Raw genomic sequence first — 206,361 nt, 5'->3', positions numbered from 1 at the left:
CATCACTACAATCACCACCGGCCCCACTCAGCAATCGGCGGCCTACCACCCATCACCAGGTTGACCAACGTCCCTGGACAGCACACCTAGGCCGCCGGCGTGATCAGCTCCACGTTGCTCGCGGCGAGCGCGTTTCTCAGGCCGGGTGGCGGCGTGCTGTCGGTGATCAGGTAGTCGGCGCTGCTCAGGTCCGAGACCTGGGCGAACAGCCGGCGGCCGAACTTGGAGGAGTCGGCGAGGATCGCCACGCGAGCCGCGCGCGAGATCATTTCCTTCATCATCGCGGCTTCGGCGAGGTTGCTCGTCGTGTAGCCGGCTTCCTCGGAGACCGCGCCGACGCCGATCAGCGCCAGGTCGCAGCTGATGTCCAGTTCGGCGCCGCCGTGCACCCGGAAACTGACGGGCCCGATCGTGGCCAGGGTGGACGAGCGTACGGCGCCGCCGAAGATGTAGATGTCCCGGATCGCGCTGGGCGCCAGCACCCCCGGCACCAGCAGATTGTTCGTCGCCACCGTGAGGTCGCGGTGCCGGCTCAGTTCGCGGGCGAGCGCGAGGGTGGTCGTCCCGCCGTTGATCATGATCGTCGAACCGTCCTGGACCAGCGCCGCGGCGAGCGCGGCGATCTTCTCCTTCTCCTGCTCCTGGAGGGAGAGCCGCTGATCGACGGCGCGGTCGGTGCGGGAGATCGTGGCGAGACTGACGGCGCCGCCGTACGTGCGCACCAGAACGCCCTCGGCACTGAGGTGATCGAGATCGCGCCGCACGGTGTCGATGGAGACGCCGAACCGGTCGGCCAGCTCGCCCACCGTGACCTGCCCGGCCTCGGCGACGTACGCGGCCAGCTGAGCCTTGCGCCCGGCAGGCAGGTGGCGCTGCCGCTCCTCCTTGTCGACGCTCACGTCTCCCCCTCGTGTCTAAGTGCGGAAGTATGCCACAAACACGCATGGTCCAGCGGAGAACCGCACGCGCCGCGGTGACCGGTCTTACTCGTGTAAACGGTGACGAACAGTGCGACTCGGATAGCTCTGTTCTCCCACATGCCGCAAGAGTCTGCCGTTGTTCGCCGTTTTCTGCGGTTCTTGGCTTGTTCCCCTGAGTAACGCGCTGCTAACGTGGCGCAACCACGGCAGAGAACAGGAATCATCTATAGAAGGAGCCCGTCATGGCGGTTGGTGGACCTCGGCTGAAGCGACTAGTGGGGGCCGCGACAGCGGCCGCGATGGTCACGCTCGTGGCGGCTTGCGGTTCGGGCGACTCGGGCGACACCAGCTCGGGCGGTCCGGTCACGCTGGAGTTTGCCCAGTGGTGGGGCGCGGAGCTCCCGGCGGGAGACTTCGACAAGATCATCTCTGACTTCACGGCGCAGAACCCGACCATCAAGGTCAAGCTGCTGAGCGCGCCGTACGCCTCGACCAAGCAGCAGCTCGTCACCGGCGCGGCGTCGAAGACCCTGCCCGACGTGGTGGGCCTGGACGGCGCCTGGGTCAGCGACTTCGCCAAGCAGGGCGCGATCACCGACCTCTCCAAGCTGATGACCGACGCCAACTACGACACCAGCCAGCTCGCAAGCCAGGTGCAGGCCAAGGGCAAGACGTACATGATCCCCGTGGTCAACTTCGTCTACCCGCTCTTCGTCAACAAAGACCTGCTCGCCAAGGCTGGCGTCACGAGCGCGCCCACCACGCGTACCGAATTCCTGGACGCGGCCAAGAAGATCAGCGCAAGCGGCGGCGACGTCAAGGGCTGGGCGCTCCCGCTCGACACCGCCGTGCCCAACGGCATCCAGAACGACGTCATGTCCTGGCTCTGGGCGTCCGGCGGCAGCATGCTCGCCGACGGCAAGCCCAACCTGACCAGCCCCCAGGTCAAGAGCACTGTCGAGTACGTGAAGAGCCTGAACGACGCCGGCGTCATCGCGCCCGGCTCGCTCACCATGAAGGAGCAGGACAAGGTCGAGAAGTTCACCAACGGCCAGGTCGGCATGATGATCGACTCGCTCGCGCACATCAACCTGATCAAGAAGAGCAAGCCCGACCTGACGTTCGAGGTGGCGGCCATCCCGGCCGAGGACGGTTACACCGGCAAGCGCGGCATGCCGTACGCGTCCTGGGGCATCGGCGTCTCGAACTCCACCAAGCACAAGGCCGAGGCCTTCAAGCTCGTGCAGTACCTGATGAGCCAGGAGACGAACGCGAAGCTGAGCACGATCGCGAACGGGTTCCCCGGCAACAAGAACGCGAAGCCGGACTTCAGCAAGAGCGACCCGCTGTTCAAGACCGCCTTCGACATCTACCAGAAGGGCTATCCGGCCAACGAGTTCGTCGGCCTGCCCAAGTCCGAGGATCTGATGCGCAGCTTCGACGAACAGCTGCAGCTGGTGCTGACCGGCAAGGCGAGTGTGGACGACGCCCTCGCCAAGTCGCAGGAATCCTGGTCCTCGGTGATCGAGTAGCGATGACATCCCTGCTCGCCTCGAAGGCCGCGACGCCCGCCGAACCGGCCGCGCAGCCGCGCAGGACCCTGGCCCGGCACCTGGTCCCGTACGGCTATCTCTCCCCCACTGTGCTGCTGATCGTGGTCCTGATGGTCGTCCCGATCGTCATGGTGGTCAGCTACTCGTTCCGGGACAACGTGATCGTCCAGGAGAACTCGGTCTTCGCCGGGTTCGCCAACTACACCAAGGTGCTCACCGACGCGGACTTCCTGGCCGCGCTGAAGAACACCGCGATCTTCATCTCGGTCAGCACCGCGGCCCACCTGGTCCTCGGCCTCGCCTTCGCAATGATGCTCAACACCTCGCTGCTGAGCGGGGTCACCAAGGCCGTCTTCCGGATCGTCTACATCCTGCCCTGGCTGTTCACGATCGCGGTGATCGCCGTCATCTGGCGCTTGCTGCTCGACCCGTCCGGCGTCGTCAACTACGTGCTGCACACCCTGGGCGTCATCCAGAACGGCGTGAACTGGCTCGGCGACCCCGGCACGGCGCTCTGGGCGGTGACCTTCGCCAACATCTGGTCCGGCTACCCGTTCTTCATGATCAGTCTGCTGGCCGGGCTGCAGGGCATCTCCGCCGATCTGTACGAGGCGGCCGCCGTGGACGGGGCGAACCCGGTCCAGCGGTTCCTGCACGTGACACTGCCCCAGCTGCGGCCGGTGATCATCAGCATGGCGGTGCTCGACCTGATCTGGACCTCCCAGCAGTTCGCGCTGATCTGGATGATGACCGGCGGCGGGCCGCTGAACACCACCGAGATGCTCAGCACCTTCACCTACAAGCAGGCCTTCAGCGAGTACGAGTTCGCGACCGCGTCCGCCGCCGCCGTGATCGTCCTGCTCATCACGATGGTTCTGGCCTTCTTCTACGTACGCCAGCAAAGGGAACGGTGAGACGAGCATGGCAGGAGTCAAGACGCGACACCATCTCGCGAAGGCGGGCGTCATCACCGGGCTGACCATCGGCGCGCTCTTCGCCGGCCTGCCGGTCCTGTGGATGCTCTCCACCTCGTTCAAGAGCAACGGCGACGTCTTCCTGAACCCACCCGAGCTCATCACCGAGAACTTCTCGTTCGACGCCTACCGCGAGATTCTCGGCAACGGCGCCCAGCTGCGGTTCTTCCTCAACAGCTACATCGTCGCCCTCACGGTGACCGTCCTGACGCTCCTGGTCGCGATCCTGGCCGGGTACGCATTCAGCCGCTTCACGTTCCCGCTCCAGCGGACTATCAACGCCGTGATCGTCAGCGTCCAGGCGGTGCCGCCGATCACGCTCGTCATTCCGTACTTCGGGCTCGTCGTCGCGCTCGGCCTGTACAACACCTATCCCGGCCTCATCCTCACGCACATGGTGTTCACCCTCCCGTACGCGATCATCATGACCACCGCCTACCTGAACACCCTGCCGCGGGAGATGGACGAGTCCGTCAAGGTCGACGGCGGCACCAGCTGGACCGCGTTGTGGCGGATCCTCGTGCCGATCTCGGTGCCCGGCCTGATCGCGGTCGGGGTCTACACCTTCATGATCTCGTGGAACGAATACCTCTTCGCGCTCACGCTGACCCGCACGGACGACATGCGCACGGTGCCCATCGGCATCCAGCTGCTCATGGGTCAGCACTCCTACGAGTGGAACCAGATGATGGCGATGAGCATCCTCGGATCCATCCCCGTCCTGGTCCTCTTCCTGCTCTTCCAGCGACGGTTCATCGGCGGGCTGACCGCCGGCGCCGTCAAGGCCTGACAACGCCAGTCGATGAAGTCGATTAAGGAGAAACACAGACAATGCTGACGACCGGCAAGGCGATCCTCGACGTCGCCAATGAGCACAGCTTCGCCGTGCCCGCCTTCAACATCAGCGACTGGGCGATGTTCAACGGCATCGTGGAGGTCAGCGAGGAGACGAACGCTCCCCTGATCGTCGCGATCCACCCGGACGAGGTACGGCACATCGGCCCCGACATGATCACCGGGATCATCGAGCGGTCGCACCGGTCGGCCGTCCCGATCGCGATCCACTGGGACCACGGCGCCACCTACGAGCAGATGCTGCAGGCGATCAGGTACGGCTTCACCTCCCTGATGATCGACGGCTCGCTGAAGCCGTTCGAGGAGAATGTCGCGATCTCCCGGAAGGTCACCGAATCCGCGCACACCCTCGGCCTGTCGGTGGAGGCCGAACTCGGCACGATCGGCGCCAACGACAGCTACGCCGAGGCGGGCGCCGCCACGATCATCTACACCGACCCGGACGACGCGGTCACGTTCGTCGAACAGACCGGCGTGGACAGCCTCGCCGTGGCGATCGGCACGTACCACGGCTTCTACCCGGCCAACCTCAAGCCGGAGCTGAAGCTCGACCTGCTCAAGGAGATCAAGAGCCGGGTGCAGATCCCGCTGGTGCTGCACGGCGGGTCGAACAACCCGGACGACGAGATCGCCGAGGCGTCGCGGACCGGCATCAACAAGATCAACATCTCCACCGACATCAAGGTCGCCTACCACAACAAGATGCGCGAGGTGCTGGGCAACGACCCGAAGGTGCGCGAGCCCAACGCCATCCAGCCCGCCTGCATCGAGGCCATGAAGGTGGTCGCGGCCCAGAAGATCGAGCTGTTCGGCGCCGCCGGCAAGGCGCCGCTCTACTGACATGGCGGACGCGTCGCGTGTCGTCCTGGGCCTCGGCGGCTGCATCGACTACGAACTGAAGCTCACCGCCGCCGTCCTGGAACACCTAGCCGCCGTACACGGCATCCGTGCCGCCGAACTGACCTCGCCGGCCCTGGTGACCAGCGAGCGGGACCTCGTGGTGTCGATCCTCGGGTACGTGGCCCGTGGCGGTGGCGGCGAGCACTTCGTCGCCGCCGCCCCGGCACTGGAGACCTTCGCCCGCAGGTTCCCGCACCGGACGACCCTGGGCGGCACCTCGGTCCGGGCCGGCGTCATGATGAGCCGGCTGGGCGTGCCGTCGACGCTGCACCTGGTCAGCGTCAACGACACCGTACGCCGCCTGCTGCCGCCGGACGGCGAGTACATCACCAGCGGCGCCGAGGACTCCTTCCACCCGCACCTGATCGTCCAGTACGACCGCGGCCTGCGGATCCGGACCGGCGACCTCGACATCACCGCGCCGTTCCCGAACCGGCTGATCTACGTCAACGACCCCGCCAACGGCGCCATGGTCCTCACCGAAGACCTCGGTGACCGGCTGAGCAAAGCGGACGTGTTCCTGATCTCGGGTTTCAACGCCATGCGCTCCCCGGAGCAGATCGATCAGCGGATGGCGGAACTGCGATCGCACATGCGGCAGCTGCCGCCCGGGGCGGTGACCTACTTCGAGGATGCGGCGTACCACGAACCCGCTTTCAGCCGCCGGGTCCGCGACGCGCTCATCGACAAGATCGACGTGTACGGGCTGAACGAGGACGAGCTGCAGGCGTACCTCGGGCACCCGGTCGACCTGCTCTCGGCGCGCGAGGTCGCGGACGCGCTCACGGCGGTGCGGGCGCTCATCCCGGCGCCGACGCTGGTGCTGCACACGAAGTACTGGGCGGCGGCGCTCGGCGACCGCGCCGGGCAGTACGCCGACGCCCTGGACACCGGCACCCTGATGGCCGCCACCCGCTACTGCTACGGCGACGACTTCACCGATGAGAACGTCCAGCACCTGCGCCGGCAACCGCGACGATCCGAATCCGTCAGCCTCGCGGCGGCGCTGCGCCGGTCGATGGGCGACGGGACCCGCTGCGTCCCCGGCTTCGCCCTCGACGTCGAGGATCCCACCACCGTGGGACTCGGCGACACCTTCGTCGGCGGCTTTCTCGCCGAGCTGGCGCGGGAGGAACAACCATGACCGTACTAGCCCTTCCCGCCAACCAGCCCGAGACGTTCTACCGCGGTGCCGGCCGGATCGCCGAGTTCCGCACCGTGGTCGCGCTGCCCGACCGTCCCGAGGACTGGGTGGGCTCCGTGACCAGCCGGTTCGGGCACGCCCTGGCAGGGCTGTCCACCCTGCCCGACGGCCGCGAGCTGCCCGAGGCGATCGCCGCCGACCCGCACTGGTGGCTCGGCCCCGAGCGCACCGACACCGGCGTGCTGGTGAAGCTGCTCGACGCCGGTCAGCGGCTGCCGTTGCACGTACACCCGGACCGCCGCTTCGCGACCGCGCATCTGGCCTCGCCGTACGGGAAGACCGAGGCCTGGGTGATCGTCTCCGCACGTCCCGGCGCGCACGTCCATCTCGGCTTCGCCCGCGACGTGGCCGCCGGCGAGCTGGCCGAGTGGGTCGCCGGGCAGAAGACCGAGCAGATGCTGGCTGCCACCAACAAGATTCCCGTCGCGGCCGGTGACGGGATCCTCTGCCCGGCCGGCCTGCCGCACGCGATCGGCGACGGCATCCTGCTGGTCGAGGTTCAGGAGCCGACCGACTTCTCCGTGCTGCTCGAGTACGAGGGCTTCGGCCTGCCCGACGGCCACCTGGGGCTCGGCTACGACCTGGCCCTGCAGTGCGTCGACCGAACCGCGTGGACGCCGGAGCGCCTCGACGGGCTCCGGGGCTCGGGCCGGCTCCTGCCCGCCGCGGCGGACGATTTCTTCTCCGCCCGTCGCCTGCACGGCGACGACCGCCTGGACCGGGGCTTCGGCGTCCTGGTCGTGGTGGCCGGCGAGGGCCGGTTGACCGGCGAAAAGGACGATCTGCCCGTCCGGCGGGGCGACACGCTGCTTGTTCCGTACGCCGCCGGCCCACTCCACCTGCACGGCCGCGTCGAGGCGATCCGGCTGGCGGGCCGCTGACCGCGCCTGTTGGACGGGCGGCCACCTCGGCGCCACTTCCGGGTCACGTTCGGCTGATGGGTTGTCCCTTGACATCAGCGACGCAAACTTGGAGTGCGCTTTCATGAGTGTTCTGCGTTCCCGCAGGCGGCAGGTGGCTGTGGTGCTGGCCGCCCTCTCGGTGGTCGCGGTGCCCGCCGTGGCCGTGGCCGGCGATTCCCACCCGGACAAGACCCGGGCCGCCAGACACGCCGTCCAGGGCGGCAAGGCGCGCAACGTCATCCTGCTCATCGGCGACGGCATGGGCGACAGCGAGATCACCATCGCGCGCAACTATCAGGTCGGCGCGGCCGGTCGGCTCGCGATGGACACCCTCCCGCTGACCGACGCCTACACCACGTACGCCGTCCAGAAGGCGAACCCCAGCCTGCCCGACTACGTGACCGACTCGGCCGCTTCCGGCTCCGGCTGGTCGACCGGGCACAAGACGTACAACGGCGCGATCTCGGTGCTGCCGGACGGCAAGCCGGTGCCGACGATTCTGGAGCTCGCCAAGAAGGCGGGTTTCCGGACCGGCGACGTGACCACCGCGGAGCTGCAGGACGCCACCCCGGCGGTCCTCGGTTCGCACGTCGTCAGCCGCGACTGCAAGGGCCCGGACGCCATGGCCACCTGCGCCGTCAACGACAAGCGCAACGGCGGCGCGGGCTCCATCGCCGAACAGCTCGTGCAGACCCGGCCGGACGTCCTGCTCGGCGGCGGTAAGCAGTACTTCGACCAGACCGTGAAGGCCGGCAAGTACCAGGGCCTGACCGTGCTCCAGCAGGCGCAGGCCAACGACTTCCAGATCGTCACGGACGCGGCCGGGCTCGACGCCGCCTCCGGCAGCAAGCCGATCCTGGGCACGTTCGCGAAGAACAACATGGACCTCGAGTGGACCGGGCCGACCCCGACGCTGACCGGTACGGCGCCCGCAAAGTGCGCGGTCAACGCCGGCCGTACGGCCACCCAGCCCCACCTCGCCGACATGGCGGGCAAGGCGTTGCAGGTGCTCGACAAGCAGACCCGCCACTCCCGCCGCGGCTTCTTCCTGCAGATCGAGGGCGCCTCCATCGACAAGCAGGACCACGCCGCCAACCCGTGCGGTCAGATCGGCGAGACGGTCGCCTTCGACGCGGCGGTCCGCAAGGCGCTCGACTACCAGAAGTCGCACCCCGACACCCTGGTCGTCGTGACCGCCGACCACGGCCACACCAGCCAGATCGTGGAGGCCGCGACGCTGGGTTACACCGCGACGCTGACCACCTACGACGGCGCGAACATGACGATCAGCTACGCCACCGCGCCGATCACCGGCTCCCAGCAGCACACCGGCACGGAGGTACGGATCGCTGCCGGCGGCCCGCAGGCGGCCAACGTGCTCGGCGTGACCAACCAGACCGACCTCTTCTTCACGATGAAGCGAGCACTGGGCGTGTAGCGAACGCATGCCCACGTAGCGCCGGCCCTGCGATTTCGCAGGGCCGGCGTCGTGTTCGGGAGGCTCGCCGGGTCAGCGACGGAACAGCTGACCGCGGACCGCGCCGCCGGGGAACTCGGCGCTGTGCAGGTTGGCGTAGAACGCGCCCGGCTTGTGCTTGATGTGACGGACGATCGCCGGGTCCACACCGGTCGCCGTGCCCGAGACGGCGACGATCGTGCTGGGCATCGCGGTCGTGAACAGGGGGACGACCACGTCGCCGTTGGTGCCGGCCCTGCCCTTGTGGATGTGGCCCAGCGTGGGCCGGATGCCAAGCCAGGCGAAGGAGTAGCCGACGCTGGTGGTGCCCTGCGGCCGGACGAACGAGACCGCGCGGCCCGTCGGGTCGCCGACCGCGGGACCGCCGGCCGTCGGCACCTCCTGGTCACCGGAGAGGAACGCCTTCAGGGTGCCGCCGCGCAGCAGGCCGAGCACGTCGGCCGAGCCGCGGAGCCCGTGCAGCTGCCCCCGGACCGCACCGCCGGGGAACTCGGCGGTGTGCAGGTTGAGGTAGAAACCGGCCGGCCGGCTGCGGATCGCGTCGGCGATCGCCGGGTCGCTGACCGTGGTCACGCCGGCGGCGGCGTTGACCGTCTTCGGCATCGCGGTGGTGAACAGCGGGACCTTCACATCGCCGTTGACCCCGCTCCCGCCCTCGTGGATGTGACCGAGCGTCGGCGCGCCGATGTCCTTCCACGCGAACGCGAAGGTGACGCGGTCGCCCTGGACCCGTACCAGGCCGGTGGCCCGACCGTCCTTGTCCCCGACGGCGGGCTTACCGGCCACCGGCACCTCGTTGCGACCGTTCAGGGTCGCCACGAAGAACCGCGCATGCTGGCGCGAGCGGCGTACGCCCGCGGCCCGGTCGTGGGTGGACGTCGACGCCGTGGCCGGCGCCGTGTGGTCCATGCCGGCCATCGCGGAGTGGTCCGTCCCGGCCGTCGCGGGCCGGCCGGATGCGGGGGATGCGGCCGGAGCGGCGAAGGCCGGAGCGGCCGCCGGGGCCAGCACGAGTCCGGCGATACCCAGCGCGAGCGCAGTCACGGTGACGGGCAGTTTCATGAGCTCTCCAAGAAATCGACGGCAGTTCCGGGCAGCACACGAGTGGCGGTCCCGAACGGTTCAGCGGAATTACCGGGACCATGACCTGAATCACAATCGACGTCTTCCCGTGAACCGTTTCCCCCGCCGTAACCGTTCGGGCCACGTCACCATCGCGAAAGGGAAAACGTCATGCGACGCACTGCGGGAACCACCATCTCTCTGATTCTGTGTGGAGCGGCCCTCATCGCCGGAACCACCGCGTGCAGCGGCAGTTCGGCGAAGGAGGCACCGAAGTGGACCGCAGCCCCCACCAGCGCGCAAGCCGTTCAGCCGACCGGCATTCAGGTGGCCGATTCCGCCGTGGGACCCATTTTGGCCGACCAGAACGGTCGCACCCTCTACGCTTTCACCAATGACAAGAACGGTGCGAGCAGCTGCACCGGAACCTGCGTCGCGACGTGGCCCGCACTGACCAGCGAAAAGGCGGTCGCCGCTGCGACCGGGGTCGACGCCGGACTGCTCACCACGGTCGCCCGGACCGAAGGCGCCACCCAGGCCGTCTACGGGGGCTGGCCGCTGTACTACTACGCGGGTGACCTCGGCACGGGCGACATCGACGGGCAGGGCGTGGACGGCGCATGGTTCGCGGTCGGCACCGACGGCAAACTGGTCAAGGCCGACCCGGCGAGCTGACGGGCCCGCCTGGCCGCGTGCCGGTCAGGGCCGGCCGTCGTCGCCGCCGAAGCCGGGCCCGTCGGCCGAGAGCAGGTGCTCGGCGCCGTTCTCGAGCATCTTGGCCATGTCGGCGGAGCGGGGAAGCATCGTGTTCTCGTAGGTCCGGAGGGCCTCGTCGACGGTCGCGGAGTTCGCGAGTGCGAGGGCGAGCTCGCAGGCGTCGAGCATGGCGAGGTTGACGCCGACGCCGAGCGGGGGCATGACATGGGCGGCGTCGCCCAGCAGAGTCACGGCCGGGTCGTGCTCCCACGTGTGCGGAACCGGGAGGGCGAAGATCGGGCGGTCGACGTACGGGCCGTCATTGTCGGTGATCATCTGTCGCATCCGGGGTGACCAGGCGGCGAACTCGCCGGACAGGTGGGCGCGGAGGCCCGGGGTGTCCTCGATGCTCAGGCCGGCCGAGGCGATCCAGTCGACGGGAACCCGCTGGATGACGTAGACCCGGATGTGGTCGCCGCTGTTGCGCTGGGCGAAGAGTCCGCGTTTCCCATCGGCCGCGTGGGCGCCGCCCTGACCGACCAGCTCTGAGAGGTCGGCGTGCCGGTTCGCCACGTCGTCGAACCTGGCTTCCAGAAAGCTGACGCCGGTGTACTGCGGTACGGCCGCCGAGACGGCCGGGCGGACCCGGGAGAACGCGCCGTCGGCCCCGATGACCAGGTCGGCCTCCACGGCCGTACCGTCGGTGAAGTGCAAGGTGCGCCGCCCGCCGGCCGGCCCGCTCACTCTCGCCAGGGCGTGACCCCACCGTACGGTCCCGGGCTGGAGGGACTCGAGCAGCAGGGTGCGCAGCTGCCCGCGGTCGATCTCGGGTTTGAAGAGATCGCCCGCGTCCGGGACGTGGTGGGTGCGTATCGCGCCGGTGACGTCCATCTCGCGCATCTCCTGACCCTCGGCGCGGGCCAGCTCGAAGAACTCGTCGAGCAGGCCGGCTTCGCGCAAGGCGAGCTGGCCGTCGTCGGCGTGCAGGTCGAGCGTGCCTCCCTGGTTGCGCGCATCCGGGCCGGAATCGCGGTCGTGGACGGTGACTGCGATGCCGTGCCGCTGGAGGATGCGGGCGCAGGTGAGGCCGCCCGGCCCGGCGCCGATGATGCCGATCCTGGCGGTCGTGGGTGCTGGTGAGGTCATGGTCGAGCCCTTCGGGTCGTCGGTCGTCCCAGAAAAACAGACTGACACCAAAAGTGCAACGGGTCAACTTAGTGGTCGATGCCACTTGCGGCTATGATCGAGTCATGACCGACCTCCCCGTCGGCCGCCGTGAACGCAAGAAGGCGGCCACCCGGCAAGCGATCGCCGACGCCGCGCTCCGGCTCTTCCTGGAACACGGCTATGACCGGGTGAGCATCCGGGACATCGCAGATGCGGCCGACGTGTCGACCACGACGTTGTTCAAGCACTTCGCCGGCAAGGAAGCGCTGGTCTTCGACGAGGACCAGGCCCGAGAGGCGGAACTGGTCGCCGCCGTACGCGAGCGAGACGCCGGCCGGAGCATCCTCGACGCTCTCCGGCATCACGTCCTCGACACCTGGCTCCCGGTGGCGGAGCATGCGCAGGCGGGCGAGTTCAACAACCTGGTGAACTCCACGCCGGCCCTCCGCGCGTACGGCGAACGCATGTGGACCCGGCACACCGCCAGCCTCGGCGCGGCCATCGCGGAGGACGTCGGCGTGGACCACGACGACGTCGCCTGCGTGGCCCTTGCGCGATTCGTGCTGGAGATCCCGGCGCTGACCCGCGACCGTCGCAACCGCACGGCTGCCGTCGAAACAATCTTCGACATCCTCGAGCAGGGCTGGGAACCACCGGGCAAACCGGCACCCCGACCCTGAGTCGCACTTTTGGGCGTACGTTTCCTGTTCTCCGAATTCAGGAATCCCACCACTTTATTGTCGCGTCCATGCGATTTGCTTCGATTGCGCGCCACGCCCTTCCGCGTCGGCGCCACCTTGGACTGCTGCTCGCCGGCGTACTCGTCGCGACGGGGACGCCCACAGCCGCCGTCGCGGCCACTCCGCTGGTGTCCGTCAAGCCGGCCAGCTCGGTCGGTTTCGACGGCCTGGTGTACGCCACCGCATACGCCGGTTCCACGGTGTACGTGGCCGGCAGTTTCCGTAACGCCATCGTGGACGGGCGGTCGGTGGTCCGCAAACGGCTGGCCGCCCTGAACGCCCGTACCGGTGAGCTGTTGCCCTGGGCACCGACGACCAACGGCACCGTCTGGGGGCTGACCGCATTCGGGCAGTCGCTGTACATCACCGGCAAGTTCACCACGGTCGGCGACCAGGCGCGGGCCGGCCTGGCCGCGATCAATCTGAGGACCGGCGCCGTCGGCACCCTGAAGCACACGATCAAGGGTGAGGGGCACACGCTCGCCGTGGGTGGCGGACGGTTGTTCCTGGGCGGGACGATCAGCGCCGTCGACGGGCGCGCGCAACCCAACCTGGCGGCCTTCGACCTGACCACCGGCGCCCTGGACACCTCGTTCGGCAGCGGCGCCGACGGGGAGGTCAAGGCACTCACGGTGGCAGGTTCCCGGCTGTACGTCGGCGGCAAGTTCAAGCACCTCAACGGCGCGGCCGGCACCGTCCGGCTCGCCGCCCTCCGGCTCGCCGACGGACAGGTCGACACGGCGTTCCGGCCCGTCACGCCGTACTTCGTCGGGGCGATCACCGTCGCACCGGACAAGGTGTACGCGGCACTGGCCGGACCCGGCGGCCGGGTGGCCGCGTACCGGCCGGACGGGGGGCTGGTCTGGAGCACGGTCACGGACGGCGACGTGCAGGCGATCACTCAGCTGGGCGGAGCGGTGTACGCCGGCGGGCACTTCACCGTCGCCTGCCCCGTACCGTCGAAGACCGCGACCTCATGGTGCCCGGCCAATCTGCGAAGCCAGCCGAAGCTGGAGGCCTTGAATGCCGAGAACGGCTCGCTGCTGGACTGGAACCCGAAGAGCAACGGGAAATGGGGAGTGCTGAGCATGGACGTTCACCCCACCCTCGGCCGGATCGCCGTCGGCGGCGAGTTCACGGCCTTCGGCAGCCTCAGCCGTCCGCACTTCGCCCAGTTCGGCACGGCTTGCCCGTACGGATGCGGCGGCCGATCCCGGTAGTACCCGACCGACGATCGTGGGGCGGTGCCGGACTTCCGGCACCGCCCCTTCGGCGTTTCCCCGCTATCGATGGTGATCGAAGTTGACTAGCATCGATGGATCTACGTGCGACAGTGGGGGAAGCATTGAAGAAGACACCGCTCGTGCTTGCATCCGTGCTGGTCACCAGCCTCACGACGGCGGTGGCGGCACCCGCCGCCGCCGCTCCGGCCGCCGTACCCGGTGACCTGCGGCCGGTTCAGACCCGCCAGTCGTTGCTCGGCACCCATGCCTGGTACCAGCAGACCTACCGGGGAATCCCGGTCGTCGGCGGCTACTACGCCATCCACCGAATCACCGACGGCACGGTGACCACCGCCGACGGCCGCAAGACCGTCACCGGACTGGCCGGCACCACCGCCGGCTTCACCGAACGACGAGCCAGGTCCGCGGTGGCCGGCCGGCTCGGCAGGCAGCCCGCCCGTTCCGAACTCGTCATCGTCCCGGGACAGACCGCCAAGCTGGCCTGGCAGACCCTGACCCCGACCGCGCGCGGCACCGTCCGGTCGCTGGTCGACGCGGGCAGCGGCGCCGTGCTGCAGGAGGAGAACACGGTCCGGGAGGCCAACGGCACCGGCCAGGTCTTCGACCCGAACCCGGTCGTCGCCCTGCAGGACGAGTCGCTCACCGACCAGGACGACGCCGACTACCCCGCGCTGAAGGCGGCCTACCGGCGGGTCACGCTGCGCCACCTCGACCCGGGCAAGGACACGCTGCAGGGCTCGTACGCGAACAACATCAGCACCCCCGCCGTCACCTCCGCCGGACGCACCTATGTCTATCCGCGTTCGGAACCCGGCTTCGAGCAGGTGATGACGTACCACAGCATGACCAAGGCCGAGGACTACATCCACCGGCTCGGGTTCGTCGACGTCAACAACGAACCGCAGGACTACGCCACGACCGGCCTCACCGAGGACAACTCGTACTACGACCCGTCGATGGACGCGATCACCCTCGGCACCGGCGGCGTCGACGACGCCGAGGACGCCGAGGTGATCTGGCACGAGTACGGCCACGCGATCCAGGACGACCAGGTGCCGGGCTTCGGCAGCACGGAAGAGGCCGGCGCGATCGGCGAGGGCTTCGGCGACTACTGGGCCGTGACGATGTCCCAGTCGACCAGCCCCGACACCGCCGTCACGCCGCTGGCCTGCGTCATGGACTGGGACGCGACCGCGTACACCGATGACGAACCGCACTGCCTGCGCCGTACCGACACCGCGAAGCTCTACCCCGGCGACCTGGAGGGCGAGGTGCACGCCGACGGCGAGATCTGGTCCCACGCCGTCTGGGACGTCAACAAGGCACTCGGCCGCACCAAGGCCAACCGGGTCATCCTCGAGGCCCAGTTCCGCTTCACCCCGGACGTCACCATGCCGCAGGCAGCCGAGGCGACCGTCGCCACCGCCCGCGTCCTCTACGGAGTCCGCGCCGCGAAGCAGACCCGCAAGGCCTTCCAGGCCCGCGGGATCATCTCCTAGGGCGTGACCGGAGACGCCCGGGGGCGTGCGATCTCGGATGTGCCGTAGATGCTGCGGAGCCAGATCGTCGCCAGGGCATCCACCCGCCGCTGGTCGTCGGGCGTCTCCGTCGGGCCGAGGCCCTCGAGCATCCGGTCGCTGAGTCCGAGCAGCAACGCGGCGAGGGTGCGGCTGTGCGGTCCGGCGGGGGCGCGCCCGGCCGCTCGCTCGCTGTCGATGTACTGCGCCATGGGAGCCACGAACGAGTCGAGGTAGCCCGCCCACATCTCACGGATCGTGCCACTGTGCCGGCGGGCGTCGAGCATCGCACGGTAGAGGTAGTGGTGCCGGCGCACCGACTCGGTGAGGTCGTACACCATCCGCTCGATCCGGTGGGCCGCGGGCAGCGAGTCGTCGGAGAGGTGAGCGGCCGCGGCGATGCTGGCCACGTACACGTGGGCGCCGAGCGCCGCCATGCAGGCCGCCTTGTCGGCGAAATAGAAGTAGAACCCGGACCGGGTGACCCCGGCTCGGGCGGTGATGCCGGCGATGGTGATGGACTCCAGATCGGACTCGTGCAGCAGCTCGTCCAGGGCGCGCAGCAGGGCGTCCCGGCGCTTGTCGCCCCGGCTCGTCGGCCCGCGGTCCCCCGTGCGTGACCCCGGCTCAGCTCGCATGCCCGCCTCCCGAGCGCTGGACAACCCGCCGGGACAGAGCCTATAAACGTATTTGACACGCGTCAATTTCACGCCGATGCACGGCCTCGCGCGCTCCCCCTCTTCTCGGGCATGACGGAGTCCCCATGACCCACCTGCAGATCCGGAAGATCGATTTTCGCTTCGACGAGACCACCCCGTTCCAGTGGCTGCCGAGCCACCCGAAGTTCGGGTTGATGGCCAACGCGATCAGCATCATGGCGATCGCGTTCGAGAAGTTCATCGTCACCAACACGCGGGCCGCTATCCCGCTGATCGAGGACCCGGCCGCCGCCGAGGAGGCGGAGGCGTTCCTCCGCCAGGAGGCGCAGCACGCGAAGAACCACCGCAAGCACGTGACGGCCCTGGTCCGGCAGTACCCCGAGCTGCAGAAGACCGTCGACGCGGCGGTCGGCTCCTTCGACCGGCTGGTGGAGACCAAACCGCTGCAGTACCGGCTGGCGTACACGGCGGACCTCGAGTCGACCTTCACCCCGATCTTCAAGGTGATGCTCGACCATGAGGACGTCCTGTTCCGCCCCGGTGACGAACGCGTGGCCTCACTCTTCCTCTGGCACTTCGTCGAGGAGGTCGAGCACCGCAGCTCGGCGCTGGTGGTGTGCGATGCCGTCGTGCACAACCGCTACTACCGCACCCGCATCGCCCGCTCCGTGTTCCGGCACATCATGCAGCTCTACCGCGACATTCTCACCGGCTTCGAGGAGCACGTGCCGGAGGCGGACCGGCGGGCGCAGTACCGCAACGTCTCCCCGGACGGCGTACGCCGGGAGGAACTGCTGGCCCGGCTGCCCCTGCGGACGTCGTGGCGGACGCGCCTCGGGATGTTCCCGCCCGCCACGTTCGCCCCGGCGTCGAACCGGGAGATGCTCATCATGGCCTACCGGCTGCTGTTGTCGCAGGTGCCGCACCATCGACCCGCCCGGGAGCCGCTGCCCCGCTTCGCGGACATCTGGTTCGACCGGTACGCGGCCGGACACGACATGACCCGTTACTACTCCGATGGCACACCGTGAGTGGCTGCCCGCCCGGATTCGCCGAGACCGCCCGTACCCTCGGGGAGATCGACTGCGCGCACGCGCCATCGGTCGTCTCGGTACGGCCGCCCACCTCGCTGGCGGACGGCACGATGCCGGTCGTCGAGGCGTTCATGGTGGCCGGTGCGGTCGTCGCGCTGGTCCACGCGGTGCTGTGGTGGCGCCGCCGCGGCGACCCGACGAACCTCGGGCTCTGGTGCGCCACCCTCGTCTACCTCGCTGTGCTCGAGCCGCCGCTCTACTTCCCCCAGCGGTTCGGCCTGCAGGACCAGCTCGGCCTGATCTTCGTGCACAACGTGTTCTCGGTGCAGTTCCTGCACGACCGGCTGCCGCTGTACATCGTCGCCGTCTACCCGGCACTGACGTACGCGGCGTACGCGCTCGTCCAGCGGACCGGCCTGCTGGACCGGCACTCGCCCGCCGCCGGCGCCGCCTGCGTGGCCGTGGTCTTCCACTGCTTCTACGAGATCTTCGATCAGCTCGGCCCGCAGCTGCGCTGGTGGGCCTGGAACCCGGCGGCGCCGTCGAACTCGCCATGGCTGGCGGCCGTCCCGATCAGCAGCGTGGTGGTCTTCGCGGCCGCCTCCCCGTTCGGGATGGTGCTGCTGACCCGGCTGCTGCTGGCCCGGCGCGCCGCGCGTGGACCGCTCCCCCCGCTCTCGGCGGTGCTGCGGGTCGTCGGCGTCGGCGTGCTCACCCCCTTCGCCATGATGCTCTGCTCGGTGCCGTACGGCGTGCTGTCCCGCCTGCCCGGCCGCTTCACAACCGGCCAGGCGGTGGCACTGTGGGCGATCCTCGCGGTGTTCGTCCTGGTGGCCGCACGGACGGTACGGCGCGAATGGCGCTCGCCCGGCGGATCCGGACCGGATGACGGGTTCCTCGGCACCTATCCCGTCGTGGCCGGGGCGGCTTTCCTGCTCGTGTTCGCCGGCCTGTGGGCGGTCGCGCTGCCGGAGTACCTGACCGCCACGGCGGGACGGACCTCGTCCGGCACGCCGGTCGGCAGCCTCGGCTACGCGGCGGTATGCGCCCTCCTCGCCACGGGCGTCCTCGTCACGGCCGGCCTCCTGCACCGATCACCCGCGATAGCTCAAGGTCACCGCTAGCACGGCCACCGCAGTGGCGAAGAAGACGGCCCATCCCGCGAGCCGGCGGGAGCCTACCCGCAGGTGAGCTACGAGCGCACCCAGGAAGTACAGCACGAGACCGGTGGCGGCCAGTATCCCCAGCAGGGGAACGGCGAATCCGGCCAGCAGGCCCAAAGAGCCCGCCGCCAGCACCATCCCCAATATCGGAACCCAGGACCGCGGGATGCGCTTCATGTCCGCTTGGGCCTTGGGATAGTCGTGGCCGATCAGGTACGTGACCGCGGCGATGCCGTTGAAGACCGACGCGAGAATGGTGACCGTTACGTACGCGGCGAACATCAACGCTCCATGGTGGTTGTCCGGCGGTAGGCCCGGGCGAGTGCCAGCCCGCTGAGGACGACGGCGATCAGCCCGAGCGCCAGTGCGGCGAAGCCGCCGACGATGCCGTTGCCGGTGCCGGGACCACCGTCGGCAGTGGCGACCACCAAGCCGCCGACGACCATGCCGGTCGCCCCGGTCACCAAGGCGATGGTCGTTCCGCGTTTTCCGGTACGGCTGTCGCCGCGGCCGGTGGAGCGTGCCAGTGCCAGTCCACCGGCGATCGCTGCCGCGAGTGCCATCACGACGGCGGCAGTGGCGACGATTCGATCGCCGGTCAGGGTGCTCGCGCCGACGGTGGACGCGGCGAGCAGGTCATCGATGGGCATGTGGTCTTCCCCGTCTTCCCGTGTGGGTGGTCGTGTCCGATCCTCTCCGGCGGGACCGCTCCGGTAATCCTCTCGGCGTGGGCATTCGACGCTGCCGCAAGCGCGGTATCCGGCTACGAGGAATGCGGGCGCGCGCCGGCGAGCTACTGCATGCGCGGTAGGTGCCGCTGCTTCACTGGTACGAGTCGCCCGGCTCGGCGCTCGGTTAGGGTGCGCGCATGAGCAGCGCACGGATCGGTGTCCGGGACTGGTCGCTCGCCGCCGGCGTCGTTGTGGTCCTCCTGGCGATCGGGCTGTCCGGGCAGGGTTCCGCACCCGGCTCCGGCACGGTCGGCTACGTGCTGCTGGCGGTCGGCGGCCTGGCGCTGGCCTGGCACCGGCGGGGCCCGGTCCCCGTCCTCGTCGTGACAGGTCTGTGCGCGGTGGGCTACCAGGCGGCCGGCCTCGACGTGTTCGCCGTCGCGTACCTGATCGCCGTCTACTCGGCGATGCGGACGGGCCACCGTGGCGCCACCGTCGTGATGAGTGTGCTCATGCTGGCCGCCCTGCCGCTCGCGGCCATGGCCTCCGGCCTGCACGGCACCGCGGAGGCGTTCGCACAGGCCAGAGGCGTCCTCGAGCTGGCCTGGCTGATCGCCGCCGCGGCGGCGGGCGAGGCGCTGCGGCAGGCCGAGCACCGCGCCGACGAGGCCGAGCGCACCCGTGAGGAGAGCGCGTTGCGCCGAGCCGGGGAGGAGCGCCTGCACATCGCCCGGGAACTGCACGACTCGCTCACCCACCAGATCTCGGTGATCAAATTGCAGGCGGAGGTGGCCGTACATCTGGCCACGAAGCGGGGTGAGCCGGCGCCGGAAGCCCTGCTGGCGATCCGCGACGCGGGCCGCGACGCGGCCCGTGAGCTGCGGGCGACGCTGGAAGCGCTGCGTGACGACGGCCAGCCGCGGGAGTACGGGATCGACCAGGTCCCGGAACTGCTGCGACGAGCACAGGCGAGCGGCCTGGACGCGACGCTGACGGTCGAGGGCGACCGTTCCGCAGTGCCGGTGGCGGTGGACCGCGCCGCCTACCGGGTCGTGCAGGAGTCACTGACCAACATTGCCCGGCACGCCAGGGCCGCCACCGCCACGGTCCGGATCGACTACCGCCCGGACGCGGTGGCCATCCGCATCGATGACGATGGGAAAGCCACGCCGACGTCCGTGCCGGTGCCCGGCGTGGGGTTGCTCGGGATGCGGGAGCGGGTGACCGCTCTCGGCGGCCGGCTGCGCGCCGAGCCGCGCCGCGAGGGCGGTTTCACGGTTCACGCCGAGTTGCCCGTGGAGCGTACGGCGTGATCCGGGTCCTGCTGGCCGACGACCAGCCGCTGATCCGCAGCGGGTTCCGCGCCCTGCTGGACGCCGAGGACGACATCGAGGTGGTGGACGAGGCCGGCGACGGCGCCGAAGCGGTGACGCTGGCCCGCCGGCACCTGCCCGACATCGCGCTCGTGGACATCCAGATGCCGCTCGTCGACGGCATCGAGGCGACCCGGCGTATCGCCGCGGACCCGACCCTGGCGGGGGTGCACGTGGTCATCCTGACCAACTACGGCCTGGACGAGTACGTCTACCACGCGCTGCGCGCCGGAGCGGCCGGATTCCTTGTGAAGGACATCCAGCCGGAGGACTTCCTGCATGCCGTCCGGGTCGCTGCGCGCGGTGACGCGTTGCTCGCCCCGTCGATCACCCGCCGGCTGATCGACGAATACGTCACCCAACCGCCCGGCGTGGACGCCGCCGCCGCGCTGAAGGAACTGACCAACCGGGAACGCGAGGCGGTCGCCCTGGTCGCGCAGGGCCTGTCGAACGCCGAGATCGCCGCCCGCATGGTCATAAGCCCGGTCACCGCCAAGACGCACATCAACCGTGCCATGACGAAACTGAATGCCCGGGACCGCGCGCAGCTCGTCGTCCTCGCCTACGAATCAGGGCTGGTGACCCCCCGCAACCAGTGACATCCTGCTATCCCCTCCCCTGCCAGCGCACGGCCGCCGCGCCGGCGAAGTCACCGGCGTGCGCGAAGCCGCCCAGGACCACCAGATCACCCGCGTGCACCTTTCCCGAGCGGACGGCGTGGTCGAGGGTGAGCGGGATGGCCGCGCCGAACGCGTTACCGCACTCGTCGAACGTGTCCGGGTGCCGCTCGGGCGGCAGGCCCAGTGCCTCTCGCCAGGTCCGCAGGAACGTCCGGTTGGGCTGGTTGGTGATGAGCACGTCGATGTCGCGGGTGGTCAGCGCGAGGCGCCGGCACAGCTCGTCGACCGCTTCGGGGACCAGCCGGTTGCCCCGCGCCAGGACGGCTGCCACGGACTGCTCGGTGAACCCGATCCTCAACTGGGAGGTACGGGTCTCCCAGTACCGGCGGCCGTCCTCGGCGACCAGCCGCATGTCGCCGGCGTACGCGCCGATGTGACGCGTGGTCACGTCGAGCACGGGCGACGGGCCGCCGGCGGTCACGTAGCCCACTCCGCAGCCGTCACCGGGGATCGCGGACTGGGCGAGCCGGCGTACCTCGGACTGGGTGAACAGCTGACCGGCGGCGGTCTGCACGTTGCAGATCAGCGCCCTCGTCGCGTCCGTGGTGGTGAGGATCTGACGGGCCAGTTTGAGCATGTACACGAACGAGGCGCAGCCGGCGTTCGCCACGTCGACCAGCCACTCGGGACGCAGCCCGAGCCGGCGCGCGATCTCGGTGCCCGCGCCGACGATGGGAAGGTCCGGCAATTGCGTGTGCACGAGCAGCACGTCCGCCGAGCGGATCTCGTCGGCGCCGTGCCGCTCGATCAGTTTCCGCACGGCCCGCTCCGCGAGGTCGACGTTCGTCTCGTCGGCCGCGACATGGTGCCGCCACCGCGGCGCCTTGAACATCACGCTGTCCCGCAGCTCGTCGCCGGCTTGCGGGTCGCCGGTGAAGAAGCCGACCCCGACCGGTTCGCCGGGCAGGTACGAGGCGACGTCGGTGAGGCTGACGACCGGGGTGCCGGTCACCGAGCCACCGCCCGTGCCGGCGGCACGTTCACCGGCACCCCGGCGGCGTACCGGTGCTCCAGGATCGCCTTGAGGTTGCCCATCTCGACGGTGTGGCCGGCGTAGAACAGGTCCCAGTAGTCGCCCACCCAGGGCCTGCCCGGCCGGGCGGCCAGGCTCGGGTAGGGATTGCGGTCGTAGTGGGGGTGGCGGCAATTGGTCCACGTGACAACGGAGCCCGGCCGGCCGAGCACCAGCGGCGCCGGGATGACCCGCATCAGATAGATCATCCAGAGCTCGTCGCCCTGGTCCCACGAGCAGTGGTAATCCACGGTCATGGCGTCGGGGTTGGCGACGGTCCGGCAGTAGATGCGGGTGTCTTCCGCCAACCTGTCGAAGCCGACCCACAGTCCGGGTACGCCGGACGGCTCGAAGTCGCGCAGGCTGTAGGTCCACTCCTCCAGGTGATGACCCTGGCGGAGGTAGTCGTAGACCTGCTCCGGCGGGCAGTCCACATGGTCCTGGATGGTGCAGTAGGTGCCGTAGACCTGCTGGTGCGGATAGGCCGGGAGGGTCAGTTCCCGGCACCGGGCGACCATCTCGTCCTGCCCGGTGCTCTCCACGCGCAGCAGGCCGGCGATGTCAGCCAACATGGACGGGTCGGTGCTCACGGGATGTCTCCTCGCTGTCTGGCGGGTGCTGACCGAGCGCGGCCAGGAAGGGCAGGAACGGCGGGACTTCGCGGGGATCGACGACCACCTCGACGAGCGCCGGGCCGCGACCGGCGGTGCTGCGCCGCAGCGCCCGGTGCAGCTGTCCCGCACTGCCGGCGCCGCTGACGGGGAGCGTGGGGAACCCCGCGGCCATCGCGCCGGCGATGTCGGTCGGGCGGAACAGGTTGTAGCTGTAGTCGTCGCCGTAGAAGAGCTGTTCGCGGGTGACACACATGCCGTGGGCGTTGTTGTTGAAGATCACGAAGGTGACGGGCGCGTCGTACTCCACGGCGGTGTGCACCTCCATGCCGTGCATGAAGAACGCCCCGTCGCCGGCGAGCACGAAGGTGCGCTGTCCGGAGGCGAGCGCCGCGCCGATGCCGGCGCCGAAGGCGTACCCCATGCCGCCCATCCCCACGGCGACCACGAACCGGCCCCGGCGCCGGGCGGGGAGGAGGTGGATCGCCGCGGCGGCCGCGTTTCCGGCGTCGACGAAGACGTGGGCGTCCTCCGGCAGCACCGCGTCGATGACCGCGATGGCCTCGGCGTACGGGGTGCCGACGCCGCGGAACGGCGGCGTGGGCAGGGGTAGCGGGCCGGCGTGCCCCGGACAGGGCCTGGACTGTGCCGGGAGCCGGCCGATGAGGGAGCGCAGGGCGCCTCGCACGTCACCGCGCAGGGACAGGCCCGCAACGAACGGCGCCTCGGGGTCGACGCAGATCACCGTCGTACGGCTGAGAAGGTCGTCCAGCCCGCCCCGGGCCATCATCGGCAGCCTCGTGCCCACGAGCAGGCAGACGTCGGCCTGGCGCAGGCACTCCGAGACGGTGGGGTGCCCCATCACCCCCGACACGCCCACGAACCGCGGATCGCGGTTGTCGAACACGTCCTTGGCGTCCGGTGTCACCGCCACCCAAGCCCCTGTCCGCCGGGCGAGTTCGGCCACCTCGGCCCGCGCATCCGTGGCAGCCACTCCTTCACCGGCGATGACGAGCACCGCGGTCGCGGCGCGCAGGGCGGTCACGGCGCGGCCGACGGCCCCCGGATCCACCTCCGCCGCGGCCGGCACGGGAAGGATCGGACCGCCCGGCTCGACCCGTGCCTGCTGAACATCCTTCGGCAGCAACAGGACGGCCGGTCCCCTGGGCTCGCGCTGTGCCGCCGCGACCGCCTGTGGGAGGAGCTCTTCGAGAATGTCCGGCCGGTCGACCCGGGCGCAGAACCGGGAGATCGGTGCGAACACCTGCTCGGCGTCGAACGAGCCGCCCTTGCCGCTGGAGTCCTGGAATGCGCCCCGTCCGTCCAGGGCCGTGGGTGACTGCCCGACCAACGCCAGCAGTGGAACCCGTGAGGCGTACGCCTCGGCCAGACCGGGCACCAGGTTCATGGCGCCGCCGCCGGAAGTCGCCGCGACCACGCCGAGCCGGCCGGTGGCGCGCGCGTATCCGTCGGCCATCGTGACGGCGGAGAACTCGTGCTTGGCGACGACGCCGCGGACGGCACTCCGGCTGCGATGGATCGCGTCGTACAGATCCTCGATGTTGGCGCCACCGACCCCGAACACGTGGTCGACGCCGAACCTGGCCAGCTCATCGACCACCCGGTCGACCAGGCGAAACTCGGCAGTCCTCATCGGTGCGCGGCTCCCACCCGGTCGGGGTCGACGACGACGCCGGCGACGGACGTGGTCTGGAACCGGTCGCGGTACTCGGTCGGTGTGACGCCGACGGTCCGGCTGAACGCTCGGAGGAACGTCTCCGAGGTGGTGAACCCACATCGGCGGGCCACGCTGGTCACCGGCAGTTCCGTGGTCTCCAGCAGCCTGCGGCCGCGCGCGATGCGCGCGCGCTCGACGTAACGCCCCGGGGTCACGCCCGCCTCGCGGCGGAACACCCGGGCGAAGTGGCGAGGGCTCATGTTCGCCCGCTCCGCCATGTCCGCGACGAGCAGGGGCCGGCCGAGGTTGTCCAGCGCCCACTCCTGAGCGGCCCGGATCGGCGCATCGGTGGCGAACTGCGCGTCCATGACGGCGCTGAACTGCGACTGCTCCCCGTGTCGTTTGAAGAACAGCACCAGGTACCGCGCCACCTCCAGCGCGAGCCTGGGGCCGTGGTCCTCCTCCACGAGGGACAGGGCCATGTCGATGCCGGTCGACACCCCGGCCGACGTCACGAACCGGCCGTCCCGGACGAAGATCGGCTTGGGGTCGACGACCACGTCCGGATAGCGGCGGGCCATGTCCGCGCTGTACGCCCAGTGTGTCGTCGCGCGGCGTCCGGCGAGCAGACCCGCCTCCGCCAGCAGGAACGCTCCGCCGCAGACCGAGGCCACCCGCCGGGACCGCGCGGCGGCGGCAGCGATCCAGGAGACCAGCGCATCGTCGGCGAGCGCGTCATGCAGTCCCCAGCCGCCCGGCACGAGAAGCGTGTCCATCGGGCCGTCTCCCGCCTCGAGCGGCGCCGCCTCGATCGCCAAGCCGGAGCACGTCCGCACGAGGGGCGCCTGAGCCGAGATGCACTCGACCAGGTAGCCCGCGTCCGGCAAGTCGAGCAGCCGGGTGGCAGTAACGAACACTTCCACCGGCCCCGTGATGTCCAGCGCCTGGCTGCCGGAGTAAGTCACCACCACCACACGTCGTTTCGCCACGGATAGACCCTTTCGCGAATGCCCAAATGACCGCAATGACAATCCCTTGACGAATCCTGCCAACGCCACCGATCCACACACGACGGTTACGCGGATCCCGCACAACCATGGTCAGGAGGTAGACGTCCATCGATCTGTATGGAACGGTCGCTACAGAATCGCTCCGGCCGCGGGCTCGCCGCGGCGCCGTCGAAGGAGTCCGTCATGAGCAGCGGTAACCCTGTGGTCCCGCGGATGGCCGTCGCAGCCCTGATGCTGCTGACCGTCGGCGGCGGTCTCGCCCCGCCGGCCGCCGCCCGCGCGTCCGACCCGGGCGGCGGTGCGGTGGTCCGCACGGCCGACGGCCCGGTGGCCGGCATCGTGGCGGACGGCCACCGCGCGTTCCGCGGCATCCCGTACGCGGCCCCGCCCGTCGGCCCGCTGCGCTGGGGTGCCCCGCAGCCCGCCGAGGCCTGGTCCGCGGTACGCGACGCGACGCGATCAGGCAGTCCGTGCCCGCAGCTGCCGTCGGTCCTGCCCGGCGAGTCCGCAAAGGGCAGCACCACGGAGGATTGCCTGTACGTCGACGTCTACACGCCACGCCCGGCCGGCCGGCACCGCCCGGTCATGGTCTGGCTGCACGGTGGCGCGTTCCTCACCGGCGCCGGCGGCGACTACGACGGCAGCGAGCTCGCCGAACGTACCGGCTCGGTGGTGGTCACCGTCAACTACCGGCTCGGCGTCTTCGGTTTCCTGCGCGTACCCGGCCTGTCCACCGGGGCCGACAACGCCGGGCTCCAGGACCAACAGGCCGCCCTGCAATGGGTACGCCGCAACGCCGCCGCCTTCGGCGGCGCCCCGTCCCGGGTCACGATCTTCGGTGAGTCCGCCGGCGCAGCGAGCGTGTGCGCGCACCTCGTGTCGCCGACGGCGGCCGGCCTGTTCCACCGCGCCGTCGTGCAGAGCGGGCCATGCGTGGCCACCCTGCGCACCGCGGCCGTTGCCGAGCTGCAGGGCGCCGCCCTCGCCACGACGCTGGGCTGCACCGATCCGGCCACTCGACCGGCGTGCCTGCGGGCCCTGCCGGTGCCGGCCCTGCTCGCGGCGGCCGGTGCCGATCTGGGCAGCTTCGGGCCCTCCGTCGGCGGCGCCGTACTGCCGGAGCAGCCGGCCACCGCCGTCACCGCCGGTCGCCTGCACCGCGTACCGGTCCTGCTGGGCACCACCCACGACGAATACCGGCTGTTCGTGGCGCTGCTGTACGACCTCGCCGGCGACCCGGTCACGGCAGCCCGGTACCCGGAGGTGATCCGCCAACAGTTCGGCGACCGCGCCGGAGCCGTCCTGGCCCGGTACCCCGCCGACCACTACGCCAGCCCCGGTATCGCCCTGGCCACAGTGATCACCGACGCCAGCTTCGCCTGCCCGACCCGGCGCACCGCCGCGCTGCTGTCGGCGCGCGTGCCCACGTACGCCTACGAGTTCGCCGACCCGGCGGCGCCGGAGTTCATCGTCACCGATCCGCTCATGCCCCTGGGCGCGTTCCATGCCGCCGAGCTGCCGTACCTGTTCGGTACGGGGCCCGGGGCGGACCAGCTCACGCCCCGTCAGCGGACGCTCTCCAACCGCATCATGGATTACTGGGGCCGCTTCGCCGCAGCCGGCTCTCCGAATGCGACCCCAGCGCCGGCCTGGCCCCGGTACAGCCCCCGCAGCGACCTGGTCCAATCACTCTCGCCGCTGGCGGTCGGGCCCGTCCGCACCTTCGCGGTCGACCATCAGTGCGGGTTCTGGGAGGAGTCGACCGCCGGCCAAGGAGGCGTTCGCCTGTGAAAGGGTTGCTGTCATGGCAGCTGCAGCGACTCCTGACCGCGAGGTTGTCCTCGAGACGGGTCGCCTGCTGCTCCGGCCTTGGCGGGTGGCCGAGGCCGTCGTCCAGCGTGAGTTGTGGACCGAACGTGACCCACGAGTGCCGCCGCACCGCCGAATCGACGCTGATGGACACCCCACGGTCGCGGAGCTCGAGGACTGGATTCGCACCAGCCGGCCATCGTCGACCGGGTTGCTGGCGATCGAACGGAAGGCCGCTGGTGACGTCATCGGCTACTGCGGGCTGATCGACGGCGGACGAGGATCGGACGGGGAACCGGAGCTGGCGTTCGAGCTGCTACGCCGAGTCTGGCGGCAGGGATACGCGACCGAGGCCTCGCGGGCGGTTCTGGACCGGGCGAGATCGTCCGGGTACGAACGTGTGTGGGCCACGGTCTGGGATTGGAACACCGCGTCCCGCCGTGTGCTGGCGAAGGTCGGCTTCACCGAGACCGAGCGAACGGAAGTCGACCCGGTCTACGGGACCACCCTGTTCGCCACGAGACGGCTCTGACACCCGATCCCGATCCTCATCCGATGACCACGCCGGGGTTGAGGATTCCGGCCGGATCGAGTTCTCTCTTGCCTGCCCGGAGGGCGGCGGCGAACAGGTCGGGGCGCTGCTGGTCGTACCAGGGGCGATGGTCGCGGCCCACGGCGTGATGGTGGGTGATGGTGGCGCCGCCGGCGATCAGGGCGTCGGAGACCGCTGACTTGATCTCGTCCCACTGCTCCACCGTCCTGCCCCACTCACCCGCGGCGTAGATCCCGAAGTACGGTGCGGGGCCGTCGGGGTAGACGTGGGAGAAGCGGCAGGTCACGATGCCGGTGGCGCCGACCTGGTGCATGGCGTCCTCGGCTGCCTCCGTGACGGCCGCGCGCAGGGTGTCGAACCGGTCCCACGTACACGCGGTCTCGAAGGTCTCCACGATCATGCCCTGCGCGGCGAGCACGTCCCGCTGGTACGGCATCCGCATGAAGGAGGAGCGCCAGGTGTCGGCGGCTCCGGTGCGCGCGCCCTGGTCGGCGGTGTCGGTGTATCGCGCCGGCTCGGGCAGGACCCCGCCGTGGTCGTGGCACAGCTCCAGCGCCCGCTGCATCCACGCGGTGACGGGATGGTCGGCGGATTCGAACCCGAGCACCAGGGCGGAGGTCGCCGAGCCCGCGTTGATCAGTGCCTCCATCGGGTCCAGGAGCCGGCAGTTCGCCGGGTACAGCCCGGACTGGGACAGCGCGCGCACCGCCTGCACGCCGGCCTCGTAGTCGGCGAAAGCCACCGAGGCGCCGGACCGCCAACGAACCCGTTCCTGGAGCCGCACCCAGGCCTGGGTGATGACGCCGAGCGACCCCTCGGAGCCGAGGAACAACCGGTCCGGGGACGGACCGGCGCCCGAACCGGGAAGCCTGCGGGTCTCGATGGCGCCGTTGGGGGTGATGACCCGCAGCGACTCGGTGAGGTCGTCGATGTGGGTGAGCTGGGTGGCGAAGTGGCCACCGGCCCGGGTGGCCAGCCAGCCGCCGAGGCTGGAGAACTCGAAGGATTGCGGGAAGAACCGCAGCGTGTATCCCCGGGGGCGGAGCTGCTCCTCCAGGTGTGGGCCGAGAACTCCCGCCTGGACCAGCGCCGCCCGGCTCGTCGGGTCGATCTCCAGGACCTGGTTCATCGAGGTCAGGTCCAGGCTGACCACCCCGGCGTACTCGTCGCCCACCCGGGGTTCGACGCCGCCCACCACCGACGAGCCGCCGCCGAAGGGGATGACCGCGATGTTCGCGCCGGTGCACCAGTCCAGCACCTGGACGACCTGCTGTTCCGACGTCGGGCGTACGACGAGGTCGGGTACGTGCGGCAGCTTGCCCAGCAGCGCCCGGACCACGTCGCGGAACGCCTGCCCGTGACTGTGCGCGAGCCGGTCGCGGACGTCCTGCGAGGTGATCGACTCGAGGGCTCGCGGCGCGTGGATCCGGCTGGGGCCCACGCCGAACGATCCGACCGGCGGCGCCTCGTGCACGGTGAGGTCCGCGCCCGGGAGCATGCGCGCGGTGCGCCGGGTGAGCTCCTCACGCTCCGGGCCGGCCACCGCATCCTCGAGGTATCCCCATCCCCACCACGAACGCGTCTTGCCGCTCACTGCCGTACCGCCGATCTGAACGCAAGGTAAGTTACCTGACGGTCACTTTGACATAGGGTGGGGCGATGGGCAAGCAGGAGAACCTCACGCGGGCTGTGGGAACCAAAGGGATGCCCCGCGCGGAAAGGGAGCAACTGATCCTCGACGCGGCAGCGGAGGAGTTCGCCCGCAAGGGCTATGCACGCGGGTCGACCGCGGAGGTAGCGGCGCGGGCGGGGATCACCAAGCCCCTGATCTACGAGTACTTCCAGTCCAAGGACGGTCTCTACCTCACCTGCGTGGACCGCGCAGGTGCCCGCCTCGTCGCTGCCGTACGGTCCGCCCAGGAGGGACCGTCCGACATCACCCGTGCCGCACGCACCCTGGAGGCCATCTTCCGGGCCCTCGAGTCGCGCGTGCACGACTGGGCACTCGTCTACGACGCGACGCTGCCGAGCGAGGGCCGGCTCCACGACGCTGCCACCGCGTACCGGCGCGAACTCAACCGGTTGGGCGCCGTCGGCGTGGCCGAGGTCCTCGACCGCTCAGAGGTCGACGAGCCGATGGATGCCGACCTCGCCACCCACCTCTGGTACGGGACGGTGAGCGCCGCCGTCGCGTGGTGGCGACATCACCCAGGGCAGACCGCGGACGACATGATCCTCAGGTTCGAGCGCATCCTCACGGTTCTCTATCCGGCGAAGACCTCCAGCTCGAACAGCGAGTAGCCCCAGCCCGTCCCCCGGGTGACACCCTGCATGCGCAGGTAGCGGCCGTGGCCGGCCAGAGCGGTGACGTCGTCCACGCCGCCGTCCCCGTTCGAGGTGGAGTAGACGGTCGTCCAGGTGCTGCCGTCGTCGGAGGTCTGCAGCCGGTAGGCCTTGCCGTACGCGGTCTCCCACCGGAGGATCACCCGGCCGATGCTCCGGCTCGCGCCGAGGTCGACCTGCAGCCACTCGGTGTCGGTGTACGCACTCGACCAGCGGGTGCCGGGCTCGCCGTCGGTCGCATAGGCGGCCGGGAACGCCGGGGTCTCGACACTGGACGCGCCGGCCGGCTTGCCGAGGGCGAGATTCCCCGGCGGCCCGGTCTGGAAGCCGGGTGCCCGCCCGATCGCGGCGATCATCGGCTGGAACGCGGTGTAGGTGGCCGTCGCCTTCGGTGTGCCCCAGGTCTGCTGCGCCAGGGCCCGCAGGGGGTCGCGGATCCCGGCGGCGACCTGGTCCTCGGTCTCGGCGTTCGGGGAGTCGCACCACACGTGGATCGCCGCGCCGGAGTTGCGGCTCGGGTCGCTGACCGTCGCACCGCCCTCGAACAGGTCGGGGTTCCAGGTCTCGTACATAGTGGTGATGTCGGGTTTCGGGCCACCGAGCACGTAGTAGGTCGGGTGGTAGGCGCTGTTCATGAGCTGGTGACCGCGGCCGAGCAGCTGCTGCGGCGTCAGCCCGGCGTTCGTCCAGTGGTCGACCACGATGGTCGGCGCGGGGTTGACGGTGCCGTCGCCGGACTTGATCCCGTCGTTCCACATCCGCATCGTCTTGCCGCCGGCCCGCACGATGGCGTTCGCCCAGTTGACGAACCCGTAGTACGTGTCCTTCGCCGTCGCCGCGGCGCCGTAGTGGGCGCGGGCGTACGTCAGCAGCTGCGGGTAGGAGCCGTAGTTCGTCACGTACTCGTCGGCGCCGACATGCCAGAACGGCCCGGGGAACAGCGGCAGGTACTCGTTGATCAGGTCGCGCATCAACGTGTACGCCCGGTCGTCGGCGAGGTCGATGAAGCCGTTGTTGACCGTGCCGCTGCTGGAGACGAGCTTGAGGTCGGGGTGCGCGGCCAGGATGGCGTCCATGTGCCCGGGAAAGTCGATCTCGGGCACGATCGTCACGTGGTACTCGGCAGCGAGCGAGATCAGGCCGGCCAGCTCCTGCTTCGTGAGCCGCTGCGCCGAGACGATCTCCGGGTGGCTGGTGGACTCGACCCGGAACCCCAGGTTGTCGGAGAAGTGCAGGTGGAAGTAGTTCAGCTTGAGGTAGGCCAGATCCTTGACGTGGTTCCGCAACCACTGGACGGTGAAGAACTTCCGGCCGTTGTCGACCATCAGGCCACGCTCGGCCTTGGCCGGCCAGTCCCGTCCGGTGCCGGCGGGGATCGACGGGGACTGCTTGAGGAGTTGCAGCAGGGAGCGGGTGCCGTAGAACGCGCCGGTGCCGGTGCGGGCGTCCACGGTGATCGACGGGCCGACCGTGAGGCGGTAGCCCTCCGCGCCGAGCTGCGTGTCGGTCGAGCCGCTGGCGAGCCGGATGTCGCCCGGCTGCGCGGTGCCGCCGGTCACCACCGGCACGCTGCGCCCGGTGAGGGCGAGCAGGTCCGCGGCGAACGTCGTACCGGACGGCCGGGTGGTGGCGTCCACGACGACGCGGGCGGTCGTCCCGAAGGTGAACGAGCCTCTCCCGGCCGTCCACTCGCGCAGGGCGGGAATCATGCTGCGGTTCGCCGGCAATCCGGCGGCGGCCGGAGAGCCTGCGGTGACGACCCAGGCCAGCGCCATCGCCACAAGGACAGGCAGGGCGACGGTTCGATGATGCCGCTGACGCATTGCCGCTCCATTCACCGAGATGGCAATGGACGCTACAACGCATCGACACTCATCACAATAAGGCTGACGGCGATGGGAGGACCACGATGCCGTCGTCGTCGCTGACGACCTCGGCACCCGGGGTGAACCGGCAATTGCCGAACTCGAGGACGACGTCGCGCTCCCCCGCGCCGGTCTTCGTGCTCTTGCGAGGGTTGGAGCCCAGCGCCTTTATGCCCAGCGGCAGGGTGCGCAGTGCGGCGACGTCGCGCACAGCGCCGTTGATGATCACGCCGGCCCAGCCGTTGTCCACGGCCAGGCCCGCGATGACGTCGCCCATGAGGGCGCAGTGCAGCGAGCCCTTGCCGTCGACCACCAGGACGCGCCCTTCGCCGGACTCGCCCAGTACGGATTTGAGCAGGGCGTTGTCCTCGAAGCAGGCGACGGTGACGGCCCGGCCGTGGAACGCGGCTGCTCCGCCGTACTGCCGCAGCTGGGTGTCGCAGGAGCCGAGCTCGTCGCCGTACTTGTCGTAAAGGTCTGCGGTGTTGTCCATGGGCTCTGACCCTAGATCACCACTCTGCGCGGATCAGAAGTCGTCGTTCCGTTTGCGCCAGGCGTCGGCCACCCGGTCCAGGGCGTCGTGGTCGAGGCTCATGCCGCCGAAGTTGGCGAGCGTGCTCATCGGCATCGTCCCGATGACGTGGATCAGCTCGTCCGTCAGCACCGCGGCCGGCTGGCCGTTTCTCACCTCGTCCTCGATCAGGTGCCGGCCGATCGGATCGCCCATCCACTCCTGGAGGGTGGAATCCCGGTCCAGCGAGACGGCCAGGGCGGGCGCCTCCACGCTGATGGTGCTGCTCAGCGGGAGATCGCGCGAGTGGGCGCCGACGGCGATGACGAAGTCCCCCGCCTCGACCACCCAGTCCCGGTGCCGGATCGACCAGAACGCGAAGGCGCGCTGATCCAGCTCGATCGACACCTCCTGGGACGTTCCCGCAGCCAGGAACACCTTGGCGAACCCCTTCAGCTCCCGGACCGGACGCGCCACGCTCGACTCGACGTCCTCGACGTAGACCTGCACCACCTCGGCGCCGTCGACCGCGCCGGTGTTCGTCACGGTGACGGTGACGGTGGCGCGGAAGGTGCCTTCGGCGACGGAGCCGTGGGTGGTCACCGTCAGATCAGAAGAAGCGAAGCTGGTGTACGACAGCCCGAAACCGAACGGGAACGCGACGTCCTGACCGCACTTGTCGTACCCGCGGTAGCCGATGAACAGCCCCTCCCCGTAGCGCACCACCTGCGAATCTCCCGGGAAGTTGAGATAGGAGGTGTTGTCCTCCAAGCGGTGCGGGATGGTCTCGGCCAGCCGGCCCGAGGGGTTGACGGCGCCGGTGAGCACGTCGGCGATCGCGCCGCCGGCGGCCTGACCGCCGAGCCAGGCCTCCACCACGGCTCGGGCGTACGGGGTGACATCCCCGAGGACCACCGCCGAGCCGTTGACCAGGACGACGACCACGTCGGGATTGACAGCGGCCACAGCTCGCAGCGCCTCGAGCTGGTGGGCCGGCAGGTTCATGTGCGTACGGTCGAAGCCCTCGGACTCGTCCGCCCCGGGCAGCCCGATCACCATGACGACGGTGTCGGCCGCACCGGCGATCCGCTCCGCCTCGGCGAGCATGGTCGCGTCGTCGACGGACGCGAAGGGCACCTCGCCGTAGACCGCGCGCAGCTCGTCGAGCAGCGAGTCGACGCGGGTCGGGTTGACCTGCGAGGAGCCGGCGCCCTGGAACCGGGGGGTGCGGGCGAACTCGCCGATGACCGCGATCCTGGCGTCGGCGGCCAAGGGCAGAACACCGTCGTTCTTCAGCAGCACGATCGACTCGGCGGCCGCTTCGCGGGCCAGCGCGTGGTGCGCGTCCGCGTCGAACGACTCGTCGAGGTCCAGTACGGGCATGGCCTTCGCGACCAGCTCGAGCACCTTCCGTACCCGGGCGTCGAGCAACTCGGGGGTGACCTCGCCGGCATCGACCGCGGCGACGATCGACTGTGGGCTGCGGCCCAGCGCGGGCGGCATCTCCAGGTCGAGCCCGGCCAGGAGCGCCGGAACGCGGTGGTAGACCGCACCCCAGTCGGAGACGACGAGACCCTCGAATCCGAACTCCTCCCGGAGCACGGTCGTGAGCAGCCACGGGTTCTCGGACGCCGAAAGACCGTTGACCTTGTTGTACGCGCACATCACCGTCCACGGCTGCGCGGCCTTGACGACGCGTTCGAAGGCGGGCAGGTAGATCTCCCGCAGCGTGCGCTCGTCGACCTGGGCATCCACCCGGAGCCGATCGCTCTCCTGGTTGTTGGCGGCGTAGTGCTTCACCGAGGTGCCCACGCCCCGGGACTGGATGCCGTCGACGATGCCGACGGCGAGCTCACCGGCCAGGAAGGGGTCCTCGGAGAAGTACTCGAAGTTGCGCCCGCACAACGGCGACCGCTTCATGTTGATGCCGGGGCCGAGAATCACCGAGAGGCGGGATGCCCTGGCCTCCTGGGCCAGGGCCTGGCCGATGCGGCGCAGGAGATCGGGGTTCCAGGCGCCGGCGACCGCCGAGGCGGTGGGGAAACAGGTCGCCGGGACGGAGCCGCCCAGGCCGAGGTGGTCGCCCTCCCCCGGCTGGGCGCGCAGCCCGTGCGGGCCGTCGGACACCATGATCCTGGGGATCCCCAGCCGGTCCACCGGTGCGGTGTACCAGAACGACGAGCCGCTCGTGAGCGCCGCCTTCTCCGCGACGGTGAGCTCGCCCAGCAGACGATCGACGTCCAGCATCGCGCTACCTCACCTTCTTGATCGGCAATACGACCAGTGCCCCGACCAGCGCCGCGACACCGGCGGTGTAGAGCAGCAGGTTGTAGTTCTGGTTGTCGGCGCTGGACACGGCGAGCAGCGCCGCACCGAACACCGGGGCCACGGTCTGCGGCAGGGCGTTGGCCATGCGCCAGTGCGACGATGCCCACCCCGAACAGCAGGGTCGAGCCCGCCACCAGGAACTTGCGCCGGCCCGTACGGTCGGAGATCTTCCCGGCGACCCAGCCTGAGGCGATCAGGGCCACCGTGTAGACCAGCACGCCGATGGTGACTGCCGCGGGCGCATCGTCCTCGGACAGGCCCAGCTCGTCCTGGAGGAAGAACAGCCGGAACGTGGTGAACATGAACGTCGCCAGCGTGATGAGGAACCGCGACCACCAGGCCAGCGCGAAGTCGGGATACCTGCGCGGGCTGAGCCAGAAGGTCGTGACCCACTCCCGCAGGTCCATCCTCGGCGGCCGGGCCCGCAGGTGCTGGTCCGGCAGGATGAACGCGAACAGCAGCATCGCGCCGATCGACAGGATCGACGGCACCACGAAGAGGATCACCATGTGGTGCTGGAACAGCTGCGCGACATAGGTGCCGCCGAGGATGCCGACGTTCTGGGCGATGCCCAGCAGGGCGGACACGCTGCCCCGCTGGAACTTGGGCACCTGGTCGGAGATCGTGGCGATGAACGGGGCCAGGGTCGCGTTGGCGCCCAGCTGCGCAAGGCACCAGCCGGCGGTGACGGTGGGGACGTTCTGCCCCAGGGCCATCACCAGGAAGGCGAGGGTCATGAGGACGGTGCCCCCGACTATCCAGGGGCGGCGCCGGCCCCAGCGCGAGGTGGTGCGGTCGGAGAACCGGCCGAACAGTACGTTGCCGATCACGGCGAACAGCGCGCCGAAGCCGGCCACCGTACCCAGCGCCGAGGTCTTCTGATCGTCGGGAACGATCTGCTGGACCTTCACGCCGATGCCGATGATCGCCGGGCCCAGCAGCGCGACGAAGAAGACGAACTGGGCGAAGACCAGACCCGTGACGTACCGCCAGGTGACCGGCTTCGTGGGCTCGGCGAACCAGTGGTGCTCGTGCGGATCCTTGACGTCGAGCGCGACGGCCGCCTCGTCCGTCGGCGGCAGCTCCCCGTACGGACTACCCGGAGTGCTCATGACAACCTCCCTGCGCTGCAGGGCCTGGCCAAGGACGGACGCGACCCCGAGGAAATCGACTGCCGAACGATCTACTAAATCGATTTCACCCCGTGACCGTTGTCTACAACGGGGCGCCGCAGTACGCCCGTCCAATGAGTCATAACAGTCGATTTATGCGTTTTAGCTCCCACGGCGGTCACGCGCGTCCACCCGGTGGACCAGGGCACACCCTCCTCGCCGGCCCGCGCGCCAGTGTGATCCACGACCTCATCGGAGAACCGTTGGTGTTCCCCTCCCTCACCGTCGATGCCGCAGACGGCCTTCGGCCGAAAGTCGTATCGGAAGGGCCGGGCGCTCGACCGAAGTACCGATTTCCTCCCCCGAGTGGTGGCGGGAGATCCGAACGGCGATTCCGATCGTCTTGCGGGGTGTGACACGGGGCATCCAGGGCGGGCTGATTCGAATCGTTCATTCCGGCGTTTCGATATCGGCTTTCCGACCCGGTCCTTCTGGTACCTGAAAGGACGGGTTGCCGCCATGGCGATTATTGTTGCGACTCCTTTTGCCCGGCATCGTTCCCGACCTGTCGAAGTCGCCAGGTCGGACGGGGCCAGAATCGCCGGGTGTGCCGCCACCGCATTGGTCGCGGTGACGACCTCCGGGCTTTTCGCCTCGTCGTATGTCGTGCTTGTCGTGAGCCTCCTCGCCATGGGCGTCTTGGTACTCGCGTGGCTCACATTGCGTCACCGCCTCGCGGCCATGACCACTACGGAGGCCTACATGACGTCGGCCGTCTGGGCCCTTCCCCTCATGGTCGCGCGACCGCTGTTCAGCGGCGACCTGTGGAGCTACCTCGCCCAGGGAATCACGGCGGCGAGCGGGCTCGACCCGTACCGGCTCGGGCCGGCGCAAGCGCTCGGCCCGGACTCGGTGGTGACGCAGCATGTCAGCCATTACTGGCTCGACACTCCGGCACCGTACGGGCCGGCCTGGCTGACGATCTCCCGTGCGGTGGCCGAGATCAACGGCAACTGGATCGTCCCGAGCGTGCTGCTCTACCGCCTGATCGCGCTGGTCGGCGTGGTCCTGATCGGCTGGGCGCTACCGCGGCTCGCGCGCCGGGTCGGCCTGTCGCCGGCGTACGCGCTGTGGCTGGGCCTGCTCAATCCGCTCATGCTCTGGCATCTGGTGGCGGGGGCGCACAACGACGCCGTCATGCTCGGTGCGATGCTCGCCGGCATGGAGCTCGCGCTCGCCGCCCTCGGGCGTACGAGGGCCGGCGCCGCGCAGGGTTTCGTGAAAGCCGACCCGATGCGGCTCGTGGCCGGGGTTGCGTTGCTGACGGTTGCGGCAAGCATCAAGATCGTGGCGGCCGCGGCGATCTGTTGTGTGGCAGCCGAGGTGGCCCGCCGCCGCGGCGGTTCCGTCCGGTCCGCCCTGCTCGTGATGTCAGGTGCCACGGCCGGCATGGTGCTGCTCTGCGCCGTGGGCGGGTTCGGCTGGCTCAGCGCCCTTCGCAGCAGCGCCACCGTCTACAGCTGGATGGCACCGACCACGGCGACCGGTCTCCTCGTCGGCGCCCTGATCGGCGCGCATGCCACAGCCACCGCCGTCACGATCGCCAACGCCATCGGCGCGGTGGTGTGCCTCCCGGTAGTCATCCGGCTGTTGCTCAATGTGTATCGCGGGAGAACCAACCCTCTCCGGTCTCTTGGCCTGATCTTCGTCGTCGCGCTGCTGTGCGGACCGGTCGTGCAGCCCTGGTACCTGCTCTGGGCGCTGCTTCCCCTGGCCGCGACCGCGAGCCGGCATCGCGAGCGCACGGCGCTGGCCGCCGTCAGCACGGTGGTCGCCCTGGTCCTGCCACCGCTCGCCGCCTCGGCGGCGGACCTGGTCGTCGGTTACGTCACCGCGGCGACGGTGGTGGGGACCGTCGCAATTCTCGCCGGGCGCCGGCGCCGCTCTCCGTCGATGGCTCACCGTCGGCTGCACATTCCGGCGCAGGCATCCGCCGGTCCGGCACTGGCACTGGCACTGGCACTGGCACGGATGGGACCGGCTCGGCATGGCCCGGCCAAGGCCACCGCCACGCCGGTCGCCTGACCTCACCGCTGCCCGTACCCGACAACGCCGTGGCAGCCTGCACCCAGGCAGGCGACTGTGGCCCTTCGTGTCTCCCGCGTCGGGAGCCGCGAAGGGCCGTCGTGCTGTCAGTGGCCGGTCGGGTAGGGATGCGCCGCCGCGTTCGCCAGGGTCAGGAAGGCGGGCCGGTTGAGGCTCCAGAAGGACGACATGCATGAGTAGCGCGGGAAGAAGCCGCTGCATCCGGAGGTGTCCGGGCCCACCTCGATGGTGTAGCCGGGAACGCCCCGCGTGCCGTAGATCCAGTCGTCGGTCGCCCCGGGCGCGAAGTAGTTCAGGCCGCCGTCACCGTGCACGACGTCGTAGTGGTTGGACTGGCTCATGGCCGTGGCGATCGTCCGCAGGTCGTTGTTGTTCGGCGCGAGCGAGTTGGTCCAGCCGTACGGGTAGATGTCGAGCTCGGCGTAGCTGTGCAGGGTGAGGAATGTGCCGGTGGTGTCGGTGGTCGCCGGCGAGAAGTCGGCGCTGGGCTTGGTGTCGCGGTAGATGCCGGCCAGGAAGTTCTGGATGCCCTGGGTCTCCGGCTCGCTGGCCGCGTTCGTCCCCGGATAGGTCTCGCTGCACTTGGTGCCCTGGTTGACGTCCCAGTGGTAGCTCGAATTGCGGTTGAGGTCGACGCCCCGGCCGGTGCCGGAGCATCCGTTGTCGTGGGCGTTCTTGCGCTGGGAGACGGGCCGGGTCGAGTTCGACGAGACGATGTCGACGCCGTCCGGGTTGGCGATCGGGATGACCCACAGCTCGGTGGTGTCCATCAGCCGGGTCACGTCGGCGTTCGCGCCGTAGTTGTTCACCAGGTAGTCGATCCACATGTAGGCCAGCTCGCCGGTCGCGAGCTCACGGGCGTGCATCTGGGCCATGAGGGTGAACTTCGGCTTCGAGCCGCCGCTGGTGGTCGCGCAGTCCCCAGCCTTGATCTTGGTGATGCACAGGGCCTGGATGTCATGCCCGCCACTGCTTTGCGTCTTGAGCCACGACTGACCGATGCCGCGCAGGACGACCAGGTCGGGATGAGCCGAGGCGACCTGCCGGTTGTGGTCCTCATGCCCGGCCGCGGTGTGGTAGCCGCCGTAGTAGGTGCCGGCCGCCGCCCGGAACGTCGACGCCACCGGCTGATAGAGCGGGCCGGCGTAGTGCACCGTCAGGCCGCGGTGCCGCAGTCGCTGGGCGTCCGCGGCGGTCGCCAGAATCGGTACGCCGTGGGTCAGCGGCCCTTCCAGCACGTCGTAGCCGCGCCGGGTGAGGTCGGTGGCCAGACCGGCAGCGGTCGTGGACGGCGACGTCACGTCGTAGTAGGCCTGCTCGGCCGTGGTGGGGACCGACGCGGCGGCGCTGCCGGGCACCGCCAGCCCGGCGCCGAGCAGGGGTAGCAGGACGGCCGTGGCGGCGGCGAGCCATCTGCGGAGGCGCGACCGGTGGGAGGGGGCGAACCTGGTCATCGGTACCTCGATCATGGGGTGGCCCGGCGTCACCGTGCACCGGGACGTTGGGTATCCACGATGATCGATATGGTCGTTCCCGTCAACATTTGTGAACACGGCATCAGCGTGCTCCCGTCCGAGGGCTGACGTGCTCGAATCGCGACAGTAGGGTCAGCGCACGGCCCCCAGGCTGTATACCATCGGCCGTCAGCTCACGGGGTGTCACCCGGGCATATGGGGGCAACAGATGGATTTCTGCGTGCTGGGTCCGCTGACGGCGACATGCGACGGCCGGCCGGTGACCCTCCATGGCCCACGCCAGCGCCGGCTGCTCGCCGTACTCCTCCTCAATGCCAACCTCGTCGTGTCGACGGAGCGCCTCGTCGACGAGCTGTGGGACGATCCACCGGCCACGGCACGGCGGCAGGTGCACAACGCGATGGCGGCGCTGCGCCGCTCGCTCGGCACCTTCGGCGACGCGCGGATCGACACCACCGACGTCGGATACCGGCTGGCGATCCGGCCCGAGCAACTGGACGCGGAGGTGTTCCGCCGGCACGTGCACGAGGCCGAGCGGCACGCGGCCGACGGCGAGGTCGGGGACGCGGTCGGCAATCTGACACAGGCGCTCGCCCTGTGGTCCGGCCCCGCCCTGCCCGGCCTCGACGGCCCGCTGATCCGCAGCGCCGTGGCCGGGCTGGAGGAGCTGCGGCTCACCTGCCTGGAACGGCTCGGCGCGCTGCGACTGGAGCTGGGCGAGGCGGCCGGCGCCCTGAGCGACCTCACTACCTGGGTGGCCGAGCACCCGATGCGCGAGTCTCTGCGGGGCAGCCTGATGCTGGCGCTGTACCGGTGCGGCCGGCAGGCCGAGGCGCTCGACGCCTACGAGCAGGGCCGCCGGCTGCTCGCCGAGGAGCTGGGCCTGGATCCGGGCGCGGCGCTGCGCCGCCTGCACGAGCAGATCCTCCTCGACGCCGTCCCCTCCCCCACGGCGATCCCTGCCGCCGCGCCGGCGGAACCGGCCGCGCAGGCTCAGCCGAGCGCTGCGGTGGCTTGCACATTGCCGCATGACATCGTGGACTTCTCCGGGCGGACCGCCGAGCTCACCCAGCTCCGCGACGGCATCGCGCGCTCGGCCACCACCGCCCTGGCCATCTCGACGATCGACGGCATGGGCGGCATCGGCAAGACCGCGCTCGCCGTACGCCTCGCCTACCTGGTCCGCGACGACTACCCCGACGGCCAGCACTTCCTGGACCTGCGCGGGTTCACCCCCGGCCAGGACCCGATGACCTCTGCCCAGGCGCTCGACGTGCTGCTGCGCGGCATCGGCGTGCCCCCGGAGCAGGTGCCGGCCGACGAGGATTCGCGAATCGCCTTCTGGCGGTCGCAGATGGCCAGCCGCCGCATGCTCGTGGTGCTGGACAACGCCGTCGACGAGGGCCAGGTGCGGCCGCTGCTTCCCGGCGCGGCGAAGACGCTGGTCGTCGTGACGAGCCGGCGGTACCTGGGCGGGCTGGAGGGCACCAGTCCCCTCTTCCTCGACGTGCTGCCGGGGCCGGACGCGCTCGCGCTGTTCGAGCAGGTGGCCGGCCGGACGCTGACGGAGCCGGACCGGGCGGTCGCCGCCGAGGTGGTCGAGCTGTGCGGCCGGCTGCCGCTCGCCGTACGCATCGCCGGCTCACGGCTGCGCCACCGTCCCAACTGGACGGTGTCGGACCTGGTGCTGCGGCTGCGTGACCAGCGCCGCCGTACCCGTTTCCTCACCATCGGCGACCGAACGGTCGCCGCGGTGCTCGGGCTCTCCTACCGGTATCTCAGCCCGCCTCAACAGCGACTGTTTCGCCTGCTCGGGGTGCACCCGGGAGTCGACTTCGAGCCGTACGCGGTGGCCGCCCTGGCCGGCATCACGCCCGAGGAGGCGGAGGACGGCCTGGACGCGCTGGTCGACGACAACCTGCTGTTGCAGGGCACCGGCGGCCGGTACCGGATCCACGACCTGGTCCGCGACTGCGCGCACGAGCTGGCGAACCAGCACGACAGCGAGGCGGAGCTGCGCGCGGCGGCGCACCGGCTGCTCGACTACTACCTCCGGCTGGCATGGCGCTCGTGCGAGCCGATGGCGCGTGCCGCGCACCGCTTCGAGCCCGGGTTCCTCGGCCAGGCGCCGGAGCTGCCCGCCGGTACCAACCCGATAGGCCTGCTGAAAGCCGAGCACGGCAACCTCGTGGAGGCGGCGCGGTACGCGGCCGAGCACGGCTGGCTCGACCACACCTGGCAGATCCCCGGTGCCCTCCAGCCGTTCCTGAACCGGATGAACCACCACGGCAACTCCCTCGCGATCTTCGAGCGTGGCCTGGCCGCGGCCCGCGAGCTCGGGGACGCGCCGGGCGAGTCGGTGATGCTCAGCAGCATCGCGCTGATCATGCGTGAACTGGGCCGGTTCGCCGAGGCGCAGCAGCTGTTCGAGCAGGCGATCGCCATCAGCCGGCGGACCGGGGCGCTCGCCGCCGAGGCGTGCCAGCTGTCCGGCCTCGGTTTCACCTACCGGCGCGCCGGGCAGTTGCGCCTGGCCCACGAGACGTTCGCGGCCGGCCGCGACCTGGCCGAGCGGGCGGGCGACCGGGCCGGGTACGCGGCGCTGACCAACAACCTCGCCGTGGTGTGCATCGCGATGGGCCGGTACGCGGAGGGCCGGGCGTACCTCGAGGAGGTGCTGCCCATCGCCCGCGAGCTCGGCGCGGTGCACGACGAGGCGATGCTGCTGGGAAACCTGGGTCAGGCGCTGGACCGGCTGGGCCAGGGCGCCGCGGCGCTGGAGCGGTTCGACCGGGCGCTGGAGCTGACCCGGCGGGTGGAGCTCCGGCACGGCGAGGCGATGAGCCTGGCCGGCCGCGGCGCCGCCCGGGTCAACCTCGGCGACCTCACCGGCGGGCTGGCGGACGGGCGGGCCGGGCTGGTCATCGCGCGGGACGCCGGAGCCCCGTACGCCGAATGCGAGTCGCTGCTCGTCATCGGCGCCGCACAGGCGGCCGCGGGGCAATGGGCGCAGGCCGAGTCGGCGTACGAGCAGGCCCGGCGGATCGCCGCGGCGAACGACCTCTCCATCCAGGAAGCGCGCGGATGCGACGCGCTGGCGCGGCTGCGGGCGCGGGCCGGCGACCGGGCCGCGGCCGGGCGGCACCGGGAACGGGCGCTGGGGCTGTACCCGGCCGAGGCGGTCGAGGCCCGGCTGCTGCGCGCCGTCATCGAGCCCGGACAGCCGGCTCCGACGGCCGCCGGCCAGGGCGAACGCATGATCGATACCGAACGGATAGCGCACGCGTACACCATTGTGCCGGCCCTGTCGGGGGACAGGGCCTAGGGGCGAATCGAGGGGGAAGCACCACATGAAGAAGCCGGTACTGATCGGATTGCTGATCGCGGCGGCCCTGTTCGGGCTCATCACCGTCGGCGCCGCCGTCGGGGGCCACCACCGTGGTGACACCGGGAGCTCCCGGCAGGCGGCACCGCCGATGGACTGCATCGGCCCGATCACCTGTGGATGAACCGGCCCGCGCGGCGCACAGCGCCCGAGGGTTCACGACGAGCATCACCGCGCTGCTGGTGGTGCTCGTCGTGGCCGCGGCCACCCAGTTGCCGGCGTCGATCGCGCCCGGCTGGCTCAGCGGCCAGCGGGACACGTATCAGCTGCTCTGGCCGCAACGGTGGGTCTTCTTCACGGCCGCGGGTTCGGTGACCGTCGGCGTGTACCGGCCCGGCGGATATGAGCCGGTGACAGCGCCGCTGTCGTCCGCGCGGAACCGCGGCGGCCTGAGCCGGCAGGAGTACGCCACCGTCCTCGAGGCGGCCACCCTGGCCGGATCCGTACCGGCCGCGCGGTGGCGCGACTGCGGGCGGCCGGCCTTGACGGACTGCGCCGACCGGCTGGCCGGTGCACCGGTGACCACCCTGGACAGCCGGGTGGCGTGGCGGCCGCTGTGCGGCGCCGTGGTCTTCACCCGGGAGCGGCTGGTCGCCGACGCGTGGCAGGTCCAGTCCTTCACTCCCGCCGAACTGGCATGCGCACGCTGACGCGCGTTCGCGCCGGAGTGCTCCTGCGCGCGGCCGAGTTCGACCCGCGGGACCGGCAGCTCGCGGTCGGGCGCTCACTGCTCGCCCTGGCCACGCTCAGCGTCCTGCTCTTCACACCGACCCGCGCGCTGTTCGCACCGCTGCCGGAGAACCCGGCGGGGCCCCGCTGCGGCGGCGTCCGCGGTGCGCTGCTGTGGTGCGTGGGCGGGCCGGGCCCGTGGCTGTCGACGCCCCGGCTGGTCGTGGCCGTCGCCGTCCTCGCCGCCGTCGTTATCGGATTCCGCCCGAGGTGGACCTGCGTGCCGCATTGGTACGTCACCGTGAGCCTGAGCGCGTCGATGACCGTGCCCAACGGTGGTGACGCGGCCGGCCGGATCGCCACCATGCTGCTCATCCTGATGTGCCTCGGCGACGGCCGGCGCTGGCACTGGCGGGCCGGCCACGACCCGTACCCGCCCGCCTGGGGCGGCAGCGCGTACGCCGCGCACCTCGTGCTGCGGCTGCAGGTGGCGCTGATCTACCTTGCCGCGGTCGGCACCAAGCTGGCGGTTCCGTCCTGGCGCGACGGCACCTACCTGGCCGAGATCTTCCACCATCCGTACTACGGCCCGTCCGCGGCGCTTCGCTCCGTGCTGGGACCCGCGCTCGAACAGCGGCCGATCGTCGCCGCCCTGACCTGGGGCACCCTCGTCATCGAGCTGGCCATCGCCGCCTCCCTCTTCGCCGGGCCGCGGCTCCGCCGCTGCGGCCTCGTCCTGGCCATCGCCCTGCACGGCCTCATCATCGTGCTGATCGGCCTGGTCAGCTTCGGCCTGACGATGATCGCGCTGGTGACCCTGGCAAGCGGCGGCACCCGCCGCCATCCGCCGGCCGATACCGCGCCGATGCAGTTCCGAGAGTCCGCACCGGTTGTCTAGTCCTCGTCGCCACCACCGGCGACCGGAGTGGGCTCGCGGTGAGGAGTACCGGTGCAGATCGAGATCAACTGGGATGTCACGTACGCCTGCCCGCTGCGCTGCGTGCACTGCTACTCGGAGTCCGGCCGGCGCCCGGCCCGGCAACTGAGTCACGCCGAACTGCTGGAGACGGCAGACGCTCTCGTCGGGATGAAGCCGCGTGCGGTGACGTTCGGGGGCGGCGAGCCGCTGCTGGTACCCAGGATCGTCGAGGTCGCCGAGCGGATCTCACGGGCCGGTATCGAGGTCTCCATGTACACCGGCGGCTGGCCGCTGGACCCGGACACCGCACAGGAACTGGTACGGGTGCTCGACCGGGTGAACGTCAGCGTGGACGGGGCCACCGCCGCGGTCCACGACCGGATCCGCGGCCGGCGCGGCTCGTTCGACCGGGCGGTCAAGGCGCTGGAACTCTTCGACGCCGCGGCGGCGGCCACGGACCGGCCGTTCACGTTCGGGCTGGACTGCGTCCTGGTGCAGAGCAACCTGCACCAGCTGGACGAGGTTTGCGCCCTGACGAGGCGCTTCCCGCGCCTGTCGTTCGCCTGGTTCGGCGCGGCGATACCGTCCGGGCTCGCCAGCCGGGCCGGTTTCGCCGACCGGGAGCTGTTGACGGACGACCAGCTGCGCGAGCTGACCAGCCGGGACACCCTGGCCCGGCTCCGCACGCTGGTACCGGCCGGGGTACGCGTCGCCACCACGGACAACCGGGCGCTGCAGATGCACCCGGACATGATGGCGCGCTTCGACTTCTCGATGATGCAGGTCGAGCCGGACGGGGAAGTACGCGCGATGCCCATCTACGAAGGCACCGTCGGCAACGTCCGTACCGATCCACTCGACGTGCTGTGGGAACGGTCGAAGGCACGGTGGAAGGACCCGTTCATCACCGAGGCGCTGTCCACCGCGGACACCATGGCGGATTGGGCGGCCGCGACCCGGCGGATCGACGAGCGGTTCGGCTCCGACGAGGTACGGGCCCGGATCGCCCGGCGGCCCGAGTTCGGCGCCGTGGCCGTGGAGGTGTCCCGGTGAAACTCAACCCCGAACGGCTGCAACCCTTCTGCCTCGCCGACCCGCTGTTCTTCGACACCCCGGAACGCATCGCCGACCAGGCCGAGCGCCTGCCGGCCGCGGACCGGGAGGCGCCGGTCGGCTGGACGCGTACCGAACGCGGTTTGTGGGTCTCGCTGCGCCCGCCGGACTCGAGCCTGCCCGAGCAGGGCTGGAAGATCCACGTGTCGGCGACCCTCGACGAGGTGGGCCGGGTCTGCGACATCGTCTGGGACTACTGCGTCGCGCACGCTGTCGCCTTCAAATTCCTGCGCAGCACCGGCGCGGTACGCATCGCGAACAGCAAGTACGCCCACCGCGGCAGCAGCGGCAAGGCACTGACCCTGTACCCGGTGGACGAGGAGCACCTCGGCCGGGTGCTGTCCGACCTGTCCGCGCTGCTCTCCGGCGTATCGGGGCCCTACATCCTCAGCGACCTTCGGTACGGGGACGGGCCGCTCTACGTCCGGTACGGCGGGTTCTCCGGCCGTACCTGTCCGGACGCCGACGGCGAGCCGGTGCCGGCGCTGGCCGGGCCGGACGGGAAGCTGGTGCCCGACGTGCGCGGCCCGGCGTTCCGGACACCGCCGTGGGTGGCCGTACCGGAGGTGCTGCGCCCGCATCTCGAGCGGCACGATGCCGACCAGGGCGTCGACTTCCCGTACGAGGTGGAGCGCGCGCTGCACTTCTCCAACGGCGGCGGCGTGTACGTCGCCACGGACCGCGCCACCGGCGATCGGGTGGTGCTGCGGGAGGCGCGCCCCCATGCGGGGCTGGACCGCGACGGGGTCGACGCGACCGCCCGGCTGGCCCGGGAACGCGCGGTGCTGGAGCGGTTGGCCGGCCTGTCCTGCGTACCCCAAGTGCTGGGCTTCGTCCCTGCCTGGGAACACCACTTCCTCGTCGAGGAGTACGTCGAGGGCGACAACCTGCTCGATGCCATGGTGAAGCGCCAGCCCCTGCTGGACCCGGATCCCGATCCGATCGCGGTGGCCGAGTACGTCGAGTGGGTGCACGACGTGATGTCCGCCTTGGAACGTGCCCTGACCGAGGTGCATGCGCGCGGCATCCGGTTCGGCGACCTGCACCCGGCCAACGTGATGGTGTGCCCGGACGGCCGCGTGGTGCTCGTCGACTTCGAGCTGGCCACCGACCTCGATGACGAGCGCACGCCGGCCCTGGCCGCGCCCGGGTTCACCGTCCCGCGAGGCCTGTCCGGCGCGGCGGCCGACTGGTATCTGTTCCACTGCATCCGGCTGTGGCTGTTCCTGCCGGTCACCGGCGGTCTGGTCCGCGGCCCCGCCGCCCTGACCCGCCTGGCCGGCAGCGCGCAGCAGCTCTACGGCCTGCCGGAGACTTTCCCCAGCGAGCTGGCCCAGGCGCTCGGCACGGCCCTGCCGGCGCCGGATGCCGGCCCGGCCGCTTTGTTCGGCGGCGACCAGCCGGACTGGCGGGCCATCCGTGCGTCGCTGCTCGCCGGCATCCACGCCGGCGCCACCCCGGACCGCGCCGACCGACTGTTCCCGGGCGACCCGAACCAGTTCGCCACCGGCGGGTACACCCTCGCGCACGGCGCGGCGGGCGTGCTGCACGCGCTGCACGTCACCGGCGCCGAGATTCCCGACGTGTACGTCACCTGGCTGCTGCGATCCGTCCACCGGGCGCAGAACCCGCGCCCCGGCCTGTACGACGGGCTGCTCGGCGTCGCGGCCGTGCTGTTCGAGCTGGGCCGCGCCGACGAAGCCCTGGACCTCGTACGCCGCGCCGTCGGTCTCCCGCTCACCACGCCCGGCCTGTACGGCGGGGTGGCCGGCGCCGGGGTTAGCCTGCTGCACTTCGCCCGCGTCACCGGCGACGAGCGGCTGCACGCCGCCGCCACCCGGATGGTCGACGCCCTGGCGCCGATGATCCGCGCGGTCGCCGCCGGCCAACCGGCACCGTCCGGGCGGGGCGGGCTGCTGCGCGGGATGAGCGGCCCGGCGCTGTTCCTCCTGCACCTGTACGAGGACACCGGCGACCCCGGCTACCTCGACCTCGCCGAAGCGGCCCTGCGCGCCGACCTGGCCCGCGGCGAACGCCTCGCCAACGGCAGCCTCCAACTGGTCGAGGGGGGCCGGCGGTACCTGCTCTACCTCGACGGCGGCAGCGGCGGCCTGGGCCTCGTCCTGCAGCGGTACCTGCGGCACCGCGACGAACCCGCGTTCCGGGATGCGGTCGCCGCGATCGGCCACGGCTGCCGCAGCACCTTCGTCCGCCAACCGGGCCTGTTCCGCGGTCGGGCCGGGCTCATCGCCGCACTCAGCCACCTTCCCGGGCCGGGGAATCCGGCCGCCATCGTCACCCACGTCCGCCGGCTCGGCTGGCACGCGGAGACCTACCAGGGCCATCTCGCCTTCCCGGGCGACAAGCTGATGCGCTTGTCGATGGACCTGGCCACCGGTTCCGCGGGCATCCTGCTGGCGCTCAGCACCGCGTTCGAGGGCACTGCCGTACTTCCGTACCTCGACGCGCGGGTACCCGCCCCGACTACCTGAGAGGAGGTGAGAACCATGTCCAAGATCCTGGAGCTGCAGGAGACCGTGGCCGACACCAGCGGCCCGTCGGCCTGGCCTTGCGTCAGCATCATCACGACGTTCGACTGCCTCTGATCGTGAGGCAGCGCCGTCCGGTGACCCACCGCCCGGCCCCGTCCGCGGCGGTGGGTCACCACGATGCCCCTAAGGAGGGCCGATCCATGACCGTCGGCCCGACGACTACCCGGTTGCTCGCCCGCACGGCGCGTCGCGCTCCCGGCTGGGCCGCGCTGCTCGTCGCGGCCGGCGCGGTGAACTCGGTGGCGAGCCTGGCACTGCCGGCGGCGCTCGCCACCGCCACCGACGCGGTGCTGAGCCGGGGCGACACCGCCGCGGCCGCCGCCCGGCTGGGCCTGGTCATCGCGGCGTCCGCGCTGTGCACGGTCCTGGCGACCGTCGCCGAAGCGGGTTCCCTGTCAGCCGGCACCCGGTGGCTGCGGCACGAGGTGCTGGGGGTGGTTCTGGCACGCGGTACCGCGGCGCGGCGCCGCTTCGATCCCGGCGACGTGACCAGCCGGCTGGTCAGCGCCAGCGCCGACGCAGGGCACGCGCTGGACTCCGCGGTAGACGTCTTCGTCGGAGCCGCCACGTCGATCGGCGGCATCGTGGCGCTCTGGCTCATCGACTGGCGCTGCGCGCTCGCGTTCCTCGTCGCCGCACCGATCTCGTGGGCGGTGCTCGGCCGGTTCATCGCGGACACCTCGGCGATGTTCACCCGGTACCGGACCGCGCAAGCGGCGATCATCTCACTGCTCGGGGACGCGCTGGCCGGCATCCGCACCGTCCAGGCGGCGGGAACGGTACGGCGCGAGATCGACCGGGTCCTGGCCCCGCTGGACGGGGTCAGCGCGGCCGGGCACGGCACCTGGGCCGCGCAACGCCGGATGGCGTGGCAGGGGTCGATCCTCTCGGCGACCGTCGACCTGGCCGTCCTCGGGGTCGCCGGCTGGGGCGTGGCCGCCGGCCGGATCAGCGCCGGCCAGTTCCTCGCCGCCGCCGGGTACGTGGCGCTCGCCCTGGGCCTGATCGCGCAGGTGGAGGCGTTCACCGGACTCGGGTACGCCCGCGCCGGCGCGCGCCGCCTGGCGGAGCTGCTCGCCGAGCCGGTGCCCGCCGCCGGAAACCTCGTGCTGCCGGCCGGGCCGGGCGCGGTCAGCTTCCGCGGCGTCACCGTACGCCGGGAGGAGCGGGCCGTACTCGACCGGCTGGACCTCGACGTGCCGGCCGGCTGCGCGGTGGCAGTCGTGGGCCGTTCCGGAGCCGGCAAGACGATCCTGGCCGGCCTCGTCGGCGGCCTGGTACGGGCGGACGAGGGCGCCGTCCTGCTCGACGGCGTACCGGTCACCGCGATCGGCGCCGGAGCCGTGGCGTACGCGTTCGAGCGGCCGGAACTGCTCGGGCGCACGGTGCACGACGCCATCTCGTACGGGCGGCCCGGACTGGACGGGATCACGGTCCGTGCCGCCGCCACGGCAGCCCAGGCCGACGCGTTCATCCGGCGGCTGCCGCAGGGGTACGACACCCCGCTGTCCGAGGCGCCGATGTCGGGCGGGGAGGTGCAGCGGATCGGGCTGGCCCGCGCGCTCGCCCAGGGCGCCCGGGTGCTGGTGCTCGACGACGCCACCTCCAGTCTGGACACGGTGACCGAGGCGCAGATCAGCGCCGTGCTCACCGACCGGCTGGCCGGCCGTACCCGGATTGTGGTGACCCATCGTCCCGCGACGGCAGCCCGCGCCGACCTCGTCGCCTGGCTGGACGCCGGTCGCCTCCGGGCGGTCGGCCGGCACGGCGACCTGTGGGCCCGGCCCGACTACCGCGCCGTATTCGCCGCCACCGACGCCGACGGGGCGGAACCGTGACCGGGCCGGTGGGACGGCTCGGCGGAGCGGCCGCGTGGCAGCTGCTGCGTGACCCCCTGCGCGGGCAGCGGCGGGCACTGGTCCGGATCGCCGCGTGGTCGGTGGTGGAGTCGGCGCCGGCGCTGGCCGGTGGCCTGGTCGTGGCCAACGCCCTGGACCGCGGCTTCGCGCGGCACGCCCCCCTCGTAGGGCTCGGCTGGCTGGCCGTGCTCGCGCTGGCCTGGTCGGTGCGGATGGTCGCGGTACGCCGGCTCTACCCGTGGCTCGCGGCCGTGGTGGAACCGGTACGCGACAGCCTGGTGCGCGGGATCGTCACCGCCACCCTGGTCCGCGCGGCCGGCGGCGAGCAGCCGGACCCGGCCGGGGCGGCTCGGCTGGGCAGCCAGGTGGAGACCGTCCGCCGGCTGGTGTCCGGCCTGCTGCGCACGATGCGCGGGGCGGCGGTCGCGATGATCGCGGCGGCCGTCGGGCTGATCGCACTCGCCCCCGCGGTCGCCGCAGTGGTGCTTCCCCCGCTCGTGCTGGCGCTCATCGCGTACGGGCTGCTGCTGTCCTCCCTGGCACGCCGCGAGTACGCCGCCCTGCTGGCCGAGGAGGCGGTCGCGGCATCGGCCGGTACCGCGCTGGCCGGCCTGCGGGACGTCGTCGCCTGCGCCGCCCGCGACCGGGTGGCCGCCGAGGTGGGCGCGGACGTGGACCGGTTCGCCGCCACGACCCGCGCGCTGGCCCGGGCGACGGCCGCCCGCACCCTGGTGATCACCCTGGGCGGGCAGGGCGTGCTGCTCGCGCTCGTCGTCCTCGCGCCATGGCTGACCGAACACCGGATGACCGCCGGCCAACTGGTCGGCGGGCTGACGTACGTCACCGCGAGCCTGCTCCCGGCGATACGCACCCTGGTCACCGTGGTCGGGGACTGGCTGGTGCAGCTGGGCATCGCGCTGTACCGCCTCGCCGAGGCCAGTCGGATACCGCCGGCCCCACCGCCACCCCGGGCCGCGCCGGCCGCCGGACACGACCTGCGGGTGCGGGGCCTGACCTTCGCGTACGGCCCGCACGCGGCCCCGGTCGTGGACCACCTCGACCTGGACCTGCCGGAGGGCCGGCACCTCGCGATCGTCGGCCCGAGCGGGATGGGCAAGACCACGCTCGCACGGCTGCTGTGTGGCCTCGACCGGCCGCAGTCCGGTGTCGTCCTCCTCGGCGGCATCCCGGTCACCACGATCGAAGCGGCCGCGCTGCGCCGCCGCATCGTGCTCAGCCCGCAGGCCGCCTACGTGTTCAGCGGCACGCTGCGGGAGAACCTCGCGTACCTGCGCCCCGGCGCCACCGACGAGCAGCTGGATGCCGCGGTCACCGCGCTCGGCCTGGGTGCCGTCGTCGAGCGGCTGGGCGGGTACGACGCGGCGCCGTACGGGCTCTCCAGCGGCGAACGGCAGCTGGTGGCGCTGGCCCGCGCGTACCTGTCGGAGGCTCGCGTGCTGGTGCTCGACGAGGCCACCTGCCACCTCGACCCCGCCACCGAGGCACGCGTGGAGACCGCCTTCGCCGAGCAGGGCCGTACCCTCATCGTGATCGCGCACCGGATCAGCTCCGCCCGCCGGGCCGACGTGGTCCTGCTCATGGACGGCCCACGTACGGTGTGCGGCTCGCACGGCGACCTGATCGCCGGCTCAGCGACCTATTCCGACCTCGTAGGGCACTGGACGGTGCGCGGCCACCACATCACGACGGCGGGGTGATCGTGCCGTCGCGCGCCACCCGGGCACCGCTGCTGGGGAAGTCCTCGGCGGACAGCCCCGCCACTGCATCCCGGCCTCTTCCCGCACGGTCCGGCACCGGCCGACCAGCGGAGTTGATCATCGTGGGGTGGAACGTGCCGCCGGTCCACTTCCCGTCCGGGGCGAGGGAGACGGTGAGAACACCGCCGCGGCCGAGGACACCGTCGCTCTTCAGCGGTGCCGGGCCGGAGCTGAAATTGCCGAGGCTGTACGCGATGAGCCGGCCCTTGTAGAACTCCATCGCCCGCAGGACGTGCGGCCCGTGACCGACGACCAGGTCAGCGCCCGCGTCCACGACAGCATGCGCGAACGCGATCGGGTCGCCCCGATTCTCGCTGCCGAGGAACTCGCTGCCCGGCCGGACGTGGGTGTAGTCCGCTCCTTCCGCACCCATGTGCACCTGCACCACCACCAGGTCGGCCTGCCCTGCGGCACGTCGCACCACAGCACGCGACGCCGCCAGATCTCGCAGGTCGTTGAATCTCTCGTACGGGGCGAATCCGACGACGGCCACGCGCACGCCCCGGACGTCCACGACGTTGATCTCGCCTTCGGCGCCGGTGTGCCGCAGGTCGTGCGCCTCGAGCGCCTTCCGGGTGTTGGCGAAGCCGGCGTCGCCGAAGTCACCGCCGTGGTTGTTGGCCTGGTTCAGCAGGTCGAAACCGGCGGCCTTGAGGTGCGCGGCATAGGACGGCGGCGTCCGGAACGCGAAGCATCGACCACTGCCGGCACCGCACTTGCGGAACCCGGTGTCCTCGGTGAGGGTCTGCTCCAGATTCCCCATCACCAGGTCCGCGGCAAGCACCCGCTCGACCCCGTCGAAGAATCCGCGGCCGTCACCCGCCGGGAGCCGGCCCGGCGCCTGCCCCATGATGATGTCTCCGGTGGCTGACAGCGAAATGCTCCCGGCCCGGCCACCCGGCGCCGACGGTACGCCGGACGGCGCCGATGCCGCGGGCGGCGGGCTTGCGGAGGGTTCCCGGTGCCCGCGGTTGGCCCATGCCACGCTCCCCAGTCCAGCACTGACCAGCGCGGCGACGGCAATGGTGACGGTAAGGATCGGCCGGCCGGCGAGGCCGCGGCGCGGCGGAGGCGGAGAGGTGCGGTAGATGGTCATCGACGGGCACGGTAACCACGGCAATCAAGCCCGTTGATGCGGGTCAGCTGCTGGGCGCGCCGTCGTCGATGCACATGATGTTGCCCTCGCTGTCCTTGAACCATGCCGCCTTGCCCATTCCCGGCATGCTGGCGACCTGGCCGTTCCACTCGACGCCGGGCATGTCGTAGACCTCGAAGACGACACCCTTGGCGACCAGGTCACGGACCTCTCCGTCGACGTCGTCGACGTGCCACTGGGCGATGGTGTGACCCGCCTGCCCCGCGTACTGGGTCTTGTACAGATTGAAGAACGTTCCGCCGGCAGTCCGGTATCGCAACGCCTCCTCGCCGAATTCGGCGACGGGAGTCAGACCGAGCTTGTCGGCGTAGTAGCTGCGGGCTCGGTCGAGGTCGGCGGCGGGAATGTTGGCTTCCACTGCGCTGTGGTTCAGCATGGTTCCTCCCTGGTCCAGGCACTCACGCTACGCCCGGGCAAGACCGGCCGGAGTCACCCGAAGAGGTACCTCGGGCAGCCCGAAACAAGGGGCCGAGCGCTGTCTGGCGGTGTCTGGTGGTGTCCGGGATCGGCGGCGGGACGACGGCGCCGCGCCGATGATGCGGCGGTACGCCGGGTGCTCGACCACTACGTGCACACGGCCGCCGGCCCCGCTACGCGGGGTGACCCTCGCCGCGGTCGGCTCCCACGCACAGGCGCTGGACTGGTTCACCCGCGAGCACGCGGTTCTGCTCGGTGTCGTCGCGCTGGCCACCAGGTACGGCTTCGACGCGCACGTCTGGCAACTCGCCGCCACCGTCAAGGTGTACCTCGAACGGCGCGGCCACTGGCACGATCTGGTGGCCACCCAGAGCGCCGGTCTCGACGCCGCGAACCGGCTGGCCGACCGGACGGCGCAGGCCCGTACCCACAGCGACCTCGCCCGGGCGTGCGCGTATCTCGGCGACTACGACGGCGCCGGCAAGCACCTGCAGCACGATCGCCGCGGCCAGGCCGACACCCTGGACAGCCTCGGGTACGCCCACCTGCACCTGGCCGGCCACGATGAGGCCGCCGCGTGCTACCTCCAAGCGATCGGGCTGTTCCAAGAGCTCGGCGACCGGTACAACGAGGCGTACAGCTTGAACCGGCTCGGCGACGCCACCCCGACGCCGACGACGTCCGGGCCAAGCTGCGCTCCGCGGCTCCACCTTGACGGTCGCAGCGGCGAGCGTCAGCGGAGCAGGACCGGCATCGCCTCGCCGAGCATCGCCCGCCAGTCCGGCAGCGGCGCGACCCCCGTTCCCGCCCAGCGGTCGTGGCCGAGCACGCTGTACGCGGGCCGCCGGGCCGGGCGCCGGAACCTGTCGCTGGTCGTCGGGCAAACGCGGTCCGGATCGAGGCCGGCCTCGGCGAAGACCGCCCGCGCGAGGCCGTACCAGGTGGTCGATCCGGCGGCGGTGCCGTGGTACGCGCCCGGTGCGGCGCGACCGGCCGTGGCCGCGGCGGCGAGCGCCATCAGTTGCCGGGCGAGGGTGTACGACCACGTAGGCGGCCCGTACTGGTCGTCGACGACGTCGACGGTGTCGCGCTCGGCGGCCAGCCGCAGCATGGTGCGGACGAAGTTGGGGCCGTGCTCCCCGTAGAGCCAGGCGGTCCGCACGACGTACCCACCCGCCGCCAGGACGGCTCGTTCGCCGATCGCCTTTCCCCGCCCGTACGCGTTGACCGGCTCCTGGGTCGTGTCCTCGGCGTACGGGGACGCGGCGGTGCCGTCGAAGACGTAGTCGGTGGAGAGGTGGATCAGGCGCTTGCCGGCTGCGGTCGCAAGGTTTTGCACGGCATGGCCGTTGACCGCGGTGGCCGCCTCCTCGGCGGTCTCGGCGCCGTCCACGTCGGTCCAGGCCGCCGTGTTGACCACGACGTCGGCGCCGGAGACGGCGTCGCGGACCGCCGCGGGGTCGGTGACGTCCAGGTCGGAGCGGCTCGCCGCGAGCACGTCCCGCTCCCCCGCTCGGGCCAGGGCGGTGCACAGATCCCGGCCGAGCATGCCACCGGCGCCGGTGACCAGCCAGCGCATCAGGCGGCGCCCCGCGCCTTGAGCGGCTCCCACCAGTCCCGGTTGTCGCGATACCAGGCGACCGTGGACGCCAGCCCCTCCGGCAGGCCGATCCGCGGCGCGTACCCGAGCTCCTCGCTGATCCTGGTGATGTCCAGCGAGTACCGGCGGTCGTGACCCTTGCGGTCCGTCACCGGCCGGACCATGTCCCAGCCGGCGCCGCAGGCGTCGAGCAGCCGGCCGGTGAGCTCCCGGTTGGTCAGCTCGGTGCCGCCGCCGATGTGGTAGACCTCGCCGGCCCTCCCCTTCTCGAGGACCAGCTGGATGCCGCGGCAGTGGTCGGTGACGTGCAACCAGTCGCGGATGTTGCCGCCGTCGCCGTAGAGCGGCACCTGCCTGCCGTCCAGGAGGTTGGTGACGAACAGCGGGATGACCTTCTCCGGGAACTGGTACGGGCCGTAGTTGTTGGAGCAGCGGGTCACCACGACATCCATGCCGTGGGTGCGGTAGGCAGCCAGGGCCAGCAGGTCGGATGCGGCCTTCGAGGCGGCGTACGGCGAGTTCGGCGAGAGCGGCCAGGTCTCGGTCCACGAGCCGCGCTCGATCGAGCCGTACACCTCGTCGGTGGAGACGTGCACGAACCGGCCGATCCGGGCGGCCCGCGCCTCGTCGAGCAGTGTCTGCGTACCTAGCACATTGGTGGTGACGAACGGCAGGGCACCGGCGATCGACCGGTCCACGTGGGACTCCGCGGCGAAATGGACCACCACGTCGTGGCCGGGAAGCAGTTCGCGCAAAAGGGCGGAATCGGCGATGTCGCCCTGCACGAAGTGGAGTCGGGAGTCCGTCACGGGCAGGTTGGCGCGATTTCCGGAATAGGACAACAGGTCCAGAACAGTCACGCGGGCACCGGCGGCACCTGCGTACTCATCCTGCAGGAGGGCCCGGACATAGGCCGAACCGATGAATCCGGCGCCGCCGGTGACAAAAATCCGCACGGCTGGCGAGTGTAGTCCCACCGCCACTCTGCTTAGTCTTCCGTTGTGCGCGGAATCTTGCTCGCCGGTGGCACCGGCTCGCGGCTGTGGCCGATCACGATGGCGATGTCGAAACAACTCATGCCCATCTTCGACAAACCGATGGTGTACTACCCGCTGACCACACTGGTCTCCGCGGGGATCCAGGAGATCCTGGTCATCACGACACCCGGGGACCGGCCGCATTTCCAGCGGTTGCTCGGTGACGGGAGCCGCTTCGGGCTGTCCCTTTCGTACGCGGAGCAACCGAGACCGGAGGGAATCGCCCAGGCGTTCCGGATCGGCGCGGACTTCATCGGCGACCAGCCGGTCGCCCTCATCCTCGGTGACAACATCTTCCACGGCGTCGGCTTGGGCCGGCAGCTGGCCCGCTTCGGGGAACCGGCCGGCGGGCGGGTCTTCGCCTACCCGGTCGCGGATCCCCAGCGCTACGGCGTGGTCGAGTTCGACGACACCGGCCGGGTGCTGTCCATCGAGGAGAAACCGGAACGGCCCAAATCCACGTACGTGGTTCCCGGCCTCTACTTCTACGACGCAGACGTGGTCCGGATCGCGGAGAAGCTGGAGCCGAGCCTCCGCGGGGAGCTGGAGATCACTGCGGTGAACGAGGAGTACCTGCGCCAGGGCCGGCTCACCGTGACCGTCCTGGACCGGGGCACGGTGTGGCTCGACACCGGCACGTTCCAGTCGATGGTGCAGGCATCCGAGTACGTACGGGTCATCGAGGAGCGGCAGGGCCTGAAGATCGGGTGCGTCGAGGAGGCGGCCTGGCGGCTGGGCTTCATCTCCGACGAGCAGCTGCGCGAGGTCGCCGGGCCGTTGCTGAAGAGCGGGTACGGCGAGTATCTGGTGCGGCTGCTGGACGCCGGCCGGTTCGGCGGGGTCCGGTGAAGGTCCGCTCGCTGAGCATCGAGGGCGCGTACGAGGTCACCCCGGTGCAGCACCGCGACGGCCGCGGCAGCTTCCTGGAGTGGTACCGGTTCGACGCGCTGGCCGCCGCCGTGGGCCATCCGCTGGACCTCGCCCAGGCGAACCTCTCGACCTCCGCGCGGGGCGTCGTCCGGGGCATCCATTTCGCCGACGTACCACCGGGACAGGCCAAGTACGTCACCTGCGTCGCGGGGGCGGTACTCGACGTGGTGGTGGACATCCGGGTCGGCTCCCCTACGTACGGCACCTGGGAGGCGGTGCCGCTCGACGACGCGGACCGGCGGGCCGTGTATGTCGCCGAGGGGCTCGGGCACGGCTTCTGTGCGCTGACCGAGAACGCCACTGTGGCGTACCTGTGCTCGTCCACCTACCGGCCCGGGCACGAGCACGGCATCCATCCGCTCGATCCGGAGCTGGGCATCGCCTGGCCGGCCGCCCGACCGGATTTGTCCACGAAGGACGCAACCGCGCCGACCCTGGCGCAGGCTCGCGCCGCCGGCCTGCTGCCCCGCTACGACGCTTGCTCGACATATGTCGGGGAGCGGCGTCGGAATTCGGACGGAATTCGTCCGCGGCAGCCGATTGACCCCCGCCATTATCCGTAGTAGACGGTCGACGGAGGCTGTCCATTCACGCCATGGTGTGCACTTTGGACGCCGAATCTGCTTGGTCCGTTCTGACCACCTTGTGCCCTTATAGCTTCGCCCCTCCTCCGATTCGCCATTCCTCCCGAACGGAAAGGTGAAGCGCGAACGGGTGGGAGTTCGGAAGTCTTCTCACGTACCCACGGCACGCGCCGGTAACAGACTCCCCGACGGCCGGTGGAACCGGCTGATCGGGCACGTCCGGCATGGCGCGGAACAACGGACCTCGGGTTGACGGCGAGTAATGACGGGGGCAAGGCGTGCAGACGATCGAACCGGTGTCGGCACTGGACATCAATGACACATCTTTACCGTTCGACGGCAACAATTCGGCCGGTCGCGTCCGCGCCGGCTGGCAGGGCCGGTACGCCCTGACGCTCTACCTCATCGACTTTCTGGTAGGGCTCTGCGCCTCATGCCTGGCCTTGGTTCTGCGATTCGGCCCGACCGGCCGGGAACCGTACATGCGCGGATATCTGATGCTTACGCTGCTCGTACCGGTCGCGTGGATCGCCTGCCTGGCGGTCAGTCGGGCGAACGAGCCGCGGCATCTGTTCGTCGGCACCGACGAGTACGCCCGGGTATTCAGATCAGGATTGGCGCTGACCGCCGGCCTGGCAATTATTTCCTTTTCGTTCGATCTGCGGCTGGCCCGGGGTTACGTCATCATCGCCATGCCGCTGGCCGTCGTCGTCGATCTCGGTGCCCGGTACGTCTTCCGGCAGAATCTGCACCGTTCGTGGGCCCGGGGCGAGCGGCTGCATCGGGTCATCCTGGTGGGCCACGAACGCGCCGTCGCCGACATGGCCCGCCGGCTGCGCCGCGAGCGCCACCACGGCCTCGGCGTCATCGGCGCGTGCCTGCCGTCCGGCCGGCCCACCGAAGGCTTCTCCCCGGGGCTACCGCCCCTCTACGGCACCTTCGACGGGGTCGCCTCGGCGGTCAACCGCTCCGGCGCGGACACCGTCGTGGTGCTGTCCTGCCCGGAGATCGACGGCACAGCGCTGCGCCAGCTCGCCTGGCGGCTGGAACGCGACGAGATCGATCTGATCGTGGCCAGCACCCTCGTCGACGTCGCCGGCGACCGCACGACGATCCGCCCGGTGGACGGCCTGCCGATGCTGCACGTCGAGCATCCCCGGCTCAAGGGCAGCGCCCGTCTCGTCAAGGCGACCTTCGACCGGGTGGGAGCGCTGGCGCTGCTCGTCCTCGCCGCTCCCCTGCTGGCGCTGATCGCGGTCCTGATCCGGGTCGGCGGCGGCCGCGGCCCGGCGATCTTCCGGCAGGAGCGGGTGGGCAGGCACGGCAGGCCGTTCACCCTCTACAAGTTCCGGACCATGCACGCCGACGCCGAGACCCGCCTGATCGAGCTGCGCAACCTCAACGACACCGACGGCGCCCTGTTCAAGATGCGCCGGGACCCGCGCGTCACGCCGGTGGGCCGCTGGCTGCGGCGGTTCTCGCTCGACGAGCTCCCTCAGCTGGTGAACGTCGTCAAGGGCGACATGTCCCTGGTGGGTCCGCGGCCGCCGCTCGCCCGGGAGGTCGCCGGATACCCGGCGGACATGCGCAGGCGGCTCGTCGTCAAGCCCGGACTGACGGGCCTTTGGCAGGTATCCGGTCGCTCCGACCTGTCCTGGGAGGAGTCGATCCGGCTGGATCTGACGTACGTGGAGAACTGGTCGCTGACCATGGATCTTGCCATCCTGGCCCGGACGGTCACCGCGGTCCTCCGCAGCTCCGGCGCGTACTGACCGGCGCCGGCCGCCACCCGGCCCGTTCCGGGCGGGTGTCGTTCAGGCGGCGGTCATCAAGCCGCGCGCGTCGGTCGGACGCGGCCGGGCCGGCGCGGCCAGGTGGGCCAACAGCGCTTCGGCGATGCGGGCGCCCGCGTGGCCGTCCCAGAGGGCCGGCGAACGCTTGACCGGCGGGCCCGCGAGGACCCGCTCGGCGATGGCGACGATCCGCCCCGGGTCGCGCCCGACGAGGACGTTGGTGCCCTCGGTGAGGGTGATCGGCCGCTCGGTCGAGTCGCGCATGGTCAGGCACGGCACGCCGAGCGCGGTCGTCTCCTCCTGCACCCCGCCCGAATCGGTCAGCACCAGCCGGGCCGACGCCTGCAGCGCGATGAAGTCGAGATAGCCGGCCGGCGGCACCAGCCGGATGCCGCCGGGCAGGCCGACTTGCTCCAGCCGTACGGCGGTACGGGGGTGCACGGGCAGGACGACCGGCAGTCTGCGGGCCACCTCGCCGAGTGCGCGCACCAGCCCGCCGAGCATGCCGGTGTCGTCCACGTTGGCCGGGCGGTGCAGCGTCGCCAGCGCGTACCCGCCGGCAGTGAGCCCGTGGCGGTGCAGCGCGTCGGAGGCCAGCGCCCGTTCGAGGTTCGCGTACAGCGTGTCGATCATGACGTTGCCGGCCAGGTGGATCTGATCGTCGTGGTACCCCTCGGCCCGCAGGTTGTCGACGCCGTCCGGCGACGGTGCGAACAGCAGGTCGCTGAGCCGGTCGGTGACGACCCGGTTGACCTCCTCGGGCATGCTCCAGTCGCGGCTGCGCAGGCCGGCCTCGACGTGGCCGACCGGCACCCCGGCCTTGGCGGCGACCAGGGCGCAGGCCAGCGTCGAGGTGACGTCGCCGACCACGACGACAGCGTCCGGGGCGAGCTCGCCGACGACCGGCTCGAACGCGGTCATCACCCGGGCGGTCTGCTCCGCGTGCGTACCCGACCCGGTGCCGAGGTGGCGGTCCGGCGGGCGCAGGCCGAGGTCCGCGAAGAACACGTCGTTCATCGCGGCGTCGTAGTGCTGGCCGGTGTGGACCAGCACCACCTCCGCGCCGCGCGCCTCGAGCGCGTCCATGACCGGCTTGACCTTCATGAAGTTGGGCCGGGCGCCGGCCACACAGACGATCCGGGGCACGCTCAGATCACCTCGACCGCGGGGCCGTGCAGCCGCCGCCGGGTGTCGAGCAGGCACTTCGCCTCGCTGCCGATGAGGTCGTAGTCGAACTCGTCATGGTCGGCGAGCAGCACCACGGCGTCGGCGCTGCGCAGCTCCTCGGCGGTCAGCGCGACCATGGTGAGGTCGGGCGCCCCGTGCACGGCCTCGACCACGTGCGGATCCGCCACCCGCACCTCCGCGCCCATCTGCCGCAACAGCTGCACTATCCGGAGCGCCGGCGACTCACGGGCGTCCCCCGTGTTCTTCTTGTACGCCAGCCCGAGCAGCAGGATCCGGCTCCCGGAGACCGAGCGCTGCCGGCGGTTGAGCGCGTCGATGAGCCGGCGTACCACGTAGTCGGGCATGTGATTGTTGATGTCGTTCGCGAGGTCGACGAACCGGAAGCTCTGGCCGAGGGCACGCTGCACCCGCCAGGACAGGTAGGAGGGGTCGATGGGCAGGCAGTGTCCACCGACGCCGGGGCCGGGGGTGAAGCGCATGAAGCCGAAGGGCTTGGTCGACGCCGCGTCGATCGCCTGCCAGACGTCGATGCCCAGGTCGTTCGAGATCATGGCGATCTCGTTGACCAGCGCGATGTTGACATGGCGGAAGGTGTTCTCGATGAGCTTGGCGAGCTCGGCCGCACGCGTGGACGACACGGTCACCGTGGTGTCCACGACCGTGTCGTAGAAAGCCTTGACCCGCATCAGCGACGTCTCGTCCACGCCGGAGACGATCTTCGGCGTGTTGACGACGTTCCAGCTGGGATTGCCCGGGTCTATGCGCTCGGGGCTGAAGCCGAGCGCGAAGTCGGTGCCGGCGGTCAGGCCGGAGGCCTTCTCGAGGATCGGCCCGACCACCTCCTCCGTGGTGCCCGGGTACGTGGTCGACTCCAGCACCACGGTGGCGCCCGGGCGCAGATGACGGGCGAGCAGCTCGGCGCAGGCCTCGACGTACGACAGGTCCGGGACGCCGTCGCGCAACGGGGTGGGCACGGTGATCAGGGCCACGTCGAACCCGGCGCAGTCCGCGGGGTCGGTGCTGGGCCGGAACGATCCCCCGGCGAGGACGGCGCGCAGCCGCTCGGGCGGGACGTCCTCCACGTACGACTCGCCCCGCGCCAGACGGCCGACGCGGACGGTGTCGACGTCGTACCCGACCACCTCGTGGCCGACCTCGGCGGCTCGGACGGCCAGCGGCAGCCCGACGTACCCCTGGCCGGCGATGACGACTCGCATGGCTGTCCCCTCAGTCGGTCTTGCCGGCCGGCGCGGATCGCCCGGATCGCGCCCACTCGAGCGCGACGAGCCGGACGAAGGCGACGTTGGTGGTCAGGTAGCGGCCGCCGAGACGGCGCGGCTCCTGCAGGACTCGGTACAGCCACTCGCAGCCCATCCGCTGCCAGACCAGGGGGGCACGCTTGATCACCCCGGCCAGCACGTCGAAGGAGCCCCCCACCCCGTGCACCACCTTGGCGCCGGTACGCGCCCCGTGGGTGGCCACGAAGACTTCCTTCTTCGGCGAGGTCATGCCGAGAAACAGCAGATCGGCGCCGCTGCCCTTGATGGCGTCGGCGACCGCGGAGGTCTCGGCGTCGGTGTAGTAGCCGTGGTGGCTCCCAGCGATCCGCAGGGCGGGGTGCTGGGCCTGGATGCGCTCGACCATGCGCTCGAGCACCTCGGGGCGGGCGCCGAGGAAGTAGACGGATCGGCCCTGCACCTCCGCCATGTAGAGCAGGCGCTGGAACAGGTCGATGCCGGCCACCCGCTCGGGCAGCCGGCGGTTCAGCACCCGGCCGGCCCACACCACGGACTGGCCGTCCGCGACGATGAGGTCGCAGCCCAGCACCGCGTCGCGCAGGGCCGCGTCGTGGCGCATCTTGACGATCTTCGCGGCGTTGACCACGCCGACCTCGAGGAGTTCGCCGCGTTCGACCGCATCCATGCAGGCCTGCACGGTCTCGCCGAGGGTGAGCGCGTCCAGGGGTACGCCGAAGAGGTCCTGCCGCGGGCGTCCCCGCCCGACCAGGTGGTGCGCCTCCATTGCCGTCACCGTCCCTTGCGGTCGGAGGCCTGCGGACCGGCCGACGGGGCGCCGGCCGGGGTGTCGAGGGTCGCCAGCCACGCGAAGAGGAGCCAGCCGAACTCGTACGGCCGGCACTCCCGGTCGAGCGAGGTCGGCCGGTACACCCGGTCGATGACCGGCAGGCGAAGTCCGCAGCGGGCGCGCGTCGTGACCGTGTGCAGGCCCCGGACGATCTTGCGGGGGTCGCCCCGGTAGACCTTGCGGACGGTCAGCCCCTCGTCGTCGAGCAGCATCGGCTCCCCGGCGGCGCCCAGCTCACCGGGGCGCAGCAGCCAGCGCAGGCCGCGGCGGATCGGCTCGCCGTAGTCGCCGCCGCCCGCCTCCGTCAGGTCGAGCAGAGCCATCGGCGCCATCGCGTGCTGGTGCACCGAGTAGACCGGGTAGCCCTCGATGACGTCGCCGGTGCGAGCGTCGTAGTGCCACCACCACTGCCCGCCGGGCCCCTGGAGGCGGCAGATCTGCTCCGCGGTGGTGCGGGCCGCGGCGAGGGCCGCGGGGTCGTCGCCGGAGTGGTGCAGCCGGGCGAGCGCCTGCACCGGGTAGACCTGATCGGCGAAGCAGGCCACGTGGTCGCGGTAGGACTTCACCAGCCCGCGCCCGGTGGCGTGGGGGAACACCGGGCTGCCCGGGGCGACACTGCCGAGCAGCCGCCGCCGGGCGTGGGCCAGCTGCTCCTCGACGTCGAGCCGGGCGCGGGCCTCGGCCAGCGCCGACACGACCCAGGCGCTCTCGACGACGTACTCCGGCGCGGTCCGCCGGTCGAACTCGCGCAGCCGCCGTATCGCGTCCGGCAGGAGCGGGTGACCGGCCTGGGCGGCGCTCCAGGCGATCAGGGCGATGTCGCCCAGGTTGCTGCTGGCCGCCTGCCGCTCCACGAGCAGGGCGACGAAGTCGTCGAGCCGGTGACCGCCCAGCAACGGGGGCTGCGCCTCGGCCGGCAACCAGGACGCCCCCAGGGCCACAATTGCGGCATAGCGCAGGCTGGTGCCGGCCAGTCGCGAGGTCACGCGGCCATTCGTTGTGGTGAACGTACGTGTAAAGGCGAATTCGTCGGTATCCACGCGATACATTTCGGGCAGTCCGCGCGAAGCGAGAGCGATGAGGCGCTTCGTCAGCTCGCCGGTCTCACCGTCGAGGTGGGCGAATCTCGCGGGTGCTGGCGTCATGTCGTCCTTCCGGAGGGCGGCGGAGGACGTGACCGGCGTCCATACAGGACATCCGAGCGGCGTCCGGGCGGCGGAGGTGAGAAAAGCCGCATTCCCGTTGGCTGGTAAGCGATTCCGGCAACTAGGGCAGACGGCATCGACAGCGAGGACAGACGCCCGGAGCGCCGGCCCGCCACGGAAACCGAGGAGCCGTCTGCGAGGCTACTGAGGACGGTCGGGCCGCCGGAAGGTGTGACGCCTAGCCGACATGGCGTGCTGACCGTTTCGCTCGGCGCCTTCCGATATCTCCGACCGACCGGGTCGGTTCCGATCCTCGGAACGGCCAATGCCCGCCGGGCGGACCGGATCGGCGCGGGTCACCCTTCCGGCGGCCGCCGAGAATGGTCGTGGAATGGCGCGTTAACGGCACGCGAACGAAAAGGGCCGGCTAGGACGCCGGCGGGAAGGGCAGCCGCTTCGGGCGTACGAGCGCGGCGACGGCGCGGCGGCTCCGAGGATGGCCCAGCGCCGCCCGCGACGCCTCGCGGAGCAGGACCACCGACCAGAAGAGCGCGGTGGCAGGTCGAGAGTGGCGCATCCTGAACAGCCGGACACGGTTGACGGTCAGCAGGCTCCAGAGCGCCGGCGACACCCGCGACTCCCCGCCGATGTGCACCACCTCGGCGTCGGCCACCAGGGCGGTCAGGAAGCCGTGGTCGCGGGCTCGCAGCGCGAACTCGGTCTCCTCGGAGTACAGGAAGAACCGCTCCTCCCACGGTCCGCAGGATTCGAGGCAAGCACGGGAGATCAGCATGACGGCGCCGGTCGCCCAGTCCACTGTGCCGTCCCGGAAATAGGCGTCGCGGTCGACGACCGTCTCGCCGAGCCCCGCGATCCGCCCGGCGCGCTGACCGAGCAGCGCCTCGCCGAGGGCGCGGGAGACGGTCGGTTCGCGGCGCAGCGAAAGGGCCACACCGCCGTCCTCGTCGAGGATGCGCGGCACGGCGATGCCGACGCGCTGCGCGCCGTCCCCGCCGAGCCGGGCCACCAGCGTTGCCCCCGATCCGGCGCTCAGTCGTACGTCCGGGTTGAGGAGCAACACGGCGTCGTACGGCTCCGCATCCCGCACCGCGGCGTTGAACGCGGCGGCGTACCCGGCATTGCGCCCGGTCTGCACGATGCGGCACCCGGGCACCATCCGGCGGGCGACAGCCACGCTGTCGTCGGCCGAGGCGTTGTCAGCGACGGTGAGATGCCAGGACAGGCCCCGCAGGCCGTCATCCAGCGAGCTCAGCAGCCCCGGCAGGACGGCGGCACTGTTGTACGTCACCACGACCACGGCCACCGTCGGCGCGCCGGCGCTCATGCCGCGCGGCTGCTCTCGTCACGCAGCCACGTCGTGAAGTCGCCGGAGCGGATCGGACGGCGCGCACGCCGGCGGGTGACCACGGTGACGGCCAGGAACACCACCAACTTCGGCGCCGCCGACGGCCGCCCGCGGACGACCCGGACCAGGTCCGCACGGGTCGTACGCGCGGAGTCCACCGCGCCCTGCGAGACCTGCTGCAACTGGGTCGTCGCGGTGACCGACCGGACGCGGCGGCGCAGGAGATCGCCCAGGGTTCGCGGCGCGTGCACCACGACCCGGGTTCCGGGCACCACCCGCCGCTCGGCCGGGGTGAACGCGACCGACGCGGCGAGGTCGTCACCCATCACCTCGGGCAGCGCGCGCAGCCGCCGCCGGGCCTCCGGCGCGACCGCGATCACGCCGCGGCCGAACAGCCCCTCGCGTACCACCGGCAGCTCCTGCCAGAAGTCGTAGTACCAGCGCACCGGCCAGGAGGAGCGCCCGGTCGCGACGACCCGTTCCGGGGCGACCGCCAGCACTCCGGACTCGTGCAGGGCGAAAGCCAGGCGGCGCACGTCGGCCGCGCCGATCTCCACGTCGGCGTCGACGTAGACGACCTCGGCGCCGGTGGCCCGGTCGTCCCCGGCGCGCAACGCGGCGTACTTGCCGGCGCGGGTCAGCGGCACCACCTCGACGGCATCGCCGAACGACCGGGCGACCCGCTCGGTGTCGTCGGTGCAGCCGTTCGGCACGACGATGATCTCGAGTTCGCCGGGGCGCGCGCCGGCCAGCAGCCCGCGCAGGAGCCGGCCGATGACCGGCGCCTCGTCGTGCGCGGGGACCACTACGCTGATCACGCACGAAGTATCTCCACGACCACGCACGCGCACCACCCACTGTCGGATCCCGGTCCCAGGACGCGCCGGACGGCCATCGTGGAAGGACCGTCGGCGGTGGCGCTTCGTCCACACGGACGAGTGCGGCGATCACCCCTCGCGCGTATCGATGGGGGTCCGACGAGTCAGCAGAGGGAGGCGGGGCGATCCGTGTACGTCTCGATGCGCAACCGGCCCGCGTCCCCGGCGGACGGGCACGGCGGCCGGGTGGCGACGACCGTGCTGCTGCTCGGCGTCGTCAGCATGCTCACCGATGTCTCCTCGGAGATGGTCGCCGCGGTGCTTCCGCTGTACCTCACCGCCCAGGTCGGACTCGGCTACCTCGCGTACGGCTTCGTCGACGGCCTCTACCAGGGAGTGAGCGCGGTGGTCCGGATCGCCGGCGGCTACGCCGGCGACCGCGGCGGCCGTCCGAAGCGGATCGCGGCGATCGGGTACGGCGTCTCGGCGCTCAGCCGGATCGCCCTGCTGCCGGCCCACGGGTTCGCCGCCGTCACGGCCGTGATCACCGCCGACCGTCTCGGCAAGGGCCTGCGGACCGCCCCGCGGGACGCGCTGATCGCCGGAGCGTCCGACCCGGCCACGCTCGGGCGGGCGTTCGGCGTGCACCGCACCCTCGACACGGTCGGCGCCGTGCTCGGCCCGCTGGCCGCCTTCGCGTTGCTCATGGTCGTGCCGGGCAGCTACGGCTCGGTGTTCGTCACGTCCTTCGCCTTCGGCGTCGTCGGGTTCACCGTCCTGGTCCTGTTCGTGCCCGATCTGCGGATCGGCGGGGAGGCACGGATCCGGCTGCGCCGGGTGGTCCAGGAGGTCGGCCGGGCGCGCCTGCGGCGTCCCCTCGCCGCGACCGCCCTGCTGGGCGTGCTGACCGTCGGCGACGGGTTCCTCTACCTCGCGGTGCAGCAGCGTGACGACCTCGCCGCCCGCTTCTTTCCCCTGCTGTACGTGGGCACCAACGTCGCATACCTCGCGCTGGCCCTGCCGCTGGGCCGGCTGGCCGACCGCATCGGCCGGGCCCGGGTGCTCGTGGGCGGTCACCTCGCCCTGGTCGCCGCCTACGTGGCAGCCGGCGGGCCGTTCGGCGGTATCGCCGCGACGGTGGCCGTCCTGCTGCTGCTCGGCACCTTCTACGCCGCCACCGACGGCGTCCTCGCCGCCCTCGTCAGCCGGTTGGTCAGCGCCGAGGCGAGAGGCAGCGGGATCGCGGCGGCCCAGACCGTCGTCTCGCTCACCCGTTTCGCCGCCGCGATCGGCTTCGGCGGCCTCTGGACCCTGATCGGCCGGGCCGACGCGCTGCTGCTCGTCGCCGCCCTGCTCGCAGCCGCCCTACCGGTGGCCTGGTGGTTGCTGCGTCCGGCGGAGGCCACCGCGTGAGCGGCCGGATCCGGCTGGCGGTCCTGGCCGGCACAGTGCTGATCCTCCTCATCGCGGCCGGCGGGTACGTCCTGCGAGTCCGGCAGCGGCAGGCGGCAGCCAACTCGACGCCGGGCGCACCCCGCGCCGATCTCGCGACGGTCATGGCGGCTCCGCACCTCGTCTTCCGCAACACCGCTCTCGGCGAGGGGTACGGCCGGCTCGCGCTGGTGCCGGTGACCGCTCCGGACGGCCCACGCGCCCTGACCGAGGTGTCGTGCGAGCGGGTGTACGCGGTCACCACGCGCTCGGTGTGCCTGTCCGCGCGCCGAGGCATCACCAACACCTACCGGGCGCAGGTGCTGGGCGCCGGCTGGGCACCGGCCGGGGAGCTGCCGCTGACCGGCCTGCCGAGCCGGGCCCGTCTGTCTCGCGACGGCGCCCTGGCGGCCACGACGACGTTCGTCTACGGCGACTCGTACGCGAGCCCCGGCCAGTTCTCGACGCGGACCACGGTCACCAGGATCGGCGACGGCCGGCACGCGGAACTGGAGAAGTTCCGGCTCGAGGTGGACGGCCGAGCCGTGACCAGCGCGGACCGCAACTTCTGGGGCGTCACGTTCGCCGGCGACGACGACACGTTCTACGCCACCGCGGCGACGGGCGGCCGGACCTGGCTGGTCCGCGGCACCGTCTCGGGGCGCCGGATGACGGCCGTGCGAGCCGACGTCGAATGCCCGTCGCTGTCGCCGGACGGCATCCGCATCGGCTTCAAGAAGCACGGCGACCTGCCGGCCGGGCGCTGGCGGCTGGCCGTGTACGACCTGCGCACCGGGGCCGAGACCGTGCTGGCCGAGACGCGCAGCGTCGACGACCAGGTGGTGTGGCTCGACGACTCGACCATCCTCTACGGGCTGCCGCGGACCGCCGCCTCCGGCGCCGCCACCAGCGACGTCTGGGCGGTGCCCGCCGACGGCACGGGGCAACCGCGGGTACTCGTGCCGGACGCGTGGTCCCCCGCGGTGGTCAGCCCTTCCTGACCGAGATCAGCGACTTCGTCAGCCCGGCGAGCCGCTCGCTGAGCAGCTCCGAATCCGGGAAGTAGTACCGCATCTGGCTGCGGTCGAGCAGCTCGGTCCAGAGCACGCCGGTCAGCGCGTCGCGCAGGTCGGCGGAGCGCACGTGCGCCAGCGGCCAGCGGCGGGCGACCACCGCCCGCGCGCGGACCGGCAGGAACTGCATTCCGGGCGCGATCCAGTGCGGCTCCACCGGGAAATATCGGTACGGCGTCTGCACCCAATGCGCGGGCGCGAGCCGATGCACCGACTCGGCGAATCGCAGCCGCCGCTCGTGCCCGCCGACGTGCTCGATGACGGAGTTCGAGAAGACGAGGTCGTAGCGGCCGGCGGCGATCCGTTCCGGCAGCGCGCACGCGTCGCCCGTGTCGACGGTGATCCAGTCGGGCACCTCGGCCGGCGGCGTGTCGATGTTGACGACGTGCACATGCTTCGGATGCAGCGGCGACCGCGTCCAGGTCCCCGCGTCCCCACCGAGGTCGATCACCGACATCTGGGCGAGGTCGGGGAAGACCCGCACGAGCCACTCCCACCGGCGCGCCCGGCGCCGGCCGCCCCAGGACTCGTTGCGGTCGACCACACGTTCCCGAATGGACTGCGAAACCATGCGCGGACCCTAGCCCGCCGCCGGACCGGGCCCAAGGGTCCGCCGCGCTTCCGGTCGCCGATCCGACACCGTGGCGCCGCTTTTCGTCCGGCCGGAGCACCCGTCTGACCAATGTGGCACATTGATCGGTACTCACGGTTCTCCTGCGCGCTGTGAAGCGCCGGTACAGTCCGCCTTTGTGCACAAGCCGATCGCCCTGCGGGTCGTTCTCGGTCTCGCTCTCGTAGCGCTCCTCGCCGCCGCCACCTGGTGGGTGGCCGGGCGAAACGACGACCAACGGCCGGCCGCGGCGCAGCTGCCCCCGAGCGGTACCCCCACGCCGGCCACGCCACCGTCATCCGGCCCCAGCGGCCCATCGCCCAGCGCGTCAGCGCCTGGCCCACGACCGTCGGTGAGCGTCAGCTCGACCACCACCGCCCGGCCGGGAGCCGGCGGGACCGTCGGCGCTCCCCGATCCCGGGGATCCTTTCCGGACGCCGGCACCACCGGTGTGCCGGCCGGCGTGACGCTCAAGGCGGCGACAACGACCTCCCTGCGCATCCGCAAGGCGGGCACCGTCATCGACCGCGCGGACATCCGTGGCGAGATCAGCGTCGAGGCGAACGACGTCACCATCAAGAACTCGCGGGTGGTCAACGCCGGCAACTGGGGCATCGTCCAGCGACCGGAGGTGAAGGGCCTGGTCGTCAAGGACAGCGAGATCCGGGGCAACGGCAAGGAGCGGCTGCAGTACGCGATCCTGAACCTGGGCAGCGGCGACATCTCGATCCTGCGCAACGACATCTCCCAGGTTTCCGATGCGCTGTCGACGAACGTCGGTCTCATCGAAGGCAACTATCTGCACGACCCGGTCTACTTCGACGGCGACCACACGGACATGATCCAGTCGAACTCCGGCCCGCCCGCGGGGCAACGCCTGGTGATCCGCCGCAACACGGTCGTCAACACCCTCGAGCAGACCGCGGCGATCGCGCTGTTCCAGGACTTCGGCGTCCAGCACGATGCGACCATCGAGCACAATCTGCTGGCCGGCGGCGGATACGCGCTGTACGCGGGCTCGGGCATGAAGGGCACCTCGTACAACATCAGGGTGATCGGCAACGTGTTCAGCCGTGAGGTGTTTCCTAAGAGCGGCCAGTACGGCGCGGTGGCCTACTGGGACAAGGCCGGCAACGGCAACGTGTGGCAGGACAACGTCTGGGCCGGCACCGGCCGGGCCGTCACGGCAGACTGACGAGAGACGGAGCGCCGAACCCGTGTCCAAGCCCTCCCCCACGCTCGACGGAAGTCGCGGCGACCTCATCGTCTACTACTCGGGCAGCCGCTGGGACGGCCCACCCGGGCACGACCGCCACATGGCGGAAGCCCTCAGCCGCCTCCGTCCGGTGCTCTTCGTCGAACCGCTCGTGTCCGCCCTGACCGGCCTCAACCGTCCCGAACTCGCCGCGCTGCTGGACCGGCCCCGGCTGCAGGTGCTGTCCCCCCGGCTGGCCCACCTGGTCACCCCGGTCGTGCCCGGATTCAGCCGGCCCGCCGTCCACCGCCTGGTGCCGCCGTTGGTCCGCCGGGCCACCCGGAGGGCCGTCGAGAAGCTGTACGGGCCGGCGTCACGCGAGCCCCTGGCCGCGGTCGTGTGCAGCCGTTTCGGGGATCCGGGTGTCCCGCTGCCGGCGCGACGCCGGGTCTTCTACGTCACCGACGATCTGGTGGCCGGGGCCGGCATGGTCGGCCTGTCGCGGGACTGGTTGCTGCGCGAGGAAGCCGCGTCCCTGCGCCGGGCGGACGCGGTCGCGGTCGTCTCCGAGGCCATCCGGGAGCGGTACGCCCGCGACGGTGTCCGAGCGGAGCTCGTCGCCAACGGATGCCGCCCGGATGCCTACACCGGGGTCGACGAGGCGCCGATCCCGGCCGGCGTCGCCCTGCCGGTGCCGGTCGCCGGGCTCCTCGGGCACGTCAACGACCGCATCGACCTGGCCCTGCTGGAGGCGGTGGCCGACACCGGGGCGTCGCTGCTGATCGTGGGACCGGTGGCGCCCGGCTACGACTCCGCCCGCTTCGAGGCGCTGGCCGGACGCCCCAACGTGTGCTGGACCGGGCCGAAGCCGTACGCGGAGATGCCGTCGTACCTGCGGCTCATCGATGTGGGCCTGACCCCTTACGCGGACAACGCCTTCAACCGGGCCAGTTTCCCGCTCAAGACCCTCGAATATCTCGCGGCCGGGCGGGGGGTGGTCGCCACGCCGCTGCCCGCCGTGACCTGGCTGGGCACGGACCTGGTCAGCACCGCGGCGACGCCGGAAGAGTTCGCGGCGCGGGTCCGGCAGGCACTCGCCGTACCCCGTACGCCCGAACTCGCCGCCCGCCGGCGGGCCTTCGCCCGGGAGCACAGCTGGGACCGGCGTGCCCACCAGATCGCCGAGCTGCTCGGTGTCGGTGCGGCGGAGGTGCGGCGCTGATGAAGGTCCTCGTCTTCGCGCACCGGCTGGAGGTCGGCGGCACCCAGGTCAACGCGATCGAGCTGGCGGCGGAGCTGCGCGACGCCCACGGGCACGACCCGGTCCTGTTCGCGACGCCGGGTCCGATGGTGGAGCTGGCCACCGCCAAGGGCCTGCGATTCCTCCCGGCCCCGGAGGCCTCCTGGAATCCGTCGTGGGCCCGCATGCGGGCCCTGCGGGAGGCGGTCCGCCGCGAGAAGCCCGATCTCGTCCACGCCTGGGACTGGCCGCAGTGCCTCGACGCCTACTACGGGGTCCACCTGACCCGGGCGGTGCCCCTGCTCGTCACGGTGATGTCGATGGCGGTGCCCCGGCTGATCCCGCACGCCGTGCTCACCACCTTCGGCACTCCTGAGCTCGTCGACGCGGCGCGGTCGGCGGGGCGGGACCGGCTCGGCCTGCTGCTGCCACCGGTCGACGTGCACCACAACGCCCCGCACGCCGCGAACGGCGGAAAATTCCGAGCCCGGTACGGCCTCGCCCCCGACGACACCGTGCTGGTGACCGTGTCACGCCTCGTGGAGCACCTGAAGCTGGAGGGGCTGCGCCGCACCGTACGCGCCATGGCAGTGCTCGGCCGCGAGACGCCACGGTTGCGGTTCGTCGTCGTGGGTGACGGCACCGCACGCCAGAGCCTCGAGCGCCTCGCCGAGCAGACCAACACGGCGCTCGGCCGCCCCGCCGTGGTCCTGACCGGAGCGCTCGTCGATCCCCGTCCGGCGTACTCGGCGGCCGACGTCGTCGTCGGCATGGGCGGCTCCTCGCTGCGGGCCCTGGCGTTCGCCAAGCCGACCATCGTGGTGGGTGAGCAGGGCTTCGTGTCGGCATTCACCCCGGAGACCGCAGATCAGTTCCTCTACCAGGGCATGTACGGCCTGGGCGACGGCGACGAGGGCGACCACCGGCTCATGGCCGAGCTGCGGAGGATCGTCGGCGCGCCGGAGCGGTTCGGCCGGCTGGGGGCGTTCTCCCGGGACTTCGTCGTACGCCACTACTCCCTCGAGTCCGTGACCCGGCAGTTGGACGGCCTCTGCCGTGACGCAGCCGCTGATCGGCCGGCGCTGCGGGTGCGGGCGACGGACGGCGTACGCACCGCCGCGGTCCGGGTCGCCGGGAGCGCGGTGCCGCAGACGCTGCGCGCAAGGATCGGGCGGCTCACACCACGGACGTAGCCGCCTCCGCCTGGTGCCGGGGGGCTCTGACCAGCCGGATCAGCGGCCAGGCCACGATGCCGAACGCCGCCGCGCCGGCCAGGCCGCCCACGACCAGCGTGGCCAGGTCCCCGTCGACGAGCCGGTGTACGCCCAGGGCCACCGCCACCGCGGCCGCGCCGGCGGCCACCGGCCGCCGGGCGGACCGCAGCACGTCCAGCGGCCTGATCCCCAGGGTGACCAGAGCCGCCAGGTGCAGGGGAACCCCGACCCCCAGGGCGACGAGGAAGTGGGCGAGTCCCACCCCTCGGATGCCGCCGTGCAGGGCACCGACGGTGAGGGCCGGCAGCAGGGCGACGATCCAGCCGCCATGGATCAGCAGGGTCAGCCGGGCCTTGCCGGCGGCGGTCAGCACGTCGGCGGCGAGCTGCATGGCCACCCGCAGGCCGCCGAGCAGGGCGAGGAAGGACAGCGCCCCGGCGGCGGCCGCCCACCCCGGTCCGTAGACGAATCGCGTGGTCGGCAGGGCGTAGACGGCGAGCAGGACGCCGACCAGCGTCGTCGGGGCCATGATCAGCGTGAGCGAGCGGCAGAACGCGGCTTTGAGCGCGCCCGGATCGTGTTGCAGCCGGGCGAACGCCGGCACGGAGACCCGGGCGACGGCGACCGACAGGATGCTCACCGGCCAGCTCGAGAGGTTGAAGGCCAGCAAATAGAGACCCAGTGCCTCGGGCCCGAGCAGGCGCCCGACCACGATGTAGTCGACGTTCATGAGGCCGACCGCCAGCAGCAGCGTCCCCGCGATGGGCAGGCCCGCGGTCAACATGTGCCGGGCCACCGAGCGGGACCAGCCGGGCCGGAAACGCGCCGGGGCGAACGCGAAGAGCAGGACACCGTTGACGATGTTGCCGACGAAACGCCCCCACGCCAAGCTCCAGGCGCCGAAGCCCAGCACGGCCAGGACGATCGACAGCCCGAGCGTCACCACCATGCCGGTCAGGTCCGCCGTGGCCCGCCTGCCCTGCAGGAACGACCGGGTGAGCAGCGCCGACGGGACGGCGAACAGGCCGTTGACCATCACGGAGACAGCCATCAACCGCACGATGCCGGCGGCCTCGGGTGCGCCGAGCGCCGTCGCGATCGCGGGGGCACCGAGGAAGGTCCCGCCGGCGAGCAGGAAGCTCGCGCCGAGGATGATGCTCGTCGCCGTCGGCGCGATCTCCTCGGTCCGGCCCGCCCAGCGCACAAGCGTCGGCTCCAGGCCGAGGTCGTTGACGTTCGCCACGATGAGCAGCACGACCAGGGCGACGGTGAACTGCCCGTAGTCCTCGGGCGTCAGCAGCCGCGCGAGCACGATGCCGCTGAGCACCGTGCCGGCGCGGGTCGCGACGCTGCTGAGGAAGCTCCATCCCAGGCCCCGCCGGACCACCTTGCCGAACGGCTCTTCCACGACCTCCGAGGTCGTCACCGGCCAGGCGTGCCACGCCGGCGGCCGGAGGGCAGCTGCGCCCGGAGCTTTCGCGCGCCCTGCCGCACCCGGTGGTGGGTGGTGAGGCGGATGCGCTGCGAGAGCGGGGCGAAGGAGTAGTCCGGGTAGCCGCGGTTGAACGGCTGGAGATGCCAGTTGTCGTCCGGGTCCGCGTCGGCCACCTTGCGGAACGCCGCTGCCCGGTTGTCGGCCACCTCGAGCAGCTTCCAGTCGGCTGAACCGCGCATGAATCCGTACACGACCGCCACGGCCGGCATCGGGACGTCGTCGAGGACGAGCACGCCGCCGACCGCCAGCTTCTGCTCCACGTAGTGGAAGTCGATGGTGGGATGGGGGAACGAGTGCTTCCCGTCGATGAAGGCGAGGTCCACCGGCCGGTCGAGCTTCAGCGCGGGCAGCGCGGAGTCACTGGTCTCGGCCATGAACGAGAGCCGGCTCGTGTCCAGGCCGAGGGACTCGCAGTAGGACCGGATGCGCTGGTGCTCGTCGGGGGCGGGGCTGATCGCGGTGTGCTCCGCGCCCGCCGCCGTGAAGATGACCGTGGAGGCGCCGGCGCCCGTCTCGATCGTCCGGTCGCCCGCACGGACGTGGGCGGCCAGCAGCCCCAATGTGTCCGGGAGAGCGTTCCAGGTCCGCGTTCCGCCGGCATGGAACACCGGTCCGTCGGTCATCAACCGGTCCACTATCGAGGCCGCAGCGCTGTCTTTCATAGGTCCCCCTCGCTCTCCCATCGCAAGATACAGAGGCCGTCGCGGGGATTCCTCGGCCGTTCAGTCGTGCTTCCCGTGCCCGGCGTCAAACCTGAATCGCTGATCAGGCAACGCTCGGCGCCCAGTCGCATCCATGACTGCCGCACGCCGGCATATCCACTAGGGACCGAACCAGCGGGGCGTGGAGGTACGGACCTCCCGGGACGGATGGGTGAACCGCCAGACCGCGCCGCAGACCCCGATCAGCATCCCGAGCGTGAGTGAATACGTCGTGTAGGTGAGCGAGTCGAACGTGTACGCGATGAAGAGGGCCATCACCTGCGTCGAGATCAGCACCAGGCAGAGGTGCCGGTCGGCGGCGTCCGTCGCCCGGCGCAGCGCGATGCCGGCGAGCGCGAGCGCGGTCAGGTGCAGCACGGCGAGCACAACGACGCCGACGGCACCGGCCTCGAGCGCGGTACGCAGCCACTGGTTGTCCAGGAACTGGTACATCGGCGGCTCCCAGGTGCCGGTGCCCCGCCCCAACCACGGCCGCTGGCTGTAGTAGTAGCCCACCATGGCGTACCGCTCGGTGCGGACCTCGATGCTCGAGTCGTCGCTCGCGTTGGCGAAGATGTCGTAGAAGGTGCGCACCGTCGACGGCTGGACCGCCGACATCGCGACCACAGCGGTCATTCCCAGGGCGATCACGTTGTACCGGGTGCGCCAGGTCCAGAGGGGCATCAGGATCAGGATCGCGATGACCACCGAGATGATTCCGGTACGGGAGATCGTGACGAGAATTCCCGCGACGATCAGGAACGCGGCGACGCCGAACCGTCGGCGGCTGCGCAGGGTGGCGGCGAACTTGGCGAAGTGGATGGCGATCGGCAGGGCGAGCGACAACGTCGCGGAGAGCTCCAGATAGTGCGTGGTCGTGGCGGCCACCCGCAGGCCGCCGCCGCGTTCCTGGTATCCGGGCACGCCGAGGTTGGACAGCCCCGGCACCGTCATGTACTCGACGATGTTGACCGGCAGCACCTTCTGCAACAGGCCGATGATCGACATGTAGACGCAGCACCAGACGAACACCTGCAGGGCGACGCGAAGCCTGTCCCAGTTGGAGATGCCGTCCGCCGCCACCAGGATCGCGCCGATGAAGGCGGCGCCGCCCGCCAGCAGCGCCCGGTCCGCGGCGTTCGCCTCCAACGGCGTCAGCCCCCGTTCGAAGCCGATCACGTACGAGATCAGCATCGAGAGCAGGTAGAGCAGGACGGCCCAGCGCACCGGCTGCGGGCCGGGCATGGCGAGCCGGGGATTGCCGCGGGTCCCGGCCCACCAGCAGAACATCACCACGCAGACCACCGTGCCGGGCCGGCCGACGTCGGCCGACGTGCCCGGCACGATGAGCCGGGACGGGATCAGGGTGAGCAGGCAGATCGTCAGCCCGAAGGCCAGGGCCGCGTCCAGGCGCACCCGCCTGCGCCGGGTCGCGTAGGTCTGCTCGGCGAACAGCGCCGGTTCGAGGTCCGTCGCGTGGAAGGCCGGTGCGGTCACCGTCATCTGCCGCGGTCGTCGTCGGCCCCCGGCTCACCTGCGCGGGGCGTGCGGGGCAGGAGAATGGTCGCGTCCGACGACATGGCGGACGAGGAGATCACGACGGTGCCGCCGTTCTTCCCGTTGCCGGCCGAGACGTGTTGTCCCAGCGGCCTGGTCTTCTCCCAGTCCTCCGGCGGGGGAACGTCAGGGTTGGGCCGCTGGCGCACCACCTGCGGGGCGGGCCCGGCGGGAGCCGCCGCCTTCGACCGGCGGCGCCGGCGCAGCAGGGCGTCGAACAGGATCGTGACCCCGCCGGTCATCAGGATGCCGATGGCGAAGATCACGACCACTGCGCGTTTGACCTTGCCGCCCGGTCGCTTGACGTTCTCGCCCTTGTCGAGCCGGTAGGCGGTGATCATGTCGGCGGCCTTGACGCCGTACTGCTTCTGCAGCATCGCCACGGATTGCTCGTAGTGGCTCGTGATCAGGGCCGTGGCGGACTCCGCCTGCTCGAGTGAGGGCGCGATGACCTCGACGATGGCGACCGGGTTGCGGTCACCGATGGTGATCTCGAAGCTCGCGCTGTCGTCCTGGACCTTCAGCGCGTCGAGGAACGTCTGGTCCTGTGTGGCCACCATGGCGGCGTTGCTCAGCGAGGTGATGCCGAGCGCGAGCCACGGATTCTGCGCCTGGGCGGCCTTGGCGGGATCCGACACCGCGGTGGGCGGGATCAGCTGGACGTAGGCAGTGAGGGAGTAGTCGGGTTTGACCGCGACCGCGGTATATGCCGTTCCGGCGAACGTCAGCAGCAGCAGGGTTACCGAGACGTACCAGCGGCGGACCAGGATCTTGGTGAGGTCCCAGAAGTCCATGCCGTTCCCCTCTGCCGGACGCGCACGACCGACCGTCTTCCCAGGAATTACGGCCGACACTAGCCGCCAACCACGGCGTCAGCCATCCGTCATCGGTCTCGATTGGATCGGACAGCTGACACCTGGTCATGCGGGGCCGGCGAGGAAGACCGCGTCGACCCAGAAGTTGTGATTCGCCGTCCCCGAGGGGAACCCCGCTCCGTACTTGTAGCGGCCGCCCTGCGACGGCGCATGCAGCGGTGCGTTGTTCGCGCCCGACGACAGCCCGTTCAGATCCACCGCGTAGTGGCCGTCCGTCATGGCGTACGACACCACATAGGTCGTACCCGGCGTGATGGCGGCCGGCGACGAGAACAGCATCGTCTGCCATCCGGAATCGGATTCGCTGACGAAGGTGCCGGTGGCCAGCAGCGCGCCCGCGGCCGACCAGAGCGAGCCGGTGTGGGTGCCGCTGTTGTCGGAACCCTTGTAGTACCGCACGCCGTTGACCGTGCCCGCGACGTCGGACGTGAAGGCCATGCCGACCTCGATGGCCGCCGGGTCGTTCCACTGCGGGTTGACCGGGGTCGCCGAGGCGGGGAACACGGTCACCGCACCGGGCGGCACCGTCGGCTGGGGCGGCTGCGGCTCGGTCGGGGCGGCGACGAACAGCGTGTCGACCCAGTAGTTCGTGCTGCCGAAGGAGTTCGTCGGGAAGGCGTCCGAGCCGTACACGTACACGCCGTTGTTGCCGGCGGAAGCGCTCAGGGGACCGTTCGTCCATTTCGCGTTGAAGAAGCCGCCGGTCGCCGCATAGTTGCCGCGCGGGGCGAAGTACGACGCCAGGTAGGTCGTTCCCGCCGTCACCTGCACCGGCTCGGTGAAGTACACCGTCTGCCAGCCGCTCGACGACTCGCTGACGAACGTCGCCGAGGCCAGCCGGGTGCCGGTCGACGACCAGAGGCTGCCGACGTGCGTACCGCCGTTGCCCGTACCCTTGTAGAAGCGCACGCCGATCACCGAGCCGTCGGCGCTCGGGGTGAACCGTACGCCGAGCGTGATGGCCCCGGAGTCCTTGACCGCCGGCGTGGCCGGCGTGTCGACGGCGGAGAAGAGCTTGCTGACCGTGGTCGAGGCCGGGTCGGTGGTGAACGTCCAGGTCTGGGGCGCCGCCATCGCGTTGCCGTTGGTGTCGGAGGCGGTCACCGTGGCGGTGAACTGCTGTCCGGCCGCGAGGGACTCCGCCGGGGCGAACCGGGCCGTTTTCGAGGTGCCGTCGTACGAGGCCGACCCGGCGACCGGGGCGTTGCCGGCGCCGGTCAGGGTGAACTGCACCGTGGCGGCGTTGATCGGCTTGCTGAAGGTCGCGGTCGGCTGCGCCGAGACGGGTACGTACACGGCGTTCGGCGTCGGCGTCACCGAGGTGACGGTGGGCATCGTCAGCGCCGACGAGTCGAACAAGACGTCCACGTAGTAGTTGGTGGCGTTGTACGAGCGCACGGGGAAGTCGCCCGGCGCCCCGTACACACCGTTACCGGCCGAGTCCTGGCTCCGCGGCGAGCTGAGCGGCGACGCCACGTACGGGTTGTAGGAGAACGCCCACGGGTCCGCCGCATAGTGGCCGTTGGGCGCGCTGTACGACGCGACGTAGGTCGTGCCCGCGACCACCGGGACGGCGGGCGAGAACACCAGGGTCTGCCAGCCGGTCGCCGTCTCGCCGCTGAACGTGCCGCCGGCAAGCAGATCACCGTTCTCCGACCAGAGGCTCCCGGTGTGGGTGCCCGTGTTGCCTGTGCCCTTGTAGAAGCGCACGCCCTTGACGAATCCGTCGGTCTGCGGGACCAGCTTGACGCCCAGCTCGGCGGCGGAGGTGTCGCCGGAGGCCGGAGTGCCGGGGACCCGGTTGCCGAACAGGCTGGTCGAGCCGGTCAACGCCAGCGTCCGGGAGGCGGCCGCGCCGAGGTTCGCGCTGTCGTCGGCGGCCCGCACCTTGATGGTCGTCCCGCCGTCGCCGGTGACGATGCCGCTGTACGACCAGCTGGACGTCCCAGCGGCCGGATGCCAGGTGGTGCCGTTGTCCAGCGAGACCTCGACGCCGGCCACCACGCCGCCGGCGTCGGTCGCGGTGCCCGACACGGTGACCTTCGCGCCGTTCGCGGCGGAAGCACCCGAGGCGGGCGCGGTGATGGTCACCGCCGGGCCGGTGGTGTCCGTGGACGCCGTGGCCGCGACGAGACCGCTCATCCGCGTCGCCGGCTGCACCCTCATGTCCGCCAGCAGGTTCAGCGTGGCCTGCTGCATCCGGACGTCGGCGGGCGCGACCGGGTCGAACGAGCTGTCGTGGTCGGCGTCGAGGCCCCACGCGTACTGCACGGTGCCGGCGGCGAACACCAGCGCGCCGCTGGGTGCCCGGTAGAGCGTCAGATGGTGGGTAGTGGCGCCTGGCGTGACGACCTCGCCGAAGTCGCGCAGGTATTCGGGCGTTTCGCCGGTGGTCGTCGAGAGCCGGACCAGGCCGGCCGGCCGGAACCCGTTGTCCAGGTCCTCGTCCGACTCGTACCCGATCGTGTGGGGGGCGAGCGTCGCGGTGGACCCCGCCGCCAGGTTCGCCACCGACGTGTTGCGCCAGAAGCGGTTCTTACCCTGTGCCGCCGGCACCTGCATCGTGAGATCGTCGCTGTTGGACATGAAGGCGGTGCCGGTCAGCGCGTTCTCCGGCCGGCCGCCGTTGGCGGGCGGGCTGAAGCGCGGGTCGCGCCAGGTGCCGGTCCACTCGGGGGTGGGGTCGCTCTTGCGGCTGTCCCACGTCTCCTTGTAGCAGACCAGCGTGCGGTGGTCGGTGTTCGCGCCGTCCTTGCTGGTCTCCCAGCGGGTCTTCCAGTAGACCTCGTTGCCGCTGAGGAAGGCGAGGCTGGTGCCGGCGTCCCGGGCGGCCTCGACCGCCGTACGCTGCGGACCCGACCAGTACTCGTCGTGGCCGACGGACAGGAAGACCTTGTGGTTCTCGACGAGCCCGCCGTGGCGGTCGCCGTCGACATCGGTGGCGTACGTGACGTCGTACCCGTTGCGCTCCAGGAAGCGGATCGCTGGATACTCGTTGCTGAACAGGAAGTCCCGCCCGTCGAAGGCACCCCGGGTGGCGAAGGGCCGGTTGTAGCTGAGCTTGGTGGCCCGGCCGTTGGGCCCCGAGTAGAAGTTGGCGCCGCCGTAGTTGTTGTACGCCTGCCAGGTGGCGTCGGACGTCTTGAACAGGACGTCGGACGTGCTGGTGTCGTCGCGGACTACGAACGTGATGTGGCTGGAGCCGCCGGTGTCCGTACGGGTCAGCAGAGCGAAGTAGACGCCGGAGACGGCGGTCGCGGGCACCGCCCAGCCGGCCGACACCGCCCAGGTGCCGCAGTCGTAGATCTGCGTCGGCACGTCGGTCACGCATGCGGTGTTCTGGTTCTGGGCCGGAAATGTGCCGGACAGCGACGTCACCTTGCGGGCGCCGTTGCCGCCGTAGTAACCGAGCCGGTAGATGTCGATGGTGTAGGCGTGCTCCGCCTGCACCTTGAAATTCACCGTGCCACCCGCGTTGACGCTCATGTCCGTCGCGAAGCCCTGGAGCGTCTCGTCGCCCGCGCCGGTTATCTGCCAGACACTCGGCGAGGTGCCGGCCTTGGCGTTCTCGCACACGACGGGATTGGGCGAGCAGGTGGCCGCCGAGGCGGCTCCGGACCCGCTGCCGACGACGCCGGCCGCGATCAGTGCGCAGGTGGCGGCCATGGCCACGAGCCTGCGCAGTGGGCCTGCTGTGTTCATGATGTCGAGCCTCTCCGACGAGGAATTCTTTTTCCTCCGCCGATCGGAGGGCGCGATTCCACCATTCAGGCAGGTGCCGCGAATTGCACGACCGATGTGGCCGGTCCACAACCGACAATAGAACCGGGTGCCATTGCTTGTACTCCACCGATAGGCCAGATGCAGGTCCGGGGAATGTCGGATCCCGGACCGGGTCCATTCGCCGAAGTCGGGCAAATACGCAATCGTCGCCCTAGCGCAATGCGACGGCCAGCGCCGTGACCACGGCCTCCTGCTGGGCCGCGGTGATCTGCGGGTAGATCGGCAGGGACAGCAGCTCGGGCGCGGCCGCCTCGGCGTTCGGGAACGATCCGCCCAGCGCGGCGAAGGCGCCCGTGCGGTGCACCGGCACCGGGTAGTGGATGGCCGCGCCCACACCGGCCGCCTGGAGGCGCGACAGCGCCTTGTCGCGCCGGGCGGGCGTGCCGTCACCCGGGATCCGGACACAGTAGATGTGCCAGACGTGTTCGTTGCCGTCGAGCGTCTCCGGGAGGATCACGTCGAGGCCGGCGAGGAGGTCGTCGTAGCGGGCCGCGGCGGCGCGGCGGCGCTCGTTCCAGCCGGCCAGGCGGGCCAGCTTGGCGCGAAGGACGACCGCCTGCAGGCCGTCGAGGCGGCTGTTCACGCCGATCAGGTCGTGGGTGTACTTGGTGAGGCCCCCGTGGCTGCCCAGGGTGCGGACCGTGGTGGCGAGCTCCGGTGACGTGGTGACGACCGCGCCGGCGTCGCCGTACGCGCCGAGGTTCTTGCCCGGGTAGAAGCTGGTGGCGGCGATGCCGCCCGCGCCGGCGCCGCTGCCGTGGCGGGTGGCGCCCTGGCACTGGGCGGCGTCCTCGATGATGGCCACATCGCGCCCGCCGAGGCCCGCTCGCAGCCGCTCGACCGGCGCCATCTGACCGTAGAGGTGCACCGGCATGATGGCCCGGGTGGCGGGCGTGACGGCGGCGAGCGCCGCCTCGACGTCGATCAGGTACGTGCGGGGTTCACAGTCGACCAGCACCACGCGGGCGCCCGCGCGGGCCACCGCCTCGGCGGTGGCGATGAACGTGTTGGCGGGCAGGATCACCTCGGTGCCCGGGCCGGCACCGACCGCGCGCAGCGCCAGTTCGAGGGCGTCCGTGCCGTTGGCCACGCCGACGCAATACGGTACGCCGGAGAACGCGGCGTACTCCTGCTCGAACGCGGTCACCTCGGCACCGCCGACGAACGCGGTCTCGGCGAGGATGCGCTTGAAACCGGCGTCGACCTCCTCGGCCACCTCCGCGTGGGCGGCGGCCAGGTCGACGAGCGGGATGGGGATCATGGATGTCAACTCCTGAACGAGGCCGTGAGGTCGGCGTCACGTAGCTTGCGGGCCGGGTTGCCGGCCCAGATCTGGCCCGGCGGAACGTCTGCCAGCACGACGGAGCCCATGCCGACGAGCGACCGGGCGCCGACCGTCACCCCCTCCCGGATGAGCGCACCGGCCCCCACGTACGCACCGGCCTCGAGGACCACGCCGCCGCCCAGCCGGACGCCGGAGGCCACGGTCGCGTAGTCGCCCACCCGATCGTCGTGGGTCAGTACGGCCTGAGGCATGACCGCCACGTGCGATCCCACGGTGACGTCGGCGGTCAGCACCGTACCGGCCAGCAGCACGCTGCCCGGCCCGACCATGCTGCCGGCGCCGATCTCCGCGGCCGGGTGCACGACGGTGGCGTACCGCTCCCCCGGCAGGCCGAGGCGCTCCACGATGCGCTGCCGGACGTCGTAGGCGCGCGGATTGCCCACGCACACCACGACCGCCGTGTCCGGCATGGATAGCACGCTGTCGACGGCCCCGAGGATCGGCAGCCCGGAGCGCACGGTGCCGTGCAGCGCGGGATCGTCGTCGACGAAGCCGCGAACCCGCCAGGTGGCCGCCGCCGCGGCGGCCGTCTCCCGCGCGAAGCCGCCCGCACCGACGATGACGAGGTCTCTCACCGGCGGCCCAGGTCGCGCAGGACGCCGACGATGTGGTCCTGGTCGTCCTCGGTCAGCGCGTGGTGCAGGGGCAGGATCAGCGAGTCGCGGGTCAGCCGCTCGGTCACCGGCAACGGCGCGGGCGCCACGTCGGCGTACGCCGGTTCCAGATGCGCGGCCATGATGCCGCGCCGGGCGGACACGCCGCGGGCGGCCAGCTCCGCCAGCGCCTCGTCCCGGCCCGTGCCGAACGCGGGGTTCAGCAGTACCCAGAACGACTGGTAGTTCGTCTGCCCGTACGCCGGGTCCCGGACCGGCACCAAGCCGTCGATGCCCGCCAGCAGCTCCTGGTAGCGGGCGGCGAGCGCGCGGCGCTGCTCGACCAGACCGGCCAGCCTGCCGAGCTGCACCAGGCCGACCGCCGCCTGGATGTCGGTCATCCGGTAGTTGTAGGCGGTCTCCAGGTACGCCTCCAGCACCGGCTGCGCGCTGGCGTGCCGGTCGGCGGCGGAGACGTTCATGCCGTGCTCGCGCAGCCGGCGCAGGCGCGCGGCCCGTCCGGCGTCGTCGACGGTGACCATGCCGCCCTCGCCGGTCGTGATGAGTTTGCGCGGGTGGAACGACCACGCCGCGATGGCGGCACCCGCGCCGGCGGGTCGCCCGTAGGCGCTCGATCCGGCCGCGCACGCGGCATCCTCGACCAGGCTCACCCCCCAGCCGTCGGCGGCCTTGCGAAGCGCCGCGGTGTCGAACGGTACGCCGCCCTGGTGCACGGCGATGACCGCCCGGGTACGCGGCGTGCGTACCGCGTCGATCGTCTCGACGGTGAGGTTGCCGGTGGCGAGGTCGACGTCGGCGAACACCGGTGTCGCGCCGACGTAGCGGACCGCGTTGGCGGTGGCGATGAACGACAGCGACGGCACGACGACCTCGTCGCCGGGTCCGACTCCCAGCAGCACCAGCGCCAGGTGCAGCGCGGTGGTGCAGGAGCTGACGGCGACGCCGTGCCCGGCGCCGACGGTCGCCGCGAACTCCTGCTCGAAGCGGGCGACGCGGGGGCCCTGCGCGACCCAGCCGGAGCGGACGGCGTCGGCCGCGGCCTGCGCCTCCTCCTCCCCCAGCAGGGGGATCATGACGGGGATCCGGCGTTCGCTCATCGGGACGCCCGCCACCACTCCACCAGGCCCTCCAGTCCCTCCCGCAGGCCGATCTCCGCCCGGAAGCCGAGCTTGCGCTCCGCGGTGCCGGTGTCGGCGAGGCGGCGGGTGACCCCGTTGACCGCGCGGGCCGGCCCGTGCTCGGGTGCGAGGTCGGACTTCATGACCTCGCTGAGCGCCCGCGCCAGCTCCTTGAGGCTGGTCTCGGTGCCGCTGGCGACGTTGAACACCTCGTCGGTGACCTCGGCGCGGGCGGCCAGGATGTTGGCCCGCGCGATGTCGGCGACGTGGACGAAGTCCATGGTCTGCAGGCCGTCGCCGAGGATCAGCGGCGCGGTCCCCGACTCGATGCGCTCCATCCAGCGGATCAGCACCTCGGTGTACAGCCCGTGGACGTCCATCCGGGGGCCGTACACGTTGAAGTAACGCAGGGCGACGTAGTCGAGGCCGTACATGCTGTGGAAGCTGCGTAGCATCGCCTCGTTGAACGCCTTCGCGGCGCCGTAGAACGTGTCGTTGTTGTACGGGTGGTGCCGCTCGGTGGTGGGGAACTCCTCGGCCAGGCCGTACACCGACGCCGATGAGGAGACGACGACCTTCCTGACGCTCTCGGCCGCCGCGGCCTCGACGACGTTGAACGTGCCGTCCACCAGCACCTCGTTGGCCAGCCGCGGTTCCTCCGCGCACTGGGTGATACGGATGGCGGCCAGGTGGAAGACGAGGTCCTTACCGGCGGTCACCTCGCGTACCAGTGTCCGGTCCCGGATGTCGCCCTCGACCAGGCGCACCGGGCCGTTCGCCGTCGCCCGGGCCAGGTTCTCCCGCCGGCCCCGCACGAAGTTGTCGAGGACGACCACCTCGGCCGCCCCGCCGCGGATCAGTTCGTCGACGACGTGCGAGCCGATCGTGCCCGCCCCGCCGGTGACGAGGGCGCGCGCGCCCTCGATCTCTACACCCGTCACGCCATGCGCCTCTCGTCCAGCTCGATCATCGTTCCGCCCTCGGTCAGGCTGCGCGAGGCGGCCTGCAGGATCTCCAGCACGCGCAGCCCGGACCGCCCGTCGGTCAGCGCGGGCGTGCCCGTGGTGATGGCGCGGGCGTACTCGTCCACCATCGTCCGCAGCGCCTCACGCTCGGTCAGCGCCGGCGCGACCATGTCCCCGGAGCGATACGAGACCAGGATGTCGCGGCGCTGCTCGTCGCCCAGTTCCTCCGGCGATGCCACGTCGACACCCCGGTCGTAGATGGCGAGCCGCTGGCCGGGGTTGAGGTCGTCCCACACCAGGGTGCGCTTGGAGCCGCCGAAGATGGCCGTACGGACCTTCACCGGCGACAGCCAGTTGACGTGGACGTGCGCGATCGCGCCCGTGTTGAGCCGCAGCGTCAGGTACGCCACACAGGCCCGGCCGGCACCGATGCCGTCAGCACCGTGCGCGGCGACGGCCACCGGGGTCACGCCCGGCGGCAGCACGACGTCGAGAATAGACAAGTCGTGCGGCGCCAGGTCCCAGACCACGTCGATGTCGCGCTGGACCAGCCCGAGATTGATCCGTACGGAATCAAGGAAGTGCAGCTCCCCCAGCTCGCCGGAATGCAGCAGCTCGCGGATGCGCAACACCGCGGGGGTGTAGCAGTAGGTGTGGTCGCACATCAGCGTCAGGCCGCGCCGGTCGGCCTCCTCGACGAGCCGGAGGCCCTCCTCGTGGGTGGCGGCGAGCGGCTTCTCGATGAGCACGTGCTTGCCGGCCCGCAGGGCGGCCATCGCGACCGGCAGGTGCGTGCCGGCCGGGGTGGCGATGGCGACGGCGTGCACGTCGGGGTCGGCGAGGATCTCGTCCAGGTGGGCGGAGACCCGCACGGTGGAGTAGCTGCCGAGCACCCGCCGGGCCCGCTCGACGTCGAGGTCGCAGAGCCAGCGCAGCCGGAAAGCGGGAGCGGACTGGAAATTGCGGACGAGGTTCGGGCCCCAGTAGCCGGCCCCGACAACGGCGATTCCGATGGGTTCGTGACGCACAGAACACCCGTTTCGTTCTGGAAGCCGGAGCTTCGTCGGGAAAGCGAGAACGCGCGCCGGTGCTGAGTCGATGGTGGACGGCGGAACGGATGCCGACGCTGATCCGACGGCAAGCTACCGATTCCGGCGTGCCCACCGCCAGATCATTGACGGAATTCCGGCGGAGCCGGGAGGGCAAGCCGGTACCTTCGGTTACCGGCGCCGCGCCTGTCGGCCAGCCGCGGCGCCGCCCTTCGGCCACATTGGTCGCCGGGGTCGGTATTCCGACACGGACCGGACCCGTCCACCACTACCCTGACCCGGTCGATCGCCGGGGCGGCCACGGCGTCCAGAAAGGACCGACATGACCGACGTAACCCCCGTGCATGACGGCGTTACCGTCGCGCCGACCGCCGATGTCGACGGGCGAGCCAGGATCGGCGAGGGCACCCGGATCTGGCACCTCGCCCAGATCCGCGAGCACGCGACCCTCGGCCGTAACTGCACCGTCGGCCGTGGCGCCTACGTCGGCCCGGATGTCGTCGCGGGCGACAACGTCAAGCTGCAGAACTACGCGCTGGTCTACGAACCGGCCCGCCTCGGCGACGGCGTGTTCATCGGCCCGGCCGCGGTGCTGACCAATGACGAGTACCCGCGCGCGGTCACACCCGACGGGCGCCGCAAGACCGGCGACGACTGGACCGCCGTCGGAGTGACGATCGGCGAGGGCGCGGCGATCGGCGCACGCTCCGTGTGCGTGGCACCCGTGACGGTGGGTCGCTGGGCGCTCGTCGCGGCCGGCGCGGTCGTCACGAAGGACGTGCCCGACTTCGCCCTCGTCGTGGGCGTACCGGCCCGCCGGGTCGGCTGGGTCGGCCGCGCCGGGCGCCCGCTGACCGCCAGGGGCGACGGCGTCTGGGTGTGCCCGGAGACCGGCGCCGAGTACGCCGAGACCGACGGCCGCCTGACGGAGAAGTGACCACCAGGATTCGAGCCGCGGTTGCTACATAGTCAGATCATCTCTATATTCGCCGGCATGGCGACAAGTATGCGAGAACCGACGTTCTGGATACTCACCGCGCTGGTGGACCACCCGCGCCACGGATACGGCGTCATGCGGGAGGCCGAGACACTCTCCGCGGGCCAGATCCGGCTCCAGGCCGGCACGCTGTATGCCGCCCTGGACCGGCTGACCGCCGAGGGCCTCCTGGAGATCGACCGTGAGGAGATCGTCGACGGCCGCCCGCGGCGGTACTACCGCCTCACCGACAACGGCGCCGCCGCACTTGCCGTGGAAAGCGAGCGGCTCGCCCGTAGCGCGAGCACTGCCTCGCGCCGATTGCGAGCACGCCGGTCCGCGATCGGGCGTGGTCCCGCCGAGGTGATCTTCGGATGAGGAACCGCTTCGTCCTGGCCGCGTATCCGCAGGGCGCACGCCGCGCGGAGATCGAGGACCTCCTGCTGATGGCCGCCGCCGACGGCCACGGCAGCCTCGGCGTCGGCGGTGTGCTGAACCTGCTGCGGCACGGCCTGCGGGCCCGGCTCGGGCGCGCCGGCAGCGCCGGCGTCGTGGCACTGGCCATGATCGTCTCGGTCATCGCGGGCTTCCTGGTCGCCTCGGCGGCCAACCGGCTCGCCTGGGAAGGGGCCACCGACCTCCCCCGCGGCGCTGCCCGCTCCGCCCTGGGGGAGCTGGCTGCCCCCGGCCGGCCGGTGCGGTGGAGCGACGACGTCTCGAACGCCCCCTTCACGGTCGTGGACGGCCAAGCCCGCGCGCGGCGGATCAGCGGCACCGCCGGCACCCCGGAAGCCGGCGACGTCGACCGCTACCTGGCCGGTCTGGCCCCACGGCTGCAAGCGCAGGGCTGGCACATCGAGGACATCTCCCCCACCGGAGCGGCCGACGACAAGACCGGAGCCCTCTTCGCCCGCGACGCCCACCTGGTCCTGCGGATCGAGGACGTGCCCGACCCGACCGGCAGGCAGGGCATGGTGAGCATTCAGGTCTACCATACGGAGCCGCCCTGGATCTCCGTCTTGACGTTCGTCGCGGGGCTGCTCGGCGCGCTGCTCGGCTGGCTGTTCTTCGGCTGGGCCAGCCGCCGCACGGAGCACCGGCGGGCGGCCACGACCGCCGCCGGCCTGTCCGCCGGCCTGGGCCTGGCGCTGCTGGCCCCGGCCCTGTCGCTGGGCCTGATCTTCCTGAACGTGCTCACCGGCGACTACCTGCCGGAGGTCCCGTTCTGGGGCGGCCTGGTGCCGGCCGGGGAGTTCGGCGGGCTGGTGATCCTGTCCGGCGCCGCCCTCGGCACCGCGGTGCTGATCGCTGCATGGTGCCGTCCCGGCCGGTCTGACCGGGTCGGCTCCCCGGCGCCTGCGCACACGCGCTCGTCTAGTCGTCCGTAGGGTGCGCGGCCTCGTCGGCCTCGCCGGCGGCGGTCGCCGCTTCCTCGGCCAGCATGTCCGCCGCGGCGCCCGCGACCGCCGCCGCCGTGGCTGCGCTTGCCGCCGCCTCCCGCGCTCGGGCGGCGGCGTCAGCCTCGGCGGGCTTGCGGCCGGTCGCTCGGGGATCGGGGGTGGCCAGGTTCGCCGCCGCCTCCGCCGCCGCCTCGGCGGCCACGTCCATCACCCGCCGCGCGACCTGCCGCTGCCGGTTGGCGATCCGGGGCAGCGTGTCGTCGGCGGCGGTGTCGATGACGCGCCGCACCGCCTGACGGGTCCCCTCGCCGATCGGCGGTGGGCGCCACTGCTCGGACACGGGACGTACGGAGGACTCGATCTCCACCCGTAACCGGTCCACGGCCGCGAGCAGGGCACCGTACTGTTGCCAGGCCGCGGCGTCGGCGTGCGGATCGATCAGCAGCAGCCGCCCCAGCGTCTCCCGCCGCCGGTGCAGCTCGATGAGGTGCTCGCCTACCCGGGCGCGGGCGTCGTCCGCCGGCCCGGTTCCCGCGGCGACCTCGGCCACGGCGCACAACGCGTCGGCGCCGCTGTCCAGCACGGCGGCGAGGGCCAGGCGCACGTCCGGTGCGTACGCCTGATCGGCCTGCTCCGGGGGGAGGTAGAACGTCCGGTCGAAGATCTCCCGGCACAGCGTACGCAGCACGATGGAGCAGAACTCGATCCCGGTGAGTGCCGTACGCAGCCGCGGCTGCGCGGCCCGCACCTCGGCGCCCCGCGGGTTGAGCAGCGCGCTCTGCTCGGCCCGGGCCAGCGACCGGTCGGCCGCCGGGACCTGCGCGGCCAGGGTGCGGGCCGCGGCCAGCCGGCGCTCGGCGGCGGCTCGCGACCATTCCCCTCGCAGGTCACCGGCGAGGCCGCGGAGGAACTCCGCCTGTCGGGAGATCAGACCGCCGATGGCCTCACCGGCGGTCTGCACGTGCACCGGCGGAACGATGGCGAAGTTCACCCCCACGCCGACCGCGGCGCCGATCAGCGTCTCGTACACCCGGCCGGCGGCGGCCCCGGGCGCCGCCACGCCACCGACGGCGAGGATCAGCATCGCGCTGATCGGCACCTCCAGGGCGTGCGGCCCCAGACGCAGAAGCTGACCGAGGACGAGCGACACCGCGACCACCGCGCCGAGGCTCCACCAGGACAGGCCCACGAAGGTGGCGAGCCCAACCGCGACCAGCACGCCGGCCAGCACGCTGAGGATGCGCTGGAAGCCCTGGGCGACGGTCTCGTAGACGGTGAGCTGAACCACCAGGATCGCGGTCAGCGGTGCGAGCAACGGCGCCTGACTGGTGTGGAGACGCTCGGCGATCAGATAGGACAGCACCGCGGCGAGGACCAGCTTGGCGGTCCGCAGGCCGGGGATCCGGCCCCATCGGGCGACCGTGGCGGTCACCGGGCGCAGGTAGGCGGGCAGCCGCATCGCTCCTCCTCTGACCGGCGGTACGGCTTCATTGTGAGCCGGAATCGGACCGGCGCTACGGGCGCGGGACCCGGAAGCGGCCGCCGGTACGATCGGCGGATGCAGACGACGGACCCGACACGGCCGCTGAAGTGGTACGCCGGCCTCACAGCCGTCTTCTTCGGCATCCTCCCGACGGTGCTGGTCGCCCTGCTGGTGATCCGCGGCAACACCCCGCGCCCGGTCGGGCTGCTGCTGATCGGCGGGGTGCCGCTGGTGCTGGCCGGGCTGATCAGCATCGTTCAGGGCTTCCGGGCAGTCGATCCCGAATACGCGGCGCGCCGGCTGAACCTCGGAATGGCGTTCATCGCCGGTGCGGACGTGTTGATGCTGGGTGGGAACGCCCTGATCCGCATGGCCGCCGGCTGACCCGTCGAACCTCAGTAAATTCGCCGATATCGGTACGGAAGATAGCGGCCGCGCGCCTCGGAAACGGTCACGACCCGGCGCCGCATTCCCGTGGTGCGGCCGCTCTGTTCGATGATGACGGCCCGGGTGTGGGCGGCGTCGGCCCAGGTCTGCATCAGCCGGACGTGTTCCTCGGCCCGATTGCCGGGCACCAGGTGCAGCAGAATGTCGCCGCGACGCATGGCCGTCCACCGGACCCGGGTCGATACCCGCGGCAATTCCCAGGTGGTCAGTGCGCGTCCCAGGCCGGGCTGCCGGGTGTCGATGGCCCACGCCATCGAGATGAACCCCGAGCAGTCCGGACGATATCTGCGGCCTCCGTTGATGTCTTTCCGAGCTTTCCCGTTGTCCTGCGAGTAGGGAATGTCGCGTCGCAACCAGTCCAAGGCCCGGATCATCACTTGGGTACGGCTGATCGGGCCGCCGTACACGGGCGCCCCGGAGGCACGCGCCGCGGCCGGGTGAGCGGGCACCAGGACGAGGCTGATGGCAACCGCCGCCACCGACCCGCGGACCATACGCAGCAACGCCGCCATCGAATCACCAGGCCTCTGAACAGGGACAATGCCCTTGACCTTGCCAGATGCGCACGGGAGCCGAGGGCGATACGTTGACCTGAAGCCCGCTTGAGGTCGCAGCATGGGTGGCATGACGGACGAGGCGAGGCGGGCGCTGGCGCGGCAGCGGACGGTGGAGATCACCACGACCGGGCGCCGGAGCGGGCGGCTGCGGCGGATCGAGACGTGGCGGTATCGAGCGGCTGACCGCTATTGGCTGACCGGCAGCCCGGGGTCGCGTGACTGGTATGCCAACGTGCTCGCGCATCCCGGGTTCACGCTGCACCTGGACGGTCTGGATCTCCAGGTGCGCGGGCGTGCGGTGACCGACCCTGAGGAGCGGGCACGCGTGTTCGGCGAGATCGTGCCGGGCCTGGGCTGGGCGGGGAGCCTGGAGAGCTGGATCGCCGGTAGCCCGCTGGTGGAGATCGAGCTCGACTGACAGGGAAAGTGGTCAACGGGTGGGGTCGACCACGGTGATGCCGGCGACGGTGGCCCGGTCGAAGCCGGGTAGGAGCGCCGCCGCCTCGTCGAGTCCGATCGTGCGTTCGATCAGCCGCTGGGGCTGCAGCGAGCCCTGCTCGATGAGCGCCATCATGCCGGGGTAGTCGGCAGCGGCCATTCCGTGGCTCCCCAGCAGGTCGAGTTCCCACCCGATCACCCGTGCCATCGGTACGCGCGGGTGGCCGGCGACCGGCGGCAGCAGGCCGACCTGGATGTGACGGCCTCGCCGGCGCAGGCTGAGAACGGCGTCGGCGCAGGTCTGCTCGCTGCCGACGGCATCGACGGCGACGTGGCTCCCGCCGGCGGTGAGCTCGGCGACCGCGGCCGGGATGTCGGCACCGTCGACGCGCAGCGTGTGCTCCGCCCCGAGTCCGGCGGCGGCGGCGAGGGCTTCCGCGTTCCGGTCCACCGCGATCACCCGCGCGCCGAGCGCACGGGCGATCATGACCGTGCTGAGTCCCACGCCGCCGGCGCCGAGCACGGTCACCCATTCACCCTCCGTGAGCCGCGCGCGGCCGACCAGCGCCCGGTACGCCGTGGCGAACCGGCATCCGAGGCTCGCGGCGGTGGCGAAGCCGACCTGCTCGGGGATGGCCACGAGGTTGGTGTCCGCCGCATGCAGGGCGACGTACTCAGCGAACGATCCCCAATGGGTGAAGCCCGGTTGTTGCTGATCGGGGCACACCTGGGCGTCGCCCGTGCGGCACCACTGGCACCGGCCGCAGCCGCAGACGAACGGCACGGTCACCCGATCGCCGACATTCCACCGGCTGACCTCAGCGCCCACCTCGAGCACCACACCGGCAAGCTCATGCCCCGGTACGTGCGGGAACACGATCTCGTCATGCCCAGCCCAGGCGTGCCAATCGCTGCGGCACATCCCGGTGGCCATCACGCGCAGGACCACGCCGCCGGGCGGGGCCACGGGCTCGGCCACCTCCCGGACCTCGGGCCGGGCCCGAACAGCATGGATCACGACGGCGCGCACCGATACATCCTGTCAGCCCGGCTCAGGAAGCACAGGTGTCGAGCATTCCTTGCAGGGCTGTCTTCTCCGACGACTGCAAGGTGAGCGCCCAGTAGGACTTCACGGCGATCCACATCTTGGCGTACGTGCACCGGTAGGAGGCGACGCCGGGCTGCCAGGTGGACGGGTCCTGGTCGCCCTTGGCCTGGTTGACGTTGTCGGTGACCGCGATCAGCTGCGGCCGGGTCAGATCGTTGGCGAAGCCCTGCCGCTTGCTGGTGATCCACGAGCCGGCACCGGAGCGCCACGCCTCGGCCAGCGGGACCACGTGGTCGATGTCGACGTCCGACGCCAAGGTCCAGGTCGCGCCGTCGTACGGCGAGTACCAACGCCCGGACGTCGATGCGCACGCCGAGTCGGTGACCACGGAGGCGCCGTCGCGCTTGAGGACGGTCTCGCGGGTGTTGCAGCTCCCGCTGACGGTGATCCAGTGCGGGAACAGGTCGCGCGAGTAACCGCTCATCGAGCCCTGCGCCGCGACGACCAGCACGTCCAGCTTCGACTGCGCGGTGGCCTTCGAAGGGATCCCGGGCGGCGTGGCCTGCGCCGGTCCGCTGCTCAAACCGGCGGTGGAGAGCACCGTGGCCAGGGTGGCGATGAGGAGGGTGACGCTTCGATGCATGGTGCGGCTCACGGCCGCCTCCCGTCCCGGTCAAGGCGACGCCCCGGTCCAGGGCGGCGTCGCCTTAGATATAGATGGAAGCAAGTGTCGCCACGGGGGCGACAAGTATGAACATCTCATTACGGTCGTACTACGCGGCGATGCAGCCGCCGATTGAGGTTGCGTACTCACGGCAATCACGCGCCGCCGCGACACCATGTCGAGGTGAAAATCATGCAGCGACCCGCCACTGCGGGCCTCACGGTCACTCTCGGACTCGTCGCGCTCCTGCTCGGCGCCTCCCTGGTCATGCTCCGCGATGGCGGCTGGCCCTGGCACGCCACCATCACCGGCCCTGTCAACGGCGGGGCGACAACCGCCGAGATCGTCGACGACGACGGCTCGGCGTACCAGTTCACCGGATCGTCGGCCGACGCACAGCGCTGGCTGGATCAGAAGCAAGAAGACCTCAAGACTTCGCACCACATCCCCGCGAAGATCGCCGCCGGCAGGGTGCTCCAACCGGTCGGCCTGGCGCTCGTACTGCTCGGCCTCGTCCAGCTGTTCCGCCGGCTGGCGAGCCGGCGGCGTACGCGGAGCACCGCCACCGCGGCCCAGTGAGCGTGGCGGCCCGGGTTCGCCGGGCCGCCACGTGCGTTCAGTCGCCCGGGATGATCGTGCCGTCGCGCCAGACCTTCCCGCCTTCACCCGGAGCGGATGATTCGCCGCGCCCGGCGAGTCAGAACACTTGCCCGGACCGGTCCACCGAGCGTGAGGGGTCTCCGGGTGAACGGACTGCTGATGTGGGGACTCATTCTTCCCCTCCTGCTCGTGGTCGCGGGAACCGTCGTTCTGCTCCGCCGGCGCAACAGCCGTCGCTGAGCTTCCGCTTCGTCCGGCCTGGATGACGCGCCGTCGGGGGCGGCTGGGGTGAACTGACGGGAGCCGAGGCGAGAGGAGACTCCGATGTGCCGCTGGCTCGCGTACACGGGCGATCCGGTTCTGCTCGACGAGCTGCTGTACAAGCCCAAGTACTCGCTGATCGTGCAGAGCCTGCACTCGCGGCTCGGGGCGGAGACCACGAACGGGGACGGATTCGGGGTCGGCTGGTACGACGCCTCTCCCACGCCCGGGGTATTTCACGGTGTTGAACCCGCTTGGAACGACCGCAACCTGCGGGAGCTGGCCACTCATGTGGCCTCGCCGCTGGTCTTCGCTCACATCCGTGCCTCCAGCGGCTCGCCGGTCCAGCAGACGAACTGTCATCCGTTCCGGCACGGCCGCTGGTTGTGGATGCACAACGGCCTCCTCCGCGACTTCGCGGCGGTGAGGCGCGACCTCGCGCTGGCGGTCGACCCGGACCTCTATCCCGAGATCGACGGGTCGACCGACTCCGAGCTGCTGTTCTTCCTGGCGCTGACCTTCGGGCTCGAGGACGACCCGCCCCGGGCCGTCGAGCGGGCGGTCGGCCTGGTCGAGGCGACGGGCCGGCGCCACGGCGTGGAGCACCCGATCCAGATGACGGTCGCCACCACCGACGGCACGCGCCTCTGGGCGTTCCGGTACTCCAGTGAGGGCCGGTCCCGCTCGCTGTTCCACAACGCCGACGTCAGCACCCTGCGGCACCAGTACCCGGACAACCCGATGCTGCATGACCTCTCCGACAAGACACGACTGGTGGTGTCCGAGCCGCTCGGCGACCTCAAGGGCGCCTGGCGGGAGATTCCGGAGGCGACCTGTGTCGTCATCAGCGGAGGCCGGGACGAGCTCCAGCCGTTCACTCCCCGAGTTGCGGCTCCGACGGCCTGATCACGGTCGCGTTGTCGGCCGCTGCTCGGCGGGGACTGTCTTGGCCCACCGTCCGAGTCCCACCGTTACGAGGGCCGCGATGTCGGCGGGGCGGTGAGAGATCGCAAGCAATCGGTTCTCCTCCGCGGTAGGACCGTTGTCGGCAACGGCCCCGGCTGCGGCCAGCTCGGTAAGCCTCCGGTAATGATCTCGATATCCCGGGCCGTGTGCGTCCGGGTCGGGGGTCAGCCGCAGCCAGCTTCCGTCGTCGTGCCCGAGCGCCTGGGCGATGTCCGCGGTGACCCCGCCGAAGCCGCCTGCCACATAGACGGGCCGGCCGCCTTCGATCGCCATCACCGCTTCTTCCATCACGCCGGGAGGGGCGTCCGTACCGGATCCCCGGCGGCCGCCGAGCAGCAGGCGGGCGTCCACCCGATCATGCAGGTACCGGCGCATCGGTGAGGCCGTTCCGGCGTACATCCGGGTCGGTGATTCGTTCACCCTCGGCGGGCCGCTGCCCCGGGTTGCCGAGCGGTTCGCCGTCCGGGCCGAGGATGATGACGTCGCCGTCGGTGCTGAGAATCTCCTTGCGGACGTTCTGCACCTCCCGGATGTGCAGGCGCCGGTGGACGTGCCACGCCAGGCAAACCATGAGCGATCGCTCGCGGCCCGTGCGCAGCACCTCCGGCACGAGGAACATCGTCAGGCCAGCGCGGCCCGGGCGACCTCGCCCAGGGCGAGCTTGAAGTGAGCGGAACGGAATCCCAGCCGTCCCAGGTCCTCGCTGCCCGAGGCCGACAATCCGAGCCTGAGGCCCTTGAGAGCCTCGCGGGGAAGCACGTCACTCGCCGGCATGTTCACCTCCGCGCGCCGTCAGCTCCAGCAACGTCAGCGCCTCGACGCCCTTGCCGATTCCGGCGAGTGCCGCCGCCTCGTTGAGCACCTCACGCTCGGCAGTTCCCAGCGGGGGATCCGGATGCAGGATACGTACCGGGCCGTCCCCCGCCGGATGATGGCCTCGAAGCCAGCGAAGGAGGGTCGACGGCTCGGGGGCGTGCGGCGCCCACCAGTCGACGGGCAGTCGCAGCCGGGCATCGTCGCAGTCCTGCTGGCGCCGCCACAGCGCGTGCTTCAAGCACTCGTCGACCAGCACGGTGAGCGCGCGGAGCAGATCGGCGACAGCCCAGTCGTCGCCGGATTGCCGGACCCGGACGCGCGGCAGATGGTCCATGAGGAACGATCCCCGAAGCTCGCGGTCCACCAGCGCGTCGACCACCACGCGCGTAGGCGTCCGTACGGAGCGCCAACATGGCGCACCGTTCGGCCTCCGCTTCAAGCGCGGACCTCCACTGCGCACCGGACTGCAGGTCGCGCCGGTCCAGGAAGGTATCCAGCCGAGTGTCCGCCAGCACCCAATCGACGCGGCGGGCGAGGGAGGCGCGACGGTCATCGCTCTTCGTATGGCTGATGAAGACGCGTATCCCGCGTCCGATGTCGCCAGTGACGAACTGCGCGACGGCTTGAGCGATGTGGCGGCAGAGCCGCTCGTTCGGGTCCTCGTCGTAGTCCGCCGCGGCGGGGTCCTTCTGTACTCGGAGGTTCAGTGCCTCGCCGAACAGAGCCTTCAGCGCGAGGCTGCGGGCGGCGCCACCGTCGAGGATGACCGGAATCACCGTTCCTACCGCCCACGGCCATGGATGTCACGATCCCCTGGATCGTCGTATCCGAAGGGGAGGGCCGCCCGGATGCCGGATCCGGGCGGCCTCGCGGTCAGAGCACGTACCCGTAGATGCTGGTGTTGAAGCCTGGCACCGCAACCTGCGTGCCGGTGGTGCGGCCGGTGCCGTACATGAAGTTCGGGTCGCCCCCGAGGCACTCGTAGATCGCGCCCGGGGTGTCGCCCGGTGCCGGGGCCGGGGCCCCGGCGTCGACGCCGCGCTCGCCCGGGGAGGAGATCACCGCGTCCAGGCCGTCGCGTCCGTCCAGGTTCACGACACGGACGTCGTGGCCGAAACGGTCACCGGTTTCCGAGATGCCGTCGACGTACTCGTAGCCCTGGGAGATGTCGCTGCCGCGGGAGACCAGACCGGTCGCCGAGCCGCGGAACAGGCTGACCACGCCGGCGTCGCGGACGGTGCCGGGCGGAGCCGTCGGGGCGTCCACGACGTCCTGGCCGGGTACGCCGACCACCAGATCGCCGAAGCCGTCGCCGGTGACGTCACCGGCGGCCACCGCGGCACCGAACGTGTCGCCCGCCGCCGGGTCGCCCGGCACGTCAGCGGTGTTGCGGGTCAGGACCGAGGACGCGGTGACGAAGAAGCCGTCGTTGCTGCCTTCCAGCACCGCCACCATGCCGGCGCCGGCCGCCCCGGCGACGGTGGCCTCGGGCGTGCCGGCGAACAGCTCGTCGGCGCCGTCGCCGTTCGCGTCGGCCATCGCCAGCCCGCCGTAGCCGAGCCGCACCGGCCGCACGTCCGGTGACACCCCGCCGAAGTCGTCACCCTCGACCGAGAAGACGCCGATCACGTCGAGGCCGGTGCTGCCGCCCAGGATCAGGTTGACCATGCCGCGGCTCGGCCCGGTCCCCCGCTCGTTCTCGCCGGGGCTGGCGATCGCCAGGTCCCCGTACCCGTCGTGGTTGAAGTGGCCGATCGCCAGCTCGCTGCCGAAGCGATCGAAGTTCGTCGGATTCCGGGCATGTACGCCGCGCCCTGGTCCAGCCATCGCGCGCCGGCCGTGCTGACACCCTGCGCATTGCTCAGGAACATGACCACGCCACCGGCGCCGGTGACCGGCCCCACGCCCTCACCGGGCAGGCCGACGGCCAGGTCGGCGCGGCCGTCGCCGTTGACGTCGCCGGCAGCGAGCGCCCCGCCGAACTCGTCGCCGCCCTCGGCGGTGCCGGGCACACCGGCGCTGCTCTGGTTGAGGTGGCGGATCCCGGACACCCGCAGGCCGCCGGCCGAGCCCGGCAGGATCCACAGACCGCCGGCCGCCGTACGGTTGGACCCGTCGATCTCCGTTGGGTCGCCGACCACCAGGTCGTCGTACCCGTCATTGTCGAAGTCGCCGCCGGCGATCGCGGCACCGAGCGTGATGGCCGTGCCGCCATCGGTCTTTCCGATGTAGTCGGTGTGCCCGCCGGACGAGTAGCGCACCACTACCCCACCGCGAGCCGTGGCGGCGATGTCGTCGAGACCGTCGCCGTCGAAATCGGATGCGGTCGGCCCGGTGCCGGACCGCGGCGTCGCCTGCGCGGCGACCCGCTGGAAGGTGATGGACGCACCGTCGCGGGTGATCGTCTGGACCGGCGGGGCGGCGTACGCCGCAACCGGAGCCAGGACAGCGAGGACGGTGCCGGACGTCGCGGCCGCAGCCACGTACTTCTTGATCAAGAACTTCTCCCCGTTCAGAACCCGCTCTCGTTCCTCAAGAGGCGAATATTCACATCCAACGATGCTCGGCCGGTCCACGGTGGAGGCGGCCGCTCTTGTGGCACAAAGCCGGGAGGTAGGTGCCTATCTCCTCGACCTCATCGAGTCACCGGCGAGGTCGCTCACCATGATTGACGTCACCCCACGAATGTTCGGCGGAGGGCTGTCACACGCCGTGAGCTGGGCTTAACCCTCGGCAGCATTCCGGCTCATCCCCTCCGAGCTCGGCTCCAATTTGACCGGTCGCGCGGCGATGTCATTGGATCTTGTACGCACCGTCAGATGGGCACAACCCACAGCGAGCGTTCTCGGCGCACAGGCCGTATCGCCGCCGGTGAACAGCACCATCCACCCTCCGCCCGATCGGCGGAGATCACCCGAAGGATCGCCATGAAGTCTCTCGTCGCACGTACTCTCGGCATCGTCGCCACGGCCGGAATCGGCCTGGCGGTCAGCGCCGCGCCTGCCGCCGCGGCCCTCGGCAACACGTTCGAGCTCGCCACCGGCAGCGTCAGCGCCTACGGCACCTACGACCGCATGATGAGCATCCCGGAGCACCCGGTCGCCCCGATCCGCATCAGTGGCACCCTTGCCGTCAACTCCACCAAGTGCGGCGTCGTGCAGGTCGCCTACAACGGCCCCACGGACGGCATCGAGTGGCGCACGTTCGGCGCGCTCTGCGGTAAGGGCAAGACGAACTACACCACCACCTCGAACTTCCTCTTCGGTGGCTTCCAGCCGCAGGTGCGGCTCTGCAAGGGCACCACGGTGACCAAGGCCGAGCGGGGCACCTCCTGCGACACCTTCACCCCCGTGGCCGACTGAGCGGCTTCCCGCTGACCCCGTCACCGGGCCGCCACCGTTGTGGTGGCAGCCCGGTGACGCGGGTTTACAACGCCCAAAGGCCCACACTACTGTCGCATCTGGACGCTCGCGCGGCCGAGGAAGAGGAGGTGCGGGCAGTGCGCGGTAGGAGGACGGTCCGCTCCCGCTGCCGCAGGCACCTCGACGGCATCACCATCCCGCAGCCCTTCTCGCTGGACGTATTGTGCGCGCAGGTCGCCGTCAGCCGGCAACGTCCTCTGCATCTGCGGCCCTTGCCGCAACCCACCGATCCGGGGCTGCCCACCGGCCTCTGGCTCAACGGGGAGACAGCCGATTACGTCTTCTATGACGGCCGGACCAGCGAACTGCACAAGCGGCACATCGTTCTGCACGAGATCGGGCACATGCTCTTCGGCCACGACGACAAGGGGCTCGACGACAACGACGTGCTCTTCCGGGGCCCGCAGGATCCGCTGCGGGCGGACCTCATCCGCCGGATCCACGCCCGGCGCCGGTATTCCAGCGCCCAGGAACGGGAGGCCGAGATGATGGCGACGATGTTCCTCGAGGCGATCGGCAGCCTGCCGCCACCGTCTCCCCTGGCCGGTTTCGCCGGCAGAATCGCCGGAGCTGTCGGTTACACCGGCCGGCGCTGACGGACTCGGCCGTGCTCTCGACCCTGCAGTCCTCGGGCCTCGTCGCGCTCTGGATCGCCACGTTCCTCTATACCGCAACCGTGCAGCGTGATGCCGTCAAGCGCGCCTTGTTGTTCGCTGTTGCGCTGAAGGCTACGGAGATCACGCTGTACCGCCCGCGCGTACAAGAGCCGCTGTACGACCTCTTCAACGGGCATCTGGTCTTCGTGGGCGTGCACCTGGTCAGCGTTCTGGCCGCGGCCGCCGTACTGTATCTGCTCGTCACCGCCGCAGACTTCCGGCGTCTCTGGTGGATCCCGGCCGCGGGGAGCCTCGTCGCGGCGGCCACCATGATTGCGATCTACGCGACCGCGGGGCCGAGCACGCCGACGGTGTCCGTACCTCCGGAACCGCTGCCGTTGTCCTATTGGTGGGTCCTGTCGGTCTTCCATTCGCTCGCTCACCTGCTCGCGGTCGCGTGCTGCTGGCGGGTCGCGGCTTCCCGCAAGATCGACGTCTGGCCGGTCCGCTTGAGCCTGGTCCTGATGGGCCTGGCCCTCCTGCTGTCCTGCACCCCCTGGCTGCTGACGTTCGAATGGCTGTGGACGGGCGACACCGCCTGGCTCGATCCCATCGAGTACATCGACGCCGTCACCGGGTGGTGTCTGGCGTTCAGCGTGGCCCCGCTCATCGCGGTCGCCGTCCGGCGCGGCCTGACGCAACGGCGCACCGTACGGTTGCTGGCTCCGCTGTGGCGGGAGTTGACCGCCCTCGTGCCGGACCTGGTGTTCGATGCCCGGCCCACACCCGGCCGGACGCAGTACGCGCTGTACCGGCGCGTCGTCGAAATCAGGGACGCGATGATCCAGCTGCGCAACTACGTCAGCCCGCAGGCGTTGCGGTTGGCCGTCGACTACGTTGCGGAGCGCGCGGTGCCGGTCGAGCAGGTGGAGGCTGCCGTGACAGCGTGCTGGCTCGCCGCCGCAAAGGACGCCAAGGAGCGTGGCGCGGACGCTCACGCCCAGCCGGCCGACCTCGCCGGGCCGGGCGGCAGCGACGTCGGCACCGAGTCGCAGCACCTGATGCAGATCTCCGAGCTCTACTTCTCGGCGTTGGCCGACGGGTACCGGCAGCGGCTGCCCGCGGCCGAGGCATCCTGGTAAGACGAGGCCTAGTCTCCAGGAGCCGACCGGCGGTTGTCCTGCTCCTGTTCCAGGGCGGTGACGATGCCGATGAGTGCCTGCACGCCGGAAGCCGACAACCGGCTCGTGCGCAGCGCCAGGGACCGGATCTTGTGGTCGCGCAGGGCGGCCAGCAGGGGCAGCTGATCATGCAGCTCCGCGGCGGCCTCGTCGTCGGTGAAGTACGACGTCGGTATGCCGAAGACCCGCGCCAGACCCTGCAGGATCCGCAGCGACGGATTGGTCATCGAGCCGCGCCGCAGCCGGCGCACGTAGTCCGTGGACAGGCTGTAGTTGTCGCCGAGGGCGGTGACCGCCTTGGCCAGATCCTCGCTGGACAGCAGCTTGCCGCCCACAGGGACGGTGGCCAGGAGGTGGTTCAGCTTCTCTGCCAGCGTGCCTGACGCTTCTGCGCCGTCCCGGCGAAAGCCCCGGCCGGGGCCGCTGTGTTCACCCATGGCGCTCCTCATTCCGCGGCCGACTCTACCCGCCATCCAGTGACACGATCCACTGTTGACCGACGGCGGAAAGACTATAGTCTTGGGCTCCTGGTCGTCGTGCTGCCGTGGGCCGGCGCGCAAGCGGCGCATGGCGCCTTCGATCGAGGTGGTGAGGTGCACGAGAGTGTGGCAACACGGGGGCGAAGGGCGGCAGGCCCCGGCCACGCCAACCCTTCGGCACTCTCAAGCGAGCGCCCACCTCCTCGAACGGAGGTCCCCCCTCGGTTCCACCGCCAGGGAGCGACCGGGCGGCCTTCGTGAGTGCGCGCGTGATCGTAGGGTGGTGTCATGGCTGACCACTCCCTGACGTTGATGGCGGTGCACGCGCATCCCGACGATGAAGCATCGAGCAGCGGTGGCGTCCTCGCCCGCTACGCCGCCGAGGGGATCACCACCGTGCTCGTCACCTGCACCGACGGTCGCTGCGGTGACGGACCGGGCGGGGTCAAACCCGGCGACCCGGGGCACGACCCGCTGGCCGTGGCGGCGCTGCGCCGCGCGGAGCTCGAGGCCAGCTGCGCCACGCTGAAGGTCACGCACCTGGAGCTGCTCGACTATGCCGACTCCGGGATGATGGGCTGGCCCACCAACGACGCTCCGGGCGCCTTCTGGAGCACCCCCGTCGACGAGGCGGCGAAACGGCTCGCCGAGCTGATCCGACGGTACGCGCCGGACGTCATCGTCACCTACGACGAGAACGGCTTCTACGGGCACCCCGACCACATCCAGACCCACCGCATCACCATGGAGGCGGTCGCTCAGACGGGCATCCCCGCCAAGGTGTACTGGACGACCGCGCCGCACTCGGGGATGGCCGCCTTCGGCGAGGTACTGCGCGAGCTCGGAGTCGACTGGGAGGAAGCCGAGATCTCCGAGGATGCCGGCCCTCCGCAGATCGGCCTGCCCGACGACGAGATCAGCACCTGGGTCGACGCGCGGGCCTTCGGCGGGCAGAAATTCGACGCGCTGGCCGCGCACGCGAGCCAGGACGAGAACACCATGCTCCTGCGCATGGGCAAGGAGCGGTTCGCCGAGCTGATGGGCGTCGAGACCTTTCTGCGGGTGCAGGACAGGACCGGCGCACCGCTGCCGGAGGACGACCTGTTCGCCGGGCTGCGCTGACTCGGCAGCCGCCGCGGCGCGATCTGATCACAGGAGGGCGCGCCATCCGGTACGCCAGGATCGTTGATCTCGGTAGCAGCCGAAGGTCAACGCTCAGGAGTCAGATCAGAGATGTTCTCGCGCCGCATTTTCCAGCTCGCTGTCGCTGGTGCGACTATCGCCGCAAGTCTCGGCTACGCCGTCCCGGCCGAGGCGTCGGTGCGGTACGACCCGGGAACCAAGTCCGGTTTCGCCGGTGCCGCGGACGTACGGAAGGCGTTCGGATGGAGCGACGCGAGGCTGGCTGCACACGCCGCCGGGCTGGTCTTCAACCATGACTTCTGGACGGAGGACATGTACTCGGTGTCGTGCGGCAAGGGGGCTTTCCCGGTGGAGCATCAGCGGGAGTTCGGCCGGCTCGAGCTGACCGACCGCCCGGTCCGCGAGCCGCGCCGCGGCGCATCCGGCGGGTACAGCCGGCGCCCCCGACTGGTCGGCTTCCGGATCGCCGGCCCGTATGCGGGGGTCTCCGGCACGTCCGTAGCGCCGACGGTCGGCCAGCCCTGCCCGGAGCCCCGGGGCCCGCGGATCACCCGGGCCGACCTCGTTTCCACGACCACGGGCTGGTCACTCACCGTCAGCTTTGGCGGTGCCAGCAGAGTCCTTCGATCCGGCGTCTAGGTGTCGATCTTGTCGATTCCCCGGCCGGTGGGTCCGTCGGGCCGCTCGGTGAGCGTGGCGAGCACGGCCGGCGGTAGCCGGTCGACCTGCGTGGCGTGGCCCTCGTCGGCGATCGCGCGGTAGGTGAGCGACGCCGCCCGGAGCGCGGCGAGCACCGCAGCGAGTGGGTGCAGCACGAGGCGTACACCCAGGTCGGCGAGCTCCGCGTCGCTCAGGCGGCTGCCGCCGGTCGCGGTCTCGGATCGGATGACGACCATGGGTACGCCGGGAAGCTCGGCGCGCAGCCGGCCGAGGTCGTCGGCCTCCCGGACGCCCAGCGGAAGAACCGCGTCAGCGCCGGCGGTCGCGAACGCCCGGCACCGCTCGATCGTCTCCGCCGGGCCGGACCCGCCGGCCTGGGCGATCAGCATGACCTGTGGCGCCTGCTCGACGAGCGCGGTGATCCGGGCGGCCGCGAGGGTGGCGTCCGGGCCGTCGTCGAGGCGCAGCCCACCGATCCCGGCCCGCTGGTAGGCGAGCGCGGTCCACACCGCGTGGTGCGGGCTGTCGTAGCCGATGGCCGCGTCCGCCAGCAGGGGCGTACCCCCGAGCACCGGGAGCAGGACGGCCGCCCGGTCCGCGATCTGGGTGGCCGGCGTGAAGCCGAGGTCGGGTTGCCCGAGCATGGTGGCCGCGACCGCCTCCCCCGACAGGTGCACAGCCCGATGCCCGGCACGGACGGCGAGCGCGGCGCTGGCCGGGTCGTACACCCCGGGCACGTGGGTGACGTGGTCGGCGGCGAGCATCGCCCGCAGGTCAGCGGCGCTCACGGTCGGCGCTCTCGAGATTCGGCCATGTCATCGATCATGACCGGGGCGATCCACCAGCGGCCGTTCAGCCTGGATCGGCGCGTTCGGGGCTAGGGTTGGCTCGGGTCGCCGCAGACCCGCGCCGACGACGACGAGGAATGCGATGACCCGGACCGACGACGACGTCGCCCTCGACGCGGCACTGGACCCGCTGGTCCTCGCGCTGGACATCGGATCCACCGCCACCCGCGGCGGCGTGCACGACGCGTCGGGCCGGCGGGTCCACGGCCTGCAGCACAAGGTGCCGCACGCCTTCACGGTCGCGCCCGACGGCACCTCGGTCATCGCCCCCGATCAGGTGGCCGCGGAGGTCGAGCAGGTCCTCGACGCGGTGAACGGCGACCCGCGGTTGGGGACCCGCATCGCCGGCGTCGCGATGGACACCTTCGCCGCCTCGCTGATCGCGGTCGACGCGGCCGGACGCGCGCTCACCCCGTGCCTGACCTACGCCGACTCCCGCAGCGCCGACGCGGTCACCGCGCTGCGGGAGGAGCTCGACGAGCACGCGGTGCAGCAGCGCACCGGCACCCGGCTGCATACGAGCTACCACGCCCCGCGCCTGCGCTGGCTCGCGGCAGCTCAGCCGCGCGTCGTCGCTGAGGCCGCGGCATGGTGGTCCCTGGGCGAGTACATCCTGGCTCGACTGATCGGGCAGCCGCTCGCCGGGACGTCCACGGTGGCGTGGACCGGCCTGCTCGACCGTCGCACCGGGGAGCTCGACGCGGAGCTGCTCGCTGCCGCGCGCGTCGGCCCCGAGCAGCTCTCCCCGCCGCGGGACATGACGCAGCCGGCACCCTCGGCGGCCCCCGCGCGCTGGCCCGCTCTCGCCCGGGCGGTGTGGTTCCCCGTCATCACCGACGGCTTCGCCAGCAACATCGGATCCGGGGCGACCGACGCCACCGTGCTCACCGCGGCGACAGCCACCAGCGGTGCGCTGCGGGTGCTGCTCGACGGCCCTGCTGATCCCCTGCCGTTCGGGTTGTGGAACTACCGGGTCGACGCGGGACGCACGCTGCTGGGCGGGGCGATCAACGACGTCGGCCGCGCCGTCAGCTGGGCGCAGAGCACGTTGCGTCTCAGCCCGGCGCTCGCGGCCGTCCTCACCGCGCCGCCGAGCGCCGCCACGCCGCTCGTGCTGCCGTACCTCACCGGTGAACGCGCGCCCGGCTGGGTCGGCGGGGCACGCGCCGTGTTCGGCGGGGTGTCGGCGGCCACGGACGCCGACACCCTGTTCCGCGGGATCGTCGAAGGCGTGGCCATGACCTACGCGCGGGTGGCCGACGAGCTGCACCCGGCCGCCCCGCGGGTCCTGGAGGTCGCGGCGGCGGGCCGGGTCAGCAACGACCAGCCCGAATGGCTCCAGGTCCTCGCAGACGTCCTCGGCCGACCCGTTACGCACGTGACCCGGCGGCGCGCCACGCAGCGCGGCACGGCGCTGCTCGCCCTCGACGTGCTGGCACCGGACGTCCCGCGCGCGCCCCGGGCCACCGGAGCGACGTACGAGCCCCGGCCCGAGTACGTCGAGCACTACGCGGAACGGCGCGCACGGTTCGCCGGGGTGTACGACGCGCTCGTGCGCCGCTGAGAGGCCGGCACGCAGGGCTCAGCGGTTGGTGGCTTGCCATGCACCCGGGCGTACGCCGGCGTTCCGGAGGAAGAAGGCGGAGAAGTTCGAAGCGTCGGGAAAGCCGAGCCGTTGCCCGCACCGGGCCGGGCTCAGCCCGTCGTAGGCGAGTAGGCGCTTCGCCTCGAGCAGGAGGCGATCAGTCACGTATTGCTTGGCGGTGCGCCCGGTCGCCGCCTGGCAGGTACGACTGAGGGTACGAGCCGACCAGCCGAGCGCGCGGGCGTAGTGGCCCAGATCGTGGTGCACCCGGAAACCGGTTTCGACGGCGGCCTGGAAGCGGCGGAAGGTCTCGTTGCCGGAGCCGCTCGCTTCGGCAGGCGGGCTGAGGCGGAGGAGCAGAGCCGACAACAGCAGGCGTGGCAGCTCCCGGGTACGCGGATCAGCGACGGTCGCCGGGACGGACTCCAGTTGCAGGTGCGCAAGTGCTGCGGTGATCAGTCGCCAGGCGGGGCTGTCGGCCGGCCAGCATCCGGCGGCCTCGGCGTTCGCCACGAGATCCTGGGCAGCGGGTGTGACCGGGGCGGTGGGGACGAACAGGATCAGGTCTCCGGTCACGTGCGCGATGTCGGTCCACCGGTGCACGACGCCGGGCCGGATCCACACCACGGTTCGCGGGCAGAGAGCGTGCGAGGTGAAGTCGGCGGAGACCTCGCCCTGGCCGCCGCGGACGAAGGCGAGCACATGGAAGTCCGCCCGCTGGGTCGCGCCGCCGTTGACGGTGCGTAGCGCCGCGAAGGACATCGACTCCACCAGGTCCGCGCCGGGCGGGGGCTGGTAGGTCAGTTGCCGGATCACGGGAGTCATGTGTCCAGATTTCACCATGAGCGGTCCTCGCCGGGCAATGCCGGGAGCCGGGCCGGGATGGTTCGGTGGGACTGCCGAAACGCGGCGCTGAAAGTGCTCGGAGAGGACCGCCATGACGACTCGTACGTCCACCGCCCTGCCCACATTCGACCATCGGCCCGGTGCGGGACCCACGTTGGTCTTTCTCCACTATTGGGGTGGCTCCGCCCGTACCTGGGCGCCCGTGATCGAACGGTTCGAGGCGCGCAGCACGCTGGCGATCGAGGCGCGAGGCTGGGGACGGTCGCGGGACCTGGCCGGGCCGTACACGCTCGAACAGATGGCCCGTGACGTACGAGACGTCGTCAGGCATGCGGGCGTACCCGAATATGTCCTGGTCGGTCACTCGATGGGGGGCAAGGTCGCGCAGCTGGTCGGCGCCGCACGGCCCGACGGGCTCGCGGGCCTCGTCTTGGTCGCACCCGGGCCGGCAGAGCCCGCCGCTGTCGTCACACCGGAATATCAGCAGCAGCTGGCGCACGCCTACGACTCGGCCGACAGCGTGAGTGGGGTCCGCGACCACGTCCTGACCGCCGCACCGCTGAGCGACGCGATGAAGCAGTGGGTCGTGGCCGACTCCCTAGGCGGTTGCACGGCGGCGCGTGCCGAGTGGCCACTGCACGGGATCGCGCAGGACATCACCGCCGAGGCACGCCGTATCGAAGCGCCCGTGCTCGTCGTCGCCGGTGAGCACGACCGGGTGGAACCCGTCGGCGTGCTCCGCCGGAACCTGCTCCCCTGCCTGGCCCACGCCGAACTCACCGTAATCCCCGGGGCCGGGCACCTGATCCCGCTGGAAGCACCCGAGGACCTGGCGCGGGCAATTGCCTCCTTTGCGCCGTCGGCGCCATAGCCGGCGGAGAAGAACCTCTGGCGCAGGAGGTGGCGGAGGACGACCATCACGGTATGGCCGATGCGCCGCTGGAGAAGCTGAGCGCGATGCTGCCGCCCCCGCAGTGGGCGCGCAGCCCGTTCCCGCCGATCGCCGAGTACGCGTTCCTGTCGGACTGCGAGGTCACCTGCCTGGTGGCGCCGAACGGGGCGGTCGAGTGGATGTGCCTGCCCCGGCCGGACTCCCCCAGTGTGTTCACCACGATGCTGGACCGCAGCGCCGGGGCGTTCCGGCTGGGACCGTACGACGAGATGGTCCCCGCCGCTCGGCGCTACCTGCCGGGCAGCCTCATGGTGGAGACCACGTGGCAGACCCGGACCGGGTGGCTGATCGTGCGGGATGCCCTGTGCATGGGCCCGTGGCACAACGTCGATCAACGGTCGCGCACCCACCGCCGCTCCCCCACCGACTACGACGCCGAGCACTGCCTCTTGCGGACGGTGCGGTGCGTCAGCGGTTCGGTGGATCTGTCGATGACCTGCGAGCCGGTCTTCGACTACGGCCGGCGCGAGCCGTCCTGGCGGTACGAGGGCCAGGGCTACGGGGACGTCGTCGCCGAGGCGCCCGACTGCGACGTCACATTGCGACTGACCACCGACCTGCGGCCGGGCATCGAGGGCCGGGGGCTCAACGCGCGTACCCGCATGGTGGAGGGCGACACGCATTTCGTCGCGCTGTCGTGGTCCCCGCTGCCGCCGCCGCGCACCCTGGACGAGGCGCAGGAGCGGATGGGCCGCACGTCGGAGTACTGGCGGCAGTGGATCACGCTGGGCGACTTCCCGGACCATCCCTGGCGCAGCTATCTGCAACGCAGTGCGCTGACCCTCAAGGGACTGACGTACGCGCCGACCGGCGCCCTGTTGGCCGCGGCGACGATGGCGCTGCCCGAGACGCCGCACGGCGAGCGCAATTGGGACTACCGCTACGCCTGGGTGCGCGATTCGACCTTCGCCCTGTGGGGCCTCTACACGCTCGGCTTCGACCGGGAGGCGAACGACTTCTTCTACTTCATCCAGGACGCTTGCCGCGACGGCAACGACCTGCAGGTCATGTACCGCGTGGGCGGGGAGGGGGAGATCGAGGAAGAGTCGCTGCCGCACCTCTCCGGCTACGAGGGCGCGTTTCCGGTGCGGGTCGGCAACGCGGCGTACAAGCAGCGGCAGCACGACGTCTGGGGAGCCGTCCTCGACTCCGTGTACCTGCACGCGCGTTCCCGCGAACAGCTGCCCGAGTCGCTGTGGCCGGTCCTCAAACGGCAGGTCGAGCAGGCCGCCGCGCATTGGGAGGAAGCGGACCGGGGCATCTGGGAGGTCCGCGGCGAGCCGCAGCACTTCGTGTCCAGCAAGGTCATGTGCTGGGTCGCCCTGGACCGCGGTGCCCGCCTGGCGCGCCTGTACGACGAGCCGGAGTACGCCGAGAAGTGGCAGACCCTGGCCGACCAGATCCGCGCCGAGATCTGCGCCAAGGGCGTCGACGCCCGCGGGGTCTTCGTCCAGCGCTACGGCTCGTCCGCGCTCGACGCGTCGGCGCTGCTGCTCCCGCTCATGCGGTTCCTGCCCGCGGACGATCCCCGGATCCGCGCCACCGTCCTGGCGATCGCCGAGGAGCTGACCCTGGACGGGCTGGTGCTGCGCTACCGGGTCGAGGAGACCGACGACGGGCTGAGCGGCGAGGAGGGCACGTTCACCATCTGCTCGTTCTGGCTGGCCTCCGCGCTGGTCGAGATCGGCGAGGTCGAGCAGGCCCGCAAGCTGTGCGAACGACTGCTGGCCTACGCCAGCCCGCTGGAGCTGTACGCCGAGGAGATCGACACCTACAGCGGGCGGCACCTCGGCAACTTCCCGCAGGCGTTCACCCACCTGGCCCTGATCAATGCGGTCATGCACGTCATCCGCGCCGAGCAGAGCCTCGCGCCGGGTCAGTTCGCCCCGGCCAACGTCGCCGGTGCCTGACCGTCATGTCGGCCGCACGACCCACGGACTTGATGCGGGCGCTCGCCGAGGCGGCGCGCCTGGCACAGCGCGCGCCCTCGGTGTTCAACACCCAGCCCTGGCGATGGCGCGTCGGCAGCAACGCCCTGGAGCTGCTGCGCGAGCCGGATCGGACGCTCGAGGTGACCGACCCGGCCGGTCGGCAGCTTCTCCTCAGCTGTGGCGCCGCCCTGCACCACGCGCGGCTGGGGCTGACCGCGGCCGGTCGCCGGATCACCGTGACCCGGTTCCCGGACCCGGGATCGCCCGATCTGCTGGCCCGCATCGACGTACGCGGCCGGGCTGAACCGGACGAGCGGGTGCGCCGGTTGCGGGGGGCGGTTCCGCGCCGCCGCACCGACCGCCGGCCGTTCGGCGCCGCCCCGGTGCCGGAGGCCGCCCTCCGCCGTCTGCGCGAGGCGGCGGAGGGCGAGGAGACCGATCTTCATCTGCTGCACAGCGAGCAGATCCCGACGCTGGCGGCGGCAGCCACGAAGGCCGCGGCGGCCGAGCGGGCCGACCCGGCGTACCGCCGCGCACTCGACGAATGGACGCACCGGCCGACGGGCAGCGGCGACGGAGTGCCGGCGGACACCGCCGTCCCGGCCGGTCCGCGCACGGTGCCGGTCCGCGACTTCGCCCCCGACGGCACCGCGGGCCTGGCGACCGGTCCGGGCGACGACAACGGTACGGCGTACGCCATCCTGCACGGACCAGGCGACACCGCGGTGGAGTGGCTACGCGCCGGCGAGGCGCTCTCCGCGGTGCTGCTGACCGCTGTCGTCGAAGGACTCGGCGCCGCGCCGATGAGCGATGTGCTGGAAGTCGAAGAGTCCCGGCTGATGGTGCAGGGCCTGCTGCGGACCGGCCGGCCGTACCTGGCGCTGCGGATCGGAGTCCCGGTCGCGGCCGAGGCGCCACCGCCCACGCCGCGGCGCCGGCCGGACACGGTCATCGGCTTCCCACCGGCGCCCGGCTGACCAGTGTCTGATCGGAAGATGGGAGTGTGCCCATGGAACGTCACGTTCGCCGCGCCCTCGCTGCGGCCGTCGTGGTCGGCACTGTCATCGGTCTGGCGGCGTACGGGCCGGCAGCCTCCGCCTCCGTACCCGTCACGGGGTTGTCGGAGACCGACCGGCTCGGTGACCGCAGGTTCGTGGTCACCGGGGACCGGCTGTACGAAGTGGGCGCCGAGGACGCCACCTACCCCGCCACCGGGTGGCACATCCGCGGCGAGATGGGCGGCTTCTGGACGCCGCCGATCAAGCTGCTGGACGGTGTCTGGTTCGGCGCGAACGGGACGTGGCTGAAAGCCCGGCGGTTCACCGAGGGCACCGGGTACACGACCATGGACCTGGCCGGGCCGGGTGGCCTGACCGTCCAGCGCGTCGACGTCGTGCCGGACGGCGGGCGCGCCGCGCTCATCGGGCTCCGGTTCCCGGCCGGTGCCGGCACCGTGCACCTGACCGTGGACGCGCACTCCGAACTGCTGCCCGCGTACCCGTGGGGTTGGACCTCTCCGGGCCAGGCCGCGGTCAATCTGCCCGATACCGGATCCTTCGACGGCCGCAGTCTGATCTTCCGTGACCAGGGCACGCCGCCGGTCGCGAACGCCCGGTCGCACGACTGGGCCGCGCTGGTGGGCAGCGACCTGACCCCGGCTGGGCACGCGCTCGGCGCCGGCATGCGCGGCCCGCAGGGCGATGTCATCTGCGGCGACCCGACGCCCGCGGTCTGCGACGACGGACCTTACGGCAGGGGTACGGGCGGCCGGCTCGCCTACGACGTCGCGGTCGGCGGCTCGGCCCGTACCGTCTGGTTCGCGGTCGCGGGCTCCGACCAGGGCCTCGCGCCCGCCCAGGCGGAACTGGCGCGGGCGCTGCACGACCCGGCGGACGCGCTGGCCGCGAAGACGGCCGCCCGGGTCGCGGTGGCCCGGCACAGCCGCGTGGATCTGCCCGGCGACCGGCTCCTGCAGCAGAGCGTGGAGTGGTCCAAGCAGAACCTCGCCGACTCCGTCCAGGAATCGCGGGACCTGCACGTGTTCGCCAGCAACCAGGGCACCGAGTACCCGCTGCCGGCGGGCGTGGTGGACCGGGCCCGCTGGATCGGTGCCGGCTGGCCGGACTACCCGTGGATCTTCGCCACCGACGGCGAGTACACCGCGTTCGCCGCGGTGGCCGCGGGACAGTTCGCGGCCGTCAAGGACCACCTGCGGACGCTCCGCGACCTCAGCGAGATCGCCAACGACCACTCCGGCAAGGTGGTGCACGAGGTGACCCCGGACGGCCAGGTCTACTACGGCATCAACGCCGACGTCGGCAACACCGACGAGACGGTGAAGTTCCCGAGCGCGGTCGCGCTGGCCTGGCGGTGGACCGGGGACAACGCGTTCCGCGACGACCTGTACGACTTCGCGGTGCGGGCCATGCGATACGCGATCGGCCTGGACGCCGATGCGGACGGCTGGCCGGAGGGCAGCGGCAACGTGGAGCGCCCCGGCATGGGCGACGAGAAGCTGGACGTGGCCGTCTACACCATCCGCGGACTGCTCGACCTGGCCGACATGGCGCGGGCCAAGGGCGACCACGCCACCGCGGCGTGGGCCGAGACCCAGGCCGCCCGGCGGGCCCGGAAGTTCGAGCCGGCCTGGTGGTACGGCGGCGACGCCCGCTCGTACGCCGACTCGCTCGCCGACCCGGGCAACGTGAAGGTGTACCAGCGCTACTGGATCGGCGCGACGCCCATGGAGGCGGAACTACCGGCCGGGCCGCTCGCCTCGGCCGGCCACGCCACCACCGGCTTGAACCAGCGGGAGCGGGACTGCTTCAGCGGCGAGTTCGGCTTCTTCCACACCGGCACCGGACCCACCAGCGACCCCGTCGGCAACCCGGGGCCGGCGTGCGACAGCGTGGTCTCCGCCGTACCGTCCGAGCGGGACATCATCTCGCTCGGCAACTCCATCATGGCGGTGGCCGAGGGCAACTACGGCCGGATGGCGCAGCAACAGCGCTACACGACCGCGAACGCGCGCAGCCACCTCGACCCGAGCGTCTGGGAGATGCCCGGAGCGATGCCGGAGATCCTGCCTTCACCGGACTTCGGATCGAACATGGGCAAGGACTTCCTGAGCCGGTCCAGCGTGATGCAGGCGTGGGGCGCGTACGGCGTGCTCTGGCCGGTGATCCACCAGCAGCTCGGCGTGGCACCCGACCTGGGCAACGGGCGGCTGTCCGTGGTGCCGCTGATCCCGCCGGGCCGGCGGATCGCGGGTTCGGACATCCTGGTCGGCGCCGGCCACCTCGACGTACGCGCGACGAGCCGCGGCAACGTCCTGTCGGTGACCGTCGACGCGGCGGTGCACGCGCGGCTGGCGCCCGGCGCCGTACTGCCGGACGGCGCCGATGTCGCGTCGGTCACCGTGGACGGGCACCGGGCCGTAGCGCGGCGGGTGCCCACCGCGCGCGGCGACGAGCTGATCACCACGACCGGCCCCGGCCGGCACACGCTCGTGGTGACCCTGAAGTGAGGGCACCCGCACGGCGGGAGTCTCCGGTTCATGAATTCGGCGGTGCGGGCAGCAGCGGCCGAAGAGTCCACACGACCCCTCAGAGGGTGCAGGCTCGATCCCACCCGGCGGCGGGCAGCTCCGGTACGGACCAGAGCGGATCCGGCCGAAAGTCACACCAGGCGCCGTCGAAGGGGTAGGCGCCGGCCTCGATCGCGGCCACGACCCGATCGCCCTCCGCCCTGATGGCCCTCGCCTGCTCAGCGTCCCAATAGGCCGGGTGACCCACCCTTTCCAGGTACTCGTGCTCGTCCTTCCACCGCCACCGGCGGTCTGGCGGCACCACCAGGTCAAGGGCGTGGTCGAACGTGTCGACGCCCCCCGCGGCGCCGTCGTCCCAGCGGGATGGCGGCGCTTCGAGGTTCACGTACCACCGGTTCAGCGTGAAGTCGGGGTTGAACATCCACCACACGGAGTGCGCCTGCCCCGGACGGAACAAATGGAGAACGTGCAGACCCGTCCACGTCATCGGCGTAAGGCGCCACTGCACCTCGTACCGCTGGTGGAACGGGATCTCCCGCCGGTCGCGGCCGTCCACCGTCCGCCGGAACAGGTAATGGGTGCCGATCGGGCGCCACGTCAGGAGCCCTCGCTCGTCGTCGGAGACCACCTTCTGAGGGATGACGAGCACAAGATCCCCGCCGCCTCGATAGTCTCGGTAGAGCACGTCGCGGCCGGGGGAAAAGGTCATCTCCGGGCCCCTTTGGGCTGCTCGCGCAGGGCCTTCCACAGCGTGCGGTAGAAATCCGCATACGTACGTTCCACGTGTACCGCCAACCTCCGGGTCTCCTCGTGCCGTGACGGCAACCGATTGATGGGCACGCTCATCGCAGCGTGGTGCTCGATGTGCAGGTTGTTTCCGTTGGTGTACCACGTGCTCAGCCGGCCACCCCGAATCGACCGCGTGTTGCGCAGCACGTCGGCGCTGTCCGTGTCACACAGGATGTGCTCGGGGAGCTCCACTAGGAAGTGCATCGGAACCGCGAGCAGCAGAGGTAGGAGCCACAACCGGACCACGTACTCCCCTCGACCGGCGGCACAGAGGCCGGCCGCCGACAGCACCACGAAGCCGAGGATGAGGTGCTCGGACGCCACCCGCCGGCGCATCGCCGGACTGATGTCCCCGAACTCGTAGTGCCAGCGGCCGAAGGCGGAACGGACCACGTCACGGAGCACGATCAGCAGCCGCGAGTAGTCGAACAGCCCGCGCAGCAGCAGCCCGAGGGTCAGCTGCTTTCGGGCGTCGAATCCGAAGAACTCCGTGTCATCCGCCGTGCCCAGGTAGCGATGGTGCTGTAGGTGCCGTACTCGGTAATGGCTGTAGACCACGAAGAGGGGCAACCCGAGCGGAACGCCGACCACCCGGTGCGGCCAGGCCCTCCGGAAGGCCGAGTGGTGCAGCGCTTGATGCTGCAGCTCCACGGCGTGGGTGTACATCAGCGCCAGCAGCACGACACCGGTCAGGAGCGCCATCGGCGACGGCCGCAGCGCGAGCATGACGCCGAGCCCCGTGAGCACGGCGAGCGTCGCAAGCTTGGCAATGAAGATCCGCTCGTCGGCGGCGCCGGTGCGGGTCCGTGTGAACAGCAGGGTCGAGGGCTCCCCCGTGGCACCGGTCATGAATCCGCAGGCAGCCGCGCCGGCCCGCCGATCTCGACGAACACCTCGTACGCGCCGGCAGGGACGAAGGTCGACCACTTGTCGCCGCCGAGAATCCTGTGCTTCGCGTCCGTGGTGTGCAGCACGAACCCCGACTGGACGTTGGCGATCGGGCGCCCGAGGATCGTCTCCAGTTCCCGGATCTTCATCCGTTCGAAGGGATCAGTGAGGTCGCCGGTGACGATATCCACGTCCGCTGCGGGATAACGCTCGGAAATCACCGCCGGGTGCAACTCGGGGATCGGACAGAGGTCGATCCGCACCCGCTCCTGCAGCCCTGCCTCTTCGAGACCACCCCGCAGGATGCGCCGGCGCTCGTCAGCGGTGAAGGGATTACGCCGGGGGCCGCACTTGCGGACGATCTCGTCGTAGAACTCCCGGCTCACCACGTCGACGCCCGGCTTGTACGGGCGGATCTCCTCCACGTCGAGCATGCCCAGTACGAGGGTGTCCCAGCGCTCCAGGATCGTCCGCCAGTACGCCAGGTGCCCATGCGTGATGATGGGGAATCGTCCGAACGTCAGCGCCGTGGCGCGCCGCTGCGGGACGGCCTCAGCCATGGTGGCCTCCTCCGGTACCCGCGTCCTGCGCGTCCAGATAGGCGGCGACGGCCGCACGGTTCTCCGGCAGGCCGATGTTCGCGTAGAGCATGCCTGGCCGAGCGTCCACAGTCATGTTCGGGTAGTCGAGCTTCTCCCAGCCCTCGATGTCGAACGCGCCGCCGTACAGCCAGTCGAGATCGTCGGGGTCGTACATGATGTGCAACGGGACCTCCGACCGCTGATGGGTGAAGCTGGAGGAGGCGAGCCAGCTGGAGACGTAGACGTCGAGCCGCACCTTGAACGGCTCGATCGAGCTCTCCGACAGGGCGTCGCTGTCTTTGACGTCGTCGAAGACCATGGAGATCGTGTCGTCCAGCGGCTCCCCCTCCGGGACGGCGTTCACCCGGGGATCCTCCTCGAGACCGACGAAGCCGCGGATCTCCTGGAGACGGATCTTCGTCATCTCGTGCCGGGTCAGGTCCGGGGTACGCGGCGACGTATTGATCAGTACGACGCTGCGTACCTCGATGTCGTACTCGGCGGCGTACCGGGTCGCCTCCAGCACCGACAGGCCGCCCATACAGTGGCCCATGAAATGGACCGGACCGCGGATACCGGCCTCGGACAGCGAGGAGAGCAGGTGCCGGCTGGTCTCAGCGGATGTGTCGAACGGCCGCTGCTCGCCGTGAATTCCCCTGGTAAGTACGGAAACGACCGGGCGCCCGAGCTCGGGAACGGCGAGTTTCGAGACGTACGCCGGGCCGCCGCCGAGGCCTGGACCGAGAATCAGCGGTATGCCGTCTCCCTTCTGCAGCGTGAAGGCATAGCGTCGATGGCTGCCGCCCGCGCGGACCAGCTCAGCCAAGCCGGCAACGGTGGGCTGATTGAAGATGGCGTCGATGGAGAGGTCGGGCCCGAATTCCTCGCGCAGCAGCTCCATCAGCTTGAGAGCTTCCAGCGAGGAGTTGCCCGCGTCGAAGAAATCATCGTGGATGGAGTCCAGGGGGACTCCGGTCACCTGGCTCCATTTCGAGGCGATGAGCGCCTCGACGGGATCACGCGGTGCGTTCGCGGTCACTAGAGTGTCCTTTTCGCCTTGATACAGGGAATTTCACTGACCAACCGACACGAGGGTGCCGAGCCGCTCGCCCGATACGGCCCGGATGATCGTGTCTGGGGTCTCCGCCCCGAAGACGAGAATCGGCAGCCCGTTGTCGCGGCAGAGACTGAGCGCGCCCGTCTCCATCACGCGCAGACCCAACCGCAGCGCATCGTCGAACGTCACCGTCGTCAGCTTGCGAGCAGAGGGATCGTGCCGGGGGTCCGCCGTATAGACCCCGTCCACGCCGTTCTTGCGCATCAGGACGATCTCCGCACCGATCTCGAGCGCTCGCTGGGCGGCCACGATGTCGCTGGAGAAGTACGGGATACCGGCGCCGGCCCCGAAGATCACAACGCGCCCCTTCTCGAGGTGCCGGACGGCGCGTCGCGGGATGTAGGGCTCGGCGACCTGTGCCATGTGGATGGCGGTCTGCACCCGGGTGTCGATGCCCTCGTGCTCCAGAAAGTCCTGGAGCGCGAGGCAGTTCATCACCGTCGCCAGCATGCCCATGTAGTCGGCACGCGTGCGGTCCATACCCCTGTCCTGCAAGTCCGGTCCGCGGAAGAAGTTCCCGCCGCCGATCACCACAGCGACCTGCGCGCCGCCCCGGACGGCGACGGCGATCTGTGCCGCCGTCGCCTGCACGACGTCCGGGTCCACGCCGACGGTGCCACCGCCGAACGCTTCACCGGAGAGCTTGAGCAGCACCCGCCGGTACGGCTTGCCGGCTGGCCTCGGCATTTCGCTCCCGGCGACCTTCGTCGCGGGGTTGAGAGTCTGAGTCACGGTGCCTCCTGGCTGTTTCCGTGTGCGGAAGGAGCGGCGCGCGGATATCGTCGACCGACGGGTTCAAACGGCGGTCGTGGTGCCCGTCAGATCGGCGGCGAAGGCGGCGAGCTTCTCGGCAGCCTGGCTCTGCAACCTCTTGCTCTCCGGCGTGAACAGGTGGGCCTCCCAGTCGGCGCGATCGGGCACACCGGCGAGAGTGGATGCCAACGTCCGCAGATAGTGGGGGCCCAACGGCCGGGTCACGGGGAAGTACCGGCGCGTGGAGAGAGAGGATCCGGCCAGGATGTAGCCCTCTACGTCACCCGCAAGCTCGGCGAGTTCTGCGAGCGACGTGAAATCGGCGTACTGGCTGAGCTCCACGCTGCCGGGCAGATCGGTCGCGAGCGGCATCATGTGCAGGTGCGAGTGGTGACAGATCCGCTCGTCGGGGTTGCGCCGCAGGCACTGCCCGGTCCGGCCGTGCTCGTAGATGACCGTTGGGCCGTAGATGCGCTGGTAGGCCTCGATGAGGTTGTCGAGGAGGCGGTCGGCGTCGCGGGCCACCTCGGCAGGGACGTCCGCCATCGACGGGTAGTGCAGGCGCGGACAGACGATGACGTGGCCCTCGACGATCGGCGCGTCGTCCAAGGAGATGAAGACGTGCTCCGTCTCCACCACGATGTGGTCGGTGCGCACGCAGAACAGGCAGCCGTCCATGATCTCTGTCATTGCGGAAAATCACCTCGAGTGAGAAAGAAGGGACGTTGACGAGAAAGGCTCAGATCCGGTCCCTGTAGGCCCGGACAATGTGTCGCTGCAGGTCGTCGCGGAGCGGTCGAATGCCGGCTTCACGTCCGGACTCGGCCACCTGCACCGCGCCGGCCAGCATCAGGCCGCGCGTGATCTGGAAGTCGGAAGCCGGGATCGGTTCGACCGCGCCGTAGAAGTTGATGGGGAACCCGCCGGCCACCAGGGTCACGTCGGCACCGGTCGGCAACGGATAGTGCCGCTGCCAAGGCCGGCGGTCCGGCCCGGTACGCGCCTCCCAGACTGCGTACTCGATGTCGGAAGAACCACCGTTGACGAGCAGCGCTCCCGGGGCGAGCCGGGGGGCCGTCTCCAACGAGAACAGTGGAGTGCCCGTACACCCGATGACGATGTCCTGGTTCTCGACCGCCTCGGCGAACGGCGCGACCACGAGTTCCGCTTCGCGCGCCCGGTCCTGGCGTGCCGGCTCCGATTCGACGATCGTGACCCGGTGTCCGGCGCGCGTCAGCCGGTCGGTCAGCGCGGCGCCGACGACGCCGTATCCGACGAGCGCGACATCCCAGCCGTCCAGCCGGCGGCCGAGGTCGGCAACGGCTCGCATCAGCCCCTCGTGCATCGAGCGGGCTATGAGCGGCGCCTCCTCGTGGGACTTCGCCCACGAGCGTGCCACGTCGATCACCGGGAAGGTGAGGTGCCGCATCCCGGCGCCGCGTACACCCCTCGCGGTCTGCTCAACCACGCGAACCTGCGGCCACCGATGCGGCGCCGCGGCGATCGCCCGGCGGGCCACGCCTCCTTCGTCCAGGACCAGCAGCGGACGTCCGGCCAGTGTGTCAAGGGCAGCGGCAACGCGGCCCGCCAACTCGGCCTCGTAGGACACCTGCGGTTGCGCCATCGCGATCGGGTCGTCCGCCCGGACCCCACGTCCGCTCAGCGCCTCCAGCACTGCGGGATTGGTCGAATACGACTTGCCCAGCACGGTGATGTCGTCAGGGCACGCCCCACCGCGCACCACCGCGTCCACGAGGCCCAGCAGGGAGCGCTGCACATGCTGGACCGCGACGACCTGCCAACCGTGGAACGGCCGCCGCTCGGCGAGTCCGGCCCAATCGGAGAACGCGTCGAGAACCCGCGACTCTGCCGGCGTCAGCTCCACCGTCGCCGCGATCACGACAGGGCCCGCCGCGCGGCTTCCGTCACTGATGGCGCCTCGGCGAGCAGGCCGTCCAGAACCCTCCAGTGATCGTCGAGGCCGCGGGGCGCGTACCGCACCCGGGCATCATCTGTATCCAGCAGGATGGTGTGAACGTTCAGCCCGGCGAGGCGCTCGACATCGGCGACGACCTGATCCAGCCGGCCCTCTCCGGGGCGGCGCTGATCAGGGTCGATTTCGGCGTCGGTGAGAAAAACCTTGAGTTTCGCGCAGACCTCGGGCACCGGCCCGCCGTAACGCTCCGCGGCCTTCTCGAGCTCGGGTAGGGCTGTGTGTTCGAACCAATCGAGATTCCAGATCGCCGGATGCCAAGCGGCCCGCCACTGCACGCAACGGCGTACCGCGGCACGATGGTTGGCACCGATCCACAGAGGGATGGGCCGTTCCGGACGCGGCGCCGTGGACACCCCGCGGTAGGTGAAGTACGGGCCCTCGTAGTCGGTGAAGTCCTCCCTCGCCTGCCAGAGCTGATGCATTGCACCCAGCGCGTCATCCATGAGCGGACCACGCCGAGCGAAGTCCAGGCCGAGCGCCGCGTACTCCTGCTCCGACCAGCCCGGCGCGAGGCCGAGGATGAACCGACCGCCACTGAACGCATCGAGATTCACGGCCATGCGCGCGACCACCAGCGGATGCCGGTGCGGCAGGACGATAGCGGAGGTCGCCACGTCGATACGGCGGGTCTCGGCCGCGACGAACGACAGAGTGGTGAAGGGTTCGTAAAACGGCGCGACGTACTTGTCATGCACGTCCGTGGTGGTCGGAATGTGATCGGAGAGCGCCACCAGATCGAAACCGCTCTTCTCCGCACGGGCGGCCCATTGCCGGATCCAGTCGGTGCTGACGTCCGGCCCGAAGTTCGGGACCGCCACCCCGAATCGGGTCACGACCGGTCCGCGGCAGCGGCGACGCGCTCGTTCAGCATGCTCAGGGCCTCGTCGATGGCGAACGTGGTGAGAGCATCGTGGGGCACCGCGGGCGACTTGAGGCAGGACGCCGCGGCGATGGGGAAGCCCGCCTCGCCCAGCCGGCGCCAGGCCGCCGCGACCCGGATCAAGTCGATGATCACGCCGGCCGCATTGCTGGAGTCCTGCACCTTGAGCTTGAGGTCGAGCGAGACCGGCGTCCCGGCCCAACCCAGTCCCTCGATGTTGATCACCGCGACCTTATTGTCCTTGAGGTGGGAGATGTACCCGGCGGACGGGATGATCTCGACCGCATCGAGGGCGATCCCCTTCTGGGCGAGTGCATTCAGCTTCGACTTCTGCTTGCTCGCACCGTTCTCCCGTAGGTTGCGGAAGTCTTCGTTGCCACCGAAGTTGAGCTGATAGGAGCTACTCATGGTGACGCCGCGCTCGGCGAAGAGGCTGAGCAACGACCGGTGCACCATCGAGGAACCCATGTGGCTGGCGAGGTCGTCACCGACCATCGGGACATTCGCCTTCTCGTACGCGGCGAGGATTTCGGGGTTGCGGGCGACCACCTCAGGGGTGCAGTTGACGAAGGCCACCCCGGCCCCGAGCGCGGCCTGAGCGTATTGCTCGGCTTCCCATTGGAGGCCGGTCGGTAGGGAGTAGAGCAGGACCTCGGCATCGCTGTCCACGAGGGCCTTGGTCACGTCCTCGACGGTGACCTCCCCGCCGTTGACCAGGCCGAGCTGGACGATGGCACCCTGCTGGGGCAGCTCGACATCGAGCCGTGGATAGTTGTTCGGCTCCGCGAGCACCGCGTCGGTCAGGTCTTGACCGATCTTGCGCGGGTCGGCGTCGAACGCGCAGACGAAGTCGATGTCGCCGACGCCGACGCCGCCGATGGCGTTCTGGCGTACTCCGGGCAGCTCCGTCTCGCCGCGGGCCTGCAGGCCGCGATACCAATAGGCGCCCTGTAGCAGACCCGAGATGTTGTTGCCGACACCGGCGACGGCCAGCCTCAATGCACGTGCCATGAGATCACCTTCAAGATAGATGGACGGAGGTTGTCGTTGCGTTCGGAAGGGGCGACGCTCCCGCCGAACCGGATCAGTTCAGGCCGGCGCCCTCGGCGATCTCGGCCACCGCCGCCACCGCGGCGTCCACCTCGTCGGTGCCGGTCTCATGCGACATTCCGAACCGCACAGCGCCGGAGGGGAAGGTCCCCACGGTGCGGTGTGCCTGTGGTGAGCAGTGCAGCCCGCCTCGCACCAGAATTCCCGCGCGCTCCTCCAGCAGCTCCGCGACGGTGCCGGGAAGGCGCGAGCGCATCGTGATCGAGACAACTGGGACCGGCCGCTCCGGCGAGGGCTGCTCGATCACAGTCACGCCGGGCAGGGCCGACAGTCCCTCGACCAGTCGGCGGCGGAGAGTCTCCTCGTGGGCGGCGAGTTCCGGGATACCTCGGGCCATCAAGTGGCGTACCCCCGCCGCAAGGCCCGCGATTCCGGCGCCGTTCGGGGTGCCGCTCTCCAGGGCGAAGGGCAGCCACCGCGGCTGCTCCAGCTGCTCCGAACGGCCGCCCGTACCGCCCTGGAACAGGGGGCGCACCTCGACGCCGGGACTGACGACGAGCACCCCGGTCCCTTGCGGACCGAGCAAGCCCTTGTGTCCCGAGCACGCGATGAGGTCGGCGTCCGCGATGGAGAGCGGAACGTGCCCAGCCGTCTGCGCGGCGTCGACGACAAGCAGTGCGCCGTGCTCAAGGGTGAGTCGGCGGACCTCGGCGAGCGGCAACACCGCACCGGTCACGTTACTTCCATGGGAGACGACGACCGCGCGGACCGCCCCGCTCCTCAGGTCTTGCTCGAGTCGGTCCAGATCCACGGGGCAGTCGGCGGACGGCGGCAATGCCTCCCACTTCACCCCGACGGCGCCGAGGGCGTGTAGTGGCCGCACTACGGAGTTGTGTTCGAAAGACGAGCACAGCACCCGGTCGCCAGGCCGCAGGACACCCTGCAGCGCGATGTTGAGCGCCATGGTGGCGTTCATTGTGAAGATGACCTGAGCCGGGTCGGCCACGGCGAAGAGCTTCGCTACGTCGGCGCGAGCCGACCAGACAACGTCGTCGGCGAAGCGGGCGAGCCGATGGCCGGAACGCCCCGGATTACCGGCCCCGGCAAGGTAATCCATTATCGCCTCGGCCACACCCGGAGGTTTGGGAAACGATGTCGCCGCCTGATCGAGATAGATCACGACATACCCTTCTTCAGGGAAGCGGAAATCGCTGCCGGGCGATGCCCGGCGCGCACGGCAAAGCGCGCAAGGATGACCCCTGATCATCAATGCACAAGAAACGCGCAGCATCTATGAGGCCGTCCGCACACATTAAAGAATGTTACGGGCGGAAACCACGTCAATAGGAGATCAATTGGTGACCGGCTGTATAGCAGTCGTCACAGCGGTGTAAACACGCCGAAGCCGGTGCGACACGACCGAGGAGCCCAATCACCATGGGTGCTACGGCACCACCTGGGCAGCTTGCCGCCTACGACAGAACAGCCGTCACGAACTCCACCTGTTACCGAACATCGCCGAAGCCCTCCCGAACCGACAGGGGCCCCCGTGGCCTCTGATCGCGGATGATCATAGGAAGCGACATTCAATCATGTCAAGATCGTTTAACGGGAAGCTTCGGCCAGAGGCCACAGTGCACCACCAGCGTAGCGAGAACACCTCGTGAACGTTCGGGAGCAATCCATATTGGACGAATGTCATGCCGCCGAACATGGAGTTGGACAATCTGGCGTTTTCGGACTGCCGCTTTCCGCTCAGCGAGCCAACCCGGCTCGGGATGTGACAAATCGCCCTTTCGAACTTCGCGGGCTTGACCAGGCTCGCCGGATCTGAGTAGCTTCCACCGCTAGTTGATCGGGAATCATTGCCCGCCGACGTGGCACTATTCCGCGGATCGGCGCGGGTCAGGGCGACGGCAGTTCGTCGCCCCTCCTTGCGTACGCGGCCGTTGTGCGTCGCGCGAACAGGTATACGGGGGCTCCTTGAAATCGGTTGGTGTCGCACTCATCGGCGTGGGTAACTGCGCGGCCAGCGTTGTGCAAGCGTGGGCGAAACACAAGGACGACTCGGTCTACCCCGGTGGCATTCCTGCCCTGGCGAACTTGGGACCGTTGCGAGACCTACGGTTCACCGCCGCCTTCGACGTCGACGCTCGCAAGATCGGCGCAGATCTGTCGGCGGCACTGTGGATGCCGCCCAACAATGCGCCCGCATTCGCGGATGTACCGCCGCTCGGCGTCGCCGTCCACGCCGGCCTCGCCTGTGACGGCCTCGGCCCACGCAGCTCCTCGTTCATCGACGACATTGCCACCGCCGAGCCCGACGCCGTAGTGCGGGAGCTCCGTCGCACCGGTACCGACGTAGTCGTCAGCCTGCTGCCGGCAGGAGCCGACGAAGCGACCGCCGGGTACGCCGCGGCTGCACTCCGCAGTGGCTGCGCCTTCGTCAACTGTTCGTCCACCGTGCTCGCCCGCGACGAGAAGTGGCGCGATGCGTTCTCCGAGTCCGGCCTGCCGCTGATCGGAGACGACCTGAAGGCGCAACTCGGCGCCACGATCGTGCACCAGACGCTGGTCCGGCTGCTCAGCGAGCAGGGCGTAACCCTCGACCGCACCTACCAAATCAACGCTGGTGGAAACATGAACTTCGTCAACCTGGGCGACCCCGCCCGCTCGCGGGCGAAGTCGGCAACGAAGGTGCACGCGGTCACCTCGGAGGCCAACCGCGGCGCCGGGCTCGCGTCCGAAGACTGCTACGCGGGCATGGCCGACTTCATCCCCTCCCTGCGCGACCGTAAGGTCGCCTACATCCGGCTCGAGGGACGCACCCTCGGCGACCAGCCTGTCGACATCGAGCTGCGAATGGACGTTCCGGACTCCGTCAACGGGGCGGGGGCGGCCCTCGACGCAACTCGGCTGGCCGCTCTTGCGCTGCGCAGCAAGTCCCCTCAGGTCACCGAGGCGGTCAACGCCTTGCAGATGAAGGAATCTCCCGTTTCCCTCCCCGCCGGCGAGGCCCTGGAAACGATCCTGTCCGCGCACGGTTCCCTGACCGCGGCCGACCGGGAAGTCACACGATGAGCGGCGGGTGGGCCGCCAGCCTGGCCCCGCTACGCGACCGCCGTTACCGGCTCGTCTTCTCCGCAAACTCACTGTCCACGCTGGGCGACCAAATCGTCCCGGTTGCACTGGCGTTCGCCGTCCTGCACGCCACCGGATCACCCGCGGCGCTGGGCTTCGTGCTGCTGGCACGCACAGTTCCCCAGGCAGTCTTCTTGCTCACCGGCGGGGTGTGGGCCGACCGACTCCCTCGGCAACGCCTGATGATCTCCTCCGACCTCGTCCGCTTCTTCAGCCAAGGCGTCTTCGCCGCCCTGCTGCTGAGTGGCCGCAACGAGCTCTGGTGGATGCTCCTGCTCCAGGCAGTGCACGGGACGGCGGGCGCCTTCGCCCGTCCCGCGTCGGGAGGTCTCATCGCCCAGCTGCTGGAGCCCACGCTACGGCAACGCGGCGCCGCCCTCATGTACACCGTCACCTCGTCGGCCACCATTGTCGGACCCGCCGCCGCGGGTCTCCTGCTGGCGATCAGCAGCCCTGGTCTCGCATTGGCCATCGACGCCGCGACGTTCTTGGTCAGCGCCCTGCTCCTGGCCGGGGTCAAGCTGCCTCCGCGGCAAGGAACCAGCGAACGGAAGCACTTTGCGGCGGATCTGCTCGAAGGCTGGCATGAGGTACGCAGCCACTCCTGGCTGTGGAGCTGGATCCTCAACTTCGCGGTCTTCCAATTCGCGATCCTCTCAGCGTTCTGGGTACTCGGTCCCGTGGTGTCCCAGCGGTCGTTGGGCGGCGACACCGGCTGGGCGGTGATCTCCGTCGGCACAGGCGTCGGCGGCCTGATCGGTAGCGTCATTGCGGTGCGTTGGCTACCCCGGCGGCCACTAGTGGCCATGGCCGGCGCACTCATCCTGGCGCCGATCACGCTGCTCGGCCTTGCCGTGCCACTGTCGCTGGCGACGATGACCGCACTTGCGGTGCTCATCGGGATCGCGATGTCGTTCGGCGACGCGGTGTGGGAGGGCGTGCTGTCCAACCGAGTCCCGGAGCATCTGCTCTCTCGGGTCGTTTCCTACGACTGGATGGGTTCGATCGTCCTGCGTCCGATCGGCCTGGCGATCGTCGGGCCCATCGCCGCCCATGCCGGGTCTCGGACCACCCTCGTAGGCGCTGCGGTGCTGTACTTCGCCGCTACAGCTGTAGCGGTCGCCATGCCTACCACTTGGCGCATCCTCTCGCCCGGGAGCGGCGCCAAGGAGATGGAGCCGGCATGACGCTCTCGAAGGCCCTCCCCGTGCCGATAAGGCAGCCCGACGCACCGACCATGACGATCGCGATCGGACCAGGCGGGGCTGGTGCGGCCGCGTGGAAGCCGGTCGCCGTGGCACTCGGACCCGTGACAGAGCTCTACGCCGTCCGTCTGCCGGGCAGGGAGAACAGATTTCGAGACCCGCTGTTGCGGTCGGTGGCCGAGCAGTCCGCCCACATCGTCGACCACCTCACCGAACTCCTGGCGCGCGATCCGCGGCCGTACCGGCTGGTCGGAGTCTGCTCCGGTGCGATCGTCGCGTTCGAGGCGGCGCTCATGCTGCAGCGCACCGACCGACCGCCCGCGGCGCTGGTGGCGATCTGCCAGGAGGCACCCTGGGAGCTGGGCACAGAGCCGTCCACGTACGACCTGGAACCCGAGCAGTTCCGCAACTGGGTACTCCGCGAGACCTGGGTCGGCTCCACAGCCGCCGCAAACCCCGCCGCGCTGGATCTCTTCGAGCCGACGCTGCGGGCCGATTGTGAAGCGGCGGATACCTACCGCTACAACGCCGAAGGCGGCGCGCTCACGATTCCGCTGGTCACGATCACCACGGATCGGGACCCACTGGTACCGCCCGGCGCTGCGAAGGCCTGGGCCAAGGGCGCGAACGGGGGACACCTCGCGTTGACCGTGCCCGGGGATCACCATCTGCTGATGTCGGACCCCGCGGCTCTGGCCGGAGCGCTGCGCGAAGTTATCGTTTGCGAAGGAGACTCGAGCATGGACATGGTGGAGCGTCTGCGGGCAATCTGGGAGGAGCAGCTCGGCTTCGCCGTGACCGGCGAGGACGACGACTTCTTCGACCTCGGCGGCGACTCGCTGATGGCACTTGAGATCGCCAAGCAGGCTCGGGAGCAAGGCATCGCGATGTCGCCCGGTGCCCTGCTCGACCACACCACGCTGCGGGAGCTGGCGGCCGCGGTGACCGATGCCTGACGGAAACCTGGTCGAACACTTCACGCGGTGGGTGGACAGAACTCCGGAGGCCGTGGCGGTCGAGTCCGTCGACAGGCGGTTCACCTACCGAGAGCTCGACGAGGCCGCCGCCGGACTCGCCGGCAACCTGGAAGCGTGCGGTGTCCGACCCGGTGACCACGTGGGCATCTGCCTGGAGCGCTCCCCCGACGCGATCATCGCGATGCTTGCCGTAATACGGCGGGGTGCGGTCTATGTACCCCTGGACCCCGGCTATCCCAAGGCCCGCGTCGCCCGCATGGTGGCCGACAGCCATACGGGCACGATCATCAGCACAGCGTCCCTGCGAGATCGGTTGAGCCTCCCGACGGAGCGGACCCTGCTGCTTGATCAGAGGCGGGCGCCCATCCGTCCGGGTACACCGCCGACCGCCGTCCCGGTGTCCGGCGACGCCCCCGCCTACGCCATGTTCACCTCGGGCTCGACCGGTACTCCGAAGGCCGTGATCATCCGCCACCGGAATGTGCTGAACCTGGTCAGCGGTGCCGATTACGCGCCACTCGGCGTCGGCGAGACGGTGCTGCACCTGGCTCCGACCTCGTTCGATGCCGCCACCTTCGAAATATGGGGGGCGCTCCTCAACGGTGCCCGGCTCGTCGTAGCCCCACCGGGACTGCTGGGCACCGACGAAATCAGCGCGCTGCTCGAGCGATTCGGGGTGACTGTCCTCTGGCTTACCGCCGCCCTCTTCCACCGAATGGCGGACGAGAACGTCGCGGCTTTCGCTTCCCTGCGATGCCTGCTGGCCGGCGGCGACGTGCTCTCCTCCGAGCACGTCAGGCGAGTGCTGGCAGCGCATCCCGGGCTACGTTTGGTCAACGGCTACGGGCCGACCGAGACCACGACCTTCGCGTGCTGCCACGTCATGACGGACTCCGATGAGGTCGAGGTTCCGATCCCTGTCGGACGCGCGATCCGGGGCGTGCGGCTGCACATTGTGGATGATAAGGGCTCCATCCTGCCCGACGGCAGTGCGGGCGAGCTGTGGATCAGCGGTGCCGGGGTAGGCGCCGGCTACCTGGGCAGGCCTGACTTGACCGCTGAGCGCTTCGTCACGGAGCCGGGCGACGGCACGGGCGTGGCGTATCGCAGTGGTGACCTCGCCAGGCGCCGGCCGGACGGGGTCGTCGAGTTCCTCGGCCGCATCGACGATCAGGTCAAGATTCGCGGGTTCCGGATCGAGCCGGCCGAAATTGAGACATGCCTGCAGCGTCAATCGGGGATACGTCGCGCCGTGGTGGTCGCCCGCATGTCACCCAGCGGCGAGAAGTGTTTGGTCGCCTACCTCGTGACGGCCGCCCATCACCTCGACGAACGGACGTTGCGGCGGGCTTTGGCCGCGGAGCTGCCCCGATACATGGTGCCCGCCATGATCGTCCGGGTACCGACGATCCCCATGACCGCGAATGGCAAGACCGACCGCCGCGCGCTTCCCGAGCCGGCCTGGACCGGGAAGCGCGCGATACCGGCACAGCAGGAAGGTCCCTCCCCTGCCGTTCAGGCGTGGACGGCAGGCGGTCAATAAGTCCAGCCGGTCAGCGCCGCTGCCGACAACTCACGTTCGATTCCCTGCACCTCGAACACGAAGGACAAGGAATTACGGAGCATCGTCAAGTTGGACACCATTTCGTCATGGTTCGACGCTACGCCGCAGACCATGTCCATCGGACGCCAGTGCACCCCACGGCCCAACTCGTCGCCGGGTCGGGCGAACCGGTGGTAGCGCTGAACCCCAGGCATTTTGCGGACGAGGTCCGCGCCCTTGACGCTTAGTAGCCGGCACGGCTCAGCGGGGGCGGGAGTACTGTATTGGAAGTAGACGCCGGCGGAAGGCGCGTTGAGGACAGCCCGCTCGCCCAGAGCCAGACGGGCACCCAGAGCGATCAGGTCGCCAACTCCCGAGCGCTGTCCGAGATCATTCATGTCTCCGCCGAGGCGACCGTTGATCTCAATGATTCGCGGTCCCGTAGCGGTCAATTTGATCTCGGTATGGAACAGGCCTGTTCCCACACCCAACGCTTCGAGCGCCGAGGTGGTCAAGGATTCCACGGCGGCACGCTCCGGCGCGCCGAGGTGAGTAGGCCAAAAAGCCCCGATCTCACGAAACGGCGGGGTGAGTGGAAACTTCCCGCTCACCATTATGTGAGTCACCTCACCGTAGGCCGCCATGCTTTCGACAGAAACATAATCGCCGAACGGATAATGATCTTCTCCAGCAAGGAATTCCTCTACGATCAGGCGCTGCTCGCCCTCGGCGGGGTCGCTCAACAAGCGCTCCACCAGCCGACCGCCGGCCTCCCCATCCTCCACCAAGAATGCGTTTCGGCTACCCTCACCCACGACCGGCTTGACCACTGCAGGTAGCCCGACAGCGGCCATCACGGCCGGCCACTGCATGACCGAATCAACAACATCGCACCGGACCGCATCGACTTCCGCGGCGGCCAAGCACCTACGCTGCTCCAGCTTGTCCGTCAGCAGCAAGCCGGCCGCGGTTGAATTTCCAGGTAGACCCAGAGCCGAGGCCACCTCCGCCGCGAACAGCACCATCCGCTCACTGAAGGTCACGACTCCGTCAAAGGGTGTCACCTTATGCGCCGCGACAGCGTCCTCGACCGACCTGAAGGTGACAGTACGGCCCAAAGTCTCCAGCACCGGCCTAGCGAGTCTCGCCTCGCTGGAATCGGCCACCAGAAATGTCACCTCAGCAAACGAACGCACACCCCGGACGATCTCCGTCGGGGCCGCGCCCTTGTCGAAGATGACCGCCAACGATCTACGCATACTTCCCGTTCGCCACCTTTACGATAGATGTCATACGGGACGTGCGACCGAAGCGCCTGATCGAGCCGGCCGAATTCCCGGCACAACGCTACACCACTTGATCACCCGAGCCATTGCCGCAGCGTAGAATTCGAAGGCAATTGCGGCTGGTATCCGAGGAGCCGGCCATCACGCCGTCGAATGACGGCATGACGTCGTGGATCAAAGTAGATAGAAGCAGGATCCTGACGCCTCGGTCGGTTTGACCGCTGAAAGCCCTGCCACCGCGGCGACCTCCGCAACGGTGCAAAGCGGCTTGATGCGCGCGGCGGTACGTAACCTCGAGGTGCGGGCGACCGAGCGATACAAGGTCGAGGGCCGGTGTGCCGCCTTGCTTAGGGCCCGGTTCTCGTCGGCACCCGCGGCTCGTAGTAGACCCGGCATCGGCCAGAGGACGTCGCCGGGTTCAGCCGATTAGGCGCCTGCCCCGTGGCAGGCCGCGGGAATGTCCGTCCCAGCGGCAGGCCGCGGGACAGGCGTCATCGCATCGAGCCTTCGAGGGCCACCGGCCGCCGGTCGTCGGTGCTCGGGGGCAGCGGTCCGGTGATGCCCAGGCATCGGCGCACGAAGTACCGCAAGTCGTGGGCGGGTCCGCGGTCGCGGATGCCGTACGTGCGCCCCGCCGCCGGCTGTGCGTACGACGGCAGCTCGCCCCCGCGCTCGAGGATCTCCAGCCAGCCGGCGAGCCGGTGGATGGCGAGCAGGTCGGCGCGGCAGCGGAGCTGCTCGGGTTGCTCGTCGCCGCGTACCTGGGGCCGGACCACCTCGATCAGCTCCCCCGCGCCGATGCCCGGGTCCGCGCGGTGGATGGTCGAGCCGACCCGGTCGAAGCGCCGGTCGTAGACGGCGAAGAAGAATGCGTGGTCGCCCCGGTAATAGGGCAGGAACCCGCCGTGCACGTTGATCACCAGCGGTCCGGCGGCGGCGAGCGTCGCCTTCGACAGCGCGGAGCAGCCGATGACCACCACCACGTCGACGAAGACCGCACGCAGCGCATCCACGACGGCGTCGTCGTTGACCGAGCGCACTCTGAGGCGCTGGGGGCCGGGATCCGCCCACAGCTCAGGGGTGTGCGCGAAGTACTGCCTGCGGTAGTCGTCCTTGCCCGTGACCGTCCGGCGGAGGCGGTGGTAGCGGTGATAGATCCAGTCTCGGTAGCGGCCGTGGCGGCGCATGGCGGCGACCCTGGCGGCCTCCGGCTCGACGACCACCAGCGCGAGGTCGAAGCGGCCGGCGAGCAGCGACTCGAGGTAGCGGTGCTGGTGGTCGTCGGCGCGGATGAGTGCCAGCCGCAGCGGTGTCACAGGGCACCGCCGGACACCGCCGAGGATCTCGAGGACCAGCCCGCCAGCCGTTCCACGGCCGAACGCGCCCCCCAGGACGCACTCGTGCGGTCGTCCGCGACGGTGACGACGGCGCCCTGCGCTCCTGGGCGCACCGAGACCAGCCCGGGCAGGTCGACCCAGGCGGCATCCGCCCGGGCCGGAGCGCCCCTCAGGTCCGCGCGGCGCAGGCAGGCGTGCCGGCGCGCGTGATGGGGGGCGGGACGGTGGGGCGGTGGCAGGGCGGCCGAGACCGCGGACCGCACCGCGCCGAGGATCACGTCGTGCCCGGTCGCGAGCTCGATCACCGAGGCGATACAGCCGTCGATCCGCCCCGGTGCCAGGCTCTCGACGGACACCCGGCGGCCGTCCGCGTGCAGGATCACCTCGGCCGGACCGAGGGTCAGCCCCGCCGCGGCGAGTGCGGCACGGGCGTGTGCCCTCAGCCGGCGGGCGGTCCAGCCCCGCGCGCTGCCGGGACAGTCGTAGTCGCGGCCGTACCCGTCCGCGGTGACGTCCTCGGCGATGCCGATCACCTGGCCGTCCTGCGCCTGTACGACGTACCGGCACCCCGCCCGAACCGGCGGCGCGACCGCGGCCCGCCGACCGGCGACGAAGCCGGCGGACCGGGCCACCGCACCCGGATCGGGATTCCGGGCGCCCAGCAGCGCCGCCACCCGGGCCGTCGTGTCCGACAGGCCGGGGCCGTCACCGACCAGGAATGCCGGGGCGATCGCCCGGCTTCCGGCGGGGGCGAACGCGGTGGCGATGCTGACAGGGTCCAGGCCGGACGCGGGCCGTAGCGACCAGCCGTCGGCGGCCAGGCGGGCCAGGCAGCGCTCATCCGTGCTGACCGCGAGGGTACGCAGACCCAGCGCGCGGCCGGCCCGCACCGTACGCCGCGCACAGGAGCTCGCATCGCCGTTGATCGTCCACTCTCCGGCGATGAGGCCGAGCCACCCGATCGGCGCGCTCATGCCGGCACCGCCCCGACGAGCTGCCCGGTGCCGGGCGCCGAATCCGGCGCGCCGGCACCGCTGAGGAACGCGGGCAATGCGATCGCGCCGTCCCGGGGCCGGGCCGGCACGAGGAAGGCCGAGTGCGGCACGGCCGTGGCGCCCTGCGGGACGAAAGCCCGGCGGACGGCGTCGAGGATGCTCACCTCGTGGCCGTCGAGAACGGATCTCAGGTCCTGATAGGTCGGTACGAGCACGGTGTCCCCCGTTGCCGCTGCGGCACGCCCTGCGGCGTGACTTGCGGGGTTCATCGTGCGCGACAGGGGTGGAACGAACGCTGGAACGCCGGCTGGAAGCCTCGCTGACCGGGCGCCTACCGGCTCAGTCGCCGCCCGCGACGCGCAGGTCAGACCGCAGCAGACCATACATGAGCATGTCGCGCCACTCACCTTCGCGGAACCTCGCGCAGCGCAACACGCCCTCGCGGCGGAAGCCGACCCGTTCCAGCGCCCGTTGCTCGGCGATGTTGTCGGCGTCGGTCTGCGCCTCCAGCCGGAAGGCGAGGGTGCAGTCGAACAGATGGCGCACCATCTCCCGCTGCGCCGCGGTCCCCAGGCCGCGCCCCCGGCACTCCGGCAGCAACGCGAGGCCGATCTCGTAGCAGCCCCCGGGCGGCCCGCCGCGGTCCTTGGCCTCCCAGCTCGCGATGCCCAGGACCGTGTCGGGGCCCAGCTCCGGGTCGTCGCCGACCACCGCGAGGGCCGACGAGTCCGCGCCGACGTACCCGTCCTTCTCCCAGCGCCGGCGCCGGGCCCGGGGGTCGCGGAAGCCGGCCCAGACGTAACGCCCGCTGAGGCTCGGATCCGAGCTCAGCCGTTCGAGAAAGGGCAGGTCCTGTTCGGAGAACGGCCGCAGGGCCACATGATCGTCCATTGCCACCTCAGGATTCGGTCGCGGGTCACAGCATCATCGGCCATCGCACCGGAGCGGGGGAACCGCGCAAACGGTGGGATGCACCATCCGTCCTGTCAGTCAGGACCGCGGGGGTGGGTGTCTCACCGCGTCGCCCCCGCCGGAAGCGCCAGGGCGAGGGCGGAGGTGCCGTCGAGGAACATCAGGCCACGCTCGGCGAAGCCGGCGAACGCCTCCCGGACGGCGTCGATCGGCAAGCGCCCGCCGAGGCGCTCGCGCACGGCGGCGGCCCCGATCGGGCGGTCGACACAGGCGAGGTAGATCTCGGCGAGATCTCCCTCGAACGTGTACGTGCCCTCCGCACCGGCGTGCCGGCCGTCGTAGATCTGCAGGAATCCGGGCGCGGAGAAGTAGGTGAGCGTCGGCGGGTCGGGGCGCTCCCAGGCCGCCTGCCAGTCCTCGACGGCCGCCCGCAGGCCCGCGTACGCCTCGCCGGGCAGCGGGTCCGCAAGCTCGTACTCGAAGAAGTAGGCGAGCCTGGCGAGGTCGAAGTCCTCCGGGTAGACGTAGCGGTAGCCACGCTCGGGCCGGCGTTCCAGGACGCCGGAATCCGGCTGGGTGAAGAGCGGGCTGAACCGCTCCAGCCAGACCCGGCCGGCACCCACAGGGGGTCGCAGGTGCACCAGGTGCGGCACGACCGCTGCCTGCTCCCGGTAGTCCTCAGCGGACTCCCCGGGAAAGCCCCAGAGGATGTTCCAGGAGATCGTGATGCCGTAATACTGGCCCCAGCGCAGCACGTTGACGTTCTGCCCGGCGCGGACGCCCTTGCGCATCAGGGCGAGCACCCGCGTGCTCAACGACTCGATGCCGGGCTGCAGATGGGTCACGCCGCCCTGACGCAAGAGCCTCAGCTGCTCCCGGCTCAGGTTGGCCTTGACCTCGTAGAAGATGTCGTACGTCGTACCGGAGGCGGCCAGCTCGGGGAACAACCCGGTCAGATACGAGGTGTCCACGATGTTGTCCACGGCCTCGAAGCGGAAGCTGCGGTAGCGCCGCGCCTGCGCGGCCAGCTCGGCGGACACCCGCGGCGCCGACTTGGCCCGGAAGCTCATGGTCGAGCCGTTGAGCCCGCAGAACGTGCAGTGGTGCTTCGCGCCCCACCAGCACCCGCGGGCCGACTCGAACGGGATGCGGATGGTGCGGTGACCGGCAGGCGGCTGCAGCCCCAGCGCCTCCGCCCGGGCGAAGTACTCGTCGTAGTCAGGCAACGGCGACTCGTCGAGGCGGGCGTACGGTGCTCGCGCGGCGGCCGCCGACACGCCGCCTGGGGTGCGGTGGGTGACGCCGGGGACCGCGCCGGGGTCGGCGCCGGTGGCCAGGGCCGCCAGCAGTTCCGGCAGGGCCACGTCGCCCTCCCCGATCACGGCGTAGTCGACGCAGTCGACGCGGCGCACGTACTCGAGTCCCATCTCGTCCTCGAAGTTGGCGCCGCCGAACACCGTCACGAGCCGCGGGAAGCTGCGCTTCAGCCGCCGGGCCAGCGCGAAGGAGGCCGCGTTCTGCTGGAACGTACAGGTGAAGCCGACGACGCGGACCTCGTCCCAGGGGAAGCCGCTCACCAGCGCGTCGAGGTATGCCGGGACGTCCTGCTCGCGCATGCGCAGCAGCAGCTTCCGGCTGTCCTCAGCGCTCAGGCCCGGCAGGCCGAGCTCGGCCGCGAAGTCGTCGAGCAGGGCACCGTCCGGGTCCGGCGCCGCCTCACCGAAGGCCGCACGGGAGAAGAGCCAGTCGCCGATCATCAGCCCCCGGTCCTCGCACAGCGACCGGTAGGCGTCGGCACCGATCCGACCGGCGAAGTCGAGGTTGGCGTGCAGCGTCCGTACGTCATAGCCGTGGCCGGCCACGACGGCCTTGAGCAGGCCCAGCTGGATCGAGGGCCGGTCGGCCATCATGAACGGCATCGAGACCAGCACCACCGGACAGGCGGCGCGCTGCGCCGCGCTCGGACCATCGGCCGTGGGTCCGAGCGGGCGCAGCGCGATCGGCTCACGCATCGCGGGTGTCCGGCTAGCGTGGATCACAGATGATCGGCATGAGGTCCGTCCGCGCCGGTGTCACGGCGCCGGCGGTGAATGACGTCTGGAACTGTTCGCGGATGGCCGTCACCGGCTCGTCGGCCGCAACTCGTGGCGCCTGACAGCGGGCGGCGGTCGTGCCGACCTCCGTGACAATGGCCGGCGGCTCCGCGGCGGCCGCCGCGGAGGCGGCTACAGGCGTGCCCAGCAGGGCACCGACAGCGAGTCCTCCGATAATGGCACCCGACCCCCCGCGGGTCGTTCTCGGTGCACGGGTCTTCTCGGACATCTCTTTCCTTTCACTGGTCGCCTCGTCCCGGTCCCGGACGACGGCACCCGACCCGGTCCCTCCGCGCCAGCCTAGCGTCCAATTATTATTATCGATGACCCATTTCGGTGGGGGGCCCATGGGCCAGAAGGTCGAGCTTGGACCGGATCGCGGCGGCCTCCGGATGGCCGAAGCCGTCGAAGATCCGCATCGCCCGCAGCCAGGCGTCGCGGGCGGCGACCTGGTCCCCCGCGGCCCGGTGGGTGTCGCCGAGCCGCATCAGCGTCATCGCCACCTGGTAGCGGTCCCCGAGATCGTGCCAGAGCGCGAGCGCCTGCTCGTAACACGAGATCGCCTCGTCGTGATGGCCGAGGTGGTGATGCGCGTAGCCCAGGCTGTCCCAGGTGTCGGCGCGGCCCGGCCAGTCGCCCGAGCCCTGGTGCACGACCAGCGACTGGTGGCAGTACTCCAGCGCCTGCTCGTGGTAGCCGAGCTGGCTGTGGTACCACCCCACCCAGTTCAGCGCGTCGGCCTCCCCGGGCGGATCACCGGCGAGCCGGAAGAGCTCCAGCGCCTTGCGGGCCTGGTCGAGCGCCTGCTGGAAATGGCACTGCCGCTCCAGTACCCGGCCGAAGTTGAGGTGGATCCGGGCCTGACCGGGCAGGTCGCCCAGCTCCGCGAAGACCCGCAGCGCCTGCCGGGCGTGGGCACCGGCCTCGTCCAGCCGGCCGAGCTGCAGATAGGCAAGGTTGAGCAACCGATGCGCCTGGGCCTGGCCGCCGAGGTCGCCGAGCCGCCGGGCGGCCTGCAGCGCGGCCTCCATCGTCACGGCCCAGTCGTGCCAGTGCCCCTGGTAGTTGAGGAACGCGGTCATCGTCCACGCGAGGCCGTACGCGTATGAGTCGTGGCCGGCGCTTGCCAGCGTGATCGCCGCGAGCAGGTTCGGGTGCTCCGCGACGAACCAGGCCATCGCCCGCTCCGCGTCCGGGACCTGCGTCGGCGTCACCGCCGGGGCGGGCTCCCCGACGTCGAGCGGCTCCCGGTACGGGTAGAGCAGCCGGTCGGCGGCGTACGCGGTGTGCAGATAGTGGTCGAACATCCGCGTCAGGGCCATCTCGCGCTCGGTGCCCGCACCCGGCGCCCGCGCCTGCTCGACCGCGTACGCCCTCAGCAGGTCGTGGAAGCCGAACCGGCCGGGCGTGACCTCGTCGAGCAGATGCGCGCCGCAGAGGGCCGCGAGCAGCCGGCGCACCTCGGGCACCGGCACGCCGGCCAGGCTTGCGGCCGCGGCCACCGAGATGTCCGGCCCCGGGTGCAACCCCAGCAGCCGGAACAGCCGGGCGGCCGGCACCGTGAGCAGGTGGTACGACCAGGACAGCACGGCCCGCGCGTCGGTGTTCTCGTCCTCGCCGACGAACGCGTCCAGCCCGCCCCGGGCCTGGCCGAGGTCGCCGGCGAGCGCGGCGAGGGAGAACCGGGGATGGGCCGCCGCCCGCGCCGCCACGATGGCGAGCGCCAGCGGCAGGCGGGCCGAGACGGCGATGATGTCGTCCACGGCCCCGGGCTCCGCCTCGACGCGGGACGGGCCGATCCGGCCGCGCAGCATCTGCCGCCCCTCGTCGGCGGTCAGCAGGTCCACCGGCACCGCGACCGCGCCGGCCGCGATCAGGCCGGACAGCCGGCTGCGGCTGGTCACCACCACGAGGCAGCCGGCCGAGCCGGGCAGCAGCGGCATCACCTGATCGGTGTCGCGGGCGTTGTCCAGCACCACCATCACCCGCCGGCCGGCGAGCAGGCTGCGGTAGAGCGCCGCCTGCTGCTCCAGGGTGGGCGGCACCCGGCGTGCGGGCACGCCCAGGGCGTCCAGAAAGCCGCGCAGCGCCTCGCCGGGCTCCACCGGGGACAGGTTCGGGTCGAAGCCCCGCAGGTCCACGTAGAGCTGTCCGTGCGGGAAGCCGCCACTGATCCGGTGCGCCCAGTGCACCGCCAGCGAGGTCTTCCCGACCCCGGCCGTGCCGGTGACCACCGCGATCACCAGGCCGTCGCCGCCCTCCGCCGAGACCAGCTCGTCGAGGCGGCGCAGCTCGGCGTCGCGGCCCACGAAGTGCGTGATCGCGTACGGCAGCTGCGCCGGAACCGTCAACTCCGGGCCGGACACCACACCGGCGGGCTCGGCGACCGGCCGCGCGGGCGGCACGACGCGGGCCAGGGCGGGATCGTTGGCGAGGATGCGCTGATAGAGGTCCTGCAGGTCGGCGGAGGGATCGACGCCGAGCTCCTCCTTGAGGTAGCGGACCACCGCGAGGAACGCGGCCAGCGCCTCACCCTGACGTCCACTGCGGTACAGCGCCGTCATCAGGCTCCCGCGCAGGCGCTCCCGCAACGGGTACTCGGTGACCAGGCGCTGCAGCTCGGCGACGAGGTCCTGGTCGTTGCCCATGGCAAGGTCGATCTCGATGCGCTCCTCGAGCACGCTGATCCGGCGCTGTCCGAGCCGCTCCCGCTCGGCGTCCAGCAACGGGCTGGTCAGCCCGTCGAAGGCCGGACCGCGCCACAGCTGCAGCGCGGCGTGCACGGCCTGAGCCGCCTCCGGCAGCTCCCCGGCGGCCCGCGCCGACCGGGCCCGGCCGATCTCGCGGTCGAAGACCTCCAGATCGAGGCAGCCGGGCGGCAGGGACAGCCGGTATCCGATGTCCGTCCAGGCGAGCAGCCGCGACGGGGAACCTGCGGAGCGCACCGGCTCGAACGAGCGGCGCAGGCCGGAGATGTACTTGTGGACCAGGTTCACCGCATAGGCGGGCGCAGCCTCGCCCCAGACCGCCTCGATCAGTTGCTCGCGGCGCAACGGCCGGTTGGCGTGCAGCGCGAGCACGGACAGCACGACACGCTGCTGCACGGGGCCCAGAGTCAGGCAGGTGTCACCCTGCCAGGCCTGCAACGGGCCGAGCACCTCGACGCGCAGCGCCGGGCCGGGCGTGTCGTCCGCCGCGGCGGACGACGCAACCGGCTCGGTCTCGCCCGGCGTGTCCAATGCAGCCTCCCGTTGCAGAGACAGGGCCCACAGTCTACGAGCGCGCGGGCGGCGTTCATCGACATCGACGAATTCTGCCAGAACCGCATCTATCGGGCCTGCCCGGCTCGACCGGCTTACCCGCACGGATAGAAGAGGAGCGTTTCTCCCGCAAGATACGTCAGGTTGCGAGCACCGGGCACCGCCGCACCCCCGGCGGCGTCGCGGTCGCTGACGCGTACGCCGGAAGCGTGACGGTCCGGAGCTGGGCCACCGGCCGCAAGCCGGCCGTGAGACCGTTCGGAAAAGGCCGACCCTACGAGCGGGGAGAACCGATGGTCACGGTCCCGGCGGGCAGCACGCTCCTGCTGCGGTGCCCGGGTGAACAGCCGCTCGCGCTGATCACGCTGGCCGAGGTCAGCGCGGCGTTCCTGGCCGAGCTGCCACCGATCCCGGTACTCGGCCCGGACGGCCCGGGCACCCGCCGCTTCGGCATCCTCGAGCTGGTCAGCAACGCCGGCGTCACCTGGCTCGAGGCGGAACTGCGCGAGGGCACCCTCACCCCCACCGGCGACCCGCCCACGGACATGGTCCAGCGACGCGGTGCGGCCCGGCGCCCCGGCACGTACGCCGCGACGGGCACCGCCCAGCTCGACTCCGAACCGGGCCGCCGGCTGGTGGCGGTGTCCGGCCAGGTCGAGGACGTGTCCACCAGCGGTCTGCTGCTGCGCGCCACGGCCGCCGACAGTGTCCACCTGCCGCCCGGCATCGAGCGAACTCTGCTGCACATCAGCATGCCGTGGGGTGACATGACGGCAACGGTCACGACAGTCGACCAGCGGGCCGACCAGCTACGCGGCACGTACGAATGGATGGACCCGGCCGACGAGGCAGCCCTGCGCGCCTTCTGCTCAGCACGGTGAGCACGCGCACCTCTCCGCACGTTGCTTGATGCCGGTCAGCATCCGGCGTTCCATGATCAGGCTGCCGGGCGTCATCACCAGGTCGTAGAGGAACCGGCGGGCCCGCCCGGCACCGGGAATCCTGATCCGGTTCCGGCTGATCAGCCGCGTCCCGCCTGCCTCCGGACGCAGCGCGAAGATCCATACCCAGGCGCCGTCGGGAACTGCGGAAGGATCTCGTCGGCGCTGTGCATGTCGAGGCCGCGCTGGCCACCGCGGCGTTGGCCAGCGTGGCTGTGTCGATCGGCGTGGCCCTGCGCCGGCGCCCGGCGATCGGCGCGGTGACCATGGGCCCGGGCGGCTGGATCAGCCTCAAACGCACCACCCGCCCGCCCCTGCGAGCGGCCCGCACCGAGCGGCCCTGGTGGGCACGCGCGCTGCGCGCACGCCGGCTCGTCGAGGACCGCTGACAGCCGAGCCCGCGCGGCGGTGACGGTGCGACGGGGCCGGCGCCATGCGCCGGCCCCGCCGTGGTTGGTGTTGCCAGCCTCAGACGGTAAGCGTCCAGCTGTTGATGTAGCCGGTGTCCTGCGAGTACATGTCCTGCACCTTCAGTCGCCAGGTGCCGTTGGCCGCCTCGCTGGAAAGGCTCTTGGTGTACGTGGTGTCCACGTTGTCCGCGCTGTCCGAGGAGGAACTCGCCTTCAGGCTGTAGCTGGTGCCGTCCGGGGCCACCAGGTCGACCTTGAGGTCGCCACGGTACGTGTGGACGATGTTGACCGCCACGGTCGAGGTCGCCGAGGCGTTGCGGCCGCAGCCGCTGATGGTGATGTTGCTGTAGACCGCGGCGCCGGCGTCCGGGACGGTGACGTCCGTGCTGTTGGTGCCGGTGCAGCCCGCGGGCGTGGTCGGCGGCGTGGTCGGGCCGCCGGTGCAGGTCGGGTCGGTCGACTGGGCGGGTACGCTGACCGCGTCCCAGGCCGCCTTGACCGTGTTGAACTCGGTGCAGCTGTTCGGGAAGAGGTTCTTCGCCGCGGTGAGCGTCCAGGTGCGGTACTTGACGTACGACGAGCTGGAGGTCTTCATCAGCATGGCGTTGTACATGATCTTGATCGCGTTCTGGATGCCCAGGCCGGTGATGGCGCCGCTGCCGCTGCACCGCGCGCTGGTCGGCTGGCCGTCGGTCGGGTTGGTGCCCTCGGCCATCAGGTAGAACCAGTGGTTGCCCGGTCCGGCGGCCGCGTGCACCTCCTGGCCCGGCGTGCTGCTCGAGTAGCAGTTGTCGTCACCGGCGAGCGACGGGTTGTACATGTACCGGATCGGACCGCTGCCGACCAGGTTGACCTCCTCGCCGACCTGATAGTCGGGCGCGTCGTTCGGGTTGTTGGCGAACCACTCGGTCGCCGCGCCGAAGGTGTCGGCGACGAACTCCTGGGTGCCGCTGCCCGAGATCCCGCCCGGGGTGTTGTCGTCGATGCCGTGGCCCAGCTCGTGGCCGACCACGTCGGCGGAGGCGATCCACTGCCCGGCGGTGTTCTTGCCGATCTGCACCTGGGTACCGTCGTAGTACGCGTTCTGGTCGTTCAGGCCGACCCGCAGCGGCCACGCGCCGCCGCTGCCGTTCTGGCCGTTACGCCCCAGCCAGCCCGACAGCATGGCGGTCTGCCGCTGCGCCACGTACAGGGCGTCGACGCAGCCGGTCTCCTTGTTGGTGCCGGAGCCGTTGCCCCACACGTTGTCGGAGCCGCTGAACGTCGTGTTGTTGGCGGCGTCCTGGCAGCTCAGGCTGGTGACGCTCGGGTCCTTCATGGTGTACGTGCTGCCCGACTGCGTCGTGTTGAGCGACACCGAGCCGTTGATCCAGCCGGTGCCCGTACCCGTGACGTCGCTGACGTGCTCCTGGGTGCGCAGCACGTCGCCGGTGGCAGCGTCCACGTCGACGGTCAGGCGGCTCACGCCCTCGGCGCCCGTACCCCTGATCGTCGACTCCCACGCCAGCCTCGGCGCGCCTTCCGTCGCGACCACGACGAGCTCGGAGCCCTCGACGGTGGTGACCTTCTTGAGCTGGTGCTTGGCTACCGCCAGCGCGGCGGCCCGGCTGAGCTTCGGGGTGGTGGACAGGCTGCCGATGGTCCGGGTCTGCGCGACTGAGGTGTACTTGGTGTGCCCGGCAGCGTCGGTGACGACGACGAAGTCGCCGCCGGCCACGCGCAGGCCCTTGTACATACGGTCGTACGGCACGAACTGCAGATCACCGGAGGAGATCACCGGGTGCTGCACGAATGCGTCGTCGGCGCCGGCATGCAGGTACTGGGGACGGCTCGCGACGAGCGCCGACGCCGACTGGGCAGCGGCCCGGGCGGGTGCCGGGTCACCGGGCTGGGCGGTCGCCGGTCCGGCGATCGCCACCATGGCCCCGGCGACCGCGGTACCGGCGGCCAGGGCGACGACGAGGGGGGTTCGATATGTCACGCGGGTACTCCTTTCCCGCCCGGCGTTCACGGGGCGGGCTCCACGTCCGGTGGGACGACGCCGTCACACCTGGATCACTTGTGGTGTGACGCTAGGCATCGATCACGTTCACCGAATCGGGGAAAACCCTTGCGCGTCGATGAGGGAGAGCGGGAGCGGCGCCGGAGTCAGGCTTCGGGTCCGCGCCGCAGGAAGGCGGCAGCGGTCTCGCGCAGGTCAGGCCGGGGTGCCCTCATGGTGTTCTCGATGGCGGCGATATGCACGGCCATCGCGATGAGCAGGGAAGCGGCAGGACCGGGCGGCTTCCAGCCCAGAGCGATGAGGTCCGGCTCGGCGATGGCGGTGAAGGCTGCGTTGCGCGCCTCGACCTCAGCGGTGAGCGCGGTGTCATGGCGTGCCTGAAACAGCAGTGCGCGGGCTTCCGGTGACGCCAGGCATCCGTCCAGGTAGGCGATGAAGCCGGTGGTCAGGCGCGGCAGTCCGGGGCCTACGTCCCGGACAGCGTCCACCACGGCGGCCTGCAGCTCGTCGTGGAAGCGACGATGCAGGGCGATCAGATAGGCACTGCGGTCTTTCCAATGCTGGTAGAAGGCTCCTTTGCTCATTCCGGCCCGGGCGACCACCGCGTTGACGCTCATCCCGGCGAGGCTCGGGCCGGCCGGATCGCCGAGCAGGGCGGCGCCGGCGTTGAGCAAGGCGCGGCGGCCGGGCTCAGCGGGTCTAGCCATTTCGGTACGCCCGGTTCGCAGGCCGGGCGATTCCGTCCAGGAAAGGGACTACCGCGGCGAGCCACTGGTGAGGCACTTCGGCATGCGGCAGATGCCCCGACCAGAACTGGACCACGGAGGCATGCGGCAGGAGCCTGGCAGCGCGCCGGCCGTCGCTCCACCATGGCACCACGGGGTCGAGGCGGCCCCAGGTGAGCAGCACCGGGACAGTGATGGCCGGAGCACGCCCGCGCAGATCGTGGGCAGGGTCGAGAAACGAACGCCACACCGCACTGTGCATCGCCAACCGGCTGGGGTGGCTTCGTACCGACTGAGCTCTTCGCAATGCCGCCCGGCTGGCCGGGTTGCGCCGTACCGTATAGGCCGCAGCCAGTGGCCCGGCCAGCCACCGAGCCGCAGGGGTGGAACCCATCATCCGCACGAACATCCGGGTGAGCCCGGTGAGCCGGGTGAAGCCGCCGGGGGCCACCAGCACCATCGCAGCGACACGCTCCGGTCTGGTGAGTGCCTGGCACAGCGCGGCATACCCGCCGACACTGTGACCGACGAGCACGAACTTCTGCCCGCCATGATCCGTCATCTCAGCGATCCGGTCCAGAACCTCGTCGAGCAGGCGGGCGAGCTCCGGCGCACCCACCCCGGCGTCATGGGGACAGGGCGAGCTCCCGTAGCCGGGCCAGTCGACGCGGATCACCGTGTGCCGCTGCGCCAAGGCGCCGAGCACCGCGTCCCAGTCCCGCGCATCGCCGGGGTTGCCGTGCAGGAGCACGACGACCGGCCCTCTGCCGACGGCGGCGTATCCCACCGAGCCGTGAGACGTCATGAACAGCCCGGTCCGCTCGGTCATGCCGGCAGTATAGACACATTGACAGACCGACTGGTCGGTCATAACGTTCGGGCCTGCGCAGCGGCGGCTCGGCCGGCTCACGGGGGCCGGCCGGGCACCGGCCTGGCTACTCGGTTCTGACAACCCTGATCCACGATCCGTATGACGAAGCTGGTATGACCCTGCGGGCCGGCCGCCCTCCCATACTGTGACGACCGTCTGTATGGCTGGCGAGCGGAGTGCTCATGTCAGGACTTACGTCGCACCGGCGCGCCGCGGCGCTCACGATGCCCGCCCTGCTCGGGCTCTTCGCCCTGCTCATCCCGCTGTTCCGCGGCCCGGCCGGGATGCAGCCCATGGCCGCGACCACGATGACTGTCGCCCAGGCGATCAGCAGTCAGAGTGGCACCGGCACCGTCCGCGGCTACATCGTCGGCCAGCCGACCGCCACGAGCACGGTGCTCTACAGCGGCTTCACCGGCGACACCGCCCTGGCGATCGCCGACAGCGGCACCGAGCGAAACACCAGCAAGATGCTGTACGTCCAGATCACCAGCACGTACCGGGCGACCTTCGGGCTGCAGAGCAACCCGGGCCGGATCGGCACCGTGCTCACCGTGACCGGCTCGCTCGCGGCCTACTTCTCGCATCCGGGTCTCAAGTCGCCGACCGCGATGACTCCCGGGACGAGCACCCCGACCACCACACCGACCGGCACCGGTTCACCGACGCCCGTACCGACGGGCCCCACCGACGCCTACTACGCGGCGGCGGCCGGCAAGTCCGGTGCGAGCCTGAAGAGTGCGCTGCACGGAATCATCTCGAGCGGGGTGACCACACTGTCCTACGACGCGGTGTGGAACGCACTCAAGGTCACCGACCAGGACCCGGTGAATTCGTCGAACGTGATCCTGTTGTACTCGGGGATCAGCCGGTCGAAGTCCCTCAACGGCGGCGACTCGGGCGACTGGAACCGCGAGCACGTCTGGGCCAAGTCCCACGGCGACTTCGGCACCGCCAACGGCCCCGGCACGGATCTGCACCACCTGCGCCCCGAGGACGTACACGTCAACAGCGAGCGCGACAACAAGGACTTCGATGCCGGCGGCACCGCGGTCTCGGACGCCCCGGGCAACAAGACGGACTCCGATTCGTGGGAGCCCCGGGCCGCGGTCAAGGGCGACGTGGCGCGGATGATCTTCTACATGGCGGTGCGCTACGAGGGCGGCGACGGCTACCCCGACCTCGAGGTGGACGACGCCACCAGCGGCGGCACGGCACCCCGGCTGGGCCGCCTCTCGGCCCTGCTGCAGTGGAGCGCGCAGGACCCACCGGACGCCTTCGAGAAGAGACGCAACGACACCATCTACAGCACCTACCAGCACAACCGGAACCCGTTCATCGACCACCCGGAATGGGCACCCTCGATCTTCGGCTGAGCAACGTCTCGCACTCAAGACTCCCTCGACCCGACCGGCTTTCTCGCCGCGGACGGCGATCATCCGAACACAGCCGGCACAGAGCCATCGCCCTCAGGATCTACGCGGCAATGCCCGGGAGCTGGGGTACGCGACAGAGCGCGCTCTGTGAGCGGAGCCGTTGAGCCCGGCCGGGCCTGGCACCGCTCAGGGGTGGGCGGTGAAGGCGGCCGGGTCGGCCAGGACCGTGGCCGCCGCGGGCTGGACGGTGCCGTCGACGCGGACCAGGTTCCAGTTGTCGGTGTAGTCGCCGGTCGTGCCGAATCGCCAGCCGCCGTGCAGTTCCACCCGACCGGCGGTGCGGGTGATGGTGAACCGGGCGTCGCCGGCGTCGGTGTCGGGTGTCCGGGTCGGTGCCTCGGTCCACCAGCCGACCAGCATGCCGTCCCGCACGGTGGCGAGCATCCGCCCTTCGTCGTGCTCGTACACCAGCCGGACCGTGGCGCCCTGCACGCTGACGTAGGCGTCGCCGTACGCGTCGCTGGTCCAGTGGCCGGCCAGGTCGGCGGCGGCGACCGCCTCGTCCGGCGCCGGCCCGCCGGTCGCCGGCGACACGGCCGTCGTCGCGGTCACCGCCGGCGCGGCCGGCCCGCCGGCGGAGGTGGCCGGTCGGGTGCAGCCGCCGGCGGCGAGCGCCGCGGCGACCACGGCGACGGCGACGGCGGCGGAGCGAAGCGGGCGATGCGGCGGTCTCGACGGCACGGTGACGGTCTCCTCTGTGGGTGGGCGGCGCGGCTCGTCGGCAGCGTACGGACCGGTCGCCCCGGCAGCCCATGCGTAACCGGCAGAAACACCGGCAGAACCCGGTGCGGAACCGCTTGCGCGTGGATGCCAGAGTTCGGCCGTACGCCATCGCGGCGGCAGGGAGGTACGGGTGGCTTTCGCCGAGCTGTTGGCCGAGTCGCGGGTCGCGCGCGGCCTGTCCCAGGAGGAGTTGGCGGCGGCCGCGGCGGTCAGCGTGCGGGCCATCAGCGACCTCGAACGCAGTGTGACCCGCCGGCCGCAGCAGGTCACCGTACGGGCCCTCGCCGTCGGGCTGGGGCTGGCCGGCGAGGCCCGGGCGGCGTTCGAGGCCGCGGCCCGCGCCGCGCCGTTGCCCCGCCCCCGCCGGGCCGGGCCACGCGTCACGCTGCCGGCCCCCGTGACGTCGATCGTCGGGCGCGACGCCGACCTGGCCGGGGTACTGCGGTTGGTCCGCGGCCGAGCCGCCCGGCTGGTCACCGTGACCGGTCCCGGCGGCGTCGGCAAGAGCCGGCTCGCCGCCGAGGTGGGCTGGCGGGCCGGGGCCGGCTTCGACCGGGTCGACGGCGTGGACCTTTCCCCGCTCGCCTCGGCCGAGGACGTCCCGGGCGCCGTGGCGGCCGGGCTGGGTCTGCGGCCGGGCCCCGGCGATCCGGTCGCCGCCCTGGCCGCCGGCATCGGCGCCGACCGCAGGTTGCTCGTGCTGGACAGCTTCGAACACGTCGTCGCCGCCGCGCCCCAGCTCGCGGCGCTGCTGGGCGCCTGCCCGTTGCTCACCGTCCTGGTCACCAGCCGGTCGCCGGTGGCGCTGCGCGGCGAGTACCTGTGGCCGCTGGAGCCCCTGCCCGTCCCGCCACCGGGCGCGACGGCGGACCCGGCAGAGCTACGCGGCAACCCGGCGGTGGCGCTGCTGGTGGAGCGGGCCGGCGCGGTACGGCCCGGGTTCGCGCTCGACGCGGCGAACGCCGCCGCGGTGGCGCAGCTCTGCCGGGCGGCCGACGGGCTGCCGCTCGCCATCGAGCTGGCCGCCGTGCACCTGCGCACCCTCGACCCGGCGGAGCTGCACACCCAGCTCGCCCCGCACTACGCGGGCCTCGGCGCGCCGACCGTCGACCGGCCCGATCGGCATGCCACGGTGCGCGCGACGGTGGAGTGGAGCACCGACCGCCTGCAGGCCGAGCACCGGTTGCTGCTCGGCGCGCTGGCCGTCTTCGTCGGCGGTGCCGCGCCTGCGGCGGTCCGTACCGTGCTGGCCGCGGCCGGCGCCGCCCACGGGGACCTCGACGGAGCCATCGCGGTTCTCGCCGCCACGAGCCTGGTCGGCGTCGCCGACCACGGCGGGCGGGCCCGGGTGCTGATGCTGGACACGATCCGGGAGGTTGCGGCCGAGCTGCTCGCGGCGTCGGGACACGGTACGGCGGTCCGCCGCGCCCACGCCCGGTACTTCCTGGACCTGGTCCGTGCCGGCGACGAGCCGGACCGGATCGAGGCGGAGTGGGACAACGTCCGGGCCGGGCTCGCCTGGACCCTGGCCGAGGAGCCGATCGCGCCCGACCTGGCGCTGGTCGGCGCGCTCGCCGGCCACCTGACCGGGCGGAGCCGATTCGCCGAGGCACACCGGCTGCTGACCGCCGTCGCGGAGACGGCGAACGGGGAACCGGCGGTGCGTGCGCGGGCGCTGCACGCCGCGGGGATCGCCGCCGACCAGGCCGGTGACCACCGGCGCGCGGTCGAGTTGGCCGACCGGGCGGCAGCGCTCTGCACCGAGCTCGACGATCCGGCCGGCCACGCGGCCGCCCTGACGCTGGCGGGCAACGCATACAAGGCGCTCGGCGAGCACGACCGGGCCGAGGCCGCCCACCGGGCGTGCCTGGACACCGCGCGGACCGCCGGCGACCGGCGCCGGGAGGCGATCGCGCTGAACAATCTCGGCACGCTCGCGCACGACTGCGGCGACCTGGCCCGGGCCCGGCGGTACTACGAGGCCAGCCTGGGCGCCAAGGAGGAGCTGGGCGACGACCGCGGGGTGGCCGTCGGGCTGGTGAACCTGGGTGGTCTCGCCAATGACGCCGGCGAGCACGCCGCCGCCCGGGACCGGCTCCGCCGGGCAGCCGAGTACTGGCGGGCCGCCGACGAGCGGCACAGCCTGTCGTTCGCGCTCGGCATGCTCGCCGAGGCGGAGCTCGGCGCGGGCGACCCGGCGGCCGCGCGGGTCGCGGCCGAGGATGCGCTGCGGCTGGCCCGGCAGATCGAGTATCCGGCCGGCTTGGGCCTGGCCCTGTCCCGCCTCGGCGATCTCGCGGCCGCGACGGGCGACCCGGTCGAGGCCGCCGACCGGTACGCGGAAGCCCTGGAATTTACCAGCGACGCTCGGGAGACCGCCCGTACCGTCGAACGGCTCACCGCGGCGCGTTCACAGATCGGCGGCGCCGCGGACGCCGGATAGCAGAACGGTTCGGCGGACGCCAGCGACGAAGGTTCCGACCACCGCGGAGATCCGCCAGAATGGACACCGCCGAACGGGTGGCAAGCCATTCTTCGCCCTGCCGGGGAATTGATTCCGAATGGGGGCTCCGACCACCCCCGGGAGCGGTAATCGTGTCAGCCTGGCGTCAAAGTTCTTGCAGGACCGGCACCGGTGCGATGTCCTTTGCTGATCGGCGTCATTGGGGGGCACGCCATGACGAATGATCAATTCGATTCGGACGGCCTCGGCGTGCTCATCGTCGACGACATCGCGGTGCATCGGGACAGCCTCGTCACGGCGCTCGCCGGACGGCCGGACGTCGCCTACGCGGCCGGCGCGGCCGGCAGCGACGACGCCCTGCGGCTGCTGCGCGCGCGCCGGTTCTCGGTGGTGCTGCTCAGCATGGCCGGGCTGGAGAGCCGTGGCATCTGCCGGGACATCGTCACCGCCGCCGATCCGGCGCGCGTGGTGGCGTACGCGGTGTCCGCCAGTGACGGCGAGATCATGACGTGTGCCGAGGCCGGGGTCGGGGGCTATCTGCTGCGCGACGACCCGTACGCGATGCTGGTGACCGCGGTGCTGACCGCCGCGCGGGGCGACATCTGGTGCCCTCCGCCGGTGGCGGCCGTACTGATGCGGCGGGTGGGCCCGCACGCGGCCGGCCTGGAGATGACCGGCGGGCCGGGCCGGCTCACCGCGCGGGAGCGGGAGATCCTCGGGCTGATCGACGGCGGGCTGTCGAACAAGGAGATCGCCCGCCTGCTGTCCATCGAGGTGCGCACGGTCAAGAACCACGTGCACAACCTGCTGGAGAAACTGAGCGTGCACCGGCGCGGCGAGGCAGCCGCTCTGCTGCGCAACCACACCGCCCGGGCCCGGCTGTGACGGCCGCTGGTACCCGGGGACCAGGCCGGCGCCTGGTCCCTTCTTGAGCACCTTGCTCCATTCATTGCCGGCGACCGCGACCGTAGCGTGGAGGCGCCTATAGGTTCCGGCCCGCCAATCCGGCGAGCCGGAGCCTAGAAGGAGGCCGACGTGCATTCGGTGCGAGTCCTCTTCGGCGCCTTACCGGCGGACCTGCACGACGCGGTGAGCGAGGTGGTCGCCGGCGAACCCGATCTCGAAGTGGTCGGTGTCGCCGCGAAACCATTCGCGTTGCTGCGCGCGGCGGGGACGCTGCGTGCGGACGTGGTGGTGGTCGCGATGGCCGGCGGTGAGGTGCCGGGCGTGGCGACGCACCTGCTCGACCAGTACCCGGGCATCCGGGTGGTGGTGATCGCGCCGCAGGGCCGTACGGCGCTGGTGTACACGCTCCGGCTGTGTGTCGACCGGTTCGCCGGCTCGTCCCCGCAGGAACTTGTCCGGGCGCTGCGCCGGGCCTGCCACCCGGTGGGATGAGGAAGGAAGGGATCGCCATGGCTGTGAGGATCCGCAACCTGGCCGTCGCGGGACCGCTGTACGTGCGGCTCACCAGCGGCCGGTCGGTACGCCTGTCCCCCGGCGGGGCCACCGAGGAGCTGGAGGACGTCGAGATCGCCGGCAACGCCAAGATCGACCGGCTCCGGGAGAGCGGCCTCATCGACGTCGAGCAGATCCCCGAGGACCGGCCCGCGGCCGAGCAGGCGGAGGACCAGCAGCACGAACCGGAGGAGCAAGCCGACGAGAAACCGGCCCCGCGCCGTACCGCCCGGGGACAGAAATAGGAGCGACCATGGCCACGGTGAGCTACCCGGGCGTCTACATCGATGAGGTGTCCAGCGGCGTACGCCCGGTGGAGGCCGCGAGCACCTCGACGGCCGCATTCGTCGGCCTGGCCGAGATGGGACCGTCCGAGGCGACCCGGATCACGAACTGGACCGAGTTCCTGAAGCTGTACGGCTCCTTCATCACCGGCGGCTACCTGGCGCACGGCGTGTTCCAGTTCTTCAACAACGGTGGACGGCAGTGCTACATCGTCCGGGTGACCCACCCGGACGCGAAGGTCGCCTCGGTCACCGTGCAGAACCGGGTCGCCACCCCGGTCCCCGGCGTGCGGTTCTCGGCGCGCAACAAGGGCCGGTGGGGCAACTCGCTGCTGCTGTCGGTCGAGGAGGGCAGCCTCGACCCGGGTAACGAGTTCCGGGTGACGGTGCGCCGGCAGGACGACCCGGACGTGGTGCCGGAGAAGTTCCGGGACACGCTGCCGCTGGAGACGTTCGACAATCTGAGCACCGACCCGGCCGCGCCGAACTTCGCCGGGACCGTGCTGCGACGTGACTCCGCCCTGATCGACGTGGAGTTCCTGAGCGGCAACACGGCCACCCAGCGCGGCCTGCACCGCAGCGGTCCCGCTCCGGCGCTGCCGCTGACCGCCAACCGGTCCTTCCAGATCAACCTGGACGGCGACGGATTCCAGCAGATCACCCTGCCCGACGCGGCGGCCACTTCCACCGACCTCGCCGTGGTCGCCGGCGCGATCAAGACGGCGGTCCAGGCGCTCACGAAGAAGCGCAACTCGACCAGCGCCACCGCGTTCTCCGGCTTCGACTGCACGGTTGAGGGCACCGGTGACCAGGCCCGGCTGCTGCTGCGCTCGGGAACCAGCGCCGCCACCTCCTCGGTACGCGTCCAGTCCGCCCCGACCGGCGACGCGACCGGCAAACTGCACCTGAGCGCCCGCGACGGAGCGCGTACCGAGGGCGGCGCGGCCGTGCAGCGGCCCGCGCTCATCGACGCCTTGCAGGTCGGCGACGCGGCGAAAGCCGGCGTGGTGACCGACGCGACGTCCGGTGAGGACGGCGATCCGGCCGGCGTGACCGAAGCGACGTTCAAGGCCGCGTTCACCCGGCTCGACGCCGTCACCGACGCCAGCCTGCTGGCCGTGCCGGGCGAGGCCAGCGCCGCGATGTTCATCGAGGGCGTCGGCTACTGCGCCAACCGGCCGCTGCGCGACATGTTCTACATCGGCGAGACCGGGCAGGACGACGTGACCGCCGGTGACGCCGAGGACTTCCGGGGCGACATCACCGTGGCCAACTCGTACGGCGCGCTGTACTTCCCGTGGGTGAAGGCCCTCGATCCGAGCGGCCGGTCAGGTGTACCGATCCTGCTGCCGCCGTCCGGGTTCATCGCCGGCATGTACGCGCGGATCGACGCCACCCGCGGGGTGTGGAAGGCCCCGGCCGGGGTCGGCGCAAGCCTCAACGGCGTGGTCGGGCTGGCCGCCGAGCTGGGCGACGTCGAGCACGGCAACCTGAACAGGCGCGGTGTCGACGTGATCCGCCGGTTCCCCGCCGCCGGTGTGGTGGCGTTCGGGGCCCGTACGGTCACCTCCGACCCGGAGTGGACGTACGTGCCGGTCCGGCGTACCGCGATCATGCTGCGGGTCAGCGTCTACCACGGCATCCAGTGGGCGGTGTTCGAGCCCAACGACGAGACGCTCTGGTCGCAGCTGCGGCTCAACCTGGGCGCCTTCATGATGTCGCTGTTCCGGCAGGGCGCGTTCCAGGGTTCCACGCCGTCGCAGGCGTTCTTCGTCAAGTGCGACGCCGAGACCACCACGCAGGCCGACATCGACGCCGGGATCGTGAACGTCCTGCTCGGCTTCGCACCGCTCAAGCCGGCCGAGTTCGTCGTCGTCAAGATCAGCCAGAAGGCCGGCCTGGCCGCCGCCTGATCAGGAAAGGAGCGCGGCCGATGCCCCGGTTCACGGTGAACACCACCCGGTTCGACCCGTATCTCGGCTTCAAGTTCAAGATTCTCATCGACGGCCTGGCGGTCGCCGCCGTCAACAAGTGCAGCGCGCTGAAGCGCACCACCGAGGTCACCCCGTGGTACGAGGGCGGTGACTCCAGCGCGCCCCGGCAGATCCCCGGCAAGACCAAGTACGACCCGATCACCCTCGAGGCCGGCGTCACCCACGACACCACGTTCGAGGAGTGGGCCAACAAGGTGAACAACTTCGAGGGTGACGCGGCCATGTCGCTGGCGACGTTCCGCAAGAACATCACCATCGAGGTCTACAACCAGGGCGGCCAGAAGGTCCTCGCCTACCACGTGTTCCGCTGCTGGGTCTCCGAGTACCAGGCGCTGCCCCAGCTCGACGCGGGCGGCAACGCGGTGCTGATCTCCACGATCAAGCTGGAGAACGAGGGGTGGGTCCGCGACCCGATCCCCGAGCTCAAGGAGGCATAGTTGTCCGGCGGGACGCTGCCGGGTGGCTGGTTCGACGCCGGCGGGCAGCTGCACCGCGACTTCGACCTCGCGGTCCTCACCGGCCGCGAGGAGGAGCTGCTCACGCAGGCCCGGCACCCCCGCCCCGCGGCGCTGGTCACCGAGGTGCTCAGCCGTTGCGTACGCCGGATCGGCGAGGTCAGCCCGGTCCCGCCCGAGGTGATTGGTGACCTGCTGGTCGCGGACCGTCTGCACCTGCTGCTCCAGCTGCGCCGGGCCACCTTCGGCGACCGGGTACGCGCCGCCCTCGTCTGCCCCTGGCCCGGCTGCGGTGAGCGGGTCTCGCTGGAGTTCTCCCTGGCCGACGTGCCGGTGGAGCCGCGCGAGCTGCCCGGCCGCTGGCACACCATGGTCCTGTCCGACGGCCGCGAGGTGGTGTTCCGCCTGCCCACCGGTGCCGATCAGGAGGACCTCGCGCCGCTGGCCGGCGAGAACGAGGGTGCCGCGCTGACCGCCCTGCTGACCCGCTGCGTCGGCCGCCTCGGCGGCGACGACGACCCGGACCTGGCCGGGTTGTCCTCCCGGGCCCGGGCCGAGATCGAGGATCGCATGCGGCAGGTCGCGCCGTCGGTGGCACAGACCATGGACGCCCGCTGCCCCGAGTGCGGCCGTGCCTTCACCGCGCCCTTCGACGTCCAGCGATTCTTCCTGGGCGAGCTGCGCACCGACGGCACCCGCCTCTACCAGGAGATCCACTACCTGGCCTACCACTACCACTGGTCGGAGACCGAGATCATGGCGATGACCCGCGACAAGCGGCAGCGCTACATCGACGTCCTGGCCGACTCGATCGAGGCGCTCAACGATGCCGGTTGACGGCTACCTGCGAAGCGTGCTCACCGGCGCCACCCGCCCGGTGCGCCATCGCGGCGGCGTGCGCGACCTGCTCGGCCTGCCCGAAGCCGGCGCGAGCATCAGCTTCACCGGCACGCCGCGCGCCGCCGGCTTCGTCTACCGCCACACCGGCGCTGCCGCGCCGCAGCCGGAATCACCCTGGCAGATCCAGGTCATAGACGATTTCGGGTACGCCGAAAGCACCCCGCCACGCCCCACGCCCGACCACCCCGGTGATGGGAAGACGCACGCCGTTCGGCCCACGGCTGCCACCCCGGCGCCGTCGTGCTGGCTGGATGCGGAGGCCGTCCCAGCGCCGCCGCGGCCGGTCCACCAGGAGCCCGGGCGACACGGGCCGGGCGGCGGCGAGCCGGCGGTGGTCGTCCGAGTCCCCGGCACCACCCTGCCGCACCGCAGTCCCCCGGCGCCACAAGACCGGGACAGCGCCGGGCCGATTCCCCCAGCTCGGGACGCCGTCGGCACGCGATCGGCCGATCGGGGCGACGACCGGTCTCCAGACCCCGTACCGAGCCGCAGCGAATCGCCCGTTACCTCCACTCGTCACGGGGAGGTCGTGCCACGAGATCGGCGGGAGCGTGCAGGAGATGCCCGGCCTCACGCTCCGGCCGGGCGCCAGGCGGCCCAGCCGGATCGCCAGGGCGACGGAAGCGCGAATCCACCGCCGATTGAACTCCCACCGGCACAGCTGCCGCGCGGAAGAGGTCAGCGCAAAGAAGGCCGGCCCGAACAAAGCCGGCTCGGTGACGATCACGTCCGGCAAAGCCCGGCCGGGAAAGGCCTTCGCCCCGGCCGCGAGGCGCCACCGGCCCCGGCACGCTCGGCTCCGAGCGCCACCGTCGGCCCTCGGAGCCCGGCGCGCCCGGCGCCGAGCGCCACCGTCGGCGCCCGAACGCCCGGCCCGCAACGCCATGCCACGACGACCGGGGGGCCCGGCACACCGGCGGAAGACCCGCCCGGCGGCCACCCGCAGGCGACCGCGACCACGCCGCCTCCGCCGCAACCCCCACCCGTCGTCCTGTTCACACCGCGCCCCTCGCCCCCGGCCTTCTGGGAGCGGCGCCACATCGGACGACTCCGCAACCGGATCACGCGATGAGCGCCTCCACCGCGATCGGCATGGTCTCCGCCTCACTGCGCAACCTGCTGCGCGGCGAGATGGCCCTGACCCCCTCGGTCGACGTCACCCTGATGGCCCCCGACGAGACGGGAGGCCAGCGCCGCATCAACCTGTTCCTCTACAAGATCATCGAGAACGCCTTCCTGAAGAACCAGGACTGGACGGTACGACCCGGCACGCCACCCCGGCTGGTCGACGCGCCCCTCTCACTGAACCTGTTCTACCTGCTCACCCCGTATGCGCAGAACGATCCGGTGACGGGCAACGCGGCCGCGCACCAGATCCTCGGCGAGGCGATGCGGGTGTTCCACGAGCACCCGACGATCCCCGCCGAACACCTCGAGCCGGGCCTGGCGGACGCCCGGGAGAGGGTGCAGATCGCCTGCTACGCGCCCGACCTCGAGGAGCTCAGCCGGATCTGGACGACGTTCTCGCAACCGTTCCGGCTGTCGGTGCTCTACCAGGTGTCGACCGTCCAGCTGGACCGGTCGCCGGCCGCGGCCCGGCCGGTGCCGCAGCGGGTGCGCCGGGTCGGTGTGCCGGACGTCCGCGCGCCCTGGCGGCCGCCGGCGGTCGCTGCGATGACGCCGGCCGCCGGGCCGCAGGGGACGGTCCTCACCTTCACCGGCCAACACCTGAGCGGCTGGCGTGCCGACGTGGTGGTGGGTGACCGGCTGGTCCTGGACAGCGGCCCGCTGACCGGCGACAGCTTCGAGGCCACCCTTCCCGCCGACCTTCCGGCCGGCTTCCATGAGGTACGCGTGGACGTCTCCGCGCTTTTCCGCCGCACGTTCGTGGTCGAGGTGACACCGTGACCGCGGTCGCCGGATACCCGGACAGCCTCGCCCACCTGGCCGACGAACTGCGCCGGCTGGACCTGACGATCCGGCGGCGGCTGGCCACGGCGACGCTGCTCAACGACCTGGCGCCCCAGGGCCAGACGGCGCGGACCGTCTACATCACCCGCGACGAGGTGGAGTGGCTGCTGGACACCGGCGGCCCGCCGGGGACGTCCGCGCCCGAGCTGGACGAGGTCCTCGACCAGGTGTCGGCGGTGATCGCCGCCCGGGTACGCGCCGCCACCACGCCACTCGCCCTCCCCCGGCTGGGCCGGCTGTTCGGGCTGTCGGCCGTCGAGCTGCGCGCCGTGGTGATCTGCCTGGCTCCGGAGCTGCGCCGCAAGTACGACCGGTTGTACGCCTACCTCCAGGACGACATCACCCGCAAGCGGCCGAGCGTGGATCTGGTGCTGGAGCTGCTCCACGACGACGAGGGTCAGCGGTGGCGGGGCCTGCGGTCGTTCGACGACGGGGCGCGGCTGCTGCGACTGGGCATCCTGCGGGTGGTGCCGGACCCGGCCAGCCCGTCCGGCTCGTCGGCACTGGGCCGCTTCCTGGCCCTGGACCCCCGGATCTGCCGCTATCTGCTGGGCGACGACGAGGACGAGCTGGACGCCCGGCTGGCCGGGATCGCCTCGCTGGACCGCGCCGGCCGGCCGGTGGGTGGGCGACAGCCGGACCCGGCCGGTGGACTCGCCCGCCTGGCCGCCCGCCACGACATCACCGCCGACATGCCCGGCCCGGCCCTCGTCCTCGCCCTGCACGGGCCGCCCGGCTCCGGCCGCCAGGACCTCGCCCGGCAGGTCAGCGCCCACCTGGGCCTGGCCCTGCTCACCGTGGACGCGAGCACGCCCGCCACCACCCCGGACCTGATCACGATCGCCGTCCGGGAGGCCCGCCTGCGCCACGCCGCGGTCTGCCTGACCGGCCCGGACGCCGCGCCGGACGACGGCCGCCCGCTGCTCGCCGCCCTGGCCGGCGCGCTGCACGACCTGGGCGGGCTGGCCGTCGTCACCACCATCGAGCCGTGGCGTGACACGGCCCTCCCCGGCATTCCCGTGCACGAGGTCACCCTGGCCCTGCCCGACGTGCCGCGCAGCATCGCCCTGTGGCGGGACGCCTTGTCTACGCGTACCCCCGAATCCCGAACCTGGGCCGGTGAGCTGGCCGAACGCTTCCGATTCGGCCCGGGCGCGATCCGCGCGGCCGCCGCCGAGGCGGACCGGCGCCGGCTCACCGAGGCCGAGCCGCGCGCGCTCACCCTCTCCGATGTGTACGCGGCCTGCCGGGACCGCTCCGCCGGGCGGCTCGCCGACCTGGCCGTCGCGGTCCACCCGGCCTGTGGATGGGACGACCTGGTGCTGCCCGAGCCGCAGCTGCGGATGCTGCGCGACATCTGCGCGCAGGCCCGGCACCGGCAGCGGGTGTACGGCGGGTGGGGGTTCGGCACGCTCGGCGGGCGGGGCACCGGGGTGACGGCGCTGTTCGGCGGCCCGCCGGGTACCGGCAAGACGATGGCCGCCGAGGTGTGCGCCGCCGACCTGGGCCTGGACCTCTACCGGGTGGACCTGTCCGGGGTGGTCAGCAAGTACGTCGGGGAGACCGAGAAGAACCTGCGCCGGGTGTTCGCCGAGGCCCGGGGCGGCAACGCGATCCTGTTCTTCGACGAGGCGGACGCGTTGTTCGGCAAGCGCACCGAGGTGTCCGACGCGCACGACCGGTACGCGAACATCGAGACCAGCTACCTGTTGCAGCAGATGGAGCAATACGACGGGGTGGTGCTGCTGGCCACCAACCTGCGGCAGAACCTGGACGACGCGTTCACCCGGCGGCTGCGGTCGGTGGTGGAGTTCCCGTTCCCGGACGCGGGCAGCCGGGCGCGGATCTGGCGTACCCATCTGCCGGCGACCGCGCCGGTGGCCGCCGACGTCGACCCGGAGGCGCTGGGCCGGGAGTTCGAGGTGGCCGGCGGGACGATCCGCAACATCGTGCTGAACGCGGCTTTCCTGGCGGCCGGCGACGGCCAGGTGATCGACCGGCGGCACATCCTGGACGGCACCCGCCGCGAGTTCGAGAAGATCGGGCGGCTGTGGATCGAGCCGGCCCGATGAGCGACGACCGGTTCACCCTGATGTCGCCGGGGCAGACGCGCAAGGCGTCCCCGCCGGTGCCGGCGAAGACCCCGCCGGCCGGGGCGAGCCGGGAACGGGCGCTGGGCAACGCGTTCCTGGGCAAGGCGTACACGACGATCAGCATGGAGTTCGACGGCACCGACCTGATCGTGTACGGCGACGGGGCCGAAGTGCTCCGCACGTCGGCGCAGTCCGGGCGGCCGGTGGTGCTGCGCGAGGAGGACGCCAAGGCCACCGGGGCGAACCCGGTGACCGACACGTACATGAACGACAAGCGGTTCGTCGGGGTGAAGGACTACGGGCCGATCCCGGAGGGCGCGTACACGTTCCGGCCGTCCGGCATCGAGCGGTACGACTTCGGCGAGCGGATGAAGCTCCAGCTCGGCGGGGTGTTCGGAGCCGGCGACGTGACCGTGCAGGGCCGCAAGATCCACGCCGGGGACTGGGGCACCGGGCGGGTCGCGCTCACCCCGAACGGGCCGCTACGGCAGGGTCCGTTCGGCGACGTGAGCAAGCGGGACGGGTTCTACCTGCACGGCGGCCTGCTGGCCGGCAGCTCCGGGTGCATCGACGTGGGCGGCGACTTCGACGAGATCGCCGAGCTGGTGCAGGGCTACCCCAAGCCGGTCACGGTGACCGTGCGGTACCGCAACGTGCCGCCGGTGGTGGGCGTCTTCACCGGTGCGTCCGGCGCCCTGGCGTACGGGCGGGCGCAGCTCCAGCACGGCCCGAGCGTCGGGCTGGGCGCCGAGTTCGGCGCGGGCGGGCCGCGCGCGCTCGCCTCCGCCGGGTACGACCTGGTGCTCCAGTGGGCCGGGGGTGCGCTGCGGGCCGGGGTGCGGCTCGACGTGCCGTTCACCGATCAGTCCGCGTTCGTCCGGGCCGGCGTCGGCGGCGGGCTCGACTTCCGGCTGTTCCGGCCGCTGTACGGCCGGCTCGTCGGCGGCTACAGCTGGGATCTGGGCGGCCCGGATCCGCGGCAGGGCCCGGAGCTCGGTGGTGGGCTGCGGCTCGACCTCGGGCGTACCCGGTGGGAGGCGCTCTATCAGGTGCTGCGCCCGGCCGCCGAGCAGGACCAGCAGGTCCACCAGGCGCTGCTGAAACTGGGCTTCCGGTTCTGATGGCCGGCCGGTCCACCATCCGAGCCGTCCCGGCCACCCGAGCGCCGGGCGGCAAGGCCGTGCCGCAGCCCGCCGCCACGCGGGCCCCGGCGCCGCAGCGGGGACTCGGCAACGACTTCCTGAGCCGGGTGGTCTCCGCGCCGGGCGATCAGCCCGAGGTGCACGCCGAGGAGCGGGCGCGGCAGGTGCTGTCGGCGCCGCCGGGCGCGTACCCGAACGACGGTCCGGCCGTGCCGCACCTGCCCGCCGGGGTTCCCGCCGCGGTGGCCGAGCAGGCCGGCGGCGGGCGGCCGCTCGGCACCACCGACCGGGCCTTCTTCGAACCGCGCTTCGGCGCGGGCCTCGGGCACGTACGCGTGCACGACGGCGAGCGGGCCGCGGCCCTGGCCGACGCCGCCGGGGCCGCGGCGTTCACCGTGGGCAGCCACATCTTCCTCGGCCGGGCCGGGCGATCGGCCGGCTACCCGGTGCTCGCGCACGAGCTGGCGCACGTCGAGCAGAAGCACACCGGGCCGGTGCTGTGGCGGGCGCCGAAGACCAAGGGCGGCGGGGGCGGCGGCCGCCCGGTGGAACGCCTCGAGGTGTTCGCGGACAGCACGAGCTATGCCGCTCAGGTGCTCGCCGAGGGGTTCCGGCTGCGCGCCGGGCCCGCCCGCCGGCTGTTCGTGGGGCTCGGCACGCGTTTCATCTCGTTCTTCGACACCGACGGGGCGCCGATCGACCGGGTGGCCGTCAAGGAGGACCAGCGGTTCGCCTTCCATCCCGGTGTCTACCTCGACCGGGGCGGGCGGCTGGTCGCGATCACCATCTTCCAGGGTGACGTGAACGGCCCGTGGATGCCCGAGACCGGCAGCAAGGGCTCGGTCGTCGGACACCGGATCCCCGCCGAGGGCGAGAAGCCGGCCGAGGCCGCCAAGTCCGCCCCGGAAGTGGTGTTCAACCTCGAACAACTCGTCGGCGAGCCGGACCGGGTACGCGCCGCCACGGCCCAGGTCGCCTCGGCCGCCGACATCGTCTACTTCGTGCCGACGATCGAGGCGAAGGAGACACCGGTCGGCAAGAAGACCCCGGGTGGCGAGTCGCAGTACGCCGGCCAGGTGGAGACCCGCGGCGACGGCGAGCCGGCCAACGCGCCGCCCTGGCCGGTGTCGATCGACGGCCCGAAGCTGGTGCCGATCGACGCGAACCCCACCTACAGCTCGAAGGTGGACTGGACCGCGAACGGCAACGTCACGGTCGCCGCGCAGGTCATCTCGCAGGTCGGCGAGACCATCCACTACAAGTGGGAACGCTACGACATCACCAAGTACGCCCGGCAGCAGCTGGCCGCGAACCCGGTCGGCACGCCCGCTCCCCCGCCCGGCGGCGAGAAGACCCTGGACCAGCGGATCGCCGAGTTCACCCGGGCCAAGGCCGGCTCCGGCACCGACGTCACCGGGACGGGCGGCGCCAAGCACGAGTTCGCCCGCGAGTTCGGCGACTGGTGGAAGGACACCCAGCGGGCCTCTCGCGGCGCGGCGAACCCGGGCGGCGACACCGCCGGGCAGCGGCTGTCCAACGCCGCCGCGAACCGGCTCGCGCTGGAGCTGGCGCCGGTGTCGCTGCTGGTCACCACGCTGGGCGCAACGCTGCGGCTGATCGCCGACCTGTTCGCCGGGCCGCGGGTGCAGCAGGAGATCCCGTTCGAGCGGGAGGGCATCTTCCTGATCCGGGTGATCACCACGCCGGCGGTCAACGAGGACCGGCAGGGCCGGCCGATCATCCGGCCGCCGTCGGTCGCCGCCCGGGTCACCGAGGCCGCCCCGATGGACCGCAACGTGCGGGAGTCGCTCGACGAGCCGGCCGCGCAGCTCGCCGAGCTGCAGGCGCAGATCGACCTGGCGAAGGCTGCCGGCGACACCAAGAAGGCCGAGTACCTGACCAGCCTGCTCACCGAGGCGAAGCTGCGCTTCGAGGGCACCCCGCTGCAACTGCTGCGGCAGCGCCGGGCGGCGAAACCGGCCGATCCCAAGGTCACCGGGTACGCCCGGGAGCGGGAACTGGAGCAGCTCGACGACCAGATCGCCCTGGCCGTACGGCACGAGCAGCAGCGCACCGCGGGCGCCGGCGCCGACCTGGCCCCGGCGGTACGCGTCAACGCGACGCTGGTGTCCGAGGTGACCGGCGAGCAGTATCCGCTGCTCATCTCGGCCGGTCCGATGGCCAAGGACGGCACCAAGCACCGCTGGTTGATCAGCGATGTCACCAACCGGGACGGCGAGGCGTACATCGGGCTCGGCGACACCCCGAGCGCCGCGTTCCTGTCGGCGCTGACCAAGTTCGGCGGCAAGGCGGCGTACGGGCGGGGCCGGATCGGCGTACGGACCGCGGGTCTCGGCCTGGAAACCGCCGCACCGGCCGAGCTGCTGGTGGACAGCCAGCCGACCGACTGGGCCCTGGCCGAGAAGCGCCTGGACGACCTGGTGATGACGCTGGCCGCACTCGGGTTGTTCGTGGCGTCGGCGGGCGTGGCCGGCGCGGTGATCGGCGCCGGGGTGGCCGCCGCCCGGCTCATCCACCGCTGGCAGGCCGGCACGCTGCGGCTGGACGCGCAGACCGTGAACGACGTGCTCGGCCTGCTCGGCGGGCTGGGCGCGACCGGGCAGCTCGCGGCGGGCCTGCGGGTGCAGAAGTTCGAGAAGATGTTCGCGATCACCCTGGAGGGCGGCACGACGAGCGCCCAGATCGAGACGGCGGCGCAGGCGCTGCGCGGCGCGCAGACGCTCGCCAAGGTCGTGGCGGTGGCCAACGAGGCGATCAACTACGGCGGGCTGCTCTGGGGCAACGTGCAGTTCCTCGACCAGATGGTGTCGATCGCCGCGCAGGAGCGGTCGGGTGCGCTCACGCATGCGGCGGCGCGGCGGGCGCGGGCGAATGCGATCTCGTCGGCGGTGCAGAACAACGGACTGTTCCTGGCCGCCAACGTGCTCAAGGCGAAAGGGCAGGTCAAGGCCGAGGAGCTCCAGGCCGCCAAGGAAGCGCAAGCCGCCAAGGAAGCCCAGGCGCCGAAGGAGCCCACGACCACCGGCCGGCCCGAGCCCGCGCCGATCGGCGAGCGCCGGGCCACCCTCATCGAGCTGCGCGAGGCCCTGCCCACCGACCTGCGGCAGAAGCTCACCGTCGACCCGAACCTGAAGGGCGACACCGTCAAGGTCGACTACACGGTGGACCCGGCCACCCGGCTGATCACCGAGATCACCATCCGCTGCGGCCCGGACGCCCGGCCCGGCACGGTGGCGCTGCACACCGAGACGGTCCGCACCATGGAGAAGTACCAGGGGCTCTCCGGCCGGGTGCAGCAGGCCCTGAACTGGCTGCGCGACCTGGTCGGCGTCGACACCCTCGACCCCGGCAACAAGCCGCAGTTCGAGGCGCAGCTGGAGATCCGGAAGCTGCCGAAGCTGATCGAGGCGCAGCTGGAGCGGATGAAGACGATGGAGCCCGGCGCCCGCGACCGGGCCGAGGGCGAGCTGGCGAAACTTCAGGTCGACCTGGACCGGCACCTGCGCACCCTGGACCTGGGCCCGGTCGGGGAGGGCGTCGGCTACGTCGCCGCGGAGGGCCTGTCCAAGGCCAAGCAGAAGAAGTACGCCGAGCTGCTGGAGCGCCTGCGCGAGCACGACGCCGGCACGGACACCCACAAGAAGATCCGAAGGGAGATGTACGAGCTGGTCGGCGGCACCCTGGAGTACCCGGCCTGGGAGAGCATCTACCAGGCGAACGTGACCCGCGCCCGCAAGGCGAACGCGGTGGTGTCCGCCGAGCACTCCCGGCTCGGCTGGGGTAAGACAGAGGTGACCGTGCAGGTCGGCAACGAGGTGCGCCGGCTGGACATCGCCGACGTCAAGTCGCGGCGTGGTGTCGAGGTGAAGGCGTACGAGACCGGCACGATCTATGCGTCCGGAGAGATCCTGGCCGAGGTGCGGCGGGACGCGGCCCTGGTCCGGCAGGGCTGGAGCATCAAGTGGATCCTGATCGACACCGAGGCCAGCGGCCCGCTGCTGCAGGCGCTGCGCGACGGGCGGATCCTGGTCGAGTTCCGTGACACCGTCCGCGGCGGCACCGAGTTCTCCCGCCGGATCCTGCCGGCCCGACAATAGGAGCGTCCATGGCCGACGATTTCGCCGCCCTCCGCCTGCACAGCGAGGCGGAGTTCCAGTCCTGGCTCGCCCGCGACGTGGAGGCCCGCGACGAGCTGTACGAGCTGATCGGTCACGAGCTCGGCATCACCCCGGCCTCGCTGGACGAGCTGGAGGCGTACCTGCTGAACCGCTTCCCCGGCCCGGACGACGCGCTGAAGGTCGGCGGGCGGGAGGTCACCGACGCCGCCGCCCGGCACGCCGGCCTGGTCCTGGTGCTCGGGGTCGAGGAAGCGCGCTGGGACATCGAACTGTCCGACACCGACGACGCCTACTACCGGCTGCCCGTGGTGCGGCTGGCCGACGGCTCCTCCGAGTGCCCGCTGTCGCTGGTGACCGCCGCCCTGGACCGACGTACCGGCGACTACCTGAGCGGCGTCATCGGCTACCTGGTCGAGCCGGACTGATCCCTGCGGACCGGCCGGGGACCACGAGGTACCAGGGCCGGTCCTGGTCCCTAGTTGGGAGTCTGTGTCTATTCAGTCGCGGCCGGGCCCGCTCGTACGGTGAAGGTCGCCGCTGGGCGGCGGCGGACCGGTGAGGTGATGCGGCGATGAGCGACGGATTCCCCGGCAAGCCGCGGGTGCTGCGCGGCGCTTTCGTCGAGTTCGGGCTGAGCCTGCCGCCGCTGTTCGTGGTGTTCCAGTACAACCCGCTCCAGCTGACCCGCAACCGGTCGCTGACGTTCGCGCCGCCGGGCGGCACGGCCACCGTACCGGCCGGCGGGCAGGCGCCGGCCGCACCGGCCCGCAGTCTGCGCCAGTTCCACGCCGGTCTGAAGGACCTGACCGAGCTGCGCCAGCAGCAACAGGTGACGGTGCAGGAGCAGACCATCGGGTTCGACATCCGGCTCGACGCGACCGACAAGCTCGACGACCGGGACACCATCACCGAGCAGTTCGGCATCGCCCCGCAGCTGTCCACCCTCGAGCTGATGGTGTTCCCCAAGGGAGAGAGCCTGCTCGGCGCGGCCCTGGGCGCACTGCTCGGCGCGCCGGAGGGCTTCAGCTTCACCCGGGGCGAGAACCCGCCGATGGTGCTGTTCATCTTCGGCCGCAAACGGGTGCTGCCGGTGAACATCAACTCGATGAACATCACCGAGACCGAGTTCAGCACCGACCTCAACCCCATCCGCGCCACGGTCGCCGTCAACCTGACCGTCATCGAGGGCAAGAGCCTGCCGTACCTGTATTCCAAGGCCATGACCGAGGCGATGTCGGTGCTCAACCTCGCCAATGTGGCCGACCTGGCCGACGTCGTGGTCCCGGGGTGACGGCGATGTTCAGCCGGCAGTCCCGATATCGCGACGTCCCGGACGTGACCGTGCCGGACGCGCGCGGCCGGATGGTGCTGGCCAAGGACCTGCGGATGACGCCGGTCGTCACCGGCACCTACCGGCACACGGTCACCGCCGGGGACCGGCTCGACATGCTGGCCTGGCAGTACTACGGGCGGCCGCTGCAGTTCTGGCGGATCTGCGACGCCAACCCCGGCGTACTGTCCCCGCTCGCCCTGGTCGGCCAGGAGACGATCGACGCCGTACGCGTCCCGCTGACCGTGTCCGGGGACCCGCCGTGGGCCGAGCTGGTGGCCGCGCTGATCGCCACCGCCGGTGTCGACGACGTGCTCGTCGACGACGGCACCCGCCTGGCCCGGCGGCAGCGGACCGAGGACGGCACGACGTTCACCCTCACGGTCACCGAGCCGGACCGCGCCGTGGTGATCGCCTTCCACCGGGCGCGGATCGTGGTCACCGAGCTGATCACGGTGATCCAGGCGGCCGGGTTCACCACCGGCGCCCCGTCCGACGCGGGCCTGGCCGGCCGTACCGTCGTCATTCCCGTCGCGGCCGGCGGCTGACATGCCCGAGGACCGCCTGCGGATCGAGATCGGCGGCGCCGAGGCGCCGGAGATCTACGACGACCTGCTGTCGTTGGAGGTCGAGCTGGACGAGCAGCTCACCGGCATGTTCCGGATGACCCTGGCGCTGCTGCCGCGACCGGACGGGTCGTGGGCGCACCTGGACGACGAGCGGTTCACGGTGTGGCAGAAGGTGGCGATCAGCGCCGGGCTGGACGGCGACACCCCCCAGCTGATCAGCGGCTACATCACCCACCTGCGGCCGGACTTCGGGCCCGGCACCGACCAGTGTGTGCTGGAGGTGTGGGGCCTGGACGCCGGGGTCCTGATGGACCGCGCGGACAAGATGCGTGCCTGGGCCGGCAAGCGCGACAGCGACATCGCGTCGGAGATCTTCCGAGGGTACGGGCTGACGCCGCAGGTGACCGCCACCGACGTGGTGCACGAGGAGCAGGTGTCCACGATCGTGCAGCGGGAGACGGACCTGCAACTGCTCAAGCGGCTCGCGCTGCGCAACGGCTTCGAGTGCTGGGTGGACGGCGAGACCGGCTACTTCGGGCCGTCCGCGCTGTCCGGCAGCCCGCAGCCGGTGCTGGCCGTGCATTTCGGCGATCAGACCACGGTCGACCGGTTCCGCCTCGAGGTGGACGCGCTGGCCCCGGCGACGGTGGCCATGCACCAGATCGACCGGATCACCGGGGAGCCGCTCGCCGCCACCGCCGAGAAGGGCTCGGAGAAGCTGCTCGGGGCGGGCGGGCTGCCCGAGCCGGGCGTCGAGGCGGCCCGGGTCGAGGTGGCGCAGACCGTCGCCACCGGTCTGCCCGAGATGGACGCGCTCTGTCAGGGCCTGTGCGACCGGGGCGCCTGGTTCGTCACCGGGGAGGGTGAAGTGGCCGCGAACCAGTACGGCACCGTGCTCAAGCCGCACGCCACGGTCACCGTGAAGGGAGTGGGTGAGGCGTACAGCGGCGTCTACTACGTCACCCACGTGACCCACCGGTTCACCGTGGACGGCTACCGGCAGGACTTCAAGGTGCGCCGCAACGCGCTGCGGCCGTCCGGGGACGAGCAGTTCACCGCCGACGGCGGCGGGCTGCTGGGTGCGCTGGCGGGTGCGCTGTGAGGGGCGAGCCGGTGGCCGGACGCGCCCCGGAGGAGCTGGAGCGGATGGTGGCGGCGCTGGTGGAGCGCGCCGAGCGGCGGTTCTTCGGCAAGTACCGGGGCCGGGTGGTCGACAACGAGGACCCGCTGCGCCTGGGCCGGCTGCGGGTCAGCGTGCCCAGCGTGCTCGGCCCGGACGTGGTCACCGGCTGGGCCACCCCGTGCGCCCCGTACGGCGGCACGGCCGGGCAGGGCCTGCTGCTGGTGCCGGACCGGGAGGCCGGGGTGTGGGTCGAGTTCGAGGAGGGCGACCCGGAGTTCCCGATCTGGTGCGGCACGTTCTGGAGCAAGCCGTCCGCGGGCAGCGAGCTGCCGAAGCCGAACAAGGCCGACGGCGCGGAGGACGACGAGCCGCAGGCAGCGCCCACCCGCAAGACGTTCAAGACCCGCAAGGGCCACACCTTGCAGTTCGAGGACGCCGACGGCGCCGAGGTGGTGCTGCTGCGCGAGGGCGTCAAGGGTCACCGGATCGTGCTGGACGCCGACGGCATCACCGTCACCGACGCCACCGGCAACACGATCGCGCTCACCAAGGACGCCGTGACGATCACCGCGAAGAAGCCGCTGACCATCGACGCGTCCGGCCAGCCGATCCGCATCGTCGGCAAGTCGATCGCCCTGGAGAAGGGCTGATCGGATGGCGAAAGCGCTGATCGTGAAGAACGACCCGGTCGACGGCACCGACACCCACCAGGTGGACGGCCTGAACACCGCCAACCCGCCGACCCCCTACGTCGGTACCGGCGACTACACGTACCAGGGCGCGGTGACCGGCGGGCTGAGCGACTTCGTCACCGCCGGCGGGACGCCCGTCGCGGTGGTGACCAGCACCAGCAGCCTGCGTCCCGAGGGCGAGCTCGCGCACAAGCCGCTCAGTGGCAGCAACTACCAGCCGGCCGCTCCGCCGCCGGCGCCGCCGTCGCTGAAGTTCACCCCGCCGACCGGCGTCGGCGACGGCAAGCCGGGCGCGCCCGCCGGCAGCGCGCTGCTCACCGTCGGCGGCGTGAAGGTGCTGCTCGACGGCGACAAGTTCGACACCTGCGGCATCCCCGGCGGCACCGGCAAGGGCACCGTGGCGGCGCAGGGGCAGACGTTCGTCACCTGCGCGGCCTGAGACGTGGAAGGAGCGGCATGGCCACCGGCTTCGGCTTCCCGTTCGCGGTGACCCCGCGCGGCACCATCACGCCCGATCCGGACGACGACGCCGACCTGCGCGGCCGGGTCGTGCAGGTGCTGCTCACCGCCCCGGGCGAGCGGGTCAACCAGCCGGAGTTCGGGTGCGGGCTGTTCAACCTGGTCTTCGACCCGAACAACACGATCATGGCGGCGGCCGTGGAGTTCACCGTCGGGCAGGCGCTGACCCGGTGGCTGGCCGACGAGCTGGTGGTGGCCGGCGTCGACATCCGCGCGCAGCAGGAGGAGCTGGTGGTGGAGGTCGCGTACGTACGCCGCCGCGACCTGGCGCACCGAGCGGTCCGGGTGCAGTTCCGGTGACGGGAGGTGAGCGGCGTGGCTGAGGTCAACCGGATCGACGGGCGGCCGGTCATCGACTACATGGCCCGCGACTACGAGAGCCTGCTCGTGGCGATGCGGCAACGGATCCCGGAGAAGCTGCCCGAGTGGCGCGGCCACGCCTCCGAGTCGGACTTCGGCAACGTGCTGCTCGAACTGTTCGCGCACCTGGGCGACATCCTCAGCTTCTACCAGGACCGGGTGGCCAACGAGAGCTTCCTCGGCACGGCACGGACCCGGCGCAGCGTAATCGAGCATCTGCGGCTGATCGGCTACGAGCTGGGCACCGCGGCGCCCGCGTCGGCCGAGCTGATCCTGTCGGTGCCCCACGACGTGACGGCCAAGGTGACGATCCGGCGGGGCGACGCATTCGCCACCGCCTCCGAACGCGACCGGCCCAGCGTCCGCTTCGAGTACACCCGCGACGATCCGATGGAGGTCGACTTCGGTACGGCGGACGTCGACCCGGGAACCGGCCGCAGGGTGTCGCGCGCCGTGCCGGTCGAGGAGGGCCGGCTGTTCACCGGCCGGCTGCTCGGCACCTCCGACGGCTCCACCGACCAGCGGTTCACCCTGCCGCACCCCGGCGTGATCCTGCGCCCGCCCGGCGCTGCCCTGCCCGGCGACATCACGGTTACCGTCACCCTGCCGGACGACGCCGTGCCGCCGCAGAAGTGGACGCTGCGCGACTCCCTGGCGTTCAGCGGTCCGGCCGACCACCACTTCGCGGTCCGCGTCGACGACCAGGACCGCGCCGCCGTGGCGTTCGGTGACGACCGGTTCGGCGCGATACCGGACCCGGGCGCGCGGGTGACCGCCACCTACCGGGTCGGCGGCGGCGCCGGCGGCAACGTGCCGCCCGGCACGATCAGCGTGATCCTGGACGCGCCGGCCCTGGCGAAGCTCGGCGCCGGCGTCACCAATCCGATCGGCGCGGCCGGCGGCGCCGACCGGGAGAGCATCGAGCACGCCGTACGGCACGCGCCCGCGGTGTTCCGGTCGCTGCGGCGCGCGGTCACCACCGCCGACTACGAGGCGATCGCGCTCAGCTTCAAGGGCGTCGCCAAGGTACGCGCGGTCGCGACCAGCTGGAACGAGGTCACCCTGTTCGTCGCGCCCGAGGGGGGCCGCCGCGGTGAGCACGTCAGTGACGTGCTGGAGGCGAACCTGCGGGCGTTCTTCGAGGACAAGCGGATGCTCAGCCAGATCGTCGAGATCGCCGACGTCGACTACGTGCCGATCCGGGTGACCGCCGAGGTGGCAGTGGAGAGCTACCACGTCGTCGACGACGTGCTGGCCCGGGTGCGCAGGGCGGGCGCCGACCTGCTCGCCTTCGAGCGGGTCGGGTTCAACGAGACGGTGTTCCTGAGCCGCTTCTACGAGCGCTGCCAGGACGTGCCCGGGGTGCAGTTCGTCAACATCACCGAGTTCCGCCGCGGGGACCGCGACGGCGGCCCGGTCGAGACGGACGGGGTGATCACGCTGGGCCCCGACGAGATCCCGATCGTGCCGGCCGTCCCGGGATACGAGGACGGGATGAAGGTCGAGCTCGTGCCGAGGGTGCGCTGACATGCTGCTGGCCGGGATCATCGCCGTTGCCCACCCGGAGGGCAACCGCATAGACCTGACCTGGACCGCTCCCCCGTCCGGCGTCGGGGTGCGGGTGGTGCGGCGCGAGGGCGGGCACCCGGCCGGCCCGGACGACGGCACCCTCGTCGCCGAGGGGCTCGGCCTGGCCGCCGTAACGGACGACGACCTGCGCGCCGAGACGGTCCACTACTACACGCTGTTCCCGTACACCCAGAACCCGCGCGCCTACCAGGCGGACCCGGGCAACCGGGCCGCGGCCACCGCCCTCGCCCGGTACGACTTCGGCGGCCTGATGTTCCGGATGCTGCCCGCCCTGTACCACCGCTACGACGCCCTGCGGCTGCCGGCGGCCGGCGCCGTCGCGCCGGAGGACGAGGACAAGGGTCAGCTGCGCCGTTTCCTGGACCTGCCCGGCGGCGAGCTGGACCGGATGTACAGCCTGGCCCGGGCCCTGCTGAACGTCGTCGACCTGGACCGCGCCGACGGGGCGCTGCTGCCGCTGCTGGCCGACTGGATCGGCTGGCGTACCGACTTCAGCCTGCCGGTGGCCGCGCAGCGCAACGAGATCCGGTACGCGCCCCGCGTCTACCAGACCATCGGTGGGCTGGACGCGCTGGCCGCGACGGTCACCCGGGTCACCCGCTGGCCCAGCCGCACCAAGGAGTACGTCCACAACGTGGCCCGTACCAATCAGCCGGAGCGGCTCAACCTGTGGTCGCTGACCCGCACCAAGGAGGGCACGCCCGGCGCGGCCGGCCTCGCCTCGGTCAACTTCGCGTACGACGGGCGGCCGGTGCTCCAGGATCTCGGCGGCGGCGCGCTGCTGGCCGTCTATCACACGCACCGGCGGCACGGCTGGGACATCTGGGCGAAGCAGCACACCGGGACCGGATGGGAGCCGAGCGCACCGGTGGTCACCCGGCCCGGCATCGACAAGCACCCGGTCGTGGCCCGGATCGGTGACCGGGTGTGGGTGTTCTGGCAGAGCCTCGACCCGGCCGAGCCGCGGCCGATCTGGCGGATCTGGTCCGTGACCCGCGCGGGCAACGGCCCCTGGAGCGAGCCGGAGCCCTTCCGCGACGCGGCGACGCAGCGGGAGTCCCCGGCAGCGACCACCGACCCGGACGGGTTCTGGCTGTTCTGGCAGGAGGGTGGCGAGGTCCGGTACAACCGGCACAACGGCGACGACTGGCAGCTGGACCGGCCCGCGGCGCTGCCCGGCGAAGGGCCCGGCGAGGACGCGTACGTGCTGGTGGCCGGCGGCCGGCTGTGGCTGTTCTGGACCCGTGAGGGACCGGCCGGACCACCCGGGCAGACCCGGCGCACCATCGCCTACCGGGTGAAGCAAGGACTCGACCCGGCCGTGCCGGACTGGTCGGACGTGCGGACCGTACCCAAGGGCGAGGACGGCGACTACCACGACCGGTACCCGTACCCGCGGGCCGTCACCGGCGGGGTCGAGCTGCTGTGGAGCACCACGGCCGCCGGCGGTCCGACGCTGGTCGCGGCCACCGTCGCCCCGGCCACCAACACCTGGAGCCCGCCAAAAACGATCATGAGTGGCCCGTACGCGAGCAGGGGTGTGGCCGTGAGCGGCCCGCCGGACGGACCGTCGCTGGTCCTGTTCCGCTCGAACCGCAGCACCGAGAGCGCCGCCGGCCTCGACAACCGGTTCGCCGGCACCACCACCGTGGACTCGCGGTGGACGCAGAAGCTGGACCGGCTCGGCACGTTCGAGGACTTCCAGACCTATCTGCCGCACGCCCGCGCCGGGCAGGGCGGCACCCGCGACCGGATCGCCCGGCACACCGTCGGCGTGTTCATGGAACCGGACACCGCCGACCGCGCGCAGATCGAAGCCGCGGTGGTCCGTCTCGCCGGGGCCCTGCCCGACTTCCTGCCGGCGACCGCTCGGACCGTCCTGATCACCCCGTAGGAGAGACGATGGCCGACTATTCCATCCTGCCGGAGCGGCAGCTCGCGGCCGCCCGGGAACAGGGTTACATCGGCCTGCACATCGAGCAGGGCGTGCCGATCCTGGACCGCGACCTGAACCTGATGCACGACCTGATCGCGGAAACGGTCCGGGAGATCGCCACCCGGTACATCGGGGACGGGTCGCCGGCCGGCGCCGGCGGTTTCACCGTGCAGGCCCTGCCGGCTCCGGCTCACGAGCAGGACTTCCTGATCGCGGCGGGCACCTCGTCGCTGCCCGGCCGCTGCCTGGTCGCCGGCATCGAGGCGGTGATCACCGAACCGATCCGCTACCGGGAGCAGGCCGGTGCGACCGAGCTGCGGACACCCGGCGACACCCAGCCGAACCCGCGGATCGACACCGTCTACCTGGACGTGTTCGTCGCCGAGGTGGAGGCGGGCACCGACGTGTCGCTGCGCAACCCGCTGGACGTCGGCGTGCAGACCTCGGTGCGGCTACAGCCTCGCTGGATGGTGCTGGTCGCCGAGGACGGCGGGCTGCCGCCCGCGCCGCCCGGCCACAACTTTTACGTTCTGGCCCGGCTGACCCGCCCGCGGGGCAACGCCACGATCACCGCGCAGATGATCACCGATCGGCGGCAGAGCGGGCTGACCGTCTCCGACCTGGAACGCCGGCTGCGGCGGGTCGAGACGGCCCTGCTGCCCGCCTTCGTCAACCCGCAGTTCACCCCGAAGCTGGGCGCGCCCGGCGACGAGGTGCAGATCTTCGGCACCAACTTCAACGTCGGCGCCGCCCAGGTCTTCTTCGGGGACGTCGCGGCCGCCGCCACCACGGGCGGCTCGGCCACCCGGCTCACCACCCGCGTACCGCGCGGCGTCGCCACCGAGGGGGAGGCGGTGCAGGTGCTGCTGAGCGTGGAGAACGCGGCCGGGCGTACCGCGACCAACGCGGCGTTCACCGTGCTGCCGTCGCCCGCCTTCGCGGCGCCGGGTGCTCAGTTCGAGCCGGACACCGGCGACAAGGACACCGAGGTCACCCTGCACGGCGCCAACTTCAACGCCCCCGGGCTGGTCGTCAAGTTCGGCTCGGTCGCCGCCACCTCGCTGAGCGGGCAGACGTCACGGCAAGTGAAGGTACGGGTGCCGCCAGGGCTAGTGCCCGCGGGGAGCGCGAGCAGCACCGTCACGGTCACGGTGACCACGGACGCCGGGACCGTCGTGAGCGACGACCAGTTCGTGGCCACCCAGGCGGTGCCGGCGCCCGCGTTCGTCACGAGCGGTCCGCAGTTCACACCGAAGCTGGGCTCGCGCGGCGACGAGATCACGCTCAACGGAACCAACTTGAACATCGCGCCGCTGACCGTGAAGTTCGGCGCCACCCCGGCGCCGAACGTCACGTCCACGACGGCCACAACGATCAAGGTCAAGGTGCCGGTCGTGCCGCAACCGCCGCAGACCGTGCGGATCACCGTCGAGACGCCGGGCGGCATCGCGGAGAGCACATCCACCTTCACCGTCAACGGTTGACGCCACGAGGAGGCCGACCATGGCATTCGAGGTCCATCCACACGCACCCGGCAACCCGGCGACCGACCCGCTCAAGGTCGCAAAGAACTCCGAGCAGTCCAGCACGTTCACCCAGATCACCGGCCCGCCGGTGATCAGCAACTCGTACGAGAAGATGATGTATCTGCGGGTGGCGAAGTCCGGGACCGGCGCGCCGCCGACCCTGTCGCTGCAGACCGGGCTGGGCCCGCCGGTGGTCGCCACCAGCACACCGACCGCCGTCTACCGGGGACCGAACCCGTCCGACTACGTCGGCGACGTGCAGCTCTTCGTCGCCGGCGAGGCGGCCGGGGTCTGGCAGCTCCGGATGGGCTTCGACCAGAACACCAGCGAGACCTGGCAGCTGGTCATCCACAACAACGACCCGGTCCTCGACCAGGAGTTCACCTGGGTGGTGGCCGGCAGCGTGGCCGAGACCGCCCAGCCGTGGATCGCGGTCTCCCCGGGCATACTGCCGATCTCCTCGCTGGTGAACCGGCAGAACTCCACCGACCTGAAGATCGAGCAGAGCGTGCAGGTGGCCAACCGCGGCACCGCCGCGCTGACCGTCACCACCGTGAGCCCGGCGCCGGCCGCCCCGCTCGAGCTGCGTACCCCGCTGCCGTTCACCGTGCCGCCGGGCGGCGTGCAGGACCTGGTCGTGCGGTACACGCCGCCGAGCACCGGGCCGGCCCAGACGGCCGCGGACGTCATCGTGACCGCCGGCCCGCCGGACACCACGGCGGGGACCTCACCCGGGCACAACCAGCGGATCCAGATCACCGCGAAGGCACAGGCGCTGGAGATCGTCCTGCTGCTCGACGACTCCGGCAGCATGGGCTGGGATCCGCTCGGCACCTTCCTGCCGCCGAACGCGCCGAACGCCCGCTGGTCGGAGCTGGAATCGGCGGCCAACAACTTCCTCGACCTGCTCGCCCACTTCGGCGCCGGGCGCGGCAGATTCGGGGTGGCCCGCTTCCCGGCGCCCGACCCGAACAACCCGTCGACCTTCGACCTGGTGCCGATGACCGACATCACCCCGAACATGGCGGCCGCCCAGACCGCGATCTCGAACGTCGAGCCGTTCAACAGCACGCCGATGGGCGACGGCCTGAGCCGGGTCCTCGGCCCGCCCGGCTACTTCAGCCAGCAGGTCGACAACCGGCGCTGGCTGATCCTGATGAGCGACGGCGCGCACAACTCGGGCACCCGCAACCCCCGGGACTTCATCGCGGCCGGCAACTCCCCGCTCGACCGCAAAATCAGCATCTTCGCCGTCGCGTACGGCATCGAGGGGCACACCGACGTCGACCACGTACTGCTCAAGGACCTGGTCGACACGTCCATGCTCGGGCAGATCCGGCACGTCAACGAGGAGGGTGTCACCGCCATCACCCTGGCCGCACAGCTGCGCGACACCATCAAGTCCGGGCTCACCGGGGCCACCTCGCCGCTCGACCCGACCGGCCGGTTCATCATCTCCACCCAGCGCGAGGCCCGGCACGACGTGGTGATCACCCCGTACGACTCCCGGGCGGCGTTCGTCCTGAACTGGAACACCCCGGACCCGGGCCGGCTGCGCCTCGAGCTGATCACACCCGCGCACAACCGGCTCACCCCGGAGGACGTGCAGGCCGGGCGGTTCCCCGGCGTGCAGTTCCGGGGTGGCAACCGATCACAGATGTACCTGGTCGACCCGGGTTTCCTGCCCGGTCAGGCCGGCACCTGGACGTTCGTCGTCACCCACCCGCAGATCATCATCGGAGTCGCGGACGGGGTCTCCGGCGTCTCGGAGTTCGAGGACTACCTGTACGACACGGTGGTCGACTCCACCCTGCGCCTGGAGCTGAACGCCGACCGTGACACCTACTTCGCCGGCGACCCGATCACCATCTCGGCCCGGCTCACCGCCCGCGGCCTGCCGGTCCGCGACGCCCAGGTGTTCCTCTCCACCACCCGGCCCGGGCAGTCGTTCACCAACTGGCTGGCCGCGCTGACCGTGCCCGAGCAGGCGTTGCAGCAGGCCCGCAGGGAGCTGCAGGGCAAGGACAGCACCCCCATCCTGATCAAGCAGCGGGGCGCGCAGATCGCCGGGCTCACCTTCCCGGGCAGCCCGGCCGGGCTCACCCTGCCGATGGCCGATCAGCGGCGTGTCGGGACGTACCGCGCGACCGTCCCGGGGACCGGCACGACCGTGCCCGAGCGCTACACCTTCTACGTCACCGCGATCGGGGTCACCATCGACGGCGTCAGCTTCCGGCGGGAGGCCAAGATCGAGACGCGGGTGATGGTCCGGCCGCACCCGGCGTTCACCCAGGTCTCGGTGGTCGAGGTGGGACCCGGCCTGGCCGCGGTGAAGGTCGTGCCGAAGGACGCCTTCGGCAACGTGCTGCAGGTCGACCCGGGGGTGTCCAGCCTCGACATCGTCGTCAAGGACGGCACGATCGCGGACATCGACACCGCGCTCGACGGCTCCTACACGACGCTCGTCTCGTACAACCCCAAGAAGAAGGCCCCGTCGGTCAGCCTCGACTACGGAGGTTTCAAGGTCGTCGACCCGATCCGGGTCAACCCGTTCGAGACGTTCCAATATCCGGATCGAGTCGTCGAGTTCGTGGCCGGGCCGGTGACCAGGACCAACAAACACCCGGATCCGGAGGCGGCGCTCGGCACCATGGTGGGCCGCAAGCCGGACCAGCTCGTGGCGATCGGCGCGAACGGCCGGCTCGCCGTCGCCGTCGACGGCCACGTGATCAAGTCGGACGCCGACGACGACGTGACCGTGTTCGTCGCCGACACCCCGGACCTGCGCAGCTACCGCGTGGAAGCGCTGAACGCGGACAACGGCGATTGGGTCCTCCTCGGCGACTCGATCGGCGTGACCCAGTCGTTCCCGCTCAAGAACGCCGGCCTGGTCACCACACCCGCCGTCCGGATCCTGGACACCAGCGGGCGTACCCGCGACGCCGACCTGAACCTGCTGGACGGGCCCGGCGTCAACATCCGAGGCGTGGGCTTCCTGTCGGTGGTCCGCGAACCCAAGCGCACCCTCCAGCCGTATCCGGAGATCCGCAAGGGTGCCCGCAACCACCCGGTCAAGACGCTGCAGTACCTGCTGCGCGCCCGCGACCACCGGGTGGCCGTGGACGGCGTCTTCGGCCCGGACACCGACTCGGCGGTCCGCGCCTTCCAGAAGCAGAAGAAGCTGTCCGTCGACGGCATCGCCGGGCCGCAGACCTGGCGCGCGCTGATCGTCACGGTTCAGCGCGGCAGCGAGGGCGACGCCGTGCGCGGCGTGCAGGAGGAGTTCCAATTCCGCAACCTGTCCGGCGACCCGGACAAGGCCCCGCGCGTGGACGGCGAATTCGGCCCGAAGACCGAGGCCGCCGTGCGCGCCTTTCAACGGGCCATCGCAGCGGACGTGGCGCACTTCCCGGTGGACGGAATCGTGGGCCCGCTCACCTGGCAGGCCCTGATCAGCGGAATGCTGTCCGGCTAGGACTCGCGACTGTCCGCCGGCGTCAAGCAGCGGCTCCCGTTCATGAACGGGAGCCGCTGAGCCCACTGTCGTGTCCCGGTCAGGGCTGAGGTACGTCCCACAGCGTGAGGGCGTAGGTCTGCAAGATGGAGGCCACCGGCTGGTAGAACGTGGTGCCGCCGCTGGAGCAGTTGCCGGAGCCGCCGGAGAGCATCCCGAGTCCGATGCTTCCGCCGTCGTACAGCGGGCCGCCGCTGTCACCCGGCTCGGCGCACGCATCCGTCTTGATCAGACCGTTGACCGTCACTCCGTTGGAATAGGTCACGGTCGCGCCCACTGCCTTGACATGGCCGCCCCGGACACCGGTGGTGCTTCCGCTGCGCCGGATCGACAGACCCACGACGGCGTCGCCCGCGCTCGTGATGAACTTCCCGCTGCCCGCTACCGTGCCGTAGACGTGGATTCCGGCAGTGTCGTACTCGACGAGGCCCCAGTCACCACCGGCGCCGAACACGCTCAGGCCCGTGTTGTGGCCGAGACGGCTGCTCAGACCCTGGTTGGCGTACCACACAGAGCCATCCTGCGTGCAATGTCCGGCCGTGATGAAGAAGTGCCTGCCGAAACCGTCGAACACGTTGAAGCCGAGAGAGCATCGTTCCGTACCCAGTGAAGTGCCGGCGTAGATGGCTGTGCCGTCCAACATGGTCGGGCCGGCGAACTCGCCCAGCCTTCCGTTGAGCTGCTCGATTCTGACCGCCGCACCGAGCTTGCGGACGACCGATTCGAGCTTGGCAAGTTTCGTTCCCTTGACGGACTGGTCCACGGAGACCACGACCTGGTCGGTGGCCGGGTCGATGGCCCATGCGGTGCCGGGGATCCGGGCGGAACGGTCGAGGACCTCGGTCGCCCGATCGAGATCGGCCTGGCTGCGAGCGACCGTACGGGGGACCGCGCCCGCGGCGCGTACGATCTGGGCGGCAGAGACGTCGGCGACTGTGACCACGAGCTTGCCCGTAGCCTGGTCGATGTATGAGCCCGCGCTGCGGGCGCCCAGGCGCTGCTCCAGCCTGGTCGCGAGACCTGCCAGATCTTGGCTGCTGGCCGACGCCGCAGTTTGCGCCGGCGGCGACGCTGCAGCCGGCATGTTCGGCAGGACCGCCGAGAAAGCGGCTGCGAGCGCTATCACGGCAGCGGATGAGAATGACGCAATGCGAGGCTTCACCTTAATTCCTCTCGTCCGGACTTCGTTGCCGGCTCCTATGGGCGTTGCCGTGGCCGGCGGCTCTCTGTGGGTCGCTCGGATCCACGATGACCGTCCGCGCGAGGCCGGACGAGGTCCGCGACCGGCACTTCTCCGGCATTGCCTGTCGATCTGCCACCGAAGGTCGGCGCCGCTACGCGGGTCGGAGCCGGCGGCACGCTTCCAGAAATCCGGGTAGCGCTACCGGAAGTCTGCGTACACGTGTTGTGAGGTCATCCGTCCTCATCGCCGCGCCTGATACCTGGCTCGATGTCGACCACGATCATCTTGTCTTGCCGGTACGAATCCAGATCGGGCGTGTTCCACTGCTCGCCCTGTCGAACCTGGTGGAACCGGAACGTCGCGTTCGTATCGTTCGCACCGACGATGCAGCGCACTGGGCTTGGCGGGTCGAGTGCGTGGACCAGTCGGCTGAACTGCAGCGCGAACGCGAGGCTGTGCAACAGCAAGACTCGCTGGCTGCTGTCAGAGATCAGCGGAGCGTCATCGACGACGATGGCAACGTCCACCGGGACGAAGTCTTCGATGTGAATCGAGCTGTCGGCGCACTCCCACGCCGTCAGATCCTGAAAGAACGACGGCGCGCCAGCGGCCGCCCCAACCGAGTCTGCCCACGTCAGGACCGCGCCTCGGCGGGTTATGCCGCAATCTATGCGTCGTTGAAGACCGACGGACAGACCGCCCGGCGGCGCCGCGCCATGCATTCCATTGGTCACCCCGAGCGCTTGGACCGCAGCGTCGTTCAGTTTGAGCGTGAGCACGCCGTCATGATTCCAGCACTCCCCTCGATCGCCTCGACTCGCAACGTCGCCTGCCGCATGTTTCGGGTGGGTCAGGTCGCGGGGTCGCCGGGTGGGGCGCGGGCGCCTTCCATCCCCTTCGTGCCGGTCCGGCGAAGCCGGGGGTACGGGACCAGCGCCCGTACCCCCGCTCCCCCGGTCAGCTCAACGAGAACTTCTGCGCCGCGCTGCCGTTGCAGTCGTAGATCTGCAGGCGGGTGCCGTTGGCGGAGGCGCCGCCGGGCGCGTCCAGACACCGGCCGGACTGCGGATTGCGCAGGGAACCGTCGGCCTGCTGCTGCCAGACCTGACCGCCGACGCCGTTGCAGTCCCAGAGCTCCACCTGGGTGCCGTTGGCCGTCCCGTTGCCGATGACGTCGAGGCAGCGGCCCAGGGTGCGAAGCGAGCCGTTGGCGTTGTGGAACCAGTGCTGGTCCACTGCGTACGACTGGCAATCCCACAGCTGCACGGCCGTACCGTTGCCGCCGGTGTCGTCGGCCGCGACGTCCACGCACTTGCCGGCGGGGCCGACAGTGGCACCGCCGCCGTTCACGGCGAACTTCTGGGCGGCTGACCCGTTGCAGTCCCAGATCTGCAGGCGAGTGCCGTTGCCGGTCGCGCCGTTGGGCGAGTCGAGGCACCGGCCGGACTGCGGGTTGCGCAGCGAGCCGTCGGCCTGCTGCACCCACTTCTGTCCGCCGACACCGTTGCAGTCGTACAGCTCGACCTGGGTGCCGTTGGCTGCGCCGTTGCCGTTGATGTCGAGGCAGCGGCCGAGCGTGCGCAGCGTGTTGTCGGCGAAGTGCGCCCAGTGCTGGTCGGACGCGTACGACTGGCAGTCCCACAACTGCACGGCGGCGAGGTTCTGGCCGGTGTCGTCGGCGGCCACGTCCACGCATTTGCCGCCCGGGCCCGTAATCGTCCCCTTCGGACCGTTGGGCACATTGGTCTGCCCGGAGTAGCCCACCGACACGATGTTGGCCTGCACCGCGTTGTCCGCGGCGTCCGTCGGGTAGCCCGAGGTCATCACGCCCTCGAAGAACGTACCCATGTTGCGGTTGCTGTTGTCACCTCCCGTGCCGAGGATGATCGAGCCTTCCTGGTGCATCGGGATGTAGCCCCCGCGGTTGGGCAGCGCGCCGTTCCACCAGGTGCTCAGGCCGCCGGACTGCGAGTTGCCGCCCTTGAGCGCGTACGTCGTCTGGCCGTTGTTCTTCAGCAGCGCCGTGACGAAGGCGCTGTTGTTGCCCAGGTTCGCCGTGTTGGAGCCGTTGGCGCCCTGGAACATGCCGTTCTCGAGGTCCGCCTCGACCCACGGCCCGGAGCCGGTGCACGGCGCGAAGTAGCAGGTGGTGGCGATGCTGACGGCGTCCATGTGACCGTTGCCGGTGTCGGCGACCTGCGCCTCGGCGTTGCCGTAGTCGAAGCAGCAGTCGGAGCCGACGTGCGTCCCGCTGGCCACCATGTACATGCCTTCCGGTGCGCCGTTCTGGGCCACCCCGGAACCGACGTAATGCCGGTAACCGTGCTGAGGGGAGATCCAGATCCCGTACGCCTTGTGGCCGCCGGCCGTGATCGCGATCTCGCTCGCATCGGCCGGGTAGTCGGCCGGTCCGGCGGTCCCGGCGGGCGATACGGTCAGGTCGTTGTGCCGGGCGCTCTGGTCGTAGATCTTCGTGATGCCGCAGGTGGTGCCGTTGCAGAAGGCGTCGTGTTCGCCGGCGTTGGCGTACCCGCCGGCGGCGAGCAGACCGACGTCGTGGGTGGCGCGGTCGGAGGCGCGGGTGAGCTGGTAGAGCGGTCCGGCGTACGCGGCGAACAGCGCACGCACGGTGCTGTGGGCGGCGACGCAGGGCGTGCCTGCCGCGCCGTAGATGTCACAGGGCAGGGACGTGGCGGCGGAGGCCGCGCCTGGCATGCCGAACAGCGTGCCGAGGACGAGAGCCAGCGCCGCACCGATGGCGAGGAGCCGGGAGCGGGGTCTGCGCATGGGGATGCACTCCTGACGACCGTCTGCGCAGTGCCGGCATGGCAGACATTGACGATGGTCGACCTTATGAACGGGAAGTTACGCTCCCTGGTCGATCCAGTCAATATCCGATCGCAAATGTTGCTTTTTGTTCGATCGCTCGGTATGCCCGGCCGCCGGCCGGGCGGTCCAGCTGCTGTGATCGCCTTCTCGGCACCGCGGCTGTCCGGCCCTGGCGCCGGAGGCGCACAATGCAGCCGTGGCGAGGCAGACCGTGGTCGGCAAGGTGGGAACCGTGAGCATCGGGATCCGCGGCGGCGACCTCCCCGGGGAGGTGCGGGTGGTGGTGGAAGGGATCGCGCACTACTACCTCGGGTACGCCGCGACGGCGCTGCCCGCCGGCACGGAAATCCTCGTCATCAACAACCGTGGCGCACGTCAGGTCGACGTGGAGCCATGGCCGTCTGTGCCGCGGACGGTTACGCCCGAGGCTTCCTAGAAGGGCTCTAACGTGTTCGGTTATCGGGTGCCCGCCCCCAACGAAGCACTTCTGATCAGCGGTCGGAAGCAGCGTGGGGCGGACGCGTTGCCGTTCAAGATCGTCACTGGGCACGGCGTCTTCGTCCCGCCCGTCATCGCCAAGGCCACCCGCCTCACCCTCGCCATGCAGGAGGCCGAGGTCGTCGAGGACTGCTACACCAAGCAGGGCCTGACCCTCGCCGTACAGGCCGTCATCGCGTTCAAGGTCGGCGACGACCACGAGTCCATCGCCGCCGCGGCACGCCGGTTCCAGGGCGACCAGCGTCAGATGCCCACCCTGGTCGGCCGGATCTTCAGCGGCCACCTGCGCAGCATTATCGGCAGCATGACCGTCGAGGCGATCATCCGCGAGCAGCAGACCCTCGCCGACGCCATCGTCGACGCCAGCAAGACCGAGATGGCGCGGATCGGCCTGGCCGTCGACTCACTGCAGATCAGCAGCATCGACGACAAAGGCGTCGGCTACATCCGGGCGCTCGCGGCCCCGCACCAGGCGAAGGTCAACCAGGACGCGGCGATCGCCCAGGCGGCGGCCGACCAGGCCAGCGCGATGGCTCAGCAGGAAAGCACCAGGTTCCAAGCGGAGTACGCCCGGCAGACGGCCATCGCCCGCGCCCAGTACCAGGCGGAGATCGACCAGGCCCAGCAGACCGCCGCCCAGGCCGGCCCGCTGGCCGCCGCCCGGGCCCAGCAGGACGTGCTGGTCGAACGGTCGCTCGTCGCCCAGAAGAACGCCGAGCTGCGCCAGGCCGAACTGGTCGCCGAGGTCGTCCGCCCCGCCGAAGCCGAGGCCGCGCGGATCCGCACGCTGGCCCGAGCCGAGGCCGACGCCACCAAACTGTCCGCCGAAGCAGCCGCCGCGCAGGACCGGATCGCCCTGGACCAGATGGTCATCCAGCAGCTGCCGGAGCTGCTGCGAGCAGCCGCCCAGGGCCTGCAAGGCGCCAACGTCACCGTCCTCGACGGCGCTGAAGGCCTCAACAGCGTGGTCGCGTCGCTTGCGGCACAGGGCACGGCGGTGCTCGAGACGATCCGCGCCGGCCTGCGCACGAACCCGCCCGGCACCGACGTGGCGCCGCTCAACGGCAACCGGCCCGAGACGCGCCAGAGCGCCTGAGCGCTGTGCGGCATCCTCCCAGGGGGATGCCGCACGGGTCCTCTGATGTCGGATGGTGCTGCCCCTGTTCGTGGAGAACGTAACGGCCGGCCGTCGGTCCGGCACCCACGAAGGGAACTGACATGACCGCTACCTACACCTGGGACGTCTTCTCCACCCTCGACGGGTACGGCTCCTACACCGAAGGCGCCGACTGGGGTGGCTACTGGAGCAAGCAAGGCCCCGAACTCCTTGAGCACCGCGCCGCCCTGTTCGACACCGAGCAGCGGATGGTCTTCGGGGCCACCACCTTCCGGGAGACCGCTGAGATCATGTCCTCGGGCATCGACCCTCACACCCTCGACGAGTGGAACGTCCGGACGATGCGCATGCCGGCGACGGTGATCTCCTCCACGTTGAGAGACACCCTCGGCTGGCCGGACGCAACCATCGTGAGTGGTGACGCCGTGGACATCGTCGCCCGGCTCAAGCAGGAGTCGGACGTACCGTTGCGCTCGCCGGCCAGCCTGTCGCTGAACTGGGCATTGATGGCCGCCGGCCTGGTCGACCGCCTCCAGGTGACGATCTTCCCCGTCATCTCCGGACGGACCGGAACCAGCCCGATCCTCGCAGGCGCCGGCGACTTCGACCTCGAACTCCTCGACAGCCGGACACTCGACGGCCGCACCCAGCAACTCGTTTACCGTCCCACCGTGCGGTGAAGACGTCCCCCGCCGCGTCTCGCGGGACCGGATCACGACGTCAGCCGAGCTCGATCTCCAGCGCTCGGTTTGATCCGGCCCGAACCCGGTTTCCCCGCACGGGGTCGGCGACCGCTGTCACCAGCTGCTTCTTGCCAGCGGTATGCACACGCCGTGCGGGGATCCGGCTACCTCAGGCGGTTCGCCGCCGGCGCGAGCCCACGACCAGCAGTAAACCGGCTGCGATCAGGGCCAGCGCGACGCCGGCCAGCCCCGACCCCGTAAGTGGCAGCTCCGCGGTGCGCTGCAAGTCGGTGATCTCGCCGGTGAGCGCGTCCCCATATGCTGCAAACACCTCCTGGACGCCCTGGGTGATGTCATCAATCCCGTCGTCGTTGCCGGCCGGGCTGACACCGGTTCCGTAGCCAGTGCCAGTGCTGGTCCGCGGGTCGATGCCGTCGGTTCCTGCCGGACTGTCGCAGCCGGTCGGACCGACGGCCAGGCACGCGGCGACGCCGCCGCCGGAGGTGCCGCCGCCTGGGGTCGTCGTCGTGCCGCTCCCGCAGGACGCGGCGTCGCCCAGCACACCGACGACGACGCAGGCCTCGAGCGCCATCGGATCGAGCGCCTCCGCGCCCTCCATGCCATCTGCGCCCGGCTGGTCACCGGATGCGGTTCCGCACCCGACGGTGTCGCCGAGGTGGACGGCTGTCAGGCAGAGATCCACGACGCCTCCGGCGGTGCTCGGCCGAGTCGCCGGTTCGGCGCAGACGGTGGTGGCGTGGAGCACGGCGGCCTCGAGGCAGACGTCCAGGCTCTCCATGTCGAGGGACGCCGCTGTCCGGATGGCGGCTGCCGGTCCGGTGGACGTACCGCGGGTGCCGCAGTCGTCGAGCGTCAAGACGCTCAGACAGGCCGTCGCCGTCGCTGCAGGCCGGGTGGTGTCGGTGATGGTGGGCCGGTTTCTCCGGTCCGGGTTCGAGTGGGCAGTTGCGACGCCGCCGGTAGTGGGCGTGCGGTAGCCGGTGATAGCCGCTGACACGCGGGCTGACGCGAGGTTTCGAGTCACCGTCGCGGTGGTGCGGGCGGTGGTGGTACGACGGTCGGTCTTGTTCGTCATGGTGTGGCCGACCGAGCCGGTCGCGCGGGCGCTGATAGCGCGGGCGCGGGTCCGGTGGGTGGTGTCAGCGGTGTTCCTGAGCAAGGGGCGGGCGTTGAGGTCGAGGCGAAGGCCGATCAGCGTGCCCGCCTCCGCGTGGTGGGCGGTGGTCGTGGCGGGTGCATCCGCGTAGGCGGGGGCCGCGGTCAGCAGCCACCAGCCCGCGGCGCAGCCGGCCGTGGTCAGGCCACGGAGGATCCAGCGGTTCATGAGAAGTCCTACCAGTCTGGGTTCGCCGGTCGCAGTGGGGGCGGCCGGGCTGGGATGGTTTGCGGGTGACGGGACTGGTGGACCGTCAGCCGGGGCGGGTCCCGGGGGCGTACGCGGCCTCGAGGGGCGCGTGGGCGGTGCGCCGCAGCGCGGCCGCGGAGGCCGCCGGCGGGCGGACGGCAAGCGCGGTGGCCGTGGCGGCCAGGGCAGGGGAGTCGGCGCCGGCGGGCATGGCCTGCTCCGGCGCGGGCCAAGCGCGTCGTGCGGGCTGGGCCGGTCCGGGCAGCGGTACGGCAGGCCATGCGCCGGCGGTGGTGGCCCATCCGCCGCGGGCTGCGGCCGTCGCGGCGATCAGCGCAGTGGCATCCGCCGTATCCGTGGCCCTGGCAGCTACGAGGACTGCGGCGGCGATCGCGCTGTCCGCCGGCGACCATGGTCCCGCAAGGCGCGGCGGGTTGACGAGCCGGCCGGCGGGCGGGACGGCGAGTTGCTCGACGAGCCCGGCGCCAGATTCCAGGACGAAACCGCGGACAGGCTCGAGCACCGGCGTGACGACAGACCCGATTACGTGTACGGCGACATGCGCGGAGGTCGTCACGACGGCAAGTACGGGCCGCGTAACGGGCGCGACGTGGGAGCCGATGGGAGCGATCACCCTGTCGGCGACGGCGCCCACTGGCCTGATGACGGTGGAGACGGCGGGGGGAACGGGAGTGGTGGCGCCGGGCCGGACCAGCCGGGAGTCGAGGGGTCCGGCCACTGAGGGTGCGACCGTCTTGGCGGCGACTCGCGACAGCACCGGTGCCGCCGCCGGGTGGATTGCATATCCGGCCCGGCGGGTCGGCGTCTCCGGCCGCAGGGAGGCCTGCCGATCCCCGGTCGGCGTGGCGGGCCTGCCGGCCGTGGAGCCGGGACGCCCGGTTTGTGGCTTGAGGGCCTTGCCGGCGGCAAGCGGCTCCACGCGCGGCCGGGCGGCCGATGGTGCCGGCCGCTTCGCGTCAACGCGCGGCCGGGCGGCAAATGACGCCGGCCGCTTCGCGGCCGTCCGGACGAGCGGATGCACCACGGTGTTCGCCGCCGAGCCGAGGGCGGTGCGGGAGAGCAGGCCGTCGTCGGCGGCGGCCGGGGCGGAGGACAGCAGCAGCGCGCCGGCGGCCGCCGCGAGGCCGAGGCCCGCGCCGATCGCGATCCGGCGCCACTGAATGCTCACCGTCACCCCTCTACGACTCTGCGTCCTCGCTCATAGTGACCGATGCGCCCGTATTTGTGCAATAGGTCCGGCGTATCCCGGCGGACCGGCGTAGCTACGCCCGTGAGCCGCCTGAACGCGCTCTGCGGAAGTGAGCGTCGGACGGGCTTGTGCCGTGCCATCGTGTGGGCCGGCTGGTGCGGTTCACCGAGCCGCGCTCGATCTCACAGTCGCAGCGGTTTTCGTCGAGCGGGACCGGCGAGGGGGATTCGGGCGGTACCGTCGCTGAGGTCATGCCGCGTGAACGGTGGGCCTGCTCATCCGCGGCTGGCTGTGACGGGATGGTTCTGTACTGATCGATGGCGGTACGCCGTCATGGTCAGCGAATCGAGGCATCGGTGCAGCGGGAGAGCCGACTATTCGGCACGTCTGAACGTCGCGGGCAGAGGCCACTGCGCACGTACCTGGCCGGCTTGGTGGCGCTGTTCGTGGTGGCGGGCGTCATATCGCTCGGCTCCGGCTGGGTTCTTGCGGAGCGCGACGGGTTGTCGGTCGCCGGCAAGGACGCGAGGTTCGGCGCCGGAAAGGCCGCTGACGCAATCGGCAACAATCTCGCGGTAATCCGGTCGAGTGTCGATGCGGTGGCGTCGAACCCGGGCGCCGGGAAAGTGTTCTCGGATCCGGCCTCCTGTCAGCTGTCGTTCAACCTGGGCGGCCCCGATGACGGCCACCTGGATGTGCTGGGCCTGGACGGCACGGTCGCATGCTCGTCGCGGGGTCTGACAGGTGACGAAGCTGCCGCGTACCGGAAAGCGTCTTGGTTACCGGCCGTGATCCGGGCGCCGCAGGTGACCGGCCCGGTGACGGATGGCCGGACCGGTCGCCCGGCCGTCCTTGTCACAGCGCCCATGCCCGGGCTGGGGATGGTGGTGGCGTTCGTGGATCTGGTCGGGCTGGGTGCGACGGTCGCCGACCTGTTCGGTGGCCCCCGCGGACTCGAGTTTCTGGTCACGACGGGCGACGGCGGGACCGTTCTGACCCGGTGGCCCGATGGCCGACGATGGGCCGGCACTGCCGTACGGGAAAGCCGCTTCACTGCGCCGGACGCCGCGGGAGAAGGGTCGGATGTCTCGGGCCTGCCCCGGGTATACGGGCGGGCCGGCGTCGACGGCGTGGGGTGGCGGGTGTACGCCGGCGCGGATCGGTCAGCGGCATTGGCCGGCGGGCGCCGGCTGGCAGAGCGGCAGGCTGTGATCGCCGCGATCGGGCTGCTCGCCGGTCTGTTGGCGACCCTGCTCGTATATCGGCGTATCACGCAACCCATCCGGAGGCTGCGCGCGGCGGTGCACGTCGCTGCAACGACCGGCGACCTGGAGAGCGCCGTCACGGTTTCCGGACCGCGGGAAGTCAGCGGCCTCGGAGCGGAGTTCGCCGCCTTGCTCGCCACGGTCGACAGCGAGCTCGCCGAGCGTCGCAGGGCCGAGGAAGTCGCTCGCGAACACGAGCGCAACTACCGGCAGATGTTCGATGCCAGTCCGTACCCGATCTATCTGTATGACGTCGAGACACTGCACATCGTGGCCGCCAACGACGCCGCCGTCGGCTATTTCGGGCACACCCGGGAGCAGCTCCTCGGCATGGCGGTCACCGACCTGTGCCCAGTCGATGACGCGGCGCTGGTGGCACAAGCCGTATCCGCAGCAGCACCAATGGAACGCGGCCGCCGGCTGCGTCACCTCAAGCACGACGGCACGGTCACGGAAGTCGACGTGACCTCACACCTGACCGCCTTCGCCGGGCGCACGGTGCGCTGCGCGGTTCTTGACGACGTCACCGAGCGGGAACAACTGCAGCGACGGCTGCGGCAATCCGAGCGGCTGGAGAGCCTCGGGCAGCTCGCGGGCGGCATCGCCCATGACTTCAACAATCTGCTCGGCATCATCAACGGGTATGCCAGCATGTCCGCCGAGGACGTAAAGGAAAGGACAGCCGGTGACCCTTCCTGGAGCCGTCTGCACGCGGACCTCCTGGAGATCGTCGCAGCCGGGGATCGGGCAGCCGGTCTGACCCAGCAGCTGTTGGCATTCGCCCGCGCGGATTCGCTTACCGAGCTGCAGGTGTTGGATCTCAACAGCGTCGTCGCCAACGTGGAGAAGCTGCTGCGCCGAACTCTCGGCGAGGACATCACCCTCGTCACCCGTCTGACCCCGGAGTCACGGCCCGTCAAAGCCAACGTCGGCCGGCTCGAGCAGGTCCTGGTCAACCTGGCCGTCAACGCCCGCGACGCCATGCCCGACGGCGGCACGCTGACCATCGACACCGACGAGGTGACGGTGGATGAGCACTACACAGCTCAGCACCCCGGCGTGTCCCCCGGCCGCTACATGCGACTGCGGGTGAGCGACACGGGCACCGGAATGAGCAAAGCCACGCTGGATCGAGCCTTCGAACCGTTCTTCACGACCAAGCCGACCGGCCAGGGCACCGGACTCGGCTTGGCCACCATCTACGGGATCATCACCCAGTTCGGCGGCCATGCCCAGATCTACTCCGAACTGGGCCACGGCACGACCGTCGGTGCCCTCCTGCCGATCACCGAGGACCCTTCCGAGAGCCACGAGAAGACGGCGACAGCACCAGAGCCCGGCAATGGGCAGACAATTCTGCTCGCCGAGGACGACGACGGCCTGCGCGCCCTCACCGAACGGATCCTGCACCGCAACGGATACACCGTCCTATCAGCGGCGACGGCCGCTGAAGCACGGGAACTGGCCGGTGCCGCGGATGGTATCGACCTGCTGCTGAGCGACGTGATGATGCCTGACACGCACGGCCCGGACCTTGCCCGGGCCCTGCGCCTTGACCGGCCGTCCCTACCGGTGGTCTTCATGTCCGGCTACGCCGCGTCCGTCCTCGCCGCGCGAAGCGCCCTTCCCCCGGGAGCGGTCCTGTTGGACAAACCCGTCAGTGCCCCTCAGTTGCTCAGCACTATTTCGCGCGTACTCAAGGCGGTTGACCGCATCGCGGCTCCATGACGAGACCGTCGACGCCTTCCTGGCCCACCTTGGCCGGCAAAGGGGCGTCCGCGAGTCAGCTTGCCGGCGAGGGCACCGTTCCGTTGCGCCAGGCCCCGGCGCCTGCCGTCGCAGCGTTCCTCGCCCGGCGCCAGTGCCGACGCGCCAGCTCGGAGGGCGGGACCTCCATCTGTCCGATTCGGCGGCGAGCGGCGCCGGCCGCGGCGACTGCGGTGATCGTCGCACCGGCGAAGCCGATAGATCCGCCTACCACGGTGACGGCGATGCCGGTGACGAGGAGCTTGGAGGCCATCAGGCTGCTCATCGCGTACCTCTTTCCCTGCGAGTTCTGCTGCATCACTATTGCGCGGGGATTCCCGGACGGCCTCATTCGTGCCGGATGAGCGGGCCCCGGTCTCGATCCGCTCGCGCGGGCGCTTCGGCGGCCGGCCGCCGTACGGCTACCGCCTGCCGGCCTGCCTTCGCGGCGACTGCGAGCCGACCCGTCAGGTTGTCGACAAATGCGTTCGTCCTGCCTGCTCGGCGCGCACTCTAAGGCATGGACCCGGGGTGGGGCGCACCGCATCGGCTGGTCGTGATCGACGGGCCGACGACGCACGCGGTGTGGGACATCCCGTTCGGCGACACCACGATCGGCCGGGACAGTCCGGCCGGCCTCGTCACCGACGGCACGGTCAGCCGCAAGCACGTCCTGGTGTCCCGGCACGGCGATCAGGTGGCGCTCCGCGACCTCGGTTCAGCCAACGGCACCTGGGTCAACGACGACCGGCTGCGGGGCGAGACGCGACCGCTTCTTCCCGGTGACACGCTGCGAATGGGTCACGTCCGGCTCCGGTACGACACACCGGCGAGGCCGCAGCAGCCACAGCCCACGCGATTCGGTGACGTACACGGCCCGGTGAACACCGGCCCGGGGAGCCAGTACGTGGCCGGACGCGACCAGCACGTTGCCGGGCGCGACCTCCACATCGGCGACCGGATCACGCACACCAACGACTACGACGCCTCGGACGAGATGTTCCAGGGCAAGGGCTTCGGCCGCTTCCTGATGATCTTCGGCATGCTGCTCGCCCTGGGCGGATTCGCGCTGATCGGCTACTTCTTCATGATCGCGTTCGGCTCCTCGATCGACGACCCCGTGGGGCAGAATCCCATGGCCGCCGAGCTGGCGCCGGGAGTGCCCATCCTGCCGATCGGCGCCGGCGCGTTCCTGCTCGGCGGCATCCTGGCAGGCATCGGCAGCGGCATGTCCAAGGCGGTCCGCAAACGCGAAGAACGGAGGCGCGGCGCATGAGCACGTTCGGCAACGTCGACGGACCGGTCAACACCGGCTCGGGCAACCAGTTCGTCGCCGGCCGCGACCAGTACGTGGCCGGCCGGGACCAGACCATCGGCGGCGGCGCAGCGGTGGAACTGAACCGTCTCCGCGAGGCGCTGGACGAGCTTCGCCTGACCGGCGCCGAGCGCAAGGCGGCTGAAGCCCAGCTGGACGAGGCCGAGCGGGCGTTGCCGGACCGGGCCGCGGCGGGCTCGCATCTGCAGCGGTTCGCCAACGGGCTGCGCGACGCCGGTGCCCTCGCCACCGCAGGGACCGCGCTGGTCACCTCGCTGCGCGCGCTCGGTGCGCTGGTCGGCCTGCCGCTGATCTGACGACAGCCGGTCATCCGCCTTGTCGATGGGGAAGTATCCGCGCGACACCGCGTCCTCCTGCTGGACGCCGCGCATCACCTCGTCGCCGGCACCACGCCGGCGACCCGGACGGCGCCGCCGTCCGTGGCGGTGGCGGTGCCAGAGCCGACCAAGGAGACAGAAGCCCCTACCTGGCCCCGATCTGATGGTTACAGTACCTTTGTCCACTCCCCCTGGATGGAGCATTTCTGCTCACTGTGCGCGGCATGCGTTTGTCTAGCGAAGGGAGTTTCAATGACCAAGGGTCCTCAAACAACGGAGGAAAAGCCGGTCCCGCCGCCTGCATCATTGTTGCGGGGAGGGAAATCCACCTCTCCGCCGTCGCCGATGCTGGCAACGGACACATCGGCCCCTCCGTCAGGAGTCCGCCTGGTCGACGACGTGCATGAGCTCCTCGGGGACCTCCGGGAAGCGCCGACAACCCCGGTCGGCGGGACGTCCACACCGCCACCACCACCTCCACCGCCGTCATTCCCGGCCAGAGAAGCGCCAATCCCGCCGTCACCGAACCCCACAGGAGGCACTCCCCCACCTCCACCTCCGCCTGCCTATCCGTCCCGGCCTACCGTCACTGCCGCACCGATCAGCCGGGATCGGATCGACGAATGCCTCGACAGCGCCAAGTATTGGGCAATTCGCCTGCCCCGGTACGCAAACGAAATGCAGCGTCGGGCTGACGGTTACGCCATCGCTGCCGCATTTCTCAGCATCGCGAGCCTCGCCATTTGGGGGATTCTGACCGAATCCAATTCGTGGTGGGCGAAAATGCTGGCCTCAGTTGCGGCTTTTGCGGCCGCCGCGGCTGCGATCCTCCCGAGAGTGAAGAACCACGCGGAGGCGGCCGGCAAGGCGAGGCAGCTGGCGACGCAGTACGGCACCATCAAGGGCCGGTTGGTGGATGCTCAGGTCTGGAGTTCTGCAAACGTCGCTGAGGACACCGCCCTACGGCAAGTGGTGGAGGACTTCGAAGCGATCAAGACCGGCAAGGACTCGCTCGTCCCCTATCCCAAGAGGTACATAGACGAGCGGCACCCGGACGCCAAAGGGTAACCGGCGCTGGATGATCCGCTGGACCGGCAACGAGGCCTCCGGCAGCCCGATGAACGGTGGCCATGAGCGCAGTAGCGCCCGCGGGCGCATCCCCCCAGGCGTCGCCTTCGAGCTGTTCGAGGGACTGCTCCTCCCGTTCGCTGATGCGTGGTACGTATCGCTCAGAGTGGTCCAACAGCGGGCTTGCCTCGCTCAATTCGTCGAGGGTCTTCGCGGTGGCTCGGACAATGCCAGGCTCTCCGGGTACGAGCGCCGTCGCGTCTGGTAAGACGAACGGGTCCCGCACCCTGGCGGGGATGCGGGACCCGGTCTGCGGAATCGGTCAGGCCGTGACCTTGCCGTCCTCGTCCTCGGAGACGTCGCTCTCGTCGGTGATCTCCTCGTGGCGGCCGCGGGCAGCCTTACGGCCCGTCGACGCCATCCAGGATCCGAGGACCAGCAGGATCGCGCCGAGCACGGCCATGCCGATCGGCAGCCAGAGGCTGATCAGCTGGATCTGACTCTTGCTGTCACCGGCCGACGCGACATTGTTCGACACCGTGTCGGAGGTGTAGACGAAGTCGCCGTTGAGCAGCTGGGTCGGCGCGCCTGCGTTCGGCACGAAGGTCTTGCGCTGCTGCTCCGACACCTTGATGAAGTTGCCGGTCACCGGCTCGACCCAAATGGTACGGGTGTTGCTGTATTTAACCTCGCCGCTCGTGGCCTTCTTGGCGAACGCGCCGATCAGCGACGCGATCCGCTTCTTCGAGAAGTTCAGCGTGGTCTCCGGGATGACCTGCTCGAAGCGGTACACCTCAAGGCCGTCGATCTTCTCGGAGTCCTTGAACTCGATCGGCAGCGCCTTACGCAGGTCCCGGTCGAAGTACTCGTAGTTCTTCTGCTCCGTGCCGAACGGGAATTTGTAAAGCTGGCCGGTGTAGGAGACCGGGTCCGGAACGTCCGGCGGGGCCACGTCGTTGAGCCGCTGTCCGTCCCACTGGGCGGCGGACGCGGTGTCCCGGTCGAGGGCGATCAGCGCCTCGTACTGGCTGACCATCTCGTTTCTTTCGGTCCAGACGACCGTGCCGAGGCCCCTCCAGACGACCGCCTCGCCCGCGAGGTCTCCGGTCAGCTCCTTGTCGGTGGTGTCCGGCAGCGGAGAGATCTCGGTGGTCGACCGCAGCGTGCCGGTCTTGATACCGACTTCCGGTGCGTCTCCGCCCTTGGTGTAGAGGAATTGGGCATTCTTCGCCTCGGCAATGCTCGGCCGCAGGCAGTCCTCCTTCACCGTCGCAGTGCACGACTTAAGGTCGTATGGGAGCCGGGCAACCGACGGCGCGACGAAGAACGCGAGCCCCGCAGCGATCACCACGGCGAAAACGCCGATGCCGAACAGGACGACACCCGTGCGAGTTTTCATTAAACCTCCCCTTCAGCCGGCCGACCGCTATCCCGTATGAGGGGGTGCCGCCGCCGATAATGGCCGGAGGTTACTCGCCAGTCACATAGTTACGGAACCCTTGGACGGCCAATGTCTGCACCGATTTCGCCTGCCACGCTGCATCGCGTCCCCGCACTTGACGCGGTACGGGTCATCGGCGCGCTCGCGGTGGTGGGGCACCACGCCGGCTTCGCGACCGGGTTGAACACCGGTGGCGGACCGTGGAGCGGGTGGTTCGCCCGGATGGATGCCGGAGTGGCGGTGTTCTTCGTGCTCTCCGGGTTCCTGCTGTACCGGCCCTGGGCGCACGCTCAGGCGTCCGGCGAACCTCGTCCGGGCACCGGCCGCTACCTCTGGCGGCGGGCCATGCGGGTACTTCCGGCGTACTGGGTGACGGTGGCGGTCTGCCTGCTGGTGCTGCCGCGCAACGACGACGCCGCCCCGGCCGACTGGATCCGGCACGTCACGCTGACCCAGATCTACGGACCCGACCACCTGCGGCACGGCCTGAGCCAGACCTGGAGCCTGGCGACCGAGGTGGCGTTCTACGCGCTGCTGCCGCTGCTCGCCGCGCTGCTGGTGAGCGGAGGCAAGCGGGCCGGGCGGCCGTGGGCGATCATCGCCGGCGGGTCCTTGATCACCGGTACGTGGGTGGTGCTGATCGGCGCCGGGGTGCTGTCGGGGAGCCTGCACACCATGTGGCTGCCGGCGTACGGTCTGTGGTTCGGCAGCGGCATGGCGCTGTCCGCGGTGCACGTGGCCCTGCGCCACGGGCACCGGCCGCGCTGGCGCTTCCTGGACGAGATCGGGGCGGCACCGCTGACCTGCTGGGTGGGCGCGCTGGCGGTCTACGCGATTGCCACCACGCCGATCGCCGGTCCCCGGGACCTGGCCGAGCCGACCGCCACCGAGTTCGGGCTCAAGCTGCTGCTCTATTCCGTTCTGGCCATCCTGATCATGGTGCCGCTGGCGTTCGGGCCGCACACGAAGGTCAAGGAGATCTTCGGCAGCCGGGCGGCCCGCTGGCTGGGCACCGTGTCGTACGGCCTGTTCCTGTGGCACCCGTTCGTGCTGGAGGAGTTGTATGCGGTGACCGGACGGCCGGAGTTCACCGGGCCGCTGCTGTCGACGTACCTGATCACCGTGGGCGGCGGGCTGACCCTCGCCACCCTCAGCTACTACCTGATCGAGAAGCCGGCTCAGCGTTTGAGCCACCGCTGGCCGAGGCCGCCGCGGGCCAGGATCACGGAGAGCCAGAGCAGCACGGCGGAGCCGAGCGCGGTCAGCTGAGGCAGCGCCGCGGTGTGCCCGCCGAGGCGCAGCGCGAGCAGGCCCGCCAGCGCGAAGAACCCGACCGGCAGCAGCCAGCCGGCCAACCGGCCGAGCCGGCGCAGCCGCCGGTCGTGCCGGCCGAAGTACGGCTGAAGGGTTCGCAGCACCAGCACGGCGGCCGCGCCGAGCAGGGCCAGGCCCGCCGCCGCCACACCGCCCACGGCCACCAGCGCGACGCCGCCGACCAGCACCGGCAGCAGCGCTCGGCGGCGCCGCCGGCCGGACGCGGGCACCACGGGCGGGCCGCCGCTGCCCCGCCCGGCCAGGGCGCCGGTCACTGCGACGCCGGCGAGGAGCACGGCGCCGGCGATGATGGCGGCGCCGTAGAGCCGGTCCGGCCCGAAGCGCAGCACCACCTCGCCGCTCGCTCCAGGCGGCACGAGCCAGGCCTGCTGCCAGCCGTCGACCACCACGGACGGCAGGGCCTTGCCGTCGATGCTGGCGGTCCAGCCGACGTTCGCGTTCTCCCGCAGGGCGATGACCCGCTGGTTCGGATACTCGTTCAGGTGCAGCCGGCGTGTCGTGGCGGCCCACTCGTCCACCCGTACCGGGGTCTGGAGGCCCGTCCCGGCCGCCGCTTCGCCGAAATCGCGCCATGGCACGCCGCGCCGGCTGCTCACCGGCGTCATGACCAGGCTGCTGGGCGTGGCCAACCCCGAGGCGGCGGCCACGATCCGGGTCTCGCCGGAGGCCACCGGCACCGGGTCCGCCGCGCCGGCGCCGCACACCTGAGCATCGACCTCGCGCAGTTCGAGGAGGTCACGGCGGCTGGCGACGAGCGCCGTGGCGCGGGCGACACCATCCACCACGACCTGCGGCCCGCTGCCGCAGCCCAGGTTGACCTTCGTGGCCTCCGGCGCCCGGGCGGGCGCGGTGTCCGGCAGCGCCGTGATCTCGCCGACCGCCACCGGCAGCTCCCGCTGCACGTTGCGGTACGGGTCGTAGGACACCGCGGGCACCGTGTCGGCGATCAGCACGGTCACTTCGTCGGTGGTCATCGGCGGATCGAAGATCAGCGTCCCGCCGTCGTCCAGGAAGCCGTTACGGATGTCCCGGTCACCGATCGCGGTGATCTGCCACGGCCGGGCCGCCGCCGTCTCGGCGCCGACCGTCAGCCGCAGTCCGGAGATCTGCCGGGTCGACGGCCAGACCATTCGCAGCCACGGGTGGTGGTCCTCGTCGGCGGCGTACCAGGCGGTGTCCGGATCGCCGTCGGCGACCGCGCCTGGGCGGGCGGGCGGCTCCAGCACGCCGATGCTGGACGCGGTGACGGCCGGGGTGATGCCTTCGGCCACCGCGGCCCGGCCGCCGGCGTCGAGCAGCGCGTTGAGCGCCGAGCCAGGCCGTGGGCGGGCCTTCACGGTGAGGTGGTAGCCCGCGGCGACCGGCACGGTAGCGGTGCGGTCGATCCGGGTACCGTCCTCCGAGGCGCGGGCCAGGTCGCCGTTGCAGACCGGACGGCCGTTCACGAAATAGCAGGCGGGCACGGCCGGCGCGGCGGTGAAAACCATGCTGGGCGCCACGTCGGCGACCGGGTCGGGCGGCACCACGAGGGTCCGCTCGGCTCGCAGCCCGGGGATGGTCAGCTCGGTGATGCCGACGCCGCCGAAGCCCAGGCGTACGTCTTTCACCTGGTCGAACTCGACCCGGATCCGGTCGGAGCGCGTGGCGGCGCTGAGCGGCACTGTCACCGTGGTGCCGGTGACGTCCCGGCTGACCGGCGGATTCGGCCCCGAAGTCACGGTGATCCGGGTGGGTATCGAGTCGGTGCCCAGGTCGAAGGTCAGCTGCACCTCACGGATCAGCTGGGCGCCCGGCAGGCGTACCTCGAACCACTGCTCGGTGGCGACCGTGCCGGGGGCCGAGCGCCACGAGGTGCCGACGTCGCCGTCGAGCGCCGCGAACGGCTGGTACGCGGGCCGCGCCCCGGACAGCGGTTGCGCCTCGGCGAACGAGCTGGAGGCGGTGACCGTGTCGATGCCCCGGTAGTCGACCACCGTCTCGTTGCCCTCGCTCCATGCGGGCAGGTAGTCGCGGGCCGGCGCGCCGAGTCGGGCCCGCTCGCCGGCCTGCATGGTGGCCGAGGCGCTGTCGTGGGACAGGCCGAAGGACACCTCCTTGCGGCGCAGCCCGTCGGTGACCAGCACCGGCCCGTCGGCGGTCTCCTTGGTACGGTCCCCGGCCAGCACCGTGGGCCCCGCCGGCAGGACACCGGCGGCCGCCGCGTCGAGCACCGACTCCGGCCCGCCCACCACCGTGGTGAGGTCGCTCGAGTCGTAAGCCACCACCGGCGCGACGGTCTGCGTGACCTCCCAGACCTCCAGCGCCCGCACGCGCGGGTTGAACCCGTTGTCGACGAAGATGCCGGGCAGGCGGCCGCCGCCGACGGACGGTCCGAACCCGGCGACCTGGCGCAGTCCCACCGAGCGGGCCAGCGACTGCCGCACGATCGCCGGCTGGGTGGCGCCGGAGCGGCCGTAGTCCAGGTCCGAGCGCAGGAGCAGATATCGCACCCCGGAGCGGGACAGGAACTGCGCCAGCCCGGCCGAGCCGGCGCCACTGTTCAGGGTGCGTTCGATGGCATCCAGGACCCGGATGGTCTGTGGCGGAGTGAGCGGGATCGAGCTGCGCACGCCCCACCGCTTGTCCAGCAGCGGCTGGGTGATCTCGTCACTCGGGCTGCCCCACAGGTAGCGCGGGAAGCGGCTGCCCGGGATCACCAGCACGTGCTCCTGGTCGAGGTGCCGATTCAGCCAGCCTGACGCCTGCCGCCAGTAGTCCGGCACGGTCTGGAAGCTGCCCGGAGCGGCCAGCCCGGCGCCGAGGGCGGGCGCCGCCACCCCGGCCACGCCGATCAGGGCCACGCCGGTGAGCGTGGCCGCGCGCCACCGGGCCGGGCCGGCTCGCGGGCCGGTGGCCGTGCTCGCGGCCCGGGCGAACACCGTGATGAGGTGGGCCATGCCGAGGATCAACGGCAGCCGGACGATCACGTCGAATTTGTGCACGTTGCGCAGCGGTGCGCCGGCCCCGTCGAGGAACGCCTGCTGGGACTCGGCGAACAGTCCGGAGACCGCCCCGACGTGCCCGAGGCCGACCAGGGCCAGGCCGACCAGTAGGCCGGTGATCAGGAACCACCGGTGCGGCATGCCGCGGCGGGCCAGGCCGGCGATGCCGAGACCGGCCACCACCAGGGAGGCCAGGACCAGCGGCCGCTCGGTGGCCAGCCGCCAGCCGGCCGTCCACGGCGGGCCGAACGAGCTGCTCAGGTACGCGTGCCAGTGCGACGCTCCGCGCAGCACCGAGACCATGTCGGTGGGCGCCGTGGTCACCGCCCCGGTCTCGATGTAGTCCAGGAACGGCGGGCTGTACCGGCCCAGCAGCAGGAGGGGCACCACCCACCACGCGGTGGCGCACCCGACCGCCATGCCCCAGGCGACCAGCGCCTTCATCCGCAGCGAGTACGGGCGCAGCCCGAGCAGCCAGATGCCGGCGAGCGGGATCACGGCCATGACGGCGGTCGCGTTCACGCCGCCGGCGCACGCCACGATCAGGGCGGACCGGGTCACCGAGCGCAGCAACGGTGCGCCCAGGGGTAGCGCGACGAGCGGGACCAGCACCCACGGCGCAAGCGCGCTGGGCCATGCCTCGACCGAGATCGGGCCGAGCTCGGTGATCATCCTGGGTGAGAGCGCGAAGGCGGCGCCGGCGATCAGCCGTACCCACGGTGAGCCGATGTTGAGCCGCTCGGCCAGCTTCACCAGGCCGGTGCACGCGACCGTCATGACCAGGGTCCACCAGAGCCGCTGGATCACCCAGGCCGGGATCGCGAGCAGCTTGCCGACCAGGTAGAAGGAGCCCATCGGCCAGAGGTAGCCGTACGCCTGGTTCTGCAGCTGCCCGAAGGTGCCGGCCGGATCCCAGACGTGCAGCGCCCGGGCCAGCCATCCAGCCGGGTCGACCGCCAGGTCGACCTTGGTGTCGATCGCGATGAGACCTGGATCTTGCAGGAACGCCAGCGCGGCCAGGCCGAGACAGACCGTGAAAAGGCGCATCCGCCAGACCGAACGGGGCACGGCATCACCCACTTCGGCCTGGTCGACACGGTTCAGTGGGCGATGCATTCTCCTCCTTTCCGCCGATGTGGGGTCACCGGGCGACCCATAGTGTGACGCGGCCAACAGATGTTACTCACCAGTAGAGGTGAATGTGGACATTCCAGCCGCCGCAGCCCGGCACGTCATGTTCCTCAACTGGCGGGACACTCGTAATCCCCATGGTGGCGGATCCGAGGTGTATGTGGAGAAGATCGCCGAAGAGCTGATCCGCAGGGGATACCGGGCCACGCTCTTCTGCGCAGCTCACAGCGAGGGTGCGGCGGAGGAGGCAACGGCCGCCGGGCTGCGTGTGCTGCGCCGCGGCGGCCGGCACACGGTCTACCTGCATGCCGCGCTCGCCTACCTGCTCGGCATCATCGGCTTCGGCCCGCTGAGCCGGCGCCGCGGTGGCCGGCCGGACGTGCTGGTCGACGTCGGTAACGGTCTGCCCTTCCTGTCCCCGTTGTGGTGCCGTCGTCCGGTCATCGCCCTCGTGCACCACGTGCACCGCGAGCAGTGGCCGGTCGTGCTGACTCCACGGCTCGCCCGGATCGGCTGGTGGATCGAGTCGTGGCTGGCGCCGCGGGTCTACCGCGGGTGCCGCTACGTCACCGTCTCCGCCGCGACCCGCGACGAGCTGGCCGTGCTCGGCATCGACCCGGAGCGCGTCACGATCGTTCACAACGGCACGCCGGAGATGGCCCCGGCCGCGCCGGTGGCCCGTACGCCGGAGCCGTCGCTGGTCGTGGTGGGCCGCCTCGTGCCGCACAAGCGGGTCGAGATGGCGCTGGACGCGGTGGCCGCCCTGTCCCCGCAGTTCTCCGGCCTGAGCCTGGTGGTGGCCGGCCAGGGCTGGTGGGAGGACGAGCTGCGGGCGTACGCGGAGAACCTCGGCATCGCGGACCGGGTGCGGTTCGCAGGCTTCGTCAGCGACGAGGAGAAGCGCGTCGTGATGAGCGAGGCGTGGCTCGCGCTGACCCCCTCGCTCAAGGAGGGCTGGGGCCTCACCATCGTGGAGGCGGGCGCGGTGGGCACGCCGAACATCGCATTCCGGGGCGCCGGCGGGGTGGAGGAGTCGCTGGTCGATGGCCGGACCGGCCTGCTGGCCGAGGATCACGCGGACTTCATCGCGAAGGTGCAGCTGTTGCTCGCCGACGACGCGCTACGCACCGAGATGGGCAGCGCGGCGCGGGCACATGCGGACCGGTTCACCTGGCCGTCGGCGGGAGAGAAGTTCGCCGCTCTGGTGGAGCAGCCGAGGGTGGTCCCGGCGCTTCGCACGCCGGGACCACGCACTCACCTGGTGCCGTAGACGCCCGTCTGCAGGACGTCCTTGGTCACCTGTTCCTCGTTCACGCTGCCCGCCGTCGCTTTGGACGAGCCGGCGAGGCTGTTGACCAGCGCCGCCGTACCGAGCGCGCCCAGACCAAGGGCGACGACCCCGGCCAGGAGCAGCGGAAGGGCTCTGCTCACCATGTAACTCCTCCTTGAAGCTTGTGGGCTGTGCGTGGGCGGGGACGCTACCACCAAGTAACTTCCGTGCGAAGAGGGTTCTCGTACAGGTCCAAGGACGGTCCGTCGTGAACCAGCCGGAGGCCGGCCAGGGCCGCATCCGGCACCAAGACCCCTCCCGTGACCTGCTGCACCACCACCCAGCGCACCCCCAGGCCGGACAGCGGAGCACCGGAGGCCAGGGCTTGCCGGACCGCGGTGGCCCGGTGGTCCTCCCCGGCCACGACCACATCCCCCACGACCAACCGGTCGTCGGTCAGCACCTCGGCGTCGAGATAACGCGGCAGCGGATCCAGCACGGTCCGCCGGAGATTCCAGGAGTAGGTGTGATAGGCGGCGAACGGCAGAGAGAGCACCACACCCGGGCGGTCCGCGACGATCCGGGCCACCGCCGCGAAGTCCGCCGGGTAGGGCGCCGGCCGCAGCCGGCCGGCGGCGCCGTAGGCGAGATCCGGTTGCAAGGCCACCGGCAGCAGCAGGATGCCGGCCAGCACCACGCGCGCCGCGCTCCCCTGACCGGCGCGATCCCGGGCGGCGGTCGCGGCGCGTTCGGCGCCGAGGGCCGCCAACAGGCAGAGCAGCAGAGCGTACGGGAGGACGAACTTCTGACCGTCGCGGAAGAGGCCGCCCCCTGGCACCGTGGCGACCAGCCACTCCAATGCCGCCCGGCCGCCCGGCAGCAGCCCGAACGCGGCGATCAGGAAGCCGCCGCCGGCCAGTGCGAGCAGGCGTGCCGCGACGCCGGCCGGCCAGCGGTCGCGCAGCGGACGCCAGCCGGCCACCGCGAGCCCGAGCAGCAGCAGAGTGCCGAGCGGGGCCAGCACCGAGGCCCGGCTGGGAAGCGTGGTCTGCGCGTTCCAGATCCCGCCGGTGCCGGCCAGCGCGCCCAGCGGACCGCTCCAGCCTTCGCCACGGACCGCGAAGGCGGCGACGCCGGCCGGGTCGCTGCGGGCGTCGGCGTCGGTCACGACAGCGGCGATCAGCCAGGGCGCGTTGAGCAGCGCCGTCCCGGCCACCGCCAAGGCGCTCAGGACGGTGCGGCGGGCGGCCAGCACCGCAACGGCGGCCAAGGCGAGCACACCGCCGGTCGGGGTCACCGCGGCCAGGGCGCCGAATCCGAGCAACGCGGGCAGGGCGCGGCGGTCACCCTCGCGTATGCGCAGGGCGGCGGACACGATCCAGGGCAGGGCGGCGTAGGCCAGCAGCAATCCCCACTGCCCGAGCAGCAGCCGCTCGGCGAGGTACGGGGTCCACGCGTACGCCACCGAGGCGATCAGTCGGGTGCCGAGCCGCCCGGCCGGGACCAGACGGCCCGCGCCGAGCGCCGCGAGGAGCAGCACCGCGGCCAGCACCACCCGCTGCACCAGCCAGCCGGGCACCACCTGGGTGACGAGCGAGACCAGCGCGTCCAGCGGCACCGCCCGGGGCAGCGTGGCTGACGGTGCGACAAGTTCCCAGCGCAGCGGCTGACGTGGCACGAAGACCATGTCGTAGGAGAGGACGTAGCCCGGGGCGGCCAGCGGCGCGAGCACCACGACGGTGACCACGAGCGCCGTCGCCGGAAGCGCAAGCCGTCGCAAAGTCACCGACTTAGTCTGATCCACGCGACAACGACAGGAACCGGGACGGGCAGGAATGGCGAAGGGTAACGGGATCGGCACGGCGGGACTCGCGGTCACCGCCGCGGGCGTGCTGGCCAACGCGCTGGCGTACGTCGTACCCGTGCTCGGCGCGCGCAAGCTCACCGCCGCCGATCTCAGCGCGCTGGCCACGCTGCTCGCTATGACCGCGATCGCCGGAGTGGCCAGCACCGGACTGCAGATCGCGGTGGCCGTGCACCGGGCCCGCTCGGGTCCGGTGCCCACCGCCCGGTCGGCGCTCTACACGGTGCTCGGCGCGGCCTGCGCGCTACTGCTGGCCATGCCGATCGCGGTCGCCGGGCTGCACCTGCCGGCCGCCGCGACGGCGCTGGCCGCGGTCTCCACGGTGGGCGTGGTCGCAGCCGGCCGGTGGCTCGGCGAGATGCAGGGCGACCAGCGGTTCCTGCCGCTCGCGGCGGGCATCGCGGTGGTGTCCGGCGGGCGTTACGGCGGCGTCGTTCTGGGCCTGGCCGCCGGGGCCGGGCTGACCACGTCGCTGCTCATCGGCGCGGCCACCGCGATCCTGGCCCTGCCGGTACTGCACCTGCTTGCCCGCCGAACGGGCGTACGTAAGGAGGGCGAACCGCTCCCGCTGCGTGCCGTGCTGACCGCCGGCGGCGCGACCCTGGCCATGCTCGTCGTCTCGTACGCCGACCTGCTGCTGGCCCGCCGCTTCCTGCCGCCGGACGCCTCCGGGGCCTACGCGGTCGGGACGGTCCTCACCAAGGGCGCGCTCTGGGCGCCGCAGGTGGTGACCATCCTGGCGCTGCCTCGGCTGGCTCAGGGCAATCGGCGCACGCTGCGGCTCGGCCTGCTGCTGGTCGGCGCGTGCGGCGCCGTACTGGTGTCGGCCGCGGCCCTCGTCGGCGGCCTGGCGTTCCGGCTCGCCGGCGGCCCGGACTACGTGGACCTGGGCCGGCACGCCTGGATCTTCGCGGCCACCGGCGCCTGCTACGGCGTGGTCTTCATGCTGGTCAACGCGCAGGTGGCGGCCGAGGCGAAGTGGCCGTCGGCGCCGCTGTGCGCGATCACCGCGGTGTTCGTGCTCGTCGCCTGGCTCGCGCTGCCGCACACCGTCGAGGGCATCGCGCTGGGCGCGCTGGGCGCCGCCGCGACTGCCCTGATCGTGATGGGCGGGCTGGTAGCGCTACGAGTTCGGACACCCGTTACCGAGGCACGCCCCGAAGATGAAACTCTCTCGGTCGGCTGAGAATCGGACGGGGGTCGGAGAAGTGCACAGGGTGGCGCGGCGAACGCTGGGGTGTGTATTGGCGGTCTCGCTGGCGGCGGTGACCATGGCCGCGGCAGCGTCACCGGACTCACCGGCCGATGACGGCGGGATCAGCGCCGGCGAGCTGACCGCGATGTTCCAGCGGTACGGCGACACCTCGGGCACCTGGCTCGGCGCCGACCGGACGGCCTCGGTGCCGCTGCCGGACGGCCGGACCCTCTGGCTCTTCTCGGACACGTTCCTCGGCAAACCGAGCGCGGACGGCTCCCGGCCCCGCACCTCCGCGCTGATCCACAACGCGGCGATCATCCAGACCGGCACGGAGCTCGGCCCGCTGCACGCCGGCGGTACGCCCGAAGGGCCGACCTCGCTGGTGCCCACCGATACGGACGACGAGTTTCACTGGGTGGGCGACGCCGCGGTCACCGGGGGCACGGCACAGGTGCTGGTGAACCGGTATCGGCGTACCGGGGCCGGGCCGCTGGACCACAAGCTGACCGGCACCGGGCTGGCCACCTTCGAGCTGCCCGACCTGACCCCCGGCACGATTCGAGAGCTGCCACTGGGCACCCGGATCTCGTGGGGCTCCGAGGTGATGCCGGACGGCGATTGGACGTACGTCTACGGCACCGAGGCGGCCGGTGACATGAAGTTCGCGCACCTGGCCCGGGTGTACGGCACCGACCTCACGCACTCCTGGGAGTTCTGGACCGGCTCGGGATGGTCCACCGCGGAGGCCGAGTCGGCGCGGCTGCTCAGCGGCGTCGGGACGAACTACGGCGTACGCCGGGTCGGCAGCCACTACGTCCTGGTCACCCACGAGAACAATCTGACCTTCAGCGCGGACTTCGTGGCGTACACCGCGAAGTCGCCGGCCGGGCCGTTCGGCGGGCCGCACTACCTGTTCAGCGCGCCCGAAGTCCGGGCCGGGCACATCGTCTACGACGCCGACCTGCACCTCGACCTGGCCCGCAAGGGCCGGCTGCTGATCTCTTACAACGTCAACGACCTGGACGAGGCGGTCACCTACGCCGACGCGAGCATCTACCGGCCCCGGTTCGTGGAGGTCGAGTGGCCGCCGGCCGGTTCCTCGGCCCGGCGCCCGGCGGCGCCGCAGGGACTCACCGCCTTCGCCGACCGCGCCGGCACCGCCGACCTGGCCTGGCAGCCGGTGCACGGCAACGGCATCACCTATCGGGTCTACCGGCGCGACGTCACGGACGGGCAGACCCATTTCGTACGCCTGCCCGGTGAAGGACCTGGCCCGGCGACGAGTTTCCGTTCGGACTTCCTGGTCAACGGGCACGACTACGAGTTCGCGGTGACCACCGTGGCCGGTTATAAGGAGAGCGCCCTGTCGGCCATCGCGACGATGCGGGCGACCGTGCCACCCCCGAGCGCCCCGACCGGGGTGCGCGCCGAGTCCCAACCGGACGGCCGGGTCACCGTGCACTGGGATCCGATCCCGTTCGTGCAGCTGTTCAAAGTCTTCGGGCGGGACCTCACTGCCGAACAGAAGCAGGCGTCGTCGGCCGGCGCGTACCCGGGCCTGAGCGCCACCATCGGCCCACTGCGGCACGGCCACCGGTACGACATCACGGTCGTGGCCGTCGGCGGCGGCGGTGACAGCACGCCCTCTCAGCCCGTACACATCATGGCCACCGTAGCCGAGCCCCCCGCACCCGGCCGGCCCACCGCCGAGGCGCAGGCCGACGGGTCGATCCACCTGGCCTGGCAGCAGGTCGCGCCGGAGATCGGCTACCGGATCTACCGCCGCGATCTGACCAGGGGCGAGACCTGGTGGGGGCCGCCGGGCCTGGCGATGGGCACCGCCTTCGACACCGGCCCGCTGACCCATGGCCACGAGTACGAGTTCGCGGTCGCCGCGGTCAACGATGGCGGGGAGAGCCCGTGGTCGCCGACGGCGACCGCGCAGGCGAATGTTGCCGCCCCGGACGAGGTGCCGGCGCGGCTGAAGGCCGAGGCCGGACCAGGCTTCGTCAAGCTGACCTGGCAGTCCACCGGCTCGGCCTGGTACTGGCTGTTCCGGCGGGACGTGGCCGCCGGCGAGCGGGAGTTCGTCCGCGAGGAGGTCCCGGTCCAGGGCACCCGGGCGACCGTGCACAACCTGATCGACGGCCACGTATACGAACTCCAGGTGGCCGAGTTCAGCGGCGGCGACGTCGGGCCCAGGTCCAAGGCGGTCAAGGTGCGCCTCCCCGCGCTCATGCCGACTCGGATCGCGGCCCACAGTGACACAGTCGGCGCGGCCACCGTCACCTGGCAGGAGAACCGCGGCGGGCTGATGTACCGGATCCAGCTGCGGGATGCGAACGCCGCCGAGGACTGGCATACCGACCCGTTCCCGGTGTACGGCAACCGCTTCGAGACGTCCAAGCTGACCAGCGGGCACCGGTACGAGTTCCGGCTCGTGCTGCCGGACGAGTCGGTCTCGCCGATCGCCGCCACCACGGTGAAGTGACGAGCGCCGCCCAAGCGGTCACCGCGGCAGTCGGGGGTGATTCAGTTGGTGTGGGCTGCAGCGCCGGCACGGTCCGGCTGGTCTTTCCGGTAGCCGGCGGGGTGGTTCAGCAGTCGCTCGGCAGCGGTGCCCAGCCGCCGCAACAGCATCCGGGCCACCGCGTGAACCAGATCGCGGTCGTGGGTCAGTACAAAGTCTCCACTGCCGTCGACGCCGGGCCGGATGCACAGCGCGACCCCGCAATGGGGGCCGACCACGGCCAGCACCGTTTCCACTGACTCCGGTCCGTCGACCGGCGCTGTCGCGATCCGTACCGAAGACGGGTGACTGCCCAGCAGCGTGGGCCCGGCAACGCCGACGAAGGCCGCGGTTTCCGCTACCGGCGCGAGCCTGGAAAGCCATCCCTGGCCGGTGGCCGGATCCGGGTACGCGCCGAGTACAACCGCGAATGAGCCGGTCCCGGCCGCCTGACGCCACATGTACTCGATCAAGCCGTCGAGCAACGGCTGGTCGCCGGTACGGCTGTGATGCCGTGCCGCCGCCATGCTGAACGGGGTGCCGGCCGGAAGGTGCAGGTCCGGTCGCGGCGGGCGCAGCCGTGCAGAGTGGTGGACTTGCAGGCCCGCTATGGCGCTGAGCGGACCGGGCCGGGCGAACAGCCAGCCCTGCCCCCATCGGGCGCCGAGGGCCTGCGCGGTCGCCACGTCCGCTTCGGTTTCGATGCCCTCGGCGAGCACGATCGCACCGGTTCGATCAGCGTAGGCGCCGGCCATCGCCGCGGTTTCGATGGTGTACGGGGAGTAGGGGTTGCGAAGCAAGTGCATGTCGAGTTTGACCACCTCCGGCTCCAGGAGCGGGAGGAACGCCATCGACAGCGGGTCAGCGCCGACATCGTCCAGGGCGAGGGCGCCACCACTGTGGTGGACCGTGCCGGCAATGTTCAGCAGCGACGCCGGGAAGGTTCCGAGAGCTCGCTCGGTCAGCTCCAACACGATCCGGAAGGACCGCTCGGCGCTGACCTCAGCCGCAAGCTCGGGCGTGACAGCGTTGTTCAGCACGCCCGGCTCGGCATTGATGAACACAAGCGGCGGCGTCACATCCCCCGCTGCCCGCGCGAACTGCACCGCCCGCGTGAAACAGAGCTGATCGAGCTGAGGCATCAACCCGGCCCGCTCGGCCGCGGCAAACAGCACGTCGGGGTACTCCACCGGCGACCCGGCCGGCCCCCGGGCCAACGCCTCGACGCCTACCACCGCCCTGCTGGCGAGGTCGACGATCGGCTGGTACAGCGGAAAAATCGCGCGTTCAGCCAGCACTTGGGAGATGAGCGCGGCGTCGCGGCCCGGGTGTTGGCCGGCCTCCCGATCTGTCGGGCTCATGCCACTCCAACCGTCGGGTTCGGTTGACTTACCTGCCCCCTATCGGCAGATCACGGCCGGACCTGAGCGGGGCGGCACATATTCCTCCGGTCGTTACACCATGCCTGCAGCAGTGCCTTGCCCCTCCGAAGCCGACCCACACTATTCTCGGTGGCGTTTCAAGCCACGTCACGGTCGCGGTAGGCGCGGGGAAGTTCCTCCCGCGGTGTGCCCGCGAGGACGCGGTTGCGTCCTGCGCGTTTGGCGGCGTAGAGGTTGCGGTCAGCGATGGCCAGCGTGGCGGACTGGCTGGGGGGCGAGGTTTCAGCGACTCCAGCCACGCCGATGCTGACGGTGACGGGCAGGTCGCTGGTGATGCCTTCCCAGTGGTGTGCGCTGACGACCTGACGGATGCCGTCCACCGTGGCGGTCGCGACGGCGACCGAGGTGGCGGGCAGCACGAGCAGGAATTCCTCCCCGCCCAGACGGGCGACGAATCCGTGCGGGGTGGCGGCGGCCAGGCCGGTTTCCAGCAGTTTCGCGACTTGCACGAGCACCTGGTCGCCGGTGTCGTGGGAGAGCTGGTCGTTGATCCGTTTGAAGTGGTCGATGTCGGCGACCGCCAGGGTCAGGCCGGGATCATTCGCGATCAGGGCGGGCAGTTCTTCGTCGACGTAGCGGCGGTTGCGCAGCCCGGTCAGCGGGTCGCGGCGAGCCTGCTCGCGGTACAGCTCGGCCTGCTCGCGGGCTTCCGCGGTTTCGAACATCGCCTGCCGGGCCTGCGCCTGGGCCTCCCGTTCCTGCGACCGCAGGCTCTCGCGGGCCTCGATGAACACCTTCAGCTCGGCGAAAGCGGCGGCGTGGTCGCCCCGTGCGGCGTGCAGGTCGGCCTGCTCCTCGTGCACCTGGACCAGGATGGCGTGCAGTCCGAGCTCGGCGGACAGCTCACGGCAAGCGTCGAGGTTCTGCTGGGCCCGGACGGCATCGCCCAGGCCCCGCAGGGCACGGGCCAGGGTGAGCCGGTAGTAGACCAGGTCGGCGACAGCCTCGACGTGTCCGGCCTCGTACCGGGCGATACAGGTCAGCATCGTCTGCTCTGCCTCGGCGTACTCGCCGTTGGCGGCTTGGACCTCGCCGACCGTGTGGAGGGTGGGGGGATCGAGCTCGAGGCCGTGCGCTTCGGCGTGATCGATCATCCGGCCGATCACCTGGCGGGCCCGGACGACGTCGCCGCATTCGTACTCGTAATGGGCCCAGTTGTTGAGCAGGATCGTCAGCAACTCCCGTTGCCGCGCCTTCTCAGCCAGCTCCCCGGCCTGCCGGTAACGCAGCCGGGCCGCGTCCATCGCGCCTGTGTCGGCCAAGGCGTCGGCGAGTCTGGTGCGATGCCAGATCTGCGCGAACACAGTGGCGGTCTCATCGAGCAGTTCGACCGCGCTCAGCGAATGCTCCAGTCGCTTGGCCGAATCACCGGAAAGCCTCTGGATCAAGGCGCACTGCCCGTGGGCGCGGGCCTCCAGCAGGCGGTTGCCGTGCTGGGCGGCCCATTGCTGCACGTCGTAGATCTCGCGGGCGACGCCCGCGATCTCGCCGGTCCGCACGCCCATGCCGGCCCGGCAGAGACGGGCGCGCATCAGAAGACCCTCGTCGCCCAACGCCGTAGCGTGCCGTTCCAGCTCGACCGCGGCGGCAAGGCCGGCCTCGGCGTCCGAGACGAATTGCTCTTCCATCGCCAACAGGGCAGCCGACAACACCTCGGCACTTGGCGCCTCGTCGTGCATGGGTGCACCCCCAGCCGTCTTCTACCGCTCCCGATCGGCCCGGGGCGTCATCCGCTTAGTCAACGATTGACTAGCTACCTGCCTCGGGAACCGAAGTCTTCTACTTAGCCGAGCTTGACGTTGAAGATCGGGTTCGCGGCCAGCTTGCGGAACGCGGTGAGGCTGGTCTTGGTGCTGTTGATGCTGATGTCGCGGTCGCCCTGGTCGTCGTGGG

General features: G+C 71.0%; 174 protein-coding genes and 3 pseudogenes. 92 read left to right on the top strand and 85 right to left on the bottom strand.

The features are described 5' to 3' along the window. Positions 1-86 precede the first annotated feature (86 nt). Entirely contained in the window at positions 87-899 is an 813-nt protein-coding gene (locus AB0368_RS30745) for a DeoR/GlpR family DNA-binding transcription regulator (RefSeq protein ID WP_366157507.1), read from the bottom strand. 263 nt (positions 900-1,162) lie between these two features. Here AB0368_RS30745 and AB0368_RS30740 point away from each other — a divergent pair, with 263 nt between their 5' ends. The 7 genes from AB0368_RS30740 (at position 1,163) to phoA (ending at position 8,746) form a co-directional block, all read left to right on the top strand. After that, positions 1,163-2,452, top strand: a complete 1,290-nt coding sequence (locus AB0368_RS30740) for a sugar ABC transporter substrate-binding protein (protein WP_366157506.1) — start codon at positions 1,163-1,165, stop codon at positions 2,450-2,452. Between the two features lie 2 nt (positions 2,453-2,454). Beyond that, entirely contained in the window at positions 2,455-3,387 is a 933-nt protein-coding gene (locus AB0368_RS30735; RefSeq protein WP_366157505.1) for a sugar ABC transporter permease, read from the top strand. Positions 3,388-3,394: 7 nt separating this feature from the next. After that, positions 3,395-4,237, top strand: a complete 843-nt coding sequence (locus AB0368_RS30730) for a carbohydrate ABC transporter permease (RefSeq protein ID WP_366157504.1) — start codon at positions 3,395-3,397, stop codon at positions 4,235-4,237. A 41-nt stretch (positions 4,238-4,278) separates the two neighbouring features. Then, a complete protein-coding gene (locus AB0368_RS30725; protein ID WP_366157503.1) occupies positions 4,279-5,142 on the top strand; it encodes a ketose-bisphosphate aldolase in 864 nt (287 codons plus the stop codon). 1 nt (position 5,143) lies between these two features. After that, positions 5,144-6,346, top strand: a complete 1,203-nt coding sequence (locus tag AB0368_RS30720; RefSeq protein ID WP_366157502.1) for an ADP-dependent glucokinase/phosphofructokinase — start codon at positions 5,144-5,146, stop codon at positions 6,344-6,346. Continuing rightward, on the top strand, positions 6,343-7,287 hold the full coding sequence (locus tag AB0368_RS30715; protein WP_366157501.1) for a class I mannose-6-phosphate isomerase: 945 nt from the start codon (positions 6,343-6,345) through the stop codon (positions 7,285-7,287). The genes AB0368_RS30720 and AB0368_RS30715 overlap by 4 nt, the downstream gene beginning before the upstream one ends. Before the next feature lie 103 nt (positions 7,288-7,390). Beyond that, positions 7,391-8,746, top strand: a complete 1,356-nt coding sequence (gene phoA / locus AB0368_RS30710; protein ID WP_366157500.1) for an alkaline phosphatase — start codon at positions 7,391-7,393, stop codon at positions 8,744-8,746. Between the two features lie 72 nt (positions 8,747-8,818). On the opposite strand, the gene AB0368_RS30705 is transcribed toward phoA, so the two are convergent. Then, on the bottom strand, positions 8,819-9,847 hold the full coding sequence (locus tag AB0368_RS30705; RefSeq protein WP_366157499.1) for a CHRD domain-containing protein: 1,029 nt from the start codon (positions 9,845-9,847) through the stop codon (positions 8,819-8,821). 171 nt (positions 9,848-10,018) lie between these two features. Here AB0368_RS30705 and AB0368_RS30700 point away from each other — a divergent pair, with 171 nt between their 5' ends. After that, a complete protein-coding gene (locus tag AB0368_RS30700) occupies positions 10,019-10,522 on the top strand; it encodes a hypothetical protein (protein ID WP_366157498.1) in 504 nt (167 codons plus the stop codon). Between the two features lie 24 nt (positions 10,523-10,546). On the opposite strand, the gene AB0368_RS30695 is transcribed toward AB0368_RS30700, so the two are convergent. Then, positions 10,547-11,689, bottom strand: coding sequence for an NAD(P)/FAD-dependent oxidoreductase (locus AB0368_RS30695; RefSeq protein WP_366157497.1), 1,143 nt, complete (start codon positions 11,687-11,689; stop codon positions 10,547-10,549). A 104-nt stretch (positions 11,690-11,793) separates the two neighbouring features. Between AB0368_RS30695 and AB0368_RS30690 the strand changes: the two genes are divergently transcribed. The 3 genes from AB0368_RS30690 (at position 11,794) to AB0368_RS30680 (ending at position 15,193) form a co-directional block, all read left to right on the top strand. Beyond that, the gene (locus AB0368_RS30690; protein ID WP_366157496.1) at positions 11,794-12,390 is read left to right on the top strand and encodes a helix-turn-helix domain-containing protein; all 597 of its coding nucleotides are present in this window, start codon (positions 11,794-11,796) and stop codon (positions 12,388-12,390) included. 68 nt (positions 12,391-12,458) lie between these two features. Continuing rightward, positions 12,459-13,670, top strand: a complete 1,212-nt coding sequence (locus AB0368_RS30685; protein WP_366157495.1) for a hypothetical protein — start codon at positions 12,459-12,461, stop codon at positions 13,668-13,670. 143 nt (positions 13,671-13,813) lie between these two features. After that, a complete protein-coding gene (locus tag AB0368_RS30680) occupies positions 13,814-15,193 on the top strand; it encodes a M4 family metallopeptidase (protein ID WP_366157494.1) in 1,380 nt (459 codons plus the stop codon). Here AB0368_RS30680 and AB0368_RS30675 read toward each other — a convergent pair. Then, the gene (locus tag AB0368_RS30675; RefSeq protein WP_366157493.1) at positions 15,190-15,849 is read right to left on the bottom strand and encodes a TetR/AcrR family transcriptional regulator; all 660 of its coding nucleotides are present in this window, start codon (positions 15,847-15,849) and stop codon (positions 15,190-15,192) included. The genes AB0368_RS30680 and AB0368_RS30675 overlap by 4 nt on opposite strands. 125 nt (positions 15,850-15,974) lie before the next feature. Here AB0368_RS30675 and AB0368_RS30670 point away from each other — a divergent pair, with 125 nt between their 5' ends. Together AB0368_RS30670 and AB0368_RS30665 are read left to right on the top strand one after the other, a co-directional pair. Then, positions 15,975-16,901, top strand: coding sequence for a metal-dependent hydrolase (locus AB0368_RS30670; protein ID WP_366157492.1), 927 nt, complete (start codon positions 15,975-15,977; stop codon positions 16,899-16,901). Then, positions 16,898-18,028, top strand: a complete 1,131-nt coding sequence (locus tag AB0368_RS30665) for a hypothetical protein (RefSeq protein ID WP_366157491.1) — start codon at positions 16,898-16,900, stop codon at positions 18,026-18,028. Before AB0368_RS30670 ends, AB0368_RS30665 begins: the two co-directional genes overlap by 4 nt. On the opposite strand, the gene AB0368_RS30660 is transcribed toward AB0368_RS30665, so the two are convergent. Then, entirely contained in the window at positions 17,999-18,349 is a 351-nt protein-coding gene (locus AB0368_RS30660; protein WP_366157490.1) for a DoxX family protein, read from the bottom strand. The two genes, AB0368_RS30665 and AB0368_RS30660, sit on opposite strands and share 30 nt — an antisense overlap. Then, positions 18,349-18,717, bottom strand: coding sequence for a DUF6223 family protein (locus AB0368_RS30655; protein WP_366157489.1), 369 nt, complete (start codon positions 18,715-18,717; stop codon positions 18,349-18,351). The genes AB0368_RS30660 and AB0368_RS30655 overlap by 1 nt, the downstream gene beginning before the upstream one ends. A gap of 218 nt (positions 18,718-18,935) precedes the next feature. On the opposite strand from AB0368_RS30655, the gene AB0368_RS30650 reads away from it, so the two are divergent. Beyond that, entirely contained in the window at positions 18,936-20,051 is a 1,116-nt protein-coding gene (locus tag AB0368_RS30650) for a histidine kinase (protein WP_366157488.1), read from the top strand. Beyond that, a complete protein-coding gene (locus tag AB0368_RS30645) occupies positions 20,048-20,710 on the top strand; it encodes a response regulator transcription factor (protein ID WP_366157487.1) in 663 nt (220 codons plus the stop codon). Before AB0368_RS30650 ends, AB0368_RS30645 begins: the two co-directional genes overlap by 4 nt. Before the next feature lie 7 nt (positions 20,711-20,717). Here the strand turns inward: AB0368_RS30645 and AB0368_RS30640 are convergent, their stop codons facing one another. The 4 genes from AB0368_RS30640 to AB0368_RS30625 are packed head-to-tail and all read right to left on the bottom strand — an operon-like array spanning position 20,718 to position 25,081. Beyond that, positions 20,718-21,743, bottom strand: coding sequence for a 3-oxoacyl-[acyl-carrier-protein] synthase III C-terminal domain-containing protein (locus tag AB0368_RS30640; RefSeq protein ID WP_366157486.1), 1,026 nt, complete (start codon positions 21,741-21,743; stop codon positions 20,718-20,720). Continuing rightward, positions 21,740-22,393 carry an SRPBCC family protein gene (locus AB0368_RS30635; protein ID WP_366157485.1) on the bottom strand — a complete coding sequence of 218 codons (654 nt, stop codon included), beginning with the start codon at positions 22,391-22,393 and terminating at the stop codon, positions 21,740-21,742. The genes AB0368_RS30640 and AB0368_RS30635 overlap by 4 nt, the downstream gene beginning before the upstream one ends. Then, the gene (locus AB0368_RS30630) at positions 22,365-24,068 is read right to left on the bottom strand and encodes a thiamine pyrophosphate-binding protein (RefSeq protein ID WP_366157484.1); all 1,704 of its coding nucleotides are present in this window, start codon (positions 24,066-24,068) and stop codon (positions 22,365-22,367) included. Before AB0368_RS30630 ends, AB0368_RS30635 begins: the two co-directional genes overlap by 29 nt. After that, positions 24,065-25,081: a GlxA family transcriptional regulator gene (locus AB0368_RS30625; RefSeq protein ID WP_366157483.1), complete on the bottom strand. Its 1,017-nt coding sequence runs from the start codon at positions 25,079-25,081 to the stop codon at positions 24,065-24,067. Before AB0368_RS30625 ends, AB0368_RS30630 begins: the two co-directional genes overlap by 4 nt. Before the next feature lie 204 nt (positions 25,082-25,285). On the opposite strand from AB0368_RS30625, the gene AB0368_RS30620 reads away from it, so the two are divergent. Next, complete coding sequence (locus AB0368_RS30620) at positions 25,286-26,893, top strand: carboxylesterase/lipase family protein (RefSeq protein ID WP_366157482.1); 1,608 nt, start codon at positions 25,286-25,288, stop codon at positions 26,891-26,893. Between the two features lie 13 nt (positions 26,894-26,906). Then, the gene (locus AB0368_RS30615; protein WP_366157481.1) at positions 26,907-27,443 is read left to right on the top strand and encodes a GNAT family N-acetyltransferase; all 537 of its coding nucleotides are present in this window, start codon (positions 26,907-26,909) and stop codon (positions 27,441-27,443) included. A 16-nt stretch (positions 27,444-27,459) separates the two neighbouring features. On the opposite strand, the gene AB0368_RS30610 is transcribed toward AB0368_RS30615, so the two are convergent. Beyond that, on the bottom strand, positions 27,460-29,058 hold the full coding sequence (locus AB0368_RS30610) for an FAD-binding oxidoreductase (protein ID WP_366157480.1): 1,599 nt from the start codon (positions 29,056-29,058) through the stop codon (positions 27,460-27,462). Positions 29,059-29,123: 65 nt separating this feature from the next. On the opposite strand from AB0368_RS30610, the gene AB0368_RS30605 reads away from it, so the two are divergent. Further along, positions 29,124-29,765, top strand: coding sequence for a TetR/AcrR family transcriptional regulator (locus tag AB0368_RS30605; protein ID WP_366157479.1), 642 nt, complete (start codon positions 29,124-29,126; stop codon positions 29,763-29,765). Here the strand turns inward: AB0368_RS30605 and AB0368_RS30600 are convergent. The 4 genes and pseudogenes from AB0368_RS30600 to AB0368_RS30585 all read right to left on the bottom strand — a co-directional run. Next, positions 29,729-31,630 (bottom strand): family 20 glycosylhydrolase, encoded by a 1,902-nt coding sequence (locus tag AB0368_RS30600; protein ID WP_366157478.1) that lies wholly within the window; start codon positions 31,628-31,630, stop codon positions 29,729-29,731. The genes AB0368_RS30605 and AB0368_RS30600 overlap by 37 nt on opposite strands. Before the next feature lie 52 nt (positions 31,631-31,682). Continuing rightward, a complete protein-coding gene (gene rraA, locus AB0368_RS30595) occupies positions 31,683-32,165 on the bottom strand; it encodes a ribonuclease E activity regulator RraA (RefSeq protein WP_366157477.1) in 483 nt (160 codons plus the stop codon). Positions 32,166-32,198: 33 nt separating this feature from the next. Then, positions 32,199-34,430 carry a glycoside hydrolase family 3 C-terminal domain-containing protein gene (locus AB0368_RS30590; protein ID WP_366157476.1) on the bottom strand — a complete coding sequence of 744 codons (2,232 nt, stop codon included), beginning with the start codon at positions 34,428-34,430 and terminating at the stop codon, positions 32,199-32,201. 224 nt (positions 34,431-34,654) lie between these two features. After that, positions 34,655-35,623: pseudogene (locus tag AB0368_RS30585) on the bottom strand (MFS transporter); the annotation flags it as partial. A gap of 288 nt (positions 35,624-35,911) precedes the next feature. Here AB0368_RS30585 and mptB point away from each other — a divergent pair. Then, complete coding sequence (mptB, locus tag AB0368_RS30580) at positions 35,912-37,708, top strand: polyprenol phosphomannose-dependent alpha 1,6 mannosyltransferase MptB (protein WP_366157475.1); 1,797 nt, start codon at positions 35,912-35,914, stop codon at positions 37,706-37,708. A 107-nt stretch (positions 37,709-37,815) separates the two neighbouring features. Here mptB and AB0368_RS30575 read toward each other — a convergent pair whose 3' ends face one another. Continuing rightward, positions 37,816-39,183: a M14 family zinc carboxypeptidase gene (locus AB0368_RS30575; protein WP_366157474.1), complete on the bottom strand. Its 1,368-nt coding sequence runs from the start codon at positions 39,181-39,183 to the stop codon at positions 37,816-37,818. Between the two features lie 241 nt (positions 39,184-39,424). On the opposite strand from AB0368_RS30575, the gene AB0368_RS30570 reads away from it, so the two are divergent. The 8 genes from AB0368_RS30570 to AB0368_RS30535 all read left to right on the top strand — a co-directional run bounded on the left by AB0368_RS30570 (position 39,425) and on the right by AB0368_RS30535 (position 51,419). Next, positions 39,425-42,529, top strand: a complete 3,105-nt coding sequence (locus AB0368_RS30570; RefSeq protein ID WP_366157473.1) for a BTAD domain-containing putative transcriptional regulator — start codon at positions 39,425-39,427, stop codon at positions 42,527-42,529. A gap of 25 nt (positions 42,530-42,554) precedes the next feature. Beyond that, positions 42,555-42,713: a hypothetical protein gene (locus tag AB0368_RS30565; RefSeq protein ID WP_366157472.1), complete on the top strand. Its 159-nt coding sequence runs from the start codon at positions 42,555-42,557 to the stop codon at positions 42,711-42,713. Beyond that, positions 42,706-43,239 carry a hypothetical protein gene (locus tag AB0368_RS30560; protein WP_366157471.1) on the top strand — a complete coding sequence of 178 codons (534 nt, stop codon included), beginning with the start codon at positions 42,706-42,708 and terminating at the stop codon, positions 43,237-43,239. The genes AB0368_RS30565 and AB0368_RS30560 overlap by 8 nt, the downstream gene beginning before the upstream one ends. Further along, positions 43,227-44,156 (top strand): sporulation-delaying protein SdpB family protein, encoded by a 930-nt coding sequence (locus tag AB0368_RS30555; RefSeq protein ID WP_366157470.1) that lies wholly within the window; start codon positions 43,227-43,229, stop codon positions 44,154-44,156. Before AB0368_RS30560 ends, AB0368_RS30555 begins: the two co-directional genes overlap by 13 nt. Positions 44,157-44,207: 51 nt before the next feature. Further along, the gene (locus tag AB0368_RS30550; RefSeq protein WP_366157469.1) at positions 44,208-45,230 is read left to right on the top strand and encodes a radical SAM protein; all 1,023 of its coding nucleotides are present in this window, start codon (positions 44,208-44,210) and stop codon (positions 45,228-45,230) included. Continuing rightward, positions 45,227-47,782 carry a class III lanthionine synthetase LanKC gene (lanKC, locus tag AB0368_RS30545; RefSeq protein ID WP_366157468.1) on the top strand — a complete coding sequence of 852 codons (2,556 nt, stop codon included), beginning with the start codon at positions 45,227-45,229 and terminating at the stop codon, positions 47,780-47,782. The genes AB0368_RS30550 and lanKC overlap by 4 nt, the downstream gene beginning before the upstream one ends. Positions 47,783-47,982: 200 nt before the next feature. Next, complete coding sequence (locus AB0368_RS30540; protein WP_366157467.1) at positions 47,983-49,680, top strand: ABC transporter ATP-binding protein; 1,698 nt, start codon at positions 47,983-47,985, stop codon at positions 49,678-49,680. After that, on the top strand, positions 49,677-51,419 hold the full coding sequence (locus AB0368_RS30535; RefSeq protein WP_366157466.1) for an ABC transporter ATP-binding protein: 1,743 nt from the start codon (positions 49,677-49,679) through the stop codon (positions 51,417-51,419). The genes AB0368_RS30540 and AB0368_RS30535 overlap by 4 nt, the downstream gene beginning before the upstream one ends. Here AB0368_RS30535 and AB0368_RS30530 read toward each other — a convergent pair. From AB0368_RS30530 to rfbB, 5 genes are all read right to left on the bottom strand, one after another. Continuing rightward, positions 51,403-52,575: a CapA family protein gene (locus AB0368_RS30530; protein ID WP_366157465.1), complete on the bottom strand. Its 1,173-nt coding sequence runs from the start codon at positions 52,573-52,575 to the stop codon at positions 51,403-51,405. The genes AB0368_RS30535 and AB0368_RS30530 overlap by 17 nt on opposite strands. A 43-nt stretch (positions 52,576-52,618) precedes the next feature. Further along, the gene (locus AB0368_RS30525) at positions 52,619-53,011 is read right to left on the bottom strand and encodes a VOC family protein (protein ID WP_366157464.1); all 393 of its coding nucleotides are present in this window, start codon (positions 53,009-53,011) and stop codon (positions 52,619-52,621) included. A gap of 214 nt (positions 53,012-53,225) precedes the next feature. Then, positions 53,226-53,642 carry a hypothetical protein gene (locus AB0368_RS30520; RefSeq protein ID WP_366157463.1) on the bottom strand — a complete coding sequence of 139 codons (417 nt, stop codon included), beginning with the start codon at positions 53,640-53,642 and terminating at the stop codon, positions 53,226-53,228. A gap of 143 nt (positions 53,643-53,785) precedes the next feature. Continuing rightward, entirely contained in the window at positions 53,786-54,631 is an 846-nt protein-coding gene (rfbD, locus tag AB0368_RS30515) for a dTDP-4-dehydrorhamnose reductase (RefSeq protein WP_366157512.1), read from the bottom strand. Next, positions 54,631-55,608, bottom strand: coding sequence for a dTDP-glucose 4,6-dehydratase (rfbB, locus tag AB0368_RS30510; protein ID WP_366157462.1), 978 nt, complete (start codon positions 55,606-55,608; stop codon positions 54,631-54,633). Before rfbB ends, rfbD begins: the two co-directional genes overlap by 1 nt. Positions 55,609-55,653: 45 nt before the next feature. Here rfbB and rfbA point away from each other — a divergent pair, with 45 nt between their 5' ends. From rfbA to AB0368_RS30495, 3 genes are all read left to right on the top strand, one after another. Then, a complete protein-coding gene (rfbA, locus tag AB0368_RS30505) occupies positions 55,654-56,538 on the top strand; it encodes a glucose-1-phosphate thymidylyltransferase RfbA (protein ID WP_366157461.1) in 885 nt (294 codons plus the stop codon). Then, positions 56,535-57,182 carry a dTDP-4-dehydrorhamnose 3,5-epimerase gene (rfbC, locus tag AB0368_RS30500; protein ID WP_366157460.1) on the top strand — a complete coding sequence of 216 codons (648 nt, stop codon included), beginning with the start codon at positions 56,535-56,537 and terminating at the stop codon, positions 57,180-57,182. Before rfbA ends, rfbC begins: the two co-directional genes overlap by 4 nt. 299 nt (positions 57,183-57,481) lie before the next feature. Next, positions 57,482-58,975: a sugar transferase gene (locus tag AB0368_RS30495; protein WP_366157459.1), complete on the top strand. Its 1,494-nt coding sequence runs from the start codon at positions 57,482-57,484 to the stop codon at positions 58,973-58,975. Positions 58,976-59,017: 42 nt separating this feature from the next. Here AB0368_RS30495 and wecB read toward each other — a convergent pair whose 3' ends face one another. From wecB to AB0368_RS30465, 6 genes are all read right to left on the bottom strand, one after another. After that, positions 59,018-60,142 (bottom strand): UDP-N-acetylglucosamine 2-epimerase (non-hydrolyzing), encoded by a 1,125-nt coding sequence (gene wecB / locus AB0368_RS30490; protein ID WP_366157458.1) that lies wholly within the window; start codon positions 60,140-60,142, stop codon positions 59,018-59,020. 2 nt (positions 60,143-60,144) lie between these two features. Next, positions 60,145-61,401, bottom strand: a complete 1,257-nt coding sequence (locus AB0368_RS30485; protein WP_366157457.1) for a nucleotide sugar dehydrogenase — start codon at positions 61,399-61,401, stop codon at positions 60,145-60,147. Positions 61,402-61,411: 10 nt separating this feature from the next. Continuing rightward, positions 61,412-62,206, bottom strand: coding sequence for a WecB/TagA/CpsF family glycosyltransferase (locus AB0368_RS30480; protein ID WP_366157456.1), 795 nt, complete (start codon positions 62,204-62,206; stop codon positions 61,412-61,414). 5 nt (positions 62,207-62,211) lie between these two features. Further along, positions 62,212-63,255, bottom strand: coding sequence for a hypothetical protein (locus AB0368_RS30475; RefSeq protein ID WP_366157455.1), 1,044 nt, complete (start codon positions 63,253-63,255; stop codon positions 62,212-62,214). Positions 63,256-63,841: 586 nt separating this feature from the next. Continuing rightward, positions 63,842-64,759: a glycosyltransferase family 2 protein gene (locus AB0368_RS30470; protein WP_366157454.1), complete on the bottom strand. Its 918-nt coding sequence runs from the start codon at positions 64,757-64,759 to the stop codon at positions 63,842-63,844. Continuing rightward, the gene (locus AB0368_RS30465; protein ID WP_366157453.1) at positions 64,756-65,598 is read right to left on the bottom strand and encodes a glycosyltransferase; all 843 of its coding nucleotides are present in this window, start codon (positions 65,596-65,598) and stop codon (positions 64,756-64,758) included. Before AB0368_RS30465 ends, AB0368_RS30470 begins: the two co-directional genes overlap by 4 nt. Positions 65,599-65,787: 189 nt before the next feature. Between AB0368_RS30465 and AB0368_RS30460 the strand changes: the two genes are divergently transcribed. Further along, positions 65,788-67,011: an MFS transporter gene (locus AB0368_RS30460; protein ID WP_366157452.1), complete on the top strand. Its 1,224-nt coding sequence runs from the start codon at positions 65,788-65,790 to the stop codon at positions 67,009-67,011. Next, positions 67,008-68,030, top strand: a complete 1,023-nt coding sequence (locus AB0368_RS30455; protein WP_366157451.1) for a hypothetical protein — start codon at positions 67,008-67,010, stop codon at positions 68,028-68,030. The genes AB0368_RS30460 and AB0368_RS30455 overlap by 4 nt, the downstream gene beginning before the upstream one ends. Here AB0368_RS30455 and AB0368_RS30450 read toward each other — a convergent pair. After that, a complete protein-coding gene (locus AB0368_RS30450) occupies positions 68,017-68,673 on the bottom strand; it encodes a methyltransferase domain-containing protein (protein WP_366157450.1) in 657 nt (218 codons plus the stop codon). The two genes, AB0368_RS30455 and AB0368_RS30450, sit on opposite strands and share 14 nt — an antisense overlap. Before the next feature lie 391 nt (positions 68,674-69,064). Between AB0368_RS30450 and AB0368_RS30445 the strand changes: the two genes are divergently transcribed. From AB0368_RS30445 to AB0368_RS30435, 3 genes are read left to right on the top strand one after another with little or no spacing between them, the layout of a single operon-like run. Next, on the top strand, positions 69,065-69,907 hold the full coding sequence (locus AB0368_RS30445; RefSeq protein ID WP_366157449.1) for a hypothetical protein: 843 nt from the start codon (positions 69,065-69,067) through the stop codon (positions 69,905-69,907). A 22-nt stretch (positions 69,908-69,929) separates the two neighbouring features. Further along, the gene (locus AB0368_RS30440) at positions 69,930-71,129 is read left to right on the top strand and encodes a glycosyltransferase (RefSeq protein ID WP_366157448.1); all 1,200 of its coding nucleotides are present in this window, start codon (positions 69,930-69,932) and stop codon (positions 71,127-71,129) included. Then, a complete protein-coding gene (locus tag AB0368_RS30435; protein ID WP_366157447.1) occupies positions 71,129-72,340 on the top strand; it encodes a glycosyltransferase family 4 protein in 1,212 nt (403 codons plus the stop codon). Before AB0368_RS30440 ends, AB0368_RS30435 begins: the two co-directional genes overlap by 1 nt. On the opposite strand, the gene AB0368_RS30430 is transcribed toward AB0368_RS30435, so the two are convergent. The 10 genes from AB0368_RS30430 to AB0368_RS30385 form a co-directional block, all read right to left on the bottom strand. Further along, positions 72,324-73,787 carry a lipopolysaccharide biosynthesis protein gene (locus AB0368_RS30430; protein ID WP_366157446.1) on the bottom strand — a complete coding sequence of 488 codons (1,464 nt, stop codon included), beginning with the start codon at positions 73,785-73,787 and terminating at the stop codon, positions 72,324-72,326. The two genes, AB0368_RS30435 and AB0368_RS30430, sit on opposite strands and share 17 nt — an antisense overlap. Further along, positions 73,784-74,479 (bottom strand): class I SAM-dependent methyltransferase, encoded by a 696-nt coding sequence (locus tag AB0368_RS30425; RefSeq protein ID WP_366157445.1) that lies wholly within the window; start codon positions 74,477-74,479, stop codon positions 73,784-73,786. The genes AB0368_RS30430 and AB0368_RS30425 overlap by 4 nt, the downstream gene beginning before the upstream one ends. Positions 74,480-74,677: 198 nt before the next feature. Further along, positions 74,678-76,060 (bottom strand): O-antigen ligase family protein, encoded by a 1,383-nt coding sequence (locus AB0368_RS30420; protein ID WP_366157444.1) that lies wholly within the window; start codon positions 76,058-76,060, stop codon positions 74,678-74,680. Next, positions 76,057-76,908 carry a hypothetical protein gene (locus AB0368_RS30415; RefSeq protein WP_366157443.1) on the bottom strand — a complete coding sequence of 284 codons (852 nt, stop codon included), beginning with the start codon at positions 76,906-76,908 and terminating at the stop codon, positions 76,057-76,059. The genes AB0368_RS30420 and AB0368_RS30415 overlap by 4 nt, the downstream gene beginning before the upstream one ends. 126 nt (positions 76,909-77,034) lie before the next feature. Further along, complete coding sequence (locus AB0368_RS30410; protein ID WP_366157442.1) at positions 77,035-80,691, bottom strand: DUF4082 domain-containing protein; 3,657 nt, start codon at positions 80,689-80,691, stop codon at positions 77,035-77,037. Positions 80,692-80,923: 232 nt separating this feature from the next. After that, a complete protein-coding gene (locus AB0368_RS30405) occupies positions 80,924-82,033 on the bottom strand; it encodes a DegT/DnrJ/EryC1/StrS family aminotransferase (protein WP_366157441.1) in 1,110 nt (369 codons plus the stop codon). Positions 82,034-82,038: 5 nt separating this feature from the next. After that, positions 82,039-82,692 (bottom strand): acetyltransferase, encoded by a 654-nt coding sequence (locus tag AB0368_RS30400; protein ID WP_366157440.1) that lies wholly within the window; start codon positions 82,690-82,692, stop codon positions 82,039-82,041. Beyond that, positions 82,689-83,804: a DegT/DnrJ/EryC1/StrS family aminotransferase gene (locus AB0368_RS30395; RefSeq protein WP_366157439.1), complete on the bottom strand. Its 1,116-nt coding sequence runs from the start codon at positions 83,802-83,804 to the stop codon at positions 82,689-82,691. The genes AB0368_RS30400 and AB0368_RS30395 overlap by 4 nt, the downstream gene beginning before the upstream one ends. Positions 83,805-83,824: 20 nt before the next feature. Beyond that, positions 83,825-84,790: an NAD-dependent epimerase/dehydratase family protein gene (locus tag AB0368_RS30390; protein ID WP_366157438.1), complete on the bottom strand. Its 966-nt coding sequence runs from the start codon at positions 84,788-84,790 to the stop codon at positions 83,825-83,827. Further along, on the bottom strand, positions 84,787-85,842 hold the full coding sequence (locus tag AB0368_RS30385) for a Gfo/Idh/MocA family oxidoreductase (RefSeq protein ID WP_366157437.1): 1,056 nt from the start codon (positions 85,840-85,842) through the stop codon (positions 84,787-84,789). The genes AB0368_RS30390 and AB0368_RS30385 overlap by 4 nt, the downstream gene beginning before the upstream one ends. Before the next feature lie 343 nt (positions 85,843-86,185). Between AB0368_RS30385 and AB0368_RS30380 the strand changes: the two genes are divergently transcribed. From AB0368_RS30380 to AB0368_RS30370, 3 genes are read left to right on the top strand one after another with little or no spacing between them, the layout of a single operon-like run. Beyond that, entirely contained in the window at positions 86,186-86,800 is a 615-nt protein-coding gene (locus AB0368_RS30380; RefSeq protein WP_366157436.1) for an acyltransferase, read from the top strand. Positions 86,801-86,857: 57 nt separating this feature from the next. Then, the gene (locus AB0368_RS30375) at positions 86,858-87,217 is read left to right on the top strand and encodes a PadR family transcriptional regulator (RefSeq protein WP_366157435.1); all 360 of its coding nucleotides are present in this window, start codon (positions 86,858-86,860) and stop codon (positions 87,215-87,217) included. Next, positions 87,214-88,227, top strand: a complete 1,014-nt coding sequence (locus tag AB0368_RS30370; RefSeq protein WP_366157434.1) for a hypothetical protein — start codon at positions 87,214-87,216, stop codon at positions 88,225-88,227. Before AB0368_RS30375 ends, AB0368_RS30370 begins: the two co-directional genes overlap by 4 nt. Here the strand turns inward: AB0368_RS30370 and AB0368_RS30365 are convergent. Further along, the gene (locus tag AB0368_RS30365) at positions 88,214-89,698 is read right to left on the bottom strand and encodes an aromatic acid exporter family protein (protein WP_366157433.1); all 1,485 of its coding nucleotides are present in this window, start codon (positions 89,696-89,698) and stop codon (positions 88,214-88,216) included. The two genes, AB0368_RS30370 and AB0368_RS30365, sit on opposite strands and share 14 nt — an antisense overlap. A 99-nt stretch (positions 89,699-89,797) precedes the next feature. Between AB0368_RS30365 and AB0368_RS30360 the strand changes: the two genes are divergently transcribed. Then, a complete protein-coding gene (locus AB0368_RS30360) occupies positions 89,798-90,106 on the top strand; it encodes a hypothetical protein (protein WP_366157432.1) in 309 nt (102 codons plus the stop codon). An 11-nt stretch (positions 90,107-90,117) separates the two neighbouring features. Here AB0368_RS30360 and AB0368_RS30355 read toward each other — a convergent pair whose 3' ends face one another. After that, positions 90,118-90,681: a hypothetical protein gene (locus AB0368_RS30355; protein ID WP_366157431.1), complete on the bottom strand. Its 564-nt coding sequence runs from the start codon at positions 90,679-90,681 to the stop codon at positions 90,118-90,120. Between the two features lie 112 nt (positions 90,682-90,793). Between AB0368_RS30355 and AB0368_RS30350 the strand changes: the two genes are divergently transcribed. Further along, on the top strand, positions 90,794-91,144 hold the full coding sequence (locus AB0368_RS30350) for a nitroreductase/quinone reductase family protein (protein WP_366157430.1): 351 nt from the start codon (positions 90,794-90,796) through the stop codon (positions 91,142-91,144). Positions 91,145-91,156: 12 nt separating this feature from the next. Here AB0368_RS30350 and AB0368_RS30345 read toward each other — a convergent pair whose 3' ends face one another. Together AB0368_RS30345 and AB0368_RS30340 are read right to left on the bottom strand one after the other, a co-directional pair. Beyond that, positions 91,157-92,194 carry a zinc-dependent alcohol dehydrogenase family protein gene (locus tag AB0368_RS30345; RefSeq protein WP_366157429.1) on the bottom strand — a complete coding sequence of 346 codons (1,038 nt, stop codon included), beginning with the start codon at positions 92,192-92,194 and terminating at the stop codon, positions 91,157-91,159. Positions 92,195-92,216: 22 nt separating this feature from the next. Continuing rightward, positions 92,217-92,855, bottom strand: a complete 639-nt coding sequence (locus AB0368_RS30340) for an HNH endonuclease family protein (RefSeq protein ID WP_366157511.1) — start codon at positions 92,853-92,855, stop codon at positions 92,217-92,219. Positions 92,856-93,068: 213 nt separating this feature from the next. Here AB0368_RS30340 and AB0368_RS30335 point away from each other — a divergent pair, with 213 nt between their 5' ends. After that, on the top strand, positions 93,069-93,455 hold the full coding sequence (locus AB0368_RS30335; RefSeq protein ID WP_366157428.1) for a hypothetical protein: 387 nt from the start codon (positions 93,069-93,071) through the stop codon (positions 93,453-93,455). A 345-nt stretch (positions 93,456-93,800) separates the two neighbouring features. Then, on the top strand, positions 93,801-94,643 hold the full coding sequence (locus tag AB0368_RS30330) for a class II glutamine amidotransferase (protein ID WP_366157427.1): 843 nt from the start codon (positions 93,801-93,803) through the stop codon (positions 94,641-94,643). On the opposite strand, the gene AB0368_RS30325 is transcribed toward AB0368_RS30330, so the two are convergent. The 7 genes and pseudogenes from AB0368_RS30325 to AB0368_RS30295 all read right to left on the bottom strand — a co-directional run bounded on the left by AB0368_RS30325 (position 94,644) and on the right by AB0368_RS30295 (position 98,017). Then, positions 94,644-95,078: a hypothetical protein gene (locus AB0368_RS30325; RefSeq protein ID WP_366157426.1), complete on the bottom strand. Its 435-nt coding sequence runs from the start codon at positions 95,076-95,078 to the stop codon at positions 94,644-94,646. Beyond that, the gene (locus AB0368_RS30320) at positions 95,059-95,313 is read right to left on the bottom strand and encodes a hypothetical protein (RefSeq protein WP_366157425.1); all 255 of its coding nucleotides are present in this window, start codon (positions 95,311-95,313) and stop codon (positions 95,059-95,061) included. Before AB0368_RS30320 ends, AB0368_RS30325 begins: the two co-directional genes overlap by 20 nt. 11 nt (positions 95,314-95,324) lie before the next feature. Then, on the bottom strand, positions 95,325-95,477 hold the full coding sequence (locus AB0368_RS30315; RefSeq protein ID WP_366157424.1) for a hypothetical protein: 153 nt from the start codon (positions 95,475-95,477) through the stop codon (positions 95,325-95,327). After that, a complete protein-coding gene (locus AB0368_RS30310; RefSeq protein ID WP_366157513.1) occupies positions 95,464-95,901 on the bottom strand; it encodes a hypothetical protein in 438 nt (145 codons plus the stop codon). The genes AB0368_RS30315 and AB0368_RS30310 overlap by 14 nt, the downstream gene beginning before the upstream one ends. Before the next feature lie 13 nt (positions 95,902-95,914). Beyond that, positions 95,915-96,295 (bottom strand): annotated as a pseudogene (locus tag AB0368_RS30305) (TIR domain-containing protein); the annotation flags it as partial. A 97-nt stretch (positions 96,296-96,392) separates the two neighbouring features. Further along, complete coding sequence (locus AB0368_RS30300; protein ID WP_366157510.1) at positions 96,393-97,274, bottom strand: FG-GAP repeat protein; 882 nt, start codon at positions 97,272-97,274, stop codon at positions 96,393-96,395. Then, the gene (locus AB0368_RS30295) at positions 97,175-98,017 is read right to left on the bottom strand and encodes an FG-GAP-like repeat-containing protein (protein ID WP_366157423.1); all 843 of its coding nucleotides are present in this window, start codon (positions 98,015-98,017) and stop codon (positions 97,175-97,177) included. Before AB0368_RS30295 ends, AB0368_RS30300 begins: the two co-directional genes overlap by 100 nt. A gap of 429 nt (positions 98,018-98,446) precedes the next feature. Here AB0368_RS30295 and AB0368_RS30290 point away from each other — a divergent pair, with 429 nt between their 5' ends. From AB0368_RS30290 to AB0368_RS30280, 3 genes are all read left to right on the top strand, one after another. Next, entirely contained in the window at positions 98,447-98,881 is a 435-nt protein-coding gene (locus tag AB0368_RS30290; RefSeq protein ID WP_366157422.1) for a hypothetical protein, read from the top strand. A gap of 137 nt (positions 98,882-99,018) precedes the next feature. Further along, on the top strand, positions 99,019-99,537 hold the full coding sequence (locus tag AB0368_RS30285) for a hypothetical protein (RefSeq protein ID WP_366157421.1): 519 nt from the start codon (positions 99,019-99,021) through the stop codon (positions 99,535-99,537). Positions 99,538-99,548: 11 nt separating this feature from the next. Further along, positions 99,549-100,679 (top strand): MAB_1171c family putative transporter, encoded by a 1,131-nt coding sequence (locus AB0368_RS30280; protein ID WP_366157420.1) that lies wholly within the window; start codon positions 99,549-99,551, stop codon positions 100,677-100,679. Between the two features lie 8 nt (positions 100,680-100,687). Here the strand turns inward: AB0368_RS30280 and AB0368_RS30275 are convergent, their stop codons facing one another. Then, on the bottom strand, positions 100,688-101,155 hold the full coding sequence (locus AB0368_RS30275) for a hypothetical protein (protein ID WP_366157419.1): 468 nt from the start codon (positions 101,153-101,155) through the stop codon (positions 100,688-100,690). Positions 101,156-101,485: 330 nt separating this feature from the next. Between AB0368_RS30275 and AB0368_RS30270 the strand changes: the two genes are divergently transcribed. Both AB0368_RS30270 and AB0368_RS30265 read left to right on the top strand, forming a co-directional pair. Beyond that, positions 101,486-102,319, top strand: coding sequence for a PIG-L family deacetylase (locus tag AB0368_RS30270; RefSeq protein WP_366157418.1), 834 nt, complete (start codon positions 101,486-101,488; stop codon positions 102,317-102,319). 111 nt (positions 102,320-102,430) lie between these two features. Continuing rightward, entirely contained in the window at positions 102,431-102,979 is a 549-nt protein-coding gene (locus tag AB0368_RS30265; protein WP_366157417.1) for a hypothetical protein, read from the top strand. On the opposite strand, the gene AB0368_RS30260 is transcribed toward AB0368_RS30265, so the two are convergent. Next, positions 102,976-103,788, bottom strand: coding sequence for an isocitrate lyase/PEP mutase family protein (locus tag AB0368_RS30260; protein ID WP_366157416.1), 813 nt, complete (start codon positions 103,786-103,788; stop codon positions 102,976-102,978). The genes AB0368_RS30265 and AB0368_RS30260 overlap by 4 nt on opposite strands. Positions 103,789-103,930: 142 nt before the next feature. Between AB0368_RS30260 and AB0368_RS30255 the strand changes: the two genes are divergently transcribed. Next, positions 103,931-105,412, top strand: a complete 1,482-nt coding sequence (locus AB0368_RS30255; protein ID WP_366157415.1) for a gluconokinase — start codon at positions 103,931-103,933, stop codon at positions 105,410-105,412. A gap of 18 nt (positions 105,413-105,430) precedes the next feature. Here the strand turns inward: AB0368_RS30255 and AB0368_RS30250 are convergent, their stop codons facing one another. Beyond that, entirely contained in the window at positions 105,431-106,258 is an 828-nt protein-coding gene (locus tag AB0368_RS30250; RefSeq protein ID WP_366157414.1) for a helix-turn-helix transcriptional regulator, read from the bottom strand. Between the two features lie 112 nt (positions 106,259-106,370). Here AB0368_RS30250 and AB0368_RS30245 point away from each other — a divergent pair, with 112 nt between their 5' ends. The 4 genes from AB0368_RS30245 to AB0368_RS30230 are packed head-to-tail and all read left to right on the top strand — an operon-like array spanning position 106,371 to position 112,688. Then, the gene (locus AB0368_RS30245) at positions 106,371-107,150 is read left to right on the top strand and encodes an alpha/beta hydrolase (RefSeq protein ID WP_366157413.1); all 780 of its coding nucleotides are present in this window, start codon (positions 106,371-106,373) and stop codon (positions 107,148-107,150) included. 53 nt (positions 107,151-107,203) lie between these two features. Further along, on the top strand, positions 107,204-109,141 hold the full coding sequence (locus AB0368_RS30240) for a glycoside hydrolase family 15 protein (RefSeq protein ID WP_366157412.1): 1,938 nt from the start codon (positions 107,204-107,206) through the stop codon (positions 109,139-109,141). A gap of 5 nt (positions 109,142-109,146) precedes the next feature. After that, the gene (locus tag AB0368_RS30235; RefSeq protein WP_366157411.1) at positions 109,147-110,139 is read left to right on the top strand and encodes a nitroreductase; all 993 of its coding nucleotides are present in this window, start codon (positions 109,147-109,149) and stop codon (positions 110,137-110,139) included. A gap of 32 nt (positions 110,140-110,171) precedes the next feature. Continuing rightward, complete coding sequence (locus AB0368_RS30230) at positions 110,172-112,688, top strand: hypothetical protein (protein WP_366157410.1); 2,517 nt, start codon at positions 110,172-110,174, stop codon at positions 112,686-112,688. A gap of 79 nt (positions 112,689-112,767) precedes the next feature. On the opposite strand, the gene AB0368_RS30225 is transcribed toward AB0368_RS30230, so the two are convergent. The 10 genes from AB0368_RS30225 to AB0368_RS30180 form a co-directional block, all read right to left on the bottom strand. Beyond that, positions 112,768-113,418: a DUF402 domain-containing protein gene (locus AB0368_RS30225; protein WP_366157409.1), complete on the bottom strand. Its 651-nt coding sequence runs from the start codon at positions 113,416-113,418 to the stop codon at positions 112,768-112,770. Continuing rightward, complete coding sequence (locus AB0368_RS30220) at positions 113,415-114,347, bottom strand: fatty acid desaturase (RefSeq protein ID WP_366157408.1); 933 nt, start codon at positions 114,345-114,347, stop codon at positions 113,415-113,417. The genes AB0368_RS30225 and AB0368_RS30220 overlap by 4 nt, the downstream gene beginning before the upstream one ends. Next, positions 114,344-114,946 (bottom strand): hypothetical protein, encoded by a 603-nt coding sequence (locus AB0368_RS30215; RefSeq protein ID WP_366157407.1) that lies wholly within the window; start codon positions 114,944-114,946, stop codon positions 114,344-114,346. Before AB0368_RS30215 ends, AB0368_RS30220 begins: the two co-directional genes overlap by 4 nt. Then, positions 114,939-116,006, bottom strand: coding sequence for a phosphopantetheine-binding protein (locus AB0368_RS30210; protein WP_366157406.1), 1,068 nt, complete (start codon positions 116,004-116,006; stop codon positions 114,939-114,941). The genes AB0368_RS30215 and AB0368_RS30210 overlap by 8 nt, the downstream gene beginning before the upstream one ends. 33 nt (positions 116,007-116,039) lie before the next feature. After that, complete coding sequence (gene pyrH, locus AB0368_RS30205) at positions 116,040-116,771, bottom strand: UMP kinase (RefSeq protein WP_366157509.1); 732 nt, start codon at positions 116,769-116,771, stop codon at positions 116,040-116,042. Between the two features lie 108 nt (positions 116,772-116,879). Further along, positions 116,880-117,527, bottom strand: coding sequence for an HIT domain-containing protein (locus tag AB0368_RS30200; protein WP_366157405.1), 648 nt, complete (start codon positions 117,525-117,527; stop codon positions 116,880-116,882). Between the two features lie 49 nt (positions 117,528-117,576). Beyond that, entirely contained in the window at positions 117,577-118,737 is a 1,161-nt protein-coding gene (locus AB0368_RS30195; protein ID WP_366157404.1) for an NAD(P)-binding domain-containing protein, read from the bottom strand. Further along, complete coding sequence (locus AB0368_RS30190) at positions 118,734-119,666, bottom strand: TIGR03619 family F420-dependent LLM class oxidoreductase (protein WP_366157403.1); 933 nt, start codon at positions 119,664-119,666, stop codon at positions 118,734-118,736. The genes AB0368_RS30195 and AB0368_RS30190 overlap by 4 nt, the downstream gene beginning before the upstream one ends. Next, positions 119,663-120,724 (bottom strand): inositol-3-phosphate synthase, encoded by a 1,062-nt coding sequence (locus AB0368_RS30185; RefSeq protein WP_366157402.1) that lies wholly within the window; start codon positions 120,722-120,724, stop codon positions 119,663-119,665. The genes AB0368_RS30190 and AB0368_RS30185 overlap by 4 nt, the downstream gene beginning before the upstream one ends. A 73-nt stretch (positions 120,725-120,797) precedes the next feature. Further along, positions 120,798-122,054, bottom strand: a complete 1,257-nt coding sequence (locus AB0368_RS30180) for an aminotransferase class V-fold PLP-dependent enzyme (RefSeq protein WP_366157401.1) — start codon at positions 122,052-122,054, stop codon at positions 120,798-120,800. 560 nt (positions 122,055-122,614) lie between these two features. On the opposite strand from AB0368_RS30180, the gene AB0368_RS30175 reads away from it, so the two are divergent. The 4 genes from AB0368_RS30175 to AB0368_RS30160 are packed head-to-tail and all read left to right on the top strand — an operon-like array spanning position 122,615 to position 127,629. Further along, on the top strand, positions 122,615-123,844 hold the full coding sequence (locus AB0368_RS30175) for an inositol-3-phosphate synthase (RefSeq protein WP_366157400.1): 1,230 nt from the start codon (positions 122,615-122,617) through the stop codon (positions 123,842-123,844). Further along, positions 123,841-125,091, top strand: coding sequence for an MFS transporter (locus AB0368_RS30170; RefSeq protein ID WP_366157399.1), 1,251 nt, complete (start codon positions 123,841-123,843; stop codon positions 125,089-125,091). The genes AB0368_RS30175 and AB0368_RS30170 overlap by 4 nt, the downstream gene beginning before the upstream one ends. After that, entirely contained in the window at positions 125,088-126,065 is a 978-nt protein-coding gene (locus AB0368_RS30165) for an alpha/beta fold hydrolase (protein WP_366157398.1), read from the top strand. The genes AB0368_RS30170 and AB0368_RS30165 overlap by 4 nt, the downstream gene beginning before the upstream one ends. Further along, entirely contained in the window at positions 126,058-127,629 is a 1,572-nt protein-coding gene (locus AB0368_RS30160) for an amino acid adenylation domain-containing protein (RefSeq protein WP_366157397.1), read from the top strand. Before AB0368_RS30165 ends, AB0368_RS30160 begins: the two co-directional genes overlap by 8 nt. On the opposite strand, the gene AB0368_RS30155 is transcribed toward AB0368_RS30160, so the two are convergent. From AB0368_RS30155 to AB0368_RS30125, 7 genes are all read right to left on the bottom strand, one after another. Beyond that, positions 127,623-128,876 (bottom strand): hypothetical protein, encoded by a 1,254-nt coding sequence (locus AB0368_RS30155; protein ID WP_366157396.1) that lies wholly within the window; start codon positions 128,874-128,876, stop codon positions 127,623-127,625. The genes AB0368_RS30160 and AB0368_RS30155 overlap by 7 nt on opposite strands. Before the next feature lie 530 nt (positions 128,877-129,406). Next, complete coding sequence (locus AB0368_RS30150) at positions 129,407-130,231, bottom strand: formyltransferase family protein (RefSeq protein WP_366157395.1); 825 nt, start codon at positions 130,229-130,231, stop codon at positions 129,407-129,409. Beyond that, entirely contained in the window at positions 130,228-131,226 is a 999-nt protein-coding gene (locus AB0368_RS30145) for a hypothetical protein (RefSeq protein ID WP_366157394.1), read from the bottom strand. Before AB0368_RS30145 ends, AB0368_RS30150 begins: the two co-directional genes overlap by 4 nt. Then, a complete protein-coding gene (locus AB0368_RS30140; RefSeq protein ID WP_366157393.1) occupies positions 131,223-131,462 on the bottom strand; it encodes a hypothetical protein in 240 nt (79 codons plus the stop codon). Before AB0368_RS30140 ends, AB0368_RS30145 begins: the two co-directional genes overlap by 4 nt. Before the next feature lie 124 nt (positions 131,463-131,586). Next, positions 131,587-132,138 carry a GNAT family protein gene (locus AB0368_RS30135; protein WP_366157392.1) on the bottom strand — a complete coding sequence of 184 codons (552 nt, stop codon included), beginning with the start codon at positions 132,136-132,138 and terminating at the stop codon, positions 131,587-131,589. 122 nt (positions 132,139-132,260) lie between these two features. Continuing rightward, positions 132,261-134,171, bottom strand: coding sequence for a RiPP maturation radical SAM C-methyltransferase (locus tag AB0368_RS30130; protein WP_366157391.1), 1,911 nt, complete (start codon positions 134,169-134,171; stop codon positions 132,261-132,263). A 398-nt stretch (positions 134,172-134,569) separates the two neighbouring features. Then, a complete protein-coding gene (locus AB0368_RS30125; RefSeq protein ID WP_366157390.1) occupies positions 134,570-137,491 on the bottom strand; it encodes a BTAD domain-containing putative transcriptional regulator in 2,922 nt (973 codons plus the stop codon). Positions 137,492-137,805: 314 nt separating this feature from the next. Here AB0368_RS30125 and AB0368_RS30120 point away from each other — a divergent pair, with 314 nt between their 5' ends. Together AB0368_RS30120 and AB0368_RS30115 are read left to right on the top strand one after the other, a co-directional pair. Continuing rightward, entirely contained in the window at positions 137,806-138,393 is a 588-nt protein-coding gene (locus AB0368_RS30120) for a hypothetical protein (protein ID WP_366157389.1), read from the top strand. A gap of 227 nt (positions 138,394-138,620) precedes the next feature. Beyond that, complete coding sequence (locus tag AB0368_RS30115; RefSeq protein ID WP_366157388.1) at positions 138,621-138,842, top strand: hypothetical protein; 222 nt, start codon at positions 138,621-138,623, stop codon at positions 138,840-138,842. Between the two features lie 79 nt (positions 138,843-138,921). On the opposite strand, the gene AB0368_RS30110 is transcribed toward AB0368_RS30115, so the two are convergent. The 3 genes from AB0368_RS30110 to AB0368_RS30100 form a co-directional block, all read right to left on the bottom strand. Continuing rightward, on the bottom strand, positions 138,922-140,844 hold the full coding sequence (locus tag AB0368_RS30110) for a M4 family metallopeptidase (protein ID WP_366157387.1): 1,923 nt from the start codon (positions 140,842-140,844) through the stop codon (positions 138,922-138,924). A 167-nt stretch (positions 140,845-141,011) separates the two neighbouring features. Then, a complete protein-coding gene (locus tag AB0368_RS30105; RefSeq protein ID WP_366157386.1) occupies positions 141,012-141,539 on the bottom strand; it encodes a TetR/AcrR family transcriptional regulator in 528 nt (175 codons plus the stop codon). 25 nt (positions 141,540-141,564) lie between these two features. Beyond that, positions 141,565-142,419 carry an alpha/beta hydrolase gene (locus AB0368_RS30100; RefSeq protein WP_366157385.1) on the bottom strand — a complete coding sequence of 285 codons (855 nt, stop codon included), beginning with the start codon at positions 142,417-142,419 and terminating at the stop codon, positions 141,565-141,567. A gap of 224 nt (positions 142,420-142,643) precedes the next feature. On the opposite strand from AB0368_RS30100, the gene AB0368_RS30095 reads away from it, so the two are divergent. Then, positions 142,644-143,837 (top strand): endonuclease, encoded by a 1,194-nt coding sequence (locus AB0368_RS30095; protein WP_366157384.1) that lies wholly within the window; start codon positions 142,644-142,646, stop codon positions 143,835-143,837. Positions 143,838-144,023: 186 nt separating this feature from the next. Here the strand turns inward: AB0368_RS30095 and AB0368_RS30090 are convergent, their stop codons facing one another. Then, on the bottom strand, positions 144,024-144,578 hold the full coding sequence (locus tag AB0368_RS30090; RefSeq protein ID WP_366157383.1) for a hypothetical protein: 555 nt from the start codon (positions 144,576-144,578) through the stop codon (positions 144,024-144,026). Positions 144,579-144,750: 172 nt separating this feature from the next. On the opposite strand from AB0368_RS30090, the gene AB0368_RS30085 reads away from it, so the two are divergent. The 22 genes from AB0368_RS30085 to AB0368_RS29980 all read left to right on the top strand — a co-directional run bounded on the left by AB0368_RS30085 (position 144,751) and on the right by AB0368_RS29980 (position 174,640). Beyond that, positions 144,751-147,063, top strand: a complete 2,313-nt coding sequence (locus AB0368_RS30085) for a tetratricopeptide repeat protein (protein WP_366157382.1) — start codon at positions 144,751-144,753, stop codon at positions 147,061-147,063. A gap of 234 nt (positions 147,064-147,297) precedes the next feature. After that, complete coding sequence (locus tag AB0368_RS30080; protein ID WP_366157381.1) at positions 147,298-147,969, top strand: response regulator transcription factor; 672 nt, start codon at positions 147,298-147,300, stop codon at positions 147,967-147,969. A 150-nt stretch (positions 147,970-148,119) separates the two neighbouring features. Further along, a complete protein-coding gene (locus AB0368_RS30075; RefSeq protein ID WP_366157380.1) occupies positions 148,120-148,482 on the top strand; it encodes a hypothetical protein in 363 nt (120 codons plus the stop codon). A 17-nt stretch (positions 148,483-148,499) separates the two neighbouring features. Beyond that, positions 148,500-148,787, top strand: a complete 288-nt coding sequence (locus AB0368_RS30070) for a hypothetical protein (RefSeq protein ID WP_366157379.1) — start codon at positions 148,500-148,502, stop codon at positions 148,785-148,787. An 8-nt stretch (positions 148,788-148,795) separates the two neighbouring features. After that, the gene (locus AB0368_RS30065) at positions 148,796-150,739 is read left to right on the top strand and encodes a phage tail sheath C-terminal domain-containing protein (RefSeq protein ID WP_366157378.1); all 1,944 of its coding nucleotides are present in this window, start codon (positions 148,796-148,798) and stop codon (positions 150,737-150,739) included. A 20-nt stretch (positions 150,740-150,759) separates the two neighbouring features. Beyond that, complete coding sequence (locus tag AB0368_RS30060) at positions 150,760-151,257, top strand: phage tail protein (protein WP_366157377.1); 498 nt, start codon at positions 150,760-150,762, stop codon at positions 151,255-151,257. After that, positions 151,258-152,112, top strand: coding sequence for a hypothetical protein (locus AB0368_RS30055; protein WP_366157376.1), 855 nt, complete (start codon positions 151,258-151,260; stop codon positions 152,110-152,112). Positions 152,113-153,243: 1,131 nt separating this feature from the next. Continuing rightward, the gene (locus tag AB0368_RS30050) at positions 153,244-154,083 is read left to right on the top strand and encodes a DUF4255 domain-containing protein (protein WP_366157375.1); all 840 of its coding nucleotides are present in this window, start codon (positions 153,244-153,246) and stop codon (positions 154,081-154,083) included. Further along, positions 154,080-156,218, top strand: coding sequence for an ATP-binding protein (locus AB0368_RS30045; protein WP_366157374.1), 2,139 nt, complete (start codon positions 154,080-154,082; stop codon positions 156,216-156,218). Before AB0368_RS30050 ends, AB0368_RS30045 begins: the two co-directional genes overlap by 4 nt. Further along, positions 156,215-157,360 (top strand): hypothetical protein, encoded by a 1,146-nt coding sequence (locus AB0368_RS30040; RefSeq protein WP_366157373.1) that lies wholly within the window; start codon positions 156,215-156,217, stop codon positions 157,358-157,360. The genes AB0368_RS30045 and AB0368_RS30040 overlap by 4 nt, the downstream gene beginning before the upstream one ends. Then, positions 157,360-161,499: a DUF4157 domain-containing protein gene (locus AB0368_RS30035; protein ID WP_366157372.1), complete on the top strand. Its 4,140-nt coding sequence runs from the start codon at positions 157,360-157,362 to the stop codon at positions 161,497-161,499. The genes AB0368_RS30040 and AB0368_RS30035 overlap by 1 nt, the downstream gene beginning before the upstream one ends. 8 nt (positions 161,500-161,507) lie before the next feature. Next, positions 161,508-161,945 (top strand): hypothetical protein, encoded by a 438-nt coding sequence (locus tag AB0368_RS30030; protein ID WP_366157371.1) that lies wholly within the window; start codon positions 161,508-161,510, stop codon positions 161,943-161,945. Between the two features lie 146 nt (positions 161,946-162,091). Next, complete coding sequence (locus AB0368_RS30025; protein WP_366157370.1) at positions 162,092-162,811, top strand: hypothetical protein; 720 nt, start codon at positions 162,092-162,094, stop codon at positions 162,809-162,811. A 5-nt stretch (positions 162,812-162,816) separates the two neighbouring features. Continuing rightward, positions 162,817-163,398: a tail protein X gene (locus AB0368_RS30020; RefSeq protein WP_366157369.1), complete on the top strand. Its 582-nt coding sequence runs from the start codon at positions 162,817-162,819 to the stop codon at positions 163,396-163,398. Position 163,399: 1 nt separating this feature from the next. Further along, on the top strand, positions 163,400-164,521 hold the full coding sequence (locus AB0368_RS30015) for a contractile injection system protein, VgrG/Pvc8 family (RefSeq protein WP_366157368.1): 1,122 nt from the start codon (positions 163,400-163,402) through the stop codon (positions 164,519-164,521). Positions 164,522-164,532: 11 nt separating this feature from the next. After that, positions 164,533-165,192 carry a phage baseplate assembly protein V gene (locus tag AB0368_RS30010; RefSeq protein WP_366157367.1) on the top strand — a complete coding sequence of 220 codons (660 nt, stop codon included), beginning with the start codon at positions 164,533-164,535 and terminating at the stop codon, positions 165,190-165,192. Between the two features lie 4 nt (positions 165,193-165,196). Continuing rightward, positions 165,197-165,673: a hypothetical protein gene (locus AB0368_RS30005; protein ID WP_366157366.1), complete on the top strand. Its 477-nt coding sequence runs from the start codon at positions 165,197-165,199 to the stop codon at positions 165,671-165,673. A gap of 17 nt (positions 165,674-165,690) precedes the next feature. Beyond that, positions 165,691-166,053, top strand: coding sequence for a GPW/gp25 family protein (locus AB0368_RS30000; RefSeq protein ID WP_366157365.1), 363 nt, complete (start codon positions 165,691-165,693; stop codon positions 166,051-166,053). 15 nt (positions 166,054-166,068) lie between these two features. Further along, positions 166,069-167,640, top strand: coding sequence for a baseplate J/gp47 family protein (locus AB0368_RS29995; protein WP_366157364.1), 1,572 nt, complete (start codon positions 166,069-166,071; stop codon positions 167,638-167,640). 1 nt (position 167,641) lies between these two features. Beyond that, positions 167,642-169,597: a hypothetical protein gene (locus AB0368_RS29990; RefSeq protein ID WP_366157363.1), complete on the top strand. Its 1,956-nt coding sequence runs from the start codon at positions 167,642-167,644 to the stop codon at positions 169,595-169,597. Between the two features lie 8 nt (positions 169,598-169,605). Beyond that, complete coding sequence (locus tag AB0368_RS29985; protein WP_366157362.1) at positions 169,606-171,123, top strand: IPT/TIG domain-containing protein; 1,518 nt, start codon at positions 169,606-169,608, stop codon at positions 171,121-171,123. 19 nt (positions 171,124-171,142) lie between these two features. Further along, positions 171,143-174,640, top strand: coding sequence for a peptidoglycan-binding protein (locus AB0368_RS29980; protein WP_366157361.1), 3,498 nt, complete (start codon positions 171,143-171,145; stop codon positions 174,638-174,640). Positions 174,641-174,719: 79 nt separating this feature from the next. Here AB0368_RS29980 and AB0368_RS29975 read toward each other — a convergent pair whose 3' ends face one another. From AB0368_RS29975 to AB0368_RS29965, 3 genes are all read right to left on the bottom strand, one after another. After that, positions 174,720-175,763 carry a S1 family peptidase gene (locus tag AB0368_RS29975; protein WP_366157360.1) on the bottom strand — a complete coding sequence of 348 codons (1,044 nt, stop codon included), beginning with the start codon at positions 175,761-175,763 and terminating at the stop codon, positions 174,720-174,722. Between the two features lie 329 nt (positions 175,764-176,092). Then, on the bottom strand, positions 176,093-176,641 hold the full coding sequence (locus tag AB0368_RS29970; RefSeq protein ID WP_366157359.1) for a hypothetical protein: 549 nt from the start codon (positions 176,639-176,641) through the stop codon (positions 176,093-176,095). A gap of 178 nt (positions 176,642-176,819) precedes the next feature. After that, on the bottom strand, positions 176,820-178,649 hold the full coding sequence (locus AB0368_RS29965) for an arabinofuranosidase catalytic domain-containing protein (protein WP_366157358.1): 1,830 nt from the start codon (positions 178,647-178,649) through the stop codon (positions 176,820-176,822). Between the two features lie 238 nt (positions 178,650-178,887). Between AB0368_RS29965 and AB0368_RS29960 the strand changes: the two genes are divergently transcribed. The 3 genes from AB0368_RS29960 (at position 178,888) to AB0368_RS29950 (ending at position 180,986) form a co-directional block, all read left to right on the top strand. Continuing rightward, positions 178,888-179,127: a hypothetical protein gene (locus tag AB0368_RS29960; protein ID WP_366157357.1), complete on the top strand. Its 240-nt coding sequence runs from the start codon at positions 178,888-178,890 to the stop codon at positions 179,125-179,127. Positions 179,128-179,139: 12 nt separating this feature from the next. After that, positions 179,140-180,285 carry an SPFH domain-containing protein gene (locus AB0368_RS29955; RefSeq protein WP_366157356.1) on the top strand — a complete coding sequence of 382 codons (1,146 nt, stop codon included), beginning with the start codon at positions 179,140-179,142 and terminating at the stop codon, positions 180,283-180,285. Positions 180,286-180,407: 122 nt separating this feature from the next. Then, positions 180,408-180,986, top strand: a complete 579-nt coding sequence (locus AB0368_RS29950; protein WP_366157355.1) for a dihydrofolate reductase family protein — start codon at positions 180,408-180,410, stop codon at positions 180,984-180,986. 172 nt (positions 180,987-181,158) lie between these two features. On the opposite strand, the gene AB0368_RS29945 is transcribed toward AB0368_RS29950, so the two are convergent. Both AB0368_RS29945 and AB0368_RS29940 read right to left on the bottom strand, forming a co-directional pair. Then, a complete protein-coding gene (locus tag AB0368_RS29945; RefSeq protein WP_366157354.1) occupies positions 181,159-182,334 on the bottom strand; it encodes a hypothetical protein in 1,176 nt (391 codons plus the stop codon). 85 nt (positions 182,335-182,419) lie between these two features. Beyond that, positions 182,420-183,544, bottom strand: coding sequence for a hypothetical protein (locus AB0368_RS29940; protein WP_366157353.1), 1,125 nt, complete (start codon positions 183,542-183,544; stop codon positions 182,420-182,422). Between the two features lie 455 nt (positions 183,545-183,999). On the opposite strand from AB0368_RS29940, the gene AB0368_RS29935 reads away from it, so the two are divergent. Continuing rightward, the gene (locus AB0368_RS29935; RefSeq protein WP_366157508.1) at positions 184,000-186,558 is read left to right on the top strand and encodes an ATP-binding protein; all 2,559 of its coding nucleotides are present in this window, start codon (positions 184,000-184,002) and stop codon (positions 186,556-186,558) included. 55 nt (positions 186,559-186,613) lie between these two features. On the opposite strand, the gene AB0368_RS29930 is transcribed toward AB0368_RS29935, so the two are convergent. Then, complete coding sequence (locus AB0368_RS29930) at positions 186,614-186,862, bottom strand: hypothetical protein (protein ID WP_366157352.1); 249 nt, start codon at positions 186,860-186,862, stop codon at positions 186,614-186,616. A gap of 234 nt (positions 186,863-187,096) precedes the next feature. On the opposite strand from AB0368_RS29930, the gene AB0368_RS29925 reads away from it, so the two are divergent. The 3 genes from AB0368_RS29925 to AB0368_RS29915 all read left to right on the top strand — a co-directional run bounded on the left by AB0368_RS29925 (position 187,097) and on the right by AB0368_RS29915 (position 189,297). Further along, a complete protein-coding gene (locus AB0368_RS29925; protein WP_366157351.1) occupies positions 187,097-187,852 on the top strand; it encodes an FHA domain-containing protein in 756 nt (251 codons plus the stop codon). Next, positions 187,849-188,208, top strand: coding sequence for a hypothetical protein (locus tag AB0368_RS29920; protein ID WP_366157350.1), 360 nt, complete (start codon positions 187,849-187,851; stop codon positions 188,206-188,208). The genes AB0368_RS29925 and AB0368_RS29920 overlap by 4 nt, the downstream gene beginning before the upstream one ends. 699 nt (positions 188,209-188,907) lie before the next feature. Further along, complete coding sequence (locus tag AB0368_RS29915) at positions 188,908-189,297, top strand: hypothetical protein (RefSeq protein ID WP_366157349.1); 390 nt, start codon at positions 188,908-188,910, stop codon at positions 189,295-189,297. Between the two features lie 322 nt (positions 189,298-189,619). Here the strand turns inward: AB0368_RS29915 and AB0368_RS29910 are convergent, their stop codons facing one another. Further along, positions 189,620-190,696 (bottom strand): DUF3068 domain-containing protein, encoded by a 1,077-nt coding sequence (locus AB0368_RS29910; RefSeq protein WP_366157348.1) that lies wholly within the window; start codon positions 190,694-190,696, stop codon positions 189,620-189,622. Positions 190,697-190,807: 111 nt separating this feature from the next. On the opposite strand from AB0368_RS29910, the gene AB0368_RS29905 reads away from it, so the two are divergent. Continuing rightward, the gene (locus tag AB0368_RS29905) at positions 190,808-192,007 is read left to right on the top strand and encodes an acyltransferase (RefSeq protein WP_366157347.1); all 1,200 of its coding nucleotides are present in this window, start codon (positions 190,808-190,810) and stop codon (positions 192,005-192,007) included. On the opposite strand, the gene AB0368_RS29900 is transcribed toward AB0368_RS29905, so the two are convergent. After that, the gene (locus AB0368_RS29900; RefSeq protein WP_366157346.1) at positions 191,917-196,101 is read right to left on the bottom strand and encodes an alpha-(1->3)-arabinofuranosyltransferase; all 4,185 of its coding nucleotides are present in this window, start codon (positions 196,099-196,101) and stop codon (positions 191,917-191,919) included. The genes AB0368_RS29905 and AB0368_RS29900 overlap by 91 nt on opposite strands. Positions 196,102-196,255: 154 nt before the next feature. On the opposite strand from AB0368_RS29900, the gene AB0368_RS29895 reads away from it, so the two are divergent. Continuing rightward, complete coding sequence (locus AB0368_RS29895; protein WP_366157345.1) at positions 196,256-197,455, top strand: glycosyltransferase family 4 protein; 1,200 nt, start codon at positions 196,256-196,258, stop codon at positions 197,453-197,455. Here AB0368_RS29895 and AB0368_RS29890 read toward each other — a convergent pair. Further along, positions 197,440-197,619 carry a hypothetical protein gene (locus AB0368_RS29890; protein ID WP_366157344.1) on the bottom strand — a complete coding sequence of 60 codons (180 nt, stop codon included), beginning with the start codon at positions 197,617-197,619 and terminating at the stop codon, positions 197,440-197,442. The genes AB0368_RS29895 and AB0368_RS29890 overlap by 16 nt on opposite strands. Positions 197,620-197,690: 71 nt before the next feature. Next, positions 197,691-199,241: pseudogene (locus AB0368_RS29885) on the bottom strand (hypothetical protein); the annotation flags it as partial. Between the two features lie 49 nt (positions 199,242-199,290). Here AB0368_RS29885 and AB0368_RS29880 point away from each other — a divergent pair. Both AB0368_RS29880 and AB0368_RS29875 read left to right on the top strand, forming a co-directional pair. After that, the gene (locus AB0368_RS29880; protein ID WP_366157343.1) at positions 199,291-200,505 is read left to right on the top strand and encodes a polysaccharide biosynthesis protein; all 1,215 of its coding nucleotides are present in this window, start codon (positions 199,291-199,293) and stop codon (positions 200,503-200,505) included. Between the two features lie 58 nt (positions 200,506-200,563). Next, positions 200,564-203,008, top strand: a complete 2,445-nt coding sequence (locus AB0368_RS29875) for a fibronectin type III domain-containing protein (protein WP_366157342.1) — start codon at positions 200,564-200,566, stop codon at positions 203,006-203,008. A 41-nt stretch (positions 203,009-203,049) separates the two neighbouring features. Here AB0368_RS29875 and AB0368_RS29870 read toward each other — a convergent pair whose 3' ends face one another. Next, the gene (locus AB0368_RS29870; RefSeq protein WP_366157341.1) at positions 203,050-204,387 is read right to left on the bottom strand and encodes an EAL domain-containing protein; all 1,338 of its coding nucleotides are present in this window, start codon (positions 204,385-204,387) and stop codon (positions 203,050-203,052) included. Between the two features lie 158 nt (positions 204,388-204,545). Continuing rightward, positions 204,546-206,096, bottom strand: a complete 1,551-nt coding sequence (locus AB0368_RS29865) for a GGDEF domain-containing protein (protein WP_366157340.1) — start codon at positions 206,094-206,096, stop codon at positions 204,546-204,548. Positions 206,097-206,361: the final 265 nt, after the last annotated feature.

Source organism: Actinoplanes sp. NPDC051475 (assembly GCF_040689425.1).
In the GTDB taxonomy this organism is placed as follows: Bacteria; Actinomycetota; Actinomycetes; order Mycobacteriales; family Micromonosporaceae; genus Actinoplanes.
The sequence above is the reverse complement of the archived record's forward strand: the minus strand, read 5'-3'. Positions and strand labels throughout refer to the sequence as shown.

Bases quoted from the DNA above. Each gene is read 5' to 3' on its own strand.
- AB0368_RS30740 (WP_366157506.1), top strand. From the start codon at position 1,163: ATGGCGGTTGGTGGACCTCGGCTGAAGCGACTAGTGGGGGCCGCGACA.
- AB0368_RS30735 (WP_366157505.1), top strand. From the start codon at position 2,455: ATGACATCCCTGCTCGCCTCGAAGGCCGCGACGCCCGCCGAACCGGCC.
- AB0368_RS30730 (WP_366157504.1), top strand. From the start codon at position 3,395: ATGGCAGGAGTCAAGACGCGACACCATCTCGCGAAGGCGGGCGTCATC.
- AB0368_RS30725 (WP_366157503.1), top strand. From the start codon at position 4,279: ATGCTGACGACCGGCAAGGCGATCCTCGACGTCGCCAATGAGCACAGC.
- AB0368_RS30720 (WP_366157502.1), top strand. From the start codon at position 5,144: ATGGCGGACGCGTCGCGTGTCGTCCTGGGCCTCGGCGGCTGCATCGAC.
- AB0368_RS30715 (WP_366157501.1), top strand. From the start codon at position 6,343: ATGACCGTACTAGCCCTTCCCGCCAACCAGCCCGAGACGTTCTACCGC.
- phoA (WP_366157500.1), top strand. From the start codon at position 7,391: ATGAGTGTTCTGCGTTCCCGCAGGCGGCAGGTGGCTGTGGTGCTGGCC.
- AB0368_RS30705 (WP_366157499.1), bottom strand. From the start codon at position 9,847: ATGAAACTGCCCGTCACCGTGACTGCGCTCGCGCTGGGTATCGCCGGA.
- AB0368_RS30700 (WP_366157498.1), top strand. From the start codon at position 10,019: ATGCGACGCACTGCGGGAACCACCATCTCTCTGATTCTGTGTGGAGCG.
- AB0368_RS30695 (WP_366157497.1), bottom strand. From the start codon at position 11,689: ATGACCTCACCAGCACCCACGACCGCCAGGATCGGCATCATCGGCGCC.
- AB0368_RS30690 (WP_366157496.1), top strand. From the start codon at position 11,794: ATGACCGACCTCCCCGTCGGCCGCCGTGAACGCAAGAAGGCGGCCACC.
- AB0368_RS30685 (WP_366157495.1), top strand. From the start codon at position 12,459: ATGCGATTTGCTTCGATTGCGCGCCACGCCCTTCCGCGTCGGCGCCAC.
- AB0368_RS30675 (WP_366157493.1), bottom strand. From the start codon at position 15,849: ATGCGAGCTGAGCCGGGGTCACGCACGGGGGACCGCGGGCCGACGAGC.
- AB0368_RS30670 (WP_366157492.1), top strand. From the start codon at position 15,975: ATGACCCACCTGCAGATCCGGAAGATCGATTTTCGCTTCGACGAGACC.
- AB0368_RS30660 (WP_366157490.1), bottom strand. From the start codon at position 18,349: ATGTTCGCCGCGTACGTAACGGTCACCATTCTCGCGTCGGTCTTCAAC.
- AB0368_RS30655 (WP_366157489.1), bottom strand. From the start codon at position 18,717: ATGCCCATCGATGACCTGCTCGCCGCGTCCACCGTCGGCGCGAGCACC.
- AB0368_RS30650 (WP_366157488.1), top strand. From the start codon at position 18,936: ATGAGCAGCGCACGGATCGGTGTCCGGGACTGGTCGCTCGCCGCCGGC.
- AB0368_RS30630 (WP_366157484.1), bottom strand. From the start codon at position 24,068: ATGAGGACTGCCGAGTTTCGCCTGGTCGACCGGGTGGTCGATGAGCTG.
- AB0368_RS30620 (WP_366157482.1), top strand. From the start codon at position 25,286: ATGAGCAGCGGTAACCCTGTGGTCCCGCGGATGGCCGTCGCAGCCCTG.
- AB0368_RS30615 (WP_366157481.1), top strand. From the start codon at position 26,907: ATGGCAGCTGCAGCGACTCCTGACCGCGAGGTTGTCCTCGAGACGGGT.
- AB0368_RS30605 (WP_366157479.1), top strand. From the start codon at position 29,124: ATGGGCAAGCAGGAGAACCTCACGCGGGCTGTGGGAACCAAAGGGATG.
- AB0368_RS30600 (WP_366157478.1), bottom strand. From the start codon at position 31,630: ATGCGTCAGCGGCATCATCGAACCGTCGCCCTGCCTGTCCTTGTGGCG.
- rraA (WP_366157477.1), bottom strand. From the start codon at position 32,165: ATGGACAACACCGCAGACCTTTACGACAAGTACGGCGACGAGCTCGGC.
- AB0368_RS30590 (WP_366157476.1), bottom strand. From the start codon at position 34,430: ATGCTGGACGTCGATCGTCTGCTGGGCGAGCTCACCGTCGCGGAGAAG.
- mptB (WP_366157475.1), top strand. From the start codon at position 35,912: ATGCCGCAGACGGCCTTCGGCCGAAAGTCGTATCGGAAGGGCCGGGCG.
- AB0368_RS30575 (WP_366157474.1), bottom strand. From the start codon at position 39,183: ATGACCAGGTTCGCCCCCTCCCACCGGTCGCGCCTCCGCAGATGGCTC.
- AB0368_RS30565 (WP_366157472.1), top strand. From the start codon at position 42,555: ATGAAGAAGCCGGTACTGATCGGATTGCTGATCGCGGCGGCCCTGTTC.
- AB0368_RS30555 (WP_366157470.1), top strand. From the start codon at position 43,227: ATGCGCACGCTGACGCGCGTTCGCGCCGGAGTGCTCCTGCGCGCGGCC.
- AB0368_RS30540 (WP_366157467.1), top strand. From the start codon at position 47,983: ATGACCGTCGGCCCGACGACTACCCGGTTGCTCGCCCGCACGGCGCGT.
- AB0368_RS30530 (WP_366157465.1), bottom strand. From the start codon at position 52,575: ATGACCATCTACCGCACCTCTCCGCCTCCGCCGCGCCGCGGCCTCGCC.
- AB0368_RS30525 (WP_366157464.1), bottom strand. From the start codon at position 53,011: ATGCTGAACCACAGCGCAGTGGAAGCCAACATTCCCGCCGCCGACCTC.
- rfbD (WP_366157512.1), bottom strand. From the start codon at position 54,631: ATGCGCTGGCTGGTCACCGGCGCCGGTGGCATGCTCGGCCGGGATCTG.
- AB0368_RS30485 (WP_366157457.1), bottom strand. From the start codon at position 61,401: ATGCGAGTCGTCATCGCCGGCCAGGGGTACGTCGGGCTGCCGCTGGCC.
- AB0368_RS30480 (WP_366157456.1), bottom strand. From the start codon at position 62,206: ATGGAGGCGCACCACCTGGTCGGGCGGGGACGCCCGCGGCAGGACCTC.
- AB0368_RS30470 (WP_366157454.1), bottom strand. From the start codon at position 64,759: ATGAGCGCCGGCGCGCCGACGGTGGCCGTGGTCGTGGTGACGTACAAC.
- AB0368_RS30450 (WP_366157450.1), bottom strand. From the start codon at position 68,673: ATGGTTTCGCAGTCCATTCGGGAACGTGTGGTCGACCGCAACGAGTCC.
- AB0368_RS30435 (WP_366157447.1), top strand. From the start codon at position 71,129: ATGAAGGTCCTCGTCTTCGCGCACCGGCTGGAGGTCGGCGGCACCCAG.
- AB0368_RS30425 (WP_366157445.1), bottom strand. From the start codon at position 74,479: ATGACCGACGGACCGGTGTTCCATGCCGGCGGAACGCGGACCTGGAAC.
- AB0368_RS30420 (WP_366157444.1), bottom strand. From the start codon at position 76,060: ATGACGGTGACCGCACCGGCCTTCCACGCGACGGACCTCGAACCGGCG.
- AB0368_RS30415 (WP_366157443.1), bottom strand. From the start codon at position 76,908: ATGGACTTCTGGGACCTCACCAAGATCCTGGTCCGCCGCTGGTACGTC.
- AB0368_RS30410 (WP_366157442.1), bottom strand. From the start codon at position 80,691: ATGAACACAGCAGGCCCACTGCGCAGGCTCGTGGCCATGGCCGCCACC.
- AB0368_RS30405 (WP_366157441.1), bottom strand. From the start codon at position 82,033: ATGATCCCCATCCCGCTCGTCGACCTGGCCGCCGCCCACGCGGAGGTG.
- AB0368_RS30395 (WP_366157439.1), bottom strand. From the start codon at position 83,804: ATGATCCCCCTGCTGGGGGAGGAGGAGGCGCAGGCCGCGGCCGACGCC.
- AB0368_RS30380 (WP_366157436.1), top strand. From the start codon at position 86,186: ATGACCGACGTAACCCCCGTGCATGACGGCGTTACCGTCGCGCCGACC.
- AB0368_RS30375 (WP_366157435.1), top strand. From the start codon at position 86,858: ATGGCGACAAGTATGCGAGAACCGACGTTCTGGATACTCACCGCGCTG.
- AB0368_RS30370 (WP_366157434.1), top strand. From the start codon at position 87,214: ATGAGGAACCGCTTCGTCCTGGCCGCGTATCCGCAGGGCGCACGCCGC.
- AB0368_RS30365 (WP_366157433.1), bottom strand. From the start codon at position 89,698: ATGCGGCTGCCCGCCTACCTGCGCCCGGTGACCGCCACGGTCGCCCGA.
- AB0368_RS30360 (WP_366157432.1), top strand. From the start codon at position 89,798: ATGCAGACGACGGACCCGACACGGCCGCTGAAGTGGTACGCCGGCCTC.
- AB0368_RS30355 (WP_366157431.1), bottom strand. From the start codon at position 90,681: ATGGCGGCGTTGCTGCGTATGGTCCGCGGGTCGGTGGCGGCGGTTGCC.
- AB0368_RS30350 (WP_366157430.1), top strand. From the start codon at position 90,794: ATGACGGACGAGGCGAGGCGGGCGCTGGCGCGGCAGCGGACGGTGGAG.
- AB0368_RS30340 (WP_366157511.1), bottom strand. From the start codon at position 92,855: ATGCATCGAAGCGTCACCCTCCTCATCGCCACCCTGGCCACGGTGCTC.
- AB0368_RS30335 (WP_366157428.1), top strand. From the start codon at position 93,069: ATGCAGCGACCCGCCACTGCGGGCCTCACGGTCACTCTCGGACTCGTC.
- AB0368_RS30330 (WP_366157427.1), top strand. From the start codon at position 93,801: ATGTGCCGCTGGCTCGCGTACACGGGCGATCCGGTTCTGCTCGACGAG.
- AB0368_RS30325 (WP_366157426.1), bottom strand. From the start codon at position 95,078: ATGCGCCGGTACCTGCATGATCGGGTGGACGCCCGCCTGCTGCTCGGC.
- AB0368_RS30315 (WP_366157424.1), bottom strand. From the start codon at position 95,477: ATGCCGGCGAGTGACGTGCTTCCCCGCGAGGCTCTCAAGGGCCTCAGG.
- AB0368_RS30290 (WP_366157422.1), top strand. From the start codon at position 98,447: ATGAAGTCTCTCGTCGCACGTACTCTCGGCATCGTCGCCACGGCCGGA.
- AB0368_RS30275 (WP_366157419.1), bottom strand. From the start codon at position 101,155: ATGGGTGAACACAGCGGCCCCGGCCGGGGCTTTCGCCGGGACGGCGCA.
- AB0368_RS30270 (WP_366157418.1), top strand. From the start codon at position 101,486: ATGGCTGACCACTCCCTGACGTTGATGGCGGTGCACGCGCATCCCGAC.
- AB0368_RS30265 (WP_366157417.1), top strand. From the start codon at position 102,431: ATGTTCTCGCGCCGCATTTTCCAGCTCGCTGTCGCTGGTGCGACTATC.
- AB0368_RS30255 (WP_366157415.1), top strand. From the start codon at position 103,931: ATGACCCGGACCGACGACGACGTCGCCCTCGACGCGGCACTGGACCCG.
- AB0368_RS30250 (WP_366157414.1), bottom strand. From the start codon at position 106,258: ATGACTCCCGTGATCCGGCAACTGACCTACCAGCCCCCGCCCGGCGCG.
- AB0368_RS30245 (WP_366157413.1), top strand. From the start codon at position 106,371: ATGACGACTCGTACGTCCACCGCCCTGCCCACATTCGACCATCGGCCC.
- AB0368_RS30240 (WP_366157412.1), top strand. From the start codon at position 107,204: ATGGCCGATGCGCCGCTGGAGAAGCTGAGCGCGATGCTGCCGCCCCCG.
- AB0368_RS30235 (WP_366157411.1), top strand. From the start codon at position 109,147: ATGTCGGCCGCACGACCCACGGACTTGATGCGGGCGCTCGCCGAGGCG.
- AB0368_RS30230 (WP_366157410.1), top strand. From the start codon at position 110,172: ATGGAACGTCACGTTCGCCGCGCCCTCGCTGCGGCCGTCGTGGTCGGC.
- AB0368_RS30225 (WP_366157409.1), bottom strand. From the start codon at position 113,418: ATGACCTTTTCCCCCGGCCGCGACGTGCTCTACCGAGACTATCGAGGC.
- AB0368_RS30220 (WP_366157408.1), bottom strand. From the start codon at position 114,347: ATGACCGGTGCCACGGGGGAGCCCTCGACCCTGCTGTTCACACGGACC.
- AB0368_RS30215 (WP_366157407.1), bottom strand. From the start codon at position 114,946: ATGGCTGAGGCCGTCCCGCAGCGGCGCGCCACGGCGCTGACGTTCGGA.
- pyrH (WP_366157509.1), bottom strand. From the start codon at position 116,771: ATGCCGAGGCCAGCCGGCAAGCCGTACCGGCGGGTGCTGCTCAAGCTC.
- AB0368_RS30200 (WP_366157405.1), bottom strand. From the start codon at position 117,527: ATGACAGAGATCATGGACGGCTGCCTGTTCTGCGTGCGCACCGACCAC.
- AB0368_RS30185 (WP_366157402.1), bottom strand. From the start codon at position 120,724: ATGGCACGTGCATTGAGGCTGGCCGTCGCCGGTGTCGGCAACAACATC.
- AB0368_RS30180 (WP_366157401.1), bottom strand. From the start codon at position 122,054: ATGCTGCGCGTTTCTTGTGCATTGATGATCAGGGGTCATCCTTGCGCG.
- AB0368_RS30170 (WP_366157399.1), top strand. From the start codon at position 123,841: ATGAGCGGCGGGTGGGCCGCCAGCCTGGCCCCGCTACGCGACCGCCGT.
- AB0368_RS30165 (WP_366157398.1), top strand. From the start codon at position 125,088: ATGACGCTCTCGAAGGCCCTCCCCGTGCCGATAAGGCAGCCCGACGCA.
- AB0368_RS30160 (WP_366157397.1), top strand. From the start codon at position 126,058: ATGCCTGACGGAAACCTGGTCGAACACTTCACGCGGTGGGTGGACAGA.
- AB0368_RS30145 (WP_366157394.1), bottom strand. From the start codon at position 131,226: ATGAGCGCGCCGATCGGGTGGCTCGGCCTCATCGCCGGAGAGTGGACG.
- AB0368_RS30135 (WP_366157392.1), bottom strand. From the start codon at position 132,138: ATGGACGATCATGTGGCCCTGCGGCCGTTCTCCGAACAGGACCTGCCC.
- AB0368_RS30130 (WP_366157391.1), bottom strand. From the start codon at position 134,171: ATGCGTGAGCCGATCGCGCTGCGCCCGCTCGGACCCACGGCCGATGGT.
- AB0368_RS30120 (WP_366157389.1), top strand. From the start codon at position 137,806: ATGGTCACGGTCCCGGCGGGCAGCACGCTCCTGCTGCGGTGCCCGGGT.
- AB0368_RS30100 (WP_366157385.1), bottom strand. From the start codon at position 142,419: ATGACCGAGCGGACCGGGCTGTTCATGACGTCTCACGGCTCGGTGGGA.
- AB0368_RS30095 (WP_366157384.1), top strand. From the start codon at position 142,644: ATGTCAGGACTTACGTCGCACCGGCGCGCCGCGGCGCTCACGATGCCC.
- AB0368_RS30080 (WP_366157381.1), top strand. From the start codon at position 147,298: ATGACGAATGATCAATTCGATTCGGACGGCCTCGGCGTGCTCATCGTC.
- AB0368_RS30070 (WP_366157379.1), top strand. From the start codon at position 148,500: ATGGCTGTGAGGATCCGCAACCTGGCCGTCGCGGGACCGCTGTACGTG.
- AB0368_RS30065 (WP_366157378.1), top strand. From the start codon at position 148,796: ATGGCCACGGTGAGCTACCCGGGCGTCTACATCGATGAGGTGTCCAGC.
- AB0368_RS30060 (WP_366157377.1), top strand. From the start codon at position 150,760: ATGCCCCGGTTCACGGTGAACACCACCCGGTTCGACCCGTATCTCGGC.
- AB0368_RS30050 (WP_366157375.1), top strand. From the start codon at position 153,244: ATGAGCGCCTCCACCGCGATCGGCATGGTCTCCGCCTCACTGCGCAAC.
- AB0368_RS30040 (WP_366157373.1), top strand. From the start codon at position 156,215: ATGAGCGACGACCGGTTCACCCTGATGTCGCCGGGGCAGACGCGCAAG.
- AB0368_RS30035 (WP_366157372.1), top strand. From the start codon at position 157,360: ATGGCCGGCCGGTCCACCATCCGAGCCGTCCCGGCCACCCGAGCGCCG.
- AB0368_RS30030 (WP_366157371.1), top strand. From the start codon at position 161,508: ATGGCCGACGATTTCGCCGCCCTCCGCCTGCACAGCGAGGCGGAGTTC.
- AB0368_RS30025 (WP_366157370.1), top strand. From the start codon at position 162,092: ATGAGCGACGGATTCCCCGGCAAGCCGCGGGTGCTGCGCGGCGCTTTC.
- AB0368_RS30020 (WP_366157369.1), top strand. From the start codon at position 162,817: ATGTTCAGCCGGCAGTCCCGATATCGCGACGTCCCGGACGTGACCGTG.
- AB0368_RS30015 (WP_366157368.1), top strand. From the start codon at position 163,400: ATGCCCGAGGACCGCCTGCGGATCGAGATCGGCGGCGCCGAGGCGCCG.
- AB0368_RS30005 (WP_366157366.1), top strand. From the start codon at position 165,197: ATGGCGAAAGCGCTGATCGTGAAGAACGACCCGGTCGACGGCACCGAC.
- AB0368_RS30000 (WP_366157365.1), top strand. From the start codon at position 165,691: ATGGCCACCGGCTTCGGCTTCCCGTTCGCGGTGACCCCGCGCGGCACC.
- AB0368_RS29990 (WP_366157363.1), top strand. From the start codon at position 167,642: ATGCTGCTGGCCGGGATCATCGCCGTTGCCCACCCGGAGGGCAACCGC.
- AB0368_RS29985 (WP_366157362.1), top strand. From the start codon at position 169,606: ATGGCCGACTATTCCATCCTGCCGGAGCGGCAGCTCGCGGCCGCCCGG.
- AB0368_RS29980 (WP_366157361.1), top strand. From the start codon at position 171,143: ATGGCATTCGAGGTCCATCCACACGCACCCGGCAACCCGGCGACCGAC.
- AB0368_RS29975 (WP_366157360.1), bottom strand. From the start codon at position 175,763: ATGCCGGCTGCAGCGTCGCCGCCGGCGCAAACTGCGGCGTCGGCCAGC.
- AB0368_RS29965 (WP_366157358.1), bottom strand. From the start codon at position 178,649: ATGCGCAGACCCCGCTCCCGGCTCCTCGCCATCGGTGCGGCGCTGGCT.
- AB0368_RS29950 (WP_366157355.1), top strand. From the start codon at position 180,408: ATGACCGCTACCTACACCTGGGACGTCTTCTCCACCCTCGACGGGTAC.
- AB0368_RS29945 (WP_366157354.1), bottom strand. From the start codon at position 182,334: ATGAACCGCTGGATCCTCCGTGGCCTGACCACGGCCGGCTGCGCCGCG.
- AB0368_RS29930 (WP_366157352.1), bottom strand. From the start codon at position 186,862: ATGAGCAGCCTGATGGCCTCCAAGCTCCTCGTCACCGGCATCGCCGTC.
- AB0368_RS29925 (WP_366157351.1), top strand. From the start codon at position 187,097: ATGGACCCGGGGTGGGGCGCACCGCATCGGCTGGTCGTGATCGACGGG.
- AB0368_RS29920 (WP_366157350.1), top strand. From the start codon at position 187,849: ATGAGCACGTTCGGCAACGTCGACGGACCGGTCAACACCGGCTCGGGC.
- AB0368_RS29915 (WP_366157349.1), top strand. From the start codon at position 188,908: ATGCAGCGTCGGGCTGACGGTTACGCCATCGCTGCCGCATTTCTCAGC.
- AB0368_RS29910 (WP_366157348.1), bottom strand. From the start codon at position 190,696: ATGAAAACTCGCACGGGTGTCGTCCTGTTCGGCATCGGCGTTTTCGCC.
- AB0368_RS29905 (WP_366157347.1), top strand. From the start codon at position 190,808: ATGTCTGCACCGATTTCGCCTGCCACGCTGCATCGCGTCCCCGCACTT.
- AB0368_RS29900 (WP_366157346.1), bottom strand. From the start codon at position 196,101: ATGCGCCTTTTCACGGTCTGTCTCGGCCTGGCCGCGCTGGCGTTCCTG.
- AB0368_RS29890 (WP_366157344.1), bottom strand. From the start codon at position 197,619: ATGGTGAGCAGAGCCCTTCCGCTGCTCCTGGCCGGGGTCGTCGCCCTT.
- AB0368_RS29880 (WP_366157343.1), top strand. From the start codon at position 199,291: ATGGCGAAGGGTAACGGGATCGGCACGGCGGGACTCGCGGTCACCGCC.
- AB0368_RS29870 (WP_366157341.1), bottom strand. From the start codon at position 204,387: ATGAGCCCGACAGATCGGGAGGCCGGCCAACACCCGGGCCGCGACGCC.
- AB0368_RS29865 (WP_366157340.1), bottom strand. From the start codon at position 206,096: ATGGAAGAGCAATTCGTCTCGGACGCCGAGGCCGGCCTTGCCGCCGCG.